At 69.9% G+C, this 225,995-nt stretch carries 217 protein-coding genes, 2 tRNA genes and 1 riboswitch (1 of these 220 running past the window's edge); of the genes, 135 read left to right on the top strand and 84 right to left on the bottom strand.

Features of this window, described 5'->3' with window-relative positions; translation table 11 throughout:
• The 4 genes from BLT25_RS22130 to BLT25_RS22115 form a co-directional block, all read left to right on the top strand.
• Positions 1–421 carry the end of a phage tail protein gene (locus BLT25_RS22130; protein WP_091050612.1) on the top strand. The gene continues 1,877 nt to the left of window position 1, outside the view, so the window shows 421 of its 2,298 coding nt (coding positions 1,878–2,298); its start codon lies beyond the left edge, outside the window; the stop codon is at positions 419–421.
• Between the two features lie 118 nt (positions 422–539).
• The gene (locus tag BLT25_RS22125) at positions 540–1,160 is read left to right on the top strand and encodes a hypothetical protein (RefSeq protein ID WP_143033820.1); all 621 of its coding nucleotides are present in this window, start codon (positions 540–542) and stop codon (positions 1,158–1,160) included.
• 12 nt (positions 1,161–1,172) lie between these two features.
• Positions 1,173–2,813: a hypothetical protein gene (locus tag BLT25_RS22120; RefSeq protein ID WP_143033819.1), complete on the top strand. Its 1,641-nt coding sequence runs from the start codon at positions 1,173–1,175 to the stop codon at positions 2,811–2,813.
• A complete protein-coding gene (locus BLT25_RS22115) occupies positions 2,810–3,721 on the top strand; it encodes a glycosyltransferase family 2 protein (RefSeq protein WP_091050606.1) in 912 nt (303 codons plus the stop codon). Before BLT25_RS22120 ends, BLT25_RS22115 begins: the two co-directional genes overlap by 4 nt.
• Positions 3,722–3,778: 57 nt before the next feature.
• On the opposite strand, the gene BLT25_RS22110 is transcribed toward BLT25_RS22115, so the two are convergent.
• From BLT25_RS22110 to BLT25_RS22105, 3 genes are read right to left on the bottom strand one after another with little or no spacing between them, the layout of a single operon-like run.
• Positions 3,779–4,846: an acyltransferase family protein gene (locus tag BLT25_RS22110; RefSeq protein ID WP_176884154.1), complete on the bottom strand. Its 1,068-nt coding sequence runs from the start codon at positions 4,844–4,846 to the stop codon at positions 3,779–3,781.
• A complete protein-coding gene (locus BLT25_RS30005; RefSeq protein ID WP_176884152.1) occupies positions 4,794–6,179 on the bottom strand; it encodes an O-antigen ligase family protein in 1,386 nt (461 codons plus the stop codon). Before BLT25_RS30005 ends, BLT25_RS22110 begins: the two co-directional genes overlap by 53 nt.
• Positions 6,180–6,181: 2 nt before the next feature.
• Positions 6,182–7,603 (bottom strand): tyrosine-protein kinase domain-containing protein, encoded by a 1,422-nt coding sequence (locus BLT25_RS22105; protein WP_091050597.1) that lies wholly within the window; start codon positions 7,601–7,603, stop codon positions 6,182–6,184.
• Between the two features lie 307 nt (positions 7,604–7,910).
• On the opposite strand from BLT25_RS22105, the gene BLT25_RS30000 reads away from it, so the two are divergent.
• A complete protein-coding gene (locus tag BLT25_RS30000) occupies positions 7,911–8,615 on the top strand; it encodes an arsenate reductase/protein-tyrosine-phosphatase family protein (RefSeq protein ID WP_091050596.1) in 705 nt (234 codons plus the stop codon).
• Positions 8,616–8,664: 49 nt separating this feature from the next.
• Positions 8,665–9,450 carry a siderophore-interacting protein gene (locus tag BLT25_RS22095; protein ID WP_091050594.1) on the top strand — a complete coding sequence of 262 codons (786 nt, stop codon included), beginning with the start codon at positions 8,665–8,667 and terminating at the stop codon, positions 9,448–9,450.
• 153 nt (positions 9,451–9,603) lie between these two features.
• Here the strand turns inward: BLT25_RS22095 and BLT25_RS22090 are convergent, their stop codons facing one another.
• Positions 9,604–10,482: a M15 family metallopeptidase gene (locus BLT25_RS22090; RefSeq protein WP_091050839.1), complete on the bottom strand. Its 879-nt coding sequence runs from the start codon at positions 10,480–10,482 to the stop codon at positions 9,604–9,606.
• A 14-nt stretch (positions 10,483–10,496) separates the two neighbouring features.
• A complete protein-coding gene (locus tag BLT25_RS22085) occupies positions 10,497–11,084 on the bottom strand; it encodes a TetR/AcrR family transcriptional regulator (protein ID WP_176884150.1) in 588 nt (195 codons plus the stop codon).
• Between the two features lie 67 nt (positions 11,085–11,151).
• Here BLT25_RS22085 and BLT25_RS22080 point away from each other — a divergent pair, with 67 nt between their 5' ends.
• Entirely contained in the window at positions 11,152–11,922 is a 771-nt protein-coding gene (locus BLT25_RS22080) for an SDR family NAD(P)-dependent oxidoreductase (RefSeq protein ID WP_091050591.1), read from the top strand.
• A 43-nt stretch (positions 11,923–11,965) separates the two neighbouring features.
• Positions 11,966–12,409, top strand: coding sequence for a MerR family transcriptional regulator (locus BLT25_RS22075; RefSeq protein ID WP_091050588.1), 444 nt, complete (start codon positions 11,966–11,968; stop codon positions 12,407–12,409).
• Here the strand turns inward: BLT25_RS22075 and BLT25_RS22070 are convergent.
• Positions 12,366–13,376, bottom strand: a complete 1,011-nt coding sequence (locus BLT25_RS22070; protein WP_091050585.1) for an aldo/keto reductase — start codon at positions 13,374–13,376, stop codon at positions 12,366–12,368. The genes BLT25_RS22075 and BLT25_RS22070 overlap by 44 nt on opposite strands.
• A gap of 119 nt (positions 13,377–13,495) precedes the next feature.
• Here BLT25_RS22070 and mfd point away from each other — a divergent pair, with 119 nt between their 5' ends.
• Genes mfd through BLT25_RS22055 form a run of 3 tightly spaced genes read left to right on the top strand, consistent with a single transcriptional unit; the run spans position 13,496 to position 18,146 of the window.
• Entirely contained in the window at positions 13,496–17,077 is a 3,582-nt protein-coding gene (gene mfd / locus BLT25_RS22065; protein ID WP_218131445.1) for a transcription-repair coupling factor, read from the top strand.
• Positions 17,078–17,116: 39 nt separating this feature from the next.
• Positions 17,117–17,734: a MarR family transcriptional regulator gene (locus BLT25_RS22060; protein ID WP_218131444.1), complete on the top strand. Its 618-nt coding sequence runs from the start codon at positions 17,117–17,119 to the stop codon at positions 17,732–17,734.
• Positions 17,694–18,146, top strand: coding sequence for a hypothetical protein (locus tag BLT25_RS22055; RefSeq protein ID WP_091050577.1), 453 nt, complete (start codon positions 17,694–17,696; stop codon positions 18,144–18,146). Before BLT25_RS22060 ends, BLT25_RS22055 begins: the two co-directional genes overlap by 41 nt.
• A gap of 7 nt (positions 18,147–18,153) precedes the next feature.
• On the opposite strand, the gene BLT25_RS22050 is transcribed toward BLT25_RS22055, so the two are convergent.
• On the bottom strand, positions 18,154–18,531 hold the full coding sequence (locus tag BLT25_RS22050) for a hypothetical protein (RefSeq protein ID WP_091050574.1): 378 nt from the start codon (positions 18,529–18,531) through the stop codon (positions 18,154–18,156).
• 43 nt (positions 18,532–18,574) lie between these two features.
• On the opposite strand from BLT25_RS22050, the gene BLT25_RS30505 reads away from it, so the two are divergent.
• From BLT25_RS30505 to BLT25_RS22030, 4 genes are all read left to right on the top strand, one after another.
• Positions 18,575–19,615 (top strand): alpha/beta fold hydrolase, encoded by a 1,041-nt coding sequence (locus BLT25_RS30505; RefSeq protein WP_256328728.1) that lies wholly within the window; start codon positions 18,575–18,577, stop codon positions 19,613–19,615.
• 76 nt (positions 19,616–19,691) lie between these two features.
• The gene (locus tag BLT25_RS22040; RefSeq protein ID WP_091050570.1) at positions 19,692–20,087 is read left to right on the top strand and encodes a PNPOx family protein; all 396 of its coding nucleotides are present in this window, start codon (positions 19,692–19,694) and stop codon (positions 20,085–20,087) included.
• A gap of 60 nt (positions 20,088–20,147) precedes the next feature.
• Positions 20,148–20,729 (top strand): NUDIX hydrolase family protein, encoded by a 582-nt coding sequence (locus BLT25_RS22035; RefSeq protein ID WP_091050566.1) that lies wholly within the window; start codon positions 20,148–20,150, stop codon positions 20,727–20,729.
• On the top strand, positions 20,726–21,163 hold the full coding sequence (locus BLT25_RS22030; protein ID WP_256328727.1) for a MazG nucleotide pyrophosphohydrolase domain-containing protein: 438 nt from the start codon (positions 20,726–20,728) through the stop codon (positions 21,161–21,163). Before BLT25_RS22035 ends, BLT25_RS22030 begins: the two co-directional genes overlap by 4 nt.
• A 25-nt stretch (positions 21,164–21,188) precedes the next feature.
• Here BLT25_RS22030 and BLT25_RS22025 read toward each other — a convergent pair whose 3' ends face one another.
• Entirely contained in the window at positions 21,189–22,658 is a 1,470-nt protein-coding gene (locus tag BLT25_RS22025) for an MFS transporter (RefSeq protein WP_176884148.1), read from the bottom strand.
• A gap of 135 nt (positions 22,659–22,793) precedes the next feature.
• A complete protein-coding gene (locus tag BLT25_RS22020; RefSeq protein ID WP_091050562.1) occupies positions 22,794–23,417 on the bottom strand; it encodes a malonic semialdehyde reductase in 624 nt (207 codons plus the stop codon).
• 93 nt (positions 23,418–23,510) lie between these two features.
• Between BLT25_RS22020 and BLT25_RS22015 the strand changes: the two genes are divergently transcribed.
• Positions 23,511–23,864, top strand: a complete 354-nt coding sequence (locus tag BLT25_RS22015; RefSeq protein WP_091050559.1) for a winged helix-turn-helix transcriptional regulator — start codon at positions 23,511–23,513, stop codon at positions 23,862–23,864.
• Between the two features lie 63 nt (positions 23,865–23,927).
• On the opposite strand, the gene BLT25_RS22010 is transcribed toward BLT25_RS22015, so the two are convergent.
• Positions 23,928–26,303 (bottom strand): esterase-like activity of phytase family protein, encoded by a 2,376-nt coding sequence (locus BLT25_RS22010; RefSeq protein ID WP_091050556.1) that lies wholly within the window; start codon positions 26,301–26,303, stop codon positions 23,928–23,930.
• A gap of 223 nt (positions 26,304–26,526) precedes the next feature.
• On the opposite strand from BLT25_RS22010, the gene eno reads away from it, so the two are divergent.
• From eno to BLT25_RS21965, 9 genes are all read left to right on the top strand, one after another.
• Complete coding sequence (gene eno, locus BLT25_RS22005) at positions 26,527–27,804, top strand: phosphopyruvate hydratase (RefSeq protein ID WP_091050554.1); 1,278 nt, start codon at positions 26,527–26,529, stop codon at positions 27,802–27,804.
• A 176-nt stretch (positions 27,805–27,980) separates the two neighbouring features.
• Positions 27,981–28,583: an FtsB family cell division protein gene (locus tag BLT25_RS22000; protein WP_371113351.1), complete on the top strand. Its 603-nt coding sequence runs from the start codon at positions 27,981–27,983 to the stop codon at positions 28,581–28,583.
• Between the two features lie 4 nt (positions 28,584–28,587).
• On the top strand, positions 28,588–29,097 hold the full coding sequence (locus tag BLT25_RS21995; RefSeq protein WP_091050552.1) for a DUF501 domain-containing protein: 510 nt from the start codon (positions 28,588–28,590) through the stop codon (positions 29,095–29,097).
• Complete coding sequence (locus BLT25_RS21990) at positions 29,094–30,017, top strand: Ppx/GppA phosphatase family protein (RefSeq protein ID WP_091050549.1); 924 nt, start codon at positions 29,094–29,096, stop codon at positions 30,015–30,017. The genes BLT25_RS21995 and BLT25_RS21990 overlap by 4 nt, the downstream gene beginning before the upstream one ends.
• Positions 30,018–30,116: 99 nt before the next feature.
• Positions 30,117–30,776: a hypothetical protein gene (locus tag BLT25_RS29995; RefSeq protein ID WP_091050548.1), complete on the top strand. Its 660-nt coding sequence runs from the start codon at positions 30,117–30,119 to the stop codon at positions 30,774–30,776.
• An 87-nt stretch (positions 30,777–30,863) separates the two neighbouring features.
• A complete protein-coding gene (locus BLT25_RS21980; RefSeq protein ID WP_091050545.1) occupies positions 30,864–31,382 on the top strand; it encodes a glycine cleavage system transcriptional repressor in 519 nt (172 codons plus the stop codon).
• A gap of 17 nt (positions 31,383–31,399) precedes the next feature.
• Positions 31,400–31,936 carry a peptide deformylase gene (gene def / locus BLT25_RS21975; RefSeq protein ID WP_176884145.1) on the top strand — a complete coding sequence of 179 codons (537 nt, stop codon included), beginning with the start codon at positions 31,400–31,402 and terminating at the stop codon, positions 31,934–31,936.
• 18 nt (positions 31,937–31,954) lie between these two features.
• A tRNA-Leu gene (locus tag BLT25_RS21970) sits at positions 31,955–32,029 on the top strand.
• Positions 32,030–32,155: 126 nt separating this feature from the next.
• A complete protein-coding gene (locus BLT25_RS21965) occupies positions 32,156–33,004 on the top strand; it encodes a Bax inhibitor-1/YccA family protein (protein WP_091050538.1) in 849 nt (282 codons plus the stop codon).
• 134 nt (positions 33,005–33,138) lie between these two features.
• Here the strand turns inward: BLT25_RS21965 and BLT25_RS21960 are convergent, their stop codons facing one another.
• A complete protein-coding gene (locus BLT25_RS21960; protein WP_256328725.1) occupies positions 33,139–34,158 on the bottom strand; it encodes an SGNH/GDSL hydrolase family protein in 1,020 nt (339 codons plus the stop codon).
• Between the two features lie 87 nt (positions 34,159–34,245).
• Here BLT25_RS21960 and BLT25_RS21955 point away from each other — a divergent pair, with 87 nt between their 5' ends.
• Positions 34,246–35,646: a cystathionine beta-synthase gene (locus BLT25_RS21955; RefSeq protein WP_091050533.1), complete on the top strand. Its 1,401-nt coding sequence runs from the start codon at positions 34,246–34,248 to the stop codon at positions 35,644–35,646.
• Positions 35,647–35,655: 9 nt separating this feature from the next.
• On the opposite strand, the gene BLT25_RS21950 is transcribed toward BLT25_RS21955, so the two are convergent.
• A complete protein-coding gene (locus BLT25_RS21950; protein ID WP_143033817.1) occupies positions 35,656–36,609 on the bottom strand; it encodes a hypothetical protein in 954 nt (317 codons plus the stop codon).
• A 91-nt stretch (positions 36,610–36,700) separates the two neighbouring features.
• On the opposite strand from BLT25_RS21950, the gene BLT25_RS21945 reads away from it, so the two are divergent.
• A complete protein-coding gene (locus tag BLT25_RS21945; RefSeq protein WP_091050528.1) occupies positions 36,701–37,009 on the top strand; it encodes a hypothetical protein in 309 nt (102 codons plus the stop codon).
• Here BLT25_RS21945 and BLT25_RS21940 read toward each other — a convergent pair.
• Positions 36,970–39,534 (bottom strand): LuxR C-terminal-related transcriptional regulator, encoded by a 2,565-nt coding sequence (locus BLT25_RS21940; protein WP_143033816.1) that lies wholly within the window; start codon positions 39,532–39,534, stop codon positions 36,970–36,972. The two genes, BLT25_RS21945 and BLT25_RS21940, sit on opposite strands and share 40 nt — an antisense overlap.
• Before the next feature lie 448 nt (positions 39,535–39,982).
• Between BLT25_RS21940 and BLT25_RS21935 the strand changes: the two genes are divergently transcribed.
• The 4 genes from BLT25_RS21935 to BLT25_RS21920 are packed head-to-tail and all read left to right on the top strand — an operon-like array spanning position 39,983 to position 46,496.
• Positions 39,983–41,452: a cytochrome ubiquinol oxidase subunit I gene (locus BLT25_RS21935; RefSeq protein WP_091050522.1), complete on the top strand. Its 1,470-nt coding sequence runs from the start codon at positions 39,983–39,985 to the stop codon at positions 41,450–41,452.
• 10 nt (positions 41,453–41,462) lie between these two features.
• Positions 41,463–42,464 (top strand): cytochrome d ubiquinol oxidase subunit II, encoded by a 1,002-nt coding sequence (gene cydB, locus BLT25_RS21930; RefSeq protein ID WP_091050520.1) that lies wholly within the window; start codon positions 41,463–41,465, stop codon positions 42,462–42,464.
• A 1-nt stretch (position 42,465) separates the two neighbouring features.
• Positions 42,466–45,840, top strand: a complete 3,375-nt coding sequence (cydD, locus tag BLT25_RS21925; protein WP_091050518.1) for a thiol reductant ABC exporter subunit CydD — start codon at positions 42,466–42,468, stop codon at positions 45,838–45,840.
• Positions 45,834–46,496, top strand: a complete 663-nt coding sequence (locus BLT25_RS21920; protein WP_091050516.1) for a response regulator — start codon at positions 45,834–45,836, stop codon at positions 46,494–46,496. Before cydD ends, BLT25_RS21920 begins: the two co-directional genes overlap by 7 nt.
• A 3-nt stretch (positions 46,497–46,499) precedes the next feature.
• On the opposite strand, the gene BLT25_RS21915 is transcribed toward BLT25_RS21920, so the two are convergent.
• Together BLT25_RS21915 and BLT25_RS21910 are read right to left on the bottom strand one after the other, a co-directional pair.
• Positions 46,500–48,149: a sensor histidine kinase gene (locus tag BLT25_RS21915; protein WP_091050513.1), complete on the bottom strand. Its 1,650-nt coding sequence runs from the start codon at positions 48,147–48,149 to the stop codon at positions 46,500–46,502.
• 96 nt (positions 48,150–48,245) lie between these two features.
• Positions 48,246–48,671 (bottom strand): YchJ family protein, encoded by a 426-nt coding sequence (locus tag BLT25_RS21910; protein WP_091050511.1) that lies wholly within the window; start codon positions 48,669–48,671, stop codon positions 48,246–48,248.
• A gap of 113 nt (positions 48,672–48,784) precedes the next feature.
• Here BLT25_RS21910 and BLT25_RS21905 point away from each other — a divergent pair, with 113 nt between their 5' ends.
• From BLT25_RS21905 to BLT25_RS21880, 6 genes are all read left to right on the top strand, one after another.
• On the top strand, positions 48,785–51,637 hold the full coding sequence (locus BLT25_RS21905; protein ID WP_091050508.1) for an AfsR/SARP family transcriptional regulator: 2,853 nt from the start codon (positions 48,785–48,787) through the stop codon (positions 51,635–51,637).
• Complete coding sequence (locus tag BLT25_RS21900; protein WP_091050505.1) at positions 51,634–53,037, top strand: magnesium chelatase ATPase subunit I; 1,404 nt, start codon at positions 51,634–51,636, stop codon at positions 53,035–53,037. The genes BLT25_RS21905 and BLT25_RS21900 overlap by 4 nt, the downstream gene beginning before the upstream one ends.
• 108 nt (positions 53,038–53,145) lie before the next feature.
• The gene (locus tag BLT25_RS21895; protein WP_091050504.1) at positions 53,146–55,161 is read left to right on the top strand and encodes a vWA domain-containing protein; all 2,016 of its coding nucleotides are present in this window, start codon (positions 53,146–53,148) and stop codon (positions 55,159–55,161) included.
• A 43-nt stretch (positions 55,162–55,204) separates the two neighbouring features.
• On the top strand, positions 55,205–55,984 hold the full coding sequence (locus tag BLT25_RS21890; protein ID WP_091050501.1) for a sulfite exporter TauE/SafE family protein: 780 nt from the start codon (positions 55,205–55,207) through the stop codon (positions 55,982–55,984).
• A gap of 16 nt (positions 55,985–56,000) precedes the next feature.
• Entirely contained in the window at positions 56,001–56,627 is a 627-nt protein-coding gene (locus BLT25_RS21885; RefSeq protein ID WP_176884143.1) for a YigZ family protein, read from the top strand.
• Between the two features lie 43 nt (positions 56,628–56,670).
• A complete protein-coding gene (locus BLT25_RS21880; RefSeq protein ID WP_256328724.1) occupies positions 56,671–57,672 on the top strand; it encodes a GNAT family N-acetyltransferase in 1,002 nt (333 codons plus the stop codon).
• On the opposite strand, the gene BLT25_RS21875 is transcribed toward BLT25_RS21880, so the two are convergent.
• The gene (locus BLT25_RS21875) at positions 57,669–58,487 is read right to left on the bottom strand and encodes an SDR family oxidoreductase (protein ID WP_091050495.1); all 819 of its coding nucleotides are present in this window, start codon (positions 58,485–58,487) and stop codon (positions 57,669–57,671) included. The two genes, BLT25_RS21880 and BLT25_RS21875, sit on opposite strands and share 4 nt — an antisense overlap.
• Positions 58,488–58,716: 229 nt before the next feature.
• On the bottom strand, positions 58,717–59,829 hold the full coding sequence (locus tag BLT25_RS21870; protein WP_091050494.1) for an NAD(P)H-dependent amine dehydrogenase family protein: 1,113 nt from the start codon (positions 59,827–59,829) through the stop codon (positions 58,717–58,719).
• A gap of 77 nt (positions 59,830–59,906) precedes the next feature.
• Here BLT25_RS21870 and BLT25_RS21865 point away from each other — a divergent pair, with 77 nt between their 5' ends.
• Together BLT25_RS21865 and BLT25_RS21860 are read left to right on the top strand one after the other, a co-directional pair.
• Positions 59,907–60,446: a DinB family protein gene (locus tag BLT25_RS21865; protein WP_091050492.1), complete on the top strand. Its 540-nt coding sequence runs from the start codon at positions 59,907–59,909 to the stop codon at positions 60,444–60,446.
• The gene (locus BLT25_RS21860) at positions 60,446–60,925 is read left to right on the top strand and encodes a GNAT family N-acetyltransferase (RefSeq protein WP_091050490.1); all 480 of its coding nucleotides are present in this window, start codon (positions 60,446–60,448) and stop codon (positions 60,923–60,925) included. Before BLT25_RS21865 ends, BLT25_RS21860 begins: the two co-directional genes overlap by 1 nt.
• Positions 60,926–60,927: 2 nt before the next feature.
• Here BLT25_RS21860 and msrA read toward each other — a convergent pair whose 3' ends face one another.
• The gene (msrA, locus tag BLT25_RS21855) at positions 60,928–61,581 is read right to left on the bottom strand and encodes a peptide-methionine (S)-S-oxide reductase MsrA (RefSeq protein WP_091050488.1); all 654 of its coding nucleotides are present in this window, start codon (positions 61,579–61,581) and stop codon (positions 60,928–60,930) included.
• Between the two features lie 105 nt (positions 61,582–61,686).
• Here msrA and BLT25_RS21850 point away from each other — a divergent pair, with 105 nt between their 5' ends.
• The 5 genes from BLT25_RS21850 to greA all read left to right on the top strand — a co-directional run bounded on the left by BLT25_RS21850 (position 61,687) and on the right by greA (position 67,691).
• Positions 61,687–62,856, top strand: a complete 1,170-nt coding sequence (locus BLT25_RS21850; protein WP_091050486.1) for a cystathionine gamma-synthase — start codon at positions 61,687–61,689, stop codon at positions 62,854–62,856.
• Positions 62,843–64,288 (top strand): glutamate mutase L, encoded by a 1,446-nt coding sequence (locus tag BLT25_RS21845; protein ID WP_091050485.1) that lies wholly within the window; start codon positions 62,843–62,845, stop codon positions 64,286–64,288. Before BLT25_RS21850 ends, BLT25_RS21845 begins: the two co-directional genes overlap by 14 nt.
• Positions 64,289–64,298: 10 nt before the next feature.
• Positions 64,299–65,738, top strand: a complete 1,440-nt coding sequence (locus tag BLT25_RS21840; protein ID WP_256328723.1) for an AI-2E family transporter — start codon at positions 64,299–64,301, stop codon at positions 65,736–65,738.
• Between the two features lies 1 nt (position 65,739).
• Entirely contained in the window at positions 65,740–66,951 is a 1,212-nt protein-coding gene (gene ilvA / locus BLT25_RS21835) for a threonine ammonia-lyase (RefSeq protein WP_091050481.1), read from the top strand.
• Positions 66,952–67,181: 230 nt separating this feature from the next.
• Positions 67,182–67,691 (top strand): transcription elongation factor GreA, encoded by a 510-nt coding sequence (gene greA, locus BLT25_RS21830; protein WP_091050480.1) that lies wholly within the window; start codon positions 67,182–67,184, stop codon positions 67,689–67,691.
• A gap of 24 nt (positions 67,692–67,715) precedes the next feature.
• Here the strand turns inward: greA and BLT25_RS21825 are convergent, their stop codons facing one another.
• A complete protein-coding gene (locus BLT25_RS21825; RefSeq protein ID WP_176884138.1) occupies positions 67,716–68,108 on the bottom strand; it encodes a DUF4307 domain-containing protein in 393 nt (130 codons plus the stop codon).
• Positions 68,109–68,235: 127 nt separating this feature from the next.
• On the opposite strand from BLT25_RS21825, the gene mca reads away from it, so the two are divergent.
• On the top strand, positions 68,236–69,222 hold the full coding sequence (mca, locus tag BLT25_RS21820; RefSeq protein ID WP_091050476.1) for a mycothiol conjugate amidase Mca: 987 nt from the start codon (positions 68,236–68,238) through the stop codon (positions 69,220–69,222).
• Positions 69,223–69,255: 33 nt separating this feature from the next.
• Positions 69,256–69,531, top strand: coding sequence for a hypothetical protein (locus tag BLT25_RS21815; protein WP_091050473.1), 276 nt, complete (start codon positions 69,256–69,258; stop codon positions 69,529–69,531).
• Here BLT25_RS21815 and BLT25_RS21810 read toward each other — a convergent pair.
• Together BLT25_RS21810 and BLT25_RS21805 are read right to left on the bottom strand one after the other, a co-directional pair.
• On the bottom strand, positions 69,512–70,165 hold the full coding sequence (locus BLT25_RS21810) for a hypothetical protein (RefSeq protein ID WP_091050471.1): 654 nt from the start codon (positions 70,163–70,165) through the stop codon (positions 69,512–69,514). The genes BLT25_RS21815 and BLT25_RS21810 overlap by 20 nt on opposite strands.
• A complete protein-coding gene (locus BLT25_RS21805; RefSeq protein WP_176884136.1) occupies positions 70,165–74,409 on the bottom strand; it encodes a LamG-like jellyroll fold domain-containing protein in 4,245 nt (1,414 codons plus the stop codon). The genes BLT25_RS21810 and BLT25_RS21805 overlap by 1 nt, the downstream gene beginning before the upstream one ends.
• A 223-nt stretch (positions 74,410–74,632) precedes the next feature.
• On the opposite strand from BLT25_RS21805, the gene BLT25_RS21800 reads away from it, so the two are divergent.
• Complete coding sequence (locus BLT25_RS21800; RefSeq protein ID WP_256328722.1) at positions 74,633–75,430, top strand: HoxN/HupN/NixA family nickel/cobalt transporter; 798 nt, start codon at positions 74,633–74,635, stop codon at positions 75,428–75,430.
• Here the strand turns inward: BLT25_RS21800 and BLT25_RS21795 are convergent.
• Positions 75,419–76,024, bottom strand: a complete 606-nt coding sequence (locus BLT25_RS21795) for a TerD family protein (protein WP_091050464.1) — start codon at positions 76,022–76,024, stop codon at positions 75,419–75,421. The genes BLT25_RS21800 and BLT25_RS21795 overlap by 12 nt on opposite strands.
• 40 nt (positions 76,025–76,064) lie before the next feature.
• Positions 76,065–77,546 carry a glycoside hydrolase family 5 protein gene (locus tag BLT25_RS21790; RefSeq protein ID WP_091050462.1) on the bottom strand — a complete coding sequence of 494 codons (1,482 nt, stop codon included), beginning with the start codon at positions 77,544–77,546 and terminating at the stop codon, positions 76,065–76,067.
• Between the two features lie 158 nt (positions 77,547–77,704).
• Here BLT25_RS21790 and BLT25_RS21785 point away from each other — a divergent pair, with 158 nt between their 5' ends.
• Complete coding sequence (locus tag BLT25_RS21785; protein ID WP_091050460.1) at positions 77,705–80,077, top strand: phosphoribosyltransferase domain-containing protein; 2,373 nt, start codon at positions 77,705–77,707, stop codon at positions 80,075–80,077.
• A gap of 5 nt (positions 80,078–80,082) precedes the next feature.
• Complete coding sequence (locus BLT25_RS21780; protein ID WP_091050831.1) at positions 80,083–80,937, top strand: ribokinase; 855 nt, start codon at positions 80,083–80,085, stop codon at positions 80,935–80,937.
• A gap of 74 nt (positions 80,938–81,011) precedes the next feature.
• Here BLT25_RS21780 and BLT25_RS21775 read toward each other — a convergent pair whose 3' ends face one another.
• A complete protein-coding gene (locus BLT25_RS21775; RefSeq protein WP_091050458.1) occupies positions 81,012–81,887 on the bottom strand; it encodes a bifunctional helix-turn-helix transcriptional regulator/GNAT family N-acetyltransferase in 876 nt (291 codons plus the stop codon).
• A gap of 121 nt (positions 81,888–82,008) precedes the next feature.
• On the opposite strand from BLT25_RS21775, the gene BLT25_RS21770 reads away from it, so the two are divergent.
• Positions 82,009–82,914, top strand: a complete 906-nt coding sequence (locus BLT25_RS21770; RefSeq protein WP_091050455.1) for a Vgb family protein — start codon at positions 82,009–82,011, stop codon at positions 82,912–82,914.
• A gap of 47 nt (positions 82,915–82,961) precedes the next feature.
• Here BLT25_RS21770 and BLT25_RS21765 read toward each other — a convergent pair.
• Positions 82,962–83,037, bottom strand: a tRNA-His gene (locus BLT25_RS21765).
• A 48-nt stretch (positions 83,038–83,085) separates the two neighbouring features.
• On the bottom strand, positions 83,086–83,742 hold the full coding sequence (gene orn, locus BLT25_RS21760; protein WP_218131450.1) for an oligoribonuclease: 657 nt from the start codon (positions 83,740–83,742) through the stop codon (positions 83,086–83,088).
• A 105-nt stretch (positions 83,743–83,847) separates the two neighbouring features.
• On the opposite strand from orn, the gene BLT25_RS21755 reads away from it, so the two are divergent.
• From BLT25_RS21755 to BLT25_RS21735, 5 genes are all read left to right on the top strand, one after another.
• Positions 83,848–84,606: a DsbA family protein gene (locus BLT25_RS21755; protein WP_256328721.1), complete on the top strand. Its 759-nt coding sequence runs from the start codon at positions 83,848–83,850 to the stop codon at positions 84,604–84,606.
• Positions 84,607–84,734: 128 nt separating this feature from the next.
• Positions 84,735–85,487, top strand: coding sequence for an FkbM family methyltransferase (locus BLT25_RS21750; protein WP_091050825.1), 753 nt, complete (start codon positions 84,735–84,737; stop codon positions 85,485–85,487).
• A 19-nt stretch (positions 85,488–85,506) separates the two neighbouring features.
• Positions 85,507–85,923: a limonene-1,2-epoxide hydrolase family protein gene (locus BLT25_RS21745; RefSeq protein ID WP_091050451.1), complete on the top strand. Its 417-nt coding sequence runs from the start codon at positions 85,507–85,509 to the stop codon at positions 85,921–85,923.
• A 78-nt stretch (positions 85,924–86,001) separates the two neighbouring features.
• A complete protein-coding gene (locus BLT25_RS21740) occupies positions 86,002–87,327 on the top strand; it encodes a hypothetical protein (protein ID WP_256328720.1) in 1,326 nt (441 codons plus the stop codon).
• A gap of 65 nt (positions 87,328–87,392) precedes the next feature.
• On the top strand, positions 87,393–87,857 hold the full coding sequence (locus tag BLT25_RS21735; protein WP_091050446.1) for a group II truncated hemoglobin: 465 nt from the start codon (positions 87,393–87,395) through the stop codon (positions 87,855–87,857).
• Here BLT25_RS21735 and BLT25_RS21730 read toward each other — a convergent pair.
• Positions 87,839–88,420, bottom strand: coding sequence for a dihydrofolate reductase family protein (locus BLT25_RS21730; RefSeq protein ID WP_091050443.1), 582 nt, complete (start codon positions 88,418–88,420; stop codon positions 87,839–87,841). The two genes, BLT25_RS21735 and BLT25_RS21730, sit on opposite strands and share 19 nt — an antisense overlap.
• A gap of 63 nt (positions 88,421–88,483) precedes the next feature.
• On the opposite strand from BLT25_RS21730, the gene BLT25_RS21725 reads away from it, so the two are divergent.
• Both BLT25_RS21725 and BLT25_RS21720 read left to right on the top strand, forming a co-directional pair.
• Positions 88,484–89,581, top strand: a complete 1,098-nt coding sequence (locus BLT25_RS21725; RefSeq protein WP_091050441.1) for an NAD(P)H-dependent flavin oxidoreductase — start codon at positions 88,484–88,486, stop codon at positions 89,579–89,581.
• Positions 89,578–90,096 carry a mycothiol transferase gene (locus tag BLT25_RS21720; RefSeq protein ID WP_091050438.1) on the top strand — a complete coding sequence of 173 codons (519 nt, stop codon included), beginning with the start codon at positions 89,578–89,580 and terminating at the stop codon, positions 90,094–90,096. The genes BLT25_RS21725 and BLT25_RS21720 overlap by 4 nt, the downstream gene beginning before the upstream one ends.
• On the opposite strand, the gene BLT25_RS21715 is transcribed toward BLT25_RS21720, so the two are convergent.
• The gene (locus tag BLT25_RS21715; protein ID WP_091050436.1) at positions 90,093–90,746 is read right to left on the bottom strand and encodes an NAD(P)H-binding protein; all 654 of its coding nucleotides are present in this window, start codon (positions 90,744–90,746) and stop codon (positions 90,093–90,095) included. The genes BLT25_RS21720 and BLT25_RS21715 overlap by 4 nt on opposite strands.
• Before the next feature lie 136 nt (positions 90,747–90,882).
• On the opposite strand from BLT25_RS21715, the gene BLT25_RS21710 reads away from it, so the two are divergent.
• Genes BLT25_RS21710 through BLT25_RS21700 form a run of 3 tightly spaced genes read left to right on the top strand, consistent with a single transcriptional unit; the run spans position 90,883 to position 92,970 of the window.
• Positions 90,883–91,290, top strand: a complete 408-nt coding sequence (locus BLT25_RS21710; RefSeq protein WP_091050435.1) for a DUF6069 family protein — start codon at positions 90,883–90,885, stop codon at positions 91,288–91,290.
• A 10-nt stretch (positions 91,291–91,300) separates the two neighbouring features.
• Entirely contained in the window at positions 91,301–92,365 is a 1,065-nt protein-coding gene (locus BLT25_RS21705; protein ID WP_143033815.1) for a sensor histidine kinase, read from the top strand.
• Positions 92,362–92,970: a response regulator transcription factor gene (locus BLT25_RS21700; protein WP_091050431.1), complete on the top strand. Its 609-nt coding sequence runs from the start codon at positions 92,362–92,364 to the stop codon at positions 92,968–92,970. The genes BLT25_RS21705 and BLT25_RS21700 overlap by 4 nt, the downstream gene beginning before the upstream one ends.
• A 16-nt stretch (positions 92,971–92,986) precedes the next feature.
• On the opposite strand, the gene BLT25_RS21695 is transcribed toward BLT25_RS21700, so the two are convergent.
• A complete protein-coding gene (locus tag BLT25_RS21695) occupies positions 92,987–93,433 on the bottom strand; it encodes a MarR family winged helix-turn-helix transcriptional regulator (protein WP_091050428.1) in 447 nt (148 codons plus the stop codon).
• A gap of 139 nt (positions 93,434–93,572) precedes the next feature.
• Here BLT25_RS21695 and BLT25_RS21690 point away from each other — a divergent pair, with 139 nt between their 5' ends.
• The 3 genes from BLT25_RS21690 to BLT25_RS21680 all read left to right on the top strand — a co-directional run bounded on the left by BLT25_RS21690 (position 93,573) and on the right by BLT25_RS21680 (position 96,096).
• Positions 93,573–94,754 carry an MFS transporter gene (locus BLT25_RS21690; protein WP_091050425.1) on the top strand — a complete coding sequence of 394 codons (1,182 nt, stop codon included), beginning with the start codon at positions 93,573–93,575 and terminating at the stop codon, positions 94,752–94,754.
• Between the two features lie 32 nt (positions 94,755–94,786).
• Positions 94,787–95,608, top strand: coding sequence for an aldo/keto reductase (locus BLT25_RS21685; protein ID WP_091050423.1), 822 nt, complete (start codon positions 94,787–94,789; stop codon positions 95,606–95,608).
• A gap of 101 nt (positions 95,609–95,709) precedes the next feature.
• Positions 95,710–96,096, top strand: a complete 387-nt coding sequence (locus BLT25_RS21680; RefSeq protein WP_091050420.1) for a hypothetical protein — start codon at positions 95,710–95,712, stop codon at positions 96,094–96,096.
• 22 nt (positions 96,097–96,118) lie between these two features.
• On the opposite strand, the gene BLT25_RS21675 is transcribed toward BLT25_RS21680, so the two are convergent.
• Positions 96,119–96,565, bottom strand: coding sequence for a MarR family winged helix-turn-helix transcriptional regulator (locus BLT25_RS21675; protein WP_091050418.1), 447 nt, complete (start codon positions 96,563–96,565; stop codon positions 96,119–96,121).
• Between the two features lie 115 nt (positions 96,566–96,680).
• Between BLT25_RS21675 and BLT25_RS21670 the strand changes: the two genes are divergently transcribed.
• A complete protein-coding gene (locus BLT25_RS21670) occupies positions 96,681–97,631 on the top strand; it encodes an alpha/beta hydrolase (RefSeq protein ID WP_091050415.1) in 951 nt (316 codons plus the stop codon).
• Positions 97,632–97,713: 82 nt separating this feature from the next.
• Here BLT25_RS21670 and BLT25_RS21665 read toward each other — a convergent pair whose 3' ends face one another.
• Complete coding sequence (locus BLT25_RS21665; protein WP_091050413.1) at positions 97,714–99,222, bottom strand: alpha/beta hydrolase; 1,509 nt, start codon at positions 99,220–99,222, stop codon at positions 97,714–97,716.
• A gap of 375 nt (positions 99,223–99,597) precedes the next feature.
• Between BLT25_RS21665 and BLT25_RS21660 the strand changes: the two genes are divergently transcribed.
• From BLT25_RS21660 to BLT25_RS21640, 5 genes are all read left to right on the top strand, one after another.
• A complete protein-coding gene (locus BLT25_RS21660; RefSeq protein WP_091050411.1) occupies positions 99,598–99,864 on the top strand; it encodes a hypothetical protein in 267 nt (88 codons plus the stop codon).
• Positions 99,845–100,354, top strand: coding sequence for a DUF6879 family protein (locus tag BLT25_RS21655; RefSeq protein ID WP_091050408.1), 510 nt, complete (start codon positions 99,845–99,847; stop codon positions 100,352–100,354). The genes BLT25_RS21660 and BLT25_RS21655 overlap by 20 nt, the downstream gene beginning before the upstream one ends.
• Before the next feature lie 12 nt (positions 100,355–100,366).
• Positions 100,367–101,218 (top strand): helix-turn-helix domain-containing protein, encoded by an 852-nt coding sequence (locus BLT25_RS21650; RefSeq protein ID WP_091050405.1) that lies wholly within the window; start codon positions 100,367–100,369, stop codon positions 101,216–101,218.
• 120 nt (positions 101,219–101,338) lie between these two features.
• Positions 101,339–102,013, top strand: a complete 675-nt coding sequence (locus BLT25_RS21645; RefSeq protein WP_091050403.1) for a TetR/AcrR family transcriptional regulator — start codon at positions 101,339–101,341, stop codon at positions 102,011–102,013.
• A gap of 90 nt (positions 102,014–102,103) precedes the next feature.
• A complete protein-coding gene (locus BLT25_RS21640) occupies positions 102,104–102,865 on the top strand; it encodes an HAD-IIA family hydrolase (protein WP_371113352.1) in 762 nt (253 codons plus the stop codon).
• On the opposite strand, the gene BLT25_RS21635 is transcribed toward BLT25_RS21640, so the two are convergent.
• A complete protein-coding gene (locus BLT25_RS21635) occupies positions 102,859–103,566 on the bottom strand; it encodes an SDR family NAD(P)-dependent oxidoreductase (RefSeq protein WP_091050400.1) in 708 nt (235 codons plus the stop codon). The two genes, BLT25_RS21640 and BLT25_RS21635, sit on opposite strands and share 7 nt — an antisense overlap.
• A 101-nt stretch (positions 103,567–103,667) precedes the next feature.
• On the opposite strand from BLT25_RS21635, the gene BLT25_RS21630 reads away from it, so the two are divergent.
• A complete protein-coding gene (locus BLT25_RS21630; RefSeq protein WP_176884132.1) occupies positions 103,668–104,516 on the top strand; it encodes a helix-turn-helix transcriptional regulator in 849 nt (282 codons plus the stop codon).
• Positions 104,517–104,563: 47 nt separating this feature from the next.
• Complete coding sequence (locus tag BLT25_RS21625) at positions 104,564–105,451, top strand: helix-turn-helix domain-containing protein (RefSeq protein WP_143033814.1); 888 nt, start codon at positions 104,564–104,566, stop codon at positions 105,449–105,451.
• Here BLT25_RS21625 and BLT25_RS21620 read toward each other — a convergent pair.
• Entirely contained in the window at positions 105,338–106,507 is a 1,170-nt protein-coding gene (locus BLT25_RS21620) for an MFS transporter (RefSeq protein WP_091050396.1), read from the bottom strand. The genes BLT25_RS21625 and BLT25_RS21620 overlap by 114 nt on opposite strands.
• Before the next feature lie 178 nt (positions 106,508–106,685).
• Here BLT25_RS21620 and BLT25_RS21615 point away from each other — a divergent pair, with 178 nt between their 5' ends.
• Genes BLT25_RS21615 through BLT25_RS21585 form a run of 7 tightly spaced genes read left to right on the top strand, consistent with a single transcriptional unit; the run spans position 106,686 to position 114,183 of the window.
• A complete protein-coding gene (locus BLT25_RS21615) occupies positions 106,686–107,975 on the top strand; it encodes an amidohydrolase family protein (protein WP_091050817.1) in 1,290 nt (429 codons plus the stop codon).
• A gap of 1 nt (position 107,976) precedes the next feature.
• Complete coding sequence (locus BLT25_RS21610) at positions 107,977–108,723, top strand: ABC transporter ATP-binding protein (protein ID WP_091050393.1); 747 nt, start codon at positions 107,977–107,979, stop codon at positions 108,721–108,723.
• Positions 108,720–109,610: an ABC transporter permease gene (locus BLT25_RS21605; RefSeq protein WP_091050391.1), complete on the top strand. Its 891-nt coding sequence runs from the start codon at positions 108,720–108,722 to the stop codon at positions 109,608–109,610. Before BLT25_RS21610 ends, BLT25_RS21605 begins: the two co-directional genes overlap by 4 nt.
• 31 nt (positions 109,611–109,641) lie before the next feature.
• Positions 109,642–110,826, top strand: a complete 1,185-nt coding sequence (locus tag BLT25_RS21600; protein ID WP_091050389.1) for a substrate-binding domain-containing protein — start codon at positions 109,642–109,644, stop codon at positions 110,824–110,826.
• Positions 110,827–110,831: 5 nt separating this feature from the next.
• Positions 110,832–112,175: an FAD-binding oxidoreductase gene (locus BLT25_RS21595; protein ID WP_256328719.1), complete on the top strand. Its 1,344-nt coding sequence runs from the start codon at positions 110,832–110,834 to the stop codon at positions 112,173–112,175.
• Positions 112,175–112,948 carry a creatininase family protein gene (locus BLT25_RS21590; RefSeq protein WP_091050383.1) on the top strand — a complete coding sequence of 258 codons (774 nt, stop codon included), beginning with the start codon at positions 112,175–112,177 and terminating at the stop codon, positions 112,946–112,948. Before BLT25_RS21595 ends, BLT25_RS21590 begins: the two co-directional genes overlap by 1 nt.
• A complete protein-coding gene (locus BLT25_RS21585) occupies positions 112,945–114,183 on the top strand; it encodes an amidohydrolase family protein (RefSeq protein ID WP_091050382.1) in 1,239 nt (412 codons plus the stop codon). The genes BLT25_RS21590 and BLT25_RS21585 overlap by 4 nt, the downstream gene beginning before the upstream one ends.
• Here BLT25_RS21585 and BLT25_RS21580 read toward each other — a convergent pair.
• Entirely contained in the window at positions 114,161–114,742 is a 582-nt protein-coding gene (locus tag BLT25_RS21580) for a helix-turn-helix domain-containing protein (RefSeq protein WP_143033813.1), read from the bottom strand. The two genes, BLT25_RS21585 and BLT25_RS21580, sit on opposite strands and share 23 nt — an antisense overlap.
• Positions 114,743–114,890: 148 nt before the next feature.
• Here BLT25_RS21580 and BLT25_RS21575 point away from each other — a divergent pair, with 148 nt between their 5' ends.
• Entirely contained in the window at positions 114,891–115,349 is a 459-nt protein-coding gene (locus BLT25_RS21575; RefSeq protein ID WP_091050814.1) for an agglutinin cell wall attachment protein, read from the top strand.
• A gap of 109 nt (positions 115,350–115,458) precedes the next feature.
• Positions 115,459–120,972: an ATP-binding protein gene (locus BLT25_RS21570; protein WP_091050377.1), complete on the top strand. Its 5,514-nt coding sequence runs from the start codon at positions 115,459–115,461 to the stop codon at positions 120,970–120,972.
• 25 nt (positions 120,973–120,997) lie between these two features.
• Here BLT25_RS21570 and BLT25_RS21565 read toward each other — a convergent pair whose 3' ends face one another.
• Together BLT25_RS21565 and BLT25_RS21560 are read right to left on the bottom strand one after the other, a co-directional pair.
• Complete coding sequence (locus BLT25_RS21565) at positions 120,998–122,266, bottom strand: hypothetical protein (RefSeq protein ID WP_091050375.1); 1,269 nt, start codon at positions 122,264–122,266, stop codon at positions 120,998–121,000.
• Positions 122,267–122,410: 144 nt separating this feature from the next.
• Positions 122,411–122,872, bottom strand: a complete 462-nt coding sequence (locus BLT25_RS21560; protein ID WP_218131443.1) for a DUF7144 family membrane protein — start codon at positions 122,870–122,872, stop codon at positions 122,411–122,413.
• 205 nt (positions 122,873–123,077) lie between these two features.
• Here BLT25_RS21560 and BLT25_RS21555 point away from each other — a divergent pair, with 205 nt between their 5' ends.
• The gene (locus tag BLT25_RS21555) at positions 123,078–125,318 is read left to right on the top strand and encodes a winged helix-turn-helix domain-containing protein (protein WP_218131442.1); all 2,241 of its coding nucleotides are present in this window, start codon (positions 123,078–123,080) and stop codon (positions 125,316–125,318) included.
• A 54-nt stretch (positions 125,319–125,372) separates the two neighbouring features.
• Here BLT25_RS21555 and BLT25_RS21550 read toward each other — a convergent pair whose 3' ends face one another.
• The 4 genes from BLT25_RS21550 to BLT25_RS21535 all read right to left on the bottom strand — a co-directional run bounded on the left by BLT25_RS21550 (position 125,373) and on the right by BLT25_RS21535 (position 131,566).
• Positions 125,373–126,191 (bottom strand): substrate-binding periplasmic protein, encoded by an 819-nt coding sequence (locus tag BLT25_RS21550; protein ID WP_091050370.1) that lies wholly within the window; start codon positions 126,189–126,191, stop codon positions 125,373–125,375.
• A 136-nt stretch (positions 126,192–126,327) separates the two neighbouring features.
• A complete protein-coding gene (locus BLT25_RS21545) occupies positions 126,328–128,472 on the bottom strand; it encodes an alpha-galactosidase (protein ID WP_091050368.1) in 2,145 nt (714 codons plus the stop codon).
• The gene (locus BLT25_RS21540; protein WP_091050366.1) at positions 128,469–130,529 is read right to left on the bottom strand and encodes a beta-galactosidase; all 2,061 of its coding nucleotides are present in this window, start codon (positions 130,527–130,529) and stop codon (positions 128,469–128,471) included. The genes BLT25_RS21545 and BLT25_RS21540 overlap by 4 nt, the downstream gene beginning before the upstream one ends.
• On the bottom strand, positions 130,526–131,566 hold the full coding sequence (locus BLT25_RS21535) for a LacI family DNA-binding transcriptional regulator (RefSeq protein WP_091050363.1): 1,041 nt from the start codon (positions 131,564–131,566) through the stop codon (positions 130,526–130,528). Before BLT25_RS21535 ends, BLT25_RS21540 begins: the two co-directional genes overlap by 4 nt.
• A 111-nt stretch (positions 131,567–131,677) precedes the next feature.
• On the opposite strand from BLT25_RS21535, the gene BLT25_RS21530 reads away from it, so the two are divergent.
• The 4 genes from BLT25_RS21530 (at position 131,678) to BLT25_RS21515 (ending at position 136,673) form a co-directional block, all read left to right on the top strand.
• Positions 131,678–132,613, top strand: coding sequence for a carbohydrate ABC transporter permease (locus BLT25_RS21530; RefSeq protein WP_256328718.1), 936 nt, complete (start codon positions 131,678–131,680; stop codon positions 132,611–132,613).
• Complete coding sequence (locus tag BLT25_RS21525) at positions 132,610–133,482, top strand: carbohydrate ABC transporter permease (RefSeq protein ID WP_091050361.1); 873 nt, start codon at positions 132,610–132,612, stop codon at positions 133,480–133,482. The genes BLT25_RS21530 and BLT25_RS21525 overlap by 4 nt, the downstream gene beginning before the upstream one ends.
• Before the next feature lie 15 nt (positions 133,483–133,497).
• The gene (locus BLT25_RS21520; protein ID WP_091050359.1) at positions 133,498–134,832 is read left to right on the top strand and encodes an ABC transporter substrate-binding protein; all 1,335 of its coding nucleotides are present in this window, start codon (positions 133,498–133,500) and stop codon (positions 134,830–134,832) included.
• An 86-nt stretch (positions 134,833–134,918) separates the two neighbouring features.
• Positions 134,919–136,673, top strand: a complete 1,755-nt coding sequence (locus BLT25_RS21515; RefSeq protein WP_091050356.1) for a glycoside hydrolase family 35 protein — start codon at positions 134,919–134,921, stop codon at positions 136,671–136,673.
• A 97-nt stretch (positions 136,674–136,770) separates the two neighbouring features.
• On the opposite strand, the gene BLT25_RS21510 is transcribed toward BLT25_RS21515, so the two are convergent.
• Entirely contained in the window at positions 136,771–137,370 is a 600-nt protein-coding gene (locus BLT25_RS21510) for a hypothetical protein (protein ID WP_091050354.1), read from the bottom strand.
• A gap of 321 nt (positions 137,371–137,691) precedes the next feature.
• On the opposite strand from BLT25_RS21510, the gene BLT25_RS21505 reads away from it, so the two are divergent.
• Both BLT25_RS21505 and BLT25_RS21500 read left to right on the top strand, forming a co-directional pair.
• Complete coding sequence (locus tag BLT25_RS21505; protein WP_091050351.1) at positions 137,692–139,707, top strand: thioredoxin domain-containing protein; 2,016 nt, start codon at positions 137,692–137,694, stop codon at positions 139,705–139,707.
• A 63-nt stretch (positions 139,708–139,770) separates the two neighbouring features.
• Positions 139,771–141,666, top strand: coding sequence for a helix-turn-helix domain-containing protein (locus BLT25_RS21500; RefSeq protein WP_091050349.1), 1,896 nt, complete (start codon positions 139,771–139,773; stop codon positions 141,664–141,666).
• A gap of 8 nt (positions 141,667–141,674) precedes the next feature.
• Here BLT25_RS21500 and BLT25_RS21495 read toward each other — a convergent pair whose 3' ends face one another.
• The 5 genes from BLT25_RS21495 to BLT25_RS21475 are packed head-to-tail and all read right to left on the bottom strand — an operon-like array spanning position 141,675 to position 146,326.
• Entirely contained in the window at positions 141,675–142,673 is a 999-nt protein-coding gene (locus tag BLT25_RS21495; RefSeq protein ID WP_091050346.1) for a branched-chain amino acid ABC transporter permease, read from the bottom strand.
• Positions 142,670–143,542 carry a branched-chain amino acid ABC transporter permease gene (locus BLT25_RS21490; RefSeq protein WP_091050343.1) on the bottom strand — a complete coding sequence of 291 codons (873 nt, stop codon included), beginning with the start codon at positions 143,540–143,542 and terminating at the stop codon, positions 142,670–142,672. The genes BLT25_RS21495 and BLT25_RS21490 overlap by 4 nt, the downstream gene beginning before the upstream one ends.
• A 27-nt stretch (positions 143,543–143,569) precedes the next feature.
• The gene (locus BLT25_RS21485; RefSeq protein ID WP_091050339.1) at positions 143,570–144,817 is read right to left on the bottom strand and encodes an ABC transporter substrate-binding protein; all 1,248 of its coding nucleotides are present in this window, start codon (positions 144,815–144,817) and stop codon (positions 143,570–143,572) included.
• A gap of 50 nt (positions 144,818–144,867) precedes the next feature.
• On the bottom strand, positions 144,868–145,560 hold the full coding sequence (locus tag BLT25_RS21480) for an ABC transporter ATP-binding protein (protein ID WP_091050336.1): 693 nt from the start codon (positions 145,558–145,560) through the stop codon (positions 144,868–144,870).
• On the bottom strand, positions 145,553–146,326 hold the full coding sequence (locus BLT25_RS21475) for an ABC transporter ATP-binding protein (RefSeq protein ID WP_091050335.1): 774 nt from the start codon (positions 146,324–146,326) through the stop codon (positions 145,553–145,555). Before BLT25_RS21475 ends, BLT25_RS21480 begins: the two co-directional genes overlap by 8 nt.
• Positions 146,327–146,515: 189 nt before the next feature.
• On the opposite strand from BLT25_RS21475, the gene BLT25_RS21470 reads away from it, so the two are divergent.
• Together BLT25_RS21470 and BLT25_RS21465 are read left to right on the top strand one after the other, a co-directional pair.
• On the top strand, positions 146,516–148,186 hold the full coding sequence (locus BLT25_RS21470) for a tannase/feruloyl esterase family alpha/beta hydrolase (RefSeq protein WP_091050333.1): 1,671 nt from the start codon (positions 146,516–146,518) through the stop codon (positions 148,184–148,186).
• Positions 148,187–148,241: 55 nt separating this feature from the next.
• Complete coding sequence (locus BLT25_RS21465; protein ID WP_091050331.1) at positions 148,242–149,741, top strand: amino acid permease; 1,500 nt, start codon at positions 148,242–148,244, stop codon at positions 149,739–149,741.
• Positions 149,742–149,794: 53 nt separating this feature from the next.
• Here the strand turns inward: BLT25_RS21465 and BLT25_RS21460 are convergent, their stop codons facing one another.
• The gene (locus tag BLT25_RS21460) at positions 149,795–150,775 is read right to left on the bottom strand and encodes an ArsR/SmtB family transcription factor (RefSeq protein WP_091050329.1); all 981 of its coding nucleotides are present in this window, start codon (positions 150,773–150,775) and stop codon (positions 149,795–149,797) included.
• A gap of 56 nt (positions 150,776–150,831) precedes the next feature.
• Here BLT25_RS21460 and BLT25_RS21455 point away from each other — a divergent pair, with 56 nt between their 5' ends.
• Positions 150,832–152,103: an MFS transporter gene (locus BLT25_RS21455; protein WP_091050327.1), complete on the top strand. Its 1,272-nt coding sequence runs from the start codon at positions 150,832–150,834 to the stop codon at positions 152,101–152,103.
• Here BLT25_RS21455 and BLT25_RS21450 read toward each other — a convergent pair.
• Entirely contained in the window at positions 152,064–152,804 is a 741-nt protein-coding gene (locus tag BLT25_RS21450) for a PAQR family membrane homeostasis protein TrhA (RefSeq protein ID WP_256328717.1), read from the bottom strand. The two genes, BLT25_RS21455 and BLT25_RS21450, sit on opposite strands and share 40 nt — an antisense overlap.
• Before the next feature lie 87 nt (positions 152,805–152,891).
• Here BLT25_RS21450 and BLT25_RS21445 point away from each other — a divergent pair, with 87 nt between their 5' ends.
• The 3 genes from BLT25_RS21445 (at position 152,892) to BLT25_RS21435 (ending at position 156,272) form a co-directional block, all read left to right on the top strand.
• Positions 152,892–153,668: an isoprenyl transferase gene (locus BLT25_RS21445; protein ID WP_091050324.1), complete on the top strand. Its 777-nt coding sequence runs from the start codon at positions 152,892–152,894 to the stop codon at positions 153,666–153,668.
• 299 nt (positions 153,669–153,967) lie between these two features.
• Positions 153,968–155,365, top strand: a complete 1,398-nt coding sequence (locus BLT25_RS21440; protein WP_091050809.1) for a PhoH family protein — start codon at positions 153,968–153,970, stop codon at positions 155,363–155,365.
• 196 nt (positions 155,366–155,561) lie between these two features.
• The gene (locus tag BLT25_RS21435) at positions 155,562–156,272 is read left to right on the top strand and encodes an aggregation-promoting factor C-terminal-like domain-containing protein (RefSeq protein WP_091050321.1); all 711 of its coding nucleotides are present in this window, start codon (positions 155,562–155,564) and stop codon (positions 156,270–156,272) included.
• Between the two features lie 105 nt (positions 156,273–156,377).
• On the opposite strand, the gene BLT25_RS21430 is transcribed toward BLT25_RS21435, so the two are convergent.
• Entirely contained in the window at positions 156,378–157,766 is a 1,389-nt protein-coding gene (locus tag BLT25_RS21430) for a class II fumarate hydratase (protein ID WP_091050319.1), read from the bottom strand.
• Positions 157,767–157,784: 18 nt separating this feature from the next.
• Complete coding sequence (locus BLT25_RS21425; protein ID WP_091050317.1) at positions 157,785–158,456, bottom strand: spermidine synthase; 672 nt, start codon at positions 158,454–158,456, stop codon at positions 157,785–157,787.
• A 68-nt stretch (positions 158,457–158,524) separates the two neighbouring features.
• Between BLT25_RS21425 and BLT25_RS21420 the strand changes: the two genes are divergently transcribed.
• The 4 genes from BLT25_RS21420 to BLT25_RS21405 all read left to right on the top strand — a co-directional run bounded on the left by BLT25_RS21420 (position 158,525) and on the right by BLT25_RS21405 (position 161,202).
• Entirely contained in the window at positions 158,525–159,025 is a 501-nt protein-coding gene (locus BLT25_RS21420; protein ID WP_091050315.1) for a DUF6328 family protein, read from the top strand.
• Between the two features lie 60 nt (positions 159,026–159,085).
• Positions 159,086–159,532: an NfeD family protein gene (locus BLT25_RS21415; RefSeq protein ID WP_091050312.1), complete on the top strand. Its 447-nt coding sequence runs from the start codon at positions 159,086–159,088 to the stop codon at positions 159,530–159,532.
• Between the two features lie 15 nt (positions 159,533–159,547).
• Positions 159,548–160,573 carry an SPFH domain-containing protein gene (locus BLT25_RS21410; protein WP_091050309.1) on the top strand — a complete coding sequence of 342 codons (1,026 nt, stop codon included), beginning with the start codon at positions 159,548–159,550 and terminating at the stop codon, positions 160,571–160,573.
• A 62-nt stretch (positions 160,574–160,635) separates the two neighbouring features.
• Entirely contained in the window at positions 160,636–161,202 is a 567-nt protein-coding gene (locus tag BLT25_RS21405) for a GNAT family N-acetyltransferase (RefSeq protein ID WP_091050306.1), read from the top strand.
• An 81-nt stretch (positions 161,203–161,283) separates the two neighbouring features.
• Here the strand turns inward: BLT25_RS21405 and BLT25_RS21400 are convergent, their stop codons facing one another.
• The 6 genes from BLT25_RS21400 to BLT25_RS21375 all read right to left on the bottom strand — a co-directional run bounded on the left by BLT25_RS21400 (position 161,284) and on the right by BLT25_RS21375 (position 166,640).
• Positions 161,284–161,580, bottom strand: a complete 297-nt coding sequence (locus BLT25_RS21400) for a TFIIB-type zinc ribbon-containing protein (protein ID WP_091050304.1) — start codon at positions 161,578–161,580, stop codon at positions 161,284–161,286.
• 66 nt (positions 161,581–161,646) lie between these two features.
• Complete coding sequence (locus tag BLT25_RS21395) at positions 161,647–161,880, bottom strand: helix-turn-helix transcriptional regulator (protein ID WP_256328716.1); 234 nt, start codon at positions 161,878–161,880, stop codon at positions 161,647–161,649.
• A 3-nt stretch (positions 161,881–161,883) separates the two neighbouring features.
• Positions 161,884–162,750, bottom strand: a complete 867-nt coding sequence (locus tag BLT25_RS21390) for an ABC transporter permease (protein ID WP_091050302.1) — start codon at positions 162,748–162,750, stop codon at positions 161,884–161,886.
• Entirely contained in the window at positions 162,747–163,691 is a 945-nt protein-coding gene (locus BLT25_RS21385; protein ID WP_091050299.1) for an ABC transporter ATP-binding protein, read from the bottom strand. The genes BLT25_RS21390 and BLT25_RS21385 overlap by 4 nt, the downstream gene beginning before the upstream one ends.
• 57 nt (positions 163,692–163,748) lie before the next feature.
• Entirely contained in the window at positions 163,749–165,437 is a 1,689-nt protein-coding gene (locus BLT25_RS21380) for a fumarate hydratase (protein ID WP_091050296.1), read from the bottom strand.
• 87 nt (positions 165,438–165,524) lie between these two features.
• The gene (locus tag BLT25_RS21375) at positions 165,525–166,640 is read right to left on the bottom strand and encodes a Zn-dependent alcohol dehydrogenase (protein ID WP_091050293.1); all 1,116 of its coding nucleotides are present in this window, start codon (positions 166,638–166,640) and stop codon (positions 165,525–165,527) included.
• A gap of 153 nt (positions 166,641–166,793) precedes the next feature.
• Here BLT25_RS21375 and BLT25_RS21370 point away from each other — a divergent pair, with 153 nt between their 5' ends.
• From BLT25_RS21370 to thiC, 8 genes are all read left to right on the top strand, one after another.
• Entirely contained in the window at positions 166,794–168,440 is a 1,647-nt protein-coding gene (locus BLT25_RS21370) for a sigma-54-dependent Fis family transcriptional regulator (RefSeq protein WP_091050292.1), read from the top strand.
• Positions 168,441–168,500: 60 nt separating this feature from the next.
• Positions 168,501–168,610: riboswitch (TPP riboswitch) on the top strand.
• A complete protein-coding gene (thiE, locus tag BLT25_RS21365) occupies positions 168,604–169,209 on the top strand; it encodes a thiamine phosphate synthase (protein WP_176884130.1) in 606 nt (201 codons plus the stop codon). (Overlaps the previous riboswitch by 7 nt.)
• The gene (gene thiO, locus BLT25_RS21360; protein ID WP_176884128.1) at positions 169,209–170,279 is read left to right on the top strand and encodes a glycine oxidase ThiO; all 1,071 of its coding nucleotides are present in this window, start codon (positions 169,209–169,211) and stop codon (positions 170,277–170,279) included. Before thiE ends, thiO begins: the two co-directional genes overlap by 1 nt.
• Entirely contained in the window at positions 170,276–170,476 is a 201-nt protein-coding gene (gene thiS, locus BLT25_RS21355) for a sulfur carrier protein ThiS (protein WP_091050285.1), read from the top strand. Before thiO ends, thiS begins: the two co-directional genes overlap by 4 nt.
• Positions 170,473–171,240, top strand: coding sequence for a thiazole synthase (locus BLT25_RS21350; protein ID WP_091050282.1), 768 nt, complete (start codon positions 170,473–170,475; stop codon positions 171,238–171,240). Before thiS ends, BLT25_RS21350 begins: the two co-directional genes overlap by 4 nt.
• Positions 171,237–171,872: a thiamine phosphate synthase gene (locus BLT25_RS21345; RefSeq protein ID WP_091050280.1), complete on the top strand. Its 636-nt coding sequence runs from the start codon at positions 171,237–171,239 to the stop codon at positions 171,870–171,872. The genes BLT25_RS21350 and BLT25_RS21345 overlap by 4 nt, the downstream gene beginning before the upstream one ends.
• A complete protein-coding gene (thiD, locus tag BLT25_RS21340; RefSeq protein WP_091050278.1) occupies positions 171,869–172,648 on the top strand; it encodes a bifunctional hydroxymethylpyrimidine kinase/phosphomethylpyrimidine kinase in 780 nt (259 codons plus the stop codon). Before BLT25_RS21345 ends, thiD begins: the two co-directional genes overlap by 4 nt.
• Positions 172,645–174,333, top strand: coding sequence for a phosphomethylpyrimidine synthase ThiC (thiC, locus tag BLT25_RS21335; protein WP_091050276.1), 1,689 nt, complete (start codon positions 172,645–172,647; stop codon positions 174,331–174,333). Before thiD ends, thiC begins: the two co-directional genes overlap by 4 nt.
• A gap of 8 nt (positions 174,334–174,341) precedes the next feature.
• Here thiC and BLT25_RS21330 read toward each other — a convergent pair whose 3' ends face one another.
• Complete coding sequence (locus tag BLT25_RS21330; RefSeq protein ID WP_091050274.1) at positions 174,342–175,241, bottom strand: NAD(P)-dependent oxidoreductase; 900 nt, start codon at positions 175,239–175,241, stop codon at positions 174,342–174,344.
• Between the two features lie 136 nt (positions 175,242–175,377).
• Here BLT25_RS21330 and BLT25_RS21325 point away from each other — a divergent pair, with 136 nt between their 5' ends.
• The 4 genes from BLT25_RS21325 to BLT25_RS21310 all read left to right on the top strand — a co-directional run bounded on the left by BLT25_RS21325 (position 175,378) and on the right by BLT25_RS21310 (position 179,806).
• Complete coding sequence (locus BLT25_RS21325; protein ID WP_091050272.1) at positions 175,378–176,046, top strand: DUF1707 SHOCT-like domain-containing protein; 669 nt, start codon at positions 175,378–175,380, stop codon at positions 176,044–176,046.
• Between the two features lie 57 nt (positions 176,047–176,103).
• Complete coding sequence (locus BLT25_RS21320; RefSeq protein WP_091050269.1) at positions 176,104–176,784, top strand: DUF1707 SHOCT-like domain-containing protein; 681 nt, start codon at positions 176,104–176,106, stop codon at positions 176,782–176,784.
• A gap of 132 nt (positions 176,785–176,916) precedes the next feature.
• A complete protein-coding gene (locus BLT25_RS21315) occupies positions 176,917–178,632 on the top strand; it encodes a sulfatase-like hydrolase/transferase (protein ID WP_091050267.1) in 1,716 nt (571 codons plus the stop codon).
• A 103-nt stretch (positions 178,633–178,735) separates the two neighbouring features.
• Positions 178,736–179,806, top strand: a complete 1,071-nt coding sequence (locus BLT25_RS21310) for an ABC transporter ATP-binding protein (protein ID WP_091050265.1) — start codon at positions 178,736–178,738, stop codon at positions 179,804–179,806.
• 16 nt (positions 179,807–179,822) lie between these two features.
• Here the strand turns inward: BLT25_RS21310 and BLT25_RS21305 are convergent, their stop codons facing one another.
• The 12 genes from BLT25_RS21305 to BLT25_RS21250 form a co-directional block, all read right to left on the bottom strand.
• Positions 179,823–180,812, bottom strand: coding sequence for a cytochrome c oxidase assembly protein (locus BLT25_RS21305; RefSeq protein ID WP_091050261.1), 990 nt, complete (start codon positions 180,810–180,812; stop codon positions 179,823–179,825).
• A 48-nt stretch (positions 180,813–180,860) separates the two neighbouring features.
• The gene (locus BLT25_RS21300; protein ID WP_091050258.1) at positions 180,861–181,526 is read right to left on the bottom strand and encodes a TetR/AcrR family transcriptional regulator; all 666 of its coding nucleotides are present in this window, start codon (positions 181,524–181,526) and stop codon (positions 180,861–180,863) included.
• 2 nt (positions 181,527–181,528) lie between these two features.
• Positions 181,529–182,452 (bottom strand): alpha/beta fold hydrolase, encoded by a 924-nt coding sequence (locus BLT25_RS21295; RefSeq protein ID WP_091050257.1) that lies wholly within the window; start codon positions 182,450–182,452, stop codon positions 181,529–181,531.
• Between the two features lie 20 nt (positions 182,453–182,472).
• Positions 182,473–182,979, bottom strand: coding sequence for a hypothetical protein (locus BLT25_RS21290; RefSeq protein ID WP_143033812.1), 507 nt, complete (start codon positions 182,977–182,979; stop codon positions 182,473–182,475).
• On the bottom strand, positions 182,976–184,766 hold the full coding sequence (locus BLT25_RS21285) for an alpha/beta hydrolase (protein ID WP_091050251.1): 1,791 nt from the start codon (positions 184,764–184,766) through the stop codon (positions 182,976–182,978). Before BLT25_RS21285 ends, BLT25_RS21290 begins: the two co-directional genes overlap by 4 nt.
• Positions 184,763–185,068 carry a hypothetical protein gene (locus BLT25_RS21280; protein WP_091050250.1) on the bottom strand — a complete coding sequence of 102 codons (306 nt, stop codon included), beginning with the start codon at positions 185,066–185,068 and terminating at the stop codon, positions 184,763–184,765. Before BLT25_RS21280 ends, BLT25_RS21285 begins: the two co-directional genes overlap by 4 nt.
• Positions 185,065–185,532 (bottom strand): hypothetical protein, encoded by a 468-nt coding sequence (locus tag BLT25_RS21275; RefSeq protein WP_091050247.1) that lies wholly within the window; start codon positions 185,530–185,532, stop codon positions 185,065–185,067. Before BLT25_RS21275 ends, BLT25_RS21280 begins: the two co-directional genes overlap by 4 nt.
• Before the next feature lie 291 nt (positions 185,533–185,823).
• A complete protein-coding gene (gene glpX, locus BLT25_RS21270) occupies positions 185,824–186,843 on the bottom strand; it encodes a class II fructose-bisphosphatase (protein WP_091050246.1) in 1,020 nt (339 codons plus the stop codon).
• Positions 186,844–186,886: 43 nt separating this feature from the next.
• A complete protein-coding gene (locus BLT25_RS21265) occupies positions 186,887–187,585 on the bottom strand; it encodes a sulfate/molybdate ABC transporter ATP-binding protein (RefSeq protein WP_091050242.1) in 699 nt (232 codons plus the stop codon).
• Positions 187,582–188,343 (bottom strand): ABC transporter permease, encoded by a 762-nt coding sequence (locus BLT25_RS21260; protein WP_091050240.1) that lies wholly within the window; start codon positions 188,341–188,343, stop codon positions 187,582–187,584. The genes BLT25_RS21265 and BLT25_RS21260 overlap by 4 nt, the downstream gene beginning before the upstream one ends.
• Before the next feature lie 58 nt (positions 188,344–188,401).
• On the bottom strand, positions 188,402–189,157 hold the full coding sequence (gene modA, locus BLT25_RS21255) for a molybdate ABC transporter substrate-binding protein (RefSeq protein WP_091050237.1): 756 nt from the start codon (positions 189,155–189,157) through the stop codon (positions 188,402–188,404).
• The gene (locus BLT25_RS21250) at positions 189,154–189,543 is read right to left on the bottom strand and encodes a TOBE domain-containing protein (protein ID WP_091050235.1); all 390 of its coding nucleotides are present in this window, start codon (positions 189,541–189,543) and stop codon (positions 189,154–189,156) included. The genes modA and BLT25_RS21250 overlap by 4 nt, the downstream gene beginning before the upstream one ends.
• 107 nt (positions 189,544–189,650) lie before the next feature.
• Between BLT25_RS21250 and BLT25_RS21245 the strand changes: the two genes are divergently transcribed.
• Complete coding sequence (locus BLT25_RS21245) at positions 189,651–190,274, top strand: DUF4245 family protein (protein ID WP_176884126.1); 624 nt, start codon at positions 189,651–189,653, stop codon at positions 190,272–190,274.
• A gap of 110 nt (positions 190,275–190,384) precedes the next feature.
• On the opposite strand, the gene BLT25_RS21240 is transcribed toward BLT25_RS21245, so the two are convergent.
• Both BLT25_RS21240 and xseA read right to left on the bottom strand, forming a co-directional pair.
• Positions 190,385–190,594 carry an exodeoxyribonuclease VII small subunit gene (locus BLT25_RS21240; protein WP_091050231.1) on the bottom strand — a complete coding sequence of 70 codons (210 nt, stop codon included), beginning with the start codon at positions 190,592–190,594 and terminating at the stop codon, positions 190,385–190,387.
• A complete protein-coding gene (xseA, locus tag BLT25_RS21235; RefSeq protein ID WP_091050228.1) occupies positions 190,578–191,822 on the bottom strand; it encodes an exodeoxyribonuclease VII large subunit in 1,245 nt (414 codons plus the stop codon). Before xseA ends, BLT25_RS21240 begins: the two co-directional genes overlap by 17 nt.
• A 144-nt stretch (positions 191,823–191,966) precedes the next feature.
• On the opposite strand from xseA, the gene BLT25_RS21230 reads away from it, so the two are divergent.
• Together BLT25_RS21230 and BLT25_RS21225 are read left to right on the top strand one after the other, a co-directional pair.
• A complete protein-coding gene (locus BLT25_RS21230) occupies positions 191,967–192,965 on the top strand; it encodes a 4-hydroxy-3-methylbut-2-enyl diphosphate reductase (RefSeq protein ID WP_091050225.1) in 999 nt (332 codons plus the stop codon).
• Between the two features lie 54 nt (positions 192,966–193,019).
• Positions 193,020–193,649 carry an L-threonylcarbamoyladenylate synthase gene (locus BLT25_RS21225; RefSeq protein WP_091050805.1) on the top strand — a complete coding sequence of 210 codons (630 nt, stop codon included), beginning with the start codon at positions 193,020–193,022 and terminating at the stop codon, positions 193,647–193,649.
• Between the two features lie 5 nt (positions 193,650–193,654).
• On the opposite strand, the gene BLT25_RS21220 is transcribed toward BLT25_RS21225, so the two are convergent.
• Positions 193,655–194,098 (bottom strand): DUF6542 domain-containing protein, encoded by a 444-nt coding sequence (locus BLT25_RS21220; protein WP_091050222.1) that lies wholly within the window; start codon positions 194,096–194,098, stop codon positions 193,655–193,657.
• Between the two features lie 4 nt (positions 194,099–194,102).
• Positions 194,103–195,194 (bottom strand): DNA recombination protein RmuC, encoded by a 1,092-nt coding sequence (locus tag BLT25_RS21215; RefSeq protein ID WP_091050219.1) that lies wholly within the window; start codon positions 195,192–195,194, stop codon positions 194,103–194,105.
• A gap of 38 nt (positions 195,195–195,232) precedes the next feature.
• Between BLT25_RS21215 and BLT25_RS21210 the strand changes: the two genes are divergently transcribed.
• Positions 195,233–195,598, top strand: a complete 366-nt coding sequence (locus BLT25_RS21210) for a TfoX/Sxy family protein (protein ID WP_218131440.1) — start codon at positions 195,233–195,235, stop codon at positions 195,596–195,598.
• A 6-nt stretch (positions 195,599–195,604) separates the two neighbouring features.
• Here the strand turns inward: BLT25_RS21210 and BLT25_RS21205 are convergent, their stop codons facing one another.
• Positions 195,605–196,387, bottom strand: coding sequence for an exodeoxyribonuclease III (locus BLT25_RS21205; RefSeq protein WP_091050217.1), 783 nt, complete (start codon positions 196,385–196,387; stop codon positions 195,605–195,607).
• A 45-nt stretch (positions 196,388–196,432) separates the two neighbouring features.
• Between BLT25_RS21205 and BLT25_RS21200 the strand changes: the two genes are divergently transcribed.
• The 4 genes from BLT25_RS21200 (at position 196,433) to BLT25_RS21185 (ending at position 200,156) form a co-directional block, all read left to right on the top strand.
• Positions 196,433–197,233, top strand: a complete 801-nt coding sequence (locus tag BLT25_RS21200) for an ABC transporter ATP-binding protein (protein WP_091050215.1) — start codon at positions 196,433–196,435, stop codon at positions 197,231–197,233.
• Positions 197,230–198,075 (top strand): ABC transporter permease, encoded by an 846-nt coding sequence (locus BLT25_RS21195; protein WP_256328715.1) that lies wholly within the window; start codon positions 197,230–197,232, stop codon positions 198,073–198,075. The genes BLT25_RS21200 and BLT25_RS21195 overlap by 4 nt, the downstream gene beginning before the upstream one ends.
• 23 nt (positions 198,076–198,098) lie before the next feature.
• A complete protein-coding gene (locus BLT25_RS21190) occupies positions 198,099–199,187 on the top strand; it encodes an ABC transporter substrate-binding protein (protein ID WP_091050212.1) in 1,089 nt (362 codons plus the stop codon).
• Between the two features lie 165 nt (positions 199,188–199,352).
• Entirely contained in the window at positions 199,353–200,156 is an 804-nt protein-coding gene (locus tag BLT25_RS21185; protein ID WP_091050210.1) for a M57 family metalloprotease, read from the top strand.
• A gap of 61 nt (positions 200,157–200,217) precedes the next feature.
• Here BLT25_RS21185 and BLT25_RS21180 read toward each other — a convergent pair whose 3' ends face one another.
• Positions 200,218–202,065 (bottom strand): glycoside hydrolase family 3 protein, encoded by a 1,848-nt coding sequence (locus BLT25_RS21180; protein ID WP_091050208.1) that lies wholly within the window; start codon positions 202,063–202,065, stop codon positions 200,218–200,220.
• A 243-nt stretch (positions 202,066–202,308) separates the two neighbouring features.
• Between BLT25_RS21180 and BLT25_RS21175 the strand changes: the two genes are divergently transcribed.
• Positions 202,309–203,352 carry a WD40/YVTN/BNR-like repeat-containing protein gene (locus BLT25_RS21175; RefSeq protein WP_143033811.1) on the top strand — a complete coding sequence of 348 codons (1,044 nt, stop codon included), beginning with the start codon at positions 202,309–202,311 and terminating at the stop codon, positions 203,350–203,352.
• Between the two features lie 3 nt (positions 203,353–203,355).
• Here BLT25_RS21175 and BLT25_RS21170 read toward each other — a convergent pair whose 3' ends face one another.
• The 3 genes from BLT25_RS21170 to BLT25_RS21160 are packed head-to-tail and all read right to left on the bottom strand — an operon-like array spanning position 203,356 to position 205,911.
• Positions 203,356–203,763 (bottom strand): VOC family protein, encoded by a 408-nt coding sequence (locus BLT25_RS21170; RefSeq protein ID WP_091050203.1) that lies wholly within the window; start codon positions 203,761–203,763, stop codon positions 203,356–203,358.
• Positions 203,764–203,803: 40 nt separating this feature from the next.
• Positions 203,804–205,396 (bottom strand): PH domain-containing protein, encoded by a 1,593-nt coding sequence (locus tag BLT25_RS21165; protein WP_091050201.1) that lies wholly within the window; start codon positions 205,394–205,396, stop codon positions 203,804–203,806.
• Complete coding sequence (locus BLT25_RS21160; protein ID WP_091050199.1) at positions 205,393–205,911, bottom strand: PH domain-containing protein; 519 nt, start codon at positions 205,909–205,911, stop codon at positions 205,393–205,395. Before BLT25_RS21160 ends, BLT25_RS21165 begins: the two co-directional genes overlap by 4 nt.
• A gap of 131 nt (positions 205,912–206,042) precedes the next feature.
• On the opposite strand from BLT25_RS21160, the gene BLT25_RS21155 reads away from it, so the two are divergent.
• Complete coding sequence (locus BLT25_RS21155) at positions 206,043–206,402, top strand: PadR family transcriptional regulator (protein ID WP_091050196.1); 360 nt, start codon at positions 206,043–206,045, stop codon at positions 206,400–206,402.
• Entirely contained in the window at positions 206,399–207,766 is a 1,368-nt protein-coding gene (locus BLT25_RS21150; protein WP_091050193.1) for a permease prefix domain 1-containing protein, read from the top strand. Before BLT25_RS21155 ends, BLT25_RS21150 begins: the two co-directional genes overlap by 4 nt.
• Before the next feature lie 12 nt (positions 207,767–207,778).
• Here the strand turns inward: BLT25_RS21150 and BLT25_RS21145 are convergent, their stop codons facing one another.
• Positions 207,779–209,107: a GH1 family beta-glucosidase gene (locus BLT25_RS21145; RefSeq protein ID WP_091050190.1), complete on the bottom strand. Its 1,329-nt coding sequence runs from the start codon at positions 209,105–209,107 to the stop codon at positions 207,779–207,781.
• An 80-nt stretch (positions 209,108–209,187) separates the two neighbouring features.
• Between BLT25_RS21145 and ychF the strand changes: the two genes are divergently transcribed.
• The 4 genes from ychF to BLT25_RS21125 all read left to right on the top strand — a co-directional run bounded on the left by ychF (position 209,188) and on the right by BLT25_RS21125 (position 212,136).
• Positions 209,188–210,261, top strand: a complete 1,074-nt coding sequence (gene ychF, locus BLT25_RS21140; protein WP_091050187.1) for a redox-regulated ATPase YchF — start codon at positions 209,188–209,190, stop codon at positions 210,259–210,261.
• A gap of 59 nt (positions 210,262–210,320) precedes the next feature.
• Positions 210,321–211,013, top strand: coding sequence for an AraC family transcriptional regulator (locus BLT25_RS21135; protein WP_218131439.1), 693 nt, complete (start codon positions 210,321–210,323; stop codon positions 211,011–211,013).
• A 56-nt stretch (positions 211,014–211,069) separates the two neighbouring features.
• Positions 211,070–211,606: a VOC family protein gene (locus tag BLT25_RS21130; RefSeq protein ID WP_091050183.1), complete on the top strand. Its 537-nt coding sequence runs from the start codon at positions 211,070–211,072 to the stop codon at positions 211,604–211,606.
• Positions 211,607–211,842: 236 nt separating this feature from the next.
• Complete coding sequence (locus tag BLT25_RS21125; protein ID WP_091050178.1) at positions 211,843–212,136, top strand: DUF1330 domain-containing protein; 294 nt, start codon at positions 211,843–211,845, stop codon at positions 212,134–212,136.
• A gap of 27 nt (positions 212,137–212,163) precedes the next feature.
• Here the strand turns inward: BLT25_RS21125 and BLT25_RS21120 are convergent, their stop codons facing one another.
• Positions 212,164–212,541, bottom strand: coding sequence for a helix-turn-helix transcriptional regulator (locus tag BLT25_RS21120; RefSeq protein ID WP_091050177.1), 378 nt, complete (start codon positions 212,539–212,541; stop codon positions 212,164–212,166).
• 50 nt (positions 212,542–212,591) lie between these two features.
• On the opposite strand from BLT25_RS21120, the gene BLT25_RS21115 reads away from it, so the two are divergent.
• Entirely contained in the window at positions 212,592–213,287 is a 696-nt protein-coding gene (locus BLT25_RS21115) for an alpha/beta hydrolase (RefSeq protein WP_091050174.1), read from the top strand.
• A 150-nt stretch (positions 213,288–213,437) separates the two neighbouring features.
• A complete protein-coding gene (locus BLT25_RS21110) occupies positions 213,438–213,935 on the top strand; it encodes a hypothetical protein (protein ID WP_091050173.1) in 498 nt (165 codons plus the stop codon).
• Between the two features lie 352 nt (positions 213,936–214,287).
• Here BLT25_RS21110 and BLT25_RS21105 read toward each other — a convergent pair whose 3' ends face one another.
• Entirely contained in the window at positions 214,288–216,612 is a 2,325-nt protein-coding gene (locus tag BLT25_RS21105) for an arylsulfatase (RefSeq protein WP_091050170.1), read from the bottom strand.
• A gap of 176 nt (positions 216,613–216,788) precedes the next feature.
• Here BLT25_RS21105 and BLT25_RS21100 point away from each other — a divergent pair, with 176 nt between their 5' ends.
• The 4 genes from BLT25_RS21100 (at position 216,789) to BLT25_RS21085 (ending at position 221,346) form a co-directional block, all read left to right on the top strand.
• A complete protein-coding gene (locus BLT25_RS21100) occupies positions 216,789–218,027 on the top strand; it encodes an MFS transporter (protein WP_091050168.1) in 1,239 nt (412 codons plus the stop codon).
• 27 nt (positions 218,028–218,054) lie between these two features.
• Positions 218,055–218,528 carry an SRPBCC domain-containing protein gene (locus tag BLT25_RS21095; protein WP_091050165.1) on the top strand — a complete coding sequence of 158 codons (474 nt, stop codon included), beginning with the start codon at positions 218,055–218,057 and terminating at the stop codon, positions 218,526–218,528.
• Positions 218,525–218,857, top strand: a complete 333-nt coding sequence (locus BLT25_RS21090; RefSeq protein ID WP_176884122.1) for an ArsR/SmtB family transcription factor — start codon at positions 218,525–218,527, stop codon at positions 218,855–218,857. Before BLT25_RS21095 ends, BLT25_RS21090 begins: the two co-directional genes overlap by 4 nt.
• A gap of 164 nt (positions 218,858–219,021) precedes the next feature.
• Positions 219,022–221,346, top strand: coding sequence for an arylsulfatase (locus BLT25_RS21085; RefSeq protein WP_091050163.1), 2,325 nt, complete (start codon positions 219,022–219,024; stop codon positions 221,344–221,346).
• Positions 221,347–221,415: 69 nt separating this feature from the next.
• Here BLT25_RS21085 and BLT25_RS21080 read toward each other — a convergent pair whose 3' ends face one another.
• The gene (locus tag BLT25_RS21080; protein ID WP_091050162.1) at positions 221,416–221,769 is read right to left on the bottom strand and encodes a nuclear transport factor 2 family protein; all 354 of its coding nucleotides are present in this window, start codon (positions 221,767–221,769) and stop codon (positions 221,416–221,418) included.
• A gap of 117 nt (positions 221,770–221,886) precedes the next feature.
• Between BLT25_RS21080 and BLT25_RS21075 the strand changes: the two genes are divergently transcribed.
• A complete protein-coding gene (locus BLT25_RS21075; RefSeq protein WP_256328714.1) occupies positions 221,887–222,669 on the top strand; it encodes a helix-turn-helix domain-containing protein in 783 nt (260 codons plus the stop codon).
• On the opposite strand, the gene BLT25_RS21070 is transcribed toward BLT25_RS21075, so the two are convergent.
• Positions 222,659–223,111 (bottom strand): Lrp/AsnC family transcriptional regulator, encoded by a 453-nt coding sequence (locus BLT25_RS21070; RefSeq protein WP_091050158.1) that lies wholly within the window; start codon positions 223,109–223,111, stop codon positions 222,659–222,661. The genes BLT25_RS21075 and BLT25_RS21070 overlap by 11 nt on opposite strands.
• A gap of 63 nt (positions 223,112–223,174) precedes the next feature.
• Between BLT25_RS21070 and BLT25_RS21065 the strand changes: the two genes are divergently transcribed.
• Genes BLT25_RS21065 through BLT25_RS21050 form a run of 4 tightly spaced genes read left to right on the top strand, consistent with a single transcriptional unit; the run spans position 223,175 to position 225,222 of the window.
• The gene (locus tag BLT25_RS21065; protein ID WP_091050156.1) at positions 223,175–223,903 is read left to right on the top strand and encodes an AzlC family ABC transporter permease; all 729 of its coding nucleotides are present in this window, start codon (positions 223,175–223,177) and stop codon (positions 223,901–223,903) included.
• Positions 223,896–224,225, top strand: coding sequence for a branched-chain amino acid transporter permease (locus BLT25_RS21060; protein WP_091050153.1), 330 nt, complete (start codon positions 223,896–223,898; stop codon positions 224,223–224,225). The genes BLT25_RS21065 and BLT25_RS21060 overlap by 8 nt, the downstream gene beginning before the upstream one ends.
• 29 nt (positions 224,226–224,254) lie before the next feature.
• The gene (locus BLT25_RS21055) at positions 224,255–224,653 is read left to right on the top strand and encodes a low affinity iron permease family protein (RefSeq protein WP_091050150.1); all 399 of its coding nucleotides are present in this window, start codon (positions 224,255–224,257) and stop codon (positions 224,651–224,653) included.
• Positions 224,650–225,222, top strand: a complete 573-nt coding sequence (locus BLT25_RS21050) for a DUF1349 domain-containing protein (RefSeq protein WP_091050148.1) — start codon at positions 224,650–224,652, stop codon at positions 225,220–225,222. The genes BLT25_RS21055 and BLT25_RS21050 overlap by 4 nt, the downstream gene beginning before the upstream one ends.
• 8 nt (positions 225,223–225,230) lie before the next feature.
• Here the strand turns inward: BLT25_RS21050 and arr are convergent, their stop codons facing one another.
• Positions 225,231–225,641 carry an NAD(+)--rifampin ADP-ribosyltransferase gene (gene arr, locus BLT25_RS21045; protein ID WP_091050146.1) on the bottom strand — a complete coding sequence of 137 codons (411 nt, stop codon included), beginning with the start codon at positions 225,639–225,641 and terminating at the stop codon, positions 225,231–225,233.
• Positions 225,642–225,995: the final 354 nt, after the last annotated feature.

The following is a 225,995-nucleotide window of genomic DNA, read 5'->3' as shown; positions in this document are numbered from 1 at the left end:
CGTCGGGGTCTCCCGGCTCCCCGATGCGGGCTACGTCTGGTCGATCCTCGGCGCCCGCGTCTCCGGCACCGACCACTACGCCTCGCGGCTGCGGTTCAACCCGGACGGCACCGTCGGCGTCCATCTCGTCCGCAGCGGCACCCCGGTCGTCGGCGCCAACGCCGTTCCGGGCCTGAGCGTCGCCGCGGGAGACCGGCTGATGGTCCGCCTCCAGGTCACCGGCACCTCGCCGGCGACCGTGCGCACCAAGGTGTGGCCGGCCGGCTCCGCGGAGCCGTCGGGCTGGACGTACGAGCTCTCCGACTCGACTCTCGCGAACCAGGTCGCGGGTGGGGTGATGCTGCGCAGCTTCGGCTCCTCGACGATCGGCACCACGCCGGTCCGCGTCGGCTACGACGACCTTTCGGTGACGGAGGAGTAGAAGGCATACCCGATCTTGGGGAGTGGGTGTTCGGATCCACCCACGGGCGGCCGACTTGGGCTTGAATGCACCGTCTCAACTCAATGTCTTTGTCCGATCCGCCCGCGGAAGATCCCCCATGCTCAGTCAAGTCCCGCGTACGAGGATGTACGTCGCGGCAGCTGTCGCTGCCGTCGTCCTGGTGAGCGTCGCGGTCGTGCTCGTCCTGCGCAACCCGTTCGTCCCGGACGCTGCCGGGTCGGACTCGACGGTGGCCGCCGCCCCGTCTCCGACGGCGACCCCGTCGGAGAAGGAGTCCTCATCGTCCTCCGACTCCGAGGACGATGAGACGGAGAAGTCGGACGGCAACCGCGCGCTCGGTCTGAAGGCCGTGGCGACCACGTCCCCGGGCGTGACCGCCCGGCTGGCCCGGATCGACTCGGTCCAGGCCACGGCGAGCCTGCCCGGTGAGATCGGCGGCCCCGCGCTCGCGATCACCGTGAAGGTGAAGAACCAGACCGGGAAGAAGCTCGACCTGGCGCTCGGTGTGGTCAACGCCTACTACGGTCCCGAGCGCACCCCCGCGGTCAGCGTCGCCTCCGACGGCGAGGTGCCGTTCCCGGCCTCGGTCGCGGACGGTGAGTCGGCCAAGGGCATCTACGTCTTCCAGATCCCCGAGGAAGCCCGCCCCGTACGCGTCGAGCTCGATCTGGGCAACGGCGCCGACGTGGTGGTCTTCAAGGGCCGACCCCAGCGATAACCGTCCCCCACGATGAGAGATGTGATGAAGCCGATCCTGGCTGTGCTGGCGCTCGTGGCAACGAGCCTGACCCTGGCGACGACCTCCGCATCCGCGGACACCGCGCCGATCGATACCGACCTCCCGAAGACGGTCTCCGCCGACGTCCTTCCCACCGTGCAGATCAACGGCGTCGCCTGGAAGCAGGTGATCGTCGGCGACATCGTCTACGTGGGCGGCAGCTTCACCTCCGCCCGTCCGGCGGGCGCCGCGGCCGGCACCAGCGAGACCGCGCGGTCGAACATGCTGGCCTACCGGCTCTCCACCGGGAACCTGATCACCACCTTCGCGCCGAAGTTCAACGGCCAGGTCAAGGACATGGCGCTCTCGCCCGACAAGAAGCTCCTCTACGTCGCGGGCGGCTTCACCCAGGTCGACGGCGTCAACCGCTACCGGGGCGCGGCGATCGACCTCGCCACCGGCAAGGCGACGAGCTTCCGGCCGATCTTCAACTCGACCACCAACGCGGTCGCGGCCACGTCCAGCGCGGTCTTCTACGGTGGCGTGTTCACCTCTGCCGACAACACGGCACGCACGAAGGTCGCCGCGGTGAAGCCCAGCGACACCGGCACGCAGCTGCTGCCGTTGAACCCGAAGGTCGCCGGCGGCAACGTCAACGACCTCGTGGTCTCCTCCGACGGCACCAAGATCGTCATCGGCGGCGCGTTCACCAGCGTCAACGGCGCCTCGAAGCCGGGCTACGGTCTGGCCCGTCTCGAGGTCTCCTCGGGCAGCTCGCTGGCGCTGCCGGTCAACGACGAGATCCGCAACGGCGGCACCGAGGCGGCGATCCTCTCCCTGGAGTCCGACGGCACCAGCTTCTACGGCACCGGCTACAACTACGGCAGCGGCGGCAACTCCGAGGGTTCCTTCAAGTCCGACTGGGCCACCGGCAAGCTGACCTGGCTCGAGGACTGCCACGGCGACACCTACGCCATCTGGCCGACCGCCGACGCCGTCTACCAGGCCAGCCACAAGCACCACTGCGGCACCTCCGGCGGCTTCCCCGAGACCAAGCCGCGCAGCTGGTACCACGCCACCGCGGTCACCCAGGACGTACGCGGCACCAACATCGCCGACGACAAGTACGACTACCCCGACCACCCCGGCACCCCGCGCCCGGAGTTCCTGGAGTGGTACCCCAAGTGGACCAACGGCACCTACACCAGCGCCCAGCAGTCGACCTGGACCGTGACCGCCAACGCCAGCTACGTGACCTACGGCGGTGAGTTCCTCAAGGTCAACGGCGTCGCCCAGCAGGGTCTGGTGCGGTTCGCCGTCAAGGACATCGCGGCCAACAAGGTCGGTCCGACGCTGAAGGGCGCGGCGTGGGCGCTGACCGGCTCCTCGCCGTCGGCGGGCAAGGCGACGCTGAAGTGGCCGGGCAACCCCGACAAGGACAACGCGACCGTCACCTACAAGCTCTACCGCGGGACGCTGGACTCGACGCCGATCAAGACCGTCAAGGTCTCGGCCCCGTTCTGGAAGCACACCGCGATGACCTTCACCGACACCGGCCGCACCAGCGGCTCGTCGCAGAAGTACAAGATCGAGGCAGTGGACCCGCTCGGCAACATCTCTCGGTCTGACTGGGTGACGGTCAAGATCCGATGACCCAGCCGGTCTGGGTGGGCATGCTCACCTATCGGCGCCCCGAGGGGTTGGCCGAGGCGGTGGGCATGCTCCGGGCCCAGCTCGACCTGGTTCCTGGCGCTCGGCTGCTCGTCGTGGACAACGACGAGCAGCCGAGCGCTGCGTCCGCGGTCGTGGAGGCGGCCGGAGGGGACGTACGCGTCGTCTACGTCCACGAGCCGACCCCCGGCATCGCCGCTGCCCGCAACCGGGCACTGGCCGAGGCCGGGCCCGAGGCGGTCGTCGTCTTCATCGACGACGACGAGCAGCCCTCGCAGATGTGGTTGCCCACGCTGCTGGCGTGCTGGGAGGAGACCGGTGCCGCTGCCGTCGTCGGTCCGGTCCTCTCCACGTTCGACGATGACCCGGATCCCTGGATCACCGCGGGTGGCTTCTTCCAGCGGCTGCGGCACCCCACCGGCACCGTCGTCACCACCGCGGCCACCAACAATCTGCTGCTCGACATGACCCGGGTCGGCGATCTCCGCTTCGACCTCGGCTTCGGCCTCTCCGGCGGCTCCGACACCGTCTTCACCCGCACGCTGTCGGCGGCCGGCGGCCGGATCGTGTGGTGCGACGAGGCGCCGGTCCACGACCTGGTGCCCGCCGACCGCGCGACCCGGTCCTGGGTACGCGCCCGCGCCTCCCGCATCGGCAACTCCGACTCCCGCGTGCAGGTCTACCTCGCGCCTGCCGGCCGCCGTCCGATCGCCCGGCTGCGCGCCACCGTCCGCGGTCTCGTCCGCGTCCTGGGCGGCTCCGCCCGCCTCGTCCTCGGTCGCCTCGCCGGCTCACCGGCCCACCACGCCCGCGGCACCCGCACCCTGCTTCGGGGCGTGGGCATGCTCCGCGGCGCCTGGGGCTCCTACGTCACCGAATACGCCCGCTGACCCGGTGGTCGAGCCGCCGGAGCCGCTGGGCGGAGGCGTGTCGAGACCAACACGGTCCTATCGGCGGGCGAGGGGAATGCGTTGGTCTCGAGCCCGCTTGCTGGCGCTCGCGGGCTCGACCAGCGGAGCATCGAAGATGCCGTGGACGCGGCCGCTCACGAAGCGGTCTAGACCCATTGCGAACAGGATCGCGACGAGGGTCAGCAGGGGCACGGCGATCAGGCCGGTGCCCGGGGGCCAGTCGATGGCGCGGCCGGTGAGCAGGGCTGCGGCGGCGGTGATCGGGAAGGCGTGGACGACGTAGATCGGCAGCGTGCGGGTGCCGAGGTGGCGCACGAAGCCGAGCGCTGGGACGCGGGCGATCAACACCCCGAGCCCGCAGCCGGCGGCGACCGCGAGCAGCCCGAGCATCGGCCGGACGAAGAGGATCCGGTCGTCGGCGATGTAGAGGAAGAACCCCAACGTCAGGACGTACGCCACCCCCGCACCGACCACGTGGACCGGCCGCATCCGCGGCACGAGCGAGCGCACCGTGGGTGCTGTGCGGGAGGCCAGTACGAAGAAGAACCAGTAGCGGAACGTCTTGTCCCAGGGGACGTCGCCGGTGGAGACGAGCCCGGCGGCGAAGACCGCGGAGCAGAGCAGTGCGGTCCCGACGACGAGCCAGGCCGGCAGCCGCCGGGTCAGCCAGCCCACCAGCGTGAAGAGGCACAGCGTGTAGAGGAACCAGAGGTAGACGTTGGGCTCGACCAGGATGCGGGCGATGGAGGCGAACGCGTCGGGCGGCGGATGCGGCAGGAGTGCGCGGAAGATGCCGAGGAGCAGGCACCACAGGACGTACAGATAGATCAGGTTCAGGCACCGCGTGCGTAGCACCTCCCGCAGCGGGCGGGCGAGCAAGGAGGGGGCGAGGAGTCCGGAGAGGAAGAAGAACAGCGGCATCCGGAACGTGTCGAGCGGGTGGGCCAGCCGCGACCAGGGGCCGGCGAGGCCGACCAGATCGAGGTTGATCACGGCGTGGAAGAGCACCACCAAGATGATCGCCAGGCCCCGCGCGGAGTCGATCCAGCCTTCACGCACGTTGGGGCCCTCCGGCGAGGTAGCGGCGGCGAGCGCGCTGGTCACGACGAGCCTGGCGCGGCCTTCGCATCGCCGGCTTCGGCCCGGGCGGCACCGGATCGGTGGCTGCCTCCTTACGCTGCAGCAGAAACACCCCGAGCGCGAGCGCGAGCGGCGGGAGCGAGCTGATGATCGGACCGAAGAAGAGGTTCCAGCCGAGCTGCAGGGCGAGGAAGATGCCGAGCGCGGTGCCGGTGCGGTGGGCCATGCTCCGGCCCAGATACGAGGTGGCGAGCCACAGCAGCCACCCTGACAGCACCAGCCCGGCGAGCCCGAACCAGATCCACAGGTCGCCGATCAGGGAGTGCACCTCGATCCGGGTGCCGAACATGTAGTGCTCGACGTAGCCGTTGTCCGGGTCATAGCCCAGGCGAGACATCCCCTGCTTCGCGACCTGCATGTCGGTCGAGGTGGCCATGACGCCGGCGCCGTAGCCGAGGGGCTCGTGCAGCATCAGCGCGACCGCGGCCCCGATCTCGGGCCGGCCGCCGAGGATGAGCGACCCGGCAGCCTGGGTCTGCTCCTCGGTGCGCTGCTGGGCCGACTGACCGAGGTAGCCGTCCAGCGCAGCGCCCTCCAGCGATCGGTAGAGCCCGAGCCCCAGCGCGCCCACCAGCACCAGCGAGAGCAGCGCCGAGGTGGTCCGTTTGGCGGTCCGCGGTCGGTGCTGCCACAGCAGCAGCACCGCGGTCATGATCAGGAACGCGCTCATCGACCTGGCCCCGGACAGTGCGGTGACCGCGGTGAGAATCCCGAGGGCGGTCATGTCGGCGAGGAGCCTCTTGCGGGGACGCCGCCGGATGAGCAGGCAGGCTCCCAGCAGCAACATCGTCGCGGGCATCGAGAACCCGAACCGCCACGGGTCCTCGGCGAACCGGGAGTTCATCGTCGCGGTCAGGAACGAGCCGACGGCGTAGAGGCACACCACCACCCCGGGTGACAGCACCCGCTGCGCCCACAGCAGCGCCCCTACGCACATCGCGGCCGAGACCACCGGCAGCAGCTCGAACAGCACCCCGGCCTCGGTCGGCGGGTGGGTCGCCGAGCGCCACGTGCTGAGCGCCAGCGCGGAGACGAGGCAGGCGAGAAGAAGTACGCCGCCCAGGGCCGCTCCGCGATAGCGGCTTGCCTCTCGGATCCAGACCGGGGCCAGCGCCGCACCCATCAGTCCGCCCACGGTCAGGCCCCGGACGAGGTCGAAGTCGGTGCCAGCCAGGAACGCTGCAGCCCCAGCCAGGAGCGCAGTGAGCACCTCCCAGCCGGTGCGCTCGGCGCGCTGAGTGCGCCCGGAGCGACCGGAGCGCCCAGCGCGGACCCGGACCGCCGTCGCGACGGCCACGCTCAGCTTCCGGCGGCGGGGTAGCCGTGCTGGCGCGGCTCCCGGGGACGTACGAGACCGGAGAGGAGGCGGGCGAACCAACCCTGCTCGGGCTGGCCGTAGTAGGTGTGGGCGGCGGTGTCCCGGACCTGGTTGGCGACGATGCCGAGGCACCGGGCGTCGACGGCCTCGAGGCTGTCGATGGCCTCGAGCACCTGCGGGCGGTGGATCGTACGGCAGTTGGCGACCACCAGGGCACCGTCGGTCAGCCGGGACAGGATCGCGCCGTCAGCCACGGGGAGCAGCGGCGGGGAGTCGAGGATGACCACGTCGTAGGCGGCCCGCGCCTCCGCGAGCAGGTCGACCATCCGCGGCGAGCCGATCAGCTGCGCGGGGTTGGGCGGGATCTCACCCATGGTGAGCACGTGCAGGTTGGCGTCGCCCCAGACCTGGACGACGTCGCCGAGCTCTGCCTTCCCGATCAGCACCGTCGTCAGCCCTGCCGCACCCTCCAGGCCGCAGTAGTCGGCGACCGCGGGACGACGCATGTCGGCGTCGACCAGCAGCACGCGCTGACCCTGCTCCGCGATCGCCAGCGCCAGGTTGATCGAGGTGGTCGACTTGCCCTCACCGCCGATCGAGGAGGTCACGACCATCGAGCGGACCCTCGAGGAGGCGTCGAGAAACTGCAGATTGGTCTGCAGCCTTCGGTAGGCCTCGGCCGCGACGTTGTGCGGGTCGATGGCGGTCACCGCGCCGCGCGAGCGCCGCTGGCCCCGGCGCCGGGGGATCGCCCCCAGGAGCCCCATGTCGGTGAGCTGCTCGAGCTCGGCCGCGGTCCTGACCCGGGTGTCGAGGAGGGCGCGGACCACGGCGATGGCGACGCCGAGGCCGAAGCCGCCGGCGAAGCCGACCAGAGCGGCCAGCCGCGTACGCGGTGCGAACGCCTCCTGCGGCGGGTCGGCGCGGGCGACCACGGTCACCTCGACCGCGGACTTCTTGTTGGAGCTGGGGGAGAGGTTGGTGATCGTGGTGGTGAGCTCGTCGGCGACCGCGTTGGAGAGGTCGGAGGCGCCGGTGCTGGTCGTGGCCACCGCGTCGATCTCGATGATCACGGTGTCGAGCGGGTTCTCGGCGGTGATCTCCTCCGCCAGCGCCTTCGACGTCGTGTCGAGGTCGAGGTCGTAGATGACCTGGTCGAGCACGACCGGCATCGTCGCCAGCTTGGCGTACGACTGGACGATGTCCTGGGTGAACGTCGAGCCCTGGACCAGCTCCTGGGTCGTCGCGCCGCGCGCGATCGAGACGAAGACGGTGCTCTGCGCGCGGTACTGCGGCGGGCTCGCGTGCGCCTGCGCGAAGGCCGCGCCGGCACCGATGATCGCGAGCACCGCGACGATGTACCAGCGCTTTCGCAGGGCAGCGACATAGTCGCGCAGGTCCAACAGGTCACTCCATCCGATGTCTTTGCCAGGCTGCTCGTCCGTGACTCATCCGCCGAAGCGGAGCCCGAGGCAATGCATGCCGCCGTCAGGGCAGGTCCACGGGGCCATCGCACATCCTCACCCGATTGTGGGGATGACAGGGCCGAGCGGCCGACCCGTTCCCCCAAATGGGGGATTGATCTGCCGTCGGTTTCGGGACCCGTACCTCGATTGCGTAATGTCTGTCCGTCACGTTCGGGGGGTTGGCCGCGTGGATGTGAGATCCGCGCTCGAGAATCGGCAGGCAACTGTTCGAAGGTAGGCAGGGATGGACACCGCGACGATCCTGGTCGTCTGCACCGGGAACGTACGACGATCGCCGGCCGTCGAGGCGATGCTCCGTGAGGGCGTCGGGCAGGTCGGTGGGCTCGCGCGCCACGGCATCACGGTGATCTCGGCCGGCAGCGAAGCGCTCGAGGGCTACGACATGGACCCGATGATCGCCTCCGAGGTCGCTCTCGCCGGGGTCCGGCTGACCAGGCACCAGGCCTATCCGCTCGACGTCGACGATATCGAGAGCGCCGACCTGATCATCACCGCCGAACGCTCCCACCGCAGCGAGGTCGCCCGGCTGGTGCCCTCCGCGGTCAAGCGCACGTTCACGCTCATCGAGATCGCCGCGCTCGGCGACCTGCTGGGACGTACGGCCCTGGGTGGCCCCGCGGGTTCGGAGGCGGACGCGGCCACCCGGCTGCGTACGCTCGTCCAGCTCGCGCCGCTGGAGAAGGCCCGGCGACGAGTCCGGCGGCCGGCCGACGACGACCTCCAGGACCTGCGGAAGCGGTCCCCGCGCGAGGCCCGGCGGCTGGTGACCGAGGCCCGTGGCCACGTCGAGACGCTGCTGCGGGTGCTCGAGCCGAGCCTGTCGCTGGTCGCCCAGCCCCAGCGCCCCGCTCCCGCCATCCCCTCGCCCGCTGCTCCTGCCGAGTCCACCCAGCCCCGGTCCACGCACTCCACCCGGTCGGCGGGTTGACCCCGCCGGTTCACTGCGGTCCATTTGAACGCAAGTTAGGGTTGCCTACATGAGTCGTCCCGCGAAGCCTGAGACCATCCTCGTCGTCACCGCCACCGAGCGGCTCAGTCCGACGATGATCCGAGTCAGCTTCCGCTCCGAGGACCTGAGCGCGTTCTCGTCGAGCCTCTTCACCGACCGCTACGTGAAGCTGGTCTTTCCTCAGAAGGACGATGACCCGGTGGTGCGCACCTACACCGCGCTGAACCCCTCGGTCGCGGACGGCACCCTCGACATCGACTTCGTCGTCCACGGCACCGAGGGGTACGCCGGTCCCTGGGCCGCCGCGGCCAAGCCCGGAGACACCCTCGCGGCTCGCGGTCCGGGCGGCGCCTACTCGCCCGCCCCTGAGGCCGACTGGCACCTGATCGCCGGCGACGAGACCGCCCTGCCAGCCATCCGCGCGGCCCTGGCCGCGCTGCCCGCCGACGCCCGCGGCTACGCCGTCATCGACATCCCGGCGCCCGGCCACGAGCAGCCCCTCGACCACCCCGACGGCGTCGAGGTGACCTGGCTGGTCACCGGCGGCCACACCCACCACGCCGCCGAGGACGCCGAGGGCCACGAGCAGCCGCTCGTCACCGCCATCCGCGACCTGAAGTGGCTCGACGGCCGCGTCCACGCCTTCGTCCACGGGGAGGCCGCGGTCACCATGCACGGCATCCGCCCCTACCTCCTCAAGGAGCGCGGCGTCCCGAAGGCCGACGTCTCCATCTCCGGCTACTGGCGCCGCGGCCGCACCGAGGAGACCTTCCGCGACTGGAAGCGCGAGCTCGCCGAGGCCGAGTCCGCCTGACCCGAGCCGCCATCCCCGCTGGTCGAGCCGCGAGGCCGCCTGCGGCCGAGCGTGTCGAGACCAACACGGTGCGACCAAGCGCGGACCTCACCGTGTTGGTCTCGACACGCCTCTGCCTAGCGCCTCCGGCGGCTCGACCAGCGGTGCCGGGCGTCAGGTGCCGTTCTCGCTGAAGTGCTGGTAGTCCTTCAGAGAGTTCCAGTCGCCGCCCCAGCCCCAGCCGATGTCGGCGAAGGCCTGGACGACGACGTCGTCGGCGTGGATCATCCCGGGCGCCTTCCGGGACCGGTCGAGATACCAGCGGGCGAGCTCGGGGATGACGCGGTCGCCCTTGACGTAGGGGTTCTGGAAGGTGTTGATGTCGATCGCCAGGCCGTAGGCGTGCTGGGAGAACGAGGTCTGGCCGACCGTGGGGCGGCAGACGAAGCCGCCGGTGCCGTTGCCGTCGCCGGTCGGCGGAGCGTCCAGGGACGCCTTCGTGGCGATGTCCATCTGCTCGATCGGGAACCTCGCCTCGTAGAGCTTCCGGAAGACGCCGACGACGTCCTCGGCGACCCGGGCGTTGATCAGCATCTCGCCGGTGTGACGCTCGCCGTCGAAGCCCCAGAACGTCATCCGCACCCAGGCCAGCTCCCGGCGCGAGACCGGGCATCCCGGAACCCAGGTCGAGCGCGCGATCACGTCGTCCGGTGCGATGTCGACCTCGGCCGTGAAGCCGTCACCGGGCAGCATCGGCATCATGTCCGGCAGCGTCCATGCCCGGTGGCGCAGCTCCTTCGGCGTGGGCCCCGCGATCCCGTATCCCTCCGCGTCCTCCTTCAGCACCCGGGTCCCGAGCCACGGCGGCGGCACCGACCCCGGCTTCGCCGCAGCAGGAGAAGACGAAGGTACGTCGCTGGGTGACGGCTCGGCCGAGGTCGAGGGAGCCACGGCGCTGGTGGCCGGCGACGGGCCGGCCTCGGGCGCCCCGCCGCACGCGCTGAGCGCGAGCAGGAGGGCAGCCACCCCGGCGACGTACGTTCTGACACTCACAGATCCGCACGGCGTCATCGCGGCCACGCAGCCATCGCGGCCGTGGCGAGCCCGCGCAGCTCCTGCCGGGTGGCGCCGTCGATCGCCTGCACCGACATGCCCTGGATCACCGCTCCGAAGAGCCGAGCGAGGGCGCCGGCATCGGTCCCGGCCGGCAGCTCGCCCTCAGTGACCGCCGTCCGCAACCGCTGCTCGATCCCCGCGAGCGTCTCCGAGCGCATCCTCGCCGGGCGGGTGGCGACGGCGCGCTGGGCGGTGCCCAGCGCGAGCGCGGCCGTCGAGACCATGCAGCCCGGCGGCAGCCCGCTCTCGCTGAACCGGTCGGCCGCCTCGTACAGGAACTCCGAGATGGCCTCGCGAGCCGGTCCGTCGGGCCGGAGCACCGTGCCGTGCTCACTGGCGTAGCGCTCCAGTGCTGTCCGGTAGAGCACCTCCTTGGAGCCGAACGCGCCGTAGAGGCTGGGTGCCTTCAGGCCGGTCGCGGCCTCGAGCGTCGCGACGCTCGTGCCTTCGTACCCGTGCTCCCAGAACGCCCGCATCACCGCGTCGAGCACCGCGTCCTCGTCGAAGGAGCGCGGTCGTCCGCGGGAGGGCTTGCGCATTTCCATAGTGATCCCTACATTAACTCCTGGATCATTATTTAGCGACTACTACAGAAATGAGCCCGAGATGACCCGCAACGCACTCGTCACCGGAGCCTCGCGCGGGATCGGCCGCGCCATCGCCGTACGTCTGGCCGCCGACGGTGTCGGCCTCATCGGCATCCACTACGGCTCGAACCGCGCGGCTGCCGAGGAGACCGCGCGGCTCGTCGAGACCGCCGGGGCCCGGGCGGTCCTGATCGAGGCGGACCTCGGCGAGGACGGCGCGAAGGCCGCCGCCGAGATCGCGGAGGCGTGGACCGCGGCAGCGCTCGATGAGACCGTGCTCGATGAGCATGGCGGCCTCGACATCCTGGTCAACAACGCCGGCATCAACGGCAACCAAGAGCTCCACGAGCTCGACCCGGCCACCGCGCGACGCGTCCTCGAGGTCAATCTGATCGCGCCGATGTTCCTGACTCAGGCGGTCGCTCCGCACCTGCGCGAGGGCGGCCGCGTGATCAACGTGTCGACCGGATACACCCGAGTGGCGGCGCCGACCCACCTCACGTACGCCGCATCCAAGGCCGGTATCAACAACCTCACCCGATCGCTGGCCGCCCCGCTCGCCGCGCGCGGTGTGACGGTCAACGCGGTCCTTCCGGGCGTGATCGAGACCGACATCAACGCCGACTGGATCGACCTGCCCGGCCCGCGAGCACAGGCCGAGGGGCTGTCGGTGTTCGGCCGGATCGGCACGCCGGAGGACGTCGCCGACGCGGTCGGCTTCCTCGCCTCACCCCAGGCGCGCTGGGTCACCGGCGAGACCCTCGACGTGACCGGAGGATCGGCGCTCTGAGTCGCTTGACTTCGAGTGCACTCGAACCAGGACACTGGGGTCCATGACGACGCAGGCGCACAGCAACGGGCTCAGCATCGCCGAGGTGGCCGATCGGACCGGCCTGACCGCGCACACGCTGCGCTACTACGAGCGCGACGGGCTGATGCTCGGGGTCGGCCGCAACGGATCGGGCCACCGCGCCTACACCGAGGGCGACCTCGGCTGGATCACGCTGATCACCAGACTGCGCTCCACCGGGATGCCGATCCGGGAGATCCGGCGCTACGCCGAGATGGTCCGGGCCGGCGAGGGCAACGAGGAAGCCCGCCTCGAGCTGTTGCGCGCACACCGCGACCGGGTGCGCGCGCAGCTGGAGGAGACGGCCGCCCATCTGGACGCGATCGAGTTCAAGGTCGCCTACTACGCCGCCGCCGTGGGGGAGACCGACCCGGACGCCGAGCTCATCGCCCAGCAGCGTCGAGCCGCGCCCTCTGCTCCTCGCTGAGCTCGAGGTCGACCGCGGCCAGGCTCTCCTCGAGCTGAGTCACCGAGGAGGCCCCGACCAGCGGGATCACCGGGAGGACGTCGCCGAGCATCCAGGCGAGCACGACCTGGTTGCGGGTCGCGCCTGTCTCGGCGGCGACCTCGTCGAGCACCGCGAGCCGCGCGGTCGTCCCCGGGTGGTCATAGGCCCGATCGAGCGGCTTCGAAGGATTCGTGTACGCCCCGGCGAGCAGCGGCGTGTAGGCCACCAGCGTCAGCCCCGGCGTCGCCCTCAGGTAGGCGAGCAGAGAGGCGTCGGCGACCCCGATCTCGCCGTCGACCGAGAGCCGCGGGTCGGGGATGTCCGTCCGCGGACGCAGGTAGGTGTGGTGGTACTGCAGCACGCTCGGCCGAGCCTCCTCCGGGTTGACCGCCCGCGCCCGCTCGACCTGCCAGGACCAGTGGTTGCTCAGCCCGAACTGGCCGATGACACCGTCCTTGACGAGGGCGGCGAAGCCGGCGGCGTACTCCTCCAGCGGTACGCCGTTCATGTCCGGCACGTGCGCGTAGTAGAGGTCGAGGCGCTCGACGCCGAGGCGTTCGCGGGAGCGGTCGGCCTGCTCGCGTACGTTCTGCGGCGCGAGCCCCTCCCAGCGCCGGGTCCGCTGGTTCTCCCAGCCGTTCTCGACGCGCTCGACGACGTCCGTGGGGCGGGCGCCGACCTTGGTGGAGATGACGAGCTCCTCGCCGATCCCGCGGTCGCGGCGCCACTGCCCGAGCACGGTCTCGCTCTCGCCGCCCTGGGTGCCGTTGGCCCAGTAGGCGTAGTTGTTGGAGGTGTCGACGAAGGTGCCGCCGGCCTCGACGAAGCGGTCGAGGATCGCGTACGACGTCTCGACGTCCGTGTCCGTCCCGAACCGCATCACGCCGAGCGCGAGCTTGCTGACGCGCCGTGCGCCGGCGCCTGATCCGATGGTCGTGTATCGCATGAGACCCACGCTCCGGCTTGGTGTGCGCTCGAAGTCAAACGTCTTTACGTACGTCTCCTAGACTGGTCCCGCACCCCCTGCCGTCGCTGGCCGGGGGCTCTCGTGCTTGTCCCACCACCATGGAGCCACCCGTGATCCTCGCCCCGCTCGCCGATCTCGTCCTGCGCGATGCTGCCCTGAGCGAGGTGATGGCGGAGGCCAAGGGCGGCCGGATGCTGGCGCTCGACGTCACCGGGCCGGAGGCGCTGCGCCCGTTCGTGGTCACCGGTCTCGTACGTCAGGAGCGCACCGTCCTCGCGGTCACCGCCACCTCGCGCGAGGCCGAGGACCTGGTCAACGACCTGACCGACCTGCTGCCGCCCGACACGGTCGCCTACTACCCGAGCTGGGAGACGCTGCCGCACGAGCGGCTCTCCCCGCGCAGCGACACGGTCGGGCGTCGGCTCGCGGTGCTCCGCCGCCTCCGCCACCCGGACGCCGACGGGGTGCACGGCCCGCTGAAGGTGGTCGTCGCCCCGGTCCGCAGCGTGCTGCAGCCGCAGGTCAAGGGCCTCGGCGACCTGGAGCCGGTGGAGCTGATCAAGGGTCAGGAGGCGAGTCTCGACGACGTCGTCGTGAAGCTCGCCGACGCGGCCTACTCCCGCGTCGACCTGGTCGAGAAGCGTGGCGAGTTCGCGGTCCGCGGCGGCATCGTCGACGTCTTCCCGCCGACCGAGGAACACCCGGTCCGTGTGGAGTTCTGGGGCGACGAGGTCGACTCGATCCGCCACTTCGCGGTCGCCGACCAGCGCGCCATCCCCGCCGAGCACGGCGGCGAGACCGAGCGGCTGTGGGCGCCGCCGTGCCGCGAGCTCCTGCTCACCCCGGAGGTCCGCGACCGAGCGCGAAAGCTGGGCGAGGCCCACCCCACCCTGATCGAGCTCACCGACAAGATCGCCGCCGGGATCGCGGTCGACGGCATGGAGTCGCTCGCGCCCGCGCTCGTCGACGACATGGAGCTGCTGCTCGACCTGATCCCGGAGGACAGCCACGTCCTGCTGCTCGACCCCGAGCGGATCCGCAGCCGCGCCCACGACCTGGTCGCCACCGCCGAGGAGTTCCTCGGTGCCTCCTGGGCCGCCGCGGCCAGCGGGGGAGTCGCCCCGATCGACCTCTCCGCGGCCTCCTACCGCGACCTCGCCGACGTACGCGCCCACGCCATCGCCCTGGGCAAGCCGTGGTGGTCGGTCAGCCCGTTCGGCCTCGACGACCAGGCGGCCGAGACCGACCCGGACGTCGTCGGCGTCCCCGCCCGCAAGATCGACTGGCAGCCGGCGAAGGCCTACCGCGGCGACACCGCGGCCGCGCTGACAGACATCGAGAGCTGGCGCGACGACTCCTATCGCGTGGTCGTGGTCCAGCCCGCGCACGGCACGGCGCAGCGTACGGTCGAGGCCCTGGGGGAGCGCGACGTCCCGGCCCGCCTCGCCGAGGACGACCCCGAGACCGCCAAGCCCGTCCACAAGACCGTCACCGTCGTCCATGCCCGCCTGACCCACGGCTTCCTCGACGAGGGCAACCAGCTCGTGGTGCTCACCGGCGAGGACATCTCCGGGCAGAAGTCGTCCACGCGCGACATGGTCAAGATGCCGGCGCGGCGCAAGAAGCAGATCGACCCGCTCGAGCTCAAGCCCGGCGACTACGTCGTCCACGAGCAGCACGGCGTCGGCCAGTTCATCGAGATGAGGCAGCGCGAGGTGCAGGGCGCGACCCGCGAATACCTCGTCCTGGAGTACGGCGCCTCCAAGCGCGGCGGGCCGGCCGACCGGCTCTACGTCCCGGCCGACGCCCTCGACCAGGTGACCAGGTACGTCGGCGGCGAGCAGCCGAGCCTCGACCGGCTCGGCGGTGCCGACTGGCAGAAGCGGAAGGCCCGCGCCCGCAAGGCAGTAAGAGAGATCGCCGCCGAGCTGATCAAGCTCTACGCCGCCCGGCAGGCCACCAAGGGCTTCCAGTTCGGCCCCGACAACCCCTGGCAGCGCGAGCTCGAGGACGCCTTCCCGTTCCAGGAGACCGCCGACCAGCTCGCCGTCATCGACGAGGTCAAGCAGGACATGATGCGGCCGGTGCCGATGGACCGGCTGGTCTGCGGTGACGTCGGCTACGGCAAGACCGAGATCGCGGTGCGCGCGGCGTTCAAGGCGGTCCAGGACGGCAAGCAGGTCGCCGTGCTGGTGCCGACGACGCTGCTGGTCTCCCAGCACCTGTCGACCTTCATGGAGCGGATGTCCGGGTTCCCGGTCAACGTACGCGGCCTGTCCCGCTTCCAGACCGACAAGGAGGCCGCCGAGGTCATGGCCGGCCTCGCCGACGGCACCATCGACATCGTGGTCGGCACCCACCGCCTGTTCAACAAGGACATCCGGTTCAAGGACCTCGGCATGATCATCGTCGACGAGGAGCAGCGTTTCGGCGTCGAGCACAAGGAGGCGATGAAGCGCCTGCGCACCTCCGTCGACTTCCTGTCCATGTCCGCGACCCCGATCCCACGCACCCTGGAGATGTCGATCACCGGCATCCGGGAGATGTCCACGATCACCACACCGCCCGAGGAGCGACACCCGGTCCTGACGTACGTCGGGGCCTATGAGGACCGCCAGATCGTCGCCGCGGTGCGGCGTGAGCTGCTCCGCGAGGGGCAGGTCTTCTACATCCACAACCGGGTCAACTCGATCGAGAAGGCGGCCGCGCGGATCCGCGAGCTGGTGCCGGAGGCGCGGGTCGCGGTCGCCCACGGCCAGATGAACGAGAAGCAGCTCGAGCAGGTGATGGTCGACTTCTGGGAGAAGGAGTTCGACGTGCTCGTCTGCACCACGCTCGTCGAGTCCGGCCTCGACGTCTCCAACGCCAACACGATGATCATCGAGCGCGCCGACACGCTGGGGTTGTCCCAGCTCCACCAGCTGCGCGGCCGTGTGGGAAGGTCCCGCGAGCGCGCCTACGCCTACTTCCTCTACCCCGGGGAGAAGCCGCTGACCGAGACCGCCCACGAGCGGCTCGCGACCTTGGCGCAACACTCCGACCTCGGTGGCGGCATGGCGATCGCGATGAAGGACCTCGAGATCCGTGGCGCCGGCAACCTGCTCGGTGGCGAGCAGTCCGGCCACATCGCCGACGTCGGCTTCGATCTCTACGTACGGCTGGTCGGTGAGGCCGTCGCCGAGTTCAAGGCCGGCCCCGACGGCGCCGCCGAGGAGCTCAACGAGGTACGCATCGAGCTCCCCGTCGACGCCCACCTGCCCCACGACTACATCCCCTCCGAGCGGCTGCGGCTGGAGATCTACAAGCGCCTGGCCGAGGTCCGCTCCGACGAGGATGTGGAGTCGGTCGCCGCCGAGCTGCTCGACCGCTACGGCAAGCCGCCCGCGGAGGTCTCCTCGCTGCTCCAGGTCGCCCGCTTCCGCGCCCGCGCCCGCCAGGCCGGCGTCTCCGAGGTCACCCTGGCCGGCAAGAACGTACGCTTCCACCCGGTCTCGCTGCCCGACTCCCGTGTCGTCCGGCTGAACCGGATGTACCCGAAGTCCCTGGTCAAGCCGCAGCTGGACACCATCATGGTCCCGCGCCCGGTCTCCTCGGGCTTCCCCGCCAAGCCCCTCGACGGCCCGGATCTCCTCGACTGGGCCCGGGTCGTCATCGACGCCATCATCGACCCGCTCACCTAGGGGTTACATATCCACAAAATGGAGGTTATTATCCATTTTGTGAGAAACCAGGCTCCGGTGCTCGCGCCTCTGTTCCGGTCGGAGGCGCAGGCGCTGCTGCTCTCGGAGCTGTTGCTCCCGGCCGAGGAGATGAGCATGACCGAGCTCGCCGAGCGGGCTGGGCTGCCCTATCCGACGGTTCATCGCGAGGTCGCGCGGCTGCTCGACGCGGGGCTGCTCGTCGATCGCCGAGTGGGGCGGACCCGGCTCGTGAAGGGCAACGAGCAGAGCCCGCTGCTCGCGCCTACGCGGGAGATCCTGCTGACGGTCACCGGCCCGGTCGTGCTGCTCCGGGAGGCCCTCGAGGACATCGACGGGATCGAGCGGGCGTTCCTCTTCGGGTCGTTCGCGGCCCGGGCAAGGGGGGAGTCGGGGCCACCGCCGAACGACATCGACCTGATGGTGATCGGCACCCCCGACGCGCGGGCCGTCTATCGGGTCTGCCGGGAGGTCTCCGACAGCGTCGGGCGGATCGTCAACCCGACGATCATGAGTCCGGAGGAGGCCGAGGAGCAGACCGGGTTCCTCGAGGAGGTCCGGGCCAGCCCGGTGATCGAGATCTACGGAGGTGGACCGGATGGCCCTGCCGCTGACCCCGGCACAGCAGAAGACGGTTGACGCGCTCGTACGCTCCGGCGCCCTGCGCGCCGTGAGGCCCGACGAGAAGAAGGCCCGTGCCTTCCTCGCCGGCGCGGAGTCGGCCCTCGCCGACGTACCCAACGTCACCCGGACCGAGAACCGCTACAACCTCGCCTACAAGGCCGCGCACGACGTGGGCGAGGCCGTGCTCGCGGGCTACGGCTACAAGACGACGTACGGCGCCGGTGGCCATGTGAAGGTCGGCAGGTTCCTGGCCGCCATCTTCGACACTCCGCCGCCGCGCGACGCGGCCGCCCACTACGACGTGATGCGCCTGGACCGCAACGCCAACAACTATCTCGGCAAGCCGGTGACGCACGCCGCCGCCGATGCGGCCGCCGAGGCGGCGCAGACGCTCTACGACGCCGCCGTGAAGCGGCTCCGCGACTGAGGGCGGGTCAGCCCCGGTCGTCGGCTGCGCGGCGCAGCGCCGCCAGCGTCGTGTCGGGGCCGGCGTTGAAGGCGAAGCGGGCGCCCGGCGCGAGCTCGTGGACCAGGTTGACGATCGCCTCGAAGAGCTCGGTGTGGGCCGGGATCGCCCGGATCCCGCCGCCGATCATCACGATGTCCCAGGGCTGCTTCTGGAGTGCCTGACGGACCTGCGTGACGGCGTCGTCGACGCCGGTGCCGATCTCGCAGGAGAGCGCGTCGTAGCCGGCATCGGCGACCTGCGCGTTGCCGACGGCGATCCGCTCCTTCAGCGTGGCCAGGTCGATCGGTGCGTCGGAGAGGTCGACTGACTCGGGCGCCAGCCCGACGAGGAGGACTCGGTTCATGGCGACGACGCTACTGGGACCACCCACACGCAAGAATGAGCGTGTGAGCGGCGAGCCAGAGGTGCGCTACGCGCAGACCAGCGACGACATCGCGATCGCCTACCAGGCCGTCGGGAGCGGGCCGGTGACGATCTGGATGCCCTCGCTCAGCAACATCCGGGCGCAGTGGCGGGTGCCCGCGCTGCGGATGGCCTACGAGCGGCTGAGCCAGGATCTGACGCTCGTGCTCTACGACGGCCGCGGCACCGGCTCCTCCGACCGCCGGGCCGGTGACCTCGGCCTCGACGCGCACGTCCGCGATCTGGAAGCCGTCATCGAGGCGGTCGGCGCCGACCGGGTCAACCTGCTCGGCTACTACCACGCGGTCACGACCGCGGTGGCGTACGCGGCGGCCAACCCGCAACGCGTCGACCGGATGCTCCTGTTCGGCGGTGCGGCGCGGATGCGCGAGGCGATGAGCCCGGCGCAGACGCAGGCGCTGCTGTCGCTGGTCGAGCAGGACTGGGACCTCTTCGCCGATGCCGCCGCGACCGCCTGGCTGGGGTGGGGGTCGGGTGAGAACGCCGGTCGGGTCGCCGAGGCGTTCCGCACCGCCGCGACCCCAGCGGTCGCCCGCGACTGGTTCGCGGAGGCCGCTAGGATGGACGTCAGCGAGCTGCTCGACCAGGTGGTGGCGCCGACGCTCGTACTGCACCGGCAGGCGGCGAGCCAGATCCCGGTCGAGGTCTCCCGGCGCCTGGCCGACGGCCTCCGGAACGGAACGCTGGTCGAGCTCGAGGGCAGTACGCCGACGCTGTTCGTCGAGGGCGGGGCCCAGGATCTCGCGATGGCGAGCAGCTGGTTCCTGACCGGCGAGGTGCACCGCGGGTCCGTGCCCACCCCGGGCGCGGCGACGGCGCTGACCACGCGTGAGCACGAGGTGCTGCGGCTGATCGCCACGGGACGTACCAATGCCTCGGTCGCCCGAGACCTCGGCATCACCGAGCACACCGTCGAGCGACACGCCGCCAACCTCTATCGCAAGCTCGGCGTACGCAGCCGCGCCGAGGCCACCGCCTGGGCGATCCGCAACGGCGCCGACTGACTGACGGGAACCCGTCACACCGACTGCCCACTGTCCGGGAAGCGACGGCCCCGCGACCCCCGGCACAGTGGGGAACATGACGACGACGATCACTCCCAGCAACGACTCCTGGCGGATGGCGAAGGCGACCGCCCCGATGATGCGGACCATGGCCGGACGCCGCCTGTTCCCGCTCTGGGCCGTGGTGCACCACCGGGGCCGCAAGACCGGACGCGACCTGAGCCTCCCGGTCGCGCTGCTGCACACCGAGGACGAGTTCATGATCACGCTCCCGTGGGGTGCCGGCACCAACTGGGTCCGCAACGTGCTGGCGGCCGGCGAGTGCACGATCACGTGGAAGGGCCGCGACCACGCCGCCACCCAGCCGCGGATTCTCGGCCGTGACGAGGCGCGCCCCTACTACGACGGCTTCTCCTGGTGGATGGTCGAGAAGGCGTTCAAGGCCGACAGCTTCCTCCTCCTGCGTCGGTGAGAGTCCACACTACGGTGCCGTTGCTCCATGACGTACGCCCGTGTCTGGCAGGATCGACGCATGACGATGGAGGCTTTCGGCGAGCAGTCCTTCCCTGAGGAGCCCTTCGGCAACGAGTGGGACACCGAGCCCGGGTGGCTCTCCGAGGAGGAGCTGGGCGAGACCCGCGGGCGCGTGCCCATCCTCTACGTGGAGGCGGTCCCGGTGCGGGTCGACCCCGACGGCCGGGTCACCGAGGTCGGGCTGCTGCTGCGCGGCTCACCCACGACCGGGACGATCACCCGGTCGCTGGTCTCCGGCCGCGTGCTGCACGGTGAGCGGATCCGCGACGCGCTGATGCGCAACCTGGAGAAGGACCTCGGCCCGGTCGCCTTCCCGACCCTGCCGCTGACCACGGTGCCGGTGACGGTCGCCGAATACTTCCCGTGGCCCGGCGAGCGCTACCAGGACCCGCGCCAGCACGCGGTCTCGCTGGTCTACGTCATCCCGGTGACCGGCGAGTGCGAGCCGCGCCAGGACGCCCTGGAGCTGTCCTGGATGACCCCGGCCGAGGCCGCCTCCGACAGCGTCGTCGGCGACATGGAGGGTGGTCGGGGCGCACTGCTGCGGCAGTGCCTGAGCGCGTTCGGGGCCCTGGATTGAGCCCAGCCGACGAGGGCAGGACGTACGCATCGGGGGAGGGGCTCGTCGAGTTCCTCGACCTGATGCGGCTGATGCGTGAGCGCTGCGTGTGGAAGTCGTCGCAGACCCACGCGTCGTTGGCGCAGTACCTGCGCGAGGAGTCCGACGAGGTGCTCGAGGCCATCGACGAGGCCGACCCCGAGCACCTCAAGGAGGAGCTCGGCGACCTGCTGCTCCAGGTCTACTTCCACGCCGCCATCGCGGAGGAGGCCGGCGAGTTCACCATGGACGACGTCATCGCCGGCCTCACAGCCAAGATGAAGCGCCGCAACCCGCACGTCTTCGGCCCCGAGGCCGACGAGGCGGTACGCACCGGCCACCGCTACACCCTCGAAGAGGTCGAGCAGCTCTGGTCGGCCGCCAAGGCCGCCGAGCGGACCCACCCCGCCGAATAGGCACCCATGTCGGCCGAGACGTCACTTACGTCGGCCGACACGGCATCTCGGTGCCGTCTCGGCCGACGGGAGCGACGCCTCGGCTCGCGTACGTGACTTCTCGGCCGGCGGGGGTGACCTTTCGCGGAGCCGAGGGGATGAGCATGGCCGCGAGGGCCGCACCCAGAGCGACGACGGTGAGGAAGCCGAAGCCGGTGACGTACCCGTGCTCGGTGGGGTAGCCCGACGGCAGGGTGTGGGCGGTGACCAGGGAGGTCATGACCGCGGTTCCGATGGTGCCGCCGACGGTGCGGATGTTGGCGTTCATCCCGGTGGCCACGCCGGTGTGCTCCGGCGGCACCGCGGCCACGACGGCGTTGGCGAGGTTGGCGAAGACCAGGCCGGTGCCGAAGCCGGAGAGCCCCGCGGCGACGCACATCTGCCACGGCTCGTCGTGGACGAAGGCGACCATGGCCAGGGAGACCGCGGTGAGCAGTCCGCCGATGACCAGGATGCGGCGCATCCCGATGAGCTCGGCGAGCCGGGCACTGACCAGACCGCACAGGAACGAGGTGATGGCCGTGGGGAGCATCAGGTAGCCGGCGACGGTGACCGATGCGCCGAATCCGTAGCCGGCTGACGTCGGGGTCTGGGTGAGCTGCGGGATGAAGCCGAAGGAGGCGTACATCGCGATGCCGATCAGCAGAGCGACCAGATTGGCGGTCCATACGCCGCGGCGGCCCATCAGACGCAGGTCGACCAGCGGCTGCCGTGCGGTCCACTCGACCCGGATCCAGGTGGCCAGGAGCACGACGGCGGCACCGAGCAGGCCGATGGTGGCGGGTGAGGTCCAGCCCCACGACGGTGCCCGGCTGACGCCGAGGAGGAGCGCGACCAGCCAGCCGGCGAGGAGTGCGGCCGGGAGCAGGGGGATCGGCTCGCCGGTGAGCACCGGGGACTCGGGCACCATCCGCAGCGCGGCGATCGCGGCGCCGGCTGCGACCAGCGCGGGCAGCACGAACAGGGCCCGGAAGCCGAGCGTCGCGGCGACCGGGCCCGCCAGCACGATCCCGGCCGCGAAGCCCATCGAGAGCAGCGACGAGGTCACCGCGATCGCACCGGCGACGCGCTCCTTGGGCAGCTCGTCGCGCAGGATCGCGAAGGCCAGCGGCAAGGTGCCGCCGCCCAGCCCCTGCAGGACCCGGGCGCCGATCATGACCTCGATGCTGGGGGCCGCGGCGGCGAGGAGGGCGCCGGCGGTGAGGGCGGCCAGGCTCCACACGTACATCCGGCGTTTGCCGAAGGAGTCGCCCATCCTGCCGATGATCGGGGTCGCGACCGAGGCCGAGAGCAGGAACGCGGTCAGGATCCATGACGCGGTCGCCTGGTCGGTCTCCAGCTCGGTCTGGATCAGCGGCATCGTCGGCACGGAGACCGACTGCAGCAGGGAGTAGGAGCAGACGCCGATGGCGACGATCGCGAAGGTGAGGCGGGGGCTGGCGTGGGTCGGGGGCATCGAGGCAAAGTTTAGCTTGGCTAACTGTATTCTCTGAATCATTTCGCCCGTGATGGCCGCCACGTGATCACGGAAGGCAGAAGCGCTCGCCCGTCTTGTCGGCAGGCGAGCGCTTCGTACGCGTGTCTCAGCGGGTCAGGCCCACTTGACGGCGGCCTCGGTCTCGACTCGGGGGAGCCGGTCGAACCACGGGTTCTCGCCCGGGTGGCCGATGTTGACGATCATCTTGGCGGTCCAGTCACCGTCGGGGAAGAACTCCTTGTCGACGCCCGCGGTGTCGTAGCCCGCGATCGGGCCGGCGGCCAGGCCGGCCGCGCGGACGGCGAGGATGAAGGCACCGGCCTGCAGGCCCGCGGACCAGCCGCCGGCGCCGTGGCGGGCGGTCTCGTCGCTCTCGAAGTAGTCCTTCATCTCCGGGCGGATCGGGAAGACGTTGGGGATCTCCTCGTGCCAGTTGTTGTCGTAGGCGACGATCGCGGTCGCCGGGGCGGCCTTGGTCTTCTCGACGTTGCCCTCGGCGATGTGCGGGAGGAGGCGCTCCTTGCCCTCGCCCGTGCGCACGAAAACGACCCGCAGCGGCTGGGTGTTGGCCATCGTCGGGGTCCAGCGGGTGAGCTCCCAGACGTCGGCGAGCTCCTCGTCGGTGACAGGCGTCTCGGCGAAGGTGTTGGACGTCCGGGCACCGGTGAAGACGATCTGGCGGCCGCGGTCGTCCAGCTTCTCGAGGGTGGTGGTCTCAAGGGCAGTGGTCTCGGTCATGTCGCTCTGAACTCCGTGGCTACTAGGAATATTCCGGTTACTTCGAAAATAGTAGTTCCTCAGGATTCAGGCAACTCCTGTACGCTGGGATGTATGCCTGCGACGAAGCCCGCCCACGATCCGCAGGTGTGCAATGCCGCGCTCGTGCGGGCCTTCGACTTCCTCGGCAAGCGCTGGAACGGCGTGATCCTCGGCAGCCTGACCCAGGGTCCGCTCGGCTTCGCGGAGCTCAAGCGGGCGGTGTCGGGCATCAGTGACTCGATGCTCTCCGAGCGGCTCAGCGAGCTGGCCGGTCTGGGCCTGCTCGCCCGCGAGGTCGACCCCGGCCCGCCGGTGGCCGTCCGCTACGCGCTCACCGGATCCGGTGCCGCGCTCGCGCCGACCCTCGGTGCGCTCACCGAGTGGGCGGGCACGCACCTTCCGGTCGACCGCTGCGCCGAGGACTGACCGGTTCTGAAAATCAGCCCGGCCCGCCACCGAGACGGTGGCGGGCCGGTTTGACGGTGAACCTCAGCGCTTGAAGGCCCGGCCGAGGTCGAGGAAGACCGTCTCCCCGGTGGCGTCCGCGAGGCCGTCGTTGTCGGTGACCGCGTAGGCGTGCCCGTCGGCGCCGATGGTGAAGCCCTCGAGCTTCTCCTGGGTCCATCCGTTGGTGGCCCGCAGCGCAGGCAGCAGGTCGTACGCCAGGCGCTTGCGCAGCGGGGTCACCGGAACCAGCCCGGTGGTGCCGTGACGGGGGACGTCGACCGTGTAGACCCGCTTGATCGCCGCAGTGGTGCCGTTCTGCTTGTCGCGCTCGATGACGGCGATGGTGTCCTCGTCGACGGCGGTGATCTCGGAGAGCCCGAGCCAGTCGCCCTTCACGGCAGACGTCTCCAGGCCGTAGCCGAACCACTCCCACTCGCCCGTCGCCGGGGTGTAGCGACCGATCCGAGCGGTCGAGGCGCCGTCCACACCGGGCTTCTTCGCGGTCGAGTCGGCCCACAGCGGGCGCTGGAGCGCGACGTACACCTTCTCCGAGCGGCGCTCACCGCTCACCGTGACACCCTCGAGGCCCCACTTGCCGACCTTCTCGGCGATCTTCGTGGGCAGCGGCACCGTCTCGGCGATCCGGCCGTCGCGGTCGAGGCGGAGCAGCGCGTTCCCGGCGCCGGTGGCGCCTTCGTTCGCCACCCAGAAGCCACCGCCGCGGCGAGCAGCCAGGCCCTCGATGTCCAACCCGTCGGCAACCGCCCCGGAGGAGTCGGTGACCTCGAGCACGTCGCGGATCACGGCCGGGGAGCGGCGGACGTCACCTGCTGAAGCGGAGCCCGAAGCGATCGACAGGGTGTAGATCCGGCCGGTGGCGTATGCGGCGTCGCTGGCGGCGTAGAGCTTGCCGGGCTCTCCGGGAACCTTCGAGAGCGCACCCAGCGCACCCCAGCCGATCGGCTTGCCCTTCGTCGAGGCCGACTCGACGGTCGGGAACGAGGAGGCCTTCCGCCCGAACCCGTAGAGCGAGACCGACGCCCGGACCAGGTCCTCGGCCGAGTCCTCCTCCGAGGAGATCGCCAGCAGGTTGCGCGAGGGGATCGGCAGCAGCCCCTCCGGCCCGTTCGTCGCCGGCAGCACCTGCTTGAACTTCGGGGACGAGGGCGTACGCATGTCGTAGACGGCCACGAAGTTGCTGCGCTCGGAGCCCACGAAGGCGTACGGGACGCCGCCGAAGGTCTCGAAGGCGAGCCCCTCGGGCTCCGCGCCCTTCTTGGCGGCGCGGTCGTTGTTGTGCAGGCCGTACTTCGTGGCGAGGTCCTCGAAGGAGGACCCGGCGTCCCAGACGACCTCGCCGGTCGCGGCGCGGAAGACGGTCCAGCCGCGGCTGCCGCCCTTCCAGTCGCCCTCGTTGGCGGTCGCCACGAGACCGCGGCCGACCCATTGGATCGCGTCGGGCTCGCGGGGCACGTCGATGGTGTCGACCGGGTCGAAGAGCCCGTTCTTGCTCGTGTCCACCCCGGAGACGACCGCGTTCCCGGCGCTCCACACCGTCTCGACGGTCGCGGAGGGAAGGTCGATGATCGCGACGCCGTTGTTCTCCTGCAGCGTGAGCGCGAGCTGGTTGTCGGCGTTGATGTCGACGTACTCCGGCTCCGCGTCCTCCGGCGTGTCCAACCCGTCGAGCAACGAGGCGGGCAGCGCCACGTCGGTGATCGACCACTCGGCCGGCCCGCCGTCGAGGCCGACGATCGTGACCGATCCGGCCGGCGCCTGGGGCAGGTCGCCCTCCTCGCCACCGGCAGGTGTGACGGCCTCGTTGCGCTGGTTCTCCATCGCGATCGCGGCGTACGTCCCGTCGGGGCTCACCGCGATCGAGTCGGGCTGGCCGCCCAGGTCGTAGGAGGCGACCTCGTCGTGCGGGGCGGCCAGCGAGATGACGTCGATCCGCCCGTCGCGGCTGCCGACGGCCGGCTCCTCGTCCTCCCACTCGGTGTCCTCGAGACCCGGGTAGGTCGACTCGTCGACGACGACGAGCGCGTAGTCGCCCACGATCGAGACCGACGTCGGCGACCCGCCCTTGCCGCCGGAGACGTCGTGGCTGCCGAGCCCCTTCGGGGCCGAGGGCTTGGTGATGTCCAGGAAGCCGATCCGGCCGCCGAGCGCGTCGGTGTAGGCCAGCGTCCTCCCGTCCTCGGAGACGGAAGAGATCTCGGCGACGGTGGGGTCGGCCGGGTCCACCCCGGCAGGTACGTTCTGGAAGACCGGGTAGGTCGCGAGCCGGCTGAACTCGCCGTGCCGGTCAGGGCCGGCGGCGGCGGTGCCGCCGAGGACGGTCACCATCGAGACGCCCAGGCCCCCGATGGCCAGGACGCCGATGCCGGCCAGCGTGAATCTGTTGTGCAGGAGTTGCATGTCGGGGTTCCTCTCGGAAAATCATTACCGGGACGAACGATCTCGGTGGCATTCCGCGCCGAGGCATCACGTACGTTGCGGCCGGCCGACTCCCGGGTGAACAGCAGGTGGGCAACCCCGTCCGCACCCCTACTGTCCGGTTAACGTTCCAATCGCCAGGCCCATCCGGCCGAGTAATAGGCTGACGGACGACACCCCGTCCCTGAGACCCAGGAGTAGTTCAGTGGCATCGATCGACGCCGTAGGCGCCCGCGAGATCCTCGATTCGCGAGGCAACCCGACTGTCGAAGTTGAGGTCGTCCTCGACGACGGCACCTTCGCCCGCGCCCAGGTTCCCAGTGGCGCCTCTACCGGGGCCTTCGAGGCCGTCGAGCTGCGTGACGGCGGCGAGCGCTACGGCGGCAAGGGCGTGCAGAACGCCGTCACCGCCGTCGTGGAGACCCTCGCGCCCGCGATCGAGGGCTTCGACGCCGACGACCAGCGCGCCATCGACCAGGCGATGATCGAGGCCGACGCGACCCCCAACAAGGCCAAGGCCGGCGCCAACGCGATCCTCGGCGTCTCGCTGGCGGTCGCGAAGGCCGCCGCCGACTCGGCGGGCCTCTCGCTCTTCCGCTACGTCGGTGGCCCCAACGCCCACGTGCTCCCGGTCCCGATGCTCAACATCCTCAACGGCGGCTCCCACGCGGACTCCAACGTGGACATCCAGGAGTTCATGATCGCGCCGATCGGCGCGCCGACCTTCGCCGAGGCGCTGCGCACCGGCGCCGAGGTCTACCACGCCCTCAAGTCCGTGCTGAAGGAGAAGGGCCTGGCCACCGGCCTCGGCGACGAGGGTGGCTTCGCGCCCAACCTCGAGTCCAACCGCGCCGCCCTCGACCTGATCGCCGAGGCGATCGGCAAGGCCGGCTACGAGCTCGGCAAGGACGTCGTGCTGGCGCTGGACGTGGCCGCCTCCGAGTTCTACGAGGACGGGGCCTACCTCTTCGAGGGCGCCAAGAAGACCGCCGAGGAGATGACCGCCTACTACGCCGAGCTCGTCGCGGCCTACCCGATCGTCTCCATCGAGGACCCCCTCGACGAGGAGGACTGGGACGGCTGGAAGGCGATCACCGACGCCATCGGCGACAAGACCCAGCTCGTCGGCGACGACCTGTTCGTCACCAACGTCGAGCGCCTCGCCCGCGGCATCGAGGGCGGTCAGGGCAACGCGCTGCTGGTCAAGGTCAACCAGATCGGCACGCTCACCGAGACCCTCGACGCCGTCGACATGGCCCACCGCGCCGGCTTCAAGACGATGATGTCCCACCGCTCCGGCGAGACCGAGGACACCACCATCGCCGACCTCGCCGTCGCCGTCGGCTCCGGCCAGATCAAGACCGGCGCCCCGGCCCGCTCCGAGCGCGTCGCGAAGTACAACCAGCTCCTCCGCATCGAGGACGAGCTCGGCGAGGCCGCCCGCTACGCCGGCGCCTCCGCCTTCCCGCGCTACCAGGCGTAACCGCTGGTCGAGCCGGGTTCGTGAGGAACGAGCGAACCCGTGTCGAGACCAACACCGTCCCTTCGGCGCTCGATAGGACCGTGTTGGTCTCGACACGCCTCCGCCTAGCGGCTCCGGCGGCTCGACCAGCGCCACCGCGCGCGTCTGCCGCCAGGAGGTAGGTCGTGGATGGGAGGATGAGCGACGTGTCAACGCAGGGACCCGGTCAGAGCAAGCGCGTACGCGGTCCACGGGCCCAGCAGGGTCCGGGGCGGCGCCCACGTGCCCCGATCCCTGCCCGCCCGCCGGTCGGAAACGGCATCGAGGCGCTGCGCAAGCGGCTGCGCCGGCCCAAGCTGACCGGCCGGGCGATGATGATCATGGTCGTGGCCGCCGTGATGGTGATCTCCTACGCCTCCTCGCTGCGCGCCTATCTGCAGCAGCGCCACGACATCAACGCCCTCCAGACCGAGATCGCCGAGCGCAAGGAACACATCAAGCAGCTCGAGGAGCAGACCCGTCGCTGGGATGACCCCGCCTACGTCCAGCAGCAGGCCCGGGAGCGGTTCGGGTTCGTGATGCCGGGGGAGACGGCGTACGTCGCCCTCGACGAGAACGGCGAGCGCATCCAGACCGAGCCGGAGCTCACCGACCCCGGCAAGGTGGGCAGTGCGGAGCAGCCGAAGGCATGGTGGGACGATGCGTGGGGTTCCGTGCTGCTGGCCGGTGACCCGCCGGAGCAGACAGGGAACGGGCCGGAGTCGGAGATCGACCCGCCCAAGCAGAAGAAGAAAGACTAGAGACATGGCGATCGATCCCAAGGACGTGGCCGCGATCACGGCACAGCTGGGACGCGAGCCACGGGGGATCCACGAGGTCGGGCACCGCTGCCCGTGCTCGCTGCCCGATGTGGTGACCACCGAGCCGCGGCTGCCCAACGGCACCCCGTTCCCGACGACCTTCTATCTCACCTGCCCGCGTGCCGCCTCGAAGATCGGCACCCTCGAGGGCACCCACGTGATGAAGGACATGGAGGCGCGGCTGGCCACCGACGAGGAGCTCGCCGCCGCCTACGCCAAGGCCCACGAGGCCTATCTCGAAGCGCGCTACGAGCTCGGCGACCCGCCCGAGATCCACGGCATCTCCGCAGGTGGGATGCCGAATCGGGTCAAGTGCCTGCACGTCCTCGCCGGCCAGGCGCTCGCCCAGGGCCCCGGCGTCAACCCGCTCGGTGACGAGGTGCTCGAGCGCCTCGGTGAGTGGTGGAAGTCCGGCCCCTGCGTGGACCTCGAGCTCGAGGACGAGGAACAGTGACCCGGCGGGTTGCTGCCATCGACTGTGGCACCAACACCATCAAGCTCCTGATCGCGACGGTCACTCCCGAGGGCCTGAACGAGGACGTACGCGATGCCCGCATGGTCCGCCTCGGCCAGGGTGTCGACCGCACCGGCCTGTTCGCGGAGGAGGCCCTGCAGCGCGCCTTCGCGGCCATCGACGAGTACGCCGCGCTGATCCGCGAGCACGGTGTCGAGAAGGTGCGCTTCGTGGCCACCTCGGCCACCCGGGACGCTGCCAACGCGGCGACCTTCATCGACGGCGTACGCGCTCGGCTCGGGGTCACCCCGGAGGTCGTGACCGGGGCGGAAGAGGCGGCCCTCTCCTTCGGCGGCGCGGTCCGCAACCTGCGCGGCACCCACGAGCCGCCGGTGCTGGTCATCGACATCGGCGGCGGGTCGACCGAGCTGATCCTCGGCGACGGACCGACGCCGATCGTCGGCGAGGCAGACAGCATGGACATCGGTTCGGTGCGCCTCCACGAGCGCCACCTGCGCTCCGACCCGCCCACGCGGGAGGAGATCGAGGCCTGCGTACGCGACATCGACGCGCACCTCGACGACTGCCCCGTCGACCCGGCCACCGCCAACACCGTGGTCGCCGTCGGCGGCACCATGATCCAGCTGGCCATGGGACTGCTCGAGCTGGCTGCGTACGACCGCACCGCCACCGACCACGCCGAGGTCGCGCCCGCCGACGTCTACCGGCTCGTCGACCGCCTGCTGGCGATGACCGTCGACGAGCGGCTGGCGCTGCCCTGGATGCATCCCGGCCGCGCCGACGTGATCGCCGCCGGTGGAGTGATCCTCAGCCGGATCCTGAGGCGCTCGCACGTCGAGTCTCTGCTGGTCTCCGAGTCCGACATCCTCGACGGAATCGCCTGGTCCGTTAGAGACTAGGCATGTCGGGGGACTTGATCTTGTGTTTGACGCCTAGGTTTGGTTCACCGGCGTATCCCATCAAACCGAACCAAATGCTGTCTCTCGGAAGGTCAAGAAGTGAAAAAGCTCATCCTGCTTGCCATCGCTGCCGCTGGTGTCGGCGTGCTGGTCAAGAACAAGTCTGAGCAGCTGAAGGCCGGCGCGAACAAGGTCACCCATGACCCGCGCGTCCAGTCGGCCCTCGCGACCGCCTCGGAGAAGGCGGCGCCCATCAAGGAGAAGGCTGCTCCCTATGCCGAGGCCGCCAAGGCCAAGGCCGGTCCCTACGCCGCCACGGTGAAGGAGAAGGCCGGTCCCTACGCGGAGCAGGCCAAGGAGAAGGTCTCGGCCGCGGCCGGGGTCGCCTCCGAGAAGCTGCACCTCAACGGCTCCACCTCGGAGTCCACCCCGGAGGCCGCATCAGAGCCCGCCGCTCCGGGATCGACCACGGGCTCGTCCTCGAGCAGCGAGTACGGCGGCTACCCGCCGGCTCCGCCGGCGCCGTCCGCCCCGCAGGCCGGGGTCACCGGTGACCCGCTCACCGACCCGATCGCCCCGGCCGACCCGTACGCCGCCGAGGTCCCGCCGCCCCCGCCGGCCGACCCCGACCAGGCGTCCTACGACGACCTGGGCGGTGGCGACACCGCGGTCAAGCCCACCTCGGAGGGCACGCCCGAGTTCGCTCCCGAGCCGGTCGACTCCTCCGAGGAGGAGAAGGACAAGTGGTTCCGCGGCTGAGCTGCGGCAAGACGCTGATCTGTCATAGCGGGGCCATCTGAGTCACCCGCGGTCCGCCATCGGCGGGCCGCGGGTGACAATGGATCGGTGACCATCCACGCCATCACCGTCCTGGGACACGACCGCCCGGGGATCATCGCCGACACCACCGCCCGTCTGGCCGGACTCGGACTCAACCTCGAGGACTCGACGATGACCCGGCTCCGCGGTCACTTCGCGATGACGCTGCTCTGCGCGGGCGAGGCGACCACTGAGGCCATCCAGGCCGATCTCGGGCCGATCGCGGCCGACGGCACCCTGACGGTCACGGTCTACGAGCTCCCCGAGGAGCAGGCACCGGCCGGCGCCGGCCAGCTCTTCGTACTCTCCGTCCACGGCGGTGACCGCCCGGGCATCGTCTCCACCGTGACCGCCGAGATCGCCGCCGTCGGCGGCAACATCACCGACCTCACCACCCGCCTCTCCGGGGATCTCTATGTCGTCGTCGCCGAGCTCGAGCTGCCGGCGGACGCTGACGTCGCAGTGCTCGAGGCGTCGATCAAGCGGGTCACCTTGGAGCTCGGCGTCGACGCCACCCTGCGGCCGATCGAGGCCGACGACCTGTGAGCGTCAACGAACGAGTCTTGTCCTGGACCGAGGCCGAGCTGGGCGTCGAGGGCAAGGTCCTCGACGTCGTCCGCGCTCCCGCCCAGGTCCTCTCCGTGCCGGGCAAGGACGTCGACCCCGCCGCCCCCGAGACCGTCCAGCTCGCCGCCGACCTGATCGCCACGATGCGGGTCTCGCCCGGCTGCGTCGGCCTGGCCGCCGACCAGGTCGGGGTCTCGGCCCGGGTCTTCTGCGTCGACGTCTCCACCCACGTCAAGACGAAGACCCACCACGGGACGTACGTCCTGTGCAACGCGGAGGTCGTCGAGGCCAGCCGCAACGAGAAGGCGCGCGAGGGCTGCATGTCCGTCCCCGACCTGACCGGTGACGTGAAGCGGGCCTCCCGGCTGACGGTACGCGGCCAGCTCCCGGTCACCGGCGAGACCGTCGAGATCGTCACCGACGCCTTCGAGGCCCGCTGCCTGCAGCACGAGATCGACCACACCAACGGCCTGCTGTTCATCGACCGCGTCGCGGGCGCCCACGCGCTGCACCAGCGCCAGACGTACTTATGACGCTAAGGTCGGCCGCGCGCCCCGGTATCCCAATCGGCCAGAGGAAGGCGTCTTAAAAACGCTTCAGTGTGGGTTCGAGTCCCACCCGGGGCACTCCCGCGATCCGCGGAACATCAGGGTTGTCCCGGACGTTGAGTGAGACACAGGGCCGGTACGCTGGCCACAGGAGCCGCCACCGTGGCGGAACCTTTCACGTCGCTTTCGAGGAGTGACCCCCAGATGCAGAGCAACAACCCGGTGTTCCGTAGGGCAGAGGGCTTCGGGCAGCCGTCGCAGAACGCCTACGGCAACGCGACCTACGGTGGCAACGGGGCTTCGTACGCCGGCTACGGGCAGGACCCGAGCCAGTGGTCGACCGGCGGCCCCGCGGCTCCCACCACGGGCGCCCCCATGACGATCGACTCGGTGGTGCAGAAGGGCGCGATCACGCTCGGCGTGGTCTTCCTGGCTGCCATCGCGACGTGGGTCATGACCCCCGACATCACCTCCGGCGCCAACCTCGCGCCGCTCTACCTGGCCGCGACGCTCGGTGCCGGTGCGGCGTTCATCCTGTCGCTGGTCAACTCGTTCAAGCGCATCGTCAGCCCGGCGCTCGTCCTGGCCTTCGCTCTCGCCGAGGGCATCGCCCTGGGTGCGCTCAGCAAGACCTTCGACGCCATGTTCGGCGGCGGCATCGTCGTCCAGGCCGTGATCGGCACCTTCGCCGCGTTCGCGGGCACCCTGGCTGCGTACAAGTTCTTCAACATCAAGGTCGGCAGCAAGTTCCGCACCTTCGTGATCGCCGCCATGTTCGGCATGGTGGGCCTGAGCCTGATGGAGCTCGTGCTCGGCATGTTCGGTGCCAGCTTCGGCCTGTTCGGCTTCGGCACGCTCGGCATGATCACCGCCATCGCCGGCCTCGCGCTCGGTGTGTTCATGCTGATCCTCGACTTCGACCAGATCGAGCAGGGCGTCCGCGCCCAGCTCCCTGAGCGTGAGTCGTGGCGCGCCGTCTTCGGCCTGACCGTCAGCCTGGTGTGGATCTACACCAACCTGCTCCGCCTCCTGGCGATCTTCCAGCAGGATTGATCGACCAGCAACAACCGCCCCGCACCTCTTTGGTGCGGGGCGGTTCAGATTTGCCGAGGCGTCACGTACGCCGGTCGAGATGGCACGCCGATGCCAACTCGGCCGACGTACGTGACGCCTCGGCGGGGAGGGGGTCAGCGAGCGTGGTGGGGCTCGGCTAGCGGGGGAGTCTCGGCGGGGCGCTCGCCCCGGCGCGGCTCACGCTGCTCGTTCTCGAAGGAACGGGCGCGGGCCCAGTTGCGGCCGACGCGTCCACGGGGGCGCGGGGCGGGGTCGATCTCGGTTCCAGGCCGGATGACGGCACGGAGCGAGGCTGCCGCGAGCGGCATGACCTGCTTGCCGTTGTAGGTCTCCAGGATGGCGTTCTCGTCGCCGACGAGGCCGAGCACGGAGAGCGTCGGGGGCACCAGCACCTCGCCGAGGGCGTGGTAGCCGGCGGCGGAGGGGTGGAACTGGTCGGCGCCGAACCAGAACGCCGGGGTGGCCTTGAAGGCCGGCCCGAGGACGTCACCCAGCGACACGGTGTGGCCACCGGCGCGGATGACGTGGAAGATCTGCCCGGCGGCGATACGGATCGACCAGGCCCGCATGATCGACCGCAGCGGCGGCAGGATCGGGGTGGCGGTGCTGAGGTCGGGAACGGTGCCGACGAGCACCGGCACGCCGGCTTCCTGGAGCCGGATGACGGCCTGGGCGAGGTGGCTCACCGCGACCCGCGGGCGCACCCGGCGGATCACGTCGTTGGAGCCGACCAGGATGACCGCGATGTCGGCGTCGGCGGCGATCGCCTTCTCGACCTGCGGGTGCAGGTCGGAGGACTTGGCGCCGATCTCGGAGAGGTCGTGCAGACGCACCGGCCGGCGCGCCTTCTCGGAGACCCCGGAGGCGAGGACGGCGCCGGGCGTGTCCTCGACCTCGGTCATCCCATAGCCCGCGGCGCTCGAGTCGCCGAGCAGCGCGATACTGATCGGGCGTCCCGGATGCCGCGCTCCGTACCACCCGGTCGGGGAGGGTGCCACCGGCATCTTGACCTGGTGCGTCGCCCGGACGGCAAGCGCCGCTTCCGCGACGAGGACCCCGGCGAACGCGGCCGTCGCGGCCAGAACTCCACCGCCGGCGTACGCGGTCTTGCGAGCCAGACTCTTCTTCGCCACGGGGACCACTCTAAAGTCTTTGCCCCACTACCGGGCACTCAGTATCGGGATATAGGGGATCTCACCTAGTGGACATACGCTGTCGGCATGGAGTACGTGGACTCGCTTCTCGACCTTATCGGCAACACTCCGCTCGTGCGGCTGGGGCGTGCACTGGACGGCGCCGGGGCCTCGAAACCCGGTGAAGGACCGCTGGTTCTGGCCAAGGTGGAATACCTCAACCCGGGCGGTTCGGTGAAGGACCGCATCGCCACCCCGATGATCGAGGCGGCCGAGGCCTCCGGTGAGCTGAAGCCCGGCGGGACGATCGTCGAGCCCACCTCCGGCAACACCGGTGTCGGCCTGGCGATGGTCGCCCAGCAGAAGGGTTACAAGTGCATCTTCGTCTGCCCTGACAAGGTCAGCGAGGACAAGCGCAACGTGCTCAAGGCCTACGGCGCCGAGGTCGTCGTCGCGCCCACGGCCGTGCCGCCGGAGCACCCCGACTCCTACTACAACGTCTCCGACCGGCTCGCCTCGCAGCCCGGGGCCTGGAAGCCGAACCAGTACGCCAACCCCAACAACCCGCGCTCCCACTACGAGGAGACCGGCCCCGAGATCTGGCGCCAGACCGAGGGGAAGATCACCCACTTCGTCGCCGGTGTCGGCACCGGCGGCACGATCTCCGGGATCGGCCGCTACCTCAAGGAGCAGAACCCCGACGTCCAGGTGATCGGCGCCGACCCCGCCGGGAGCGTCTACTCCGGCGGCAGCGGCCGGCCCTACCTGGTCGAGGGTGTCGGTGAGGACTTCTGGCCGGAGACGTACGACCGCGATGTCGCCGACCGGATCATCGAGGTCTCCGACGCCGACTCCTTCGCCTACACCCGCAGGCTCGCCCGCGAGGAGCAGATGCTCGTCGGAGGCAGCGCCGGCATGGCTGCGTACGCCGCCAAGCAGCTCGCCGCGGAGCTGGCCGGCACGCCGGAGGGCGAGAACGCCGTGATCGTCGTGCTGCTGCCCGACTCCGGGCGTGGCTACCTGACCAAGGTGTTCAACGACGAGTGGCTGGCGCAGTACGGCTTCGCGACCGGTGAGGTCGGCAAGCAGACCGTCGGCGACGTGCTGCGTGGCAAGTCCGGCCGGCTGCCCGACCTGGTGCACACCCACCCCGGCGAGACGATCGCCGAGGCGGTGCACATCCTGCAGGAGTACGGCGTCTCGCAGATGCCCGTCGTCCGCGCCGAGCCGCCGATCGTGGCCGCCGAGGTCGCGGGCTCGGTCTCGGAGCGGACCCTGCTGGAGGCGCTGTTCACCGGCAAGGCCAAGCTCACCGACTCCGTCGAGGAGCACATGTCCCCGCCGCTGCCCTCGATCGGCTCCGGCGCCGACGCGCACGACGCCGCCCACACCCTGGGCTCCTCCGACGCGCTGTTGGTGCACGAGGACGGCAAGCCCGTCGGTGTCCTCACCCGCCAGGACCTGCTCTTCTTCCTGACCAGCTCCTGAGGCAGGGTTTCACCACCACTTGACGCACGGCGTGAACGTGCGGGTCCAGGAGTCCGAGGTCGACCTTGTCGGGTAGAGGACGAACTGGACCTGCGCGGTCTGGCACAGGGGGATTCGATTGGTGCCACCCGGACCGGAGCTGCCGGCCTGCGGGTCGTGGATCGAGCCCTTGTTCGCGTACGAGACGACGGTGTCGCTGTTCTTCTGGGAGTAGTAGGAGGCGTTGGCCTCGTAGGTGGTGGATCGGACCGCACGCTCTTCGCGTCCGCAAGACGGAGTTGCGCCGACGCTGAGACTCCAGGGAACACCGACCGAGACGGAGAGATTTCCGTTGCAGTTGTGGTCACTCCAGCGTTGGGTGATCTGGAGCTTGGTGATCGCGCGGCGGGCGTTTCCACTTCTGCAAGGCGCTCTGTACGTCTTCACGACGACCTTGGGATAGCGGACCTTGCGGTTCACGTAGAACCGCGCCGTCACCCCTCTGCCGGTGATGGAGTCGAGCTGGAACCGCATCTGACCTGACAGGGTGGCGATGACGCAGCGCCCGGCGACGACGTGTGAGACCGACGACGAGAACGATCGCGTGTAGGTGGGCTCAGCTTGCGCAGGCGAGATCGCGACCAGCGACGGGACGAGCGCTGCCACCATCAACGTGCCGGTGACGAGCATGGTCCGCGCTCTGCGCCCTGACGACCATCGCGACAGGATCGACTGTGGCGACCGCGACGTCGAGCTGCGGGAGAACCGGTTTTCATCCATTCGAATCAATTCCAATCCGTTTGATGGGGCGAAAGTCCTTTTGAACGAATAAGCGCGCCTCTGTTTGCGCTGAACTTCTGGAACGTACCGGTGTTCGCGTGATCCGGGTTCCCGTACTCTTCCCGTACCTGTCACGTCGATGGCGAGCACCGGTGGGTGGTCAAGTGGCGGGTCGGTGCCGCGTACGTCATGATTCGTCGTCATGATGGCGAACCCCCACCGCCGAAGCGGAGCCCGAGGCATTTGTTGCGGCCGAAGCGCTTCTGGGCGCTTTGCAACGATTGCTGCGGCCTCTGTGATCACTGTGCTCTCCCTGACCGCATGTGGCGGTGGCGGTGGCGAGAGCAGCGGCGGTGATCGGCCGAGCATCGGTGACATCGAGGGACAGATCACCCAGAGCAGCGGCGACCAGGTGAGCGAGAAGCAGGCGACGTGCCTGGCGAAGACCTACTACGAGTCGGACCTCTCCGACGAGGCGGTACGCCTTCTGGTCGAGGCCGAGGACGTCTCCACGATCAGCCCGGAGGATCTCTCGAAGGCGGACCAGAAGGCCAGCAAGGAGCTCTACGAGCCGCTGGTGAAGTGCCTGTCGCCGGCTGAGTAGTCACCGTTCGGCGCCGGTCGTAGCCAGGTGTTGGCCACCCGGGCGAGGTCCTCGCGACCGGAGACCCCGGTCTTGCGGCTGATGTTGTGCAGGTGGGTCTCCACGGTGCGGGTGCTCATCTCGAGGTCCGCGGCCAGCGAGGCGGTGGTGGGGCCCTCGGGCAGCAGCCGGAGCACCTCGCTCTCCCGCCCGGAGAGCCCGATATGGGTGGCCGCGCGACGGAACATGCCGGCTCGGCTGCCGGAGATCTCGGAGCGCTCCCACGCGATGTCGAGCGTCTCGGCGGCGCCGGCCAGGTCGCCGGCCTCGCGCTGCAGGATCGCCAGGGAGATCGCGGCCCTGGTCACGAACACGAGGGCGCCGGCATCGGCGAGCTTCACGATCGCCTCGCGGAGGCCGTCGATGTCGCCGGCCGCGGTGGTCGCGGCGTACGCCCCCATGCCCTGCAGCAGCGGGCTCTCGGTGCCGGCCGCGAGGCCGGCGGCCCGGGTGATGTGCTTGTTCTCGTTGGCACCGCGCTCGACCGCCTCCACGGCGAGGAAGATGCCGCCGGTGATGTAGCCGGCGTCGAGTCGCTGGCCGACGAGCTCGCACAGCTCCTTGAGGCTCGGCATCCGGCCGCTGGCCGGCGCCATGATGCTGGCCACCATCCCGGGCCAGGGACCGAAGGCGACCTTCGCGCCGCCGATCTGGGAGGCGAGGCTGCGGGCGTACTCCGGGCGGCCCTGCGCCATCGCGATCTCGGCGCCGAGGGTCAGGATGCCGGTGTGGGCGACGTCGCGGTAGGCGGCGACGCTCGAGGAGGAGAGGCTCTGGAACGCCGCCTGGCTCGCCTCGGTCAGCCGGCCGGCGATGCTCAGACCGAGTACGCAGAGGTAGGCGTGCGCCTGGATGAGCATGGCGCTCGAGCTCTGGTTGGCGGCCTCGAGCTGATCGCGGGCGAAGTCGATGCCGCGTTCCAGGTCGCCGCCGAGCATGTCGGCGAGGCCGATGAGGAAGGCATGCAGCCCTGCGGGCTGCGGGTTCTGTGGGTGCTGGGTCTCCAGCAGGTTGCGCGCCTGCTCGACCATCCCGGCGGCGAGGAGGCGCTCGGCGGCGACGACGCCGAGCATCTCGGGACCGACCGTGTCGCGCGGGTCGGGCTCGACGGTGGGCACCTCGGGGACGTACTCCGTCTGGAACTGCAGATGGGCGCGGGAGGCCTCGAGCGTCGCGGCGAAGGTGGGCAGCCGCTTCAGCCCGTCGTCGAGCACCGCCTTGGCGGCGTTCAGGTCGCCCAGCTCGACCGCCTTCCAGGTGGCGAACCAGGCCAGCATCCAGGCCGACTCCTGGGTGTCGGTCAGCGGCGTGCGCCGCTCGACCTCCTCGATCTGGTCCCTGGGCGCGGCCGTGTTGCGGAGCGCGACCAGCAGCGGCAGCGCCGTCTCTGCCGAGGGCATCTCGGTCCAGGACCGGCGCGCGCGGGTCACCTCGTCGGCCATCTGGCGCAGCGAGCGCTGGTGGAGCAGGGCGGCGTCGGCGCCGCGAGGGCGGTGGTTGGTGTAGTCGAGGAGCGGTTGCTCGGCGGCGAGGTGGTTGCGGGCGATCACCAGCCCGAACGCCGAGCCCTCGGTGATCAGGTAGTCGCCGATGAGCGGCGGGTAGAGGCCCACGACCCCGCTGCCCGGGCCGTCCTCGCTGTGTCGCGCCAAGCCGTGGGCGAAGAGCGAGTCGAGCACGTTGCGCTCGAGCAGCTTCTCCGCCTCGTCCAACGGCACCGGGCCGGTCACCGCGAGCGCGGTGGCGCCGTCCCAGGCGTCCTGGTCGAGCCCGGCGACGAGCGGCTCGACGGCCGAGGCCAGCTCCGGAGCCCAGCCCGTACGCCGCGGCAGCCGCCACAGCCCGTCGAGCTGCTCCAGCACCCCTGCCCACGGCCCGACCGTGGCGATGGCCCGGACCAGGCCGAGCAGGCCGCCGGTCGCCATCGCGATCCGGGCCAGGGACCCGGCCTCCACCGGGCTGCCGAGGATCTCCCGGCACACTTCGTGCACGTCGTCGACCTCGAGCGCGGGGGAGCGCACCTGGACCGACGGGGCGATGCCGAGCATCAGCGTGTTCTCGGCGACGGGGTGCTGATGGCGGCTGCTGGTCAGGGCCAGGAGACGTCGCTGGCGGTGGATGTTGCGCAGGGCGCCGACCGAGTAGGTGTCGAGCGCGTCGGCGTCATCGACCACCAGCACCGTGCCGTTGCCGAGCTGTTTGCTCAGCGCCGTGGTCATCTCGCCGACGGTGCGGCGGGGGCCGGTGGGGGTCGCGCTGCCGATGCCGGCTGCGGTCAGCGCGGCGAACGGCTCGTTCTGCCAGGCGCGGTGGCCGCTGATCTGGAGCACGGACCGGCCCTCGTCCTCGAGGCGGTTGGCGACCAGGGAGCAGAGCTCGCTGCGTCCGGATCCGCGGGGTCCCACCAGATGGACGCTCAGGCCCGCGCCGACGTAGTCGATGACCTCGTCGACGACCCGCGCGAGGACACCTTCGCGATCCGACATGGTCACCCCCCCACCTCAAGGTACATCCAAATGCATACCTGATTTTCTGTGGAGACGCTGTATCGCCCGCGTATTAGGTCTACTGATACGCAGGTTACCTGTTTACAGTACGTAAACAGTCCGCCCGAGACCGCAACGTCTGGACCAGGATGATGAGATAGTGATCTCACGGGCTGAGGTTCTCCTCGGCCTGTGCAGCACTGAGTGACACCAGGTCGCCGCATCAGCTCCCCCATCTGCATGCGGCCCTGGTGGCACGAAGGCCTACGGAGCCCGGCCGTCCCGGACTCGAGGTCGCGATCATCCCCCCGCGGTCGTGACCTCGAGCCCAGGGCGGCCGGGTTTCTTTCGCGTCCGCTACCGGCCGAGGTGCGGTGGCTCACAAGAAACGAACCCCCGTCGGAGGGGGTGCTGAGGTGCACGGCACAGCAGTGACATAGTGACTGACGTGGACAGCGTCCTGGAGTTAGCCAGGTGGCAGTTCGGCATCGTGACCGTCTACCACTTCCTGTTCGTCCCGCTCACGGTGGGACTCACCATGCTCGTCGCCGTGCTGGAGACGATCTGGCTGCGTACGAAGAACCCCGAGTGGCTTCGGCTGACGAAGTTCTTCGCGAAGCTCTTCCTGATCAACTTCGCGCTCGGCGTGGTCACCGGGATCGTGCAGGAGTTCCAGTTCGGGATGACCTGGTCGGACTACTCCCGCTTCGTCGGGGACGTCTTCGGGGCTCCGCTGGCGATCGAGGCGCTGCTCGCCTTCTTCTTGGAGTCGACCTTCCTCGGCCTGTGGATCTTCGGCTGGGACAAGCTGCCGCGGGCGCTGCACAACGCGTGCATGTGGATCGTGCACCTCGGCACGCTGGCGTCCTCGTGGTTCATCCTCGCCGCCAACTCCTGGATGCAGCACCCGGTCGGCTACAAGTTCAACGAGGTCACCGGCCGCGCCGAGCTCACCGACTTCTGGGCGGTGATGTTCAACAAGGTGCAGCTGGGCACGTTCCCGCACGTCATCCTCGCGGCGTACCTGACCTCGGCGGCCTTCATGCTGGGCATCCTGGGCTGGCTCTACCTGCGCCGCCCGGGCAAGGACAACGCCGACCGGCCGATGCACCGGCGCGGCATGGTGCTGGCGGCCTGGATCATGGTCTTCTCCGGCGTCGGTGTGGCGGTCTCGGGTGACATCCAGGGCAAGATCATGACCGAGGTGCAGCCGATGAAGATGGCGGCCGCGGAAGCGCTGTGGGAGACCTCCGACTCGTGCGCGCCGTTCTCGATCCTGACCATCGGCACCCGCGACGGGAAGCACGAGAAGTGGGCGCTCGAGGTGCCCTGCGTGCTCTCCTTCCTCGGCACCGGCACCTTCGACGGCAAGGTCGAGGGCATCTACGACCTGCAGGAGAAGTACCGCGAGAAGTACGGGTCGACACCGGGTGCCACCTACTACTCGCCCGGCGACTACACCCCCAACATCCCGGTCACCTACTGGACCTTCCGCTGGATGATGGGCCTCGGTGTCGTCGGCAGCCTCGTCGGGCTGGCGGTCCTGTGGCTGACCCGGCGAGGGCGTACGCCGACGGGGCTGGTCGGACGCTTCCTGCCGGCCCTGGCGATCTCGGCGCCGGTGATGGTGCTGCTGGGCAACTCGATGGGCTGGATCTTCACCGAGATGGGGCGTCAGCCGTGGGTGGTCTTCGGCGTCCTGACCACCGCCAACGGCGTCTCGCCGGGCGTCGAGCCGTGGGAGGTGTGGATGTCCTTGATCGGGTTCACGCTGCTCTACGCCGTGCTCGCGGTGGTCGAGGTCGGGCTGCTCATCAAGTATGTGAAGAAGGGTCCCGACCCGTTCGTCGAACCACCCGACCCCTCCCTGCGCGGCTCCGACTCGGATGCCGACGAGCCGATGAACTTCGCGTACTGAGGAGCCTGCGATGGAACTCACGACAATCTGGTTCTGCCTCATCGCGGTGCTGTGGATCGGCTACTTCGTCCTGGAGGGCTTCGACTTCGGCGTCGGGATGCTGCTCCCGGTGCTGGCCCGCGACGACCGCGAGCGGCGCGTCATGATCAACACGATCGGGCCGGTCTGGGACGGCAACGAGGTCTGGCTGCTCACCGCCGGCGGGGCGACGTTCGCGGCGTTCCCGGAGTGGTACGCCACCTTGTTCTCCGGCTTCTACCTGCCGCTGTTCCTCATCCTGATCGCGCTGATCGTGCGTGGCGTCGCCTTCGAGTATCGCCACCAGCGGCCCTCGGCCACCTGGGCCGGCTGGTGGGACCGCGCGGTGATCTTCGGGTCCTACGTCCCGGCGTTCCTGTGGGGTGTGGCCTTCGCCAACATCGTGCGCGGGGTGCCGATCGACGCCGACTTCGAGTTCACCGGGACGGTGTTCACCCTGCTCAACCCGTACGGAATCCTCGGCGGGCTCGTCACGCTCTCGCTGTTCGTGACCCACGGCGCGCTGTTCATCGCCCTCAAAACCGACGGCGAGATCCGCGGCCGGGCTCGCGCGCTGGCTCTCCGGGTCGGGGTTGTCGCGGCCGTGCTCGCCGTCGTGTTCCTGGTCTGGACCCAGGTGCTGACCGGCAACCTCGGCACCGCTGTCCTCTTCGTCGTGGCGGCGCTCGCTCTCGTGGGCGGGCTGGCGGCTGCGTACGTCGGTCGTGAGGGCTTCGCCTTCGCGGGCACCTTCCTCGCGATCGGGCTGGCCGTGGCGGGGCTCTTCGTGGGGCTCTTCCCCGACGTGATGCCCTCGACCACCGACGTCGCGAACTCGCTGACCACGACGAACGCATCGGCGACGCCGTACACGCTGAAGCTGATGACCATCGTCGCGGCGGTGTTCACGCCGATCGTGGTGGGCTACCAGGCCTGGACGTACTGGATCTTCCGCAAGCGGATCTCGATCCATCACATCCCCGCCGCGCATTGACATGCGCCCGAACGACCCACGACTGCGCGCCCAGCTGTCGGTAGCCCGCCGGCCGCTGGCCGTGGTCGTGGCCGCCGGGGTGCTGGGGGCGGTGCTGCTGATCCTCCAGACGTACGCCGTCACCGGACTGCTCATCTCCGCGATCCGCGGCACGGGGTCGGTGAGCGGCTGGGCCCTGGCGGTCGTGGCCGTCTTCGCCGGGCGGGCCGTCGTCGGGGTCGTCTCCGACGTGGCCGGAGCCCGAGCGGCCGGTGACGTCGGGGCGGACCTGCGGCGCCGGGTGGTCGGGGCGATCCTGCGTGGCCGGTCGGGGAGCTCGGGCTCGCTCTCGGCGCTGGCCACGCGCGGGGTCTCCGCGGCCGAGCCGTATCTGACCCGCTACGTGCCGGCGCTGGTGCTGGCGTGCGTGCTGCCCGTCATGGTGCTCGCGGTGATCGCCTGGACCGACCCGCTCAGCGGTCTCATCGTGGGGCTCACGTTGCCGCTGATCCCGATCTTCGGGGTGCTGGTCGGGCTGGCCACGCGTGACCAGGCGGCCAGCCAGTGGCGGGCGATGTCGGCCCTGGCCGGTCACTTCCTCGACGTGATGAAGGGCCTGCCGACCCTGGTCGCATTCGGCCGCGCCACGACCCAGTCGCGCGTCATCGCCACGATCACCGACCGCTACCGCCGCCGCACCCTCGAGACCCTGAAGATCGCGTTCGCCTCCTCGGCCGTGCTCGAGCTCGTCGCCACCATCTCCGTCGCCCTGGTGGCGGTGATCATCGGCGTCCGGCTCGCCGCCGGCTCGGTCGATCTGCAGACGGCTCTCGTGGTCCTGCTGCTGGCCCCCGAGGCCTACTGGCCGCTGCGTCGCGTCGGCACCGAGTTCCATGCGGCCGCCGAGGGCACCGCCACTCTCGAGGCCACCGCCGGTATGAGCCGGTTGAGCCCGGCGAGCCCCAGCGAGCCGGTGTCGAAGCCGACACGGTCAGTGGCGCTCCGTCTGGTCGACGTCTCGGTCACCTATCGCGACCGCGAGAGGCCCGCGCTGGCACCGGTCTCCGCGACGGTCCCCGATCGAGGGATCACCGCGATCGTCGGCCCGAGCGGTTGCGGGAAGTCGACGTTGCTGGCGACGATCGCTGGTCTGCAGGAGACGTACGACGGTGCCGTCGAGCTCCACGGAGCGACCCCGGCCGCGGGCGACGAGTGGCGACGACGGTTCGCCTATCTGCCCCAGCGTCCGGTGTTCGTCAGCGGGACCATCGCCGACAACCTCCGGCTGGGGTCGCCGGAGGCGAGCGAGAGCGACCTGTGGCACGTACTCAAGCGGGTCGCCCTGGCCGACCGGATCGCCGAGCTCCCCGGTGGTCTCGGTGCCGACCTGGCCGAGGACGGCCGCTCCCTCTCGGCCGGCGAGCGGGCCCGGCTGGCCCTGGCCCGCGTCGTACTCTCCGATCGTTCCTGGGTCCTCCTCGACGAGCCGACCGCCCACCTCGACCCCGACACCGAGCGGATCATCGCCGACACCGTCACCGACCTCGCCCGCGACCGAGCCGTCGTCCTCGTGGCCCACCGCCCGGCACTCATCGACATCGCCGACCAGGTCATCACCCTCTCCGCCGAGGCGTCGCCCGCGCCGGCCGAGGCGTCACCCACGTCGGCCGAGAGGGCATCCGCTGACGCTTCGGCCGACGCGCCTGACGCATCGAGCGACGTACGTGACGCTTCGGCCGACGTACGTGACGCCTCGGCGCGGAGGGCGCTGTGGGGGTCGGCGGTGGTCGGTGGGCTGAGCTGGGCGTCGGGGGTGGCGCTGACGGCACTGGCGGGATGGCTGATCATCAAAGCCTCCTACCACCCGGTGATCATGACGCTGGTCGCCGCGATGGTGGGGGTGCGTACGTTCGGGATCGCGCGGCCGGTGCTGCGTTACCTGGAACGGTTGTGGTCGCACGACAGCGCGCTGCGGCTGCTGGCCAGGCGGCGGGTGGAGATCTACGACGCGCTGGTGCCGCTGGTGCCGGGCGCGCTCCCCGGCCGCCGGGGAGACGTCCTGGCCAGCGTCGTCGACGACGTCGACGCGGTGCTCGACGAAGAGCTGCGAGTGCGGCTGCCGGTCCGGGAGTACGCCGTGGTGGCGGTCCTCGCGGTCCTGGCGACCCTGCTCATCGACCCGGTCGCTGCCGCCTTCACGACGGCCACGGTGCTGGCGGCGGGCGTCGCTTTCGGGATCGCGTACGCAGGCGCGGCACGCGCCGAGCACATCTCGGTCACGGTGCGGGCGCAGGTGTCCGAGCAGGTGGTCGAGGCGACGCAGACGGCGACCGAGCGCCGGATGTGGCAGGCGAGCGAGCCGGTGCTCGACACGCTCGACGACCTGGCCGGCACTGCCACCCGGGCGACCGCGACAGCGGCGACGGCCTCCTCGCTCGCCAAGGCCATCGTGCTGGTCGCCGCCGGCGGGGCGGTCGCCGCGACCGCTGCCTACACGACCGTCGGCGTCGGCCCGATGCTGGCACTGCTGACCCTGGTCCCGCTGGCGCTCGCCGAGCCCGCGGCGACCCTCGCCGACGCCGGCGCGGCCCGGGCCCGCACCCGGGCCGCGCAGCGCCGTCTCGACGACCTCACCGGCCGCCCGCCGGCGGTCGAGGCCCCGGAGCACCCCGAGCAGCCCGCCGACGACACCACGATCACGGTCACCGATGTCACCGCCCACCCCGGCGGCGGCCCGGCCGTCGAGATCCCCGACCTGCACGTCGAGCCGGGCGCGAGGATCGGCATCGTCGGTCCCTCCGGCTCCGGGAAGAGCACCCTGGCCGCGCTGCTGCTGCGCTTCCTCGACCCGGACACCGGCACGATCACGCTCGGTGGCCGGTCGACCCGCGACCTGGCCCCACAGGACGTACGGAAGATCGTCGGTCTCGTCGACGACGACCCGCACGTGTTCGCCTCCAGCCTCGTCGAGAACGTGCGCCTGGCCCGGCCCGAGGCCACCGATGACGAGGTCGAGCAGGCGATCCGGCGCGCCCACCTCGGCGAGTGGCTCGATGCCCTTCCCGCCGGACTGGGGACCAGGCTCGGCGACGGCGCCGCCGAGGTCTCCGGAGGCGAACGAGCCCGGCTCGCGGTGGCGAGGTCCCTGCTGGCCGGGCACAAGGTCCTGGTTCTGGATGAACCTTTGGCTCATCTGGACACCGTGACCGCCGCGTCGCTGGCGCGTGAGGTGCTCGCGCGGGAGGATGGCGCGACAGCTGGCGCAGAGCCAGGCGCAGAGCCTGGTCCGCATGGCGGCACGAAAGCCGTAGTGTGGATGACTCACACATCGACCGGACTGGGGCTGACCGATAGCGTGGTCTCCCTTCAACGAATGGGGGAAGTGAGACGGTGTTGACCGAGACAAGGACGATCCGGGTCTACCTGCTCGACGACCACGAGGTCGTGCGCCAAGGGTTGACGACGCTGCTCGACAGTCATGACGACATCGCGGTCGTCGGCCAGGGCGGCACCACCGCCCAGGCACGCGAAGACATCGACCGTCTCCGGCCAGACGTGTGCGTCCTCGACGCTCGCCTGCCCGACGGCTCGGGGATCGAGGTGTGCCGTGAGGTCCGTGCGGCCTACCCGGAGATGCTCGCGCTCATCCTGACCTCCTATGACGACGACGAGGCGCTCTTCTCGGCGATCATGGCCGGCGCCAAGGGGTACGTCCTCAAGGACATCCGCGGCAACGACCTGGTCGAGGCGATCCGCACCGTCTCCGGCGGCGGCTCGCTGCTCGACCCGCTGATGACCGCGAAGGTCATGGAGAAGATGCGCAACCCCGATGGCGAGTCGCCGCAGATGCAGGCGCTCACGCCCCAGGAGAAGCGCCTCCTCGCGCTCATCGGCGAGGGCCTGACCAACCGGGAGATCGCCGGGCGGATGTTCCTGGCCGAGAAGACGGTCAAGAACTACGTCTCCAGCATCCTGGCCAAGCTCGGTGTGCAGCGGCGCACGCAGGCGGCGCTGATGGCCAAGGAGCTCCTCCACCCCCGCAAGGGCAACTGAGGCTCAGACCCCAGCGGTGATCGGCACCTGCCAGATCAGCTCGGTGCCGCTGGGGGAGCGCGGGCCGATCTCGAGCTGACCGCCGAGCTGGACCGCGCGGACGCGGGCGTTCTTCAGCCCGCTCTCCTCGGCCTCGTCGGGGACCCCGCTGCCGTCGTCGCGTACGACCAGCTTGATCTCGTCGTCCTGAAGGGTGAGCTCGATCTGGGCGCTGTGGGCCTGGGCGTGCCGGGCGAGGTTGGAGACCGCCTCGCGCAGCACCGGGAGCAGGTGGTTGCGGACCGCCTCGGGCACGGCGGTGTCGACCGGCCCGGTGATCTTGATCTCCGGGGTGAAGTCCATCACGCCCGCGTACTCGCGGATGACGTCGCGCACCTGGGCCCGCAACGACGAGGCGTCGTGGTTGCTGAGGTCGAAGATGGAGCCGCGTACGTCCTTGATGGTCTGGTCCAGCGCGTCGACCTGCTCCGAGAGCCGCTTGGGCAGGTCCTCGACCCGTTGCGGGTTGCGGCCCAGGGTCTCGAGCTGGAGCCCGATCGCGAAGAGGCGCTGGATGACCACGTCGTGCAGGTCGCGGGCGATCCGGTCGCGGTCGGTGATGACGGCGAGGTCGGCCCGGTCCTCGACCGCACGGAGGCGGTCCAGGGCGAGGGCGGCCTGGCCGGCGAAGCCGAAGAAGAGCTCGCGCTCGTGCTCGTCGTGAGCGGCACAGGCCTTGTCGTAGATCGCGAGCAGGGCGCCACGCCCGGCCAGCGAGGAGCGCACCGGAGCGACCACGACATGGAGCCCGTCGACCTCGAGGTCGAGCGGCTCGACGATGCGGCGGTCGATCAGCAGCGGGACCTTCTCGGTCACCGCCCGGACCCGCTCCTCCTGCCCGGGCGCGGCAGCGACACCGGAGACGAGACCGTGCTCGATGCGGGTGCCGGCGCCGACCCCGATCGCGCGCATCAGCGGAAGCGCCGTCTCGCACATCCGCTCGAGCGCGACCAGGTGGTCCAGCGGCGGGGTCAACGCGCGGCTGAGCTCGGCGCTCGCCTCGAGCCACTTGCGGCGCTGCTCGCTGAGCTCGAGCTCGCGCACCCTGTCGATCTGGGCGCCGGCGGCGCGGGCGAGGGCGACGACGAGCTGCTCGTCGTGGCTGGTGAAGTCGGCGCCGCCGACCTTCTCGGACAGGAGCAGGTGGCCGAAGTCGTGGTCGTCGATGCGCAGCGGCACCTCGATGAACCTGCGCTTGCCGGGGTCGCCCGTACGCAGCGCGTGGTTGCCGCCGCCCTCAGAGGTGCGGGGCGTAACCAGCAGGAGAGGCTCGGGAGCGGTGGTTCCCCTGGGTCGGGTCGTCGATTCCGGCTCGCCGTCGTCCTCGACGTCGACGTCAACGTCGACGCGAGCCCGGCGGCCCCGGGTCCTGCCCACGACCTGCAGCGGCGGTTCCTGCTGGTTGCCGTAGGTGATCAGGTTCTGCAGCTCACCGTCGAGGCCGAGGACGCCGAGGGCGCCGTAGCTCGCTCCGGTCAGCTCGCAGGCGGAGCGGGTGATTCTCTCGAGCATGGCGCTCAGGTCGAGCTCGCCCGACATCGCGATGACCGCGTCCAAGAGCGAGCGCGCCGATGGCTCGAGACCGGTCAGGTCCTCGGTCGCGTCAGTGGTCACTTGTCAGAGTCTGTCGTGCCGGACCCGGTCGCGTCCACATATCGGCAACAGTTTCTCCACTGTCTGCCTCAAACTCGCGCGAATGCTTGCGTTTGGTCATTGATCCGCGATGTCGCCGTCGACGTAGAGCCACCGCCCGGCACGCAGCTCGAACCGGCTGCGCTCGGCGAGCACTCCGTCGCCCGACGGCGCCTGGTAGGACGCCCGGAACGCCACCCAGCCGTGGGTGTCGTCATCGAGCCCGGAGCCCTCGATCTCCAGCCCCGTCCAGGTCAACCGCGAGTCGGGTGCGGCCACGCCCAGATCATCGGGGCGGGTCCCCGGATGCCAGGTGCGGAAGATGTAGTCCCAGTCCCCGAGGGCGTACGCCGCATAGCGGCTGCGCATCAGCTCCTCCGGCGTCTCGGCCAGGGCGCCGCCACGGTGCAGCCGGTGGCAGCACAGCGCATAGCGTCGACCGCTGCCGCACGGGCACTCCTGGGGCAGGGGCGAACCGTTGGCGGTGTGGCCGAAGGGGGACATGCGCCCATTGTGTACCGGAAAGGACGCATTCTCGTCGTGGGCCCGGAGCGCCCCGACTATGGTGTGGGGGTGGCTCTCAGGCGCATAAGGCTCGGGACGGCGGGGGTGCTTCGGTGACGGATGTGAGCATCTGTCTGCTGGGCCCGCTCATCGTCACGCGCGCAGGCGAGCCCGTAGAGGTCCCGGGACGACGCCCGCGCACGCTCCTGGCGCTGCTGGCTCTGGAGGCCGGCACGCCGGTCTCCGCCGACCTGCTCGCCGACCGGATCTGGGGCGAGGAGCTCCCCGACAACCCGCGTGGCAGCCTGCACACCTACATCGGGCGGCTGCGTCGTGTGCTCGGTAAGGAGGTCGTACGCCGCGCCGCCGGCGGCTACATCCTCGACCTGCCCCGCTCCTCGGTGGACGCGCTCGCCTTCATCGACCTGCTCGACGCGGCCGAGGGGCCCGAAGCCTACGACCGGCTCGAGGAGGCCATCGAGCTGTGGCGCGCCGAGCCGTTCGACGAACCCGCCGGTGAGTCGCTGGCCGAGCGCACCCGTCCGTGGCTGGTCGACCGCTACCTCGCGGCGCTGGAACGCCGTGCCGAGCTCGACATCGCCGCAGGGCGGGCCGCGAAGGCGGTCGCCGAGATCCGCCGGGTGGTCGGCGATCATCCGCTGCGCGAGTCCCTGTGGGTCGTGATGCTGGGCGCGCTCGACGCCGCGGGGCGTACGGCCGAAGCGCTGGAGGCCTATGAGGAGGTCCGGGCTCGGCTGGCCGACGAGCTCGGCGCCGACCCCGGCACGGAGCTGCGCTCCACGTTCACCCGGCTACTGGCCGGCTCCTCGGCGGCCCCGGAAGTCGAGGCCTCCCAGGGGCAGGCGACCGTGCCCGCGCAGCGCGTCTCGGAGGAGGACATGGTCCCGAGGCAGCTCCCGGCCGACATCCCCAGCTTCTCCGGTCGCGAGGCCGAGCTCCGGCTGCTCGACGCGGTGACGATCTTCCACGACGCCGGGTGGCCGAGCGTGGTCGCCGTGCACGGCATCGGTGCGGTGGGCAAGACCGCGTTCGCGGTGCACTGGGCTCGTGCCCGCACCGAGCACTTCCCCGACGGTCAGCTCTTCATCGACCTGCGCGGATTCGGGCCGGGCGAGCCGCTCTCGCACGCCCAGGCGCTCACCACCCTGCTCATCGGGCTCGGCGTCGACGCCGCCTCGGTGCCGTCCGAGGTGGACGCGGCATCGGCCCTGCTGCGTACGACCCTCGCGCAGCGGCGCATGCTGCTCATGCTCGACAACGCTCGCGACTCCACCCAGGTGCGACCGCTGCTGCCGGGTGGTGACTCGTTGGTGCTGGTGACGAGCCGGAGCCAGCTGCGTGGCCTGGCCACCCGGGAGGGCGCCCGGCGGCTCGCGCTGGATACGCTCGCCCCGGCGGAGTCGGTGGCCTTCCTGAAGCAACGGCTCATCGACCGGGCGGCCGACGACGCGGACGTACGCGCCCTGGCGGAGAGGTGTGGACACCTGCCACTGGCTCTTGCCGTCGCGGCCGAGCGCTGCAGCCGCTACCCCGACCTCCCGCTGACCGATCTGGTCGCCGAGCTCGACGGCGAGACCAGCCGGCTGGCGGCGCTGGAGGCACCGCTCGACCCCATCTCCGACCTGCGCGCGGTCTTCTCCTGGTCCTACGACTCCCTCGACGAGGAGTCGCGGCGTGCCTTCCGCCTCCTGGGTCTTCGCCCGGGTCACGAGATCGGGATGCCCGCGATGGGGGCGCTCTTCGCCGTCGACATCGCCACCGCCCGACGTCTGGTCGACAAGCTGGTCGACGCCAACCTCGTCCGCGAGCACCGCCCCGGACGCTTCGTGCTCCACGACCTGATCCGCGACTACGCCCTGGAGATGGGCTCCGAGGAGGAGTCCGGCGAGGCGCTGCTGCGGTTGGTGAGCTGGTACACCCACTCCCTGGTCGCTGCTTCCGAGGCCGACGGCCGGTCCTTCCGGCTGATGAGCCTCGACCCCGTCGTCGACGGCGTGACGCCACTGAGCTTCGCCACCTCGCAGCAGGCCCGCGCCTGGGGTGATCGGGAGTGGCTGACCATGGGCAGTGCCGTACGTCTCGCCGTGCGTGCGGGGCTGCTGGGTCCCGCCTACCAGCTGGTCAACAAGATGTTCAGCCTCTCGATGCGGCACCCGCCCGCCGAGACCGTCCCCCTTCAGGAGCTCGGCCTCGACGCTGCCCTCCGCGCCGGTCAGAAGGTCGACGCTGCCTACATCCGCAACCAGTTCGGGATCAGCCGGGCGCGGGTTGGTGACCTGACGCGGGCGATCTCGGAGTTCCGTGGCGCCGCCGAGGTGTTCCGTGAGGCCGGGATCGCGGCCGGTCTGGAGATGGCGCTGTCCAACTGCGGCCAGGCGCTGAGCATGATCGGCTCCCTCGATGAGGCCGTCGCGGTCCTCGAGGAGGCGTACGCCGTCGCGGACGCCGCCGGGATGGACGACCGCGCCCGCGGCAGCCTGATCGGGCTGGCCGAGGTCTATGTCCGGATGGAGCGTTACGAGGACGCCGTGCGGCTGGTCGAGGACGAGATCGGCCAGGATCCAGTCGACGTCGACTCCTCCGCCTCGCCGCGGATGACCCTGGTCGACGCCCTGATCGGCCTGCGGCGCTACACCGAGGCCGAGACCCACCTGCGGCTGGAGCTGACCCACCGCCTCGAGGAGCGCAACCGGTGGGGTGAGGCCAACGTCCTCGTACGCCGCGCCGTGATCGAGCGCGAGACCGACCGCGTCGCGCAGGCCCGGGCGACGCTCCACGAGGTCGTCGCGATCCTGGACGAGGTGGGGGAGCTGGACCGCACCGCGCTGACCCGGGAGCGTGTCGAGGATCTCCTCGCCAGCGTCGGGTCCTCCGCATCCGCGGATCGGGATGTCGACGCCGAGGCCGCCCAGGGGTTGAGCAGCGGCGTAGCGTTGCGTCCGTGACTGCCGCACCCACGATCAGCACCCTCGGCCAGCTGCGCGCCAGCGGCCATGTGTTCAAGTCGCTCCGCGAGGAGATCCGGGACAACCTGCTGGCGAAGCTGGCCGCCGGAGAGGACCCCTGGCCCGGACTGCACGGGCTGGAGGAGACCGTCATCCCGCAGCTCGAACGCGCCCTGATCGCCGGCCACGACGTCGTCCTGCTGGGCGAGCGTGGTCAGGGAAAGACCAGGCTGCTGCGTACGTTGGTGGGACTGCTCGACGAATGGACCCCGGTCATCGAGGGATCCGAGCTCGGCGAGCACCCCTATGAGCCCGTCAGCGTGGGGTCCCAGCGGTTGGCCGCGACCGCCGGCGAGGCGTTGCCGATCGCGTGGAAGCACCGCTCCGAGCGCTACTCGGAGAAGCTGGCCACCCCCGACACCTCCGTCGCCGACCTGATCGGCGACGTCGACCCGATGAAGGTCGCCGAGGGACGCTCGCTCGGCGACCCGGAGACGATCCACTTCGGCCTCATCCCGCGCTCCCACCGCGGCATCGTCGCGATCAACGAGCTGCCCGACCTCGCCGAGCGGATCCAGGTCGCGATGCTCAACGTGATGGAGGAGCGCGACATCCAGATCCGCGGCTACGTGCTCCGGCTGCCGCTCGACCTGCTCGTCGTCGCCTCCGCGAACCCGGAGGACTACACCAACCGCGGCCGGATCATCACGCCGCTCAAGGACCGCTTCGGTGCCGAGATCCGCACCCACTACCCGCGCGAGCTCGCCGCGGAGATGGCGGTCATCCGGCAGGAGGCCGCCCTGGTCGCCGACGTACCCGACCACCTGCTCGAGATCCTCGCCGTCTTCACCCGCCACCTGCGCGCATCCTCCGCTGTCGATCAGCGCTCCGGGGTCTCGGCACGCTTCTCGATCGCGGGCGCGGAGACGGTTGCGGCCGCGGCGCTGCACCGCGCCACCGTGGCGGGGGAGCCCGATGCGGTCGCTCGTCTCGTCGACCTGGAGACGGCCGTCGAGGTCCTCTCCGGCAAGATCGAGTTCGAGTCCGGGGAGGAGGGCCGCGAGTCCGAGATCCTCACCCACCTGCTGCGAACGGCCATCGCCGAGACCGTCCGCAAGTCCTTCCGCGGCCTCGACTTCGCGCTCCTCATCGACGCCATCGAGGACGGCCGGATGGTCACCACCGGCACCAAGATCTCCGCCCGCGCCTTCCTGGAGGGCCTGCCGGTCCTGGGCGAGTCCGACCTCTACGACCAGATCGGCGACCGCGTCTACGAGGCCACCGGCGGTCCCAAGAACGACGGCCAGCTCGCCAGCGCGGTGGAGCTGGCCTTGGAAGGCCTGTTCCTGGCCAGAAAGATCGGCAAGGACACGGCCGACGGAGAGACGATCTATGGCTGAGCCGGGAGGCGTCAGCCGTGTGTAACACGTCGTTCGTAGGACTACTCGCCCTATGGGAACGACCGGATAGACCTACGAACAGCGTGTTACACGCGCAGAGGAGCCACGATGAGCCGCTACAAGAAGTACGCCGGGGGTGACCCGCTCGCGCCGCCGGTCGACATCGCCGAGGCGCTGGACGCGATCGGCGAGGACGTGATGTCGGGCTACTCGCCCGAGCGGGCGATGCGGGAGTTCCTGCGGCGCGGGGGACAGGACCAGCGCGGGCTCGACGACCTCGCCCGGCAGGTCGCCGAGCGGCGTCGCGAGCTGCTGCAGCGGCACAACCTCGACGGCACCCTCGAGCAGGTGCGTGAGCTGCTGGACAGGGCGGTCCTGGAGGAGCGCAAGCAGCTGGCCCGCGACGTCACCATGGACGACGGCGACCGCGCGTTCCGGGAGATGCAGATCGACAACCTCTCGCCGAACACCGCCGCTGCGGTCAGCGAGCTCGCCTCCTACGACTGGACCTCCCGCGAGGCGCGCGAGGCCTATGAGGAGATCAAGGACCTGCTCGGCCGCGAGCTCCTCGACCAGCGGTTCCAGGGCATGAAGCAGGCCCTCGAAGGGGCGACCGACGAGGACCGCGAGGCGATCGCGCAGATGCTGCGCGATCTCAACGAGCTCCTCGACAAGCACAACCGCGGGCAGGACACGCCTGCGGACTTCGACGAGTTCATGGCCAAGCACGGCCAGTACTTCCCCGAGAACCCGCAGAACATCGACGAGCTGCTCGACGCCCTCGCGCAGCGCTCGGCGGCCGCCCAGCGGATGCTCAACTCGATGTCGGCCGAGCAGCGACGCGAGCTGATGGAGCTCTCCCAGCAGGCCTTCGGGTCGCCGGCGCTGATGGAGCAGATGGCACAGCTAGACGCCAACCTGCAGGCAGCACGGCCCGGTGAGGACTGGTACGGCTCCGAGGAGTTCGGCGGCGGTGAGAGCCTGGGACTCGGTGACGGCACCGGCGTGCTGCAGGACATCGCCGAGCTCGACCAGCTCTCCGAGCAGCTCCAGCAGTCCTACGCCGGCTCGCGACTCGACGACATCGACCTCGACGCCCTCTCCCGTCAGCTCGGTGACCAGGCAGCGGTCGACGCGCGCACCCTGCAGGAGCTCGAGCAGGCGCTGCGTGACTCCGGCCAGCTCGAGCGCGGCTCCGACGGCGACCTGCGGCTGACCCCGAAGGCGATGCGCCAGCTCGGCAAGGCCCTGCTCCGAGACGTCGCCCAGCGGCTCTCGGGACGGCAGGGCGAACGCGACCTGCAGCGCGCCGGCGCGGCCGGTGACCTCTCCGGCTCCTCACGGCCCTGGGCCTTCGGCGACACCGAACCCTGGGACGTACCTCGCACGATCACGAACGCCGTGATCCGGGAGGTCGGTGAGGGCCGACGCGGCCCCGGGGTGCGCCTGAGAGTCGACGACATCGAGGTGCAGGAGACAGAGGCCCGTACGCAGGCAGCGGTCGCCCTGCTGGTCGACACCAGCTTCTCGATGGCGATGGATGGCCGGTGGGTGCCGATGAAGCGCACCGCGCTGGCCCTGCACACCCTGATCAAGAGCCGTTTCCGCAATGACGACCTGCAGCTGATCTCGTTCGGCCGCTATGCCCAGACGATGGAGATCGAGAAGCTGACCGCCCTCGACGCGATCTGGGACAAGGGCACCAACCTGCACCACGCGCTGCTGCTGGCCAACCGGCACTTCCGCAAGCACCCCGGCGCCCAGCCGGTGCTCCTGATCGTGACCGACGGCGAGCCCACCGCCCACCTGGAGCCGGGCGGCGACGTCTGGTTCTCCTACCCGCCCCATCCGGTCACGATCGCGCGGTCCGTCGAAGAGCTGGAGAACTCCCGTCGCCTCGGCGCCCAGACGACCTTCTTCCGCCTCGGTGAGGATCCCGGTCTGGCCCGCTTCATCGACTCCATGGCCCGCCGCGTCGAGGGCCGCGTCGTCGCGCCCGAGCTGGACGATCTCGGCGCCGCCGTCGTCGGCTCCTATCTCGGCGACCGGACTGCGCGGCGTACGTCGAACACCTACGGCGGCTATCCGGACGCGTTCGGTGGTCGCGGCTGGTGGGCCGGCTGAACCGAGTTGACTCGGCGAGCATCCGGCCGCGTAGCCTGCGCTCGTGACCGAGGAGACGCTGAACGTACTTGCCCTTCTCGCTCTCGCGGCCCTGGCCGCCGGATACGTGGACGCGGTGGTCGGCGGCGGTGGCCTGATCCAGCTCCCGGCGCTGATGCTGTTCCTGCCCGGCGCGGCCCCGGTGCAGATCCTGGCGACCAACAAGCTGGCCTCGATCTTCGGCACCTCCGTCAGCGCCGCGACCTACTACCGGCGCGTGAAGCCCGATCCGAAGACCTTCGTCCCGCTCATGATCCTCGCTTTCATCGGCTCGGCCTTGGGTGCGGGGGTCGCCTCGTACCTTCCCGAGGAGGTCTTCGAGCCGATCGTCCTGGTCGCACTCATCCTGGTCGGCGCGTGGGTGGTCTTCAAGCCGCAGCTCGGGGCGGCGACCAAGCTGAAGTTCCACGGCCACCAGCACGTGATCGGCGCGATGGTCGTCGGGTTCGCGGTCGGCTTCTACGACGGTGCGCTGGGGCCGGGCACAGGCAGCTTCCTGGTGATCGGGCTCGTCGGCCTGCTCGGCTACTCCTTCCTGGAGGCGAGCGCGAAGGCGAAGATGGCCAACGTCGCCACCAACCTAGCCGCCCTGATGGTCTTCATCCCGCAGGGCGCGGTGCTGTGGAAGACCGGGCTGGTGATGGGTGTGTGCAACCTGATCGGCGGTTACCTCGGGGCGCGGACCGCGGTGGCGAAGGGCGCCGGGTTCGTACGCGTCTTCTTCATCGTCGTGGTCGCCGCGTTCATCATCCGTATCGGCGGCAGCGTGCTCGGACTGTGGTGAGGGGGGCTACGGGGTGATGCACTACCTGACGATCGCCCGCGACGGCGCGGCCGAGATCGAGGAGAAGCGCTCCCGGTTCCTGTGCACGCTCGCCCGGGTCGAGGACGAGGCCGACGCGCGGGCGGTGGTCGAGCGGCTGCGCAAGCAGCACTGGGACGCCCGGCACACCTGCTCCGCCTTCAGGGTCGGCCCACCGCCGCAGCCCGTCGAGCGCTCCAACGACGACGGTGAGCCGGCCGGCACCGCGGGCGCCCCGATGCTCGAGGTGCTCCGCGGCGCGGGAGTCTCGGACACGGTCGCCGTGGTGACCCGCTGGTTCGGCGGGACGCTGTTGGGTGCAGGAGGACTGGTGAGGGCCTACTCAGACGCCGTCCGGACCGCGTTGGCGCAGGTCGGGACGGTGAGGCGAGAGCTCGTCCGGGAGTATTCGATCGAGGTTCCGTACGACGCCTCCGGCCGCCTCGAGACCGACCTTCGATCCTCCGGGGTGGCCGTCCTCGACACCACCTACGGGGCCGCCGTGACCCTGCGGATCGGGGCCCCGCCTGCCGAGGAGAAACGCCTCGAAGCGCTCCTCGCAGAGCTCACCGCAGGGGCGTCTGTGCTGGTCCCGGGCGCGGACCAGTGGGTCGACCGTCCCTGACGTTTGGGACAATGGCTGGGTGAGCGACCATAGCGAGACGCCCGTGGAACTCCCTGATGGATGGACGACGAAGGTTCCAGACCTCGACGATCTGCCCGCACTTCTGAGGCTCCGAGCAGCCGACAAGACACCCTTCGAGGGGTCCGGAAAGGTCGACGCCGACGCGATCACCGGCGAGGTCGCCGGACCCGCTTCCTGGACCCGCCAGCAGGTCGTCGCGGTCGACCCCGGCGGAGAAATCCGCGCCTGGGCCATCGCCCACGACCGCGCCGCCGGCCGTACCCTCGTCTACCTCTACGTCGACCGCACCATCGCCCAGGCCGCAGAGGTCGCGGCCGGGCTCTACGCCTGGCTCGAGGACCAGGCCCGATCGATGGCCGTGCTGCGTGGCATCGCCGAGTCCCACCTCGACGCCAGCCCGTTCGCCGACGACACCGTGCAGCGCGAGTGGCTGGCGGCGGCGGAGTTCACCAACAAACGCACCTGGCTCCATATGAGCCGGCCCGTGCATCCCGACGAGGAGGTCCCGGCGCTGCGCGCAGGAGTCACCATCCGGACGGTCGAGACTCACGAGAACGGGATGCCCGTCGCGTCCGACCTGCAGACGGTCCACCAGACGCTGGAGGAGTCCTTCCAGGACCACTTCAACTCCTACCGGGAGAGCTTCCCGGAGTTCGTGCAGCGTCTCCGCGAGGACCCCGGCCATCGCTGGAACCACTGGTGGCTGGCCTATGTGGACGATCCTGAGGACCCGGACACCGTCCTGCCTGCCGGTTCGCTGGTCGCCTCGGTGCTGCCCGCCAACGCGGCCGGGGTCGAGGGGACGTACGTCGAGTACATCGGGGTCAACCGCAACGCCCGCGGTCGCGGGGTGGCCAAGGGGCTGCTCCACGCCGTCATCGGCGACGCCATCGAGCGCGGCCGTGACCGGGTCTCGCTCGAGGTCGACGCCGACAGCCCCACCGGGGCCGACGGGCTCTACAAGTCGATGGGCTGGGTGACCGACTACGTCACCGAGTCCTGGCACAAGGACGTCACCGTCTAGCCGTTCTGGCGATCTGGCGCGACGTCGGGGAGCTTGAGGTCGAGGGTCGGCGCTTCGGTGCCGCCGTCGACCTCGAGCATCTTCCCGGTGACGAACTGCCCGGCCCGGGAGGTCAGATAGACGACCGCGGCGGCGATGTCCTCCGCGTCGCCGATGCGTCCGAGCGGGGTCTTCGACTCGATCTCGCCGCGCATCGTGTCATCGCCCGCCACGAACTCGAGGGCGCTCGTACGCACCGAGCCGACGAAGATCCCGTTCACCCTGATCCGCGGCGCCAAGTCGGTCGCGGCCAGCCGTGTCCAGTGCGCCAACGCCGCCTTCGCGGTCCCGTAGGCGAGATAGCCCCTGCCCGCGGTACGTCCCATCATCGAGCTGATCGACACCACCGACTGCTGCCCGTCCGGGCTCTTCACCATGTAGGGAACAGCCGCCCGGGTCAGCGCGTGCGCCGTGGTCACGTTGAAGTGGAAGGCCTCCTCGAGGTAGCCCTCGTCGGTGTCGAGGAACGTGTTCGGGATCGTCCCGCCCACGTTGTTGACCACGATGTCGAGCCGCCCGAACTCCTCGTACGCCTGCTCGGCCAACGCCGCCGTCGCCGCCGTGTCGGCCAGGTCCGCCGGCACCACCAGCGCCCGCCGACCCACCGCCTCGACCTTCTCGGCGACCCCGCGCAGCTGTTTCTCGGTCCGCGAAGCGATCACCACGTCCGCCCCCGCCTCGGCCAGCGCCACCGCGGTCGCCGCCCCGATCCCGCGCCCCGCCCCCGTCACGACCGCAACGTGGTCGGTCAGTCTGAATCGTTCGAGAATGCTCATCTGCTTCCTCCATGTCGAAGCGTCAGGTACGTCGGCCGAAGCGTCGCTTGCGTCGTACGAGATGCCAGCCGCGTCGGCCGAAGTGTCGCTCCGGTCGGCCGAAGAGTCACTTGCGCTGGCCGAAATGGCACAGGTGACGTGTCGAGCGACGTGCGTGACGTGTCGGCCGACCGGAGTGACGTGTCGAGTGACGTACGTGACGCTTCGGCCGACGCGCTTGACGTCTCGCTCATGGGGTGACCAGGCCGCGGCCGGTGATCAGGGGGAGGTCGAGGGGGCTCACGAGGCCGGGGGCGGCGGCGACGACGGCGGGGATGGCGTTGACCAGGCGCTGGGCGGTGACGATCATCCCGGAGACGTTGTGGTCGCCGTGCTCCCCGTGGTGGCTGAACTCGACGGTCATCGACGGCTCGCCGGTGATCTCGATGCGGTAGCAGCCGTCGCCGGTGGCCGGGGTGGGCCAGTCGGGATCGGACTCCGCGTCGGTCCGGGTGACGTGCTCGAGGGTGATGCGGGGGACTCCGTCGACACTGCCGGTGACGGTGAAGCGTACGGATCCCTGGGTGCCCTCCGCGATGTCGACCGACACGGTCTTGGTGTCCTTGGCCGCCGGGCGGCGCTCGACGTGCTCGACGAGCGGCTCGTCGAGGGTCACCCCGAGACCGGCGGCGAGGACCCGGACGACGGGGCCCCAGGCGGTGCTCAGCACGCCGGGCTCCCACAGGAACGGCTTGTCCTCCAGCGAGCCCCCGAAGCCGAAGAGATCCTTCATCACTACAGGCTGGAAGTACGTCGAGTAGTCCGCGATCTCCGAGACCCGGAGGTGGTCGATCCGCTGGGACAGCGACGTCATCGCGAGCGGCAGGACGTCGTTGGCGAAGCCCGGGTCGATGCCGTTGACGTGCAGCGACGCACCGCCCTCGCGCCCCGCCCGGTCGATGCCCTCGATCATCTCGTCCGGCAGCGTCCCCTGCGGGTGGACCAGGATCACCGGCCCGGAGGAGACGACGTTGACCCCGTCCCGGATCAGCCCGGTCAGATCCTCGATCGACTCGAAAACCCGGTCGTCGGTCATCGCCGCGTGCACCACGCAGTCCGGGGCGAGCGCGATCAGCTCCTCGCGCGACAGGGTCGCGGCAACTCCCAGCGTGCGCCCCAGCCCCGCCAGCTCCCCGGCGTCGACCCCGGCCTTCTCCGGCGTCGACGTCCAGACCCCGACCAGCTCCAGGTCCGGATGCGCATCGACTCCCGCGATCGCATGTCGTCCCACCGTGCCGGTGGACCAGACGACGACTCTGAGGGGCTTCTCGAGACTCTGTGGACTTCCGGGAGCGTGGGGCATGCGCCCAAATCTAGAACGCGTTTCAGTTTTGCGGAAGTGATTCGCCGAGGAAACTCTCCGCCGCTACGTTGGCGCTCATGACCGAGGCACTCTTCGAGGACACCCGCCATCCGACTGGCGCCCCCTATGTCGCGGACGAGTCCACGACCCTGCGCACCTTCCTCGACTTCCACCGGGCGACCTTGCTCAGGCAGGTCGCGGGCCTCGACCACGAGCAGATCAACCGCCCCTTCCCGCCCACGACCATGACCCTGGCCGGAATCCTCAAGCACATGGCGCACGTCGAGGACACCTGGTTCGGCGTACGCCTGGCCGGCAACGGCCCGTTCCCGCCGTTCGACACGGCTCCCTGGGGTGAGGACCCGGACTGGGAGTTCAACAGCGCCGCCGCGGACGACCCCGAGGCGCTGCGCACCCTGCTCCGCGATGCGATCGCTCGCTCCAACGAGCTCACCGACACCGCTGGTTCCCTCGACCGCATCGCGGTCGGGACGACCCGGGATGGCCAGTCGGTCAGCCTGCGCTGGATCCTGGTCCACATGATCGAGGAGTACGCCCGCCACTGCGGTCACGCCGACCTCATGCGCGAGGCCATCGACGGAAAGCAGGACCTCTGATGCAGATCCGTGAAGCGACGGCCGAGGACTGGCCGCAGATCTACCCGTTCTGGTCCGAGATCGTGGAGGCGGGGGAGACCTACGCCTACCCCGAAGGCCTCACCTCCGAGGAGGCCAGGGACCTGTGGATGTACGACCACGTGGTCGTCGCGGTCGAGGGCGATCAGATCCTGGGCAGCGCCAAGATGGGCCCGAACCGCCCCGGCCGCGGCAGCCACATCGGCACCGCCTCGTTCATGGTCTCCCCGGCCGCCCGCGGCAAGGGTCTCGGCCGCACCCTCGGCGACTACTGCGTGCAGTGGCACAAGGACAACGGCTTCCACGGCATCCAGTTCAACGCGGTCGTGGAGACGAACACCACCGCCGTACGCCTGTGGCAGTCGCTCGGCTTCCAGATCATCGGGACCGTCCCGGACGCGTTCGACTCGACGTCGCACGGCCGGGTCGGCCTCCATGTGATGTATCTGCCGCTGACCTGACCTCAGGCGTTCGCGGGGAAGGCGATGCCCGTGTTCGCGTGGCAGCGGTAGCCGTTGGGCACGCGGTCCAGGTACTGCTGGTGGGCGGGCTCCGCGGCGAAGAAGGTCGGGACCTCCCGGATCTCGGTGGTGATCTCGCCGTAGCCGCGCTTGGTGATCTCCTCGCCGTAGATCTTGGTCAGCTCCTCAGCGGTCTGCCGCTGGGCGTCGGAGACGTAGTAGAGGGCCGAGCGGTACTGCGTACCGACGTCGTTGCCCTGCCGCATCCCCTGCGTCGGGTCGTGGACCTCGAAGAACTTCTTGACGAGGTCCGCGTAGGAGACCACGGCGGGATCGAAGACGACCCGGACCGCCTCGGTGTGGTTGGTCCGGCCGCTGCAGACCTCCTCGTAGGTCGGGTTGGCCGTGGTGCCGCCCTGGTAGCCGACCGCGGTCGAGTAGACCCCCGGCATCTGCCAGAAGATCTCCTCGGCGCCCCAGAAACAGCCGAGACCGAAGTACGCCACCTCGGACCCCTCGGGAGCGGTTCCGTCCTCGGGGGAGGCGAGCAGCGCAGTCCCCAGGACGCGGTGCTTCGCGGGCAGGTCGAAGAGGGCCTGGTCGCGCCCGGCGAGGGTGCGGTCCTCGGGGAAGAGCTGTGCTGGTCGACCGAACATGAGTGACCTCCAGAAAGTCAGGGTTGCTACCAGTCTCCAACACAGTTCGACGCGCGAACGTTCCCGGATGGGCCGCGAGGTGGGATCGGACGTAGGCTCGGTCGTGTGAGCGAGCAGCAGCACCTCGGCAAGGCCGGTTTCGAGACCAAGGCGATCCACGCGGGCTACGAGCCCGACCCGACGACGGGTGCGGTGATCCCGCCGATCTACGCCACTACGACCTACAAGCAGGACGGCGTCGGTGGCCTGCGCAACGGCTATGAGTACAGCCGCTCCGCCAACCCGACCCGCACCGCGCTCGAGGGTGCGCTGGCGGCGGTCGAGGAGGGTGAGAAGGGGTTCGCCTTCGCCTCCGGTCTGGCCGCCGAGGACACCCTGATCCGCAGCCTGATGCGGCCCGGTGACCACATGGTCATCCCCGACGACGCCTACGGCGGCACGCACCGCCTCATCGACAAGGTCGAGAGCCAGTGGGGCATCGAGCACACGCCGGCCCAGGTGGCCGACGTCGACGCGGTCGCGGCCGCGATCCAGCCCGGCAAGACCAAGGTCGTCTGGGTGGAGACGCCGACCAACCCGCTGCTCAACATCGCCGACATCTCCGCCCTGGCCACGGTCGCCCACGAGGCCGGCGCGCGGTTGGTCGTCGACAACACCTTCGCCAGCCCCTACCTGCAGCAGCCGCTCACCCTCGGCGCCGACGTCGTCGTGCACTCCACCACGAAGTACGTCGGTGGCCACTCCGACGTCGTCGGCGGGGCCGTGATCGTCCGTGACCTCGGGCTCGCGGAGAAGATCGGCTACCTCCAGAACGCCGCCGGCGCGATCGCCGACCCGTTCGGCGCCTGGCTGACGCTTCGTGGTCTCAAGACCCTGGCCGTACGCATGGACCGCCACTGCGACAACGCCGAGCGCGTCGCCGACTTCCTCACCTCGCACCCGAAGGTCGGGGAGGTCATCTACCCGGGCCTGGAGACGCACCCCGGCCACACGACCGCCCAGAAGCAGATGAAGCGGTTCGGCGGCATGATCTCCTTCCGCGTCACCGGTGGCGAGGCCGCTGCGCTCGCGGTGTGCGAGCGCACCAAGATCTTCACGCTGGGCGAGTCGCTCGGCGGTGTCGAGAGCCTGATCGAGCACCCCGGCCGGATGACCCACGCGAGCGTCGCGGGCACCGACCTCGAGGTGCCGGCCGACCTGGTGCGGCTCTCCGTCGGGATCGAGTACGCCGAGGACCTGGTCGCGGACCTCGAGCAGGCCCTTGACCAGAGCTGACGCTCCCCGGACCGCGGTCTGCGTCGACTTCGGCTCCACCTGGACCAAGGCGCTCCACGTCGACCTCGTCTCCGGCGAGATCCTCGGCACCGTGAGCGCACCGACCTCGCTGCACGAGGTGATGGAGGCGTACGACGCCTGCCTGGCCGCTCTCACCGAGCAGGACTCCCGGGCAGCAGACGCCGAGGTCCTCGCCTGCTCCTCGGCCGGCGGAGGTCTCCGGATCGCCGTGGTCGGCAACGAGGAGCTGGTGACGGCCGAGGCGGGACGTCGCGTCGCGCTGTCCAGCGGCGGCAAGGTCGTCGCCGTGGTCGCGACCGCGGGTTGTGAAGCCGAGAGTGACCTGGGGTCCACTCTCAGCTTCACAACCCCGGACCTGGTGCTGCTCACCGGCGGCACCGACGGTGGCAATCGGGACGCCGTCGTCTCCGCCGCACGTGGGCTGGCCGCGGCAGGCTGGCGCGGACCCGTCGTGGTCGCGGGCAACCGCGACGCGAACGACGAGATCGACGCGATCTTGGCCGACGTTCCCCATGTGACCTGCGACAACGTCGTTCCCAAGATCGGAGTGCTGGCGCCCGAGAGCGCCCGCGCGGCGGTCCGGGAGATGTTCCTCGAGCACGTGATCGGCGGCAAGCACCTGAGCAGCCGGTCCGACTTCCGGCGGATCGTCCAGGGGGCGACCCCCGATGTCGTGCTCCAGGGCGTCGAGACGCTCGCCGAGGTGCTCGGCGAGGACGTGGTCGTCGTCGACGTCGGCGGCGCCACGACCGACGTGCACAGCGTGGTCCGTCCCGACCCCGAGGCTGAGCACGTGCGCGAGGAGGTCGTCGCCGTCACTCCGGTGACCCGGACGGTCGAGGGCGATCTGGGCATGCGCTGGTCGGCGACCACGACCCTCGCGGCGGCCGACCACTCCGAGACGACCGGAGCGAGGCCGGACGGCGAGCTTGCTCGTCCGTCTGCGCCGAGCGAGGGAGTAAGCGCGCGAGGCGCGCACCCGAGCCTGGCCGAGTCGGACCTCTCCGGCGAGGTCGAGCATCGGCGCAACCACCCCGGCTGGCTGCCGCGCACCGAGCAGGACAAGGACATCGACGAGCTCCTGGCGAGGATCGCGATCTCCACGGCCCTGCAGCGGCACGCGGGGCGCTCCCGGGTCGTGCTGTCCCCGAGTGGCAAGGTCATCGAGCGCACCGGGACCGATCTGCGCCGGGTCGGCGTGGTGATCGGCTCTGGCGGCGTACTCAGGCACGGTCGCCCGGGCATCGAGAAGCGGGTGATGCGCTGGTCGGCCCGCGGTGGATGGCAGCTTCCGGAGGAGCCGCTGCGCGCGGTCGACAGCGACTACGTGCTGGCCGCGGTGGGCATGCTCGCGCGGTCGCACCCTGTGACGGCGCGGCACCTTGCGACCCACCTCACGCCCTCCCGGTAGCCTCTGTCAGGTGACAGATCAGGGGGATGTTCCCGGTGGCGAGAAGTCGGCCGCGAAGGAGAGCTTCGAGCGGGTGACAGGCGCGTTCAGGCGCAACCGGCAGGCGCGTGAGGAACAGCGTCACGCTCAGGACGAGGCCGATGCGCGCGAGTCCGCCGAGGTGGCCAAGGAGGCCGCGGCGGAGGCCCGTGAGTCGGCCGAGAACTTCGCGCTTCGTCTCGTCAACCAGTTCGAGCGCCTGCGGGAGGAGCGCCAGGAGCAGCTGGCCGCGCCCGAGCCGGTGACCGCGCCGAAGTCGGTGAGCCGCACCGACGTCCCCTATGGCGTCGAGCTCTCCGCCCAGTGGGCCTGGCGGTTCCTGGTCATCGTGGCCGCCGGCTATCTGATCGTCCGTGCCCTCGGCATCGTCAGCATCGTCGTGGTCCCGCTGGTCATCGCGCTGCTGATCGCCGCACTCGTCTCGCCGATCGTCAACGGCCTGGCTCGGATCGGACTGAAACGGAGCATCTCGGCGCTCTTCGTGGTGATCGGAGTGCTCGCGGCGGTCATCGCGATGCTGAGTTTCGCCGGCACCCAGGTCGCCAACGGCTTCACCGACCTGGCCGGGCAGACGGTCAAGGCGCTCGACGAGATCCGAGACTGGCTGATCAACGGTCCGTTCCATGCGAGCGAGAGCCAGATCGACACCTGGCTCAACACGGTGCAGACCACCGTGGAGGACTGGGCGGCGGCGTACGCCTCCAACCCGTTCTCCCGGGTCAGCGAGGTCGGTGGGGTCGCCCTCGACGTCTTCGCCGGCCTGTTCATCGTGCTCTTCTCCACCTACTTCTTCTGCGCCGAGGGGGAACGGATCTGGGGCTGGCTGGTCCGCCTCGCGCCGCGGGCCGCGCGCAGCCGGATGGACAGCTCGGGCCGGGTCGCCTGGGTCTCCCTGACCCAGTTCACCCGGGCGACGGTCATCGTGGCCGCGGTCGATGCGATCGGCATCATGATCATCGCCGCGGCCCTGCAGGTCCCGTTCGTGGCGGCGATCGGCGTGCTCGTCTTCCTGAGCTCGTTCGTGCCCCTGATCGGTGCCACCGTCGCCGGCGCGGTCGCCGTGCTCGTCGCACTCGTGTCCCAGGGCCCGGTGACGGCGCTGCTGATGCTCGGTGGTGTGATCCTGGTCCAGCAGCTCGAGGCCCACGGCCTGCAGCCGTTCCTGCTCGGCCGCTGGGTGCGGGTCCACCCGCTCGGTGTCATCCTCGCCGTCGCGACCGGCATCGTGCTCGGTGGCGTCGCCGGCGCCCTCGTGGCCGTGCCGCTGGTGGCAGCACTCAACGCGGTGGTCAACCACCTGACCGCCACCGCCCCGGCGCAGGCCCAAGCGCCGACGTCGCCTCCGCCTCCGTTGCCGGCCAGCGGCCCGACCTCCCCACCCCCGCCGAGCCCAGGAGCAGGCAGTGCCTGAGATGCATGGTCAGCCGACGTACGACGACATCCTCGAGGCCCGCGAGCTGCTGCGCGACCACATCACCGAGACGCCCGTCCAGGGAGCCCGCTGGCTCACCGACATGATCGGGGACACGGTCATCCTCAAGTGCGAGAACCTCCAGCGGACGGGCTCCTTCAAGGCCCGCGGGGCCTTCGTACGCATCGCCCGGCTCTCCGAGGACGAGCGCAAGCACGGGGTGGTGGCCGCCAGCGCGGGCAACCACGCCCAGGGCGTCGCGCTGGCCGCGACCACCCTCGGCATCCCGTCGACCGTGTTCATGCCCGAGGGCGCGCCGATCCCGAAGGAGAAGGCCACCCGCGCCTACGGCGCGGAGGTGATCTTCGAGGGGCAGTACGTCGACCAGTGCCTCGAGGCCGCGATGGCCTTCGCCGAGCGCACCGGTGCCGTGATGATCCACCCCTTCGACCACCCCGACGTCGTCGCGGGCCAGGGCACGATCGGGCTCGAGATCCTCGAGCAGGCGCCGGAGGTGAAGACGGTCGTCATCCCGCTCGGCGGTGGTGGCCTGCTCGCCGGTGCAGCGCTCGCGATCAAGGCGAAGCACCCCGACGTGAAGGTGGTCGGCGTGCAGGCCGAGACGGCCGCCGCCTACCCGGTCTCGCTGCGCGAGGGCCGTCCGATCCGGCTCGACAAGATGCCGACGATGGCCGACGGCATCGCCGTCGGCCTGCCGGGGGAGACCAACTTCCCGATGATCCAGACCTACGTCGACGAGATCCGTACGGTCTCGGAGGAGGCGATCTCGAGCGCGCTGCTCGCGCTCGCCGAGCGGGCGAAACTGGTCGTCGAGCCCGCCGGCGCGGTCGGCGTGGCCGCCCTGATGGACGCCCCCGAGGCCTTCGAGGGCCCCGTCGTGGTCGTGCTCTCCGGCGGCAACATCGACCCGCTCCTGCTCGGCAAGGTGATCCAGCACGGCATGACGCTGGCCGGGCGCTACCTGCCGGTCGCGGTGACGATCCCCGACCAGCCCGGTGCGCTGGCGACCTTGCTGTCGGTGATCGGCGACACCGGAGCCAACGTCATGGAGGTCGTGCACTCGCGCACCAACCCCGGCCTACGGCTCGCCGAGGTCGGCGTTCAGCTCCAGCTGGAGACTCGGGGTCAGACCCACGCCGAGCGAGTTCTCGAACAATTGCGCAGCAAGGGATATCCCGCGACCACGCACTGAGGCCGCGCCCTGCCGTTCCGTGGAACGGTCCCGAGGTCAGATTGCGCAACGTTTCGGTCGCGAACTGTCTTCGGGTGTGGTTGCCTTGTTAAACTGAACCTTCTGACAATCTCCCGCGGAACGTTCAGCTGGGTGAAGCACGCCCGCACAGCAGGGAGAAAAGGCGCCGGTGAATGGGGGTTGACCGGCGCCCCTTACCTATTCACTACCCATCAGGAGTAACGCAGCTCATGACTCAGTCGACCGAGACCACCGCTGCCACGATCTGGCTCAGCAAGGGCGCATTCGACAAGCTCACCGCGGAGTTGGAGCACCTGAAGGGCCCCCGCCGCCAGGAGATCCTTGCCGAGATCAGCTCCGCGCGGGACGAAGGTGACCTCAAGGAGAACGGCGGCTACCACGCCGCCCGCGAGGAGCAGGGCAAGCTCGAGGGCCAGATCCAGCAGCTCGAGGCGCTGCTGCGCAAGGCCGACACCACCGTCCCCGAGGACGACGGAGTCGTCTCGGTCGGCAAGCTGGTCACGTTCAAGTTCGAGGGTGATGACGACGACGAGGCCGAGACCCGCCTCATCGCCTCGATCGAGATGAAGGACTACGCGGGCGGCGTCGAGATCTCCTCGGCCGCCTCGCCCATCGGCGCTGCCCTCATCGGTGCCAGCGCCGGTGACACCGTGACCTACGAGGGTCCTCGCGGGCCGCTCAAGGTCGAGATCCTGAAGACCGAGGTCTTCACCGGCTGACCCAGGTGCGGGTGCGCTGCACGGTCACTCGACCGTGCAGTCACCCCACTCGACCCGCAGCGCACGGCGCTCGGTCGGGATGGTGATCGTCTGGCGCCCCTCGGTGGCGGTGAACTCGAGGTGGCCGACCTTCTCCTCCTTGTCGTCCTCGGCCTCGACGGTGCAGACCGGCTTCGCGTCCTTGTCGTGGAGACGTACGACGAAGGTCACCTCGACCTCGTTCTCGCTGACGGCTTCCCACTTCTCCAGCCCGGAGGAGACCTCGGGGTGCAGGGCCAGCCACAGCGCCCAGCCGAACCAGCCGACGACGGCGACCAGGGTGAGGATCAGGGCGATCATGAGTACGCCCGGGCGGCGGCGCGGGCCTCGGCCGTAGCGGGTCGCGATGCGGGACTCTTCGGCTGACGGCGTGCTCACGGAAAACATGGTCCCACCTCGCCGAAGGAGACCGTACATCCGTCCCCGGACCACTACCACCAAAGTTGTCCGCGGAGTGGGAGCGGGTAACCGATCCGTGAGACGGAGCGTGGTTAGGATTGAACTCATGCCAGAGCAGCTCCAGCAGGCGTTCCGCCTGATGCACGTGCACGCGCACCCCGACGACGAGTCGAGCAAGGGCGCGGGGATCACCGCGAAGTACGTCGCCGAAGGGGTCGACGTCCATGTCGCGACGTGTACAGGCGGCGAGCGGGGCGACATCCTCAACCCGAAGATGGAGCGCCCGGGGATCTTGGAGAACATCCACGAGATCCGCCGCGAGGAGATGCACCGCGCCCGCGACATCCTCGGTATCAAGCAGGACTGGCTCGGCTTCGTCGACTCCGGTTGGGTCGAGGAGTTCATGAAGGTCGAGGACATGGGGGCCAAGGACTGGTCGCTGCTTCCCGACGGCTGCTTCGGCCGGACGCCGCTCGAGGTGAGCACGCGCCGGCTCGTCGAGATCATCCGCTCCTTCCGGCCGCACGTGGTCACGACGTACGACGAGAACGGGGGCTACCCGCACCCGGACCACATCATGTGCCACCGGGTCTCGGTGGAGGCGTTCCGGGCGGCGGGCGACCCCGACCTGTTCCCGGACGCGGGTGAGCCGTGGCAGCCGCTGAAGCTCTACTACAGCCACACCTTCAACTACCCCCGGATGATCGCGCTGCACGAGGCGATCAAGAGTCACGGCCTCGCTTCGCCCTACGAGGAGCGCCTCGAGACCTGGAAGCCGAACCCGGGCTGGGACGAGCGGGTCACCACGAAGGTCGAGTGCGCCGAGTTCTTCGGTGTACGTGACCAGGCCCTGCTCGCGCACGCCACCCAGATCGACCCTGACGGCCCCTGGTTCGCGGTGCCCCGGGAGATCGAGAAGGAGGCCTGGCCGACCGAGGACTACGAGCTGGCGACCTCCTACGTGCCGGTGCCGGAGGCGGAGAGGCGCGAGGAGACCGATCTGTTCGCCGGCCTCGACGCCTCCACCGCCGACGACGAGGGCAAGGCCGCGGTCGGTCGCGAGATCAGCTTCGGCAAGGTCGTCACCGCCTGAGGTTCTCTCAGGCACAGGTGAGACAATGTCGGTATGTCCGGCCTCCCGATGACGACGCAGACTCTGCACACCTCCCAGCCCGCTCCCGAGCCCACCCCGCCGCAGGACGAGGACGTGGTCGCGGGCTGGACCGCCTTCGGCATCTTCATCGCGCTCTGCGTCGCCGTCGCGGTGATCGCCTGGAGCATGCTGCGTCAGTTCAAGAAGGTCGAGAAGGCGAAGGTCGAGGGTGTCTTCGGCGAGGAGGCCCAGGCCGAGGCGATCGCCCAGCAGGCCGCCAAGGACGAGATCAAGAAGCTGAAGCGCTAGCGGAGCGGCGGCGCACGAGCCACCACCCGCCGGCGCCCAGCAGCGCGATCCCGCCGAGGGTCCCGCCGATCTGGAGCAGCGCGCTGAGCCCGGTCGCCGCGGCTCGGGACTCATCGAGGGTCCAGCCGTGGGAGCGGGTGGTCCCCGCGTACGCCGCCTTCTGGCCGTTCGGCCCCGAGGCGAGGGTCTGGTACGCCGGATGCAGGTCGGTCATCATGTCGATCTCGATCTTCGTGGCCGAGGCCGGTGACGAGCAGTCGAAGGTGACCGTGGTGCCGTCGGCGACCAGGTCATCGGACGCGTCGACCGACCCGTCGCAGCCCTCGATCCGGATGTGGTCGAGCACGTACTCGGCGTAGGCCTCCGACCGCGCCAGCGCCTTCTCGTCGCCGGGCTCGTAGAGGACGACGCCGTCGAGCGTCATCCGGTCCGGCGGTAGCGCGCCGACCTGTACCGCGAGGTAGGCGATGTCGTCGGTGGCCCCGAACCGCCACGTCACCTCGGGCGCGCCGGTGGTGCCGGCGATCGTCGCGGTCTGCGGGGCTCCGAACGGATGAGCGTAGGCGGGCACACCCGCGGTGGCCGCCAGCACGAAGCCGGCGACCACCGCGAGCGCCCGGGGGAGACGAGCCACTAACGCTGCCTGACCGTCAGCGTGAGGTTCGTCGTGGCCGGTGCATGCGTGTCGTCACCCGGGTAGAAGACCTGCACCTGGTGACGGCCCGGCGGCGGCAGCACGTCGACCTCGCACTCGGCGACGCCGCGTCGCACGCGCGCCTCGCACAGGACGTCCTCGCCGATGAGGAACTGCACCGTGCCGGTGGCGCTGCGCGGCGTGAGCGACGTCTGGAGCTCCAGGTCCCTCCCGAACCGCACCGTGACGTCCTTGGCGGTGAGCTTGACCGGGGTCAGCTCGGGGACGTCGGCCTCCTCGACGACGACCGCGCGCGAGGCGACGGCCTGGTTGCCGTTGGTGTCGGTGACCGTGTAGGTCAGCGGGTAGGCGCCCGCCTTGTTCACATCGACGCTGCCGGAGACCTGGATGCTGCCGGTGAGGTCGCCGTCGGTGTTGTCGGTCGCGCTGACTCCGTCCAGCGGGTCGAACTCCGCGCCCACCTCGATCCTCGTCGAGGCCGGGACCGTCAGCACCGGCGGTGTCGCGTCGGTGCCGGCGGCGGTGGCCAGGAAGACGCCGCCGAACTGGTCGATCGAGCCGAGCGTCTGGGCCTCGCCGGTGCGCGAGGTCGAGGTCCACGCGTACACCTCGCCCTCGGTCAGCCCGGCCCACTCCACCGTCGCCGGCCAGCCCGAACGCGCGGTGTCGGTGCCGATCACGGTGTCGGTCGGGGTGACCACCGTCAGTGCGTCGGTCGTGAAGGACGTACGCCGGGTGGAGAGGTCCACAGGCAACGTCAGGTTGTCCTCGGCGCCGTTGTAGCGGTGCCGGTCGTCGTACTCCGTCGCCCCGAAGTCGTCCAGGTGCGGGGAGTAGGTGTCGATCGACATCTCCGCGCGCTCGGTGTCGAACTGCAGCAGACGCAGGTAGGAGGCACCGAACTGGAGCAGGTCGGTCGACTTGTGGTCCACCGTCCCGTCGCCGTTGAGGTCGATGTTGCCGGAGGCGTCGACGGAGTCGGGGAAGAGCTCCCCGGCGGTCACCTTGTAGAACTGGTAGTCGGCCAGCAGCTCCACGACGTTGTGCGAGACCGTGGCACCGATGCCGCGCTTGAGGTTCGTGCCGACTCCGTGCTCGTGGCCGGCGAGGACCAGGAACACGTTCGGGTTGGCCTCCACGACCTGGTCGTAGAGCCGGGACCCGTCGGTGGAGAACTTCGCCCCGCGCCCGTCGGGAGCCGTGGACGGGGCCAGGTAGGCGTGGGTGCTCAGGATGCCGTTGCGGTCGGGGAAGCGCGCGAAGATCTCGCTCGCCCAGGCCGCCTCCTCCTCGGTGACCCCGTAGGAGAGGCCGACCGCGACGAAGTCGAGCCCGCCGGCGGAGAAGAGCACGTAGTTGTTCTGGTTGTCCGTGCCCGGCTCGGTGACGTTGCCGGACCCGTCGGTCTCCTCGTCCCAGGCGTGGTAGGACGCGCCCTCGGGCCACGCCTCGGCGGCCTGGTAGTAGCGCGACGGGCTGAAGTAGCGGCTGAACCGCGACTGCGGACCGGTCTCGTTGCCGCCCTGGTTGTCGTGGTTGCCCGCGACGACCTGGTTGACCACGCCGGCCTCGTCGAGGGTCGCCTGGGCGTCCGAGGTGAACTCGAACTCGCGGGTGATCTGCTCGTCGAGCCCCGGGTAGAGCAGGTTGCCGTTGGCGTCGGTGGCCAGCGGGTCCTTGGTGTCGTTCTCGGTCACGTCACCGGTGTGCGAGGTGAACGCGATCTTGCGCTGGTCGGCGTTGTCGCGGATCCACTCGGTCTCGGCGCGGTAGGCGCGCTGCCACACCGCCTGCTCCTCGACGAGCTGGATGTCCGAGGGCTCCTCGATCCCGTTGAAGTTCTCGTACGTCCCACCGGCAGCGCCCTCGGCGATGTACTGGGTGTCGGTGAAGTGGGCGAAGGAGAAGTCGTAGTCGTCGGGGTTCTCGAAGTGGTCCTTGTCGTCGGCGGCCGACTCGTCGCGCGGCGCGAGGTCGTCGGCGAACGGGTCTATGCCGGTGACCAGGACGTGCACGACGCCGTTGTCGACGTGCGCGGCCAGCGCCCGGCCCTGCAGCGTGGTGTCGCCGTCGGCGATCCCACGGGCGGAGGCGAGCTCGTCCCAGCGGCTCTCGGCGGTGTTCCACACCCGCAGCGAGACCGAGCGGGCAGGGTCGGCCGTGCCGGTCCAGACCACGTGGCGACGCGAGTCGGAGGCCGGGACGGAGACGTCGTAGCGCTGGAACGGGATCAGCTTGCTCGAGGCGCTGGCGGCGGTCTTCCCGTCGGGCAGCTGCCGCCCCGTGATCGTCTCGGGGGAGGAGTAGTCGAACTCGAGCGCGCTCGGGAGCACCGGCACGACGCCCTGGAAGCCGCCGTCGGCGACCGAGGCGGAGGCCGCCTTGAAGGTGGTGGTCACGTCCGAGCCGTCGGGGCTGTTGGCGATCGCCGAGAGCGTCACCTTCCCCTTGCCCTGACCGGTGTCGGTGCCGCCGCCGGTCGGGATGGCGTCGGAGGTGAACGTCGAGGTGTGGGCGACGGGCCGTCCGAAGACGTCCTTCGCGGTGACCTCGATGGTGTGCTCGCCGCGAGAGAGTCCGGCGCCGATCTCCTGGCCGGGCCGGATCGGGTCGCCGTCGAGCGTGTAGTTCCAGCCGGAGGCGTTGCCCTGGTTGGTGATGTCGACGGCGAACTCGGTCGGCGTGGTGATGTGCGCACCGGCCGCGGGGGTGGTGCCGTTGACGACCACCCCGGCGTCGCGTACGTCACCGAGCGCGGCCACGTTGAGGGCGTACGCCTGGTCTGCGGTGAGCACGTCGGTGAAGATCCGGGCGTTGCGCACGGTGACCGGCGACCAGAACTGGTTGACCGAGTCGGCACCGACGTAGAAGGAGTTGAGGGCGTTGCCGCCGGGACGGGTCAGCGGCGCCGGCGCCGCGATCGAGGCGGCGAGGGCGCCGTCGACGTAGAGCCGGGCGGTGGAGCCGTCCCAGGTGCCGACGGCGTGGTACCAGCGGCCGGTCTCGATCTCGACCTGGGCGTTGCGGTAGGCGCCGCCGGCGTGGACCGCGAAGGTCAGCTTGCCGCTGTAGACGACGATCGAGTAGCCGCCGCCCTCCTTCTCCGAACAGATCGAGTGCTCGGTCCCGTTGGGGAAGGTGCCGTTGTCCTTGAAGGTGCACTCGATGGAGACCTGCTCGTCGATCTGGTCCCAGGCGGCGGAGCCCATCGCGTAGGCGTACGCGTCGTTGGAGCCGTCGAAGGAGGCGACCTTGGCGTCCAGCGCGGTGTCGTCGGAGATGACCGGCTCACCGACCGTGGTCACCGCGCGGCCGGTGTCGTCTGCCGGGGTGCCGTCGTCGAAGTCGACGTCGAGCACGTCCGCGGCGGGCACCGGGGGAGCGGTGTCGTAGGCACCGGCCAGTGCCGCCGCCTCGGCATCGGTCATCGCGCGGGCGAAGAGGGAGGCAGCGGCGAACGAGGCGGGCGGGGCCGGCTGGCCGATCCCGGTGGGAGCCGAGTCGGCGCCGACCACGAAGCGGCGCGAGGTCGCGGCCGGGGCCTGCAGCGCGCCGGTGGCGGCGGTCGAGCCGGCCTGGGTGCCGTTGACGTACAGGCTCAGCGTCTGGCCGTCCCAGACCGAAAGCACGTGGTACCAGCGGTTGGCCGTGATCGGGGTCAGCACCGTCTTGTAGCCGCCGCCGATGTGGGCCATCGTGCCCAGGTTGGAGCCGGTCACGTAGACCGAGTAGCCGCCCGCCTCCTTGTTGGAGCAGAGGTCCTTCTCGTTGCTGGTCGGCAGCGTGGTCTCGACCCGGAAGACGCACTCGATGGTGAAGCCCTGCTGCAGGCCGGCCCACGGGTCGTGCTCGACGGAGACCGCGTCGTCGGTGCCGTCGACGGTCATGATGTCGGTCGGGGTCTCGGCGAGCTCGTCGTCGGTGCCGTACGTCGGCGCACCCCAGGTGCGCGGCTCGAGCGACTGGGCGCGCTCGTGCGGGGCGCTGCCCGCGAAGTCGATGTCGAGTACGTCAGGTGTCGGCGCGTCCACGGTCGCGAGAGCGGCTCGCGGGGCGCCGGTGACCGGTGCGCCGACGGCGGTGTAGGTCGCCGCGCTGGCTGAGGTGATGGCGTCGCCGGGCAGGGCCGCGACGACCCCTCCGGCGAGAGCCAGACCGGCGACCGCGGCGATCAGCCGCGTCCGTCCGAATCTGGCGAGGCTGGCGTTCGGTACTGCGAACACGATGCTCCTTGGTTCCTGGGGCATGCTGCTGATTGCCGAGTGGGGGTGCGGCATCGCCCGAGGTGCCGAACAGCCGGAGCACCCGTGCCCGGCCAGTCTGAAAGGATCCTGAGACCAGGTGAACGCGGCTGCGGAGCACTGTCGACGCCCGTCTGTCCGGTGGGTAAACGCTTGCCGCAGCCGTATCCGGCGCTGAAACTCTGTGCCATCGTTTGCGCCTGACATGGACGACTTCTTGATGGGTGACTGGTTCGGCGCGGCGGCCCTGGTCGAGCGGGTGCAGGGCTATCTGGACGAGCCCGGCATCGCCGCGGCCGCCTTCGTGCTCGCCTTCGCCGCCGGCGCGGCGCACGCGATCGCGCCGGGCCACGGCAAGACGCTGGCGGCGGCGTACCTGATCGGTGCGGAGGGCCGGGTGCGCGACGCGGCCTGGCTCGGCGGCTCGGTGGCGGTGATGCACACCTTCTCGGTGCTGGTCATCGCGGTGGCGTGGGCGTTCTTCTCGCTCTCGGACCTCGTCCGCCTGGAGAACCTCACCGCCGGGCTGCAGATCGTCGCCGGGGTGCTGGTCGTCGGCACCGGGCTCTGGCTGCTGCGCCGGCACTGGCGCGCTGCGCGCTCAGGCGCCGGTCACGGGCACTCCCACGGGCACTCCCACGCGCATGGGCACGGTCATGGGCACGGTCACTCGGAAGGCGTACGCCGCCCTGGGATCGTCCTGCTCGGCATCTCCGGCGGCCTGACTCCGTCCCCCGGCGCCTTCCTGGTCCTGGTGACCGGTCTGTTCGCCGGCCGCTCGGCGTTCGCGCTGCTGCTGGTGATCACCTTCGGCCTGGGCATGGCGACGATCCTGTTCGGCGTCGGCCTGCTGGCCCTGGCGGGAAACAACCTCGTCGTCCGGGTCGCCGAGTCGAAGGCGTACCTGCAGGTCGCGGCGAAGGTCACCCCGATCCTGGCGGCGCTCGGTGTCACGGTCCTCGGCGCCGGCCTCACCGTCGTCGGCGTCGGCTCACTCGGCTGACGAGCGGGGACCGGGGACTGAGAGCGTCGGGGCGATCGAGGGCAGCAGATCCTGGAACGTACGCCCGTTGCCGATCTCGCCCAGCGCTGTCATCGCCCAGCCACCGTCGTAGCGGCTGACCTTGGCCATGATCTCCGCGGTGTGCGGGCCGGTCTGGCTCACGTCGAAGCGGGCGATCTCGGTGTGGGTGTTCTCGTCGACCAGACGGCAGAACGCGTTCTGGATCTGGGCGAAGCTCTGTCCGGTGAAGGAGTTGATCGTGAACACGATCTGCGCGACCTCGGCCGGCATGCGGTCGAGGTGGACGATGATCGACTCGTCGTCGCCCTCGCCGGCACCGGTGCGGTTGTCGCCGGTGTGGATGACGGCGCCGTCCCTCGACTTCAGCTGTCGGAACCAGGCCTGGTCGAGGTGGGCGCCGGCTGCGTCGTAGAGGATCGCGGAGGCGTCCATGTCGACGTCGGCGCCGCGGAACCCGCCGAAGAGGCCCTTCCGGACCGCGTCCCACCCCAGCGCTATCCGTACGTGCGTCATGCTGCTGCCGTCACCTGTGGTGAGCGAGACCGACTGTCCCTTGGCGAGCGAGACGGACAAGTGATCCTCCGATGGCTGGACCGACGCGGACGCGACCAGCCTAGTCAATCGTGACGGTCACCGGCCCGGTTCCGGTCGGCTCGACCAGGATCCGGTGGTGCTCGGCCTCGCCGGCGACCCGGCCGCCCTCGACCGTGATGTCCGGACCGTCGGGATAGTGGAGCGGGCTGACGTAGATCTCGGTCGGCTCCTCGATCCCCGCAGAAGGCTCGTAGGTGTAGCTGAACGCGCCGGTCTCCGGGTCGAAGGAGAGGTCCACGGGAGTGCCGGCCGTCGCCTGCGGGTAGGTCCGCACGAGCGTGCGCAGCTTCTCCTCCTTGACCGTGGACAGGTCGCCGTCGTCCTCGAACATGCCCTGTCGGCCGTCGGCGGTGGTCGGGTCGTCCCAGTGCTTGTAGGCCCAGTGCATCCAGGAGGCGAAGTGGTCGTCCGCGGAGGCCGTGTCGATGGCCAGCAGGTCGGTGTTGTCGGTGGCGCCGAACTCCGACATCAGGTTGGTCGCGCCCATCGTCCTGGCCTGCTCGAGCGCCGCCTCGTGGTGGTCGTCGTCATAGCTCTTGCAGGCGTCCACGCCGAGCGGGATGCCCTGGGAGTCGAGGAAGCCGAGGGGGCAGTAGCTGTGCCAGGAGAAGCCCACCTGGTCGTCGTCGGCCGGACCGAAGCTCGAGTTGGGCACCTGGCTGGCGAGCAGCTGCGCCTCGTACCAGACGATGCCGTCGGGGTCGGACCTCCGGATCTCGGCAGTCGCCTTCTCGTACGCCGGCTGGAACTCGTTCGCGTACGAGCTCGCGCACCCGGTGATCGGGCAGGAGAGCCACTCCTTGCCGGCCCATGGCTCGTTGATGAGGTCGTATCCCATCGTGTAGGGCTGGTCGGCCCATCGTTGTGCGACGGCGCCCCAGGCGGCGGCCCAGCCGTCCTGGACCCCATTCTTGTTGGCCCAGAAGTTGTCGTAGACGGTGGCCAGCTCGGGTGTGATGTACGTCGCCGGGAAGGACAGCTTGATCGGCGGGTGCAGGTTGTAGGGCGCCGGCCGCTTGGCCGCCCAGTTGGGCACGCCCTCGCCGCCGTAGGTCTCGTGCCACATGTCCTGGTGGAAGTCGAACTGCATCCAGATGCCCTCGTCGGCGAGCAGGTCGATGACCCGCTGCCAGTCGTCGAGGTAGTCCTCGTCGACCTCTCCGGGGGCGTCCGGGGTGACCCCGGCCCACAGGGTGCCGATCCGGGCGCCGTTGAACCCGTACTCGGCCAGCCACTCGGCATCCACGGCGGTGAACCCGCTTGCGGAGTCGGAGGGGACGTACGGGGCGTGCTTCCAGACCAGGTTCTGGCCGTGCACCAGCACGATCCGGCCGTGCTGGTCGACCAGCCAGCGCCCCTCGCGAGACAGCCGTGGGGTCTCCGCCGGGTCGGCAGCAGGGTCGGCGGCGGCCGGACCGACGGGGCTCAGCAGCGAGGTTCCGAAGGCGAGCACAGCCGCCGCGGCGGCAACGATGGCGAAGCTTCCCGAGCGACGTGACATGTGCGGAACCTAGTGCTCTCCATCACATCCGACAAGAACATGTTCTCATTCTGGACGGCGGGGCGGGCGTAGGGGCTGTTCGGAGGAGACCTGCAGTGGACAGGGGCGGCCTCTCTGCGGTTGAGTCAGACGAGGAGCATTGGGGGAGAATGTCACCTGTGAGAGACGAAGTGAGCGGCTGGTCAGGCACCTGGGTGGCCGAACGTCTGGGTGTGCGACTGCGGACGACCGACGCTCCGAGTGGGATGATGCTCACCGATCTGGTCGGACTGGCGGTTCGACGCAACCCCCGCCGGGCGCAGCTCCTCGTCTCCTCCGTCCTCGGCAAGCACGTCCCGACCGACCCGCGTCTGGTGACCGACGCCGGGCTGCGCCTGGGGGCCAAGGCGCGCGCCGCGGTCACCGGTGACGCGGTGGTCCTCGGCTACGCGGAGACCGCGACCGCGCTCGGCCATCTCGTCGCCGACGCCCTCGGGGCGCCCTACCTGCACTCCACCCGCCGGGTCGTCGACGGCATCGAGTCCGTCGCCGACTTCTTCGAGGAGCACTCGCACGCGACCGCCCACCGGCTGCTTCCCGCCGATCCCGCCTTCCTCGCCCGCGCCGACACCCTGGTGCTGGTCGACGACGAGGTCATCACCGGCAAGACCGTCGTCAGCACCATCCGGGCGCTGCACAAGAAGTTCCCGCACAAGCACTACGTCGTGGCCGCGCTCGTCGACCTGCGCTCGGAGGACGACCGCGGCCGGATGGAGCGCTCGATCAAGCGGCTGCGCGCGAGTTTGGACGTGGTCTCCCTCGCGAGCGGCGAGATCGAGCTGCCCGAGGACCTCGCCGAGAGCGGAAACCGGCTCATCGACAACGTCGAGAGCCTCCGCCACCTGGCCGGGGTCGAGCCGAGCCGCCGTCCGCGCGGCGAGGTCGTCCAGGTGGTCGCGACCTGGCCACGCGCGGTCCCGGAGGGCGGCCGCCATGGCTTCACGACCAGCGCCTCCGGCTCCTACGAGTCGGCCGTCACGGTGACCGCCGCGGCCGTCGCCGGCCGCATCCCCGACGGCCCGGTGCACGTCCTCGGCACCGAGGAGCTGATGTACGCACCGCTGCGGATCGCCTCCGCGCTGGCGGACCGGCGCGCGGCCGAGGGCCGCCGCCACGAGATCACCTACTCGACGACCACCCGCTCGCCGGTGCTCGACGTCGACGACCCGGGCTACGCGATCCGCACCGCGATCACCTTCCCGTCCCACGACGACCCGGCCGACGGCGACGGGCCGCGCTTCGCCTACAACCTGCACGAGGGTGCCTTCGAGACGATCGTGCTGGTGGTCGACGAGCCGGCCGACACCCCTGCGCTGCACGAGGAGGGCGGCCTGGTCGATCAGCTCGCCCGGCTCGCGCCGAGGGTCGTGGTCGTGACCATCCCGGCGTACGCCCCGGAGCCGCGCCACGACCAGCCGGCCCGGCAGCTGCCTGCTCCGCTCCACGGGCCGGCCTTCGGCTCCTACGATCGGGACGACGTCGCCTGGCTGCTCAAGGACCTGTCCGCGGACGCGGCCGAGGCGGACGCCGAGGAGCAGGTGGAGACACATCGGGAGCTCTTCGACGAGGCCCTGGCCGCATCGGCCCAGCGGGTCGCGTACGCCATCGGCCTGGTCACCGAGCAGGTGCTGGCCCGGCGCGGACAGGACGCCGTGCTGGTCTCCCTGGTGCGTGCCGGCATCCCGATCGGGGTGCTGATGCGGCGCTGGGCGCAGCGGGTGCACGGGCTCGATCTGCCCCACTACGCGATCTCGATGATCCGCGGGCGCGGCATCGACCAGACCGCGCTCGCCTACCTCGCCGCGCACCACGACCCCGCCCGGGTGATGTTCGTGGACGGCTGGACCGGCACGGGTGCGATCGCCCGGGAGCTGGCGGCCTCGGTCGAGAAGGCCAACTCGACGCTCGATGCCCATCTGGCCTCGCCGTTCTCCCCGGAGCTCGCGGTCCTCGCCGACCCGGGCCGGAGCGTGGCGGTCTACGGCACCCGCGAGGACTACCTCATCCCGTCGGCATCCCTCGGGTCGACCGTCTCCGGCCTCGTCTCGCGTCCCGTCATCGACGACGACCGGGTCGGCCCCAACGACTTCCACGGTGCGGTGTTCCACGCCGACCTGGCTGCGGCCGACGTGTCCAAGAAGTTCATCGACACCGTCGCGGCCCGCTTCCCGATCGTGCGGACCAAAGTGATGCTCGACCTCGGTGCCCATCTCGGTGCCCATCTCGGTGGCGACCACACGCCCACCTGGGTGGGCTGGGACGCGGTCGAGGAGGTCGCGGAGAAGTTCGCGGACGGTGACGTCAGCCTGGTCCAGGCCGGTGTCGACCAGACCGTCCGGCTGCTGCTGCACGGTGACCCGGTGAAGATCCTGGTCGACCCGGCCCGTGACGCCGATCTGGGCCAGGTCAAGAAGCTCGCCGAGGCGCGCGGCGTGCCGGTGGAACGGATCTCCGGCCTGACCTACTCCTGCATCGGCCTCGTACGTCCCTGATGCCGGTGCGATCGCCCCAGGACCTGGTCGTCGTCGGAAGCATCAACGTCGACCTGACCGCGCTCGTCGAGCGGCTGCCCGGCGCCGGGGAGACCGTGGGAGGCGGCCGGCTGCGCCGAGACGTCGGCGGGAAGGGTGCCAACCAGGCCGTCGCGGCGAGCCGGCTGGGGGCGCGGGTGCGGATGATCGGCGCGGTCGGCTCCGACGCCGACGGTGCCTGGGCGGTCGAGACGATCCGGGCGGCAGGCGTCGACGCCGCTGGCGTCCGCATCACCGACTCGCCGACCGGCACGGCGCTGATCGCCGTCGACGCGGCGGGGGAGAACCAGATCGTGGTGTGCGCCGGCGCCAACGCGTCGGTCGGCGCCGACGGGATCTCGGTCGGGGCGGACGAGGCCGTGCTGATGCAGCTCGAGCTGTCCCTGGAGGTGGTCCGCGCCGTCGCCGCGCGGACGCCGGGGTTCGTCGCGCTCAACGCGGCCCCGGCACAGTCCCTCCCGACGGATCTCGTCGAGCGGGTGGACCTGTTCATCGTCAACGAGACCGAGTACGCCGCGATGCCCGAGCTGCGCGCCGCGAAGAGGGTCGCGGTGACCTACGGCGCCTCGGGCGCGGCCATGTTCGCCGAGGGTGCCGAGACGGCTCGCGTGCCCGCCGCGCCGGCGCCGGACGTGGTCAACACCGTCGGCGCCGGCGACGCGTTCTCCGCGGCGCTCACCCTCGCGATCCAGGCCGGCACGCCCGACGAGCACGCGCTGCGTATGGCCTGCGCGGTCGGCGCCGCCGCGGTCGCGCACCCCAGCGCCCAGCCGCCGCTGGACCGGTTGGAGGCCTATGCGGCGGGATGCTCGCCGAGGTAACTCGGTGAAGGTGCGCTTGCTTCGGTGAGTTCCGCGACGGAAGTGATCGCTGACCGAGTTACCTCGGTCAGCATTCAGCCGAGCTCTTTGCGGAAGAAGTGGGTGGCGTGGGGGTTGTCGTTGTAGCGGTCGATGCGCTCATAGCCTGCCCGCTCGTACACCCCGATCGCCTCGCTGAGGACGTCGCGGGTGTCGAGGCGTACGACTGTGTGGCCCAGCCGCAGCGCCTCGGCCTCGAGGTGGCGCAGCAGGCGTGAGCCGAGACCCGCGCCGCGCCAGGCGGGGTCGACCCACATCCGCTTGATCTCGCCGGTGCCGTCGAACTCGCGCACGCCACCGCAGGCGACCGGGGCGCCGTCGCTGGCGGCCACGAAGAACGCGCCGTGGGGCGGTCGCAGCGAGGGGTCGTCGCCGAAGCCCTCGTCGCCGACGGTGAAGCCGAAGCGGTCGCCGATCTCGGCGAAGTAGTGGCCCATCGCCTCCTGCGCCATCGGGTCGCGCGGGTCGACCTGCTCGATGGTGATCGTGGCTGCCCGCACCAGCAGGTCGGCTGTCGCCAGGGCCTCGTTGAGACGGTCGCGCTGCCGCGGCGTCAGCGGGTCGAGCAGCTGATGGGCGCGCTCCTCGGAGCGGCGCTCGAGGTCGTCCCACTGCTTGAGGCCGTCCTCGGTGAGCTCCACCAGGCGACGCCGGCCGTCGGCAGGATCGGGCTTCACCGTGACGTACCCCTTGGTCTCCAGGGTCCGGAGCATCCGGCTGACGTAGCCGGAGTCGAGGCCGCCGAGGCGGATCCTCAGCTCCTGGACGGTGCCCGCGCCGAGCCCGATCTCGTAGAGGATGCGGGCGGTGCCGTAGGGGAGTCCGCTGCCGAGGAAGGAGTCCTCGAGGGCTCCCACCCGACGGACGTAGCTCATGTTGAACTTGCGCATCACCGAGGTGTCCACTGTCATATATCTGACTTTAGTCAGATATCTACCCGAAGCCAAGCGAGACCGTCCGATTCCCGGTTGCTCCGGCCGCGCCCGGGGGTCGAGAGTGGTGCGGCAGCGACCGAACGAGAGAAGGGCATTCATGACATCCGAACAGACGGCGCGCGTGACCGAGCACCGCGTGCCGGGCAGAGGCCCGTACGCCATCGCGACCGGCCCGGACGGCGCGCTGTGGTGCACCCTGGAGGGCAGTGGCGAGATCGGTCGACTTGTCCCGGGGGAGTCCACGGTCACGTTCCCGCTGGCGCCCGACTGCGGTCCGACGATCATCGTCGCCGGACCGGATGGTGCGCTGTGGTTCACCGAGTCGCGGGCCCATCGGATCGGCCGGATCACCGCCGAGGGCGAGGTGAGCGGGTTCGCACTGCGGGAGTGCATGCCGTACGGGCTCGGTGTGGGGCCCGACGGGGCGCTGTGGTTCACCGAGATGACGACCGACTGCATCGGACGGATCACCATCGATGGGACGGTGACCGAGTTCCCGCTCCCGCTCACGGGGGCGTTCCCGTCCGCGATCGTGGCCGGACCGGACGAGGCGATGTGGTTCACGATGAACCAGGCCAACGCGATCGGCCGGATCGATCTGCGCGGCGAGGTCACCGTGCACGAGCTCCCCACGCCCGACGCGGCACCGGTCGGCATCACGCTCGGGCCCGACGGTGCCCTCTGGTTCGTCGAGATCGCCGCCGGACAGATCGGCCGGATCACGGTCGACGGAGAGATCGCCGAGTACCCCCTGGCCGATCGTGGTGCGCGTCCGCACGCGATCGCGGCCGGCCCCGACGGAGCCCTGTGGTTCTCCGAGTGGGGCGCCAACCGGATAGGCACGATCACCACGGCCGGCACGCTCGGCGAGCCCGTGGGCCTGCCCACCCCCGACGCTGAGCCGCATGGGCTCGCCTTCGGCCCCGACGGCAGGCTATGGGTGGCCCTCGAGCACGGAACCCTGGCGCAGATCACCCCCGCCGGTAACGGACGGAGCGCATGAGAAAGGGCGAGGTTCGGACTTCGATCGAAGTCCGAACCTCGCCCTGATGGGGTGAGCGACGGGGCTTGAACCCGCGACCCTCGCGACCACAACGCGATGCTCTACCAGCTGAGCTACGCCCACCATCGGCTCGAACAACGCATGTTCGAGCCAGCAGAAAGCATAGAGGAATCAGGCCTGATCCGTGGAATCGGCGTCGCCGAGACCGGTGATCGAGGCACCGTGCCGGGCGGCGATCTCCTTGGCCGTGTCCGAGTCCGGGCCGGGCATCGGCACGAAGACCGCCTCGCGGTAGTAGCGAAGCTCCTCGATCGACTCCTGGATGTCGGCCAGGGCGCGGTGGTTGCCACGCTTGGGGGGAGCCGAGAAGTAGGTGCGCGGGAACCAGCGGCGCGAGAGCTCCTTGATCGAGGAGACGTCGACGTTGCGGTAGTGCAGGAACCCCTCCAGCTCGGGCATGTCCCGGGCCAGGAAGTTGCGGTCGGTGGCCACCGTGTTGCCGCCCAGCGGTGGCCGGGAGTCCTTGCCGCAGTGCTCCCAGACGTACGCCAGGACCTGCTCCTCCGCCTCCCGCATCGGCACGCCGTTCTCGAGCTCGACCAGCAGCCCGGACTTGGTGTGCATGTCGCGCACGAAGTCGTCCATCTGCTCCAGCGCCTCGGCAGGGGGCTTGATGATGATGTCGACCCCGTCGCCGAGCACGTTGAGATCGAAGTCGGTGACGAGGGCCGCCACCTCGATCAGCGCGTCGTGATCGAGGGACAACCCGGTCATCTCGCAGTCGATCCAGACCAGACGTTCGTTCAGTGAAGCCACGCAGAGCACCATAACGCCGCTGGTCAACGGCTTTACGGGGGGATAGGCGACGATGTGATAACGGTTCCCATGGCGTGGTTTCAGCCTGCGCTCAGGAGAGGCACCTATGTTGGCTCCATGAGTACGGATTCAGCCAGCAGCCCCTCGCGCAAGGAGAAGCGTGAGGCCCGCGCTGCCAAGGCCGCCGCGGAGCTGGAGGCACTGCGCAAGAAGCAGGCCCGCAAGTCGATCCTCACCGTCGCGGCGGTCGTCGCCGCCATCGCGGTGGTCGTCGGCGGTCTGGTCCTGTTCAGCCTGAACCGCTCGACGGACAGCGAGATCGCTGCGCCCGAGGCCGGCAGCAGCGAGCACGGTCTGGTGATCGGTCCCGACGACGCGCCGCACAAGGTCGTCATCTACGAAGACTTCCTGTGCCCCTACTGTGGTGAGTTCGAGAACGCGTCCCGTGAGGACCTCGCCGAGCTCGCCGCCGACGGCAAGGTCCAGGTCGACTACCGCCCGTTCGTGCTCCTCGACCAGGTCGGCCCCTACTCCGAGCTCGCCACCTCGGCCTTCGCGGTCGTCCAGGAGGAGGCTGGTCCCGAGGTCGCCAAGAAGTTCCACGACCTGCTCTTCGAGAACCAGCCCAGCGAGTCCGGCCCGTTCCCCGAGGCCGCAGACCTCGTCGACCTCGCCGTCGAGGCGGGCGCTGAGGAGTCCGCGGTCAAGGACCGCATCGAGAGCCTCGACGGCAAGGCCTGGGCCGACGCCGCCACCAAGGCTGCCGCCGACGACGGGGTGAGTGGCACTCCGACCATCCTGCTCGACGGCGAGCAGTTCCGGGACGGCAACACCTTCGACGACATCGCCGCCAACCTGGTCGAGCAGATCTCCTGAGCCTGGCTCGAGCTGCGCGGCCCGATCCGCGTTGGCCCACGGTTCGGCTGGCGTTTCCGTGGGCGCTCTAGGGTTCGGCGACAGCCAAAGGCGGCTGGGCCGACGACCCCTAGGCGAAGGTGCTCGAGATGGCGTACGCGACGACCGAGGACGGGCATCGGATCTATGTGAAGCCGACCGACCCGCGGGCTCTCGGCCTGATCGCCAACAAGGGGCGGATCATCCGTGGCTCACTCGAGCTGTGGCGGTTGGCGCTCGGCCTGCACGAGTGGCGGACCGTGATCGACGTCGGCGTGAACTACGGCGAGATGCTCGTCGGGGTGGACATCCCCGAGGGGGTGGAGCTGATCGGGTTCGAGCCGAACACCTCGCTCCACAAGGTCCTGCGCAAGACGCTGGAGACCCGCGGGATCACGATCGACCTGCGCGCGCAGGCGGTCGCCGACGAGCCCGGAGCCGCGCGGTTCGCGGTCGACCGGACCTGGTCGGGGACGTCGTCGCTGTTCGACGAGCGCCACGATGGCTCGGCGCGCTGGCAGCTGCGCGAGGTCGAGGTCACCACGCTCGACGAGGTGCTCGGCGGCTCCGGGCGTCCGTTCTGCGTCAAGGTGGACGTGGAGGGATTCGAGCGCGAGGTGGTCGACGGCGCGGCCAGGTCCCTGGCGGACACGGAGCACTGGGCGCTGATGCTCGAGATCGAGCACATGGACCGCGGCTACCTCGCCGAGCTGGCCCGGACCCGCGACGTGTTCGTGAAGGAGAAGGAGACCACCTCGCTGCGGCGGGTGCCGGGCGAACGGGTCGCCGTCGAGGAGCTTCTCCAGGACCCGACCCTGCACCGCCAGGATTGCCTGGTCCTGAGTCCCGCTCTCATCCGCTGATCGGCGATAACGTGGCGGTATGACCGAGATCCAGATCGTCGAGCAGTTCCTGGCCGCGCTCGAGACCGGCGAGGTCGACGCTGCCTTGGCGCTGTGCGCCGACGACGTCACCTACCAGAACGTCCCCCTTCCGCCGGCGCGCGGCCTCTCCGAGGTCGGGCGCCAGCTGCGGGTCATGGGGAAGTACACCACCGGCTTCGAGGTCCGGATGATCAACATCGCGGCCAACGGCCCGGTCGTGCTCACCGAGCGCATCGACGTGCTCAGCCGCGGCTCGGTCTCCGCCGAGTTCTGGGTGTGCGGCACCTTCGAGGTGCGCGACGGCAAGATCGAGCTCTGGCGCGACTACTTCGACTGGACCACCTTCATCGCCGCTGGCATCAAGGGCGTGGGGCAGGCGGCGTTCGGCGCGATCCGGAAGGCCGTCGGCCGCTGAACCCTTGTGCGCGGCGCACAGGACACCTCGTGCGCTGATTCTGTGACGCCAGTCACAACCAGCCTTACCCTCAAAGACATGCCCCGTGCGTCAGCCGCTGTCCTCGCCCTGCTCCTGACCGCTTCCGCTCTGGTCGCCTCGACCGGCCCGGCGCTCGCCGACCGCGAACCGCCCGGTGACCAGCCGCTGCCCGGCTACACGATCAGCAACCCGCCGGTGGCGCCGATCACCGTCGGTGGCAGGGAGACCACCGTGCGCCAGGGAGTGCATGAGCACGCGGCGTACGTCCTGGAGGTGCCGGCGAACTGGAACGGCGAGCTGGTGATGTGGGCCCACGGCTACCGCGGGCTGAGCTACACGCTGACGCCCGAGACGCCGGGGTTCGGGCTGCGGCGTACGTTCCTCGAGCAGGGCTACGCCTGGGCAGCGTCGAGCTACTCGACCAACGGCTACGACGTGGGCGCCGGGGTGCGCTCGACGCGTGACCTGGCGACGTACGCGTCGAAGCTGCTGCCACGCCGGGCGACCCGCACCTACGTGACCGGGGTGTCGATGGGCGGGCACGTGATCGGGCGCTCGCTGGAGCAGTATCCGGGCTTCTACGACGGGGCGCTGCCGATGTGCGGGCAGCTGGGCGATGTGGAGCTGTTCGACTTCTTCGTCGACTACAACCTCGGCGCGCAGGCGCTCGCCGGGTACGACGCCTACCCCTACGACGCGAGCTACCAGAGCGTCGACGTCCCGGTGATCAAGGAGCGCCTGGGGCTCGGCGGCACGCTGACCCCGGAGGGCGAGCAGCTGCGGGCGATGACGATCGAGCACAGCGGTGGACCGCGGCCGGGCGCCGTGGCGGCCTTCGGGCAGTGGAAGGACTTCCTCTTCACGCTGCCGTCGGTGGACGACGGTGGGACGCTGGGCTTCAACATCGGCCGGGTCGCGACCAACCGGGACACCGTCTACGCGCCGAGCTCGCCGGTCGACCTCGATGCCGAGATCGAGCGGATCGACCCGGTTGATCCGGTCGGTCGCCACAGCCACCGGCTCAACGCGCCGTCGCGGATCTCCGGCCGTCCCACCGCCCCGGTGGTGAGCCTGCACAACCTCGGCGACATGTTCGTGCCGTTCTCGATGGAGCAGGTCTACCTGCGCGAGGTGAAGCGCCACCACCGCGGCGGCCTGGTCGTGCAGCGCGCGATTCGCTCGGCCGGGCACTGCGAGTTCAGCCCCGCCGAGGCCTCGGCCGCCTGGGGCGATCTCGTCGACTGGGTCGAGCACGGCGACCGTCCGGCCGGCGACGACGTCCTCGACCGGGCAGCCGTCGCCGCACCCGACTACGGCTGCGCGTTCACCGACCCCGCGGCGTACGGAACCGGGTCACGTCGCCTCTACGCCCGCTGCCCGTAGGCCGTCCTCGCGGACGCGTCCCGGTATTTCGTTGCACGTCGCGGGATCGCGCGCCATCGTGAACCATGACCTTGTACGACGACCTCGGTGGCGCGCCCGCGCTGCGCCGGCTGAGTGATGCGTTCTACGAACGAGTGCTGGCCGACGAGCTCCTGGCGCCGGTGTTCGCGAGCTTCACGCTCACGCACGTCGAGCGGGTGGCGATCTGGCTGGGAGAGATCTTCGGTGGACCGGCCGACTTCACCGCCACCCTCGGCGGCCATCAGGAGCTGTTGAGGGTCCACCTCGGGCTCGGGATCCGCGAGGAGCACCGGCAACGCTGGCTCGAGCTGATGCAGGCCGCGATCGAGGAGGTGCTGGCCGACCGTCCCGAGCTGCACGAGACGCTGATGGCCTACTTCGCCTGGGGCACGGCGATCGCCAAGGACGTCTCCCAGGACCCGCCCGGCACCGACCTCGGCGACCCCGGTCCGACACCCCGCTGGGGCCGGGACGGTCTGATCGACGAGAGTCAGCGGACGACGTCGTAGACGAGCTTGAGGATGCCGTTGGCGTAGGCCTCCGACTCGACCAGGGTGAGCCGCTGCTTGTCCTTGTCGGTCTCGCTCCACATCGACTTCCCGGCGCCGAGGACGACAGGGAAGACGAGCAGGTGGTAGCGGTCGATCAGGCCGGCGTCGGAGAGGTTGCGGGCGAGCTCGGCGCTGCCGGCGATCAGGATCGGGCCGCCGTCGCCCTGCTTGAGATCCGCGACCTCCTCGAGCGACCTCAGCACGGTCTGCGGACCCCAGCCCTCCACGAGAGCCTCCTCGCCGAGGGAGGTCGAGACGACGTACTTCGGGATCTCCTTCACCACCGTGAAGTCCTCGATGTCGGGCCAGATCGGCGCGAACGCCTCGTAGCTGCGCCGGCCGAACATCATCGCGCCGGCCTCCTCCATCTCGCTGCCCTTGATCGCGTACGCCTCCGGCAGGAACTCGATGTCCTGAAAGGTCCAGCCGCCGCTGCGGTGCTGCTCGGAGGCGGAGCCGCCGCCGGGGGAGTCGACGACGCCGTCGATGGACACGAACGCTGAGTAGATGAGGGTGCGCATGGGCCCGATCCTGCCGCGCCGGGGCGAGCGGCGCCAGGAGTTTCCGGGCGCTACCGTGAATGCATGACGGCCCGACGACGTGCTCAGGAGTTCTGCGAGGCGTACGGCCTCTCGATGCCGATCCTTCAGGCGCCGATGGCGGGTGCCTGCCCGCCCGCGCTGGCGGCTGCGGTCGCCGACGCGGGAGGGATGGGCGCGTCGGGGGTGGTGCTCGACTCGCCGGCGCGGATCGCGGAGTGGGTGGCGGAGTTCCGGTCGCTGTCGACCGGGCCGTTCCAGCTGAACATCTGGATCCCCGACCCTCTCGACGACGACCCGGCCGGGATATCGGCCGCAGAGGATTTCCTGGGCAGGTTCGGTACGCCGGGCCCCGAGCAGCCGCCCGCACCGTCGTTCGAGGAGCAGTGCGAGGCGATGCTCGCCGCCCGGCCGCGGGTCGTCTCCTCGATCATGGGGACCTTCTCGCCGGAGTACGTCGAGCGCCTGCACGAGGCCGGGATCGCCTGGTTCGCGTGCGCCACGACCCTGGCCGAGGCGCTGGCCGCGCAGGAGGCCGGCGCCGATGCCGTCGTCGCGCAGGGTCTCGAGGCCGGTGGGCACCGAGGTGTCTTCGAGCCGGAGACGGCGGAGCGTACGGCCGTGGGACTGTTCGCGCTGCTGCCCCACATCGTCGACGGGGTCGATGTGCCGGTCATTGCCACCGGCGCGATCGCCGACGGGCGTGCGGCCGCCGCTGCGCTGACCCTCGGTGCGAGTGCCGTCCAGGTCGGCAGCGCGCTGCTGCGGTCGCCGGAGACCGGGATCGCCGAGGCCTGGGCGGCCTCGCTCGAGGGCCTCGCGCCGGAGGACACGGTCGCCACCCGGGCCTACTCCGGGCGCCTGGGCCGCGCGGCCCCGACGGGGTACGTGCGCTCCTGGGAGGCGCCGGGCGCGCCTTCGCCGGCGCCCTACCCGCACCAGCGCGGCCTGGTCGGCCGCTGGCGCAAGGGGATCCCGGATCCTGCCGCCGCGGTGCCGCTGGACCGCGCCAACCACTGGGCCGGCCAGGCCGCGGGTCGCGCCGTCGCCGAGCCGGCCGCCGACGTCGTCACCCGGATGTGGAGCGACGCGCAGGCGCTGTTGCCGCCGGGGAACCGCGACGGTGTAGAACGGAAGGTATGAGCGAAACCTGGTCCCAGCGACTGCTCGCGGACGGCTTCGGCCGGATCGCGGAGAGCCTTCCCGCGATCGTCGACGGCCTCTCGGTCGACGACCTGCTGTGGCGGCCGTACGACGGGGCGAACTCGATCGCCTGGACCCTGTGGCACATCGCCCGGATGGAGGACGTCCAGATCGCGCCGCTCGCCGGCACCGAGGAGGTGTGGACGCGGGACGGCTGGGTGGAGCGGTTCGGGCTGCCGTACAAGCCCCGGGCGATGGGCTACGGGCAGAGTGCCGCGGAGGTCGCGGCGTTCCGGCTGGAGGACCCGGCGCTGCTGACCGGCTACTACCAGGCCGTCCACGAGGCGACGATCGATCTGGTCGACACGCTCGGCGACGACGACCTCGCCCGGGTCGTCGACGAGCACTGGGACCCGCCGGTCACCGCCGCGGTCCGACTGGTCAGCATCGTCGACGACGCCGCCCAGCACATCGGCCAGGCGGCGTACGTCAGAGGTCTGCTGGGCCTGCGCTAGAGGACGGCGGCGATGGCCTCGTCGACCGAGGCGTCGCCGGAGACCAGCTCCCACTGCTTGCCGACGGTGGCGTCGTCGTCGATCACGGCGGCGATCACCGCGGCCACGTCGGCACGCGGGATGGTGTCGCGGCCGAGCTTCGGGGCCAGCTTCACCCGTCCGGTCGCGGGGTCGTCGGTGAGGCCACCGGGACGCAGGATGGTCCACTCGAGGTCGCTGTCGCGCAGGGCGATGTCGGCGTCGCGCTTGGCCTCGACGTAGGCCGTCCACACCTCGCCGGCGTCGGCCGGGACCGGCTCGTCGACGTTGATCGCCGAGACCTGCACGAAGCGCCGGATGCCGGCAGCCTTCGCGCCGGCGATCGACTTGGTCGAGCCCTCCAGGTCGACGGTGCGCTTGCGCTCCTTGTTGCCGTCGGGGCCGCCGCCGGCGGCGAAGACCACCGCATCGCTGCCCGCGAAGGCGGCGGCGAACCCGTCGGCGTCCTGGTTCTCGATGTCGAGCAGGCCCACCTCGGCCCCGAGCGCTTCGAGCTCGGCTCGGTAGCTCTCGCTGCGTACGAGCGCGAGCGGGGTGTGGCCCGCGGCCGCGAGGATCGGATGGAGGTGCAGGGCGACCTTGCCGTGGCCGCCGACGATGGCGATGCGCATGCCTCCACGATAGGCACACGTGCCCACTGACAATTGTCACCGTCGGGTCCGGACAATCAGATCTGACGCCCGGGCACCCCGGAACGCGAGTCTGGAGACACCACCGACGGTGGGTGGTGGAGACGGAGGAATCGCGATGACAACCGTGACGAACGAGACCGCGCAGCGCACCCGGGTCGGATGGGCGCGGATCGGCGGCGTGGCGGCCACGGCGGCCGTGGCTGCGACGGCCGTATGGCTGCTGTGGACCCAGGCCGGGGGAGTGGAGCTCGAGGTGAAGTCGGGCGCCGGCAGCCAGCAGATCGGAGTCGGCTCGGTGATCGTCAGCAGCCTGATCATCGCGCTGGCCGGCGGAGCGCTGCTGCGCTGGTGGGAGGGGCGTTCCGAGCGCGGGACCAGGCGCTGGACGATGCTTGCCGTCGGGATCGCCGTGGTCTCCCTGATCACGCCGACCAGCGCGCTCACCCTGGCCGCCGGCCTGGGGCTCGCGAGCCTGCACGTCGTCGTGGCCGTTGTGGTCATCGCCGGCCTGCGGCGGCGATAGGGTGACGATCGTGTCCGGGCTGCGGTGTCACCTCCAGCGCCACGGCGTGGTGCTGGTGTGGCTGCCGGTGCTGCTGCTCTTCCCGCTGCTCAACCTCTCCGGCGACGTGCTCCTGGCCGTCGGCCAGGCCGCCCTGGTGGTGGCCGTCGGGGTGGCCGCCGTCGCCTTGGTGGTCACCGGCCGAGTGGCGGTCCTGCTGCCCGTCCTCGTCGGCCTCATCGTGCTCGCCGCGATGCAGGGCGAGGGCTGGCAGACGGTCTGGGGCGTGCTGGCGATCGTCTCGCCGGCGGTGCTGCGCGGCTGGCGCCTGGCCGGCGCCATCGCCCTGGCCACGGTCGGGGTCGCGGTCTCGATCGCGGTCATCGAGGGCATCGGCGACGCCTACCTGCTCAGCGTCGGTGGCATCTTGCTCAGCGGCGTCACCACGACCTCCTTCCTCCGCCTGATCGAAGCGGTCGAGCAGCTCCGCCGCACCCGGGAGGAGCTCGCCCGGGCCGCCGTGGCCGAGGAGCGTGCCCGGATGTCCCGTGACCTCCATGACCTGCTCGGTCACACGTTGAGCGTGATGGTCGTCAAGGCCGAGGCCGTACGCCGCCTGGCGGCTCGTGACCCGGAGGCGGCCGCCGCGCACGCGGCCGACATCGAGGAGGTCGGCCGCGCGGCCCTGGCCGACGTCCGGGCCGCCGTCGACCAGATGAAGACGCTCTCCCTGGCCGAGGAGCTCGACGGCGCGCGTCGTGCGCTCGACGCCGCCGGGATCCGTACGTCGATCACCGCTGCCCAGGCCGAGGTGCCCGACATCGCCGGCCAGGCGCTCGCCTGGGTCGTACGCGAGGGGGCGACCAACGTGATCCGCCATTCCGGTGCGGCCAGCTGCCGTTTCGAGCTCTCCGAGGACGGCGGCGAGCTCCGGCTCGCCGTGGTCGACGACGGGGTCGGGGGCCCGGTGGACACGGGCGAGAGGTCAGGCGGGCTCGAAGGCCTGCGGCAGCGGCTGCGTGCGGTCGACGGTCGCCTCGACGTACGTCCTGGGGTCGACGGGTTCCGCCTCGAGGCGAGGGTGCCGGCGTCGTGATCCGGATCCTGCTCGCCGAGGACCAGGCGATGATGCGCGGCGCGCTCGCCGTGCTGCTCGGGCTCGAGGACGACCTCGAGGTGGTCGCCCAGGTCGGGACCGGCACCGAGATCGTGCCGACGGCGCTCGAGGTGCGCCCCGATGTGGCGCTGCTCGACATCGAGCTGCCCGGGATCAGCGGACTCGAGGCCGCACGCGAGCTGCGCGCGTCAATCCCGGAGTGCCGGGTGATGATCCTGACGACGTTCTCCCGGCCCGGCTATGTGCGTCAGGCGATGGCCGCGGGCGCGGTCGGCTTCCTGGTCAAGGACGGGCCGGTCGAGGAGTTGGCCGGCGCGATCCGGCGGGTGCTGCGCGGCGAGACGGTCCTCGACCCCGCCCTGGCCGCCGCCACGCTCCGCGCTGCCCCGAACCCGCTGACCGCGCGCGAGCGCGACGTGCTCGCGGCCTCCGAGGACGGGTCGAGCGTCGCCGACATCGCCGGGCGGCTCTTCCTCTCGCCGAGCACGGTGCGCAACTATCTCTCCGCGGCCATCGGCAAGACCGGCACCCGCAACAAGACCGAGGCGGCCCTCACCGCTCGCCGCAACGGCTGGCTCGCCTGAGAGACCAGGCGGGGGATCAGGCCGGTGACAACGACCCGAGCGCGTGCACGAGCGGCGCGAGCTCGGGGATCTCGGCGGCCTCGTCCAGTGCCGTACGCAGCACCTCGTCGTGCAGCGGACGGGCCTTCTTCAGCAGGGCGCGTCCGGCGGGCGTGAGCTCGGTGTAGATCCCGCGGCGGTCGTCGGCGCACAGGATCCGGGTGAGGAGGTCGCGGTTCTCCAGGCGCGTGACCAACCGGGTCGTAGCCGAGGAAGAGAGGGCCGCCGCGCGCGCCAGCTGCTGCATGCGCATGTGCCAGCCGTCCTGACGGCTGAGCGCGTCGAGGACGGTGAACTCGACGACCGACAGCCCGTGCTCGCGCTGCAGCGCCTTCTCGAGTGCGGCCTCGATCAGGCCGTGCACCGCGGCCAGTGTGCGCCAGCCCTGTGCGCGGATCTCGACGGCGTCGTCAGCGATTCCCATGGGTCCTCCTTCGTGGACGACTCCAGCATACCCGAATTGCGCGGATAGTGCGCGTGTGCAACTATAAATACGAAGCGTGTGCAACTACTGCGCACGCCGACTATCGACAGACGCAATCCGTCCAGCTCAGGAGTCATCCATGCCCGTCGCACTGCTAGCCCTCGCGATCGGAGGGTTCGGCATCGGCCTCACCGAGTTCGTCATCATGGGCCTGCTGCCCGAGGTCTCCACCGACTTCGGGGTCAGCGAGACCACCGCCGGCTACCTCATCTCCGGCTACGCCCTCAGCGTCGCGATCGGCGCCGTCGGCCTCACCCTCCTGCTCACCCGAGTGCCCCGCAAGGTCGCCCTGCTCGGCCTGATGGTGCTGTTCATCCTCGGCAACCTGATCTCCGCGATGTCACCCGACTACGCCACGATGATGGCCGGCCGGATCGTCGCGGCACTGTGCCACGGCGCCTTCTTCGGCATCGGCTCCGTCGTCGCCGCGCAGCTGGTCGCCCCGGACCGCAAGGCCAGCGCGATCGCGTTCATGTTCGGCGGCCTCACCCTGGCCAACGTCCTCGGCGTTCCGTTGGGCACCCTGCTCGGCCAGGCCGCCGGCTGGCGCTCGACCTTCTGGGCGATCACCGTCATCGGCATCATCGCCTTCGTCGGCATCGCCCTCCTGGTCCCGGCCCACACCGGCCGCAGCGAGGCCGCCGCCCCGGCAGTACGTACCGAGCTGGCCGCCTTCACCAGCCCACAGGTCTGGCTCTCGATCGCCCTGACCGTGCTCGGCTACGGCGGCATGTTCGGCGGCTTCACCTACATCGCCTTCACGCTGACCGAGGTCAGCGGCTTCTCCGCCGGGGCGGTGCCGCTGCTGCTCGTCCTCTTCGGGGTCGGCCTGTTCGTCGGCAACATCGTCGGCGGCCGGGCCGCCGACCGTGACCTGGTCAAGACCCTCGGCGTGCTCCTGGCCGCCCTGACCGTCGTCCTCGCCGGCTTCGCCCTCGTCGCGACCAGCCAGGTGCTGACCGTCATCGCCCTGGTCCTGATGGGCGCCGTCGGCTTCGGTACGGTGCCGGCCCTGCAGATGCGGGTGATGGGGTACGCCGACCAGGCGCCCACCCTCGCCTCCGGCGCCAACATCGCCGCCTTCAACGTCGGCAACGCGCTCGGCGCGTGGATCGGCGGCATCACCCTCGCCGCCGGCCTCGGCTACACCTCGCCGCTGTGGGCCGGTGCCGCGGTCACCGCCGTCGGCCTCGTCGTGCTCCTGGTCGCCGTCCGTGCGCCCGGCGGCGAGCGGCGTACGCCCGTTCCTGTCCCTGCCTGAACCTCACCCATCTCAGAGAGAAGAGAAGTCTCATGACCATCCCGAACATCACCCTGAACAACGGCCTCGAGATGCCGCAGCTCGGCTACGGCGTCTTCCAGGTGCCGGACGACGAGACCGAGGCGGCCGTCACCGCGGCGCTCGAGGCCGGCTACCGCAGCATCGACACCGCGGCGGTCTACGGCAACGAGGCCGGCGTCGGCCGTGCGCTCGCGAAGTCGGGCATCGCCCGCGAGGAGCTCTTCATCACCACGAAGCTCTGGAACGCCGACCACGAGCGTCCGGTCGAGGCGTACGAGAAGAGCCTCGAGCTCCTCGGCCTCGACCAGGTCGACCTCTACCTGATCCACTGGCCCACCCCCGCCCGTGATCTGTACGTCGGCGCCTGGCAGGGCCTCGAGGAGCTGTACGCCGCGAAGCGGGTCCGCGCGATCGGCGTCTCGAACTTCCTGCCCGAGCACCTGGACCGGATCGTCGAGCTCGGTGGCACGGTGCCCGCCGTCAACCAGATCGAGCTGCACCCCGCGCTGCAGCAGCGCGCCACGGTCGCCGCGAACGACGGGCTCGGGATCGCCACCGAGGCCTGGAGCCCGCTCGCCCAGGGTGCGGTGCTCCAGAACCCGGCGATCACCGAGATCGCCGACCGCCTCGGTCGCACGCCTGCCCAGGTGATCCTGCGCTGGCACCTCCAGCGGGGCAGGATCGTGATCCCCAAGTCGGTGACCCCTTCGCGGATCGCGGAGAACCTCGACGTGTTCGGCTTCGAACTCACCGACGCCGACCTGGCCGCGGTCGACGCCCTGGAGAGCGAGGGTCGCACCGGCCCGGATCCGGCGACCTTCAACGCCGCCTGATCATCTGCGCCTGACCGGGCTTGATGGCTGGGAGCAGGTGTTATCGATCGGTGATCAGCCCGGGGCGGATGTCCGGACCGGTTGAGGGCATGCTTGGGCTCATGCGATTGACCGAGCATGAGCTCACCGTTGCCCTGACCGGGACGGCCAAGACCGTCCTGGCCTCCGGCAGGAGGTTCCGCAAGGGCGGCGCCGACATCGACAAGGTTTGGGACGAGACCGACCGCTTCCAGCGCTTCAAGCTCCTGGACAGCATCGGCACCCAGATCTTCCCGGTGCTCACCGATCTCCCCGACGTCGAGGTCCCGGTCGGAGGTCGTCCGGCCTTCCCGGAGGAGCAGATCCGCGAGTCCGTCGAGCGCAACATCGGTGACGACGTCGGCCGCCTCCGTCGGGCGGTCACGGTCAAGGCGCGCGTCGCGCTGGTCCAGGCCGCCCTCTCCAACCTGCCGCCCCGCGCCGAGGGTGACCTGCGCCTGGTCGACTGACGACGGCGGAACGCCCGGCCGCTCAGGGCAGGCGTGTGGCGACGTTGTCGCTGAGGTGTTCCAGCGAGTCCTTGAGGGTGGTGAACTCCTCGGTCTGCAGTGCCATCACCTCGGCGATGGTGTCGGGCACGCCTTCGGCTCGGCCGCGCAGCTCGGTGCCGGCGTCGGTCAGGCGTAGCCGGACGCTGCGCTGGTCCTCGGGGCGCTTCTCGCGGGTGATCAGCCCGGCGGCCTCGAGGCGCTTGACCAGCGGTGTCACGGTGCCGTAGTCCAACCCGAGACGCTCGCCGAGCTCGCCCATGGTGATCGGGGAGCTCTCCCAGAGCACGAGCATGGCGACGTACTGGGAGTAGGTCAGGCCCAGGGCGTCCAGGATCGGTCGGTAGGCCGCGGTCACGAGCCGCTGCGCGGTGTAGAGCGAGAAGCACAGCTGCTCGCTCAGCTCCAGGCTGTGGCGAGTCTCGGTCATACGCCCCACTTTACAACCTTGCGCGCAATCTTTTTCCAGGAAAACCTTGCGCGCAAGGTAAGTGCGGCGTAGATTCCTTGTACGCAAGGTAATTCACCGTAAGGAGTGAGACGACATGTCCAAGCCCGTCCTGGAGCCGGCCGCAGCCGAGTTCGCCGCCGCCACCGCCAACCCGCCCTACCTGTTCGACCTCGGTCCCGCCGAGGGCCGCGAGGCCGTCAACCAGGTCCAGTCCGGTGACGGCGTCGCCAAGCCGGATGTCGACGAGGAGTGGGTCACCGTCGAGGGCGGCCCGACCGGTGAGGTGAAGGTCCGCATCGTCAGGCCCGCCGGCGCCACCGGCACGCTTCCCGTCCTCATCTACATCCACGGCGCCGGCTGGGTGTTCGGCAACGCCGGTACGCACGACCGCCTGGTCCGCGAGCTCGCGGTCGGCGCGGGCGTCGCCGTCGTGTTCCCGGAGTACGACCTCTCGCCCGAGGCGAGGTACCCCGTCGCGATCGAGCAGAACTTCGCGGCCGCCCAGTGGGTCGTCGCCCACGGCGCCGAGAAGGGGCTCGACGCCTCCCGCATCGCGGTCTCCGGCGACTCCGTCGGGGGCAACATGGCCGCGGCGCTCACGCTGATGGCCAAGGAGCGTGGCGGGATCGAGCTGAAGCACCAGGTGCTCTTCTACCCGGTCACCGACGCCGCCTTCGAGACCGAGTCCTACCACCAGTTCGCCGAAGGCTACTTCCTGCGCCGCGACGGGATGCAGTGGTTCTGGGACCAGTACACGACCGACGAGGCCGAGCGTGCCCAGATCACCGCCTCGCCGCTGCGGGCGACCACCGAGCAGCTCACCGGCCTGCCGCCGGCGCTGGTGATCACCGCCGAGGCCGACGTGCTGCGTGACGAGGGCGAGGCGTACGCGGGCAAGCTCCGTGAAGCGGGCGTGCCGACCGTCCAGGTCCGCCTCGGCGGCGTCATCCACGACTTCGTGATGCTCGACGCGCTGCGGGACACCTACGCGAAGAAGGCAGCGATGACCCTGGCGATCGACACGCTGAAGACCGCGCTGGCCTGAGCCGGTGGCCGGGCGGCGTCAGGTCCAGGGCTTCCAACGCCCGTGGGCCTGCGCCGCCCGGCCTCGACCGATCGGGCACAGATCAGCGGGGTGCGGCGTCGGCCGAGCAGTGGTAGTCGCGGGCCGGCCGCTCACCCGTGGTCAGGTACGTCGTCACCGCATGGTTCGCGCAGCGGTTCCGGCCGCCCGGGTAGACGCCGTGGCCGCTCTGGTCGGCGGTCACCATGGTGGCCCGCTTGCCCAATGCCGCCCGCATCTCCCGCGCACCGTCGAGCGGTGTCGCCGGGTCGCGAAGGTTCTGCACCATCAGGACGTTGGCCGGACCCTGATCGGTGATCCGGACCTGCGGTTCCTCGGGAGCCGGCCAGTACGCGCACGGCGTGATGTTGGCTCCGGCCGCACCGAACAGCGGATACCTGATCCTGTCGACAGTGACGTTGCGCTGGTAGGTCGCAACCGGCGAAGGCCAGCGCGCGTCGCTGCAGATCATGTAGTAGCGACCGGAGATGAGGTTGTCCACGTCGGTCACGGCGTCGCCTCCGGGCAGCGGTGGCGGCGGCTGGTTCGCGTCGACCGCGTGCCAGATGTCCGCCAGCAGCGGCAGCTGGGTCGGGCCGTACAGCAGCCCGAAGTTGATCAGCCGGAACGCGACGTGGTCGAAGGGGCCGTCCGGCGTCGGGATCGGCTTCTTCTCCAGCCGCTCGGCGAGCTCGAGGTACTTCGCTCGTACCTGCGCCGGTGTCTTGCCCAGGCCGTACTCGCGGTGGTTGGCCGCGGCGAACCTTGCGAAGGCCGGGAAGGTGTCCTCGACGCCCTGCGACCACAGTCGGTTGCTCGCGTAGTCCCAGCCACCCGGCCCCAGGTTGCTGTCGAGCACGATCCGGTCGCTTCGCTGCGGGAACAGGGTGGTGTAGACCGCGCCCAGGTGGGTTCCCCAGGAGGCGCCGGCGTAGGACAGCTTCGACTCGCCCAGCGCGGCCCGGATCCGATCCATGTCACGTGCGGTGTTGGCCGGGGTGACGTGCGGCAGCATCCAGGATGTCTTGGACCTCGCGCACTGTTGGGCGATCTGCTTGCTCACGGCTGCCTGCTTGGCCACGTCGGCGGCGTCGAGCGCGTACGGCGGGATGTTCCCGGTCAGCTGTTGTTCCGCGGTGAGATCGCACGTCACCGGGGTGCTGCGGCCGATCCCGCGCGGGTCGAAGCCGATCACGTCGTAGCTGTCTCGGACGCTCTGCGGGAGACCCATCGCGACGAGCATCGCCGGGTAGCCCTCGCCTGCGGAGGGGCCGCCGGGGTTGGTCACCAGGATGCCGCGTCGCTTCTCGGGCTTCGTGCTCGCCAGCCGCGAGACCGCGATGTCGATCGTCTTGCCGTCCGGGTCGCCGTAGTCCAGGGGGACCTTCAGGGTCCCGCACTGCATCCCTTCCGGGATCGGCACCGGAGATATCTCGGCGGGGCACTTGCCCCACGTGATGCTGTCCGGTGGCGCGGCCTCTGCCGGGGCCGGACCGGCCAGCGAGGCCACTGGGGCCAGTGTGGCTGCCAGCGAGACGACGGCGACTGCGAGCGGTACTGAGATGCGCTTCATTTCTTCCTCCCGAGGATGGCGCTGGGAGGTGCCAGTCTTCGCTGATCGGAGGGCGGATACATCCAGCCGAAGACCATTCCCTGGGTGGCCGAAAGGACTATTGACGGGTGGGGAAAGTCTTAGTGGCGCAGATCATCGCCCCTCCTGAAGACACGCGCCGTGCGAGATCGGTGCCCCGCGATCGAGCAGATCGAGGCCGTACGGACCCGAGTTCAAGAAATCTGAAGCAACATCCTGGTCGCCGGTTCGGGACCGGACAAGAATGGCAAGGACCGCGGCCGTCGAAGAGCTTCTCTCCGTCATCGGCACGGCGGCTACACCAGATGGTCGCCCGCAAGGTTGGGGCATCTCGGCAGTTCGACCAGGAGGAAGAACATGGAACACACCCCGACTCAGGATGATGACCTCACCGCGACGTTCTTCATCAAGGACCCGGACTCCACGGGCAGCGAAGGGTGTGAGACGTTCTACGAGACGGATCGCGGCTCGTGGGTGGTGCAGGGCAAGATCCGAGGCCCGCAGGTGGCCGACCAGCTCGTGAGCCTCGCTGACGACGAGACCTATCTGGAAGTCTCGGGCCGAACCATGGATGCGTTCGTCCGCAAGTACGTGAAGGAGAACCATGGAGTCGATCTCACCTGAGCAGCGCTCTGCCCTCCTCTGGGCTGGCCGCCCGTTCCTGAAGCTGGAACTGCGTGACAGCTACGCCATCGACGACGCCCTGTTCGACGCCTGGCGGCGCGGGGACGACCGGGCGGTCGCCGACTCCATGGCCCCCTGGCTGAAGCAGGTGGAGACGGTGAAGGCCGCGGGTCTGAGGCTCCGAAGGGTCCGGGTCGTCTCCGAGCCGCTCTCGCAGTACCAGCGAACACTCTTCGACATCAGCCACTTCGGTGTCGATGCCGGTGAGGAGCTGCGTTGGCTCCCGCGACGGCTGGTCTCCGGCCTGCCGCTCCCCGGCAACGACACCTTCGTGATGGACGACCTCGTGATGTTCAACGTGCACGGCGGCAACGACGAGCAAGTCGAGATCCAGCTGGATCGCGACCCCGATCTGGTGGAGTTCTGCCGGAACGCCTTCGAATCTGCTTGGGACCTCGCGACGCCACATCACGAGTACAAGCCCGCCTGAGGGGGCTCGGCCATGGCCGACATGACGCCGTCGAACGCGGCAAAGCAAGCGTTTGCCGTACGTCTCCGAGATCTCAGGCTCGACGCCGGTCTGAGCGGTGCTGCGCTCGCCGAGCACTGCGGTTGGGGCCGGTCGAAGGTCTCCAAGATCGAGCACGGCACGCAGAACCCAACTGACGCCGACGTCAGAGCGTGGGCGTCTGCGTGCCGTGCGGACGATCAAGTCTCGAACCTGATCGCGGCTCGCCGCGAGGTCGAGCAGATGTGGATGGAATGGCGCCGCGATCACCGCGCCGGGATGAAGCACATCCAGATACGCAACATGCCGCTCTACGAGCGCACCAAGCTGCTCCGCGTCTACGAGTCAGTGAACTTCCCGGGCTACTTGCAGACGTTCGGCTACGCCGTCGCGCAGGGCACCCTCCATGCTCATCAGTGCGGCCTTCCGGTCGAGGACGTCGAGCAGGCGGCCAGGAACCGCCTGGAGCGACAACGCTTCCTGGGGACGGGCACGAACTCCTTCATCTTCGTGCTGGAGGCTGCGGCGCTCTACACCAATGTCGGCGGCGCCGAGGTGATGAGTGAGCAGCTCGACCGGCTGCTCGAGGTAGCGGCGATGCCGTACGTCTCGGTCGGAATCATCCCGCTCACGCAGCCCCGATCTCTGTTCCCCGGTGAGGGGTTCTACCTGTTCGACGACCAGTTGATCGTGCAGGAGTTCTGGTCAGGGTCGTTGCGCTCCTCGCGCCCCGAGGACATCAACTACTTCCTGCGTACATTCGATGCCCTCAAGGATCAGGCGGTCTTCGGTGCCGCCGCGGCGGGTCAGATCGAGACCGCACGCTCCCGCCTTCAAGCAATCTGAAGCAATGTTCTGGTAGCTGGCGTGCGAGCCGTTTGAGACTGGTGGAGCCCGGGGCGCCGAGGGTTTCCAACACAGTGCGGTCGTCCCGGGCTCCAACCCGCCAACCACGTTCGGAGCACCATGAGTTCCGCAGCCAGACGTCCTCGCCCGGGTCGCCCACGGCGCATCCCGGAGATCGACAGCGAGCTGTCGCCCCGTGACCAGATCCTTGATGTGTGCGCCCGCCTCTTCACCCAGAACGGCTATGCCGCGACCTCCACGAGGGACATCGCCGACGCGGTCGGCATCCGTCAGGCGTCGCTCTACTATCACTTCGCGGGGAAGCACGGGATCCTCGAGGAACTGCTGGCGCGAACGGTGCGACCCACTCTCGACCAGCTCGACAGGATCGAGGCTGTCACCGAGGAGCACGGGGCGCCGAGTGCCCTGTATGCCCTCGTGATGATCGACACCGGAACCCTTGCTGAGGCCCCGCACAACTGTGGTCGTCTGGCGCAGTTCCCCGACGTACTCGCCGAGGGGGAGAGCAAGCAGTACAAGGTGATTCACCGGGACCTGGTCGATGCGTATGCCAGGCTCGCGGCGCAGGTCTCCGGCCTCGACGTCAGGGGATGTCTGCTGGCGCACCTGGTGGAGGTCGTGGTGACCAACCGCGCTGACGGCCTCGTCGTCGACGAGCACGAACGCCACATGATCGCCCGGACCGTGCTCCGCGTCTGCGGTGCCACCAACGAGGAGATCAAGATCGCCGCCGCGGTCGCATGGGCAGAACTGGTCATCGAGCCGGCCGCTTAGATCCCGGCGGTGCGGGTTGGCGGGGTCGTCACGATCGGCGAGGATGTCCCCGTGATCGACGAGCGCCCCATCAACACGTGGCTGACCGACATGGACGGTGTCCTGGTGCGCGAGGAGGAGCCGATCCCCGGCGCCGCCGAGTTCCTGGCCAGACTCACCGAGGCCGAGGTGCCGTTCATGGTGCTGACCAACAACTCGATCTACACCCCGCGCGACCTCCGGGTCAGGCTGCTCCGCTCCGGTCTCGACGTCCCCGAGAAGTCGATCTGGACCTCGGCGCTCGCCACCGCCCAGTTCCTCGCCGACCAGCGGCCGGGTGGTTCCGCGTACGTCGTCGGTGAGGCGGGTCTGACCACCGCCCTGCACGCGGTCGGCTACGTGATGACGGAGAACGACCCCGACTACGTGGTGCTGGGCGAGACCCGCACCTACTCGTTCGAGGCGATCACCCGGGCGATCCGGCTGATCGAGGGCGGCGCCCGGTTCATCGCGACCAACCCGGACCCGAGCGGGCCGAGCCCGCAGGGCACGCTCCCCGCGACCGGCTCCGTCGCCGCGCTGATCAGCGCCGCGACCAACCGGGCGCCCTACTACGTCGGCAAGCCGAACCCGCTGATGATGCGCAGTGCGCTCAACCAGCTCGAGGCCCACTCCGAGACGACGGTGATGATCGGAGACCGGATGGACACCGACATCATCAGTGGCCTCGAGGCCGGGATGCGCACCATCCTCGTCGAGACCGGGTCGACCCGGCCCGAGCAGGTCGAGACCTTCCCGTTCCGGCCGACCCGCGCGGTCGCCTCGATCGCCGACGTACTGCCGCTGCTCGAAGGTCAGATCGACGGTCAGTAGGGGAGCGGGCCGCGGCCCGAGACGTACGTGCCGGTCGGGCCGTCCGGGCCGAGCCGGGCCATCCGGACGATGATCTCGGCGCCCTCCTCGACGGTCTGGGTGCCGGTGCGGCCGTTGAGATCGGTGTCGGTGAAGCCGGGTTCGACCGCGTTGATCCGGATGGTCGGGTAGGCCTTGGCGAGCTGGATGGTGGCGGCGTTGACGGCGGCCTTGGAGGCCGGATAGCTCAGGCCTCGGTAGAAGTGGGTGAAGCCGTCGGGGTCGCTGAGCATGCTCAGCGAGGCGAGGCCGCTGGAGACGTTGACGACGACGGGCGCCGGTGACTTCAGCAGCAACGGGACGAAGGCGTGGGTCACCCGGAGGCCGCCGAAGAAGTTGGTCTCGAAGGTGGCGCGTACGTCCTCGACGCTCTCGTCCGCGGCGGTGGGGATGGCGTTGTCGGCCAGTCTGGGCTCGACGCCGGCGTTGTTGACGAGTACGTCGAGGCCGCCGTCGGCGGCGATCTGCTCGGCCGCCGCGGCGACGGAGGTGTCGTCGGTGACGTCGATGCGGACGAACCGGGCGCCGAGCTCCTCGGCCGCGGCCCGGCCGCGGGCCTCGTCCCGGGCGCCGAGATAGACGGTGTGTCCCGCGGCGAGCAGGCGGCGGGCGGTCTCCTTGCCGAGGCCCTTGTTGGCCCCGGTGATCAGTGTGGTGGTCATGCCTCCAGGCTGCGTCGGTGACGCTGCTCCAGGAAGCGGTCCGGTTTTCGTAGGACTGGCAGGGCCAGGACAACGGCTCGGTCGTGGCGGAGACTGGTGGGGTGGAGTCATCGGAGTTCGGCCGGATGCTGCGCCGCCGGCGTGATCACGTCGAGCCGGCCGCGGTCGGCCTGCCGGCGGGTGGCCGGCGACGGGCCGCCGGGCTGCGGCGAGAGGAGGTCGCGAACCTGGCCGGCATCTCGGTCGACTATCTGACCCGGCTCGAGCAGGGCCGGGCGACCTCGCCGTCGGTGCAGGTCGTCGAGGCGCTCGCCCGGGCGCTCCGGCTCCCTGATGCCGACCGTGACCTGCTGTTCCGCCTCGCCGGGCACGTCGCGCCCGGCCGGGAGGCGATCTCCTCGCGGGTCTCGCCGAGCGTGCAGCGCCTCCTCGACCGGCTGGCGCACACCCCGGTCGTGGTCTACGACGCCGCCTGGACCCTGGTGGTCGCCAACGAGGCGTACGACGCGCTCATGGGTGCGACCACCACCTGGCAGGGTCGCGAGCGCAACGCGGTGTGGCGCAACTTCGTCGGTCCGGGCAGCCGGGCCGTCGCCACCGCGGCGGAGACCGAGGCGCTGCGGGCCGGGCTGGTCGCCGACCTGAGGCTCACCGCCGCTCGCTACCCCGCCGACCAGCGGCTGCGTCGGCTCGTCGACGACCTGCGCGCCGCCAGCCCACGCTTCGCGGACCTGTGGGAGAGCGCCGATCCGTCCCCGCGCCACGAACCGGCCCGGCACAAGGTCATCGACCACCCCACCGTCGGCCCCATCGCGCTCGACTGCGACACCCTGACCGTCGCCGTCGAGGACCTGCGGATCATGGTCTACACCGCCGAGCCCGGCACCGAGGACGCCGAGCGTCTCGCGCTGGCGACGGTCGTCGGCAACCAGGCGCTCGAGAAGCGCTGAGCGCGGAGGCGGGAATAGGCCGGTGGCGGCCGGGTGCTGGGCCAGATGTGAACGATGACCGTCCGTCGTGGGAGATGACGCTCGCCTACCAGGAGGAGCTGGCCGCCGGCTCCGCCGGTGAGGACGTACGCTCCGCAACCTGGTTGCTCGTCGACGACGGCACGGTCGTGCTGACCGCCGCCGGACAGTCGCACCTGCTCCGTGCGGGGGATGCGGCTCTGGTCGGAGGCCAGGTCAGGCACCGGCTGGCGACCCGCGACGGGGCCACGCTCACACGGGCCGACCTGCGGGCGGTCGCGGTGGCGTACCCGCTCGCGAACCCGCTGGTCGTGCGCGACTTCGTCGGTCGCCACGGCGGGGTGGCCGAGCTGGTGCGGCGGTGTCCGCTGGCGGGGCCGTGCCGGCCGTCGGCACTGTTCGCCTCGGGCTACGCGTCGCTGCTCGGCGCGGCGATGACCGCGTCCTGGCTCGAGGACACCGGACGCGGGACGGACGGTCCCGCGCCGGTCCTGGACCCAGCCGTGGGACAGGTGATGTCCGCGCTGGTGGCCGATCCGGCGCGGGCCTGGTCGGTCGAGGCGATGGCGGAGTCGGTGCATCTGTCCAGGTCGGCGCTGGGGGAGCGGTTCCGGCGCAGCCTGGCGCTGAGCCCGAGCGAGGCGCTGCGGGACGTCCGGATGCGTGCGGCTCGCCACCTGCTCGCCGGCGGTGACCGTCCGGTCGAGCAGGTGGCGTACGCCGTCGGCTACGGGTCGGGCGCGGCGTTCAGCCGGGCCTTCACCGCCGCCCACGGGACCGGCCCGCAGGCGTGGCGGGACGGCTCAGCCGCGCGGGACGCGGATCGCGCCGAAGCCCACCGCGGCGACGGCCGCACCGACCGCGCCGATGAGAAGCACGCGGCCGACGCCGTACTCGTCGAGGACCGCGCCTCCTAGCGCCGCCCCGAGGGCGATCGCCACCTGGAAGGCGGTGACCTGGAGCGCCAGCGCCGACTCGGTGCGCTCCGGCTCGACGCGGGTGACCCACAGCTGCGTGCCGACCGGCACCATGTTGAACCCGAACCCCCACACGAGGATCGCCAGCGCCATCACCGGTGTGCTCTCGGCGAGGACGGTCAGCACCAGTCCGCCGGCGAGGAGGAGCGGCGCCACGGTCACGACCGCGCGCAGGCGGTGGGAGAACCGGCCGGCCGCGAGGTTGCCGAAGAGCCCGCCGACACCCCACAGCGCCAGCATCCACATGCCTGCGCCCGGGGAGGTCTCGGCGATGGCGATCCGGATGAACGGGTACGCCACGAAGTTCCCGAGCACCACCACGACGAGCACCACCACGCCGGCCACCAGGAGCGGGTTGCGGAGGGCCTGACGCATCATCGTCAGCCCGGCGCCCGGGTGAGCCGGAACGGGCGGAAGCGCCCGCGCGAGCGCGGCGGCGGAGACCAGGCTCAGCACGGTCGCCGCCGCGAACCCCCAGCGCCAGCCGGGTCCGTCGGCGAGCAGCGAACCCAGCGGCAGACCGACGATCGTGGCCACCGTGACGCCGAGCGCGATCGAGGTCGAGATGACGTGGTCACGGCCGGGTGAGGCGTACGTCCCGACGGCGAAGGCGAAGGACCAGTAGCCGGCGATCGCCGCACCCAGCACGAGCCTGCCGAGGAGCAGGACGACGAAACCGGGGGAGATCGCGACCGCCAGGTTGGCGACGGCCGCGGCGACCAGCAGGCCGACCAGCAGGGCTCGCCGATCCATCCGGGGGAACACCATGGCGATGCTCGGCGCGGTCAGGGCCCCGGCGATCGCCGTCGCTGCCACCGCGAGCCCGGCCGTACCCTCGCTGATCCCGAGATCGCGCGCCATCGTCGGGAGCACGCCCGCGGGCAGGAACTCGCTCGAGACCAGGATCGCGATCCCGGCGGCGAGCGCGATCACGGGCGCCGCCCGGCTCTGGGAGGTGGTCGGGGACAGGGTCGAATCTGGCGAAGTCGTCGTCACCCTTCGATGGTCGCGGCGCTCCGCGCACCCGCGTTGATCGTCCGTCGCCCGTCCTTGACCGGACGACCGCCATCGCTGGTTTCATCGAGGATGACCGAAACGGTTACGCCGCCGAAATAACCGCTCCTTACGCTCGAAAATGTTCATCTCATCAACATTTGAGCCGGAAGGGGTGTCGATGACCGTGGCGAGAAGTGCGGGACAGATCGGTCCGGCGGACGGCCCGGCGCAGCTGGCCGGCGTGGAGCTGACAGCGCTGCGCGGCGTACGTCTCCTCGACGGCACCCTCGCCGATCTCGATCTCGCGGACGGTGAGATCACCGCCGTCCGGGCGGGCGATGGCAGGGCCTCGACCGACGCCGGGACGGACGCGAGCGGCTGGCGGCTGGTCCCCGCGGCGGGCGAGCCGCACGCGCACCTCGACAAGGCGCTGAGCGCGGAGCAGATCGAGCCGGGCCCGCGTGCCGGGAACGACCTGGTCAGCGCGATCGAGCAGTGGCGCTCGCTCGTGCCCACCCTCACCTCCGACGACTTCGCCGACCGCGCCCGGCGGGCGGTGCGACGCTACGTGGCGAACGGGATCACCACGATCCGTACGCATGCCGACGCACTCCTCGCGGGCGACCCGCTGCGCGGGGTCGACGCCCTGCTCGGCCTGCGCGAGGAGCTCCGCGGAACGATCACGCTCCAGGTCTGCCTGCTCGCCGGCCAGGACGTCCCGGACGCCGTGATCGAGGACGCGATCGGGCGCGGGATCGATGTCCTCGGCGGGTGCCCGCACCTGGCCGACGAGCCCGCCAAGGAGACCAGCCGCATCCTGGACCACGCCGAGCGCTCCGGCCTTCCGGTCGACCTGCACACCGACGAGCAGACCACCACCGGCCACCTCGACCTGGCCGACCTCGCCGAGCAGGTCATCGCCAGGGGGATGTCGCAGCGGGTGACCGCCTCCCACTGCGTACGCCTCGGCATGCTCGGCCACGACCGCCGCGGCCCCGTCGTGGACCTGGTGGCGAAGGCGGGGATCGGCATCGTGACGCTCCCGATCACCAACCTCTACCTGCAGGGCCGCGACGCCGACGGGGCGGCGCCGCGCGGCCTCACCGCGATCCGGGCGCTGCTGGAGGCGGGGGTGCCGGTCGCGGCCGGCGCCGACAACCTGCGCGACCCGTTCAACCCGGTCGGCCGGGCCGACCCGTTCGAGACCACCTCCCTCCTGGTCGCTGCCGGCCACCTCCGGCCGGCCGAGGCCCTCGCCGCCGTCACGACGACCACCCGCACCGTGCTCGGACTCCCGGCGGCAGGCACCGGGCCGGGCAGCCGGGCCGACTTCATGCTCGTCCCCGACGTACCGCTCGACGAGGTCGTCGCCGGGGCGCAGACCGCCCGCGTCGTCGTCCACGGCGGCCGCGTGCTCGCCGACACCCGCGTCAGCACCGTCCTCGATCTCGATCCCATGCCGAGGTGACATGAACACGACGACCACCACCGCCACGCTCGCCCTCTCCGGGGTGACCAAACGGTTTCCGACCGGCACGACAGCGCTGACCGGGGTCGACCTGAGCGTCGACGCCGGGGAGTTCGTCTCCGTCGTCGGCCCGTCCGGCTGCGGCAAGTCCACCCTGCTCCGGCTGGCCTCGGGGCTCGACGAGGCCACCGAGGGGAGCGTCGACGTCGACGCGGGCACCACCAGCTACGTCTTCCAGGACCCGACGCTGCTGGAATGGCGCAGCGCCCGGAAGAACGTCGAGCTGATCGGTGAGCTGAGCGGGCTCTCGAAGGAGCAGCGCCGGCGAGCGGCTCAGGAGGCCCTCGACCTGGTCGGTCTCACCGGCTTCGAGAAGCAGCATCCGCGCCAGCTCTCCGGAGGCATGCGGATGCGGGTCTCGATCGCGCGTGCCCTGGTTGCCGAGCCGGACCTCGCCCTCTTCGACGAGCCGTTCGGCGCTCTCGACGAGATCACCCGGCTGGCGATGCAGACCGAGCTGCAGCGGCTCTTCAGGCTCAAGGGCTTCGCCGGCCTCTTCATCACCCACTCCGTGGCCGAGGCCGTCTACCTCTCGACGCGCGTCGTGGTGATGAGCGGGCGGCCGGGCCGGATCGTCGCGGAGATCCCGGTGCCCTGGGAGTTCCCGCGCCCACCCGAGCTGCGTTTCGAGTCCGACTTCGCCCACCTGGTCGGCCAGGTCTCCGCGGCACTGGAGGAGCACGCATGAGCACGGATCTGACGGTCGAGGCGAGCACGGCCCCCGGCGTCCAGGCAGGCATCGAGGAGACCACTGCCCCGGCCGAAGCACCACCCACGAGACGGACGTCCCCGGTCCTGCGCACGCTCCTCGCCAAGGTCGCGCCGATGTTCGCGGCGATCGCCGGCCTGGCGGCGCTCTGGTACGCGGTGACGTACCTCGTCCTCGGCGAGGACAAGCGCTTCCTGCTCCCGCCACCGCACCAGGTCTTCGGCGAGACGCTGGGTCGGCCGGAGATCATGCAGCCGATGCTCGCGGCGCTGTGGCAGTCGGTCATGGTCGCGCTGGCCGGGCTGGTGATCTCGGTGGTGATCGGGATGGCCTGGGCGATGGTGATGGCCCAGACCCGGCTGCTGGAGAAGGTGCTCTACCCCTATGCGGTCATCCTGCAGACGGTCCCGATCCTGGCGCTGACGCCGCTGATCGGGATCTGGATGGGCTACGGCATCGCCGCCCGGATCGTGGTCTGCGTGATCATCGCGGTCTTCCCGATGATCGCCAACACCCTCTTCGGCCTGCAGTCGGCGACCGCACCGGCGCACGACCTCTTCACCCTCAACCGGGCATCCCGCCTGCAGCGGCTCCTCAAGCTTCAGCTGCCCGCCGCGATGCCGGCGATCTTCACCGGCCTGCGCAACGCCGCCGGGTTGTCGGTGATCGGCGTGATCGTCGGCGACTTCTACTTCCAGCAGGGCAGCCCCGGCATCGGCGGTCTGCTCCGCGTCTACACGCTGCGGCTCAGCATGGAGCCGCTCTTCCTGGCGATCATCCTGACGGCCCTCTTCGGTGTCGTCGTCTTCTCGGCGTTCGCAGCTCTCGACCGTGCCGTGATCGGCAAGTGGTACGGCGAGCGCTGACTCCCTCCCCCTCCCCAGAAACGGACCCAGCATGAACCGACACCTACCCCTGCGTACGGCCGCCCTGGTCGCTCTCTCCACCGTCGTCCCGCTGGCCCTGACCGGCTGCGGGAGCGACTCCGGCTCCACCAACACCGCCACCGCGGGCGAGGTGACGAAGGCGGAGGAGGGCAGCGCGAAGGACCTCTCCGACGTCTGTCCCGCGACCGTGGTGATGCAGCAGGACTGGCAGCCCGAGGCCGAGCACGGCGGCATGTACAGCCTGATCGGCGAGGGCTACACGGTCGACACCGACAAGAAGACCGTCACCGGGCCGCTCGTCTCCGGCGGCGTGGACACGGGCGTGAAGATCGAGGTCCGCTCGGGTGGTCCGGCGACCGGGTTCCAGCCCGTCCCCGCGACCATGTACCTCGACAAGGACATCCTGATCGGAGCGGTCAACACCGACGCCGCGATCGCGGCCGCGGAGAAGCAGCCCACCGTGGCCCTGGCCTCGCAGCTGACCGTCTCGCCACAGATCCTGATGTGGGACCCGAAGAGCCAGGACGACGCGAAGACCATCGCCGAGGCCGCCGGTGACGGCGACCCGGTCGTCACCGCGGGCGACGTGATCCCGGCGCTGCTCGAGTCGCAGGGGATGATCGAGAAGAAGCAGTCGGACCTCTCCTACGAGGGCACCCCGCAGCGATTCGTCACCGAGCCCACGATCCTCCAGCAGGGCTTCGCCACGGCCGAGCCCTACATCTACGAGAACGAGATCAGCAGCTGGGCCAAGCCGATCGGCTACCAGTTGCTCGCCGACGTCGGCTACACCATCTACCCCGAGCCGATCGCGGTGCGTGCCGAGGACGTCGAGAAGGAGGCCGACTGCCTCGAGAAGCTCGTTCCCGTGATGCAGCAGGCCGAGATCGACTACCTTGCGAACCCGGACTGGGCCAACGGGATCATCGTCGACATCGTCGAGCGCTATCAGACCGGCTGGACCTACAGCGAGGGCGTCGCCGCGTACGCCGCCAAGACGATGACCGACCTCGACCTGGTCCACGACGACCCGAAGTCCGGAGTCTTCGGCCAGATCGACGGCGAGCGGATCAAGGGGGTCGTCGAGACGTTCGCGCCGATCATGAAGCAGGCCGGCACGATCGCCTCCGACGACATCGACCCGGAGTCGCTCTACGACAACCGGTTCATCGACGACTCGATCTCGATGAAGTGATGCCGATGACCATCTCGCAACGTACGTCCCAGGTGACCGCTCTGATCGCCGACCGTCTCGGCGCGGACCGGGTCGAGACCGACCCGGCCGCGCTGGTCAAGCTCTCCTCGGACTGGTCCCGGATGTCTCCCGTGCTCCAGGAGAAGGTGCCGAGCGGGCGCTATGTCGCCGACGCGATCGTCCGGCCGCGGACCGAGCAGGAGGTCGCCGACGTGCTGGCGGTGGCCTACGAGCACGATGTTCCGGTCGTCCCGCGCGGGGCCGGGACCGGCAACTACGGCCAGGCGACCCCGTTCACCGGCGGGATCATCCTCGACCTGCGTGGCCTGGACGCGATCGAGGTGCTGGCCGACGGTGACGTACGGGCCGGGGCCGGCGCCCGGATGACGAAGATCGACAAGGTGGCCCGCGGGGCCGGGCGCGATCTGTGGATCTTCCCGTCCACCAAGGGCTCCACGATCGGCGGCTTCATCGGCGGCGGCAGCGCCGGCACCGGGACCATCGAGCACGGCACCACCTCCGACGGCTTCGTGGCGGAGCTGACGGTGGCCCCGATGGACGGAAGCGGTCGCCTCCTCACCGTGCGCGGCGAGGAGACCCTGCCCTACATCCACGCCTACGGCGTCACCGGCGTGGTGACCTCCGTGGTGGTCCGCACCGACCCCGCCCGGGACTGGGTCGCGGTCTATGCCGGCTTCGACACCTGGGACGCGATGGTGGCCGTGCACCGCCGGCTGCTCGACCTGCCGGTGCTGCCACGGCTGGCCTCGGGCGACGAGCCCGCGCTGGTCCCGACCCTGACGACCAACGTCTCGCTGGACCCTGCTCAGCACAGCCTGCGGGTCATCGCCGAGGCTTCCACGGTCGCCGAGATCGAGTCGCTCGTGGAGGCGGCCGGAGGCAGCGTACGGGCTCGGCTGGAGGACTACGCCGCGACCGATCTGCTCTCCGGGATGTCCTACAACCATCCGGTCTACTTCCTCCAGCGCGCCCACCGCGACCGGAGCTGGTTCCACATGGAGACCGGCGGCGAGCTCTACTGGAGCGACGCGGACCGGGTGCGGGAGGTCTACGACGGTCCGGTCTGGCTGCACCTGGAGCTGATGGGGAAGGGCCCGCTGGCGATGGTGGTCGCCGAGTACGTCTCCGAGGAGCAGGTCCTCGCCGGGATCCCGCGCTTCGACGAGATCGGCGTCGGCGTGCACTCGCCCCACCAGTGGTACGTCGACCGCAACGTCGAGCTCGTCACCGCGGTCGCCCGCGAGCGCGACCCCAAGGGGCTGCTCAACCAGGGCAAGCTCACCGACCACACGCTGGTCGACACCCGCGTCAACATCGGAGTCCGCTGATGCCACGTTTCGCCGACCTGACCGCCCCCGAGATCGCTGCGCTGCCCGAGGACACGGTCGCCGTGCTCGGTCTCGGTGCGATCGAGCAGCACGGACCCCACCTGCCGGTCTCGACCGACTACGTGATCGCCGCGGAGGCGGCGTCGGCCGCGGTGGCGGCCGTGGCCGAGGCGGGCAGCGCGTCCGTGGTGCTGCTCGAGCCGCTGGCCTACACGAAGTCCGACGAGCACTCCTGGTCGCCCGGCACGATCTGGCTCTCCTGGGACACGCTGATGCGGGTGCTGGTCGACATCGGCCGTTCGCTGAGCACGTCGGGGATCACCCGGCTGCTCTTCGTCAACGGGCATGGCGGAAACTCGGCGCTCGGGCAGGTCGCCAGCCGTGAGCTGCGCAAGCAGTTCGGGCTCGCGACCTTCTTCGCGCACCTCTCGGTGCCACCGGACCAGGGCGGCTCGTCCTCGCGCGCGGACGAGCTCGGCCTCGGCATCCACGGCGGCCACGGGGAGACCTCGATGATGCTCCACCTGCGGCCCGAGCTGGTGCACCAGGAACGAGGGGAGCGGAAGGTGCCCGAGCAGCTGGCCGGCTACCGGCACATCGGGTTCGGCAAGCCGGTCTCCTTCGGCTGGCTCTCCGACGACTTCGGCACCGACGGTTACCTCGGCGACCCGACCACCGCCACCGCCGAGGACGGCAAGGTCCGCTTCGAGGCCGGGGTCGCCACGCTGGCCGAGGTCATCGTCGAGGCGTCCCGCTTCACTCCGTCGGCATGACGCTGCGGATCGCCGGAGCGGCCGCCGGGGATCTCGCGGTCGAGGGGCCCGACGACGGGCTCGACGCCACCGGCTGCCTGGTCACGCCTGGTCTGGTCAACGCCCACCATCACCTGCTGCAGACGGCCTTCCGCACCCTCCCCGGCACGCGCGGGGTGCCGATGGCGACCTGGCTGCCCACGATGGCCGCCGCCTACGACCGCGTCGGGGTGGACGGCGCGCTCACCTATGCCGCGGCGCGGGCCGGCCTCGCCGAGTCGCTGCTCTGCGGGGTGACGACGGTGGCCGACCACCACCTGACCTGGCCGGCCTCCCTGAGTCCCGAGGAGACGGTGCCGCTGGCGCAGGGGACCGCCCGCGCGGCGGCCGAGCTGGGCGCCCGGCTCGTCTTCGTCCGCGGTGCCGCCCGGGACGACCCCGAGACCTCGGCGCACAGTGCCGACCTGATCGCCGAGGCGCTGGTCGGAGACTCGCCAGGTGGGGTGAGCGCCGACGGGATGCTGCAGGTCGCGGTCGGGCCGGCCGGGGTGCACTCCGACCCGGAGCCGACCTTCCGGCTGATGGGGGAGGTGGCTGCCCGGCGCGGGCTGCGGCGGCGTACGCAGGCGAACGAGCAGGTCGACGTCGCGATCGCGGCCGAGCGCTACGGCCGCCGTCCGATCGACCTGCTGGAGGAGTGGGGCTGGGTCGCGCCCGACGTGACCCTGGCCCACCTGTGCGAGGTGACGTCGGACGAGATCCGGCGCCTGGCCGCGGCCGGGGTGAGCGCCACCCATGCGCCCGGCTGCGACCTGCCGATGGGGTGGGGGATCGCGCCGGTCGCCGCGCTCCGCGAGGCCGGGGTCGAGGTCGGGCTCGGCACCAGCGGTGGCGGCAGCAACGACGCCGGCCACCTGCTCGCCGATGCCCGCCTCGCCATGCAGGTCGCGCCGCTGGTGGGTCCTCCGCTGGCGGCTGCCGACGTGCTCGCGATGGCGACCAGCGGCTCCGCGGCCGGCCTGGGCCGGCCGGGGTTGGGGGAGGGCCGGGACCTGTGCGTCTGGGACGTCTCCGGGGTCGCCGACGCCGGCGTCCACGATCCGACGGCCGGGCTGCTGTGGGTCTCGCCCGGGCGGCGTCCGAGACACGTGGTCGTGGCCGGTCGGGTCGTCGTACGCGACGGGGTGCTCGTCACCGCCGACGAGCGCGAGATCGTGGCCGGCCTGAGGCGGGTCAGCGTCCGCGCTGCTCCTTGACCACCAGCAGCCCGAACAGCTCGCCGTCGGCGCTCGCCCACCGGTGCCGTACGCCACCCGGGATGTAGACCGAGTCGGCGGTCTCCATGGTCTGCTCCTCGCCGTCCAGGTCGATCCGAAGGGTCCCGCCGACGACGTAGACGAACTCGTCCTCCTCGTGCTGCCAGTAGCGGTCCCAGGTCGTCTCGTCCCCGGTGAACTCCATCGGGATGAAGGCGTGGTCGGCCCCGGCGACCAGCGCCTGCACCGCACCGTTGGACGCCTCCGCGGTGCCGGGGTCGGAGCGGCGTACGACCGCGGCGGGGCCGGCGGAGGCGGTCTCGACGCTGTCGGCGAGCAGCGCCTGCTGGGTTGTGCCCAGCGTCTCGGCGATCCGGAAGAGCGAGGACATCGAGGGGCGCGCCATCCCGCGCTCGATCTGGCTCAGGAACGGGTGCGACAGGTCGGTCGCCTCGGCGAGCTGGACCAGCGTCATCCCGTGCGCCTTGCGCAGCTCCCGCACGCGGGTGCCCAGCCGCAGCACCGAGCGATCCAGGGACTGTCGCGGGTTCCGAGTCACCTGCTCAACCTAGCCGCCGACGGTGGTCGGCGTTCGCCGCGTCACGAGGAACTCACGGATCCGTCGCGTGTTGGAAACACCACATCCGTTCCTGCTCCGCGAAACGGAGTTTCGAAATGCTGTCGACAAAGGTAGTAGGTTGATGGACATGACCGTTCCTCCTGTGGTCAGACAGGAACAGCTCATCGACGAGATCGCCCTCCACCTCGCTGACGAGGTCGAGGGCGACTGGTCCACGTTGGTCTTCAACCACCGCAACCTGTCCATGTTCTTCACCGGGCGCGTCGATGTGCACCGACCGGACGGCAGCTTGGCCCGCGCCCGACCACCCGACACCATCCTCGCGCTGACCGACGAGCTCAGGCGGGTGATGTATGAACCCGACAAAGGGGCCTGGTTCTCCGCGCGCTGGACGATCGCGAGCAGCGAGGGTGATGAGGAGAAGAACTCGACGAACATCGTCTTCAACTACGACGACGAGCCGGTATGGCGCTGGCCTGCACATCCGGGCCTGTACGCGCTCGATCTCGAGACGTTTCCACGCGCCGAGGAGCGCGTCCCCGACTGGCTCCGCCAGAAGGTCAACGGCGCCCGCCGCACGCTGTAGGTACGCGGTTCTGGGCGATGTCGCTAGGTGAGGGCCCACAAGGAATCCTCCAGAAGCCTGTCGATGTCAAGAGGTCACAGGAGCGGCGTCTGATGAAAAAGTCTGCACCGTGCCACAGGTCTCTCGAATTGCCATCGTCAACCGCGGCGAAGCCGCCATGCGTCTGATCCATGCCGTACGCGATCTCAACGCGCGGGACACATCCGTAGGAACGATCCGCACCATCGCGCTGCACACCGACGTCGACGCCGGGGCGGCGTTCGTACGTGAGGCCGACGAGGCCCATCTGCTCGGTGCGGCCGCGGACCGCCCCTACCTCGATCTCGCCGTCCTCGAACAGGCGCTGGTCGCCACCGGTGCCGACGCCGCCTGGGTCGGCTGGGGCTTCGTCGCCGAGGACCCGGCTTTCGCCGAGCTCTGCGACCGGCTGGGCGTCACCTTCATCGGCCCCAGCGCCGAGGCCATGCGGAAGCTGGGCGACAAGATCGGCTCGAAGCTGATCGCCGAGGAGGTCGGAGTCCCGGTGGCTCCGTGGAGCCGCGGCGGTGTCGACACGCTCGAGGAGGCGCTGGCCAGCGCCGAGGAGATCGGCTATCCGCTCATGCTCAAGGCCACCGCCGGCGGTGGCGGTCGCGGCATCCGGAAGGTCACCTCCGGTGCCGAGCTCGCCGAGGCGTACCAGCGAACCCGGGACGAGGCGGAGCGGGCGTTCGGCAGCGGCGTGGTGTTCCTCGAGAAGCTGGTCACCGACGCACGCCACGTCGAGGTCCAGGTGATCGCCGACGGTCAGGGCACCGCCTGGGCGATCGGCGTACGCGACTGCTCGGTGCAGCGGCGCAACCAGAAGGTCATCGAGGAGTCGTCCTCCCCGCTGCTGTCCGAGGCCCAGGCCGCCGAGCTCAAGGCGTCCGCCGAGCGGCTCGCCACGGCGGTGGGCTATGCCGGAGCCGGCACCGTCGAGTTCCTCTACCACCCGGGCGAGAAGACGTTCGCCTTCCTGGAGGTCAACACCCGCCTCCAGGTGGAGCACCCCATCACCGAGGTCGTGACCGGCACCGACCTGGTCGCGCTGCAGATCCAGGTCGCGTCCGGCGTGCCGCTGAGCGGTGACCGGCCGGCCGAGCGCGGCCATGCGGTCGAGGCCCGGCTCAACGCCGAGGACCCGGACCGCGACTTCGCGCCTGCGCCGGGCCGGATCAGCCGCCTCGAGTTCCCCGCCGGCCCCGGCATCCGGGTCGACACCGGCGTGGCCGAGGGTGACACCATCCCGGCCGACTTCGACTCGATGATCGCCAAGGTCATCGCCTGGGGCGCCGACCGCGAGCAGGCGCTGGCGCGACTGCGCCGGGCGATGGGCGAGACCACCGTCATCATCGACGGTGGTGCGACCAACAAGAGCTTCATCCTCGACCTCCTCGACCAGCCCGAGGTCACCTCCGGCAGCCCGGCCTGGGCCGACACCGGGTGGATCGACCGGGTGCGCGGCGAGGGACGGCTCCAGGCCGCCCGGCACGCCGGCGTCGCGCTCGTCGCCGCCGCGATCGAGGGGTACGACGAGGCCGAGCGCGGCGAGATCGCCCGCATGCTGCAGACGGCCCAGGGTGGCCGACCCCAGATCCAGCACGACCCGGCCCGCACCATCGAGCTCAAGCTGCGCGGGGCGACGTACGCCCTGACCGTGCGGCAGTCCGGACCGGCCCGCTACCAGGTGACCATCACCGCCGGCGGCGAGCGGCGCACGCTCACCGCCACCCTCGACCGGATCGACGAGGTGCACGGCCGGCTCACCGTCGACGGCCACCGCTACCGGCTGGTGACCGCCACCCACGGCCCCGTCCATCTGGTCGAGGTCGACGACGTGATGCACCGCGTCAGCCGCGACGAGGGCGGCATGGTCCGCGCCCCAGCGCCGGCGCTGGTCGTGTCCACCCCGCTCGCCGTCGGCGACGAGGTGGCTGCCGGTCATCCGGTGCTGGTGCTCGAGTCGATGAAGATGGAGACCGCGCTGACCGCGCCGTTCACCGGCCGGGTCAAGGAGCTCCTGGTCCGGGTCGGGAGCCAGGTCGAGACCGCGGCGCCGCTGCTGCGCCTGGAGCCGACCGGCGAAGCCGAGGGGGAGGCGACCACTGCCACCCTGGCCGACCTCGATCTGCCCGAGCCCACCACGGAGCCCGGCCGCAGCAACGGTGCGCTGGACGACCTGAGCAGCCTGCTGCTCGGCTACGACGTCGAGGAGGATCAGCGCCCGGCGCTGCTCGCCGCCCATCTGGCCTCCCGCTCCACCGGTGCGCCCGCGGACACCCTGCGCACCGAGATGGATCTGCTGGCGCTGTTCACCGACTTCGCCGAGCTCAGCCGCAACCGCCCGGCCGGAGACGAGCCGTCCACCGAGCTGCGCGTGCACAGCTCGCGGGAGTACTTCCACACCTACCTACGCAGCCTGGACCCCGACCGGGGCGCGCTTCCGGACCATTTCCGCGACAAGCTGCTGCGAGTGCTCGCGCACTACGGGGTCTCCGACCTCGAACGTACGCCGGAGCTCGAGCGTGCGGTGTTCCGCATCTTCCTCGCCCAGCAGCATCCCTCCGACGTCGATGTCGCGATCGGGGTGCTGCAGCGCTGGCTCGGCGACCCGCCGCCGGCGACGGAGGACGCCGCCGCGGTCCGCGCGCTGCTCGAGCGGATGGTGCGCGCCACGCAGCTCCGGTTCGCGGTGGTCGGCGACCTGGCCCGCTCGGTACGTTTCGGCTGGTTCGACCAGCCGCTGGTCGATGACGAGCGCCGCGCGGTGCTGGAGGGCGTGCCGGCCGAGGTCGCCGCCCTGACCGACCCGGACGCGCCCGACCGGGCCGCCCGGATCGACGCGCTGGCGGCCGTCCCCGAGCCACTGGTCGGCTTCCTGCGCGACCGGCTGGTCGGGGGACTTCCCGAGAGCGAGCCGCTGCTGGAGGTGCTGATCCGGCGCCACTACCGCGACTACCACCTGCACGATCTGACCGTCACCAGCGATCAGGATGGACGCCCGATAGCGCACGCCGAGTACGCCACCGACGACAAGGGTGCGACCCGGGTCGTGTCCACCATCGGCGACGTGACGGAGCTCGCCCAGCCCGACAGCCGGCTCGGTGCCGCGATCAGCTCGGCGCTGACCTCCGACCACGATGACGTCGTCGAGATCTACCTGCGCTGGACGGACGCGCCCACCGATCCGGACCTCGCCTCGACCGAGCTCGCCAAGATGCTCGCCGGGCAGGAGTTCGCGCGCCGAGCGCGTCGCGTATCGGTCGCGGTCTGCCATGCAGCGCCGCAGCCGGTCGCCTACTTCACCTTCCGCCACCACGCGGACGGCGCTCCACAGACCCCGACCGACGAGCTGGTCGAGGACTCCCTGGTCCGGGGCATGCACCCGATGGTCGGGCGCAGGCTCAACCTGTGGCGCCTCAGCGAGTTCGACGTCACCAGGCTCGCCGCGCCCGACGACGTACTGCTCTACGAGTGCGTCGCCCGGGCCAACCCGGCCGACCGCCGGCTCGTCGCGGCCGCCCAGGCCCGTCAGCTCGCCGTGGTGCGCGACGACGAGGGCCGCGTGATCGCGCTGCCGCACGTCGAGCGTGCCGTGGAGAACTGCCTCGAGGCGATCCGCCGCGTACGCACCGCCCGGGGCCGCGAGGGCACCAAGCTCGACGTGAACCACGTGTGGGTGACGGTGTGGCCGGTCGTCGAGGCGGATCTCGACCAGATCACCGCGCTGCAGAGCAAGATCACCCCGCTCAGCGAGGGCGCCGGGATCGAGGAGGTGCTCGCGCAGGGCCGTGTGGCCGGGCGGGACGGCGGCGACCCGACCCCGCTGGCCATCCGCTTCCACGCCAAGCCGGGCGCGGGCGTCGTGGCAGACGTCATCGAGCCGCCCACCGAGCCGCTCGCCCCGTTGGACGAGTACGCCGCCAAGGTGCTGCGCGCCCGACGCCGCGGCCTCGTCTACCCCTACGAGCTGCAGCGGGCCCTGGCCGGGAGCGGCACGGTCGTCGAGCACGACCTCGACGCCGACGGCGTACTCGTTCCCGTCGATCGTGCTCCCGGGCTCAACAGTTCAGGCATCATCGTCGCCGTCGTGACCACGCCGAGCACCCTCTACCCCGACGGCATCACCCGAGTCGTGCTGTGCGGTGACCCGCTCAAGTCCCTCGGCGCGCTCTCGGAGCCCGAGTGCGCCCGGGTGATCGCGGCCATCGACCTCGCCGATCGGATGGGTGTTCCGGTCGAGTGGTTCGCGGTGTCGGCCGGTGCCCGGATCTCGATGGAGAGCGGCACCGAGAACATGGACTGGGTCGCGGCCGCGCTGCGCCGGATCGTCCAGTTCACCCAGGCCGGCGGCGAGATCAACATCGTCGTCGCCGGGATCAACGTCGGTGCCCAGCCGTACTGGAACGCCGAAGCGACGATGCTGATGCACACCAAGGGCATCCTCGTGATGACCCCGGACAGCGCGATGGTGCTGACCGGCAAGCAGTCGCTCGACTTCTCCGGCGGTGTCTCCGCCGAGGACAACCACGGCATCGGCGGCTACGACCGGGTGATGGGCCCGAACGGGCAGGCGCAGTACTGGGTGCCCGACCTGGCCGGTGCCTTCCGGGTGCTCATGGCGCACTACGAGCACAGCTACGTCGTTCCCGGCGAGGCCGGGCCACGCCGGGCCCCGACGGCCGACCCGATCGACCGCGACGTGTCGTCGTTCCCGCACGCTGGTGACTTCACGACCGTCGGGGAGATCTTCTCCGCCGAGCATAACCCCGACCGCAAGCGACCCTTCGACATCCGCACCGTGATGCGGGCGCTGGCCGACGCCGACCACGAGATGCTCGAGCGGTGGGCCGGCATGGCCGACGCCGACACCGCCGTGGTCGTCGACACCCGGATCGGCGGCTACCCGGTCAGCCTCGTCGGCATCGAGTCCAAGCCGGTGCCACGCGCAGGCTTCCCTCCCACCGACGGCCCGGACACCTACACCGCGGGCACCCTGTTCCCGCGGTCGTCGAAGAAGGTCGCACGCGCGATCAACGCCGCGTCGGGCAACCGGCCGCTGGTGGTGCTCGCCAACCTGTCCGGCTTCGACGGTTCCCCGGAGTCGATGCGTAACCTGCAGCTCGAGTACGGCGCCGAGATCGGCCGCGCGATCGTCAACTTCGAGGGCCCGATCGTCTTCTGCGTCATCTCTCGCTACCACGGGGGTGCGTTCGTGGTGTTCTCCAAGCACCTGAACCCGTCGATGACGGTGCTCGCGATCGAGGGCTCGTACGCCTCGGTGCTCGGTGGCGCTCCCGCGGCAGCCGTCGTGTTCGCTGCGGAGGTCTCCAAGCGGGCGGCGGCGGACCCGCGGGTCGCCGCGCTCGAGGAGCGCATCGACCACGCCGAGGACGGGGAGCGCGGCGCGCTCGTCGTCGAGCTGGCCGAGCTCCGCGCTCAGCTGCGGGCGGACAAGATCGCCGAGGTCGCGGCCGAGTTCGACGACGTGCACAACATCCACCGCGCCGTCGAGGTCGGCTCGGTCGACGAGGTGATCGCGGCGAGCGACCTGCGGCCCAAGGTGATCGACGTGATCGAGCGGACGTGGGGCGACCGGTGACCCGGCGAGGTCACCACATCTCCGGCTAGACAGCCGGTCCGGTCGCCGGTCCGGAGCCCAGGGGGGCGGTTGTCTCCCTGGGCCGGCCGGCTCCGACCAGAACCTGGAGCACGACCAGCAGGGCGACCACCAGGGCCAGGGACCACCAGAGCCGTTCCATCGAGACGTTGTTGCCCCAGAGCAGGACCACACCGCCCAGCGCCACCACGACGACTCGCACCCAGCCCACGTTGGCGGCGACCCAGCGACCGGCCGCGCCGACGGGACTGTCCCCCAAGCGAGCGCCGAGACTCTCGAGACCCCCGCCGATGGTCGTACGTGCCGTGGTGCCGTATCTGTTGGAACCGGCGAACCAGCCGGCGAGCACGATGATCAGACCGAGCCACAGCACCACCTGCTGGCCCCGCTCGAGGTAGGTGAGCAGGGTGTCGAAGAAGATCCGGCTCGCCGGCCCGAAATCGGTGCCGGAGAGCGCATTGACGAACATCTGCTCTCCGATGGACAGCACCCACGCCAGCAGCAGGGCGTTGGCGGCCACGATCGCCCCGATCCACACCGCCATCCGTGCCCGGCGGCGGGCCAGCACCAAGGCGGCCAGGAACAGGACCCCGACCACGGGAAGGAGCCACTGGGCCACCGGGTTCGAGAATGCGTAGATCGTGCGTACCTGCCTGAGCTGGGGTGCGTCCATCAGCACGATCTGACGGTCGGTCTCGGGGATGGGCACGTTCTCGACGATGGTCAGACCCCGGGCGACGAGTCGCTCCTTGACTCGTTCGATGACCTCGTCGACGTCGAGCACGACCTGCTCGCCCTGGAGCGACACGGCACCGGTGTCGTCACCGTTCAGGATTCGCTGAAGGGTCTGCTGGGCTCTGGTGTTGGCCAGAACCCAGATGTCGGCGAACTCGTCGGAGGCGATGAACGCGCGGACCTCGCGCTCCACCAGGCCGTTGATGGCCGCGGCGAGGGGCGCCACGAGCTGCTCGAGGCGCGGTCTGTCCTCGATCACGCCGGCGAACGCGGTGTTGAGGAGCGCCTCGACATCGACCTGCTTCTGGATCGCCTCGGTGACCCGGGTCGCGATCACGTCCTGCACCTCGGGTGACTCGATCAGAGGGCCAACGGTCTCGACGTACCGTTCGGCGTCGTTCAGCGTGCGCTGCCCCCAGTAGGCCACCGCTGCCGGCGTGGTCAACAACGCGGCCAGCACCAGGCAGATCACCGCCGCGATCGAACGGCCTCGTGAGGGGCGGTCCGCGGTGGTGGTCTCGGGTTCGTCTGATGCGGACATGCCTGACATGGCACTCCTTCGGTGGTCTTGGGAGTGGCTTCGAACGAGGCCAGTGCCCAGGCTGTCCGGCGGGTCCGTCCCAGACATCACCCGGAACGGACGAACCCTTGTCCCGCCGCCCGAGCCGGTCGTTCGGTGACCAGGTCAGCGGGTGATGTCGCGACCGTGCGCCGTCAGCGCCCAGATGACGAAGATGTCGACCGCGATGATCAGCGTCGACCAGAACGGCGAGTAGGGGAGGAACGCGAAGTTGGCGCAGGCACTCAGCACGGCCAGGATCACTCCGATGATGCGACCCCAGAGCATGCCGTTGAGAACGGCGAAGCCCGCCAGCACCACGAGCAGTCCGAGCACCAGGTGGATCCAGCCCCAGGTGGTGGCATCGAGCTCGAGCAGGTAGTTGGGGGTCGCGACGTAGAACTCGTCCTCGAAGATGCCGACGAGGCCGGCGAAGGCCTGGAAGCTGCCGGCCATGATCATCATCACGCCGGCGAACATGATGAAGCCGGTCGCCAAGCCACTGGGCGGCGGTTCCTGCGCACGACTGGGCGGCGGGTCCTCCGCCTGCCAGGTGGTCCCATCGTTGGGTGTGGTCTGTTCGGTCATGACGGAGTGCTCCTTGCCTCTGTCGCCGACCACGAGGGTTCGATCCCGGGTCGGGAAGTGAACGGATGTTCTCAATCTGGTCGGCAGGACCTCTCGGCGAATCATGCTCATTGTGTGAAACGGGGACGGTGCCGAGGCGGTGCTGCCCACAAGTCATCCGGCAGGGGTGAGACGTCGGGCTGCTCGGATCTCTAGCGTGCGAATGGTGGAAGACGGTGGCGAATCGGCGCGAGCGGCTGCCGGGCTCGACGACGTCGTGCTGGACGTCAAGCTCTCGGTTCCCGAGTTGCCGCTCAGCCTGGTGAGCAGGGCCCCTCTGATCGAGGCGGCCCGGAGCAGCGGTGCCCCGGCGGTCGGTGTCACCGCGCCCGCCGGCTACGGGAAGTCCACCCTCCTGGCGCAGTGGGCACAGGCCGAGGACCGCCCGGTCGGTTGGGTGTCGCTCGACCGCCTGGACGACGATCCCAGCGCTCTCCTCGTGCTGCTCGCCTCGGCGTACGCGCGGGCCGTGCCGGATCAGCAGGGCGTGGTCGCGGATGTGAGCGGCCTGGCCGTCTCGCCGTTGGGACGCGCCGCGCCCCGCCTGGCCGCCGCCCTCAGTCGGAGTCCGCAACCCTTCGTGCTGATGGTGGACGACCTGCACGAGCTGCACTCCTCGGCCTGCCACGACGTGCTGAGCGTCGTCATCTCCGGTGTCCCGGTCGGCTCGCAGCTGGTCTCGGCGAGCCGGGTCGAGCAGCCCCATCTGGCTCGGCTGCGCGCCTCCGGCGCGGTCCTGGACGTGCTGACGTCCGATCTGGCACTGGACGTGACGGGCGCCGAGCAGATCTTCGCCGCTGCGCACGTACCCCTCACTCGCGACCAGGCGACGATGGTGACCGAGCGGACGGAGGGGTGGGCGGCCGGCCTGCACCTCGCCGCGACGATCGCTCGGGACACCAGGCAGGACGTGTCGAGCATCTCCGGCGACGACCGGTACGTGGCCGACTACCTCTATCGGGAGTCGCTGAGCGGGCTGGACCAGGCGACGCAGCGGTTCCTGCGGCGTACCGCTGTGCTCGACCGGCTCTGTGGCTCGCTGTGCGACGCGCTCTCGGGGGACACCGACGGTCAGGAACAGCTCCTCGCGCTCGAGGGGTCCAACTCGTTCCTGCTCCAGCTCGACCGGCGGCGGGAGTGGTACCGCTACCACCCGCTGTATCGGGAGTTCCTGCTCGGCGAGCTGCGTCGGGTCGAACCCGAGGTCGTCGCGAAGCTGCACCTGCGGGCCGCGGACTGGTTCGAGGCCAACGAGTCCTCGGCGATGGCCCTCGAGCACCTGTTGAACACGCCCGAGCGTGATCGGTGCGTCCAGATCGCGACGCAGCTGGTGCTGCCGACCTACAGCGCCGGGCAGCTGTCGACCGTGGGGCGATGGCTGTCAGCGCTCGGTGACTCGGCGATCGAGGAACATCCTCCCCTGGCCGTGCTGGCCGCCTGGATGGGCGTCCTGGGCGGCGACCCGCTGGGTGCGCAACGATGGGCCGCCGTGGCGGAGGCCGCGGAGTACGACTGGGTGCCGCTGGACGGCACCGCCTCGTTCGAGTCCGCGCGCGCCATGTTGCGGGCCGCCATGTGCCCGGCGGGACCTGCGGCGATGATGCGTGACGCCGACTTCGCCATGGCCCAGGAGCCACCGTGGAGCCCCTGGCGCGACACGGCCCTGACCGGTGCCGCTGAGGCGCAGCTGCTCCTGGGTGACGTCGATCGGGCCGCCGCCCTGTTCGCCGAGAGCGCCACCGTCGGAGCCGAGGTCGGCAACACCGACACCATCGTCAACGCTCACGCGGAACTCGCGCTGTTGGCGATGGAACGCGGAAGCTGGGACGAGGCCAGCGAGAGGGTGGCCGCCGCCCTCGCCGTCGTCGAGAAGCATCGGACGTACGACTACGCGGTAAGCGTCCTCGCATTCGCGGCCGCTGCCCGTCTCGGGATGCACGACGGGGATCTCGGTGAGGCGGACCGGCAGCTGACTCGGGCCATGCGCGCGCGCCCGTCCTGCACGTACGTCCTGCCGTACCTGGCCGTGCGGGGCCGCCTCCAGCTGGCCGGGGTGCTCTGGGCACGCGGCGACTCGACATCCGCCCGGCACCTGCTGCGCGAGATCGACGACATACTGCAGCGCCGCCCGGACCTCGGGGCTCTGGTCGACCAGGTCGCGAGGCTGCGCGCCAGGATCAGCTCGACCGAACGCGTCACCGCGGGAAGGCCGCCCCTGAGCCCGGCCGAGCTGCGCCTGCTGCCCTACCTCCAGACCCACCTCACGATCGGCGAGATCGGCGAGCGACTGTTCGTCTCCCGCAACACCGTCAGCTCGCAGGTCGCCTCGATCTACCGCAAGCTGGGCGTCTCCTCGCGAAGCGACGCGGTCCGGCAGGTCATCTCGATCGGGCTCCTCGGCTCCTAGCCGGGCTGATCCGCAGGGCGTCCACGGTGGAGGTGGGTCCGGTGCAGGCCCGGTTCAGGATCCCTTGTCGCGGAACACGTCGGAGAGCGGGTCCGCCTCGAAGTAGGAGGTCTTGATCCTCAGCCACTCGCCGTCGAGGACCATGTCCTTCAGGACCTCGTCGATCTCTTCTTTGCGCTGGTCGCCGGAGCGGATCACGAATCCGATCGGGGCGTCCTTGACCGGGTAGACGATCGGCTCTTCCAGGGCTATCGGTGCGCTTTTGATGATCGACTGAGCGTAAGGAGCTCCATGGAACAACGCGTCCGCTTCGCCTCGCCCGATCAGCTCGATGGCAGCGCCCACGTCAGGGGCTCTGACGATCTCGACGTCGTGGTACTTCTCTTCGAGATAGGACCCTTGGACGGAGCCGTCGACGACCGCGATCCTCTTCCCGTTGACGTCACCGCGCGTCCGGATGGTCGATCCCTCGGGGGTCAGGAAGGCGACGTACGTCGAGAAGTAGGGCGCGCTGAAGTCGAACTCCCGCTCGAGCTCGGAGGTGCTCGTGACCTGGGCCCCGATCATGTCGATCTCTCCCGCTCGCAGGGCCGGGAAGAGCTCGTTGAAGTCCATCGCCACGAACTCAGGCTCGACGCCCATGCCTTCGGCGACGCTGTGCGCCATCTCGTAGTCGAAGCCCTTGGTCGCGCCGCCGCTCTCGAAGTAGACGGGTTCGGTGCTGTCGACACCGATCCGAAGGGTGTTGCTGCTGCTGACCGCGGCGCTGGCCTGTCCGCTGGCGGATGGTGCTGGGTCCGAGAAGTGTCCGCTGAAGGCGATCGTGCCGAGAAGGGCCACTGCGCCCGCGACGACCAACTTGATCTGGTTCATGTGGGGGATCCTGTTGCTGGGGACGTTTGACACCGTGAGTCAGACAACCGGACCCGTACGTCACGTCGAGCGTGGCTCCACGAACACGGCGCGAACGCGCGATGAAACCCGGGTGCCGTAGCGGTCGGCCCTGGGTTCACGCCACCTCTGCGACCAGGTGCACGATGACCAGGTCGTCGGCCTCCAGCAGGGGCGCGACCACGCCGACCTCGTCGAGCAGTCGCCCGCTCATCACCGCGCCGCCGTCGTGCCACGTGGGTCGGGGGCTGTGCGTGGGCGACACCGCAAGAGGCACCGGCGTCACTCGGTACGCCGTCTCCGGGGTCAGGCCGGGGAACCGGATGCGGCCGGCCGGCTGGCCCAGGGTGAGGTCGAGTGCCGAGAGACGGAACAGCGCCTCGCGCCCGTCAGGGGCGACCACGCCGTCCAGCTGCAGACCGTCGGGCACGGTGTCCGCCCGCACGACGCGGCCGGAGTGGAGCAGGCCACGGAACTGCTTGTGCAGCGCGATCCAGGCCCGGAGCTCCTCGCGCTCCTCGTCCGTCATGGCGGTGAGGTCCCACTCGATGCCGAGGTGTCCCCACATGGCGGTGCCGGCGCGGAAGCGCAGGGTGTGCCGGCGTCCGGTGGTGTGGTCGGTGCTCGATCCCACGTGGGTGCCCATCAGCTCGGGCGGGAGGGTCAGCCCGGTCCACCGGACCAGACGGTGGCCTTCGTGCGCGTCGATGCAGTCGGAGACCCAGGCCCGGTCGGTCCGCTCGAGGACTCCCAGATCGAGGCGCCCGCCACCCCCGCAGCAGGACTCGATCTCGAGCCCGGGATGCTCGGCACGGAGCGCGTCCATCAGGCGATAGGTCGCGAGTGTCTGCAGGTGGACCGCGGGCCTGTGGTCCCGACCGCGGCCCGCGCCGGTCAGCGCACGGTTGTGGTCCCACTTGATGTAGGCGATGTCGTAGCGGTCCACCAACGCCGAGATCTGACCGAACACGTGGTCCCAGGCGTCCGGGTCGGAGAGGTCGAGGACGTGCTGGTTGCGCGAACTGATGCCGGGACCGGCGTGGGTGCCGAGGATCCACTCGGGATGCTCCCGGGCCACGTCGGAGTCGAGGCTGACCATCTCGGGCTCGAACCACAGCCCGAACTCCATTCCCAGGCCCTGCACGGTCTTCACCAGCGGGGTGAGACCGTCCGGGAACACGTCCTCGTCCACCACCCAGTCGCCCAGTGAGCTCGTCGGGGCACGCCGCCCCTTGAACCAGCCGTCATCGAGGACATAGCGCTCGACGCCCAGGTCGGCCGCACGCTCGGCGAGCTCGATCAGCTTCTGCATGTCCATGTCGAAGTAGACCGCCTCCCAGGTGTTGAGGAGTACGGGTCGCGCGCGCCGTGGGTGCACGACCCGCGCCCTCAGGTGCTCGTGGAAGCGGCCGGAGAAGGCATCGAGCCCCTCGCCCCAGGAGGCGTAGAGCCAGGGCGAGGCATAGGTCTCGTCGTGGCCCAGCACCATCTCGCCGGGCATGAGCAGCTCGCCTCCGCGCAGCAGCTTCCAGCCCGTGAAGGAGCTCTCGGCGCAGAGCACCTGGTTGCCGCTCCAGCCGAGGTGAACGCCCCAGACCCGGCCGGCGCGGAAGCCGAAACCGGACCGGCCGGCACACAGCACGGTGGCCGAGTCGTGGCCGGGACGACCGCCCCAGGCCTCGCGGACGTGCTGTCCCTGGGTGAACGCGTGGCGCTGCGGGGTGCGCTCGTGGGCGTGCCGCCCCGCCATGTCGAGGAGCTCGTCGGCCTCGGCCGGCACCGGCAGAGCCGGCTCGAGCAGCGTCACCGCGTACGGCGTCGCCCCGAGGTTCCGCACGGACGCACGGAGGCGCAGCAGACCGTTCCCGAACAGCTCGATCTCGGTGGTGACCTCCACCCCGGCCGGCTTGTCCAGCGCGACGCTGGTGAGCCGGGTGCAGTCGGTCGACTCGGTGACCGTGTGGTCCACCGAGTCGAAGGTGAGCGCCCAGGCCTGGCCGGCGCGGCTGCCCAGCAGACCCGGGCGACCCACCCAGCCACTGGTCTGCTGCGGCAGCACGGATGCCCACGAGTGCTGGTAGATCGCCCCGTCGAGGCTCGGCATCTCCAGCGAGCGGAGAAGGTCGGGAAGGTGCTCGACCGCGGTCTCGCCGAGATCCGGTCCCCAGTGGAGGACGCACGGGAGCTCGGTGGAGTCCAGCCGGACGACCAGGCTGGTGTCGCCGCGCCGGAGGTGCACGCCGCGGGCGCGCTCGTCGGTCATCGGGCGGAGCGGGTGAACACGGCCACCCCGGAGCCCGTCAGCTCGGCGACGCCGCGATCGGCAGCCGAGGAGAACATCTGCTCGCCGAGGCCGACCAGGTCGCCGAGATCGACCACGTCGTCGGTCCGGTTGACCAGGAACCAGTACTCCCTCTCGCCGTCTGTGCGGATGGCGAGCTCCACCCTGCCGCGCAGCCCCGCGGGCAGCTCGCTGCCCACCCCGGCGGCCTCGAGCAGTCGGGCCAGCAGCGGCTCGAGACCATCCGCACCCAACCGGGTGGAGACGTAGGTGGCCGAGCCGTGAGCCAGGGCCCGTCGGGTCACTGCGGGGCGGCCCGCCTGCAGCCCGGTCTTGTACGTCGCGAGGACCTGCGTGTCGGGAGTCGTCGCGGTGATCCGGTCGGTCCACAGCATCCCGGTGCTGCCGTCGTCGAGAACGACCTCGCACCCGTCCAGGAGCGGCCCGAACTCCTCGATGCGGATGCCGAGCACATCGCGCTGCGCGCCCGGGTAGCCACCCGGCCACACGTGGTTGTTCTCGTCCACGACGCCGGAGAAGTACGTCGTGACCAGGTGGCCACCACGGTCGACGAACGTCCTCAGCTGGTCGGCCGTCGCAGCCGGCATCACGTGCAGCACCGGCGCCACCACCATGTCGTACCCGTCGAGCGGCGCGCCGACAGGCAGGACATCGGCCCGGACCCCGAGCGCGAGGAACGCGACGTACCAGTCCAGCGCCTCCGCCCGATGGCTCACCGAGGAGCTCGGGTTGGCCTCCAGGTCGAGGGTCCACGACGACTCGATGTCGAAGAGGATCGCGGCCCGGGCCTGCTGGCGCCGCGACCCGACGACGGAGGCGAGCCGCTCGAGGTGCCCGCCCAGTCGGACCACCGTCCGATAGACCTCGCTGTCCTCGCCGGCGTGGGGCACCATCGCCGAGTGGTACTTCTCCGCGCCGGCGAGGGACTGCCGCCACTGGAAGAAGCAGACGGCGTCCGCACCGTGCGCCACGTGGGTGAGCGAGTCTCGCACCAGTGCGCCGTCCGCCTTGGGCGGGTTGATCGCGCGCCAGTTGACCGCGCTGGTCGAGTGTTCCATCAGGAACCACGGCTCACCGCCGGCGATGCCGCCGGTGAGGTTGGCCGAGAACGACAGCTCGTCGCGGGCGTGGTCCTCGACGAGCGTGTAGTGGTCGTTGGAGACGAAGTCGACCTCGGCCGCCCAGTCGGCGTAGTCGATGCCGTCGAAGTGGGCCATCACCATGAAGTTCGTGGTCACCGGCACGTCAGGAGTCAGCCGGTCGAGGATCTCCCGCTCGGAGCGCAGGTAGTCCTTGAGGGCGTCGGAGGAGAACCTCTTGAAGTCGAGCTGGTGCGTCGGGTTGGGGATGGTGGGCGTCAGTCGCGGCGGCAGCACCTGGCTCCAGTCGCTGTAGCGCTGCGACCAGAACGCGGTGCCCCAGGCGCGGTTGAGCCCGTCGAGGTCGCCGTACCTCTGCGCGAGCCAGGTGCGGAAAGCTGCCGCGGCGTCGTCGGAGTAGTCGTAGAGATTGTGGCAACCGAGCTCGTTGGAGACGTGCCAGGCGGCGAGCGCCGGGTGCTGGGCGTACCGGCTCGCCATCTTCTCGACGAGCGCCAGGGCGTGCTGTCGGAACACCGGTGACGTCGGTCGCCAGTGCTGCCGGGCGCCCGGCCACATGGTCTCGCCGGTGCGCGTGACCGGAAGGATCTCCGGGTGCCCGGTGCTCAACCAGGGCGGCGGCGAGGCGGTCGCGGTGGCGAGGTCGACGGCGATGCCGTGGGCGTGCAGGAGGTCCATCACCTCGTCGAGCCACGCGAAGTCCCAGGTGTCCGCGGTCGGCTGCAGGCGGGCCCACGAGAAGATCCCGAGGGAGACGATGTTCACCCCGGCCTGACGCATCAGCCGGACGTCCTCGTTCCACACCTCCCGTTCCCACTGGTCGGGGTTGTAGTCGGCCCCGAAGCCGAGCGGTCCGCGAGCGTTCTCGATCGCGAGCGACTCGGGCCATCGCACCCAGCGGTGGAGTCGCCGGCTCATGCGGTCGTCCCCCGGGGCGGGGCGGTGCTGGCCCGGACTACCAGTCGGGGCCGCACCAGGGCCTCCTGGTGCTCGTGCTCGCCGGACTGGATCTCCCGGATCAGGGCGTCGACGGCGCCCCTGCCGACCTCGTCGAACGACTGGTGGACGGTGGTCAGTGGCGGCCAGAAGTACGCCGCCTCCTCCATGTCGTCGAAGCCGACGACGCTGACGTCGTCGGGGACCCGGCGACCGCGCTCGTGCAGGGCTCTGAGAACTCCCAGGGCCATCTGGTCGTTCGCGGTGAACACCGCGGTCACCTCCTCGTTGTCGGCCAGCCGGAGGCCGGCCTCGTAGCCGGCTCCGGTCGACCAGTCGCCCGGCAGCACTGGTGGCACCGTTCGGCCGTGGGCCTCGAGCGTCTTCTGCCACGACGTCCGGCGGCGCCGCGCGGAGTAGGACAGCTCGGGCCCGGCGACGTGCCAGACGGTCTCGTGACCGAGGTCGAGCAGGTGCTCGGTGGCCAACCGTGCTCCGAGGGCCTGGTCGTTGTCGACGATCGGGTAGTCGTACTCCGCGCTGGAGTCGACCACGACCACCGGTAGTCCCTCCGGCACGGCTACGCCGTCGAGCCGGTGGGTCTCGACCAGGATGATGATGCCGTCCACCGTCTGCTCGCCGAGCTGGTCGAACGCTGCTCGAACGGCGTCCTGGGTGGCGTCCAGCACGGGCAGCAGGTTGATGGCGTACCCGGTCTGGGTGGCGGCGGCCGCGATCGCGTCGAGCGTGTGGGTGGTGCCGACGCTGGAGAGCTCGAACGCGATCACGCCGATGCTCTGGAACCGTCCGCTGCGCAGCGCCCGGGCCGCCCGGTTGGGCCGGTACCCGACCTCGCGCATCGCGGACAGCACCCGCTCCCGGGTGGCTGCGTCGACGTAGCGGGCGCCGTTCGCGACCCGCGAGACCGTCTGTCCCGATACCCCAGCGATCCGGGCAACGTCGGCCTGAGAGGCCCCTCGCCGTGTCGCTGGCCCCGAGGCCGTGCTGTCTGTCGCCATGGGCCGAATAATCCTTCCGCCAGCCTGTTGACGTCAACATGTGTCGTACGTCACTGTACCTGTTGACGTTAACAGGCCGCCATCGGAAGGGCGGTGAAGGGAGGTGGGACCGTGACCCGGTCGGAGAGAATCCGGGAGACCCGCGGTGGTGGGCGACCGCCCGCGCCCGGTCGCCGGTGGTCGCGCAGCGACACGAAGGGGTGGATCTTCGTCGGCCCGTTCCTGGCGGTCTTCGCGCTGACCTTCCTGTCGCCGATCGCCTACGCCGCCTACCTCAGCCTCTTCCGTGCGCAGGCGTTCTTCGGCACCACGCAGTTCGTCGGTCTGGACAACTACGTCGACGTGTTCACCGACGACAAGTTCTGGGACGGCTCGTTGCGGGTCCTGCTGTTCTTCGTCGTACAGGTGCCGATCATGCTCGGCCTCGCCCTGGTGGCCGCGCTGGCCATCGACAGTGCCCGGCTCTACGGCACGAGCTTCTTCCGGCTCTTCATCTTCCTGCCCTACGCCGTTCCCGGCGTCGTGGCCGTCCTGATGTGGGGCTTCATGTACGGCACCAACTTCGGGTTGGCCGCCGACCTGAACGACCTCTTCGGCACCTCGATCGCGCCGCTCAGCAGCAACTGGATGCTCGCCTCGATCGCCAACATCGTGACCTGGGAGTTCGTGGGCTACAACATGCTGATCTTCTACTCCGCGTTGCGCACCGTGCCCGGCGAGATCTACGAGGCCGCCGCACTCGACGGCGCCGGGGCGATGCGCACCGTGCTCTCGATCAAGATCCCGGCACTGCGCGGGGCCATCCTGATCGCCACGATCTTCTCCATCATCGGAACCTTCCAGCTCTTCAACGAGCCGAACATCCTGCGCACGCTGGAACCCAACGTCATCACGACCTACTACACCCCGAACCTCTACGCCTACAACCTGTCCTTCGGCGGGCAGCAGTACAACTACTCGGCGACGGTCGCGATCGTGATGGGCCTGCTGACCGCGGTGATCGCGTACGCCGTCCAGCTCCGCGGCTCACGAGAGGCGATGAAATGACGCGCCGGGTGGGCACGTCGCCGCTGGCGCCGCGACGATCGCCGCTGCTGACCGCGCTGATGGCGCTGTTCCTCGTCTACACGCTGGTGCCGCTGGCGTGGCTGATCCTGAGCGCCACCAAGACGCAGGCGGATCTGTTCTCGAGCCCGGGGCTGTGGGTAGGCGACGAGTTCGCGTTCTTCAGCAACGTCCGCGACACGCTGACCTACCGCGACGGCATCTTCCTGCGCTGGCTGGCGAACACCCTTCTCTACGTCGTGGTGGGTGCCGGCGGCGCAACTCTGCTGGCCACCGCGGCCGGCTACGGCCTGGCCAAGTACCGCTTCCCCGGGCGGCGGGCGGTCTTCGCCGTCATCATCGGCGCGGTGGCCGTGCCCGGCACCGCGCTGGCCGTGCCGACGTTCCTGATGTTCTCGAACATGGGGCTCACCAACACGGTCTGGGCGATCATCATCCCCTCGCTGATCAGCCCGTTCGGCCTCTACCTGATGTGGGTCTACGCCGCTGACGCCGTGCCGGACGAGCTGCTCGAGGCGGCGCGCATCGACGGTGCCGGCGAGATTCGGATCTTCTTCACGGTCGCGCTGCGCCTGCTCGCTCCCGGCATCGTCACGGTGCTGCTGTTCGCCGTCGTCTCGACGTGGAACAACTACTTCCTGCCACTGATCATGCTGAGCGAACCGAAGCTCTATCCGCTCACCGTGGGCCTCACCCAGTGGAGCGCTCAGGCGTCGGGCGCGAACGCGCAGCCCGTCTACAACCTGGTGGTCACCGGCTCCTTGCTGACCATCGCCCCGCTCGTCATCGCCTTCCTCCTTCTCCAGCGGTTCTGGCAGTCCGGCTTGAGCGCGGGAAGCGTCAAACAGTGAAATGAAAGGAACGCCATGTTGATCATCAATGGGCGCAGATCCCGCCGGATCGCCCTCGTCGCGGCAGCCCTCACAGCCGCCTCCGTGCTCGCCGGCTGTGGCTCGGACGACGGGGGCGGCGGCGGAGGCACGGCCGCAGACCTCGACGCCGCGCTCGAGGAAGGGGGCACCATCACCTACTGGACGTGGACCCCGTCCGCCGAGGCCCAGGTGGCCGCGTTCGAGGACCAGTACCCGAAGGTCGAGGTGAAGCTGGTCAACGCCGGCACCGGCAACGACCACTACACGAAGCTGCAGAACGCGATCAAGGCAGGCTCCGGCGGCCCCGACGTGGCGCAGGTCGAGTACAAGGCGCTCCCGCAGTTCGCGCTGCCCGGCGACCTGGTCGACCTGAGCCAGTACGGCTTCGACGAGTTCGAGTCGGACTACACGCCCTCGACCTGGGCCTCGGTGCAGGCCGGCGAGGGCCTCTACGGGCTGCCGCAGGACTCCGGCCCGATGGCGCTCTTCTACAACCAGCAGATCTTCGATGAGCACAAGCTCGAGGTGCCGACCACCTGGGACGAGTACGTCGAGGCCGCCCGGACCATCAAGAAGGAGGACCCGTCGCAGTGCATCACCAACGACAGCGGTGACGCCGGCTTCACCACCAGCATGATCTGGCAGGCCGGTGGCACGCCGTTCCAGGCCGACGGTGAGAACGTCACGATCGACCTGCAGGACGAGGGCACGCAGAAGTGGACGGGCGTGTGGAACCAGCTCATCGAGGACGAGCTGGTCTGCACCATCCCCGGCTGGACCGAGGAGTGGTACAAGGCGCTGGGGGACGGGACCATCGCGTCCATCGGCCTCGGTGCCTGGGCACCCGGCGTGTTCGAGCAGTCCGTGCCCGACGGCGCGGGCAAGTGGCGGGTCGCACCGATGCCGACGTACGACGGGCAGCCCGCGACCGCCGAGAACGGCGGCAGCACCCAGTCCGTGCTGGAGCAGAGCAAGAACCCTGCGCTGGCGGCGGCGTTCGTGCGCTGGCTCAACCACGACGAGGGGGTCGAGCCGTTCCTGGAGAGCGGTGGCTTCCCGGCCACGGTCGCTGACCTGCAGGACCCCGCGTTCGTCGACAAGAAGAGCGACTACTTCGGCGGCCAGCAGGTCAACCAGGTGCTCACCGAAGCGGCCACCCAGGTGGTCGAGGGCTGGCAGTACCTGCCCTACCAGCTCTACGCCGACACGATCTACGGCGACACCGTCGGCAAGTCCTACCAGACCCACACAGCCCTCGAGGACGGTCTGGCGGCCTGGCAGGAAGCGCTCGTGAAGTACGGCGACGAGCAGGGCTTCAGCGTCAACTGACCCACGACTGACCCACGACTGAGAGGGACCGACGGCCCGCCGCACATCGCGGAGCGGCGGCCGTCGGTCCATCGCGAGAGGTAGGCATGCCCGAGTTCACGATCGGCGAGACCGACTTCCTTCTCGACGGTGAGCCGTTCCGGATCCTCTCCGGCGCGCTGCACTACTTCCGGGTCCACCCCGACCACTGGGCGGACCGGATCGAGAAGGCCAGGCTGATGGGCCTCAACACCATCGAGACCTACGTGCCGTGGAACGCCCACAGCCCTCGCCCCGGCGTCTTCGACACCGACGGCATCCTCGACCTGCCGCGCTTCCTGCGCCTGGTGGGCGAGGCCGGCATGCACGCGATCGTGCGTCCGGGGCCGTTCATCTGTGCGGAGTGGGACAACGGCGGGCTGCCGCCCTGGCTGTTCCGGGAGCGGGGCGTCGGGATCCGCCGCTACGAGCCGCGCTTTCTCGACGAGGTCGAGAAGTACCTCCACCACGTCCTGGCGCTCGTCCGTCCGCACCAGGTCGACATGGGCGGACCCGTGCTGCTCGTCCAGGTGGAGAACGAGTACGGCGCGTACGGCGACGACCGGAGCTACCTGCAGGCGCTCGTGGAGATGATCCGTGGAGCCGGCATCGACGTGCCGCTGGTCACCGTGGACCAGCCCGTCGACGCCATGCTCGCCGCCGGCGGAATCGACGGGGTGCTGCGTACCAGCTCCTTCGGCTCGGACAGCGTGAACCGCCTGCGCACCCTCCGCGACCACCAGCCGACCGGGCCGCTGATGTGCATGGAGTTCTGGGACGGCTGGTTCGACCACTGGGGAGGCCGGCACCACACCACCGCCGTCGAGCAGGCCGCCGAGGAGCTCGATGCCCTGCTCGCCGCCGGAGCCTCGGTCAACGTGTACATGTTCCACGGCGGCACGAACTTCGGCCTGACCAGCGGGGCCAACGACAAGGGGACCTACCGGCCGACGGTGACCTCCTACGACTACGACGCGCCCCTGGACGAGGCCGGGAACCCGACCGCGAAGTACTTCGCGTTCCGCGACGTCATCGCCCGCTACGCCCCGGTGCCGACCGAGACCTCCGGCGCCCCAGGTCCCGCCCCCGAGCACACGGTGGCGCTGGGCGATCCGGTCCGGCTTCTCGACGACCCGGCGGCCTGGGGCTCCTGGAGCAGGTGGGAATCGCTCCCGGTGCTGGACGATCTGGAGACGGACACGCGTCTGGCCGTCTACCGGACCGAGCTGCCTGGCGACGGCCCCGGCGTCCTCACTCTCGGCGAGGTCCGTGACCGGGCCGCCGTCTTCCTCGACGGTGCTCCGGTCGGCATCCTCGAGCGGGAGCACCACGAGCAGGCGATCGCGCTGCCGCGCGGGCGTGGCGTGCTGGAGCTGGTCGTCGAGGACCAGGGCCGGGTCAACTACGGCGCGCGCATCGGTGAGCACAAGGGCCTGGTCGGGCCGGCTCTGCTCGACGGGGTGCCACTCACGGACTGGGAGGTCCTGGCCGTCGACCTCGACCGGGTGCCGCGCCTGTGGGAGACCGACTCGCCCGAAGGCCGTGGCACCGGCGTCGGGCCCACCGCGTGGCGCGCACTCTTCTCGGCCGAGCCCCACGTCGACCTCTTCCTCGACACCACCGCCTGGGGCAAGGGCATCGCCTGGGTCAACGGCTTCTGCCTGGGGCGCTATTGGCGACGCGGGCCGCAGCACACCCTCTTCGTACCGGGCCCGGTCCTGCGGCCCGGTCGCAACGAGCTCGTCGTACTGGAACTGGAGGTGCTCGCCGATCCGGCGGCCCGGTTCGTCGCCGGCCCCGCCCTTGGTCCGCTCGAAGACTGAGGCCAGCCCTGAGCGTCCCGCTTGGGCGTGCGGGACCATGGACCTGTGGGTAGTGGCGCCGAGCCCGGAGGAGGTCGTGACGGTGGCGTGGAATCACTCATCCAGCCCGACGGCACGCCGCGGGGTTCTGACGTAGCTCCACGTTGTCCCTCACGATCTTGCGGTCCACCCAGCTGTTGCGAGCCACCGAGAAGTTGCCGGCGTAGGAGTTCCTGAGCACACGCAGGGAACGCACGTGATTGCCGACGACGTGGAGGTTGTTGCACGCCTTGTTGTCCCGGACCATCAAGGTCCCCCGATTGTCGCGTACCACGAGATTGTTGGCGATCGACATCTCGCAGATCGCCACGTTGCGGGAGTTGCGGACCATGAGATTTCGTCCGGCGACCGGGTCCACGCGGCACCCGGCGGCTCCGATGGTGACGCGTTCGACGACGTTGCGGACGTGGACGTTCCGGCCGAGGCTCGTGTCGGTGATGCTGACCACCCTCGGTGCACCGGTGGTGCGGACGTTGCCGGTGATCCTGGACATGGTGATCACGCAGCGGGCGTCGTCCGGGATGACTACGTTGCGGAACGTCCGGTGGTGGTAGCTGCCGTCGCAGACGAGGTCGGGCGGCAGCGCCTGGGCGCTGAGGACCGGGCCCACCACGGGTACGAGCGCGCCGATGAGAAGGAAGACGACGAGCTGCTTCATGTGAACCCTCCGAGTCCGGGCGATGTGTGTCTTCATGACGCGCCACCGAGAACATGTGTTGCACCGGCTCGCCGAGGTTCCAGATAGCCGGTGCGTACTTCCCGCCGCGCTCCCGCTGCGGCGCGTACCGGGTTGGTTGCAAAGTCGTGCAGCCCGTCACGCCCGGCCGGGCGCACAGGGGCGCTTCGCCAAGCCCGGCGACGCCACCGTCAGCGCAGCGTCTGCCGTTGGCCACTGAATGTTGGAGCGGAATACGCGTCAAGAATCCCTGTCATCTGACGCGTTTGCATCACTTGCTCATGTGCGTGCAAGGCTGGAGGAGTGGCCAACCGACTCGCCTCCGCGACCTCGCCCTACCTGCTCCAGCACGCTCAGAATCCGGTGTACTGGCGGGAGTGGTCGCCCGAGGCGTTCGAGGAGGCGCGGCGGCGGGACGTACCTGTCCTGCTGTCGGTCGGGTACGCCGCGTGCCACTGGTGTCACGTGATGGCGCACGAGTCGTTCGAGGACGAGACGACGGCGGCGTACATGAACGAGCACTTCGTGAACATCAAGGTCGACCGGGAGGAGCGGCCGGATGTGGACGCGGTCTACATGGCGGCGACGACGGCGATGACCGGGTCAGGCGGGTGGCCGATGACGGTGGTGCTCGACCACGACGGCAACCCGTTCTTCGCGGGCACCTACTTCCCGGACCAGCCGCGCCACGGGCAGCCGGCGTTCACGCAGGTGCTGCAGGCGCTCTCGGAGGCGTGGACGCAGCGGCGCTCGGAGATCGGGGCGGTGGCGGAGAACGTACGTCAGCACCTGGCCGCCATCTCCGGGGTGGCCGGAGCGGCGGGGGACTGGCAGGTGGACGTCGGTGCCGCGGTCGAGGCGCTGGCGGGGGAGTTCGACCCGATGGCGGGTGGGTTCGGGGGCGCCCCGAAGTTCCCGCCGTCGATGGTGCTGGAGTTCCTGCGCCGGGTCGCGGAGACCGACTCTCGGGTTCCGCACATGCTCTCGCGGACCGTCGCCGCGATGGCTGGCGGCGGGATCTACGACCAGGTCGGGGGCGGGTTCGCGCGCTATGCCGTCGACCGCGGCTGGGTCGTTCCGCACTTCGAGAAGATGCTCTACGACAACGCGCAGCTGATCGGCCTCTACGCCCGGCTCGGCACCGAGCTCGGCGACCGGGTCGCGCAGGAGAGCGCCGACTGGATGATCCGCGAGCTCGGTACCGCCGAGGGCGGGTTCGCCTCCGCGCTCGACGCCGACAGCGAGGGGGTCGAGGGGAAGTTCTACGTCTGGACCCCGGGTGAGCTCGTCGAGGTCCTCGGCGCCGACGACGGCGCCTGGGCCGCGGAGGTCTTCGAGGTGACCGAGGCCGGCACCTTCGAAGAAGGTGCCTCGACCCTGCAGCTGCGGCACCGGCCCGACGACCCCGAGCGGCTCGAGTCGGTCAAGGCGCGGCTCCTCGCCGCGCGCGCCGAGCGAGTACGTCCGACCCGCGATGACAAGGTCGTCGCGGCCTGGAACGGACTGGCGATCAGCGGTCTGGTCGACGCCGGGTTGATGCTGGGGGAGCGGCAGTACGTCGACGCCGCGGTCGCAGCGGCGGAGCTGCTGTGGCGAACGCACTGTGTTGGTCTCGACACGCCTCCGCCTAGCGGCTCCGGCGGCTCGACCAGCGACGTACGCCTCCTCCGCGTCAGCCGTGACGGCGCGGCCGGCGCGCACGCGGGAGTGCTGGAGGACTACGGCTGCGTCGCAGGGGGATTCCTCGCGCTGACCCAGGCGACCGGCGACAGCACCTGGCTCGAGCGGGCGACGGCGCTGCTCGACACCGCCCTGACCCACTTCCGCGCGGAGGACGGCGGCTTCTACGACACCGCCGACGACGCGGAGGCGCTGGTCACCCGGCCGCGGGACCCCTCCGACAACGCCAGCCCCAGCGGCACCGGCGCGATGGTCCACGCGCTCGTCACCGCGCACGCGCTGACCGGGGAGGGCCGCTACCGCACGGCCGCCGAGGAGACGCTCGCGGCCACGAGCAACCTGATGACCAAGGCGCCCCGGTTCGCCGGCTGGTCGCTGGCCGCGGCGGCCACCATGAAGGACGGGCCGCTCGAGATCGCGGTCGTCGGACCGCCGGGACCCGACCGCGACGCCCTCGAGGCCGCTGCCCGGCGCAAGCCGGGCGCGGTGGTGGTCGTCGCCGACGAGGCCCGCGACGACATCCCGCTGCTGAGCAGCCGCACTCCGGTGGACGGGAAGGCGGCGGCGTACGTCTGTCGGGGGTTCGTCTGCGAGCGACCTGTCACCTCACCGGATGACCTGGCGACGACGCCTACCTGATCCCGGGGAACTATGTGGTGATCCCATATGTCGGTGGCCGCGTAGAAGTGTAACTTCGGTCACATGACGGTCGATGTGGTCGCGTTCCTGGAGCTGCTGGCCGGGGATGCCGCGGAGGCCGATTTCGAGGGGCCGTCGCAGGCCGCGCGCACGGCGGGCGCGACCGCCGAGGAGCAGGAGCGGATCGACTACGCCAGGAGCCTTGCGCTCCAGGTCAGGGACACCCTCGAGGCGCGCCGTCGGCGTGAGGGCGAGCTGGGAGCGCTGTTCGAGTCGGCCAACGACCTGGCGATGCTGACCGATCTCGAGGCGGTGCTGCAGGCGATCGTGACCCGGGCCAGGCAGCTGCTCAACAGCGACGTCGCCTATCTGACCCTCAACGACGAGCGCCGCGGCGAGTACATGCGGGTGACCGAGGGCATCTTGACCGTCGCGTTCCGGACGACCCGGATCCCCTTCGGGATCGGGCTCGGCGGCCTCGTCGCCCAGACCACCCGTCCGTACTCGACCGCCGACTACATCCCCGACAAGCGCTTCCGGCACGCCCCCGACATCGACGCCGCGGTCAGCGGGGAGGGGATTCGGGCGATCATCGGCGTACCTCTCCTGCTCGGCAGCCAGGTCATCGGCGTCCTCTTCGCCGCCAATCGCACCGTACGTCCCTTCGGGGACGAGGCGAGCGCCCTGCTCGTCTCCCTCGCCGCCCACGCCGCGATCGCCGTCGACAAGGCCCGGCTGCTGGAGGAGACCCGCGCCGCTGTGGCCGAGCTCGAGGTCACGACCCGCAAGCTGCAGGCGCGCAACGAGGCGGTCGAGCGCGCCGCCGACGCCCACGACCGGCTCACCCGGATCGTCGTCGAAGGCGGCGGCGTCGATGATGTCGTACGCAGCGTCGCCGAGGTCCTCGGCGCCCGGGTCGTCGTGCTGGACCTCGACGGAGAGGCCATCGCGAGCAGCGCTCCGGACCAGCAGGTCTCCGACTACGAGGCGGCCGTGACCAGGCGCAGCCTCGACCTGAGCCGCACCGCCGGCAGCGGCGACATCTACGCCACCCCGGTCCTCGCCGGTGCCGAACAGCTCGGTTCGATGCTCCTCGGCCCGCGCGAGGTCGACCGCGAGGACGGGGATCTGGACGACGGCGACCAGCGGATCCTGGAGCGAGCGGCGCTGGTGACGGCGCTCCTGCTGCTCTTCCGCCGCAGCGTCGCCGAGGCCGAGGGACGGGTGCGGGGCGAGCTCCTCGACGAGCTCCTCTCGGGCACCACCCCGGGCCCGGAGACGCTGCGCGAGCGCGGCCGGCTGCTGCAGGCCGACCTGTCCAGGGACTATGCCGTGGTGGTCGCCGACGTTCCCGGCGACCGGGCCCGGGTCGGTCAGGCGGCGACGTTCGTCGCGGCCACCCACGACGGGTTCGCGGCGGTGCGCCAGGGGCAGGTGGTGCTGATCTTTCCCGACTGCGACGCCCGGGCCGCCGGCGAGCTGGTGGTCGAGGGCCTGCGCCTCTCGGCCGCCGCGCCGGTGACGGTCGGGGCGGCCGGCCCGGTGCCGGGGCCGCTGAGCAGCCCCGACGCCGTGGTGAAGGGCTACGACGAGGCTCGCCGCTGCCTGGCGGCCGCGATGACCCTGGGTCGCGAGGGCCAGGTGGTCACCGCCGAGGACCTCGGCTTCGTGGGGCTGCTGCTCGGCTCCGACGGCCACCCGGCGGCGTACGTCACCTCACGGCTGGGTCCGGTGATCGACTACGACGCCGCGAAGGGGTCGAAGCTGGTGGAGACCCTGCGGGCCTACTTCGCCGCCGACCGCAACCTCACGCGCACCGCGGGTGCGCTGCACGTGCACGTCAACACCGTCACCCAGCGCCTGGAGCGGGTCACCCGGCTGCTGGGCAAGGGCTGGCAGGAGCCGGAGCGCCAGCTCGAGGTGCAGCTGGCGCTCCGGCTCCATCACCTGGTCGCCTGAGAGACGCTCTAGGCGCGCCGGCGGCTCAGCCAGAGATGACGGGCGGTGCCCCAGATCCCGCGGCGGAAGAGCAGCACGACGGTCACGAACACGCCACCGGTGACGATCCCGATCCCGTCGAACCCGGACGAGGCCAGGTTGTCGGCGAGGATCACGATCAGCCCCGCTCCGATGACCCCACCCCACAGCGTTCCGATGCCACCCAGCACCGTCATCAGGACGACCTCGCCCGAGGTGGCCCAGTGGAGCTCGGGCAGCGCCACGAACCCGTGCGAGACGGCGAAGACCCCGCCGGCGAGCCCGGAGAGCCCGGCCGAGAGCACGAAGACGATCAGCTTGTAGCGCTCCACGTCGTAGCCCAGCGCTCGTGCGCGCGGCGCGTTGTCGCGGATCGCGACCAGCACCCGCCCGAAGGGGGAGTGCACGATCCGCCAGGCGGCCCACATCCCGAGCAGGATGATCGGCAGCGCGGCGTAGTAGAAGAAGAACGAGTCGGTCTCGACCGCCTCGATCCCGAAGAACGACCGCGGTACGCCCTGGAGGCCGTTCTCCCCGCCGGTGAGCGAGGAGGCCTGGTTGGCGATGAAGAAGAGCATCTGCGCGAAGGCGAGGGTGACCATCGCGAAGTAGATCCCCGACCTCTTCACCGACAGGTAGCCGATCGGGACGGCCAGGAGCATCGCGAAGAGCGCCCCACCGAGGACCGCCACCGGGAACGGGACGCCGAGGTGGATGGCGATCAGGCCGGTGGCGTACGCAGAACCGCCCCAGAATGCGGCGTGGCCGAACGAGAGCAGTCCGCAGTAGCCCAGCAGCAGGTCGAGAGCAACCGCGAAGAGCGCCCAGGCGGCGATGTCCATCGCCACCGGCGGGTAGACGAACCAGGGGAGCCCGAGGGCGACGACGAGCCCGATCCCCAGCAGGACCAGTCGCTGCCACGGGCGGGCGCCCGTGATCGCCGCATGCTGCTCGGTGACGCTCGCACCAGCTGTCGCGATCGAGGTCATGCCGTCGCCTCCTCTCGGCCGAAGAGCCCGGCCGGCCGGGCCAGGACGACCACGGCCATCAGTACGAAGATGAGCACCTGCGCGAACGTCGGTGCATACGCCTGCCCGAAGGCTTCCACGAGCCCGACCAGGAACCCGCCGACGACGGCGCCCACGATCGAGCCGAGCCCGCCGATCACCACGACCGCGAACAGGATGATGATGAAGTCGCTGCCCATCTCGGCGGTGATCGCCCGGAACGGTGCGGCCAGCACCCCGGCCAGACCGGCGAGCGCGACCCCGAACCCGAAGACCGGCGTCACCCATCGCCCGACGTTGATCCCGAGAGCGCCGGCGAGCTCGGGCCGCTCGGTCGCTGCCCGGACGATCATGCCCACCCGTGTACGCGTCATCAGCAGCCAGACGCCGAGGCAGACCAGCAGCGCCACCCCGATCACGAAGAGCTGGTAGACCGGCAGCCCGACGCCACCCAGCTGGACCCGACCGGAGAGCGCCTCGGGGCGCTCGTAGGGCAGCCCCGAGACCCCGTAGCGGCGCTTGACCAGGTCGACCAGCAGCAGGGTCAGCCCGAAGGTGAGCAGCAGGTTGTAGAGCGGGTCGAGCGGTAGCAGCCACTGCACCAGCAGCCGCTCGACCAGCATCCCGAAGACCAGCATCAGCAGCGGCACCACGATCAGCGCCAGCCACAGGCTCATCCCGACGGTGTCCAGGAGCACCGCGGCGGCGACCGCTCCCAGCATGTAGAAGGCGCCGTGGGCGAAGTTGACCACGCCCAGCACCCCGAAGATGACCGCCAGGCCGAGCGCGGCCAGCGCGTAGAAGCTGCCGGCCGCGAGCCCTTGGACGGTGTACTGCAGAACCGCGTTCATACCAATCCCTCTAGACCTCGGGTACAGCTACATCGAGCAGCCGGACTCGGCCGCCGGGCGGAACGCCTCCTCGGCCGGGATGGTCTTGATGATCTCCTCGTAGTCCCAGTCCTCCTTGACGTCGTCCGGGCCCTTGACCCGCGCCAGGTAGACGTCGTGGATGACCCGGTGGTCCTCGGCACGGATCTCACCGTTGCGCAGGAACATGTCCTCGACCTTCTTGCCCTCGAGCTCCGCGACGACCTTGTCGGCGTCGTCGGTGCCGGCCGCCTGGACCGCCTCGAGGTACTGCAGGGCCGCGGAGTAGTTGCCCGCGTGGGCGTACGTCGGCCGGTCGCCGGTCTCCTCCATGAAGCGGTCGGCCCACTCGCGGGACTTCTCGTCGAGGTTCCAGTACCAGGCGTCGGTGAAGATCGTGCCCTCGAACGCCTCGACGCCGAGCGAGTGGATGTCGGAGATGAACATCAGCCCGACCGCCAGGTCGATGCCCTGGTCCTTGAGCCCGGAATCGTTGTACTGCTTGACCAGGTTGATCAGGTCGCCGCCGGCGTGCATGGTGCCGATGACCTGCGGTTTCGCGGCTCCCGCCTTGGTGATGTACGTCGCGAAGTTGTCGTTCGGGAACGGCGTCGCGATCGTGCCCGCGACCTTGCCGCCGCCGGCCTCGATGGCGCCGGTGAACGACTTCACCATGTCCTGACCGAAGGCGTAGTCGGGGTAGATCAGCTGCCAGTTCTTGTCGCCCTCCTCGGTGACGACAGTGCCGGTGCCGTTGGCCAGCATCCAGGTGTCGTACGCGTAGTGGAAGGTGTACTTGTTGCACTGGCCACCGGTCAGCTCGGTGGTCCCGGCGCCGATGTTCATGTAGAGCTTCTTCTTGTTCTTCGCCTGCGTCGCGACGGCCAGCGCCGCCGACGACGTCGGCACGTCCAGGATCACGTCGGCGCCCTCGCGGTCGTAGAGCTCCTGGGCCTTGGTGTTGGCGATGTCCGGCTCGTTCTGGTGATCTGCCGAGGTCACCTCGATGTCCTCGACGACGGCCTCGTCGCCGTACTTCTCCTGGTAGTCGTCGATCGCCATCTGGATCGCGATCTTCGAGTTGGGGCCGGAGACGTCCTTGTAGACGCCGGAGGCGTCGTTGAGTAGGGCGAGGACCACCTTGTCGTCGGTGAAGTCGCCTCCGGCCGCAGCCGGTCCGCCGGCACCGCAGCCTGCGGTGACCAGGACGCCGGCCATCAGTATCGAGGCGCCGGCAGCTGTGCGTCGCTTGTTCATCGTGTCTCTCCTCGTGGGGTAGGGCTGTGCTCGATCTCTGGAGACGTACGTCAGATCCCGAGGTGTTCGAGTAGCTCGTCCTGACGTTCGACGAACTCGTCGTTGTCGAGGCTCTCGACCAGGCGGCCCTGGGCGAGCAGGTAGTGGCGGTCGGCGACGGTGGCGGCGAAACGTACGTTCTGCTCGATCAGGAGCACGCCGATGCCGGACTGCTTCGCGGTCCGCACGATGTCGCCGATCTGGGCGACGATGACGGGGGCGAGCCCTTCGGAGGGCTCGTCGAGCAGGAGCAGGCGGGCGCCGGTGCGGAGCACCCGGGCGACGGCGAGCATCTGCTGCTCACCGCCGGAGAGGGTCGTCCCACCCGCACGCCGGCGGCTGCCGAGAGCCGGAAAGGCGTCGTAGACCTGCTCCAGCGTCCACGCCGAATCGGAGACCTTCGGAGGCAGCAGGAGGTTCTCCTCCACGCTCAGGTTGGCGAAGATGCCGCGGTCGTCCTGCACCCAGCCGAGCCCGGCGCGGGCCCGCTTGTGCGCGGGCAACGAGGTGATCTCGCGGCCGTCGAGCCGGATCGATCCGGTCAGGTGCTTGTGGAGGCCCATCAGGCAGCGTACGAGCGTGGTCTTGCCGGCGCCGTTGCGGCCGACGAGGGTGACGACCTCGCCCTCGGCGACGCTCAGGGTGGCGTCGCGCAGGGCCTGCGCCTCGCCGTACCACGCACTCAGGTTCTCTATCTCAAGCACTGTGAGCCTCTCCGAGGTAGGCGGTGATGACGCGCGGATCCGCGCGGACCTCGTCGTAGGGACCCTCGGCGAGCACCTGGCCCTGCTGGAGGACGGTGACCCGGTCGGCCAGCTGGCCGACGACGTGCATGTTGTGGTCGACGAAGACCACGGTGCGTCCGACGGCGATCCGCCGGACGAGCTCGATGGTGCGGTCGACGTCCTCGATGCCCATCCCCGCCGTCGGCTCGTCGAGCAGCAAGAGCTTGGGCTCGACGGCGAGCACGAGAGCGAGCTCGAGCGCCCGCTTCTGGCCGTACGCCATCAGCCCGGTCGGCTTGTCGGCGAGCTCGGTCAGGCCGACCTCGGCCAGCAGCCGGTCGACCTCCTCGCGGCGCCGCCCGAGCAGCTTCTCCGAGCGCCAGAATCTCAGCCCCTGGTTGGTCAGCCCCTGGAGCGCGATCTCGACGTGCTCGCGCGGGGTGAGGTTCTCGAAGAGGCTGGTGATCTGGAAGGAGCGGGCCACCCCGTGGCGGGTGATCCGCTCCGGTGCCATCGCGGTGACATCTTCACCGAAGACCGTGATCCGCCCGCCGGTCGGCTTGAGGAACCCGGTCAGCAGGTTGAACAGGGTCGTCTTGCCGGCGCCGTTGGGGCCGACGAGCGCGTGTACGGTGCCCTCGGCGACCTCCAGGTCGACGGAGCTGACCGCGCGGAAGCCGCGGAAGTCCTTGGTGAGACCCTCGGTCCGTAGTGCGCACCTCGGGGTCGATGTGGTGCTCGTCACAGGGGCGACGGTAGGGAAGCGGTGAGACGTACGCCATAGGGGTTCGGGACACACTGAGCCCAACGGTTGTGTGACTCGTCCCCATGCCGGCCCGCCGGCGAGCGTCTCGCCATCGCCCACATCTCGGGCGCCGGAGTTGTGTGCGGAGGCCACATGGCGCACGTCACACCGCGTCGCGATCCTTGAGCCATGGCCCCCACCCTCGTACGCAGATTCCTGACCGTCGGCCCGTCGCTCGCCCTCGCCGCCGCGGCCCTGGTCGTCGGCCAGGTGCCCGCGGGCGCCGCGCCGTCGACGGGCGCCGCCGACTGCTCGTCGCTGGTCGGGCTGAGGATCCCCGCCCATCGGATCGGCCTGCCGACCACCGGCGCCGAGGTCACCGCGACGACGTCGATGCCGGCCTCCGGGACCGGACCGACCGCGGTCCCGGCCTACTGCCGCGTCGACATCGCGATCCACCCGGTCGACCCCGCCGCCCCCGACATCCGGATGGGCCTGGCCCTGCCGCAGGGGTGGAACGGGCGGACGATGATGTTCGGCGGTGGTGGCTACAACGGCACCGTCCCCAACCTCGCCCAGAACGTGCCCTTCGGGCCGGTCGACCAGCGCACCCCGCTCGGCCGTGGCTACGCCACCTACGCCAGCGACTCCGGGCACCAGGCCGACACCGGTCGCCACCCGATCGCCAGCCTGGACGGCTGGTTCGGGCAGAACGACGAGGCGGTGCGCAACTTCTCCGGTGATGCGCTCAAGAAGGTGCACGACAGCGCGACGTACGTGATCACGAAGGCCTTCCGCCGCGCCCCCGCCACCGCCTACTTCGCCGGCGGCTCGACCGGTGGGAGGGAAGCCCTCGCCGTGGCGCAGCGCTGGCCGCGCGACTTCGACGGGGTGATCTCCGCCTACCCCGCCTGGAATGCCGCGACCCTCGACCTCTTCTTCGGCCGGATCACCCACGAGTTCGGCAAGCCCGGCGCGCACCCGTCCAAGGCGCAGCAGGACCTCGTCGCGCAGCGGGTCCTGGCCGTCTGCGACGGCGGCGACGGGCTCGCGGACGGGGTGATCTCCGACGAGGCCGGCTGCGACTTCGACCCTGAGACGCTGCTGTGCGGCGAGGGCGAGACGCTCGGTGACACCTGCCTCTCGCGCGAGCAGGTGGATGCGGTGGTGGCAGCCGACAGCAGTTGGCGGCTGCCCTACCGGGTGGCCAGCGGAGAGTGGGGCTATCCCGGGTTCCCGCTGCTGTCCGGGGCACGGATGTCGACGCCGGTGCTCGGTTTCGGCACCTCCGCGCCGGCCGACCCGATGCCGGTGACCGCCGGCTACGGCATGCAGTTCTGGAACCAGTGGGCCAAGTACTTCGTCGCTCGCGACCCGCAGATCAGCCCGTTCGCGATCGACCCGGCCGCCCCGGGGGAGTGGCAGCGCCGGATCAGCGAGCTGACTGCGCTCCAGGACGTCAACGACGCCGACCTGCGCCCGTTCGCCCGCTCCGGAGGCAGGCTGATCCTGGTCCACGGTGCCGCCGACGAGCTGGTCAGCCACCGCTCCACGATCGACTACTACCAGCGCGTCCAGCGGGTGATGGGCAAGCGGGCGACCGAGGGGTTCTCCCGGTTCTATCTGGTGCCCGGCGCCAACCACGCCAACTTCGCCCCGGTCGCCTTCTCCGCCTCCTACGACTCGCTCACAGCCCTGGAGAAGTGGGCCGAGCGCGGCGTCGCGCCGGGCGAGAACCAGATGGTCGCCGACGGCAACGCCGGGGCCAACCGCACCCGGCCGTTGTGCGAGTGGCCGGCCTGGCCCGCGTACGTCGCTGGCGACGCCTCGGAGGCGAGCAGCTTCAGGTGCGAGATGTGACGGGTGACACCCCCGAGCTTTCCAGTCCATCAGTCAAGATGGTTACCTATCCCTCATGTCTGTTTGGCGCACCAAATCCATCGAGCAATCCCTTGCTGATGCCGAGACCCCGGAGTTCACGCTCAAAAGGCGACTCACCGCGGTTGACCTGACCGTCTTCGGGATCGGTGTCATCATCGGAGCCGGAATCTTCACCCTGACCGGTCGTGCCGCGGCCCTGTACGCGGGACCGGGCGTGGTCTTCTCGTTCATCATCGCCGCGATCTGCTGTGGCCTGGCGGCGCTGTGCTACGCCGAGTTCGCCTCGACCGTGCCGGTGTCGGGGTCGGCGTACACGTTCTCCTACGCCACCCTCGGCGAGATGCTCGCGTGGATCATCGGCTGGGACCTGATCCTGGAGATGGTCCTCGGTGCGTCCGTGGTCGCGCAGGGCTGGAGCGCCTATCTGGTGACGTTCCTCGAGGAGATCGGCCTCGGCTGGCCCGAAGGCTTCGGTCCGGATGCCAACGCCGATTTCGGTCAGCCCAACCTGGCCGCGCTGCTGCTCGTGATCGTCCTGGTCGGCCTGATCACGATCGGCATCAAGGAGTCGCTGCGGGTCAACCTCGCGCTCGTGGCCGTCAAGCTCTTCATCGTCCTGTTCGTCATCGTCGCCGGCATGTTCTACGTCTCCGGCTCCAACTACGACCCGTTCATCCCCGAGCGTGCCGGTTCCGTCAGCGGTGAGGGCATCCACCAGCCGCTGATCCAGTGGGCCTTCGGCCTCGAGCCGCAGACCTTCGGCGTCCTCGGCATCATCTCGGCCGCGTCGGTGGTCTTCTTCGCCTACATCGGCTTCGACGTGGTCGCCACGACCGCGGAGGAGGCCAAGAACCCCCAGCGTGACCTGCCCCGAGGCATCATCGGCTCGCTGATCATCTGCACGATCCTCTACGTCGCCGTCGCGCTGGTCATCACCGGCATGGTGAAGTACGACGAGATCGACCAGAGCGCCGCGCTCGCCACCGCGTTCCGCGACGTCGGCCGAAGTGGCTTCGCCACCCTGATCTCCGCCGGTGCCGTCGCCGGTCTGACCACTGTCGTGATGACGCTGATGATCGGCGCCATCCGGGTCATCTTCGCGATGAGCCGCGACGGTCTGTTCCCGGTGAGGTTCGCCCACGTGAACCCGAAGACCGGCACCCCGATCCGGATCACCCTCACCGTCGGTGCCCTGGTCGCGGTGGTCGCCACCTTCACCCCGGTCGGCAAGCTCGAGGAGATGGTCAACATCGGCACCCTGACCGCGTTCGCGCTGGTCTCGATCGCCGTGCCGATCCTGCGCAAGCGTCGCCCGGACCTGCCGCGCTCCTTCAAGGTGCCGTTCAGCCCGGTGCTGCCGATCGTCGCCGCGGCGATCTGCATCTACCTCACGCTCAACCTGAGCATCGAGACCTGGCTGCGGTTCCTGGTGTGGATGGCGATCGGCTTCGCGATCTACTTCCTCTACGGCTACCGCAACGCGCGGGTCGGCAAGGGCGGCGACGACAAGACCGTCGAGCCGCTGCACATGTGAGGCTCTCGTAGGTGAGGAAGGGCGCGCGGCCGGTGGCCGCGCGCCCTTTCAGTTCACGGCGTCCAGACCTGTATCGAGCTTGTCGAGATGAGCCGGTCGCCGAGGTCGGAGCGCAGGTAGAGGACCGACCTGCCATGGCGGGCCGAGGTCAGCAGCCCGGCTGCGCGCATCGCCCGCAGGTGCTGGTTGACGGCCGTGGCGGTCACCCCGAGGCGTACGGCCAGCTCGGTCGAGGAGGCCGGGGCCTCCAGCAGGGTGAGCAGCCCGGAGCGGGTCTCGCCGATGAGGTCGCGCAGCGCCCGCGGCGACTGCGGCCGGTCGCTCGTCCACAGGTTGCCGAGGCCGCGTGCCGGATAGAAGACGACCGGCGGCTCCTCGGCCGAGATCGGCGTCGACGGGTTGCGGGTGAACAGGGTGGGCACCACGGTGAGCCCGACCCCCGCGGTCGTACGCCTGTAGTCGACCTTCGAGGTGTTGAGCCGGATCGCGAGGACGTCGCCGGAGAGGGCGACCCGGGGCGAGATGTCGGCGAACATCGCCGCCATGCCCGAGTGCACGATCATCCGGCCGCGATGGACGATGTCGGCCTCCAGCACCGCTCGCATCCGCTGCCAGTGCGGTTCGAAGCAGGCGTCCCAGTAGCCGCGCAGCGCGGTGAGGATGCGGCGCAGCACCACCTCCGGGCGTCCGCTCAGGGCCGGGGGAGGACCGCCCTCGAAGTGGACCGCGTCGAGATCGCCGCGGACGCGGTGCGGAGGGGTCGCGGCGACCACCTCGAGCTCGTCCTCGAGTCGGGCGAGCGGGTTGCGCGGGCGTGGGTTGAGGAAGTCCGGCGTCCAGAGCCGCTCGTTGGTCAGCGCCAGCAGGGTCTCGCGATCCAGGTCCGCGGCGCCGACGGTGCGGAGCCAGGGCAGGTGGAGCGGGAACCGGCCGGGGTCGCGCAGCGCTCGGAGCGAGAGGGTGAGCTCGTTGAGCGGCGAGATGGCGAACCGGACCTCGCTCAGGTCGGGACCGGCCAGCTCGTACCTGATCATGAAGCAATACGCTACATCGTTAGCGCGCGCGGGCGCGGGGTGCGACAACTGGACCCGTGATCCGACCTCCCAGCGACCCGGTCGAGCGCCCGCTCGTCGGCGCCGTCGCCGCCCTCTCCCTCGCACGTGGCATGTTCTTCGCGGTCAGCGCGCTCTACTTCACCCGCACGGTCGGTCTCTCGGCGGTCACCGTCGGCATCGGCCTGACCGTTGCCGGAGCGGTCGGCGTCGTGGCGACGTACGCAGGTGGGCGGCTCAGCGACCGATGGGGCGCCGACCGGGTGCAGCTGTGGGCGATGGCGAGCTACGGCATCGCCCTGCTCGCCTACGCCCTGGCTCGCGACGTGGTCGCGTTCGTGCTGGTCGCGACCTGGGTCTCGGCCTCGCGAGGCTTCCAGTCGAGCGCGCAGTCGACGTTGGTCGCGCGCTGGTTCGACGGCCCCGACCGGGTGGCGGTGCGTGCCCGGCTGCGGGTGGTGATGAACGTGATGATCGGGGTCGGAACGCTGCTCGCGGCGGTGGCGCTGGCCGTGGACACCGGGGCGGCCTACCGCACCACGATGGTGCTCGTCGGCGTACTCACCACCCTCGCGGCGGTGCCGCTCGTCGGTCTGCGCCGCCGCGTCGCCGGGCTGGGCGCGAGGATGGACGCCAGCTCCGGTCCGGCGGCGGCCAAGGGGCCCTCACCGCTGCGGGACCGCACCTATGTCACCGCGACCGTGCTCAGCGGGGTGATGGCGATCCACTTCGGGGTGACCTCGATCGGGGTGCCACTGTGGGTCGCCGACCACACCGACGCGCCGACGGTCCTGGTCTCGGTGCTCCTGGTGGTGAACACGGTCTACGTCGCGCTCTTCCAGGTGCGGGCCTCGCGCGGCACCCACGACATCGCGACGGCAGGTCGGGCCGTGAGGGGTGCCGGGTTCCTGCTGCTCGCCGCCTGCCTGCTCTTCGCCGTGGCGGCCTATCTGGGCCCGGTGGCCGCCACCGTGTTCCTGCTGCTCGCCGCACTCGCCTCCTCGGCCGCCGAGACGCGCGGTGAGGCGGGCAGCTGGGGCCTGGCCTTCGAGCTCGCCGACTCAGAGCGGGCCGGGGCCTACCAGGGCGTGAGCCAGATGGGCTATGCGCTGGCCCACATGCTCGCGCCCCTGGTGGTGACCGCCACCGCGATCGACCACGGCGCCGGCGGCTGGATGGTGCTGGGCGCTCTCTTCGCCGTCACCGGAATCCTCACCGCGGTGCTCGCCCGGCAAGCGGCCGTGGCGCGCGCCCGGGATCAGGCTCCTTCTCAGCGCAGCGAGTACGTCGCCAGCGAGACGCCCGTGTAGTGCGCGACGAAGGCCAGGATGGTGAAGGTGTGGAAGACCTCGTGGAAGCCGAACCAGCGCGGCCAGGGGTTGGGCCGCTTGAAGCCGTAGATGACGCCGCCGGCGGTGTAGAGCGCGCCGCCGACGCAGATCAGTGTGAAGGTGGCGATCCCGATGCCGAGGCCGAGCGCCACCGCGCCGGTGAAGAAGGACGGGATGAAGAAGATCGCCGCCCAGCCGAGCGCGATGTAGTTGGGGACGTACAACCAGCGCGGGGCGTCGTTCCAGAAGACCCGGAACAGCACACCGAGGATCGCACCGGTCCACACCACCGAGAGCAGCACGACCTGGGTGACGCCGTCGAGGAGCAGCAGCGAGAAAGGCGTGTAGGAGCCCGCGATCATCAGCATGATGTTCGCGTGGTCCCAGCGCTTCATGATCGTGAACCAGCGGTCGTTCCACCGACCCAGAGCGTTGACCCGGTGGTAGACAGCGGAGACGGTGAAGAGAAGGAGCGCGGCCATGGTGAACACCGCCGCGCCGACGCGCGGCGCTCCCGAGGGCGCCAGCACGATGAGGACGATGCCGGCCGCCAGCGTGAGCGGTGCGGTGGCCAGATGGATCCAGCCACGCAGCTTCGGGAGGGCCTCGTGAACGGTCGAGGAGACCGAGTCGGTGATCGTGCCGACCTTGAGGCGCATCGCGTCCGTCATCTCGCTCATAGGGGCCAAGGCTATCGGTCCACCCTGAAGATCGGGTGAACCCCGTCCCGCTGGGTGATGTTGGCCCGGCGCCGATACTCTTCTGCCGTGGCAGACTGGAAGGACGGCGTACGCAGGATCCTCTATCCGGCTTACGAGGCGCGGATGCTTCGCAAGCTCGACGCCTCCAAGCTGCCCAAGCACGTCGGGGTGATGCTCGACGGCAACCGTCGCTGGGCCAAGGAGGTCGGCCAGTCGACCGCCCACGGGCACCGCGCCGGCGCGGCCAACATCGAGCCGCTGCTCACCTGGTGCGACGAGATCGGCATCGAGGTGGTCACCCTGTGGCTGCTCTCCACCGACAACCTCAACCGCCCCGCCGACGAGCTGGCACCGCTCCTCGAGATCATCGCCGACGCGGTCGACTCGCTGGCGGACGTACGCCGCTGGCGGCTCCACCCCGTCGGCGCGCTCGACCTCCTGCCCGACTGGCTCTCGCAGCGCCTCAAGGCCGCCGAGGAGGCGACCCGGGACGTCGACGGGATGCTGGTCAACGTCGCGGTCGGCTACGGCGGCCGCCGCGAGATCGCCGATGCCGTACGCGCCCTGCTCAACGAGCACGCCACCCGCGGCACCTCGCTGGAGGAGCTCGCCCAGATCATCGACGTCGAGCACATCGCCGACCACCTCTACACCAAGGGCCAGCCCGACCCCGACCTGGTGATCCGTACCTCGGGGGAGCAGCGCCTGGGCGGCTTCCTGCTGTGGCAGAGCGCGAAGTCGGAGTTCTACTTCTGCGAGGCCTACTGGCCCGACTTCCGGCGTACGGACTTCCTGCGCGCCCTGCGGGCCTACGCCCACCGCGAGCGTCGCCTCGGAAGGTGACCGCTGGCCGGAACATTCGGCGGTGTCACCAGGAGTTCACAAAGAAAAATCGTTCGTGTTGCCACGGACCGTTGGTCCGGCGTCGTAGCGTTGTACCAACGGCGGGGAACAAATTCCCGTCGCACCTGGAGGCCCGTTACGTGAGTAGTCACGAACCGAACCTGCGTCAGGATCCCATCGATCCTGACGGGTGTGAGGCGGTCGGCACCCCGACTGACGGTCCACCGTCCGGTCCATCTGATTAGTGATGAGATGACCGGACTCATGGGTGTGTGAGCCGGTCGCGAGAGGTGATCCGCGTGGCCAACCCAACCACGAACGAGCACGTCACCGAGGCCGATACGTCGGCCGCTCCGACACCGGCGTCGGAGTCTTCCTCCTCGGACGAGAGCGAGTCGCCGCACCCGCGGACGTTCGTTCTCGACACCAGCGTCCTGCTCTCGGACCCGAAGGCCATGACGCGCTTCGCCGAGCACCAGGTCGTCCTCCCGGTGGTGGTCATCACCGAGCTGGAGGGGAAGCGGCACCACCCGGAGCTGGGCTACTTCGCCCGCTCCGCACTCCGGCAGCTCGACGGGCTGCGGATCACCCACGGCCGCCTGGACACCGCCGTCCCGGTCGGCGAGGAGGGCGGCACCATCCGTGTCGAGCTCAACCACACCGACCCGTCCTCGCTGCCGAGCGGATTCCGGCTCGGGGACAACGACACCCGGATCCTCGCGGTCGCGCGCAACCTGAAGGGCGACGGGCTCGACGTCACCCTGGTCTCCAAGGACCTGCCGATGCGGATCAAGGCGTCCGCGGTCGGGCTGAAGGCCGAGGACTACCGCGGTGAGCGGATCAACGACTCCGACCCCGGCTACTCCGGGATGGCCGAGCTGGACGTCGCCTCCGCGTCCCTCGACGAGCTCTACGACGACGGCGTCCTCGAGCTCGACGCGGCCCGCGACCTGCCCTGCCACACCGGTCTGGTGCTGATGTCGGACCGCGGCACCGCGCTGGGCCGCGTCGGCCCCGACAAGCAGGTCCACCTCGTCCGCGGTGACCGCGAGGTCTTCGGGATCCACGGCCGCTCCGCGGAGCAGCGGATCGCTCTCGAGATGCTGCTCGACCCCGAGGTCGGCATCGTCTCCCTCGGTGGCCGGGCCGGCACCGGGAAGTCCGCGCTGGCGCTGTGCGCCGGGCTGGAGGCGGTCATGGAGCGCAACCAGCACAAGAAGGTGCTCATCTTCCGCCCGCTCTTCGCCGTCGGCGGCCAGGAGCTCGGCTACCTGCCCGGCACCGAGGGCGAGAAGATGTCGCCGTGGGGCCAGGCGGTCTTCGACACGCTCTCCGCGGTGACCACGCAGGACGTGATCGACGAGATCATCGACCGGGGCATGCTGGAGGTGCTGCCGCTGACCCACATCCGTGGCCGGTCGCTGCACGACTCGTTCGTGATCGTCGACGAGGCGCAGTCGCTGGAGCGCAACGTGCTGCTGACGGTGCTCTCCCGTATCGGCGCCAACTCGAAGGTCGTGCTCACCCACGACGTCGCCCAGCGCGACAACCTCCGGGTCGGACGCCACGACGGCGTGGTCGCGGTGATCGAGAAGCTGAAGGGCCACCCGCTCTTCTCCCACGTCACCCTGACCCGCTCCGAGCGCTCGCCGATCGCCGCGCTCGTCACCGAGATGCTGGAGAACGTGGTTCCGTGATGCCGTAATCATTGTCACGTCAACGGCCCCAGACCCGTGAGGTCTGGGGCCGTTGTGATTTCTGTGACTCATGTTACGGAAGTGATGCTCAGGACGGTCATTTCTGACCCACAAACGGTGCGTCCGGTTTGATACGAGGTTGGTGCTCATGCATTGTTTGCGGGTCTGTAATGCCTCAGCCCCCGAATGAGAGCCCGTGACCAAGCCTGTTCATCGCGCCCCGCGACATCGCGGTGCGCCAGCGAATCCGCTTGTCGACGTTCCGCACAAGGCTGCGCGTACGACCGCCAAGACAACCCTCCTCCTCTCCGTCCTCGCCCTCGGCGGGACCGGCGCGGCAGTCGCAGGCGGGGTGGCCTACGCCGGCCCCGCCACCGACGACCCGACGCTCAGCGCGGGTGAGTCGGCAGCCGCCGACATCCCCGAGCTCACCGACGCCCAGCGCGCCGCGATCGAGGCCGAGTCCGCCGCCCGTGGCGGCGAGACCTCCCTGTCGCGTTCGGCCGGTGACCGCCGCGAGGTCGCCGACCCCGGCAAGCAGGCCGCACTGTCGGCCGGCAACGACGTACGCGCCATCGCCGGCGTCGAAGAGATCGAGATCGATCTGCGCAACCCCCGAGACATCGCCAAGTCGATGCTCGGCGACTTCGGCTGGGGCATGGACCAGTTCTCCTGCCTCGAGCCGCTCTGGGACAAGGAGTCGGGCTGGAACCCGACCGCCGCCAACCCCTCCTCCAGCGCCTACGGCATCCCGCAGGCCCTCCCCGGCTCCAAGATGGCCTCCGCCGGCGACGACTGGGAGACCAACCCCGCCACCCAGATCGAGTGGGGCCTCGGCTACATCAACGACCGCTACGGTTCGCCCTGCGGCGCCTGGAGCCACTCCCAGTCCGTCGGCTGGTACTGAGCGACCCCGAGTCGGCTCATCCTGACGTAGAAAATCGCCGAGTCGGCTCGTCATAACGAGCCGACTCGGCGATGTTTTTGGTCAGGATGAGCCGACTCGGCGATTTCAGGGGTGGGTCATCGACTCGACGTCCAGGGCCTCGTCCAGCTGGGCCTCGGTCAGGGTGCCGTCGGCGACGTAGCCGAGCTTGATCACGGTCTCCTTGATCGTGGCGCCCTCGGCGAGGGCCTGCTTGGCGACCTTGGCGGCGGCCTCGTAGCCGATGTACTTGTTCAGCGGCGTGACGATCGAGGGGGAGGACTCGGCGTAGGCGCGAAGACGCTCGGGTACGGGGACGATCCCGTCGACGGTGCGCTCGGCCAGGACGGTCATCGAGGTGGCGAGCAGGCGGATCGACTCCAGGATGTTGCGGGCCATCACCGGCATCGCGACGTTGAGCTCGAAGGCGCCCGAGGCGCCGGCGGCGGTCACCGCTGCGTCGTTGCCGATCACCTGGAAGGCCACCATCAAGGTGGCCTCCGGTACGACCGGGTTGACCTTGCCGGGCATGATCGAGGAGCCCGGCTGGAGGTCGGGCAGGTGGATCTCGGCGAGGCCGGTGGTGGGGCCCGACGACATCCAGCGCAGGTCGTTGTTGATCTTGATCAGGCCGACCGCGAGCGTCTTCAGGACGCCGGAGAGCTCGACCAGCGAGTCGCGGGTGCCCTGGGCCTCGAAGTGGTTGCGGGCCTCGGTGAACGGCTGCCCGGTGCGGTTGGACAGGTCGGCGATCACGGCCTGCGGGAAGCCGGCGGGCGTGTTGATGCCGGTCCCGACCGCGGTGCCGCCGAGCGCCAGCTCGCGTACGCGGGGGAGCACGGACTCGAGCCGCTCGGCCGCGTAGCGGACGGTGGCCGCGTACCCTCCGAACTCTTGGCCCAGGGTGACCGGCGTCGCGTCCATCAGGTGCGTACGTCCCGACTTCACCAGGCTGGAGAACTCCTCGGCCTTCGCCTCCAGCGAGCCGGCCAGCACGTCGATCGCGGGCAGTAGCTGCTCGGTGACGGCGACGGCGGCGGCGACGTGGATCGCGGTCGGGAAGGTGTCGTTGGAGGACTGGGAGGCGTTGACGTGGTCATTGGGGTGTACGTCGCCGCCGGCGAGTGCCACCAAAGAGGCGATCACCTCGTTGGCGTTCATGTTGGACGAGGTGCCTGATCCGGTCTGGAAGACGTCGATCGGGAACGCGTCGTCGTGCCGGCCCGCGGAGACCTCGCCCGCGGCCGCGATGATCGCCTCGGCCTTGTCGCCGGGCAGGACGCCGAGGTCGAAGTTGGCCTTGGCCGCGGCCGCCTTCACATGGCCGATCGCATGGATCAGCGCCGGCTCGATGGGCGTGCCCGAGATGGGGAAGTTCTCCACGGCCCGCTGGGTCTGGGCACGCCACAGCGCGTCCGTCGGGACCCGGACCTCACCCATGGAGTCGTGCTCGATGCGGAAGCTCATGTCGTCCATGTCTGGTTCAACCTTTGACTAGTTGGTGCCATTCCCTTGCGAGACCGTGCCCACATAGAGCCAGTACGTCTCCGAGTGGCCCTGCAGGTCGACCGGGTAGGAGAGTGCCTCGGCGTCGTCGAAGACCTGCGCCATCACCTCCAGCAGCGCCGGAGCCTTCGCCGCCGACCACACCACCACAGTGCCACCCGGGGCCGTCGCCTGCCGCGCATCGGCGAGCGCAGGCGCCTCGTAGAGCGCCCCGTTGGCGTCATGCACCAGGTAGCCGGGGCCGTTGTCGACGTCCAGCAGCACGACGTCGTAGGCGTCCGGCCGGCTCTCCCGCAGGACCACCGCCACGTCGGCGACCTCGATGTGAACGCGATCGTCGTCGAGGAGCTCGGGACCGTGCGGGATCCTCCCGGTGCGCATCCACTCGACCAGGCGCGGCTCGATCTCGACGACCGTGACCGCCTCGACCCGCGGGTCGGCCAGCACCGCCTCGAGCGTGAACCCGAGCCCGAGGCCGCCGATGAGCACGTGCTTCGGCTCCGGGTGCAGCTCGAGCGCGTGCGTGGCCAGCGCCTTCTCGGTCGAGGTCTCCCGGGTGTCCATCACGAAGATCCCGTTGGCCCGCAGCTCCAGATGACCGTCCGCCCGATGCCGCAGGGCCAGTCCACCGTCGACGATCACCGATTCCGTCCCGCTCACGCTTCCATTGTGTCCGATGTGGGTACCGGGCCCTTCATGAGCGATGACTGGGGACGGCCGGTGTACTGATGCCCGCAAGCGGCTTGCACAGCGACGGGGTCGAGGGTGGCGGTCCGGAGGAGGGGCCGGAGGAGCGGATCACTCGCAACTGGAACGAGCTCCTCCAGGAGCTCCGGGTGCTGCAGACGGGCGTGCAGATCCTCACCGGTTTCCTGCTGACGGTCCCGTTCTCGCCTCGCTTTCCGGACCTGGCCGACCACCAGCAGGCGATCTATCTCGTGGTGCTCGTCGGTTCGGTGATCACCACCTCCCTGATCATCGCCCCGGTCTCCTTCCACCGGATGCTGTTCCGTCGCCGGCAGCGGCGGTGGCTGGTCACGGCCTCGCACCTGTGCGCGCGGGCCGGGCTGGTGGGCTTCGCCATCGTCTCGGCGCTGGTCGTGCTGCTCGTCTTCGACGTCGTCCTCTCCTTCGGAGCAGGGGTCGTCGCCGCCGTGGCCGTCCTCATCCTGTTCGTCTCGCTGTGGGCGGGGCTGCCACTGCTCAACGGGCGGAACAACTCTCGCTGACCCCGTGTGATCAGCACCACACCGGGAGTACGCTGGTCGGAAACCGAGTCTGGTGGGCTTATGTGGTCGTTCTTCTGGATCCTCGTCGCGGTGCTGCTCGGAGTGGCCGAGGCGTTCACGATGACGCTGGCGTTCGCTTTCGTCGCCGGCGGGGCGCTGCTTGCCGCGGGCAGCGCGGCCCTCGGCGCGCCGGTGCTGGTGCAGCTGCTCGTCTTCGTCGTCGCGGGCGGCGGCAGCGTGCTGCTGGTGCGACCGGTCGCGCGTCGCCACATGTCCTTGCCGCCGGCGGTGCGGGACGGCACCGACGCTCTCATCGGTCGTCAGGCGGTCGTCACCGCGGAGGTCAGCTTCGAGCACGGACTGGTGCGCCTCGCGGGTGAGGAATGGTCGGCCAGACCCTATGACGAGGACCTGATCATCCCGGTCGGATGCCGGGTGGACGTACTCGAGATCGAAGGCGCGACGGCGCTCGTGCACCCGCGCGACCCGCTGTCGCTGTCCCCCTAGAGGAGGGCGTACGAGATGGAACTTCTGCTGATCGTTCTGGTCATGGTCGCGCTGGTGGTGGGGGCGGTCGCCTCGACGGTGCGGATCGTGCCACAGGCCCGGCGCTACAACATCGAGCGCTTCGGGCGCTACCGGATCACCCTGCAGCCGGGGCTCAACTTCGTGATCCCGCTGGTGGACCGGGTCAACACCAAGCTGGACGTGCGTGAGACGGTCTACTCTTCCAACCCGCGACCGGTGATCACCGAGGACAACCTGGTGGTCAACATCGACACGGTCCTCTACTACCAGATCACCGACCCGCGGTCGGCGGCCTACGAGGTCGCCAACTACCTGCAGGCGATCGACCAGCTCACGGTCACCACACTGCGAAACCTGATCGGCTCGATGGACCTGGAGAGCACCCTGACCTCGCGCGAGACGATCAACGCGCGGCTGCGCGAGGTGCTCGACGACGCCACCGGGAAGTGGGGGATCCGGGTCAACCGGGTCGAGATCAAGGCGATCGACCCGCCGGCCTCGATCAAGGAGGCGATGGAGAAGCAGATGCGCGCCGAGCGTGACAAGCGCGCCGCCATCCTGCACGCGGAGGGCAAGCGAGCCTCGCTGATCCTCGAGGCCGAGGGCACCCGGCAGAAGTCCATCCTGGAGGCGGAGGGCAACCAGCAGGCCCGGATCCTCGAGGCCGAGGGTGAGGCCACGGCGCTGGAGCGGGTCTTCCAGGCGGTCCACGCCAACGACGCCGACGCCAAGGTCCTGGCCTACAAGTACCTCGAGATGCTGCCCTCGCTCGCCTCGCACGGCAACTCGTTCTGGGTCATCCCCGGCGAGCTCACCGAGGCGATGCGTACGGTCACCGGCGCCTTCTCCGACAACGCCTCCTCGATGCGGCCGGCGAAGGTCTCGGAGAACGGCGACGCACGACGTACGCCGCCGGTCCCCTCGCCTCGCGACGCCATCGAGCAGGCCGAGCACGAGGCGGCCAAGGCCGTCGAGGCTGCTCACGAGGAGTCGGCCCGGGCGGATCGCATCATCGGGTGATGCCGCGGGACGTCACGGAAACCCGTTTCCCGAGGGCACCCGGTCGCTGACAGGATGAGCGGGTGCCGCTGCCCACGCCGACGATGACGACCGAGCGGTTGCGGCTGCGGCCGTTCACCGACGCCGATGCCGAGCCGCTGTTCGCGCTCCAGAGCGACGAGTACGTGCTGCGCTACTGGGACTCGCCGCCCTGGACCGAGCCGGCGCGTGCCGGGCAGTTCATCGCCCGGAGCCACGCGATGGCGGAGGAGGGGAGCGGGGCGCGGCTGGTCATCGAGCGCGACTCCACCTTCGTCGGCTGGTGCACTCTGAACTCCTGGAACCCCGAGTTCCGCAGCGCCTCGCTGGGCTACTGCCTCGCCCGGGCCGGATGGGGCCAGGGCATCGCGACCGAAGCCGTGGGCGCGCTGCTGGAGTGGGCGTTCGACACGCTGGACCTGAACCGCGTCCAGGCCGAGGCCGACACCCGCAACGCCCCCTCCGCCCGCGTGCTGGAGAAGCTCGGCTTCAGGCTGGAGGGGACGCTTCGCGAGGACTGCGTCGTGAACGGCGACGTCTCGGACTCGTGGGTCTTCGGACTGCTCCGCCGGGAGTGGCTCGCCCGGCAACGGGGCACCGCAGCGACCTGAGCCACGAGCGCAAGCCCCTGCGACACGCCGCATGGCGAGGTGTCGCAGGGACCATCGGGTGCGTTCGTGGCCCCGGCAGGATCAGCCGAAGAGGTCACCCAGCCAGGACTCGCGGTGATGGCCGCGGCGGTTGTCGTGGCGGCGGTCGTCGTCATAGTCGCGCCGCTCGTACTCCCGCTTCTCATAGCGTCGCTCGTCGCGCTTCTCCTGGCGGGGCTGCTGGTAGCTGCCGGGCTGCGGGGCGCCGACGGACCGCTCGATGATCTTGTCGATCTCGCCGCGGTCCAGCCACACGCCACGGCACTGCGGGCAGTAGTCGATCTCGATGCCTTGGCGCTCGCTCATCACCAGGGTGGCACCGTCGATGGGGCACTGCATGGGGGTCTCCTCGTCGTCGGGGATCGGCGCCCATCAACCTAGCCGGTCGCCCCGCATCGTCGGGGATCAGTCGCCGAGACGCTTGAACGGCTCGATCGCGAAGACGACCTCGACGGTGACGCCGAAATAGGAGGCGATCCGAAAAGCGAGGTGCAGCGACGGGCTGTACTCGCCCCGCTCGAGGTAACCGACGGTCTGGTAGTGGACGCCGAGGGCGTCGGCGAGCTCCCGACGGGAGATGCCGCGCTCGGCACGTAGCATCGCGATCCGGTTGTAGACGGTGTCCGGTTCGTTGGCCACTGGTCAGTAGCCCCTGGTCATGATCTTCTCGCGCGCGGCCGCGATCGCGGAGCCGGTCTGGCGGCGGGCCATCCGGCGGAGCACGATCGGGGCCAGCACGAGGCCGACGACAGCCCAGACGCCGAGGACGGCGAACATCTCGGCCGTACGCCAGGAGTCTCCGATCTCGGCCGCCTCCGCCCCCGCAGGCATCATCGCGGACCGCGTGCCGAGCCCGAGCCAGTAGAAGGGGAAGACCTGCCCGACCCACTGCAGCCACGTGGGCATCGCGGTGATCGGGTAGAAGATGCCGGAGATCGCGATCAGCAGCATCGAGGCCAGCATGATCAGCATCGACTGAGCGCTCGACTTGAAGATCGAGCCCAGCGCCGATCCGATCGGGACGGTCGCGATCATGCCGACGACGAAGATGACCGGGAGCAGCAGCGCCGTGCGGCCGTCGATCCGGAGGTCGCTGATCACCGTCACGGCGGGAATCGCGAGCAGCACCAGGCTGGCCAGCGTGGTCAACCCGAAGAACCAGATCTTGCCGATCAGGTAGCCGAGCATCCCGTCGGGCGTCGCCTTGGCCCGCAGCAGCGTGCCGTCCTCACGGTCGGTGGCGATCTGCATCGCGGGGCCCGCGAGGCCACCGAAGGCGATCGACATCCCGATCAGGCTCGGTAGCACCATCGCGCCCAGCGCGAGGTCGGTGCCGGGCACGGTGCTGCCGCGCATGAACAACAGAGTCACCGTGAAGCTGACCGGGAAGATGAGCATCCAGAAGATGTCACCGACGTCGGTCAGCGAGTACTTCGTCTCCAGCCAGCCGCGGTGCAGACCGGCGCGTACGGCGACACCGCGCGCCCCCAACGTCTCGGTGGTGATCATGACAGGGCCTCCAACTTCTCGGGCTCCTCGGCCTGGCCGCTCTCGACCCTCTGGACGAGCGCCAGGTAGGTGTCCTCGAGGCTGGCCCGTTTCACCTCGAGCTCGGTCACGTCGGGGTCGGTCGCCAGCAGGCGGCGTACGAACTCGGTCGGGTCGCGCTCCTCGACCGCGTGCACGTGCCGCTCGCCCCCGACGGTCCAGCGGACCTCCGCCTTGGTCGCGAGGTCGAGGGCCAGCTGGTCGGGGCTGCCGTCGGCGATGATCGCGCCGCGGTCGAGGACGAGGATCCGGTCGGCGAGCTTCTCCGCCTCGGCCAGGTCGTGGGTGGTCAGCAGCACGGTCGTGTTCTCGAAGTCGGAGAGCCGGTGCACCAGCTCGTGGAACTCTCGTCGCGCGTGCGGGTCGAAGCCGGCCGTCGGCTCGTCGAGGAACACCAGCTCCGGGCGGCCGACGATGCCGATCGCGACGTCCACCCGTCGGCGCTGGCCGCCGGAGAGCCGCATCACCCGCTGCTCGGCGTGGGCGGTGAGGCCCACGACACCGAGCAGCTCGTCCACGTCCCACGGACGAGGGACCTCGGCGGTGGCGTACGGCGCGTAGAACCGTGCGTGGTAGTCGAGCAGGTCTCGCACCCGCCAGCGGCTGTGGTCGCGCCACGACTGGAGCACCACGCCGACCCGTGCCCGCCACCTCTCGTCGCCCCGTGCCGGGTCGGATCCCAGCACGGAGACGTCGCCCGACGCGGGCATCCGGAACCCTTCGAGGACCTCGATGGTCGTTGTCTTGCCGGCTCCGTTGGGGCCGAGCAGGGCGACGACCTCGCCGCGCAGGGCGGAGAAGGTGACGCCTTTGAGCACCTCGTTGCTGCCGTAGCGCACCCGCAGGTCGCGTACGTCGAGCGCCAGGCCGGTCGGCTCTGTCGCACTCTCGCGATCGGACATAGCAGGAATACTACGACCGGTAGGCGAAGTGCGACAGGGAATTGTGCGGTGCTGCGCTCAGCGCTCCTTGGAGCGCACCCTGATCCCGGTGAGCGGGACCGTGGTGGTGCCGGAGGGGTCGGTGAAGAAGTCGTTGCCCTCGCCGTCGACGACGATGAAGGCGGGGAAGTTCTCGACCTCGATCTTCCAGACCGCCTCCATGCCGAGCTCGGGGTACTCCAGCACCTCGACGGACTTGATGCAGTCCTGTGCGAGCCGCGCCGCGGGGCCGCCGATGGAGCCGAGGTAGAAGCCGCCGTAGGTCCCGCAGGCCTCGGCCACGACCTTGGAGCGGTTGCCCTTGGCGAGCATGACCATCGAGCCGCCGGCTGCCTGGAACTGCTCGACGTAGGAGTCCATCCGGCCCGCGGTGGTGGGTCCGAACGAACCGCTCGCCATGCCCTCGGGCGTCTTGGCGGGCCCGGCGTAGTAGACCGGGTGGTCCTTGAGGTACTGCGGCATCTCCTCGCCGGCGTCGAGGCGCTCCTTGATCTTGGCGTGCGCGATGTCGCGGGCCACGACCATCGGACCGGACAGGGAGAGCCGGGTCTTGATCGGGTGCTGCGACAGCGTCTCCAGGATCTGCGCCATCGGCTGGTTCAGGTCGATGTCGACGACCTCGCCGGCCGCGATCTCCTCGGCCATCCCGGCGTCGGGCATGTACTGCGCCGGGTCGGTCTCGAGCTGCTCGAGGAACACCCCGTCGCGGGTGATCTTGCCCAGCGCCTGACGATCCGCGGAGCAGGAGACCGCGATCGCCACCGGGCAGCTCGCGCCGTGGCGGGGCAGGCGGACGACGCGTACGTCATGGCAGAAGTACTTGCCGCCGAACTGGGCGCCGATCCCGAAGGACTGGGTCAGCTCGAAGACCTTCTCCTCCAGGTCGGTGTCGCGGAAGCCGTGGGCCGCCATCGACCCCTCGGTCGGGAGGTTGTCGAGGTAGTGGGCGCTGGCGTACTTGGCGGTCTTCAGCGCGAACTCCGCGGACGTCCCGCCGATGACGACGGCGAGGTGGTACGGCGGGCAGGCGGCCGTGCCGAGCGAGCGGATCTTCTCGTCGAGGAAGGTGAGGATCCGGTCGGGGTTCAGGATCGCCTTGGTCTCCTGGAACAGGAACGACTTGTTGGCGCTGCCGCCGCCCTTGGCCATGAAGAGGAACTTGTACTCCGGGCCGTTCTCGCCCTCGGTGGTCGAGTAGATCTCGACCTGCGCGGGCAGGTTGGAGCCGGTGTTCTTCTCCTCGTACGTCGTCAGCGGGGCGAGCTGGGAGTAGCGCAGGTTGAGCTTGGTGTAGGCGTCGTAGACACCCCGCGAGACCGTCTCGGCGTCGTCGGCGCCGGTCAGCACACCCTCGGACTTCTTGCCCATCACGATCGCGGTGCCGGTGTCCTGGCACATCGGCAGGATCCCGCCGGCGGAGATGTTGACGTTCTTGAGCAGGTCCAGCGCGACGAAGCGGTCGTTGCCGGAGGCCTCGGGGTCGTCGATGATCTTGCGCAGCTGCTTCAGGTGCGCCGGGCGGAGGTACTGGTTGATGTCCTTCATCGCCTCGGCGGTCAGCCGTCGGATCGCCTCGGGGTCGACCTTGAGGAACTTGCGCCCGTCGACCTCGATCTCTTCCACCCCCTCGTCCGTGATCAGCCGGTAGGGAGTGTCGTCCTTGCCGGTCGGGAGGAGGTCGGAGTATCGGAACTCAACGTCAGCCACGGAAGGGAATCGTACGCCGCCACGGCCCCGGTCCCGGCTTCGGCTCCGGAGCCGAGACCAGGACCGAGACCAGGGGAAGCGACAACCTCAGGAGTGGTCGTGGACGACCACGCCGCGGATGTTGGCGCCGTTGAGCAGGTCGTCGTAGCCCTCGTTGACCTGCTCGAGCGTGTAGGTGCGGGTGATCAGCTCGTCGAGCTTGATGTCGCCCTTCTGGTAGAGCCCGAGGATCCGCGGGATGTCGTACGTCGGGTTGCAGTCGCCGAACAGGCTGCCCTTGATCGTCTTGCGGAACAGCGTGGTCACCGCGCCGGAGAGCTGGATCGTCGGCTCGGTGAGCTTGTTGAGGCCCGTGAGGACCAGGATCCCGCCCTTGCCGATGACGTCGAAGCCGTCGGTGACGTTCTCCGTCGTGACCAGACCCTGGGTGAGGATGGCGGAGTCGGCGAGCTGGCCGCGGGTCAGGTTGTTGACCTCGGCCAGGGCGGAGGCGGCGTCGGCGAAGGCGTGGGTGGCGCCGAGCTGGAGCGCGGCCTCGCGCTTGTTCTCCAACGGGTCGACGGCGACGACGTACTTCGCGCCCGCGAGCCGCGCGCCCTGGACGGCGTTGATGCCGATGCCGCCGATGCCGTAGATCACGACGGTGTCGCCGGCCTTGACCTCCGCGGTGTTCACCGCGGACCCGAACCCGGTGGGTACGCCGCAGCCGACCAGCACGGCCGACTCGAGCGAGAGGTCGTCGTCGACCTTGACCACCGAGTTCTGGTGGATGACTCCGTACTGGCTGAAGGTGCCGAGCATGCACATCGCGCCGTACTGGCCGGCGGGCCCGGAGATCGGGAAGCGCTCGCCGGGCAGGTAGCCCTCGAGGATGGTCGCGCCCATGTCGCAGATCGACTGCTGGCCGTTGGAGCAGTAGCGGCAGGTGCCGCAGTTGGGGATGAAGGAGCACACCACGCGGTCACCGGCCTTGACCCGGGTGACGCCGGGGCCGACCTCCTCGATGACGCCGGCGCCCTCGTGGCCGAGGACCATCGGCAGCCGGGCCTCGAGGTCGCCGTGGGCGATGTGCACGTCGGAGTGGCACAGGCCCGCATGCGTGTAGCGGATCAGCACCTCGCCCGCCTGGGGCTTGTCGAGGTCGAGCTCCTCGATCACGATCGGTTTGCCGGGTTCGTAGACGACGGCTGCCTTGGTCTTCATGCTGACTCCTAGCGTGTTCCGGAATGGAGCGGGGGATCGTTGCCACAGTCCCAGCGCCGTCGGCCCTCGGGTGTTCAGAACCTGAACAGTTCGCTTCCGGTCGACAGAGCCGCCGGTTAATGTGACGTAAGCCACATTCGATGGGGGGATGCTGTGCCGACCTCGACGTCATCGCCCGGACCGTCAGCGCCCGAGCGCATCGCCGCGTCCTGGCACCGCTCGCGGCTCGCCGGGGTCGACCCGGTGCGAGCCCATGGATCGCTCTCGCCGGTCGACATCGACCCGCGCGGATCCCTCTACGAGGCAGCCGGACCGGTCCTGAACGAGCTCGCCGAGAACCTCGACGGCACGACGTACGCCACGGTGCTGGTCGACCGCGACTGCCGGATCGTGCATCGCTGGTGCGGCCGGGTGCAGGTGGCGAGGGCGTTCGACGGCCTCGGGGTCGACCTGGGCGCCAGCCTGCTCGAGGAGCGACTGGGCACCAACGCGCCCGGCACCGCGCTCGAGACCAGGCTCCCCGTGCAGGTGCACGGCGCGGAGCACTTCGCCGAGATGCTGCGCGAGTTCAGCTGCTTCGCGATGCCGATCCGGCACCCGGTGACCCACCGGATCGAGGGCGTCCTCGACATCACCTCCCTCGCCAGCGACGCCAACCCGCTCCTACGGCCCGTGGTGCAGCGCGCGGTGACCGACATCCAGCGGCGCCTCCAGGACGGCAGCCGCACCACCGACAAGCAGCTGCTGCTGGCCTTCCATGAGGCCGTGGTGGCGTGCCGCGGTGCGCTGGTCGCGGTCGGCGAGAACCTGACCGTGGCCAACCAGACGGCTCAGGACACCCTGACCGGCGCGGACATCGCCGTGCTGCGGATCCTGCTCCAGGACGTACATCTTCCGGGGGCGACGGTCATGGACATGAACCTGGAGTCGGGGGAGGCGGTCCATGTGCGCGCCGAGGTGCTCGACACCCGCCGTCTGGCCGCGCTGGTACGCCTCGAGCCCCGCGAGCCACGACGCGGGGTCTCGGTCAGCGCGCTGATTGAGACCGCCCGAGAGCCGGGGACGATCCTGGTGGCCGGGCCACCGGGGTCGGGGCGTACGTCCCTGGCCAGGGAGCTCGCGCCGTCGTCGCCGATCACGCTGCTGACCGGCGCCACGACGGTCCTGGAGGGCGACGGCAACTGGGCCAAGCAGTTCCGGCGCCGGATGGCCGCCGGAGTGGGCACGGTCATCATCGACGGTCTCGAGCTGCTCTCCGACGCGCTGCTCGGAGTCGTCGCCGATGCGCTGGAGAGCAGCACGCGTGCCCACGTGGTGATGGTCTCGGCGCCGTTGACCGAGCTGTCCGAGCACACCGCGGCGGTGGCCGCGCTGGCCTCCCGCGTCGAGGAGAAGCTGCCGCTGGCCGCGCGGCGCGACGAGATACCCGGGCTGGCCCGCGAGCTGCTCTCCGGCATCAACCCGGACGCCTTCCTGACTCCGGGCGTCGAGCGGATCCTGGTCGAGCACCGCTGGCCGGGCAACGTACGCGAGCTGCGGGCGGTGCTCGCCCATGCCGCCGCCCGGCGCCGGTTCGGCGCGATCGTCCCTACCGACCTGCCGCCGAAGCTCGTCTCCGTGCGCGGCTCCGTGCCGGGGCCGCGGGCCGCCGTGCGTCCGCTCGACCAGGCCGAGCGCGACGTCATCCTGCACGAGCTGATCAAGCATGACGGCAACAAGGCCGCGGTCGCCCGCGAGCTCGGGATCTCGCGCACCACGCTGTACGCCAAGATGCGGGCGCTGCGGATCTCGACCTACTAGAGGTATCCCGCTGTGCGGGCCCCGGGGCTGCGGGCCGTCGAAGGTGCGCGCTATGGTCGGAGACGTCCACACGGGAGTCCGCGGCAGCGGGCTGAGAGGGAGCTGGAGCCGCTCCGACCGTTACACCTGATCCGGATCATGCCGGCGAAGGAAGTGATTGGTTGTGCTTCTCCCACGTATTTTCGCCCTGGTCTCATCGAGCGATGACCTTGCCCTGCTGCCCGCCTTCGCCGAGGCCGGCGTCGCCGGTTTCCAGGTCCGCGACAAGTCCGCGACGACGCGGGAGCTGCTCGCGCTGACGGCGACCGTGATCGAGCGGGTCGGGACGTATGACGCCTGCGTGATCGTCGACGACCGGCTCGACGTGGCGCTCGCGGCCGGGGCGCACGGCGTCCACCTCGGGGCCTCGGACCTTCCGCCGGCCGAGGCCCGGCGGATCGCCGACGCGGTCGCTCCGGGGCTGGTCATCGGCGCGACCTGCCGGGACCGTGCCGCGGTCGAGGCGGCCGCCGCCGCGGGGGCGGACTACGCCGGCTTCGGGCCGGTCTTCGCCACCACCTCCAAGGCCGGGCTCCCCGACCCGCTGGGCGTTTCCGCCGTCACAGATGCCGCCGGTGTCCTCCCGCTGATCGCGATCGGCGGGATCTCGACGCCCTCGGCAGGGGCAGTACGCGCCGCCGGCGCCCACGGGGTCGCCGTGATCGGCGGGCTCTGGCGACAACCCGACCCATGCCGAGCCGCGAAGGAGCTCGTGGAAGCCGTCGGCTGATGCGGGTGCGGATCCTCGGTGCCGGGATCGTCGGCCTCTCCGTGGCCGACGAGCTGATCCGCAGGGGGCATGAGGTCACGGTGGTCGATCCGGCGCCGGGCTCGGGTGCGTCCTACGCCGCGGCAGGCATGCTCAGCCCGGCCGGCGAGGCCTGGTACGGCGAGGAGTCGCTGACCCGACTGTGCCTGTCGTCGCTGGCCCTCTGGCCCGGGTTCGCCGATCGGCTCGGGGTGCCGGTGCACACCCGCGGGACGCTGCTGGTCGGCGTCGACGCCGGGGACGTCCAGCAGGTCGAGCGGCAGCTCGCGGTGCTCGATCTCGCCGGGGTCTCCTACGAGAGGCTCCTACGCCGCGAGCTGCTCGCCCGCGAACCCGGCCTCGGCCGGGTCGCCGGAGGCGCCTTCCTCGCCGAGGACCACTCCGTCGACCCGCGCGCGGTCGTCGCGGCGCTGCTCGCGCGGGTCGGGGACCGTGCTGGTCTCGACACGCCTCCGCCTAGCGGCTCGATGGTTGAGCCCGGTGAGCGCCAGCGAGCCGGTGTCGAAACCAACACAGCCGCTGACGTGACGGTCATCGCCACAGGAGCGCATCTCCCCGCTCCGTACTCCTCCCTCATCCGCCGGGTGCGCGGCGACGTGGTGCGCGTGCGGACGCAGGAGCGGGTGGAGCGGACGGTGCGCGCCTGGGCGCACGGCGAGCAGATCTACGTGGTGCCGCGGATCGACAGCGACGAGGTGGTCATCGGGGCGACCACCGAGGAGCGTGACGGCCCGCTGCTGCCTACCGTCGAGGGCGTGTGGCGGCTGCTCGACTCCGCCCGCCGGGTGGTGCCGGCGCTCGACCGGGCGAGCGTGGTGGAGGCGACCTCGCGGGACCGCCCGGGAACCGCCGACAACCTCCCGCTGGTCGGCCCGACCCACGAGCCGGGCGTCGTGCTCGCCGCGGGCGCCTACCGCAACGGGGTCCTGCTGGCGCCGCTCATCGCGCGGCTGGTGGCCGATCACGTCGAGACAGGGTCAGTGGAACCCGCGGTCGATCCGCGTCGGTTCCGGATGAAGGAGGACGGATGAGGATCACCGTGAACAGCGAGCCGGTGGAGGTCAGCGGCACCGTCGCGGACCTGCTCGAGGCCAGGACCGGCGACCGGCGGCCGAGCGGCATCGCCGTCGCCGTGGACGAAGAGATCGTGCCGCGCGACGAGTGGGCGCGATGGCCGCTCCAGGACGGTCAGGTCATCGAGATCGTGACGGCGGTGCAGGGCGGATGAGTAGCGTGCTCAAGATCGCCGGGCGCGAGCTGTCCTCACGCCTCTTCCTCGGCACCGGCGGCCTGCCCAACCTGGCCCTGCTCCCGGACGTCATCGACGCGGCCGAGCCCGGACTGGTGACGGTCTCGATGCGGCGTACGTCCTCGACGGCCGCCGGCGGGCTGCTCGAGACGCTGCGCGCGGCGAAGGTGCCGATCCTGCCCAACACCGCCGGCTGTCTCTCGGCACGCGAGGCGGTGCTGACCGCCGAGCTCGCCCGCGAGGCGCTGGAGACCGACTGGGTGAAGCTGGAGGTGATCGGCGACGAGACCTCGCTGATGCCCGACGCCGTCGAGCTCGTCGAGGCCGCCGAGCTGCTCGTGCGCAAGGGCTTCACCGTCCTCCCGTACGCCACCGACGACCCGGTCCTCGCCCGCCGGCTCGAGGACGCCGGCTGCGCGGCGGTGATGCCGCTCGGCTCGCCGATCGGGTCGGGGCTGGGGCTGCTGAACCCCTATGCGATCGAGGCGGTCGTGGCGGCGGTGTCGGTGCCGGTCGTGCTCGACGCCGGTGTCGGGACGGCCTCGGACGCGGCCCTGGCGATGGAGCTCGGCTGCTCCGCGGTCCTCGCCGCCACCGCGGTGACCCGTGCCGACGACCCGGTCGGGATGGCCCGCGCCCTGCGGCTGGCGGTCGAGGCCGGCCGGACCGCCCGCGGTGCCGGACGGATCCCGCGGCAGGCGGTCGCCAGGGCCTCCTCGCCGATGGAGGGCCGGATCGCATGAACGCCCTGCCGCGACTGCTCGTCCTCACTGACCGCTCCCAGCTCCGCCTCGGCCGCGGCCTGCTCCCGACCCTGGCCGAGTGCGCGGAGGCGGGCCTGACCCATGTGGTGCTCCGCGAGCTCGACGAGTCGCCGGAGCAGCGGGCCGGTCTGGCCGAAGCGCTCGCCGCGCTCGGGCTCGTCGTGATCGCCGCCCACACCCCTCTCCCTGCCGCGGTCGGCCTTCAGCTGCCGGCCGCGGGGAGCTGTAACACGTCGTTCGTAGGACTACTCGCCCCATCCGAACGACCGGATAGTCGGTGTAACAGCGTGTTACACCTCGGCCGCAGCTGCCACAGCCCCGCCGAGGTCGCCCAGGCGGCCGAGGACGGGTTCGGCTACGCGATGCTCAGTCCCTATTCACTGACCGAGTCCAAGCCCGGTTACGGGCCTCCGCTCGGGCCCGAGCCGTTCCGCGACCTGGCGCTCCCGACGTACGCCCTGGGCGGGATCACCCCGGACAACGCCGCCGAGGCGGTCGCCGCCGGTGCCCACGGTGTCGCCGTGATGGGCGCGGTGATGCGTGCCGAAGAGCCAGGACAGGTCGTGCGGGACCTCCTCGCCGCCCTCGCCACGACGGCGGTGACCTCATGAACCCGCCCGTCGCGCTCACCGTGGCGGGCACCGACTCCGGGGGAGCGGCGGGTACGGCGGCCGATCTCGCCACCTTCGCCGCGCTCGGGGTCCACGGAGCCTGCGTGATCACCGCCGTCACCGCTCAGGACACGACCGGGGTCAGCGACATCCACGCCGTCCCGGTCGCCACCGTCGAGGCCCAGCTCCACGCCGTCTTCGACGACCTCCCCGTCGCGGCGGTCAAGACCGGCATGCTCGGCAGTGCCGATGCGGTCGAGCTCGTCGCGCGCCTCTGCGCCGGTCGGCCTCTCGTCGTGGACCCCGTCCTGGTCGCCACCTCCGGTGCCGTGCTCGGCGGGGAGGACGTACGCCGCGCCTACCTCGACCACCTGCTCCCCGTCGCCACCGTCGTCACTCCCAACCTCGACGAGGCCCGGGCCCTGGCGGGTCACGACGGATCGCCCGAGGAGATCGCCGCGGAGCTGGCGAGCGCGACGTCGGCGGTGATCGTCACCGGTGGCGACCCGGAGGCAACCGGCACCTGCACCGACTGGTTCGCAGAGCCGGGGAGACCGCCGATCCCGCTCACGCATCCCGCCGTCCCGACGAAGAACGACCACGGCACCGGGTGCACCTACAGCTCGGCCCTGGCCGCCCACCTCGCCCACGGCGCTCCGTTGCGAGATGCGGCGGAGCAGGCCGCTGCGTACGTCACCCGACAGCTCACCAGAAGCCAGCACTGGACCCTCGGCCGTGGCCGAGGACCGATCGCTCACACCAAGGAGACCGCATGACCGTCCACCCCGCCCACACCCGCCTGGAGCTCGGCGACCTGAAGGTCCCGGTGACCCGGGTCGCGCTCACCAACGGCGAGACCTTCGACCGCTACTGCACCGAGGGCCCCGGATCCGATCCGGAGCAGGGGCTCCCGCCGCGCCGCGACGAGTGGATCGAGGAGCGCCAGGACACCGAGACCTACGAGGGCCGCCGGACCGAGCTGGTGGACAACGGCAAGGCAGCCGTACGCCGCGGCGAGGCCCGCCAGGAGTGGCAGGGCGAGCGCCGCGCGCCGCGCCGGGGCGAGAACGTCACCCAGATGCACTACGCGAGAAAGGGGATCATCACCAAGGAGATGGCCTACGTCGCGGTGCGCGAGAGCTGCGACGCCGAGCTGGTCCGCGAAGAGGTGGCGGCGGGCCGGGCGATCATCCCGAACAACGTCAACCACCCCGAGTCCGAGCCGATGATCATCGGCAAGCGGTTCCTGGTGAAGATCAACGCCAACATCGGCAACTCCGCGGTCACCAGCAGCATCGCCGAGGAGGTCGACAAGCTCACCCACGCGATCACCTGGGGCGCCGACACGGTGATGGACCTGAGCACCGGTGACGACATCCACACCACCCGCGAGTGGATCCTGCGCAACAGCCCCGTCCCGATCGGCACCGTCCCGATCTACCAGGCCCTGGAGAAGGTCAACGGCGAGGCCGACAAGCTGACCTGGGAGGTGTTCCGGGACACCGTCATCGAGCAGGCCGAGCAGGGCGTCGACTACATGACGATCCACGCCGGAGTCCTGCTGCGATACGTCCCGCTCACCGCCAACCGCGTCACCGGCATCGTGTCCCGCGGCGGCTCGATCATGGCCGGCTGGTGCCTCGCGCACCACCAGGAGAGCTTCCTCTACACCCACTTCGACGAGCTGTGCGAGATCTTCAAGCAGTACGACGTCGCCTTCTCCCTCGGTGACGGCCTCCGCCCCGGCAGCACCGCCGACGCCAACGACGAGGCCCAGCTCTCCGAGCTCCGAACGCTCGCCGAGCTGACCGAGCGGGCCTGGGAGCACGACGTACAGGTCATGGTCGAGGGCCCCGGCCACGTCCCGCTCAACCTGGTGAAGGAGAACGTGGACCTCCAGCAGGAGTGGTGCCACGGCGCGCCGTTCTACACGCTGGGCCCGCTCGCCACCGACATCGCACCCGGCTACGACCACATCACCAGCGCCATCGGTGCGGCCACGATCGCGATGCACGGCACCGCGATGCTCTGCTACGTCACGCCCAAGGAGCACCTCGGCCTGCCGGACCGGGACGACGTGAAGACCGGCGTGATCACCTACAAGCTGGCCGCCCATGCCGCGGACATCGCCAAGGGCCACCCCGGTGCCCGTGACCACGACGACGCGCTCTCCAAGGCCCGCTTCGAGTTCCGCTGGCGCGACCAGTTCGCCCTCTCGCTGGACCCGGTCACCGCGGAGAGCTTCCACGACGAGACCCTGCCGGCCGAGAACGCCAAGACCGCTCACTTCTGCTCCATGTGCGGCCCGAAGTTCTGCTCGATGAAGATCAGCCAGGACGTACGCGACCGCTTCGGAGGCGAGAACGGCGCGTCGCCCGAGGAGATCGAGGCGGGCATGCTGGAGAAGTCGAAGGAGTTCGCGGCAGCAGGGAGCCGCGTGTATCTCCCGCTCGCCGACTGACCTGCCGGCTACGAGCCCGACCGCAGGCTCTCATAGATCCTCGCGAGTCCTTCCGAGCCGTGTCCTGCAGCGATCTGTCCGCTGATCAGTGCCTGGACGGCAGCGATGGGGGAGGGGGCGACCCCCTCCTCCTCGCTGGCGCGGACGATGTGCGAGAGGTCGGAGAACTCCAGGCTCTGCTGGCCGGGAACGGCGTAGTCGCCGCCATCGACGACCTTCGCGTAGCCCGCGAGCTCCTCGGTCATGGCGGCGAGGAACGGCGCCTGCCGGGCGGCGAAGTCCGACGCGCTCATCCCCATGGTGGCCGCCATGGCGGCACCGTGGAAGAAGCCCGTGAACATCTGGTACATCCCCGACAGCATGGCCAGGTCCACCAGCGACGCCCGCCCCGCGTCCTGGCCGTGGAACTCGCTCGTGGCCCAGACCTCGAGCGTCGGCAGGAGGGCGTCGTACGCGGCTCGCGAGCCGCTGTAGAAGATCTGACCCGCGCGGGACCCGATCATGGCGGGCACGGCCATGATGGCGCCGTCGAGGTGGTCGACGCCGTGCTCGGCCGCCCAGGAGGCGAGCGCACGGGACTCGTTCGGCGTCGTGGTCGTGAGGTTGACCAGGGTGCGGCCGCGCAGTTCGCCGGCGGCCAGGTGAAGGGTCTCCGCGACGGAGGAGTGATCGAGCAGGCAGGCGATGACCACGGGGCTCGCCAGCACCGCCTCGGCGACCGTGTCCGCGGCACCGGCGCCGCGCCCCACCAGCTCCGAGGCACGGCCGGCGGTGCGGTTCCAGACGGTCACGGAGCGGCCGGCGTCGAGCAGCGCGGCTGTCAGAGCGCTGCCCATCGCGCCGAGGCCGAGCACGGTGATGTCGGTCGTGTGGGTGGGGTTTCGATTCGAATCAGGCACGTCGTCCATGCTGGCGGACCTCGCCGGGCCGGGGGAGTACGCACTATTTACTGGGGTACGCACCCGCTGGTAAGTGTCCTCGGAGTAAAGAATCAGGGTTGAACCCGAGAGACGGATCCGGCGTGCGCCGATAGCATCAACGATCATGGGACTCCCTGAACCACACCCCGGCCAGCCCCGCCGCGCCGACCTCCGCGTCAGCGACGCCGACCGCCACGCGGTGGCCGACATCCTGCGCGAGGCCGCGGGCGAGGGCCGGTTGGACATCGACGAGCTCGAGGAGCGGCTCGAGGAGACCTTCAAGGCCAAGACGTACGCCGACCTGGAGCCGATCACGCAGGATCTGCCGGTCGCGGGGCGGGCACCGGCGATGCCCGCGGCGCCTGCCGCCGGCGCGGTTCCGGTCGTCTACGGCGAGGGCGATGCGAACGACAGCGCCAGCGCGTTCCTGAGCAACGTCGAGCGCAAGGGTGTGTGGGTGGTTCCCCAGCACTTCTCGGTCAACGCGGTGCTGGGCGACGCCAACATCGACCTGCGCGAGGCGCACTACTCCGCCCGTGAGGTGGTCATCAGTGCCACCTCCGTCCTGGGCAGCGTCAAGGTCACCGTGCCACCGAACGTGCACGTGATCGTGGAGGGCAACGGCGTCCTCGGTGAGTTCAAGGAGCCGTCGGAGAAGGTGCCCGAGGCGCTCGCCGCGGACTCGCCGGTCGTGCGGGTACGCGGTATCGCGGTGCTCGGCGACGTGACCGTCAAGCGCCGGGGTCCGCGTCCGCCGAAGCGCACGCTGAAGCAGCATCTCGGCCTGGAGTGACGGCCATCGGGGGGATTGTCGAAGCGTTTCTCGCAAGCCCCCACTAGCATTCGCCCCATGGGAACGACCCCCGAGCCATTCCGCGGCCAGAATCCTGATCCGAACCTCCGGATCAGCGATGCCGACCGCCACAAGGTGGCCGACATCCTGCGCGAGGCCGCGGGCGAGGGACGTCTGGAGATCGACGAGCTCGACGACCGCCTCGAGGCGACCTTCAAGGCCAAGACGTACGCCGACCTGATCCCGATCACCGTCGACCTGCCCGCGGCGGGGACCCCGTCGCTTCCGGTGCCGGTGACCAAGCCCGCCACCGGGAACAGCCCTGCGGTCTACGCGCAGACCCCGATCGAGAGCCAGCTCTACGTCGCGATCATGAGCGGCGTCGACCGGCGCGGGGTCTGGACCGTGCCGGCGACCGGCAACGTGATCGCGCTGATGGGCGGTGCCGAGCTCGACATGCGTCAGGCGCAGTTCTCCGCGCAGGAGACCGTGATCTACGCCAACGCGATCATGGGCGGGGTCAACATCACCGTCGGCCCCGACGTCCAGGTCGTGATGCAGGGAGTCGGGATCATGGGCGGCTACGTCGGTCCGCGCGGGATCGAGCCGACCGGCGGTCCGGTGCTGCGGGTGAAGGGCCTGGCCCTGATGGGTGGCGTCACCGTCATCCGCAAGCCGCTGAAGGAAGCGAAGGGCTCCAGGCATCTGAAGATGCCGCCGCCGCACGAGCTGCACTGAGCAACAGCTCGGGGCCGCGTGCGTCCCTCCAGGTCCGCTCTGCGGACCCATTTCGGCGTGCCTGGAAACGAGGCGCTAACCTCGTCTGAATCGGATATAGTGCAGTTAAATAATAGACAAAGGAGTCTCGGGATGAATCCGAAGTGGAGCGCACTGCTGGGCGCCGGGCTCCTCGCGGTCGTGGCCCTCGTCGCCGGGCTCCTCGTCGTCGGGCCTAAGACCGTCGCCGGCGCCGCCGACCCGTCGGCCGCGCCGGTCGAGGAACCTGCGGCGGAGCTGGCCGCGACGACGGACGAGCGCCCCAACATGGTGCTGATCCTGATGGACGACTTCTCCCTGGAGCTGCTCCGCACGATGCCGGAGGCGACCAGGATGGCGGCCGAGGGCGCGACGTACCAGAACTCCTTCGTCATCGACTCGCTGTGCTGCCCCTCGCGCGCGGCGCTGCTGACCGGGCAGACCCCGCACCACACCAAGGTCCTCACCAACACCCAGAACGACCCCGAGCACCCGGTCGGCGGATGGTCGGCGTTCCAGCGCTACGGCAACCTCGAGAAGCAGTTCAGCATTGGGCTGCAGGAGGCCGGTTACACGACCGGGTTCGTGGGGAAGTACATCAACGCCTACGAGGCCACCGTCGGCCCCGACGGCAAGCGGACCCCGCCGCCGACGGTGCCCGGATGGGACACCTTCAACGCGCTGCTCGGCGGCGCCTACGGCGGCTGGGGCTACCAGAGCACCTACCTCGACAGCGCCGGCGAGGTGCAGCTGCACAACCACCCGCAGCCCGCGCGGAGCGCCTCCACGCAGGAGAAGGACGCCGCGTACGCCACGAACGTCACCCGGGACTACGCCCTGGACTTCATCAACGCGCACCGTGACGACGAGGAGCCCTACTTCCTCGAGATCGCCGCCTACGGGCCGCACTCCCGGCTCGGTCACCACTACCCGGGGCTGGAGACCTGGTTCCCGGCCGCGTTCGCCGACCAGGCGCCGGCCGGCGACCCCGCGGGCGGCAACTGCGGCCGGGTCGAGTGCGCCGACCTCACGTTGAAGGACCTGGTCGGCTACGGCGACGACCGCTCGGACAACGCGCCGACCTACCTCGGCCGCGGGGGACGTACGTCGCAGGCGCCGGCCTGGCGCACCAACAAGGTCTCGCTGAGCGACGAGACGGCGCTGAGCCAGTACCGCGACCGCGCCCGGATGGTGCAGTCGATCGACCGGATGATCACCCAGGTGCGCGAGGCCGCAGGCGAGGACACCTACATCATGCTGACCTCCGACAACGGCTTCCACCTCGGCCAGCACCAGCTCAACGGCGGCAAGGGCGCGCCGTACGACTCCGACACCCGTGTCCCGATGGTCGTCGTCGGGCCCGACGTGGTGCCCGGCAAGCGCAGCCAGTTCGTCAACAACATCGACCTCGCGCCGACGTTCCTGGACATCGCCGGCGCCCCGACCCCGGCCTACGTCTCCGGCAGCTCCTTCGCCGACACCCTGAGCCGGCCGCGGCTGCCGGGCGGGCGGTACGCCTTCTTCGAGCACACCTACGCCAAGTCGCACCCCGGTGAGGTCGACCTCGACAAGGGCTCGGGCGGCACCATCGACATCATCCCGTCCTACCTCGCGGTGCGCGGCTCGCAGGGGCTGCTGGTCCGGTTCGACCTGGACAAGTCCTGGAGGGGCACCGACCACGCCTACGAGCTCTACCGCTACGACCGGCCGTGGGAGGACCGCAACGTCTTCGCCGAGGACCACGCGAAGCCGTATGCCCGCGACCTGATGCGCCGGCTCAACGCCTACGACGGTTGCGCACCAGCTGTGTGCCGGGCTTTGACCCGCTGATACCTGATCTGGGCTATGGTGTCTCCGCCGAGGAAATGTGTCCTCGGTCACTTCACAACGGATCGTCCGGCACGTACCTGCCGGTGAAGGAGACAACGGAATCATGGCAACAGTCAGTTTTGAGAAGGCGCAGCGTTGGTACGCGGGCGCCGCCGAGCCCGCGGTCAAGGGCATCGACCTCGAGATCAAGGACGGCGAGTTCATGGTGCTCGTCGGCCCGTCCGGGTGCGGTAAGACCACCACCCTGCGCATGCTCGCCGGGCTGGAGGAGGTCAACTCGGGTGCCATCAGGATCGGCGACCGTGAGGTCACCAACGTGGCGCCCAAGGACCGCGACATCGCGATGGTCTTCCAGAACTACGCGCTCTACCCGCACATGAGCGTCGCCGAGAACATGGCGTTCTCGCTGAAGATGGCCAAGGTCCCGAAGGCCGAGCGCGACAAGCTCGTCGCCGAGGCCGCCAAGACCCTGGGCCTGACCGACTACCTCGACCGCAAGCCGAAGGCGCTCTCCGGTGGTCAGCGCCAGCGCGTCGCGATGGGCCGCGCGATCGTCCGCCAGCCGCAGGTCTTCTGCATGGACGAGCCGCTCTCCAACCTCGACGCCAAGATGCGCGTGCAGACCCGCACCGACATCGCCAAGCTCCAGGCCGACCTCGGCATCACCACCGTCTACGTCACCCACGACCAGGTCGAGGCCATGACGATGGGCGACCGCGTCGCGGTGATGAGCAACGGTGAGCTGCAGCAGGTCGACACCCCGCTCAACCTCTACCGCAAGCCGGTCAACCTCTTCGTCGCCGGTTTCATCGGCTCGCCGCAGATGAACCTGATCAAGGCCACCTCGGCCGACGGCGGCGCCAAGATCGGGGAGTACGTCGTCCCCGTCGGTGCCTCCGACCTGCCCCGCGAGATCACCATCGGCGTGCGCCCGGAGAGCTTCCGGGTCATCGGCGAGGGCCAGGGCGGGCTGCCGGTCCAGGTCACCGTCGTCGAGGAGCTCGGCTCCGACTCCTACGTCTACGGCACCAGCGACGTCGAGGGTGTGCCGTCGACCCTGATCGTCCGGGTCTCCTCCAAGGACCACGTCAGCAAGGGCGACACGATCTACGTCACCACCGACCCCGAGGACGTCCACGTCTTCGACACCGAGTCGGGCCTGCGCGTCAACTGAGCGCCGGCCGACGCACTCAGTGCTGCTGGTTCATCCGAGCCAGCATCGCGTTGTAGGCATCGAGGGCCTCGTCGCTGTCGGGATCCACGGATCCCGGCTCGACGGGGCCCTTCGTCCCATCATTGGCAGAGCCGCGGGCGCTCTCCTCGGCGAGCCGGCTGCTGCGTACACCGTCGAGGAAACGGCCGGTCATCTTTGCCCGCCGCTCGGCTGAGGTGACGACGGCGATGACCAGCCCGATGGCGAGCAGCATCATGCCGCCGTCGCCGCCGGCCCACATCAGGCCGCCGGCGGTCTGGATGTCGCCCACTGCGTCGGGCGCCCAGTCGGGCCGTGCGGCGGAGTAGACCGGGTAGAGGACGCGCTCTGTCTGCAGCATCACGATCCCCACGATCGTGTCGGGCACCATGCCGACGACGAGGAGCGCGATCCGGCCCAGGTAGGGCAGGTCGGGGCGTACCTTCTCCTCGCCGATCGTGCTGGTGAGGAAGAGGAAGCCGGCGACGACGTAGAGCACCTGCTCGCCGACCATCAGCGGCTCGCTCTGCGCCATCGAGTCCATGAACCCGGACAGGTGGGTGCCGATGATGACCACCGAGTAGAGCAGGGTGCCGGTGATCGGGTGGATCAGGATGGTGACCGGGAGCGAGCGCATCGCCCGCTCCGCCCGCGGGCCGGTCTCGGCGATGACGGTGAGCGGGTGCCCGAGCACGAGGAGCGTCGGCACGACCATGATCAGCGTCAGGTGGAGCACCATGTGCATCCAGGCCAGCGCCATCGCGTAGCCGTTGATGGCCGAGGCGACCACGACGTACATCAGGCCGAGCCCGGTCAGGAACGACGCCACCCGCCAGCCCTTGACCGTCGAGGCCGGACCGGCGGCGTTGCGGAGCGTGAGATAGCCCGCGGCGAGGATGACCACGGCGAGCAGCCAGCCGGGCTGGAGACTCCAGGTGGTGAAGAACTCGGACCAACCGAGCGCGGGCAGGGAGCCGTGGTCGTGCATGGTGCTCACGGTATCCCCGGGGCGGGAGCGAGGGCGATTCTGCGGGGTCTATCCCGGGCGGCCGGTGGGTGCGATCAGCGGCACCAGGAACAGCCGGGCGAGCGCGCGCAGCTGCGCCTCGTCGTCGATGTCGACGACCTCGCTCGGAGTGACCAGGAACGAGGTCGAGGTGCGGACCATCAGCTCGGCGACGAGGTCGACCTCGACCTCCGCGGGTACGTTGCCGGCCCGCTGCTCGCGCCGCAGCTGGCCGGCGACGAAGTGCGCGATCGTGGCCACGGTGCGGCCGCCGTCGCCGAGGATCGAGTGCACCAGCGAGTCGGTCTCGACGGTGAGCAGGCCCCCGATCAGCGGGTTGCCGCGGATCGCCCGCATCGCGCTGGCGAAGCCGATCTCGACGCGCTCGGCGGCGTCGGCGGCATCGGCGATGTCGAGCACGAACTGGTCGAAGTAGCGCCGGAACTCGCGGCGTACGACCTGCTCGACCAGCGCGTCCTTGTTGGCGAAGCGGCGGTAGACGGTGATCCGGGCGACCCCAGCGCGCTTCGCGACCTCCTCCATGGTGGTCCGCCTGATCCCGATCCGGCGGAACTGCTCCGCGGCGGCGTCGAGGAGCTTCGCGGTCACCGCCTCGTCCTCGACAGGCTCGGCGACGTCCGCGAGCGCCCTCGCGAGCAGCGAGCCCGACTCGCCCTCGGGGACCGTGGCGCGCACCGCTACGCGGTGACGGTGCGGTCGGCGGCCCGGTCGGCCGTGCGGCGTACGACCTTGATGAAGGCGGGCCACAGTTCTCGGGGCAGGTCGTGGCCCATGCCCTTGAACAGGGTGATCTCGGCGCCGGGGACGGCCGCGGCGGTCGCCCGGCCGCCGGAGACGTGGACCATCTTGTCGGTCAGGCCGTGGATCACGCTGAACGGGACCTTGATCTGCCCGAGGTCCTCGGTGCGGTCGGGCTGGGTGAGCACGGCGAGCATCTGCCGCGCGACGGCCGGGCCGCTGACGCCGCGGTTCCAGGTGTCGATCGCCCGCCGACGTACCTCGTCCTCGGGCTCCGGAAAACCGGGGGAGCCGATCTGGACACCGCCCTTGATCTGGCGCTCGATGTAGCCCTCCAGGCCGGGCTTCTTGATGACCAGCGCGGGCAGCAGGGTCGGGTGCTGGAAGCCGACGCGGCGACGCCCGGTGGTGGACATCATCGAGCAGACCGAGCGCACCCGGTCGGGGTGGCGGATGGCCATGGTCTGGGCGATCATCCCGCCCATCGACACACCCCACACGTGCGCGGAGTCGATGCCGAGATGGGTCAGCAGCGCGGCCGCGTCGTCGGCGAGGTCATCCATGGCGTACGGCGACGGGGTCGGCAGGCCCACGAACGCGCGGGCCAGCCTCGCGAGCGTGATCCGCTCGTCGGACGGGTGCGGCGAGGAGTGGCCGATGTCACGGTTGTCGTAGCGGACCACGTAGAACCCGGCCTCGGCCAGCTGCTCGCACAGCTCGGTGTTCCACCAGGTCATCGGGCCGCCGAGACCCATGATCAGCAGCAGCGGATCAGCACCGGGACTGCCGAACGTGTCGTACGCCAGCTCGACCCCTCCGGGGAGGAAGGCGGTGGACTCGGTCGGCTCGGCGGCGGTGGTCATACGCAGACTTTACCGGGTGATCATTGCAGGTCGACCGGTTCACCGACGACGAAGCCGTCCCAGTCGCGGATCTGGTCGTGGTCGATCTCGATCGCAGGCCCTTCGACGAACATGCCGACCCTTCCGGGACCTTTCGGATAGGTCTGGAAGAAAGCCGTCAGCTCGCCGTGCGAGAGCCGTAGTGCGTTCGAGGTGGTCAACGTGGGGTCGTACGAAGCGAGGTCATCGCTCAACGCAGCCAGGGGATCTTGTTGCTCGGTGATGAACCGCGCCTGGATGTCGTACTTATAGGACTTGAACCGGTCCGAGGCGCCCGACCTGGCCACCCCGTCGTAACTTTGCGTCGCATCCTCCGGGGACGCGGCAAGGGTCGCCTCGGCGACGGAGGACAGATCGCGCGCCCAGCCGAGCACGTCGTCTCGCTGTCGTTCCAGTTTCGCGTAGGTCTCGTCGTTCACTGCGCCACATCCTCCGGCAACCAGGATCATCAGTGCCGCCGCCATGGCGACCGATGCCCGGGCGGTCATCTGCCGTCCGTGTTCGGGCTGGTTGGCGTTCGGTCGGTCTCGGGGTCGACCGGGTCGCGGTACCACGGGTCGTGCACCTGTCCGGCGCGCACGACCTCGTCGTACTGGCCGTTGACGATGTGGGCCATGTTGGCGAGTGACTCCGTGTCATGGTCGTAGTACTTGACGTGGTCGTCGATGTTGGGGATCGACCCTCTGCTGGTGCTCTCGGCCTGGAAGCGTACGGCACCGAAGTCGTCCTCGGCCGGGTTGTGGCCGAGGCCGGCGCCGGCCATCTGGGCGGCGGCGCCGCCGAGGGGGCCGGTGAGCACACCCGCGCCGATGGCTGCGGGGCTGACCCATCCGGTCTGCCCCAACCGGCCGACGAGGTCCTCGCTGTTCGTACCGACGAAGACGTGTCCCGACCCGATGCCCAGGTCGTCGGCAGAGTCGGCATCGTCGCCCGCGCCAGGACTGCCCAGCAGGACGACGTCGTCGGCACCGGGGTGATGGTCGGTCATGGCGTGGGAGACGGTGGTGGACCCGTAGCTGTGGCCGATGGCGGTGAGGTGGAAGTCGTCGGAGCGCATGGCGTTGAGCCCGTCGAGGGTGTCGGCGAGACGTTCGCCGCCAGCGGTGGCCATGCCTTCGGCGGCGACCCCGACCGAGTCGGCACCGCTGGGAGCGTCATAGCCGATCCAGAACATCGTGGCGGTGCTGGTTCCGCCTTCGAACGCCGCTGCCTGCTGGAGGTTGATGGCGTTCTGGGCGTTGTCGCCGGCGGCCTCCATGTCGGTGGTGAGGCCGGGGACGTTCACCGAGACGTTGTCGGCCGTGTCCAGGTCACCGACTGCCATCGCGACTGCACCGTCACCATCGAACGCCATTGGATCGTAGGCGTAGATCTGCGGCACGTAGTTCTCGCCCGTGATCGGGTCGATACTCTTCGAGATCCTCCGCCGTGCTTCCTCGGCGGCCCGGGCGTTGTCGTAGCGGGTCCGCTCGTCGTCGGTGCGCTGGTCCTCGGGCATCGCGCCGAGCTCGGCGAGGTCGCGGTCGAGCGAGATCGTGTTCGCATCGCTGCGGGCGGCCGCGGGGATGCCGTCTGTATTGCCCACGATCTCGGGGTAGGCAGCGGTCATGGCCGCTCGCTGCTCCTCGGTGAGGCCGTCCCACCACGCCTTGACCGACTTGGGATCGTTGCCCGACGGCATCGAGTCCCTGGCGGCGTCCGCGGGATCGGCCACCCCGCCGTACTTCTGGTCGACCTGCTGCTCGGTCATCGCATCGCGGAGCGCAGCCGCGACCTTCTCCTCGCTGGCCTCGAGATCCTCGGTCCAGCTCACAAGATCGGATTCGTACGCCTCGACCTGGCTGGAGCAGCGCTCGCAGTCCGACTTGAGGATCTGCAGCTCGGCCTCGTCGGTGGGTAGCGGATTCGCCCGAGCGATGAGCGCGTCGACCTGGCGGGCCAGGTGCTCCCGGTCGCCCTCGAGCTGCTGATGACGCTTCCTGAGGTCGACCAGTTCGTCGCCGTGGCCCAGGACGGCGTTGGCCGCGGCGCGCAGCGCCAGCGAGCAGGCGTCTGCATGCTTGCCGACGGGGCTGAGCGCCTGCGCGTACGCGGCGGCCGACCGGCCGTCGAGGAGGCCGGATTCCTTGGCCTTCCCGCCCGCGAACGAGCCATGGTCGTCGAAGATCGATGAGGAGGTGCGCAGGGTGGTCCCCGCTTCGCGGACCTTCTGCCCGTCCGCGGTGAACTCGGGGGTCTCGCTGGGCTTCGGCGGTAAGGAGATGGTGATGGTCACCGGAGCTCCTTGATGCTGCTCAGCACCAAGGATGCGTTGATGTCCGTCGTCGCGTCGGTCCGGAGGATGTCGATCGCCGTCCTTCTCAGCCCGTCGGCCTGGGACTCGGAGACGCGCGCGGATTCTGTGGCGATCGCCTCCCACGCCTCGACGAACTGTCCGACCAGGCTCGCCACGGTGGGGGTGAACCCGCCGGTGCCGACACCGTGGAGCTGCTTCGCCGCGGCGGTGAGGTGAAGGTTCTCCGTATCCCACGCGGCAGCCGTGGACTGGACCTTGCCGGGCTCGACGTGCAGCGTCATGTCAACGCCTCCAGCACGTCCGCAGCGGGACGGAGAACCCGGCCGGTCACCGTCACCACGAGTCCGCGATGGCTCCCGGACCAGGTGCCGACGATCTCGACGTCCGACTGTGAGGCGGTCCATCGGTGGAACGCCTTCACCGCCACGTCGGAGTGCCACCTCGCGTCTCGGAAGCTCTGATCGAGGCCGGCCAGGATCGCGTCGCCGTCAGCTGCTCGAGCCTCGAGCTGGGCCCAGCGGCGCAGCTTCTTGCTGGCGTACGTCTCCCAGCGCGGCCCGTCGGAGGTCGGCTCCGGCATGCGCGCGGCGATCGCCGCGACGGTTGCGTCCACCACCTCTGCCGACCGGCTCAGCTCATCGGCTGTCGCCTCGGGGGAGGGCCCGGGAGGGTCCTCTGCCGGAAGGATCACGATGTCGACGTCCGGGCGACGTGCCCGCAGCGCAGCGAAGAATGGGTCCGTCACGTCGATGCCTCCCGAATGACATACACCTGAGACGCTCATCAATGCTCGTGTCGCACCACAAGATAGCAACAAATCGGCACCACGGGCGGTTGCTTCGGAGACGAGAAAGAAGAACGAGAAACGCGGCAAGGACCGGGAGGTCCTTGCCGCGTCTCTGGTCCGGCATCAGCCGTGGGGCCCTGTCTCCGCGAAGGGTAGATCTCGACCCGGCTGTCGTTTCGGCGAGCAAGCTCGCCGAAACGGGCCTCGCTCGATCTCTTCGCGTTCGCCCGGCGCAAGCGCCGGGCGAGCTCAGAAGTCGATGGCGCTGTAGGCCTGGAGCTTGGCGAGCTGGTGCTCCGAGGTGACCTTGCGGATCGTGCCCGAGCGGCTGCGCATCACCAGGGAGTCGGTGACGATGGCGCCGTGGGGGAGGTACTGCACGCCCCGCATCAGGTCGCCGTCGGTGATGCCGGTCGCGACGAAGAAGCAGTCGTCACCGGTGACCAGGTCGTCGGTGTGGAGCACGAAGTCGGGGTCCAGGTTGTGGCCGGCGTCGAGGGCGCGCTGGCGCTCCTCGTCGTCCTTGGGCCACAGCCGGCCCTGGATGGTGCCGCCGAGCGCCTTCATCGCGCACGCGGCGACGATGCCCTCGGGAGTGCCGCCGATGCCCATCAGCAGGTCGGCTCCGGAGCCGGCACGGGCGGCCGAGATCGCGCCGGCGACGTCGCCGTCGACGATGAACTTGATCCGGGCGCCGGTCTCGCGGATCTCCTCGACCATCTTGTCGTGGCGCGGCCGGTCGAGCACGATCACGGTGATGTCGGAGGCCTTGGTGTCCTTCGCCTTGGCCACCGCGGCGATGTTCTCGGCGACGGGGAGGCGGATGTCGACGACGTCGGCGGCCTCGGGACCGGTGACCAGCTTCTCCATGTAGAAGACGGCGCTGGGGTCGTACATGCTGCCGCGCGGGGCGACCGCCATCACTGCGACGGCGTTGCTCATGCCCTTGGCGGTCAGGGTCGTGCCGTCGATCGGGTCGACCGCGACGTCGCAGTCGGGTCCGGTGCCGTCGCCGACCTGCTCACCGTTGTAGAGCATCGGGGCGTTGTCCTTCTCGCCCTCGCCGATCACGACGGTGCCGTTCATGGCGACCGTGGAGATCATCGTGCGCATCGCGTTGACCGCGACCCCGTCGGCGCCGTTCTTGTCGCCACGACCCACCCAGCGAGCGGCGGCCATCGCCGCTGCCTCGGTCACGCGCACGAGCTCCAGGGCCAGGTTGCGGTCAGGAGCGGTGGGGGCGACGCCGAGCGGCTGGGTGTCGTTCATAGGGGTCAATCTATCGGCCGGGCGCGGTGGAGCGGCCACGGTGTCACTTGATCGATCCAGAGACAAGCCTCACAGCGAACCCCGACTGCGGGTGCTCCAGAACCTGCTCGGTGGGGCCGTCCTCGACGATGTGACCGTGCTCGATCACCACCACCCGGTCGGCGAGCGCACGGGCGTCGGCGGCGTCGTGGGTGACGATGATGGCGGTCCTGTCCGCGAGGGCTTCGCGGAGCGTCTGCCGCAGGGCAGGACGTACGTCGACGTCGAGCGAGGCCATCGGCTCGTCGAGCAGGAGCAGTTCGGGGTCGGCGGCGAGCGCCCTGGCCACCGCGACCCGCTGGGCCTGGCCGCCGGAGATCTGGGACGGCTTGCGCCCGGCGAGCGTCTCGGCGCCGATCTCGGTGAGGTGGCGGGTCGCGAGCTCGTTGGCCTGCCGACGATGTACGCCGCGGGCCCGCGGTGCGAAGGCGACGTTGGCGAGCACGGACAGGTGCGGGAAGAGCAGCGGGTCCTGGGCCAGGAGCGCGATCCCGCGGGCGTGCGGGGGAGTGGAGTCGAGGACGCGGTCGCCGAGGCGTACCTCTCCCTCGTCGGGACGGAGGAGTCCGGCGATCACGCCGAGGATGCTCGACTTGCCGGCGCCGTTGGGGCCGGTGAGCGCGACGGTCTCGCCCGCGGCCACGTCGAGGGTGACGTCGATGCCGCGCTGGGGGATCACCGCACGCAGATGTAGCGAACTCATAGGGCCCTCCCATGGCGGGCGAAGCCGATCACGGCGACCGCGACGACCACCAGCACCAACGAGAGCGCGACCGCAGCGTCCGGGTCGTCGACGCGGAGCAGGTAGACCTGCAGCGGCATGGTGCTCGTGACGCCGGGGAGGTTGCCGGCGAAGGTGATCGTGGCGCCGAACTCGCCCAGGCAGCGGGCGAAGGCGAGGACCGACCCGGAGAGCAGGCCGGGGCCGACCAGGGGGAGGGTGACGCGGCGGAAGACCGTGGTGGGGCGGGCCCCGAGCGTGGCCGCGACCGCCTCGTAGCGGGTGCCGCTGGTGCGCAGCGCTCCCTCGAGGCTGATCACCAGGAACGGCAGCGCGACGAACGTCTGCGCCAACACCACGGCGAGCGTGGTGAACGTGATCTGGATGCCGACCAGGTCCAGTGACTGGCCGAGGAGGCCCCTGCGGCCGAAGGTGTAGAGCAGGGCTAGGCCGCTGACGACCGGTGGCAGCACGAGCGGGAGAAGCACCAGGGAGCGCAGCAGACCCTGGCCCGGGAAGTCGGTGCGGGCGAGCACTGTCGCGAGAGGTACGCCGAGGAGGATGCACAACGCCGTGCTGGCCGCGGCGGTGCGCAGACTGAGCCAGAGCGCCTCCAGCGCGGAGGGCGAGGTGATCAGCGCCGGGAAGCTCGCCAGGTCGACGCGGAGGATGATCGCGGCGAGCGGGACCACGACGAACGTCGCGGCGAGTGCCGCCGGGAACCACAGCCAGCGTGGCATACCGACGGACGGACCGACCCCCCTCTGCCGGTCCGTCCGTCTGGACCTCCCGAGAAGATCAGGGCTGGCCGAAGCCGGCATCGCTCAGCACCTTCTGTCCCGCCTCGCTCAGCACCAGGTCGACGAACTCCTGCGCGAGATCGGCCTCGTCGGCTCCGTCGAGGGTGCTGATCGGGTAGGTGTTCACGACCTGGTCGGACTCGTCGAACTCGACCCCGGTCACGGTCTCGCCCGCGGCGGTCACGTCGGTGACGTAGACCAGGCCGGCGTCGGCGTCACCGGAGGTGACCTTGGCGAGCACGTCGCTGACCGACTGCTCCTCGCTGACCGGCTCGATGTCGACGCCCGTCTTCTCCTCGAGCTGAGCGGTCGCGTTGCCGCAGGGGACCTCGACCGCGCAGACGACGACCTTGGTGCCTGACCTGGCGAGATCCTGGAAGGCGGTGATCTTGGCCGGGTTTCCCGGGGGCGTGGCGATCTCGAGCGTGTTGGAGGCGAAGTCCTGCGGGTCGGTGGCCAGCTCGCCGAGCTTGTCCATGTTCTTGGTGTCGGCCGAGGCGAAGACGTCCGCCGGGGCGCCGTCCTCGATCTGGGCCACCAGATCGGAGGAGCCGCCGAAGCTGGTGGTCACCTTCACGCCCGGGTGGTCCTTCTCGAACTGCTCGGCCAGCTCGGTGAACGTATCGGTCAGCGAGGCCGCCGCGAAGACGGTCAGCTCGCGATCCTCCGACCCTTCGCTCGAGCTCCCGCAGCCGGCGAGCGCGACGGCGGCCGCCACCGCGACGACGGCACTGATTCCAGGGTTCTTGATCATGGGCGCTCCACGACGACGTTGGTTGACTTGATGGATGCGACCGCGCTGACGCCGGGCTCGAGACCCAGCTCGATGGCGGCCTCCGCGCTCATCAGGGAGACGATGCGGTAGGGCCCGCAGACCATCTCCACCTGGGCCATCACCGTGTCCAGGGTGGTCTTGGTGACGATCCCGAGCATTCGGTTGCGGGCGCTGACCGCCTTCGCCCGGTCCGGGTTGGGCGCATCGGCCAGCTCCGAGGCCAGCTCGGCCAGGACGATGCCGTCGATGACCGCCCGGCCGTTCTCCGTGCTCGCCTCGATCCGTCCCGCGTCGATCCAGCGGCGCACGGTGTCGTCGCTGACGCCGAGAAGGCCGGCGGCTTCGGCGATACGGTACGTGGTCACCGGAGGAGTATCGCATCTGCGGAGCGATCATGGGGCAAATGTCCTCATCTGCGGAACATCGGCTCCAGGTTTCGCGGCGTTCGCGGTCGAGTGGGACCATGGAGGGCGTGAGCGACACCGATCAGCAGCATCCCGCCCAACCGTCGAGTCAGCCGGCGGGCGAGCAGCCGGAGACCCCGGCGCGCAGCTACCCACGCACGTTCGGTGCCCTGATCGGGTCGATGATCTTCCTGCTCGTCCTCGTCGTCCCGATCGTGCTGATCGTGCAGTGGCGCGGAAACCTCGAGCGCGAGGTCAGCGGCGCCAACGAGACCTACAAGGCCGACTGGGCCGAGGCCGTCCGCAGCGCCCAGGTCGCCGACCTCGACGTCGTCTACCCGCGCGAGCTGCCCTCGGGCTGGTACGCCAACACCGACCCGTCCTATCAGGGCGGCGGGGAGCCGGCCTGGACGATGTCGTTCGTCAAGGGCGAGACCTCCTACGTCGGTCTGGAGCTCTCCTCCCGCTCGGCGCAGGCGCTGGCTCAGAAGAACGTCGACACCCAGGCCACGAAGGGCGACGAGGTCAGCATCGACACCGAGCTCGCCGACACCTGGACCGAATGGTCCGACTCCGGCGGCGACACCGGCTACTCGGCCGAGGTCGACGGCCAGACCTTGATGCTCTGGGGCCCCAAGGACGGGGACGTACGCGACTACCTCGCCCTCATCACCACCGAGCCCCTGAAGTAGCGAGACGTCACCCGCGTCGGCCGAGGCGTCACGTACGTCGGCCGAGATGGCAGGGTTGTGACGACTCGGCCAACGGGAGTGACGCTTCGGGCGGCGGGAGTGACGTCTCGTCAGTCGTCGGCGATGGCGGCGTCGATCTTCTTCCTGGCGCCGTCGAGCCACTCCTGGCACAGGGTGGCCAGCTTCTCGCCGCGCTCCCACAGGGCCAGGGACTCCTCGAGGGTGATGCCACCGGCCTCGAGCTTGCGGACGACCTCGACGAGCTCCTCACGGGCCTGCTCGTAGGACAGGTCGCTGTTGTCGTCAGTCATCGGTGTCATCCTTGGGGTCGGTCTTCTCGATCGAGGTGATGGTTGTCGTCAGGCGGCCGTCGGCGAGGCGGAGGCTGACCGCGGCGCCCTCGGCGGCGTCGGCGACGCTCGTCAGGACGTGTCCGTCGGCATCCTGGGCGACGGCGTACCCCCGTCTCAGCGTCTCCAGGGGTGAGAGCGCGCGAGCGCGGGCACGATGGTGGCCGATGTCGTCGGCGGCCCGGTCGACGGCGTGGCCGACGGTGCGGCGGGCACGGTCGCGCAGTGAGATGACCTCGTCGCGACGGGCGTCGATCAGCGAGCGCGGATCGGCCAGCACCGGCCGCGAACGCAACGCGTCCAGGAGCGTCTGCTCGCGATGGATCAGCGCGGCGATCCCGCCGCGGAGCCGGTCGCGTCCGGTCGCGACGATCCGCTGCTCCTCGACCACGTCGGGTACGACGAGCTTGGCCGCATCGGTCGGGGTCGAGGCGCGTACGTCGGCCGCCAGGTCCAGCAGCGGCGAGTCGGGTTCGTGGCCGATCGCGGAGACGACCGGGGTGCGGGCGGCGTGCACAGCCCGGATCAGGTGCTCGTCGGAGAACGGCAGCAGGTCCTCCACCGAACCGCCGCCGCGGGCGATGACGATCACGTCGACCTCGGGGTCGCGGTCGAGCCGCTGCAGCTTCTCGACGACGTCGGCGGCGCTGCGGGCGCCCTGCATCGCGGCGTACGCCACCTCGAACCGCACCTGCGGCCACCGTCGCTTCGCGTTCTCGAGCACGTCGCGTTCGGCCGCGGAGTTGGCCGCGGTGAGGAGCCCGACCTTGGTCGGCAGGAAGGGGAGCGGCCGCTTGAGCTCGGCGGCGAAGAGCCCCTCGGCAGCCAGCAGTTGCCGGCGCTGCTCGAGCCGGGCGAGCAGCGCGCCGAGCCCGACCGGGCGGATGTCGCGGGCCTGCAGCGATAGCGTGCCGCGGTTGGCGTAGTAGGACGGCTTGGCGTGGATGATCACCGAGGCGCCCTCGACTAGCGGCGGACTGAGGCTGTCGAGCAGGAACCTGGTGCACGTCACGGGCACCGAGATGTCGGCCACCGAGTCGCGCAGGGTCAGGAAGACGGTCTGCATCCCCGGCCGTCGGCTCATCTGCGCCACCTGGCCCTCCACCCAGACCGCACCGAGCTTGTCGATCCAGCCGCCGATCGCGTTCGCGATCTGCCGCACCGGAGCGGGCGACTCGGGGGAGGTGTCCAACGCCATGGCAGCCACCTTAGTGCCGCCGAGTCGGCTCATCCTGACCCAGATCCCGGCCGAGTCGGCGCGTCATGACGAGCCGACTCGGCGCGGGCAGGCGTCAGGATGAGCCGACTCGGCGTTCTCGGGCCGGGTCCCTAGAATGGAGCCATGAGCATCGACCTCGGCACCCCACGCCTGATCTCCGACGACGAGAAGGCTGTCCTCCTCGCGGAGCCGCGCGGCTATTGCGCGGGAGTGGACCGGGCCGTGATCACCGTGGAGGAGGCGTTGGACCTCTACGGTGCGCCGGTCTACGTGCGCAAGGAGATCGTGCACAACAAGCACGTCGTCGACGATCTGCGCAACCGTGGCGCGGTGTTCGTCAACGAGCTCGACGAGGTGCCTTCGGGTGCGACCGTCGTCTTCTCCGCCCACGGCGTCTCCCCGGCGGTCCACGCCGACGCCGCGGTGCGTGAGCTGAAGACGATCGACGCGACCTGCCCCCTGGTCACCAAGGTCCACCTGGAGGCCAAGCGGTTCGCCCGCGAGGGCTACAGCATCCTGCTGATCGGTCACGCCGGTCACGAAGAGGTCGAGGGCACCATGGGTGAGGCGCCGGAGGCGACCACGCTCGTCGAGGGCCCCGGTGACGTACCCGGTGTCGAGGTCGCCGACCCCTCCAAGGTCGTCTGGCTCTCCCAGACCACCCTCTCGGTCGACGAGACCATGGAGACGGTCGCCGCGCTCCGGGCGAAGTTCCCCGAGCTGCTCGACCCGCCCAGCGACGACATCTGCTACGCCACCCAGAACCGCCAGCAGGCGGTCAAGGAGATCGGCGGGGGCAGCGACCTGGTCATCGTCGTCGGCTCCGGCAACTCCTCCAACTCGGTCCGCCTGGTCGAGGTCGCCCTCGAGGCCGGCGCCAAGGCCGCCTACCGCGTCGACGACGCCGGCGAGATCGACGAGTCCTGGCTCGAGGGCGTACGCAGCGTCTCGGTCACCTCCGGAGCCAGCGTGCCCGAGAAGCTGGTCGAGGGTGTCGTCGAGTTCCTCAAGGACCGCGGCTTCCCCGACGCCAAGGCGCACAAGAGCGCAGAGGAGTCGCTGATCTTCGCGCTGCCCACCGAGCTCCGCAAGGACCTGAAGGCGGCCGCAGCGCGCGGCTGAGGTTCGGCGCCTTGGTGAAGGAACCGGCCCGCGCGAGGCGCTAGGGTCGTGTCCGTGGCCCGCTTCGTTGACGTACACCCTGACAACCCGCAGTCCCGTCTGATCAGCCAGGTCGTCGATGCCCTGCGTGACGACCAGCTGATCGCGTACCCGACCGACTCCGGCTACGCGCTCGGCTCGCGGATCGGCAACAAGGACGGTCGCGACCGGATCCTGCGGATCCGTGGTCTCGACGACCGCCACCACTTCACGCTGATCTGTAAGGACTTCGCCCAGCTCGGCACGATGGTCCACGTCGACAACAGCGCCTTCCGGGCGATCAAGCACGCGACTCCGGGGCCCTACACGTTCATCCTCCCGGCGACCCCCGAGGTGCCGCGACGGCTGATGCACCCGAAGAAGAAGACCGTCGGCGTACGCATCCCCGAGCATGCCGTCGTGCAGGCGCTGCTCGAGGAGCTCGGTGAGCCGCTGCTGTCCTCGACGCTGATCCTGCCCGGCGAGACCGAGCCGGAGGTCTTCGGATGGAACGTCAAGGAGGCGCTCGACCATCAGGTCGACATCGTGATCGAGGCCGGTGAGACCGCGGCCGAGCCGACCACGGTCATCGACTGGTCCGGCGGCGAGCCCGAGGTCATCCGTGAGGGTGCCGGCGACGTCTCCGGGTTCTTGGCGCTGGACTGATCGCCCTAGGACGCGAGGGCGCGCTCGCGCTCGACCTCGTCGCGGGTCTCGGTGCGCTGTTTCAGGACGCGGCGGCGCATCACCAGGCAGCCCAGGCACAGGGAGTAGCCGATGAACAGGCTGATCGCGTGGTGTCCGAGGCCGCTGACCACGGCTTGGACGAAGCCGTCCCCGGCGTCGGCGATCGACCCGGGCTGGGTGGCGGCCAGCAGGATGAAGATGCCGAGCATGATCAGCGGTGGGAGCACGCCGACCACGAAGAAGTCGCTGGGTCTGACGATCAGCGCGAGCGTCAGCGCGATCGCCACGAAGGCGAAGTCGAAGAGCAGGCCGATCTGGTCGTCGATGAGCAGATCGACGAAGGTCACCGTCAGCGACGTGGCGGATCCGAGCGCGACAACATGGCGGCCGGACTCGCGTCCTTCCTCCCAGATGGTGCGCTGACTCATGGGGTCACGATCTCTCGTATGCAGCCTGTGTATCAGAACCCACGGTAGGGCCCGGCACACCGTCATTCTCGGCGGCGCGCCGATCATCCTCCCTTACACTATTGAGCCGCTCGACAGCGCGTATCTCCACCGGACGCGGCGTCTCGAGTTCATCGTCGGTTACCGATAATTCATTGAAACGACGGGCGGCCACCAGGACCCGGTTGTCGAGGGATCCGATCGCCTGGTTGTAGCGGGTCACCGCGGTGTTGAGGGAGCGCCCGATCCCGTCCAGGTGGCTGGACATGGTGGAGAGGCGCTGGTGCAGGTCACGGCCGAGCCGGTGGATCTCCCGGGCCTGCTCGGCGAGCGCCTCGTGGGACCATCCGTGCGCCACCGTGCGCAGCAGCGCGATCAGCGTCGTCGGTGAGGCCAGCACGACCCGGCGCTCCGCGGCGTACTCGATCAGGCCGGGTTCGGTCTCCAACGCCGCCGAGAGGAAGGACTCCGCCGGCACGAAGAGCACGACGAACTCGGGCGACTCCTCCAGGAAGCGCCAGTAGGACTTCGAGGCCAGCTGGTCCACATGCGTACGCAGCTGGGCGGTGTGTCTGCGCAGGTGAGCGCGGTAGTCGTCCTCGTTGTCCGCGGCCGCGGCGTCGAGGTAGGCGTCCAGGGGGACCTTGGAGTCGACGACAAGCTCCTTGTTGCCCGACAGGTGCACCACCAGGTCGGGGCGCAGGCGCCCGTCCTCGAGATGGACCTGCTCGGAGAAGTCGCACTTGTCCACCAGACCGGCGAGCTCCACCGCGCGGCGCAGGTGCATCTCGCCCCAGCGGCCTCTGACCTGGGGTTTCCGCAGTGCCGTCGACAGCGATCGGGTCTCGGTCTGAAGCCGCCCGACCTCTGTCTCGAACTGCCCCTGCCAGCGGGCCCGCTCCCGGTCGAGATGCTGCATCTGGTCGCTGAGCCGGTCGAGCCCCTGCATCACCTCGGCCTGGTCCACCATCCCCGCCGCGACCGTCCCCACGCTCCGGGCCCGCGCCCACAGCACCCCGAGCACGGCGCCCAGGGCAAGACCGATCACCAGCCCGAGTACGAGGATCAAGATCTCCATGCCATCGATCCTCGCAGGGACCACCGACAATTCGTTCGATGGGCACCGTCGGCGGTTCGTGGTTCCATGGAGGCATGGCCTACAACGTCGAGCTGGCCGAACGCGTGCGGGACCTGATGCCCGCCGGCACCACCGAGGTGAAGATGTTCGGTGGGCTGGCGTTCATGGTGAACGGCAACATGGCATGCGCGGTCGGTGCCGACGACCTGCTCGTCCGCACCGGCAGGTCGGCCTACGAGACCGCCCTCGCCGCGGGCGCCGAGCCGATGACCATGGGTGCCCGGACGATGTCCGGCTACGTCAACGTCGCCGCCGACCTGCTGCGGGGCGACGCGCTGGCGGACTGGATCCACCGAGGCGTCGCCACCGCCGAGTCGCTGCCGCCGAAGGCCCCGAAGGAGTAGCCGGCCTCAGTCGGCGAGGTCGACGATCACCGGGGCGTGGTCGGAGGGGGCGCCGGTGCCGATCGCCGGGTTGCGCTCGTCGAGGTCGACGAACGCGCCGGTGACCCGCTCGGCGAACAGCGGAGAGCCGAGGACGAAGTCGATGCGAAGCCCGCGGTTGCGCTCGAACCGCTGCCGGTAGTAGTCGAAGTAGGTGTAGGCCTCCGGACCGGGCACGAAGGGGCGTACGACGTCCTTGAAGTCCTTCTCGATGGCGAAGAAGGCGTCGCGCTCGGCGGGGGTGAGGTGGGTCTTGCCGACGAACTGCTTGGGGTCGAAGCAGTCCTCGTCGAAGGGGCAGACGTTCCAGTCGCCGACCATCGCCGCAGGACCGTCGTGCCAGGCCTGGGAAGCCTTCTGCAGGGCCGCGAGCCACTCCAGCTTGTAGGCGTAGTGCGGGTCGTCGGGCTTGCGGCCGTTGGGGACGTAGACCGAGGTCACCCGGACCCCGCCGCACGTCGCCGAGAGCGCCCGCGCCTCCGCGACGTCCTTGAACGACGGCATCCCCTCGAACCCGACCTGGATGTCGCTCAGCCCGACCCGGGAGATCAGCGCGACGCCGTTCCACTGGTCGTAGCCGACCGAGGCGACCTCGTAGCCACGGGCCTCCAGCCCCATCGTCGGGATCTGGTCGGGCTTGGCCTTGGTCTCCTGCACGGCGAGCACGTCGATCGAGTGTCGCTCGACGAAGGCCTCGACCCGGTCGATGCGGGAGCGGATGGAGTTGATGTTCCAGGTGGCGATACGCACGCCCGTCAGACTATCCAGAAGATGCTTTGGACTACCGTTTGAGGCGTGGGCAGCGCGACGATCGAGATGCACGGGGTCCGTCGTCTCTACGAGCAGGCAGATCTCTCCGAGCTGGTCGCCCTCGACGACATCGACCTGACCATCGAGCCCGGCACGTTCGTGAGCATCATCGGGCCCTCGGGATGCGGCAAGTCGACGCTGTTGCGGCTGATCAGCGGGCAGGAGTCGGCCGACGCCGGGAGGATCACCGTGTGCGGGCTGACCCCGAAGGAGGCGGCCGAGGCGAAGGCCTTCGGGTTCGTGCCCCAGTCTCCGGCGCTGCTGCCCTGGCTGAGCGTGCTCGGCAACGTGACCCTGCCGCACCGGGTCAATCGGCGCGGGGGCAACCGCGACCGCGACCGCCCCGACCTCGAGGCGATGCTCCGCGAGGTCGGCCTGGGGGAGTCGCTCCACAAGCTGCCCGCCGAGCTGTCAGGTGGCATGAAGCAGCGGACCGCGATCGTACGTGCCTTCGGGCTCCGTCCTGACGTACTCCTTCTCGACGAGCCCTTCGGTGCGCTCGATGAGTTCACCCGCGAGGCTCTTCAGGAGCAGCTGCTGGAGCTGTGGGAGCAGACCCGTGCGACGGTCGTCTTCGTGACCCACTCGATCTCCGAGGCGGTCAGGTTGTCCGACAAGGTCGTGGTGATGGCTCCGCGACCGGGGCGGATCACCGACGTGATCGACATCGACCTGCCACGCCCCCGTCACCAGGAGCTCCTCACCTCGCCCGAGTTCCACGCCTACGAGCTCGCCCTCCGGGGCAGCCTGAGGGACGCCTTCAGCCACGGAGAGGTCGTCTCGTGACCCTGGACTCAGGTACGCAACCGGCCCCTCGGCCACATCTGGTCGTCCCCACCCCTGAGCAGCTCGCCGCGCGCCGCCTGCGCCGCCGCACCCGGCTGCTCCGGCCGGGCTACTGGCTCCCGTTCGTCCTCCTCGTCGTGGTGCTCGGGCTCGCCTGGGAGGTGGGCGCGCGGCGGATGCCCTACCTGTTCGCGCCGCTGGGCGACATCGCGAGCGTGCTGACCGAGGACCCGGGCTACTTCCTGAGCAACACCCTGGTCACGCTCAGCGAGGCGCTGGTGGGGCTCGGGATCGGGTTCGTCGCCGCCTTCGCGCTCGCCGTCGTGGTGAGCGAGGTCGCGGTGGTGCGGCGTGCTGTGATGCCGGTGGCCGTGGTGCTCTCGGTGACGCCGCTGGTGGCGATCGCGCCGCTGCTCGTGGTCGCGCTCGGGTTCGGGATGGGGCCGAAGGTCGTCCTGACCGCGCTGGTCTGCTTCTTCCCGATCCTGATCAACGTGGCGACCGGGCTGCGGGCGGTGCCCTCGCCGGTGCTGCAGGTCTACCGCACCGTGGCCGCGAGCCGGCTGGAGGTGCTGCGCCACCTGCGGGTGCCGGCCTCGCTGCCGTACGTCTTCGCGTCCCTGCGGATCGTCTTCCCGCTGTCGATGATCGGGGCCGTCGTGGCCGAGCTCTCCGCCGCGGGGTCGGCCGACGGCCTCGGCAGCGTGATACAGGTCGCCAGCTCGCAGAACAGACTGGCTACGGTGTGGGCAGCGATCTTCGTCCTCGCGGCGCTCGGGTCGTTGCTGTTCTGGCTCGTGACGCTCGCCGAGCGTCGAGTGCTCCACTGGCACGAGTCCTGATCCTCGAGTTGAAGGAGCCCTTCATGTCTCGCGTACGTCCGATCGCCGCTGCCCTCATCTCGGCAGCCGTCCTGATGGGTGCGCTGACCGCCTGCGGGTCCTCGTCGGACTCCGCCGGCGAGCAGGGGAGCGCGGTCTCGGCCGAGCGCTGCGAGCAGAACCAGGAGGCCGGCCAGATCACCTACATGTCCGGCTACTACTGGCAGGCGTCGGCCTCGATCATGGAGGCCATCGCCGCAGATCGGCTCGGCTACTTCAAGGATCTCTGCCTCGACGTCGAGCTCCAGCCGGGCTCGGGCGACGTCTCCCAGAACGCCAAGCTGATCGCGGCCGGGAAGGTGCAGGTCGGACCGCTCTCCGAGCAGGACATCATGACCTCCAACGCCAGCGGCCTGAAGGTGCTCGGCGTCTCCTCCTACTCCAACGCCGGCCTCGACGTGCTGATGACCGGCACCGGCATCACCGATCTGAAGCAGCTCGAGGGCAAGACCCTCGGCCACAAGGGCTGGGTGCCGGTCGGGGTGCAGGCGATGCTCGCCGAGGCCGGTGTCGATATGGCGAAGGTCAAGCAGGTCAAGGTCGGCTACGACCCCGGTGTCCTGCCCCGCGGCCAGGTCGACGCGCTGGTCGGGTTCGTCTCCAACGAGCCCAACCAGCTCAAGGCGGCCGGCGAGGACGTGACGGTCTGGGAGCCGACCGACTTCGACGTGCCGGGCTCCCTCGGCGCCTACTCCGTCAACCCCGCCTGGGCGGAGAAGCACCCCACCGCCGTCGAGGACGTCCTGCGGGCCGTCTTCAAGGCCTACACCTACTGCGCCGCTGCCGACCACGTCGAGGAGTGCATCGGCTACCAGCACGACCTGGCCGGCGCCGAATCGGACAAGAAGCACGAAACGGCTATCTGGCGCACCGAGGTCGAGGTCGCGGCCGACAACCCGCTCCCGGGGAAGTTCGGCTCGGTCGACCCCGACAACGTCGCGGCTCTCGCCGGGGTGGTGACGGCGTACGCAGGGCAGAAGGTCACGCCCGAGCAGGCCGCCTCCTGGTTCGACACGTCCTTCGCCGAGGCCGTCGTCGACGACAACGACAAGGTGATCTGGCCCGTTCCGTGATGCGACCGGCGGCAAACGTACGAGTTCAGTTCGAAACTTTTGCCTGGGAGATAGGAATTTGACCGAAGTTTCTATGCCGTATTCGGGGTCGTAACGCTTGAATCTCCTGTGGCCCTCGGGGTGCCCTATCTCGGGTGGCCGCTCACATCTCCAGGAGGAAGAGCTATGCGAGTTCGTATTCCCATGATGATCGCCGCGGCTGCGGGTGCCGCGGCGCTGACTGCGTCGATGGTTCCCGCATTCGCCGAGGAGGCACCGAGCTACCAGGAGTTCGAGGCGTCCACGTACGTCGACTTCGACGGTCAGTACGTCGTCAACGGCGACGAGGTCGTGTCCAACCAGGGTGACCTGCACAAGTTCTACGAGTCGATGGTCTCGACGCCGAAGCACATTCCCAAGGACGGTCTCATCGTCAACACCGTCAGCGGGAAGGACGACAAGTGGTCGGCCTCGCAGGCGCTCAACCTGACCTACTGTGTCTCGGACAAGTTCGGTACCAACAAGGCCGCCATCGTCACCGCGATGGCGCAGGGTGCCGGCCTGTGGGAGGGGGCGAGCTCGGCGGTCGAGTTCACCTACGTCCCCGCCCAGGACGGCGCGTGCAACACCCGAAACTCCAACGTGCTCTTCTCGGTCGAGCCGGTGAACACCTCGCAGTACATCGCGCGGGCGTTCTTCCCCTCGACCTCGAAGCGTTCGCGCAACGTGCTCATCGACGACTCGATCTTCTCGTCGGGCAACTGGGAGCCGGGTGACATCCTCGCGCACGAGCTCGGTCACGCGCTCGGGTTCCGCCACGAGCACACCCGCCCGGAGGCGGCGACATGCTTCGAGGACAACAACTGGCGTGCGCTGACCCCGTACGACTCGTCCTCGATCATGCACTACCCGCAGTGCAACGGCGGCTCCTCGGACCTGGAGTTCCAGGCCTCCGACGCGGCCGGGATCCGGGCGCTGTACGGCTCCTGATCCGCCAGCAGCAAGAGAGCGGCCCTCCCGGTCTTCCGGGAGGGCCGCTCTCATGGGGTTCCTAGTAGGACAGCCCGTGGCCCAGCGGGTAGAGGTCGGGGATCTCGACCGGCAGCTTGCCGCTCGGGTTGACCTCGCCGTAGAGCACCCGCACCAGCGACTCGAGCTGGTGGGAGGTGTAGCCGTAGGTGTCGAGCACCGTCGCGGCCTCGGGGAAGGAGGTGACGTCGTAGGGGTTGCGCATCGCGGCCACGATCACCGGGACGTCGGTGGCGAGCAGCGCCTTGACCAGCTTGGTCTGGGCCACGGCCGCCGGGGTCGGCTGGCCTGTCGCCGGGTTGATCTGCCAGGCGTTGTTGGTCGGCACCACGACCAGGTCCTTGCCTGCGGCGGCTTGGACGGCGGCGTCGATCTGCGCGTCGGTCGGAGTGGTGCCCGACTGCAGCACCTGGGTCGTCGCGCCGCGCTTCTGGAGCCCGGCTGCGATGCCCGCCGTCGTGTCCACGCCCCAGCCCGCGACCAGGACGTTCTTCGTCCCGGTCGCCAGCGGCAGCAGGCCGTCGTCGTTCTTCACCAGGGTGGTGGTGCGATCGGAGATCGCCTGGGCGTCGGCCTTGTGCGCCGGGTTGCTGAAGACCGCCGGAGCGGCGGCCGGGTCGACGTACGGGCTCTCGAAGATCTTGTTCTCGAGCTTGTGCTCGAGGATCCGGTAGACCGACTCGTCGAGCCGCTTGCGCGAGATGGTGCCGTCCTTGACGGCGTCGAGGACCGCGGCGTACGCCGTGTCCATCTGCGGCGGGATGAGCAGCTGGTCGGCGCCGGCGAGGAACGCCTCGACCGGGGCGACGTCGGGCGGGTAGGTGGCGCTCGCGCCCTGCATGTCGAGGGCGTCGGTCACGATCAGGCCGTCGAAGCCCATCTCCTCGCGGAGCAGACCGGTGAGGATCGGTTCCGACATGGTGGCCGGCTCGCCGCTCGGGTCGATCGCCGGCACGGTCACATGGGCAGTCATGATCGCGTCGATCCCGGCGTCGATCGCGGCCTCGAAGGGCGGCAGGTCGATCGCCTCGAGCTCCTCGCGGCTGTGGGTCACCTCGGGCAGGCCGTAGTGGCTGTCGGTGCCGGTGTCGCCGTGGCCGGGGAAGTGCTTGGCGATGGAGGAGAGGCCGCCGTCGTCGAAGCCACCGACCTCGGCGGCGACGATGTCGGAGACCGCGTCGGAGTCGGCCCCGGCGCTACGGATGCCGATGACCGGGTTGTTGGGGTTGAGGTTGACGTCGGCGACCGGCGCGTAGTCCTGGGTGATGCCGACGGCGGCCAGCTCGGTGCCGATCACCTCGGCCGACCGGGCTGCGTCCTCGGTCGAGCCGTCAGCGCCCAGCGCCATCTGACCGGGCATCTGGGTGGCGCCGCTGGCCGGACCGAAGCGGGCCACGAGCGCGCCGCCCTCCTGGTCGACCGCGATGTTGAGCGGGATCTTGGGTCGCTGCTGCAGCGCGGTGTGCTGGAGACCGTTGGAGAGCGTCGCCACCTGGGCCGCGTCACCGATGTTGTCGGGGCCGCGGGTGGTGAAGTAGATGACGCCGCCGGGCTGGTACTTGGCGATCGCCTGCGCCGGGGTGTCCACCCCGTAGAGCTTCTGGTTGCCGGCCTTCGCCGTGTCGCTGACGTTGTTGGCGTCGCGTCCGTAGACCTCGATCACGAAGAGCTGGCCGACCTTCTGCTGCAGCGACATGTGGCGCATCAGCGAGACGATCTTGCCGTGCTGTGTCGGCTTCTTGGCGGCGGCCGTCGCGGGCGGATCCGGCTCTGCGGCGTGCGTTGCCGCGTACGGCATCGCCACGGCCACCGCGGCCGCGAGTCCCGCAGCCGCCAACCTTCCGCGTCTGGTCAGTGTCGTTCCGCTCATGACAACCTCCCGATCTGCACCGCTGGTACGCGGCACGGCGATTCACTCTAGGGGCTACCAACCGGTCACGGAAGAAAATTACCGAGTCCGCACATCTGGCCCGCCGAATCTGCGGTTGTGGAGGACGAAACTCGACTTTCGGCGCCCACAACTACAGATTCGCCTGCCGAAGCCACCGATTCGGCGGACGAGTTTTGCCGGATCGGTGGACAGAACGGCCCCGCAGGGCCAGGGTGAACCTTCGTGCGCATCGTTGTCGGAGCCGCAGCGGCGGCCACTCTCGCTCTCACCACCCTCACGTTCGCGCCGGCGGCGCAGGCTGGGGGTGCGTACGACTGGACGTCTGTGAACGTCGATACGACGCAGGGGTTCCGGGCGCTGGACGCGGTCGACCGGAGGACCGCGTGGGTCGGCGGCGACGGCGGGGGAGTGTTCCGGACGACGGACGGCGGAAAGACGTGGGACGAGGTCTCGCCACCGGGATCCGAGGGGCTGCTCTTCCGCGACGTGGAGGCACGCTCGGCGAGCGAGGCGGTGGTGCTCTCCATCGGCGAGGGCGAGGCGAGCCGGATCTACAAGACCGTCGACGGCGGCGCGACCTGGACCGAGACGTTCCGGTCCGCGGAGCCGACCGCGTTCTACAACTGCGTCGACTTCTGGCCCGGCGGCAAGCGGGGGATCGCGATGAGCGACCCGGTCGACGGCGAGTGGCGCATCATCACGACCTCGGACGGCGGCGACACCTGGACGATCGCGGACACGCGCGGCCTGGAGGCGCCGGGCGAGTTCGGCTACTCGGCCAGCGGGACCTGCCTGGTCACCGCGGGGGCACGCGACGCCTGGATCGGCGGTGGCGGCGCGGCCGCGAAGATCTACGCCACCCACGACGGTGGCAGCTCCTGGCGCTCCGCCGACTCCACGATCGCGACCGGCGAGGCCGCCGGCGTCTTCGGGCTCGGCTTCCGCAACCCTCGCCAGGGGATCGCGGTCGGTGGCGACTTCGGCCTCGAGGACGACGGCGTCGACCGCGCCGCGTACTCCACCGACGGTGGCCGCACGTGGATCAACTCCAGCTCTGACCTGGGCGGATACCGCGAGGCGGTGGCCTGGGTCGGCGGTCGTACCGCGATTGCGGTCGGCCCCAACGGCAGCGATATCAGCCACGACAACGGCCGCTCCTGGAAGCCGTTCGGAGCCACCCAGACCCGCTTCCACACCGTCGACTGCGTCCAGGGCAGCTGCTGGGCCGCCGGTGCGGGTGGGCGGGTCGGGGTGCTCGCCCGCTGAGGGTCAGATGGTGAGCCCGATCTTCATCGGTCCGCTCGAGGTCATCTCGTGCTCGCCACGCTCGATGCAGAACTCGTTGCCCTCGGGGTCGCAGAGCGCGACGAAGCCGGTCCCGTCCTCCTTGCGGTGGTCGCCGAAGACGGTGGCGCCGAGCGAGAGCGCGCGCTCGACGAGCTCGTCGCGGGTGGTGTCCTCCGGCTTGATGTCGATGTGGACCCGGTTCTTCGCCGACTTCGCCTCCGGCACCGGGACGAAGAGGAACATCAGCTCCTTCGAGGGAAAGCTGCGGGCGACGATCACCTCGGGGTCCTCGTCGTAGAAGAGGTGCCAGCCGGTGACGGCCGACCAGAACTCCCCGAGCTTGCGGGGGTCGGCGCTGTCGAAGGTGAGGTGGCGGATCTGGATGGTCATGGCCGGATCATCCACCGAAGCCCGTCCGAAGTGGAACGGGTTATTCGACGAACTCCGAGATCGTACGCGGCGTGGCCGCCGCCGCGAGGGCGATGGCCGTCTCGAGCGGTACGTCCGGGATGTCGACGTGCTCCTGGCCGGCCGCGGTCATCGCGGTGACCTGGGCCAGGCCGACGCGGCGGTCGAAGAAGGTCTGCCGCACCCGCCAGCCGATGATGCCGTCGGTCTGCAGCGCTGTACGCACGGCGGTGTAGGAGCCGGATCGGACCACCAGGTAGCGGTCGGTGAGCGCGTGGCCGAGGTGGCGGTGGCGCAGCTCGGCACCGAGCAGCCCGAGAACGAGTGCCAAGACCAGCACAGCGACGGGGATCCACCAGATCCAGGTGTCGCCGAAGACTCCGATCAGCACGGTCGGGACGAGCGCGACGAGCGTCCACACGACGGTGGCGACGACAGCGCGGAACCAGTAGCGCCGGCGCGGCCGCGGCCCGTGGCCGGTGAGCGCCGCGGAGAACGCGTCCTCGCCGAGGATGTCGGTGCCGACCTCGGAGACGACCTGCTCCGGTGCCGTCGGCAGGACCGCGGGAAAGTTGTCCTCGAGCCCGGTCGTCAGCAGGTTGAGGTCGGCACCGCCGGCGAGGCCGATCAGCGGGCCGACGGTCGAGGTTGCGCCGCGTACCTTCGCCTCTTCCACCGTAGTCGCGCGGGTGCTGGTCAGGCCGAAGCTGCGTCGCAGCGTGGTGCCTTCCCGGCCCTGCTCGCGAACCACCTGAAGGTCCCACCAACGCACCGCGTAGCCGATGCACGACCCGATCGCCCACACCGCGGCCGCGCCGACGATGGCGACCGGCACGGCGATGAACAGCATGCGGGTGACCTCCTCGACAGGGACGCCGTTGATCTCGCCGTTGGTGACCCGGACGCCGAAGGACTCCCACGGGATGAGGTCGGAGAAGGCACCGAAGACCGCGCCCAGACCGCCGACCGCGATCGCGAGGTTCTTGAGGTTGAGCGGGGCGTACCTGATCCAGGACCAGTCGAGCCGGGCGACGACCTCACCTTCGGAGGTGGCCTCGACGGGCTCGACCTGTGGCGAGGGCCCGGCAGCTGCGGGTACGTCGGCCGCCGCCGGCGCGGGGGCCGAGTGCAGGAGCTCGCGTCGCAGCCGCGCGGCAGAGTCCTTGGTCAGCGAGTCGAGGGTGATCTGGCCCTCGTCGACCCCGGTGCCGACGTTGACCTTGGTGACCCCGAGCGCGCGGTGGATGAGGGTCGAGCTCAGGTCGACGCTGCGCACCCGGTCGAGCCGGGCGGTCAACGTGGTGCGGTTGAGCAGACCCTTGCGTACCTCCAGGTGGGTCGGCGTCACCCGATAGCTCGTGGTCAGCCACGGGATCATGCCGGCCAGGGCCGCGACCACCGCGATGCCGGCCGCGACCAGCAGACCGATGAACACGTTCGCCTGCCCGGCACCGAAGGCGCCGATCGCGGCCGGGATGATCGCCTGGCGCAGCGTCGAGAGCGGGCTGACGACCGCCGTCCAGCCGGCCAGCCGCTGCCAATCCGCGTCCGGAACGACAGGCGCCTCGGAGATCTCGGGAACCTCAGGAACGTCAGGGACCTCGGGTGTGCTCACGTAGCGTCCTCAGGCGTCGCGGCGGTGATCGCGACCAGCTTCGCGACGACCTCGAGAGCGAGCGCGTCCTCGAGGCAGGCGATCTGGACGGTGCCCGCCGAGGAGGCGGTCGAGACCTTGACCGTACGCAGCCCGAACCGCCGCATCAGCGGTCCCTGCGTCGAGTCGACCGTCTGGACCCGGGAGAGCGGCACGATCTCGTCGATGACGGTGAGCCACCCGTGGCGTACGTGGACGGCGATGTCGGTCACCTCCCAGCGGTGGATCCGGAACCGGATCGAGGGCACGAAGGTCAGCCCCGGCACCGGCGCCAGGACGAAGACCACGGCCACGAGCCAGAGGATCCAGGTCCAGAAGCCCTCCGGGACCAGGATCGCCGCGACCACCGCACCGACGGCCAGCGCCAGCCAGATCACCGCGCCGATCGCCTCCGCCGTACGCCAGTAGGCCGGCGCGCGCTCGGAGACCTGATGGGCGGGTTCGCGCAGTCGCTGTGGTGCCTCGGGGTCGCTCACGGTTGGCGAGCCTATTGGGTGGTCGGTCTTTACCGTCGGATATGTGGAGATTCGGTGCAGACGGCGCTACCTCATCCCTAGAACAGCTAGGGTTCATGCCTAGAAGAACTAGGTATGGGAGGCAGGCGCGCATGCGCATCGACAAGGATCTGGTCGCCGCCTCGGCGACCCCGCTCGTGCTCGGCATCCTGTCCGAGGGCGAGTCGTACGGCTATGCCATCGGCAAACGGGTCGCAGAGCTCTCCGGAGGCAGGATGGAGTGGACCGACGGGATGCTCTACCCGTTGCTGCACCGCCTGGAGCGACTCGGCCACGTCGAGGCGAGCTGGGGCCGGTCGGAGACCGGCCGCCGGCGCAAGCACTATGCGATCACCGACACCGGCCGTCAGGCGCTCGCCGAACGGCAGCGGCAGTGGCAGGTGGTCGCCGACACCCTGGACAACGTGTGGCGCAGCTTCGGCACGCCCCCGGTCGCGGAGGGACTCGCATGAGTGTGGATCTGGAGGCACAGATCGACCAGTGGCGCGGCTTCGTGGCCCGCCGCCCGGCGATGACCACCGACGACATCGTGGAGATGGAGGACCACCTCCGCAACCAGATCGCCGATCTGGCTGCCGGTGGCCTGGCCGAGGACGAGGCGTTCCTGGTCGCGGTCAAGCGGATGGGCAACCTCGACGACGTCTCGCGCGAGTTCGCCCGCGAGCACTCCGAGCGGCTGTGGCGGCAGCTGGTGCTGATCCCGGAGCCGGGTACCGGCGTCGTAGGGTCGCGCTGGCGCGACCTCGGCCTGGTCATCGGTGTGGCGCTGCTGGCCGGCATCGCGCTCAAGATCCTGGTCGAGTCCCTGGACGAGTTCGCGCTCATCCGCAACGTGGCGTTCGTGCTGGTCCCGGCCGTGGCCGGCTGGCTGGCGTACAAGCGCCGGGTCTCCTGGCGGGTCGCCGCGGTCCTGACGGCGGTGGCGGCCGCGCTCGTGCTCGTGGTCAATCTCTACCCGTTCGAGATGGTCCCCCTGCCCGGCGGGGGTGAGGATCCAGGCATGACCGCCGTGCTCGTGGTCATCCACACGCCGGTGGTGCTGTGGATGCTCACCGCAGTGGCGTACGCCGGCGGCGACTGGCGCTCCCACGGCCGCCGGATGGACTTCGTGAGGTTCACCGGTGAGCTGGCGATGTATCTGGCCCTCATCCAGGCCGGCGCCGGCGTGCTGATCGGGCTCAGCGTCGGGGTGTGGAACCTGGCCGGCTTCGACCTCGAGCCTTACCTCGAGAACTGGATCCTGCCGTTCGGCATCCCCGGCGCGATCATGGTCGCCGCCTGGCTGGTCGAGGTGAAGATGAACGTGGTGGAGAACATCGCGCCGGTGCTCACCAAGGTCTTCACCCCGCTGGCGCTGGTGATGCTGGTGGCGATGTTCGCGGTGATGGTCCTCGGTGACTCCTTCGACGCGGTCGACCGCAACCTGCTGATCCTGATGGACGCGGTCCTGATCCTGGTCGTTGCCCTGCTGCTCTACTCCATCTCCGCCCACAACCCGATGGAACCGGCCGGCGTGTTCGACTGGCTCCAGCTCGGGCTGGTCGTGGCCGCGCTCGCGGTCGACGCGATCGCGCTGAGCGCGATGCTGACCCGGATCGCGGAGTTCGGCTGGACCGCCAACAAGACCGCGGCCCTCGGCCTCAACCTGATCCTGCTGGCGCATCTGGCCTGGACCGGGTGGCTCACCCTGGGATTCGTACGCCGCACCGGCACGTTCCACGACGTGGAGCGCTGGCAGACCCGCTACCTGCCGGTCTACGGCCTGTGGGCGGCGGTCGTGGTCGTGGCCTTCCCGCTCATCTTCTCCTTCGCCTGACCTGCTGGTCGGTCATCGTCGTGCCTGGTGTGCGGCGATGACCGAGGCGTACCAGTCGAACGACTCTCGCGGGGTGCGGACCAGCGTGTCGTAGTCGATGTGCACCAGCCCGAACCGCTGGGTGTAGCCCTCGGCCCACTCGAAGTTGTCCATCAGCGACCAGCAGTAGTAGCCGGTGACGTCGATGCCGTCGGCGACCGCACGCTCCAGCTGGCGCAGGTGGAGGTCGAGGTAGGCGATCCGGTCGGCGTCCCCGTCGCCGGGGGAGGTGTTGTAGGAGGCCCCGTTCTCGGTGATCACGAACGGCGGGTGCTCCGGATAGCGCTGGTGCAGCGCGGTCAGCAGCTCGTGGAGCCCGTCGGGGATGACCGGCCAGCCGAAGTCGGTGGTCGGGTAGCCGGGGATCGGCGGCTGCTCGATCGGGTTCGCCGCACCCTCCAGGGCCGCCGCTGCCGCGGTCGGGTTGTAGTAGTTGAGGCCGTAGAAGTCGAGCGGAGCGCTGATCACCTCCAGGTCGCCGTCCTGGACCGGGAACAGCGGGGCGAGATCCTCCGGGTAGCTGCCGAGCAGCACCGGATCCGCGAACGAGTGGTTCCACAGCGTGTCCAACAGCCCGGCGGTGGCCCGGTCCTCCTCGGAGTCGGTCGCCGGCCAGACCGGCATGTGGTTGGTCGCGGTGCCGATGCTGCGCGCGCCCGCCGCGCGCAGCGCCTGGACCGCCAGCCCGTGCCCGAGCAGCAGGTGGTGGCCGGCGGGCAGTGCGTCGAAGACCAGCGCCTGACCAGGGGCGTGCATGCCCAGCGCGTGGCCGAGCACGGTCACCACGTTCGGCTCGTTCACCGGGCACCAGTGGGCGACGCGGTCGGCGAGCCGATCGGCCACCACCGCGGCGTACTCCCCGAACCGCTGCGCCGTCTTCCGGCTCAGCCAGCCGCCGTGGGCGTCCTGGAGCACCTGCGGGGTGTCCCAGTGGAACAGCGTCGCCATCGGGGCGATGCCGCGCTCGAGCAGCCCGTCGACCAGGCGGTCGTAGAAGTCGAGACCCTTCGGGTTGACCTGGCCCGAGCCGGTCGGCAGCACCCGGGACCAGGAGATCGAGAACCGGTACGCATCCAGCCCGAGCCGCGCCATCAGCGCGAGGTCCTCGTCGAGCCGGTGGTAGTGGTCGCAGGCCACCTCGCCGCTGGACTGGTCGATGATCCGGCCGGGTTCGGCGCAGAAGGTGTCCCACACCGAGGGGCCCCGGCCGTCCTCGTCGGCCGCCCCCTCGATCTGGTACGCGGCGGTGCTCGCGCCGAAGCGGAAGCCGGTCGGGAGGCTGGTGCCGGGAAGCTCGCTCACACCGCAGAGTTTGCCCGGCCCACCCCAGTCCCGTCCGGCGTTTCGGTCGTGGTCGGCGTACGACTCTAGGATTGTCGATCGTGGCACTCACCATCGGCATCGTGGGACTTCCCAACGCGGGCAAGTCGACCCTCTTCAACGCTCTGACCAAGAACGACGTACTCGCGGCGAACTACCCGTTCGCCACCATCGAGCCCAACGTCGGTGTCGTCGGGGTCCCCGACGAGAGGCTGGCCGAGCTGGCGAAGATCTACGAGTCTCAGAAGCTGCTGCCGGCCACGGTGCAGTTCGTCGACATCGCCGGCATCGTCCGTGGCGCCTCGCAGGGTGAGGGCCTGGGCAACAAGTTCCTCTCACACATCCGTGAGTCCGACGCGATCTGCCAGGTCACCCGGGTCTTCCGCGACGACGACGTGACCCACGTCGACGGCAAGGTCGAGCCCGCCAACGACATCTCCACCATCCAGACCGAGCTGATCCTCGCCGACCTGGAGACGGTCGAGAAGGCGATCCCGCGGTTGGAGAAGGAGTCGCGCAAGGCTCCTGACCTCAAGGCGAACCTGGCCGCCGTGGTCGAGGCCAAGGAGGCCCTCGAGGCCGGCACCCCGATCATCGCCACGAAGATCGACCGCGCCCTGATCCGCGACCTGATGCTGCTCACCGCCAAGCCCTACATCTTCGTCTTCAACTGCGACTCCGACGAGCTCGCCGACGAGTCCCTGAAGGACTCCATGCGCGAGCTGGTCGCCCCCGCCGAGGCGATCTTCCTGGACGCGAAGTTCGAGTCCGAGCTCGTCGAGCTCGACGAGGACGAGGCCCGCGAGTTCCTGGCCGACGCCGGCGTCGAGGAGCCCGGCCTGGACATCCTCGCCCGCGTCGGCTTCGACACCCTCGGCCTGCAGACTTACCTCACCGCCGGTCCCAAGGAGGTCCGTGCGTGGGAGATCCCCCAGGGCGCCACCGCCCCCGAGGCCGCCGGTGTCATCCACACCGACTTCCAGAAGGGCTTCATCAAGGCCGAGATCGTCTCCTACGACGACCTCATCGCCGCCGGCTCCGTCGCCAAGGCCCGTGACCTCGGCAATGTCCGTATGGAGGGCAAGGAGTACGTCATGGCCGACGGCGACGTCGTCGAGTTCAGGTTCTCGAACTGATCTCTGGCGGCTCACTGACACCCAGCGTCCAGCATGTCTTCGGAGGGTAGGCGTTGCGGATGGAGCGCATGTACGAGGAACGTCATTCCGACTCGCCCGTGCTGGAGTGCGTATGGCAGGCGCGGGCCACGCGAGATGAGCGCTACCTCGTGCCGGCGGTCGAGTACTGGGATCTGTGGTTCGCCCGCGAGCCAGACGGAGAACTGCTTGCTGGACTGGCGGGCCCGACCATCGGGCACCGCTGGATCCGCTCGACGGTCGGAGAGCACAGCTGGGGCATCCAGCTGAAGGCTCACGCCGTCCTGCCCGGAGTGAGCAAGGAGCTCCTGCTCGGTGGTGAGCAGCAGTTAGTCGTCGAGGCGGGGCGGGTCACGCTTGCGCAGCACGCATTGCCGTTCCCAGAGTTCGAGGACCTCGAGGGGTTTGCCTATCGTCTTCTGGAGCTCGACGTGGTGCGCGACGACAACGACGTCCGGCGGATGCTCTCCGGCGATGACGCGGGCTACTCGGAGCGGCACCAACAGCGCCGGATCCGCGCAACAACGGGGCTCACGCGCAAGCAGATCGAGCAACTGTCACGTGCGCGTGAGGCGTTTGCTCTGCTGCTGCAGGGCGTGCCGCCGATCGAGTGCGCCGCACGCTGCGGTTTCGCAGACCAGGCTCACCTGACTCGTTCGCTGAGAGCTTTCCACGGCCAAACGCCGGGCCAGGTGCTGTCCGGCTGGCGATGGCGGAAATGTTCAATACCGTGACCTTCGCTCTGTGATGGACTGAAGACATCGCGTCCGCCATCAGCAAGGAGCAAACGATGTCTGCACCCGCCGCCCCCGAGGGCTATGCCACGGTCAACCCCTTCATCATCACGGCAGATGCCGTTGAACTGACCCGGTTCGTGATCGAGGTCTTTGATGGTGAGGAGCGCGCAGAGGCTCGCACCATCGACGAGGACGGGCTGCTGCTGCAGGCGGAGGTGCGTGTCGGCACGACCACCATCATGCTCGCCGAGCGCAAGCCGGACTGGCCTTTCACGCCGAGCCTGCTCCAGGTCTATGTCGATGACCTCGACGCGGTCCTCGAGCGTGCCCTCGCGCGTGGGGCGCGTCTGGTCACGAAGCCGACCGACTTCTTCGGCACCCAGTTCGCCCGCGTGCAGGACGCGAGCGCGAACCTGTGGTGGATCTGGCAGCACGGTGATGTGGTCTGGGACACCCAGGACGGTGAGAGCGAGTGGGCGGCCGAGGGCACCGACGAGGGATGGGGTGGGGAGTCGCCCGAGCTCGCCTATATCCACGACACGCTGCTGGAAGCGATGACCGACTTGCGTGACCCGAAGAGCTCGCAGTAGCCACCGGGCGTGCTTCACCGTCGGCGCGGATGGAGGGTGCGCTTCGACGTACCACCCTCAGCGGCCGATGGCATCAATCGATCTCAAGTCGTCGCCACTCACCAGGCTGTCGACAAACGCCCAGGGGATGGGTGCGATGATCGTGACCGCGTAGTCCAGTTCTTGGTCGACGTGTACGACGCTCGTCCGAGACGACTCCGTGCATCAGATGCACCGACCCCAACACTGGAGGTTCCATGCCCAAGGGCTACTGGGTCAGCGCCTACCGCGCCATTTCAGACCCCGAGAAGCTGGCCGCCTACAACAAGCTGGCCCCGTCGGCCGTCCAGGCCGGGGGCGGTCGGGTACTCAGTCGTGGCAGTCGAGTCGAGGCGCATGACGCCGGGATCGCCGAGCGCACCGTCCTGATCGAGTTCGACAGCTTCGAGCAGGCCGTCGCGGCGCACGAGAGTGCCGCCTACCAGGAGGCGCTGGCGGCCCTCTCCGACGGCGTCGAGCGCGACTTCCGCATCGTCGAAGGCCTCGACTGACCGATATCGGGACCGAGGCCGGCGTCGTCACGTCGAGGGCAGCAGTGCTCGAGTGAGCTTGTGCATGCTTGTCCGCGCCGAGTCGGTCGCTGTGGGGCCGAGGGCAACCAGGGCGACGATCAGCGCCGCCACCTCGTCCGGTTCGAGCGAGATGGGGTCGAGCTTCGACCGCACATCCAAGAGATAGCCGCCTCCCGGGCCTCGTTGGACGCGGATGGGGATGCCGCTCTCACGCATCCGGGCGATGTCGCGCTCGACGGTCCGTGCGGTCACATCGAGAGCATGGGCCAAGGCGAGTGCCGACTTCGGTACGCCGCGCTGCCATCGCAGTTGCTCGATGAGAGCGTGCTGCCGCTCGATCCGACGGAGAGTCAGATGCGGATCGGCCGATCTGGAGAACGCCACAACACGACCCTAATGCCGACACATGCTTGTCGGCCTCTGGCCGTAGTTTGATGCGTATGACACTTCCTCTTCTCTTCCTGTCCGGTGCCGGGCTACCCGCTTGGATCTGGGACGAGGTTCGTTCTGGGATCACCGTCCCGTCGGCGGTTGCCCCTCGCCCTGCGACAGGTTCAGGGACCGTCACCGACTACGCTCGAGCGGCTCTCGACGCCGCTCCCGAGGGTCCCTTCGGTGTCGTCGCGCACTCTGCTGGTGGCGTGGTCGCCACCGAGCTGGCACGGCTCGCAGCGGGTCGAGTGGCCGCGGTGCTCGGAGTCGCCGCGGTGATCCCCGCTTCCGGCGCATCCTTCGCCTCGTCGCTACCGTTCCCCAACAAGATCGTGCTCCCTCTGATCCTCCGCGTCGCGGGGACCCGGCCCCCTGAGTCGGTGATCCGCAAGGGCCTCGCCGCAGGGCTCGACGAAGAAACCGTGCAGCGGTTGATCGCCGACCTCGAACCCGAGCCGGTGACGTACTTCACCACCCGCACGACGGGGCACGAAGCGATGCGCGCAGTGCCGCTCAAGAAGTACGTCGTCACCACCGATGACGCCGAGCTGACCGCCAGCTGGCAGCGAGGCTACGCTGACCAGCTTGGAGCACACAGCGTCATCGAGATCGCCAGCGCGCACCTCCCCATGGTCACCAACCCTGCCGACGTGATTGCCGCCGCGCAGGACCTCGCCGAGCGCCACCCAGCCGTTTGAACCGCTGTCGCCGGACTGTGGCTGAAGGATGCCCTCCGGCCATGAGGGGTGACGGCTCCGCGCAGCCTCGACGTTTCGGCGTTCGGCGTCGACGGCTGACGAACCGCGGCTAGTCTCGGCCCAGGTCTCGGCTGACGGAGTGGAGCTGCGATGGAAGCCCAGCGCGAGGCGATGTGGATCCTGACGCTGGTGGTGCTGTGGTGGGTGCCGACGATCGTCGCGCTGGTCCTGATCGGCCGCAGCATCGCTGCCCGGGGCCGGCTCGACGGGCTGGACGTCCTCGACATCGTGATGGTGCTGGTCTTCAGCTGGGCTGGTGCCCTGGTCTACTTCCTCATCGCGTTCCTGCGTCGCCGAGAGGAGGCCCGTGCCACGGTCGTCGCGCCGCCTTCGATCGTGGACAGCGAGACCACCTTGAACCAGGTCGACGAGGCGTACGCGCGGGCCTGGGCCGAAGCGCGCACGGCAGCGGACGACGTCCTGATCGACGTGCTCCATCAAGCAGGGCTCGGGCCGAGGTGGACGGAACCGGGTGGGCCACGGGCGGATCTGCTACTCGCCATCTGGCGCGCGGGCGCTACGCCACGGTCCGCCTCGAGACAGCTACGCGAAGCGCTCGGCGCTCAGCAAGGTCGCGCCGGTGCGTAGGTCGCCCTGCGGGGCACTCGTCGCTCGGTCCAGCGGGTTCGTCGGTCAATACGAGGCGGCGCGGGAACTCGGTCCACCGGTCTTCCGGATTGCTACTCACACGATGTACGGGCGTCTTGACGTTCCACCGACGGCCAGGAGAAAGGTGTGGCCAGGGTCGGCCTGGAGCGAGAGAAGGAGTGGCGACGCGGGGCATCACGGCTCCCGTGGCCAGCGGGCTTGTTTTGTCGCGGAGGGGATGGACGTGCAGTTCGACGTGACCCCATGGCCGTACAGCGGCAACGTGGGAGCCCTGAAGTCACCGGGTGACTTCAGGGCTCCCACATTGCTCGCTGGGTTGGGAGGATCGTCCTCAGTCTCGGGACATCGCGGCGTGGAAGTCGCGCTCCAGGTCGAGGTAGACGTCGTCGCCGATGTTGATCTCGACGACTGCGATCTTGGCGCCGGTGAGGGCGAAGGGTGAGGAGTACTCCCGCGAGACCGGGTCGGCGCCGTCCTTGCCCACGGTCAGTCCCTCGCCGCACAGTGCGAAGTGGCCGGGCTGCGTCTTCCAGTCGCCCTTGGCGACGGCCCGGTCGTCGACGTAGAGCGTCGCCGTTCCGACCGCCTCCTGGTGCTCGCCGTGGCCCTCCTTGGAGAACTCCATCCCGAGCACATGCTCTCCGGGCGTCAGCTCGTCCGGTGAGACCAGCACCTGCTCGGGCGGGATGCCGAGGAAGTTCGACGCGTACCAGAGCTTCCGGTCCTTGATGAAGAGCGTGTGCCCGCCGAAGCGGGCCCCGTTCGCGATGATCACGCCTTCCGGGTCGTCGTCGAGAGTCACCTTGGCCAGGATCTTGAACGACCGGCCGCGGATCTCGGCGGCGGCGAACTCGGGCACGGGGGAGGTGTCCGGGTAGTAGCGGTAGACACCGCCCTCGGGGATGTCCGCCACCGGCATCTCTCTGAGCAGGTCCTCGAGCGACCGGTTGTCGAGCGGCAGTACGTCGTACTTGCCGGCCTCGACGTACCAGAGGTTGACCAGCTCCTTGACCTTGTCGGGATGCTCGGCCGATAGGTCGTGGTGCTCGGCGCGGTCCTCGTCGGAGTGGTAGAGCTCCCAGGTGTCGTTGAGGAAGTCGGAAGCGGTGCCGCCCTGCTGCGGTGCCCGCTGTGCGACGACGTGCCAGCCCTGGCTCCACAGTGCGCGCGTGCCCATCATCTCGTAGTACTGGACGACCTTCTGCGATGGACCGTCTGCGTCGAAGCTGTACCTCATCGAGACGCCGGGCAGCTCGCTCTGTACGTACCCCTGCACCGACTCCGGCATCTCCAGGCCGACGCACTCCAGGATGGTCGGCACGATGTCGACGGCGTGGTGGTACTGGTTGCGCACCTCGCCGCGAGCCGCGATCCCCTGCGGCCAGGAGATCACCAGCGGGTCCGCGACGCCGCCCTGGTAGGTGTAGCGCTTGAACATCTTGAACGGCGTCGAGAACGCAGTCGCCCACCCGGTCGGGTAGTGGTTGTACGTCTCCGGCGAGCCCAGCTGGTCCAGCATCGTGAGGTTCTGCTGAAGGTCCTCGGGATAGGCGTTGAAGAACTTGTTCTCGTTCACCGTGCCGTCCGGGCTGCCCTCCCCGGAGGCGCCGTTGTCGGCGGCGTACATGACGATCGTGTTGTCGAGCTGACCCGTCTCCTCGAGGTAGTCGATGATCCGGCCGACCTGGGCGTCGGTGTATTCGGAGAAGCCTGCGTAGACCTCGGCGAACCGTGCGAAGAGCCGCTTCTCCTCGTCGTTGAGGCTCTCCCAGGGCCGTACGTGGTCCATGGGCTGCGCGGCATCCCCGGGCAGCGGGTTGATCTCGGTGAGCTGCGTGCCCTCCGGAAGGATGCCGCGCTCGACCATCCGTGGCAGCACCCACTCGCGGTAGGCCTCGTAGCCGTCGTCGAACTGGCCGGCGTACTTCGCGATGTACTCCTCGGGCGCGTGGTGCGGTGCGTGGTTGGCCCCGGGGCAGAACCAGAGGTACCACGGCTTCTTCGGTGCGGAGGTCTTGCTGTCGGCGATGAACGAGATCGCCTTGTCGGCAAGGTCCTTGGAGAGGTGGTAGCCGTCCTCGGGGAGGTAGGGCTGGTCGACGTAGTGGTTGTCCTCGACCAGGGTCGGGAACCAGTTGTTGGTCTCGCCGCCGATGAACCCGTAGAACCGGTCGAACCCGCGTGCCAGCGGCCAGTTCCGCTTGCTCGCCCCGACCGCCCACTCGTCGAGCGGGACGTTGTGGTTCTTGCCGACCCAGAAGGTGTTGTAGCCGTTCTCGCGCAGCACCTCGCCGATGGTGGCGTTCTCCATCGGGACGTGGCCGGTGTGGCCGGGGAATCCCTGGGCACCTTCGGCGATCTGGGCGAAGCCGTTCTCGTGGTGGTTGCGTCCGGTGAGCAGACAGGAGCGGGTCGGCGAGCAGAGCGCCGTGGTGTGCCACTGGGTGTAGGTCAGGCCGTTGTCGGCGAGCCGTTGCATGGTCGGCATGTTGATGCGGCCGCCGTACGGCGACCAGGCGGCCATGCCGGTGTCGTCGTAGAGAACCAGCAGCACGTTCGGGGCGCCCTCCGGTGCCGGCGGTTCGCGGAAGGGCGTCCAGTCCGGGACCGAGTCCCGTACGTCGAGATTGACGATCCCCTTGAACTGTTTGGCCATCTCTTCCCCCCATGCGTGGTTGTTTGCACAAGACCCTTGTTTCTCGGCGGGTTCTGACACCTCCCCCGGTTCAGGTGAGGAGTCAGGGCAGGTAGTGCAACCTTCTGGTTGCGATTCGGTGCTCGGTGTGCCAGAGTTGTATGCAACCATTGAGTTGCAGGTTGAGGAGTGTGCCGATGCCTTACCGACAGGATCGTTCTTCAACGAGCGGTTCCCGAGCGGCGATCGTTCTGGGCGCACTGTTCACGGGAACGCTGGTGATGGGGTGTGCCGAGATGCTCGTGATGGGCATGCTCGACCTCATGGCCGAGGACCTGGCGGTCCCGGTCCCGGCGGTGGGTGCGCTGGTCTCGGCGAACGCGCTCGGGATCGCGGTCGGCGGCCCGCTTCTGACGTTCCTGACCGCCCGCCTCGACCGGAGGACGGTCCTGCTGGCCGCGATCGCGACGTTCACCGGGCTCAACCTCCTTCCCGCGCTCGGCGCCGGCCTGGAGGCGTGCATCGCCGCCCGGGTCGTGATCGGTGCCGTGGAGGGGCTGTTCATCGCGGCCGCCATCACCACGGCGACATCGATCGTGCCCCCGGAACGCGCCGGCCGGGCGATGGCGGTCGTGATCTCCGGGTTCGCCGTCTCCGGCGCGGTGGGAATGCCGTTGGGTCGGCTTCTCGGCGAAGCCGTCGGCTGGCGGGCATCGTTCCTAGCCGTCGTCGTGGCGTCAACGGCCGCCCTGGTGATGGCGTTGCTGGTGGTGCCGCGGGTTCCTTCCGAGGGCGACGTCGGAATGCTCGCGCAGCTGCGCCTCGCCTTCGGCCGTCGCGTACTCGCGGTGCTCGCGGTCGGTGTGCTGCTGTTCGCCGGCGTCTCTGCGGCGCTGACCTATCTCGTCCCGTTCCTGGGTGGCGTGGCCGGGGTCTCGGGGTCCTGGATCGGAGTCTGCCTGATGGGCTACGGCATCTCCGCCGCCGTCGGGTCGCTGGCCGGTGGAGGGTTCGCCGACATCGGCGCCGCACGCGCCCTGACCGTCGGCGCGGTCGGCGCATCGGCTGCACTCATCGCGATGCTCCTGTGGGGAACGAGCACCGCCGTCGCGGTCGTCGCGGTGCTCTGCCTCGGCATGTGCAGCGCAGGCATCACCACCCCGTGGCAGCACCGCGTCGAACACCTCGCGGGTCCTGGTGTGATCCTCGCGGCCTCGCTGCCCGCATCCGCCGGAAACCTCGGTGACGCCATCGGCGCCTTCGCCGGAGGGCGGGCGATCACCGCCGGCGGTATCGACACGGCTCTCCTCACCGCTGCGGTCCTCGCCGCCGTCGCCGTCGCCGTCGCGATCGCCAGCAGCTCCCTGCGCCCCGCGCCCGCACCCTCGACCCGACCAGAACGAGCACCGGAACCCGAACCCGCTGCCGTGCGGTGACCCCGATACCGAGAGAAAGGAACCATCATGGAGAACACGCCGAACCCCCGGGCAGAAGTCGAGGCCGACACCTTCAGCGTGCGCCGTACGATCCACATCAACGCGCCCCGGGAGAAGGTCTGGCGAACCGTCACCGAGCCCGAGCTGATCTCGCAGTGGTTCGGTCAGATCGTTCTCACCGGTGCCGGTCTCGGCGCCCTCGGCACGATCGGCTGGCCGGGTGAGCGCCGGGTGCCGATCCGGGTCGACACCTTCGACCCTCCTTCGGAAGTCTCCTACCGCTGGTGCAACGAGGAGGGTCCGCTGCCCGAGACGGTCGACGAACAGCGTTCCACGGTGTTCCGTTTCACCCTCGAGCCGACCCCTGGCGGGACTCGGCTCACCGTCGTGGAGACGGGTTTCGAGAACACCAGCGACCCGACCGGGCTCATGGCGGATCATCGTGGCGGCTGGGACGAGGAGCTCGACAAGCTCGTCCTCCTTCTCGAGCAGGACTCATGAGCATCGACAACCTCGTCGATCCGGCCGTGGTCCACATGTGCAGCGCACTCGGCGACGAGAGCCGATGGAGCATCCTTGCCGCCCTCGGTGAGGGCGACGCCTCGGCGTCCGCCCTCGCCCGGCGCCTGCCGATCACCCGGCAAGCCATCGCCAAGCACATTGCCGTCCTGCACGAGGTCGGCCTCGTGGAGACGGTCCAGGCCGGACGCGAGGTCCGGTATCGGGTCGTCGGCTCCGGACTCAGCACCGTGGCTCGTCGCCTCGATGCCATCGGCGTCGAGTGGGACCGTCGCCTTGCCGCCATCAAGCAGATCGCCGAGAACCTCTGAGCCCTGCCGTGGCTCGGTGCGCGACTCACTCGAACCGGGTGAAGCAATGACGGCCACGTGCGCCAACGGTGGAAGTGGCCGACCTCCCCGGGTGCAGGTTCAGTCGTGACGTACTTCCCCTGACGGTCGGTGATTGCCCGGATCCGCTGAGCAGAGGACGAGTCATGGCCGAGAAGGAATTCAACGGCGTCATCAACCTGGACGTCCGGGACTCGGTCCCGGACTGGTCCCCGTACGTGCTTCCGGCGGCGAAGGAGGGTGCGCCCAACGTGCTCGTCGTCCTCTACGACGACACCGGCATGGCCACCTGGTCGCCGTACGGCGGACGGGTGAACATGCCGACACTGCAGCGTCTGGCCGACAACGGCCTGACCTACACCCAGTGGCACACCACCGCGCTGTGCTCGCCGACCCGTTCCTGTCTGCTGACCGGCCGCAACCACACCACGAACCGGGTCGCCTCGATCATGGAGGGAACCAACGGGTTCCCGGGTCAGGCCGGCCGGATTCCTGAGGAGTGCGCCACCATCGGGCACATTCTGCAGGACAACGGATACAGCACGTTCTGGCTGGGCAAGAACCACAACGTTCCGGAGGAGGACAACTCCGCCGGCGGCAGCCGCCAGCAGTGGCCGCTGCAGCAGGGCTTCGACCGGTTCTACGGCTTCCTCGGTGGCGAGACCAACAACTGGTATCCCGACCTGGCCGAGGACAACCACTACATCGACCAGCCCTACACGCCTGAGGAGGGCTATCACCTCTCCAAGGACCTCGCCGACCGGGCGATCAAGATGCTGCGCGATCAGAACGCGTCCAACCCGTCCAAGCCCTGGTACATGTGGTTCTGCCCGGGGGCCAACCACGCGCCGCACCACGCGCCGCAGGAGTACATCGACAAGTACAAGGGTCTGTTCGACGACGGCTACGACGCCTACCGGGAGTGGGTGCTCGCCCGGATGATCGAGAAGGGCGTCCTGCCCGAGGGCACCGAGCTGACCCCGTGGAACCCCGTGGCCGAGGACCAGGCCAACCCGGCCGACCACGTGACACCGTGGGACGAGCTCAGCATCGACGAGAAGCGGCTCTTCGCCCGCATGGCCGAGGTCTTCGCCGGCTTCAGCGAGTACACCGACGCCCAGGTCGGCCGGGTCATCGACTACCTGGAGGAGACCGGCCAGCTGGAGAACACGATCGTCTTCTACTGCGCCGACAACGGCGCGTCAGGTGAGGGTTCGGACTCCGGATCGGTGAACGAGAACAAGTTCTTCAACGGCTATCCTGACGAGCTCGCCGAGAACCTCGCCATGCTGGACAAGCTCGGCTCGCCGGAGACCTACAACCACTACCCGACCGGGTGGGCGGCGGCCTTCAGCACGCCGTTCCAGATGTTCAAGCGCTACAGCCAGTACTCCGGCGGTACGTGTGACCCCTTGGTCATCCACTGGCCGGCCGGCATCCAGGCGAAGGGCGAGATCCGGCACCAGTACCACCACGTCACCGACATCGTGCCGACCATCCTGGAGCTCGCCGGCCTCGAGATGCCGGAGGTCTACCGCGGGGTGGAGCAGGAGCCGTTGCCGGGTGTCTCGATGGCGTACAGCTTCGACAGCGCCGACGCGCCGACTCGGAAGAAGCGCCAGTACTTCACCATGCTCGGCACCCGTGGCATCTGGCAGGACGGCTGGAAGGCCGCGGCAACCCATGCGCCGATCTCCGGGAAGGGGCACTTCGACCAGGACAGGTGGGAGCTCTACCACGTCGACGAGGACCGCTCGGAGTCGAAGAATCTGGCCGACCAGCACCCGGAAAAGGTTCAGGAGCTGGTCGCGGCCTGGTTCGAGGAGGCCGAGAAGTACCACGGACTTCCGCTCGACGACCGTTCCGCGCTGGAGATGATCACGGTCGAGCGGCCCCAGGCCGAGCCGCCGCGCAGCCGATACATCTACTACCCCGGTAGCGGCGCGGTCCCGGAGGGCGTCGCGGTCAACGTTCGCGGCCGTTCCTACAAGATCATCGCGGACGTCGACATCAGCGAAGGAGCCGAAGGCGTGATCTTCGCGCACGGCTCGCGCTTCGGTGGGCACGCGTTGTTCATCAAGGACGACAAGCTGCACTACGTCTACAACTTCCTCGGCATCCCGCCGGAGCAGACCTTCGTCTCCGAGCCGCTGACGCCGGGACCGCACGCGCTGGGGATGGAGTTCGTCCGCGAAGGCGCCGGTCCCAACAAGGAGTCGGTCGGCACCACCAACCTGTACGTCGACGACCAGATCGTGGCCACGGGGAAGATGCGTGCCCAGGTCGGCAAGTTCACCCTGTGTGGCGACGGCCTCTGTGTCGGCTTCGACAGCGCTGATGCGGTCAGCCGCAGCTACCGGGCGCCGTTCACGTTCACCGGGGGAAAGATCCTCGGCGTCGCCGTCGACGTCAGCGACGAGAGCTACCTCGACCTCGAGACCGAAGCTCTGGCAGCCTTGGCCCGCGACTGAGCACGCTTGCGACCATGCTGGTGCGCCGTCTGCCTGAGCTGGGTGACGGCGCACCGGACGTCTCTGATCTCAGGCGGGGACCTTGTCGAGGAAGCCGCGTACGTCTCGGATCCGCTGGTCCGCGTCGACCACGACCACGTCGAAGCCGATCACGACCGGCTCCGCCCCGGCCGGTCCCAGACCCCACTGGAAGCGGGCCTGCTGGTGGTGGAAGTCGACGGTCCCCACGGGGGTGAACACGAAGTCGGGGAACTGCGCGCGTACGGCCTGGATGGTCGCGCCGACGGCCTCGCGGCCCTGCACCTCGGCGAGCGGATCGACGTAGACGCAGTCGTCGGACCAGTGCTCGGCCAGCAGCTCGGTGAGCACGGACTCCTCGGTGGCGTTCCAGGTGTCGAGGTAGCGGGTCACGATGTCGTTCATGGTGTCTTCCTTCTCTCGGATCGGGTTGTCACGAGAAGGTTCGCCGCTGGTGGCCGAGCCGGTCGATAACCTCTGAGGTCATGGCCGTTGTGATCCGGGTGTGGCTAGCCTCGGGTCGTGACCACAACTGCGATGCCACCGTCGGTCGGCAGCGAGCTTCGCCGCTGGCGCGAGCTGCGGTCCCTGAGCCAGCTCGCGCTCGCCACCCAGGCCGAGGTGAGCACCCGGCATGTGAGCTACGTCGAGAACGGTCGCTCCCGGCCGACGCCGGAGATGATCGTCCGGCTGGCCGAGGTGATGCGGGTGCCCATGGCCGAGCAGAATCGGCTCCTGCTCGCCGGTGGCTTCGCTCCCCGCTATCCGCACCGCGCGACTGACGACAGCGTGCTCGCGCCGGTGATGGCCGGCCTCCGCAGCCTGCTGGACGCCCACGCGCCGTACCCGGCCCTGCTCCTCGACGACCACTGGGACATCGTCGATGCCAACGAGCCCGTCGACGGGCTGCTCGTCGGCTGTGACCGCAGCCTGCTCGAGCCTCCGCTCAACGTGATCCGGCTCTGCCTGCATCCGCGAGGAATCGCCCCGCGCATCCGCAACCTTCCCGTCTGGCGTGCTCATCTGCTTCACCAGCTCGACCGGCGCATCACCCACACCGGCGGTGACCAGGCCCTGGTCGCGCTCCGGGACGAGGTCACCGCCTACCCCGCCGGTGGCGAGCGGTCCGTCCGGCCGTCGGCCGACCCGGTCGTCCCGCTGGAGATCGAGGCGGGCGGCCTCGTGCTCCGGTTCTTCAGCGTCGCCAGCCAGATCGAGAGCGCCTCCGACGTCACGGTCGACGGCCTCCATCTGGAGACGTTCGTTCCCGCCGACGCCCGGACGCGACAGGCGCTCAGCCCTTGAGCAGTCGCATCGTCTGGTGGGAGAGCACCCTGTTCACCGCGGGCAGACGGGAGATGGTCCCGACGATGAGGGCTTCGTACGCATCGGGGTCGGCGACCTGGACGCGCAGGTAGTAGTCGGGCTGGCCGAGCATGCGGCGCATCTCGGTGACCTCGGGGACGGCGACCGCGGCGGTCTCGAAGTCCTCGATGGTCTTGCCGTCGTTGACGGCGATGTCGATCGCGACGATCACCTCGAACCCGCGTCCGCCGCTCTTCGGGTCGACCCTGGCGTGGTAGCCCTTGATCACCCCGTCGCTCTCCAGGCGCTGTACGCGACGAAGGCAGGGCGCCGGGGTGAGACCGACCCGTCGGGCGAGCTCGGCGTTGCTCAGCCGGGCGTCATCCTCCAGTTCGGCAATGATTGCGCGATCCAGGTCGTCAATCGCATGATCGTTGCGCATAGCGGCACTTTAGCATCGGCAATGAGCAACCCAAGGACGTCCGAACTTTCCTAGGCTTGCGACATGCAGGTGATGGAGACCGAGACGACGTACCAGGGGTCGCCGGCGACCCGCGAAGAGGTGGCCGCAGGCTGGCGGACCGTGCTGCCCGCCTGCGTCGCCGTGGTCCCGCTGGGGCTCGCGCTCGGCGTGCTGGTGGTCCAGTCCGGGCTCGACTGGTGGTGGGCTCCGGTGTTCGGCGCGGTCGTGTTCGCCGGCTCGATGGAGTTCCTGCTGGTCGGCCTGGTGGCCGCGGCTGCTCCGTTGGCGCAGATCGCCGTCAGCACGCTGCTGGTGAACTTCCGGCACGTCTTCTACGCGATCTCGTTCCCGATGCACCGGATCCAGGGCCGCGGGTGGCGGGCCTACAGCACCTTCGCCCTGACCGACGAGGCGTACGCGCTCACCGCGACGCCGGAGGCGGCCGGGTGGTCGCGGACGAGGATCGTCGGTATCCAGGCGTTCTTCCACCTGGCGTGGGTCCTCTGCGTGGCCGCCGGCGCCGGTCTGGGCTCGCTGATCCCGCCGCAGGTCGTGGGCCTCGACTTCGCGGTCACCGCGCTGTTCGTGGTGCTGGGGATCGAGGCGTACAAGGTCCGTCGGTCGGTGCCGGTCTCCGCGCTTGCGCTGGGCTGCGCGCTCGTCGCGGCGCTGGTCTCGCGGGACAACATGCTGCTGATCGCGATGGGCATGTTCTGTGCCGCGCTGGTCTGCTCGTACGTCCTCGCCGTCCGGAGGAGCAGCCGTGGCTGATCACTGGTACGTCCTGTCCGCCGTCCTCGTCTCCGCGGCCGTCACCTGGACCCTGCGCGCGGCTCCGTTCGCGATGCTCGCCCCGCTGCGGCACAGCGCACTGCTGGCCTACATCGGCGACCGGATGCCCGTCGGGGTCATGGTCATCCTCGCCGCCTACACCCTCCGCGAGACCGACCCCGTCGTCCTGACCTCCGTCGGACCGGCCGCCCTGGCCCTCGCGATCACGATCGGGCTGCACCTGTGGCGAGGCAGCATGACGCTGAGCATCTTCGCCGGCACGGCGGCGTACGTCCTGGTCGTCTCGGTGATCGCGGCCTGAGCGGCGGCGCTGAGGACTACCGTGTGCGCATGACCGTAGAGAACAAGGCCAGGAAGTCTCGTCAGCGCGGCGGTGGACGGAACGGGTTCGAACACTTCGTGGAGGTGGTCACCTCCGTGGTCAGCCATGCTCCCTTCTTCTACGTGATCGTGGTCGTCCTGCTGCTGTGGGCGGTGAGCTTCCCCCTGTGGTCCTCGAGCACCAAGTGGGAGCTGGCCATCCACACCGGCTCCTCGGTCCTCTCGCTGCTGTTGCTGGTGCTGCTCCAGAACGCCGGGCGGCGCTCGGAGGAGGCTTCCCACGAGAAGCTCAACGTCATCGCCTCGGCCCTCTCCGACCTGATGGAGTCCCGGGCCCGCGACGACGAGGAGCTCGCCGACTCGGTGCGCATCCTGCGCGAGGCCGTGGGGCTCGAGGAGCGGCATTGATCCGCTGGGGGAGCGGGCGCTGGACCCATCCGCCCGTCGCCGCTGTCGAGCGCGGCTCCGACCTCCTCGTCACCGCTGCCGAGGGGAGCGACGCGTGGCGTACGACCTCCTACGGGTTCGTCCACGACAGCGAGCACGCCCTGCTGGCCCCCTTCGACCAGGACAGCGCGGTCGAGGTCGAGTTCACGGCCGCCTTCTCACAGCAGTTCGACCAGGCCGGGATCTTCGTACGCGTCAGCGAGACGCACTGGGTCAAGACCGGCGTCGAGTACGCCGACGGTCGTCCGCAGCTCGGTGCCGTCGTCACCGACGGTAGGTCGGACTGGTCGCTGGCGCCGGTGCCCGACTGGCGCGACCGCCGGGTCCTGATGCGGGTCAGCCGATCCGGCGACGCGCTCACCGTCCGAGCCGCGGTCGACGGCGGCTCTCTTCAGCTCGTCCGGGTGGTCCCTTTGGCGCCGGACCTCGTCGCCCAGGCCGGACCGTTCATCTGCGCGCCCACGCGGGCGGGGCTCTCCATCGCCTTCCACGCCTGGCGGTCGACCGCGGCGGACGCCGCCCTGCACTGACCGGCGGACTAGTTGATGATCTCGGCCCGGTCGTCCGTCCGGATCGCAGCCAGGCGGTCTCGCCACATCTGCAGGGCCTCGGGGGTCAGCCGGGTCCAGTCGTGGACCTCGGAGACGATCCGAAGCGGTGCCTTGCTGCGGTAGGAGCGGGTCGGGTTGCCGGGGAACTTCTTGTCCGTGACGTTGGGGTCGTTCTCGTACTCTCCGGTCGGCTCGACGAGGTAGACCCGTGGATCTCCGTCGCCGGGGGCGATCTCGGCCGCGAGGCCGGCGCCGTCGGGGAGTGCGGTGAAGTAGATGTGGTTCATCACCACCTCGGGCTTGTAGTTCGACCGGAACCCGGCGGTGAGTAGATCTCCATCGCGAAGGTCGGCCTTTGTGCCGTGGTAGAACGGCCCGTCGTCCAGCGGCTCACTCATGCTGGCAGGTTACTCGGGGATTTGTATTTGGGTTCCAGCGTGGGTGGGGCCAATACGTGGTCTGGGTTGGGAGATTTCAAGACAGGGTGTCTGGGTTGGGTGCCATTTACCTGTCTTGCGGGCTTCCAGCAGCGGTCCGGGCTTTGTTGGGGATACCTGTCCCTGACTGGGTTCATTGGTTTTGCTTTGTGTGGTAGGCTCGGCGCAGGCGTGAACGTGAAGGCCGACCACCTCGAAAGAGGCGTACCCTATCCATCCGAGAGATATCGGGTATGGGGTATTCCAGGGGATCCAGGGGCGTGCACGCTGAGCTGCGAGGGTAAGTAATAGCCCGTACTGCCGGGCCTCCGAGAC

It is taken from the genome of Nocardioides sp. YR527, assembly GCF_900101045.1.
Classification (GTDB): domain Bacteria; phylum Actinomycetota; class Actinomycetes; order Propionibacteriales; family Nocardioidaceae; genus Nocardioides.
The sequence above is the reverse complement of the archived record's forward strand: the minus strand, read 5'-3'. Positions and strand labels throughout refer to the sequence as shown.

What these genes read in the sequence shown, in the direction of transcription:
- BLT25_RS22115 (WP_091050606.1), top strand. Translation starts at nt 2,810, where the DNA reads ATGACCCAGCCGGTCTGGGTGGGCATGCTCACCTATCGGCGCCCCGAG.
- BLT25_RS21740 (WP_256328720.1), top strand. Translation starts at nt 86,002, where the DNA reads ATGCCCCGTGCGTCAGCCGCTGTCCTCGCCCTGCTCCTGACCGCTTCC.
- thiC (WP_091050276.1), top strand. Translation starts at nt 172,645, where the DNA reads ATGACCGTCCACCCCGCCCACACCCGCCTGGAGCTCGGCGACCTGAAG.
- BLT25_RS22020 (WP_091050562.1), bottom strand. Translation starts at nt 23,417, where the DNA reads ATGACCGAGACCACTGCCCTTGAGACCACCACCCTCGAGAAGCTGGAC.
- BLT25_RS21115 (WP_091050174.1), top strand. Translation starts at nt 212,592, where the DNA reads ATGCGTATGACACTTCCTCTTCTCTTCCTGTCCGGTGCCGGGCTACCC.
- BLT25_RS21460 (WP_091050329.1), bottom strand. Translation starts at nt 150,775, where the DNA reads ATGATCAGGTACGAGCTGGCCGGTCCCGACCTGAGCGAGGTCCGGTTC.
- BLT25_RS21720 (WP_091050438.1), top strand. Translation starts at nt 89,578, where the DNA reads ATGAGCGAAACCTGGTCCCAGCGACTGCTCGCGGACGGCTTCGGCCGG.
- BLT25_RS21770 (WP_091050455.1), top strand. Translation starts at nt 82,009, where the DNA reads ATGACATCCGAACAGACGGCGCGCGTGACCGAGCACCGCGTGCCGGGC.
- BLT25_RS22125 (WP_143033820.1), top strand. Translation starts at nt 540, where the DNA reads ATGCTCAGTCAAGTCCCGCGTACGAGGATGTACGTCGCGGCAGCTGTC.
- BLT25_RS21775 (WP_091050458.1), bottom strand. Translation starts at nt 81,887, where the DNA reads ATGACAGTGGACACCTCGGTGATGCGCAAGTTCAACATGAGCTACGTC.
- modA (WP_091050237.1), bottom strand. Translation starts at nt 189,157, where the DNA reads ATGATCAAGAACCCTGGAATCAGTGCCGTCGTCGCGGTGGCGGCCGCC.
- BLT25_RS21670 (WP_091050415.1), top strand. Translation starts at nt 96,681, where the DNA reads ATGTCCAAGCCCGTCCTGGAGCCGGCCGCAGCCGAGTTCGCCGCCGCC.
- BLT25_RS21265 (WP_091050242.1), bottom strand. Translation starts at nt 187,585, where the DNA reads ATGAGTTCGCTACATCTGCGTGCGGTGATCCCCCAGCGCGGCATCGAC.
- ilvA (WP_091050481.1), top strand. Translation starts at nt 65,740, where the DNA reads ATGCATGGTCAGCCGACGTACGACGACATCCTCGAGGCCCGCGAGCTG.
- xseA (WP_091050228.1), bottom strand. Translation starts at nt 191,822, where the DNA reads ATGGCGTTGGACACCTCCCCCGAGTCGCCCGCTCCGGTGCGGCAGATC.
- BLT25_RS21730 (WP_091050443.1), bottom strand. Translation starts at nt 88,420, where the DNA reads ATGCGCACCCTCATCTACTCAGCGTTCGTGTCCATCGACGGCGTCGTC.
- BLT25_RS21490 (WP_091050343.1), bottom strand. Translation starts at nt 143,542, where the DNA reads ATGAACGCGGTTCTGCAGTACACCGTCCAAGGGCTCGCGGCCGGCAGC.
- BLT25_RS21885 (WP_176884143.1), top strand. Translation starts at nt 56,001, where the DNA reads ATGCACTACCTGACGATCGCCCGCGACGGCGCGGCCGAGATCGAGGAG.
- thiD (WP_091050278.1), top strand. Translation starts at nt 171,869, where the DNA reads ATGAACCCGCCCGTCGCGCTCACCGTGGCGGGCACCGACTCCGGGGGA.
- BLT25_RS21070 (WP_091050158.1), bottom strand. Translation starts at nt 223,111, where the DNA reads ATGCGCAACGATCATGCGATTGACGACCTGGATCGCGCAATCATTGCC.
- BLT25_RS21680 (WP_091050420.1), top strand. Translation starts at nt 95,710, where the DNA reads ATGCGATTGACCGAGCATGAGCTCACCGTTGCCCTGACCGGGACGGCC.
- BLT25_RS21135 (WP_218131439.1), top strand. Translation starts at nt 210,321, where the DNA reads ATGGAGCGCATGTACGAGGAACGTCATTCCGACTCGCCCGTGCTGGAG.
- arr (WP_091050146.1), bottom strand. Translation starts at nt 225,641, where the DNA reads ATGAGTGAGCCGCTGGACGACGGGCCGTTCTACCACGGCACAAAGGCC.
- BLT25_RS21995 (WP_091050552.1), top strand. Translation starts at nt 28,588, where the DNA reads ATGGCGATCGATCCCAAGGACGTGGCCGCGATCACGGCACAGCTGGGA.
- BLT25_RS21240 (WP_091050231.1), bottom strand. Translation starts at nt 190,594, where the DNA reads ATGACACCGATGACTGACGACAACAGCGACCTGTCCTACGAGCAGGCC.
- BLT25_RS21940 (WP_143033816.1), bottom strand. Translation starts at nt 39,534, where the DNA reads ATGTCGGATCGCGAAGGTGTCCTCGCGCGGGTCGTCGACGAGGTCATC.
- BLT25_RS22085 (WP_176884150.1), bottom strand. Translation starts at nt 11,084, where the DNA reads ATGCGCAAGCCCTCCCGCGGACGACCGCGCTCCTTCGACGAGGACGCG.
- BLT25_RS21540 (WP_091050366.1), bottom strand. Translation starts at nt 130,529, where the DNA reads ATGAGCCGGCGACTCCACCGCTGGGTGCGATGGCCCGAGTCGCTCGCG.
- BLT25_RS21595 (WP_256328719.1), top strand. Translation starts at nt 110,832, where the DNA reads ATGACCATCTCGCAACGTACGTCCCAGGTGACCGCTCTGATCGCCGAC.
- BLT25_RS21105 (WP_091050170.1), bottom strand. Translation starts at nt 216,612, where the DNA reads ATGGCCAAACAGTTCAAGGGGATCGTCAATCTCGACGTACGGGACTCG.
- BLT25_RS21635 (WP_091050400.1), bottom strand. Translation starts at nt 103,566, where the DNA reads ATGACCACCACACTGATCACCGGGGCCAACAAGGGCCTCGGCAAGGAG.
- BLT25_RS21735 (WP_091050446.1), top strand. Translation starts at nt 87,393, where the DNA reads ATGACCTTGTACGACGACCTCGGTGGCGCGCCCGCGCTGCGCCGGCTG.
- BLT25_RS21565 (WP_091050375.1), bottom strand. Translation starts at nt 122,266, where the DNA reads ATGTCCGCATCAGACGAACCCGAGACCACCACCGCGGACCGCCCCTCA.
- BLT25_RS21180 (WP_091050208.1), bottom strand. Translation starts at nt 202,065, where the DNA reads ATGAGCGGAACGACACTGACCAGACGCGGAAGGTTGGCGGCTGCGGGA.
- BLT25_RS21130 (WP_091050183.1), top strand. Translation starts at nt 211,070, where the DNA reads ATGTCTGCACCCGCCGCCCCCGAGGGCTATGCCACGGTCAACCCCTTC.
- BLT25_RS21185 (WP_091050210.1), top strand. Translation starts at nt 199,353, where the DNA reads ATGCGAGTTCGTATTCCCATGATGATCGCCGCGGCTGCGGGTGCCGCG.
- BLT25_RS21375 (WP_091050293.1), bottom strand. Translation starts at nt 166,640, where the DNA reads ATGAAGACCAAGGCAGCCGTCGTCTACGAACCCGGCAAACCGATCGTG.
- BLT25_RS21315 (WP_091050267.1), top strand. Translation starts at nt 176,917, where the DNA reads ATGAATCCGAAGTGGAGCGCACTGCTGGGCGCCGGGCTCCTCGCGGTC.
- BLT25_RS21585 (WP_091050382.1), top strand. Translation starts at nt 112,945, where the DNA reads ATGACGCTGCGGATCGCCGGAGCGGCCGCCGGGGATCTCGCGGTCGAG.
- BLT25_RS21305 (WP_091050261.1), bottom strand. Translation starts at nt 180,812, where the DNA reads ATGCACGACCACGGCTCCCTGCCCGCGCTCGGTTGGTCCGAGTTCTTC.
- BLT25_RS21645 (WP_091050403.1), top strand. Translation starts at nt 101,339, where the DNA reads ATGAGTTCCGCAGCCAGACGTCCTCGCCCGGGTCGCCCACGGCGCATC.
- BLT25_RS21815 (WP_091050473.1), top strand. Translation starts at nt 69,256, where the DNA reads ATGTCCGGCCTCCCGATGACGACGCAGACTCTGCACACCTCCCAGCCC.
- BLT25_RS22010 (WP_091050556.1), bottom strand. Translation starts at nt 26,303, where the DNA reads ATGCAACTCCTGCACAACAGATTCACGCTGGCCGGCATCGGCGTCCTG.
- BLT25_RS21080 (WP_091050162.1), bottom strand. Translation starts at nt 221,769, where the DNA reads ATGAACGACATCGTGACCCGCTACCTCGACACCTGGAACGCCACCGAG.
- BLT25_RS22035 (WP_091050566.1), top strand. Translation starts at nt 20,148, where the DNA reads ATGACGATGGAGGCTTTCGGCGAGCAGTCCTTCCCTGAGGAGCCCTTC.
- BLT25_RS21295 (WP_091050257.1), bottom strand. Translation starts at nt 182,452, where the DNA reads ATGACCACCGCCGCCGAGCCGACCGAGTCCACCGCCTTCCTCCCCGGA.
- BLT25_RS21870 (WP_091050494.1), bottom strand. Translation starts at nt 59,829, where the DNA reads ATGCCCCACGCTCCCGGAAGTCCACAGAGTCTCGAGAAGCCCCTCAGA.
- BLT25_RS21535 (WP_091050363.1), bottom strand. Translation starts at nt 131,566, where the DNA reads ATGGCGACAGACAGCACGGCCTCGGGGCCAGCGACACGGCGAGGGGCC.
- BLT25_RS22000 (WP_371113351.1), top strand. Translation starts at nt 27,981, where the DNA reads ATGAGCGACGTGTCAACGCAGGGACCCGGTCAGAGCAAGCGCGTACGC.
- BLT25_RS21150 (WP_091050193.1), top strand. Translation starts at nt 206,399, where the DNA reads ATGAGTGTGGATCTGGAGGCACAGATCGACCAGTGGCGCGGCTTCGTG.
- BLT25_RS21515 (WP_091050356.1), top strand. Translation starts at nt 134,919, where the DNA reads ATGCCCGAGTTCACGATCGGCGAGACCGACTTCCTTCTCGACGGTGAG.
- orn (WP_218131450.1), bottom strand. Translation starts at nt 83,742, where the DNA reads ATGGTGCTCTGCGTGGCTTCACTGAACGAACGTCTGGTCTGGATCGAC.
- BLT25_RS21110 (WP_091050173.1), top strand. Translation starts at nt 213,438, where the DNA reads ATGGAAGCCCAGCGCGAGGCGATGTGGATCCTGACGCTGGTGGTGCTG.
- BLT25_RS21210 (WP_218131440.1), top strand. Translation starts at nt 195,233, where the DNA reads ATGGGCACCGTCGGCGGTTCGTGGTTCCATGGAGGCATGGCCTACAAC.
- BLT25_RS21330 (WP_091050274.1), bottom strand. Translation starts at nt 175,241, where the DNA reads ATGGACGACGTGCCTGATTCGAATCGAAACCCCACCCACACGACCGAC.
- glpX (WP_091050246.1), bottom strand. Translation starts at nt 186,843, where the DNA reads ATGAACGACACCCAGCCGCTCGGCGTCGCCCCCACCGCTCCTGACCGC.
- BLT25_RS21790 (WP_091050462.1), bottom strand. Translation starts at nt 77,546, where the DNA reads ATGTCACGTCGCTCGGGAAGCTTCGCCATCGTTGCCGCCGCGGCGGCT.
- BLT25_RS21550 (WP_091050370.1), bottom strand. Translation starts at nt 126,191, where the DNA reads ATGAACCAGATCAAGTTGGTCGTCGCGGGCGCAGTGGCCCTTCTCGGC.
- BLT25_RS21410 (WP_091050309.1), top strand. Translation starts at nt 159,548, where the DNA reads ATGGAACTTCTGCTGATCGTTCTGGTCATGGTCGCGCTGGTGGTGGGG.
- BLT25_RS21950 (WP_143033817.1), bottom strand. Translation starts at nt 36,609, where the DNA reads ATGACGACGAATCATGACGTACGCGGCACCGACCCGCCACTTGACCAC.
- BLT25_RS22095 (WP_091050594.1), top strand. Translation starts at nt 8,665, where the DNA reads ATGAGTCGTCCCGCGAAGCCTGAGACCATCCTCGTCGTCACCGCCACC.
- BLT25_RS21800 (WP_256328722.1), top strand. Translation starts at nt 74,633, where the DNA reads ATGGACGACTTCTTGATGGGTGACTGGTTCGGCGCGGCGGCCCTGGTC.
- BLT25_RS22025 (WP_176884148.1), bottom strand. Translation starts at nt 22,658, where the DNA reads ATGCCCCCGACCCACGCCAGCCCCCGCCTCACCTTCGCGATCGTCGCC.
- BLT25_RS21710 (WP_091050435.1), top strand. Translation starts at nt 90,883, where the DNA reads ATGACAACCGTGACGAACGAGACCGCGCAGCGCACCCGGGTCGGATGG.
- cydB (WP_091050520.1), top strand. Translation starts at nt 41,463, where the DNA reads ATGGAACTCACGACAATCTGGTTCTGCCTCATCGCGGTGCTGTGGATC.
- BLT25_RS21665 (WP_091050413.1), bottom strand. Translation starts at nt 99,222, where the DNA reads ATGAAGCGCATCTCAGTACCGCTCGCAGTCGCCGTCGTCTCGCTGGCA.
- BLT25_RS21860 (WP_091050490.1), top strand. Translation starts at nt 60,446, where the DNA reads ATGCAGATCCGTGAAGCGACGGCCGAGGACTGGCCGCAGATCTACCCG.
- BLT25_RS21745 (WP_091050451.1), top strand. Translation starts at nt 85,507, where the DNA reads ATGACCGAGATCCAGATCGTCGAGCAGTTCCTGGCCGCGCTCGAGACC.
- BLT25_RS21320 (WP_091050269.1), top strand. Translation starts at nt 176,104, where the DNA reads ATGGGAACGACCCCCGAGCCATTCCGCGGCCAGAATCCTGATCCGAAC.
- BLT25_RS21685 (WP_091050423.1), top strand. Translation starts at nt 94,787, where the DNA reads ATGACCATCCCGAACATCACCCTGAACAACGGCCTCGAGATGCCGCAG.
- BLT25_RS21430 (WP_091050319.1), bottom strand. Translation starts at nt 157,766, where the DNA reads ATGGACGACATGAGCTTCCGCATCGAGCACGACTCCATGGGTGAGGTC.
- greA (WP_091050480.1), top strand. Translation starts at nt 67,182, where the DNA reads ATGACTCAGTCGACCGAGACCACCGCTGCCACGATCTGGCTCAGCAAG.
- BLT25_RS21095 (WP_091050165.1), top strand. Translation starts at nt 218,055, where the DNA reads ATGGAGAACACGCCGAACCCCCGGGCAGAAGTCGAGGCCGACACCTTC.
- BLT25_RS21280 (WP_091050250.1), bottom strand. Translation starts at nt 185,068, where the DNA reads ATGACGCTGCACGTCGAGCCCGGCAAGGTCCAGTCCACGGCTGCCGCG.
- BLT25_RS21510 (WP_091050354.1), bottom strand. Translation starts at nt 137,370, where the DNA reads ATGAAGCAGCTCGTCGTCTTCCTTCTCATCGGCGCGCTCGTACCCGTG.
- BLT25_RS21655 (WP_091050408.1), top strand. Translation starts at nt 99,845, where the DNA reads ATGGAGTCGATCTCACCTGAGCAGCGCTCTGCCCTCCTCTGGGCTGGC.
- BLT25_RS21260 (WP_091050240.1), bottom strand. Translation starts at nt 188,343, where the DNA reads ATGCCACGCTGGCTGTGGTTCCCGGCGGCACTCGCCGCGACGTTCGTC.
- BLT25_RS22015 (WP_091050559.1), top strand. Translation starts at nt 23,511, where the DNA reads ATGCCTGCGACGAAGCCCGCCCACGATCCGCAGGTGTGCAATGCCGCG.
- BLT25_RS21065 (WP_091050156.1), top strand. Translation starts at nt 223,175, where the DNA reads ATGCAGGTGATGGAGACCGAGACGACGTACCAGGGGTCGCCGGCGACC.
- BLT25_RS21590 (WP_091050383.1), top strand. Translation starts at nt 112,175, where the DNA reads ATGCCACGTTTCGCCGACCTGACCGCCCCCGAGATCGCTGCGCTGCCC.
- BLT25_RS21190 (WP_091050212.1), top strand. Translation starts at nt 198,099, where the DNA reads ATGTCTCGCGTACGTCCGATCGCCGCTGCCCTCATCTCGGCAGCCGTC.
- BLT25_RS21090 (WP_176884122.1), top strand. Translation starts at nt 218,525, where the DNA reads ATGAGCATCGACAACCTCGTCGATCCGGCCGTGGTCCACATGTGCAGC.
- BLT25_RS21520 (WP_091050359.1), top strand. Translation starts at nt 133,498, where the DNA reads ATGTTGATCATCAATGGGCGCAGATCCCGCCGGATCGCCCTCGTCGCG.
- BLT25_RS21230 (WP_091050225.1), top strand. Translation starts at nt 191,967, where the DNA reads ATGAGCATCGACCTCGGCACCCCACGCCTGATCTCCGACGACGAGAAG.
- BLT25_RS21345 (WP_091050280.1), top strand. Translation starts at nt 171,237, where the DNA reads ATGAACGCCCTGCCGCGACTGCTCGTCCTCACTGACCGCTCCCAGCTC.
- BLT25_RS21415 (WP_091050312.1), top strand. Translation starts at nt 159,086, where the DNA reads ATGTGGTCGTTCTTCTGGATCCTCGTCGCGGTGCTGCTCGGAGTGGCC.
- BLT25_RS21725 (WP_091050441.1), top strand. Translation starts at nt 88,484, where the DNA reads ATGACGGCCCGACGACGTGCTCAGGAGTTCTGCGAGGCGTACGGCCTC.
- thiO (WP_176884128.1), top strand. Translation starts at nt 169,209, where the DNA reads ATGCGGGTGCGGATCCTCGGTGCCGGGATCGTCGGCCTCTCCGTGGCC.
- BLT25_RS21675 (WP_091050418.1), bottom strand. Translation starts at nt 96,565, where the DNA reads ATGACCGAGACTCGCCACAGCCTGGAGCTGAGCGAGCAGCTGTGCTTC.
- BLT25_RS21495 (WP_091050346.1), bottom strand. Translation starts at nt 142,673, where the DNA reads ATGACCTCGATCGCGACAGCTGGTGCGAGCGTCACCGAGCAGCATGCG.
- BLT25_RS22120 (WP_143033819.1), top strand. Translation starts at nt 1,173, where the DNA reads ATGAGAGATGTGATGAAGCCGATCCTGGCTGTGCTGGCGCTCGTGGCA.
- BLT25_RS21640 (WP_371113352.1), top strand. Translation starts at nt 102,104, where the DNA reads ATGGACGGTGTCCTGGTGCGCGAGGAGGAGCCGATCCCCGGCGCCGCC.
- BLT25_RS22080 (WP_091050591.1), top strand. Translation starts at nt 11,152, where the DNA reads ATGACCCGCAACGCACTCGTCACCGGAGCCTCGCGCGGGATCGGCCGC.
- BLT25_RS21485 (WP_091050339.1), bottom strand. Translation starts at nt 144,817, where the DNA reads ATGAACAAGCGACGCACAGCTGCCGGCGCCTCGATACTGATGGCCGGC.
- BLT25_RS21610 (WP_091050393.1), top strand. Translation starts at nt 107,977, where the DNA reads ATGAACACGACGACCACCACCGCCACGCTCGCCCTCTCCGGGGTGACC.
- BLT25_RS21750 (WP_091050825.1), top strand. Translation starts at nt 84,735, where the DNA reads ATGGCGTACGCGACGACCGAGGACGGGCATCGGATCTATGTGAAGCCG.
- BLT25_RS21420 (WP_091050315.1), top strand. Translation starts at nt 158,525, where the DNA reads ATGCCCGCAAGCGGCTTGCACAGCGACGGGGTCGAGGGTGGCGGTCCG.
- BLT25_RS21955 (WP_091050533.1), top strand. Translation starts at nt 34,246, where the DNA reads ATGGAGTACGTGGACTCGCTTCTCGACCTTATCGGCAACACTCCGCTC.
- BLT25_RS21290 (WP_143033812.1), bottom strand. Translation starts at nt 182,979, where the DNA reads ATGACCGCCCGGGCATCGGTCGCCATGGCGGCGGCACTGATGATCCTG.
- BLT25_RS21600 (WP_091050389.1), top strand. Translation starts at nt 109,642, where the DNA reads ATGAACCGACACCTACCCCTGCGTACGGCCGCCCTGGTCGCTCTCTCC.
- BLT25_RS22070 (WP_091050585.1), bottom strand. Translation starts at nt 13,376, where the DNA reads ATGCGATACACGACCATCGGATCAGGCGCCGGCGCACGGCGCGTCAGC.
- BLT25_RS21895 (WP_091050504.1), top strand. Translation starts at nt 53,146, where the DNA reads ATGAGCCGCTACAAGAAGTACGCCGGGGGTGACCCGCTCGCGCCGCCG.
- BLT25_RS21155 (WP_091050196.1), top strand. Translation starts at nt 206,043, where the DNA reads ATGCGCATCGACAAGGATCTGGTCGCCGCCTCGGCGACCCCGCTCGTG.
- mfd (WP_218131445.1), top strand. Translation starts at nt 13,496, where the DNA reads ATGGAGCCACCCGTGATCCTCGCCCCGCTCGCCGATCTCGTCCTGCGC.
- BLT25_RS21605 (WP_091050391.1), top strand. Translation starts at nt 108,720, where the DNA reads ATGAGCACGGATCTGACGGTCGAGGCGAGCACGGCCCCCGGCGTCCAG.
- BLT25_RS21310 (WP_091050265.1), top strand. Translation starts at nt 178,736, where the DNA reads ATGGCAACAGTCAGTTTTGAGAAGGCGCAGCGTTGGTACGCGGGCGCC.
- BLT25_RS21390 (WP_091050302.1), bottom strand. Translation starts at nt 162,750, where the DNA reads ATGATCACCACCGAGACGTTGGGGGCGCGCGGTGTCGCCGTACGCGCC.
- BLT25_RS21170 (WP_091050203.1), bottom strand. Translation starts at nt 203,763, where the DNA reads ATGACCATCCAGATCCGCCACCTCACCTTCGACAGCGCCGACCCCCGC.
- BLT25_RS21325 (WP_091050272.1), top strand. Translation starts at nt 175,378, where the DNA reads ATGGGACTCCCTGAACCACACCCCGGCCAGCCCCGCCGCGCCGACCTC.
- BLT25_RS21755 (WP_256328721.1), top strand. Translation starts at nt 83,848, where the DNA reads ATGAGTACGGATTCAGCCAGCAGCCCCTCGCGCAAGGAGAAGCGTGAG.
- BLT25_RS21715 (WP_091050436.1), bottom strand. Translation starts at nt 90,746, where the DNA reads ATGCGCATCGCCATCGTCGGCGGCCACGGCAAGGTCGCCCTGCACCTC.
- BLT25_RS21965 (WP_091050538.1), top strand. Translation starts at nt 32,156, where the DNA reads ATGCAGAGCAACAACCCGGTGTTCCGTAGGGCAGAGGGCTTCGGGCAG.
- BLT25_RS21100 (WP_091050168.1), top strand. Translation starts at nt 216,789, where the DNA reads ATGCCTTACCGACAGGATCGTTCTTCAACGAGCGGTTCCCGAGCGGCG.
- BLT25_RS21350 (WP_091050282.1), top strand. Translation starts at nt 170,473, where the DNA reads ATGAGTAGCGTGCTCAAGATCGCCGGGCGCGAGCTGTCCTCACGCCTC.
- BLT25_RS21220 (WP_091050222.1), bottom strand. Translation starts at nt 194,098, where the DNA reads ATGAGTCAGCGCACCATCTGGGAGGAAGGACGCGAGTCCGGCCGCCAT.
- BLT25_RS21695 (WP_091050428.1), bottom strand. Translation starts at nt 93,433, where the DNA reads ATGGGAATCGCTGACGACGCCGTCGAGATCCGCGCACAGGGCTGGCGC.
- BLT25_RS21465 (WP_091050331.1), top strand. Translation starts at nt 148,242, where the DNA reads ATGTCTGTTTGGCGCACCAAATCCATCGAGCAATCCCTTGCTGATGCC.
- BLT25_RS21055 (WP_091050150.1), top strand. Translation starts at nt 224,255, where the DNA reads ATGACCGTAGAGAACAAGGCCAGGAAGTCTCGTCAGCGCGGCGGTGGA.
- BLT25_RS21560 (WP_218131443.1), bottom strand. Translation starts at nt 122,872, where the DNA reads ATGACCGAACAGACCACACCCAACGATGGGACCACCTGGCAGGCGGAG.
- BLT25_RS21650 (WP_091050405.1), top strand. Translation starts at nt 100,367, where the DNA reads ATGGCCGACATGACGCCGTCGAACGCGGCAAAGCAAGCGTTTGCCGTA.
- BLT25_RS22040 (WP_091050570.1), top strand. Translation starts at nt 19,692, where the DNA reads ATGACGACGACGATCACTCCCAGCAACGACTCCTGGCGGATGGCGAAG.
- BLT25_RS21615 (WP_091050817.1), top strand. Translation starts at nt 106,686, where the DNA reads ATGACCGTGGCGAGAAGTGCGGGACAGATCGGTCCGGCGGACGGCCCG.
- cydD (WP_091050518.1), top strand. Translation starts at nt 42,466, where the DNA reads ATGCGCCCGAACGACCCACGACTGCGCGCCCAGCTGTCGGTAGCCCGC.
- BLT25_RS21450 (WP_256328717.1), bottom strand. Translation starts at nt 152,804, where the DNA reads ATGAGCGAGATGACGGACGCGATGCGCCTCAAGGTCGGCACGATCACC.
- msrA (WP_091050488.1), bottom strand. Translation starts at nt 61,581, where the DNA reads ATGTTCGGTCGACCAGCACAGCTCTTCCCCGAGGACCGCACCCTCGCC.
- BLT25_RS21865 (WP_091050492.1), top strand. Translation starts at nt 59,907, where the DNA reads ATGACCGAGGCACTCTTCGAGGACACCCGCCATCCGACTGGCGCCCCC.
- BLT25_RS21400 (WP_091050304.1), bottom strand. Translation starts at nt 161,580, where the DNA reads ATGCAGTGCCCCATCGACGGTGCCACCCTGGTGATGAGCGAGCGCCAA.
- BLT25_RS21085 (WP_091050163.1), top strand. Translation starts at nt 219,022, where the DNA reads ATGGCCGAGAAGGAATTCAACGGCGTCATCAACCTGGACGTCCGGGAC.
- BLT25_RS21385 (WP_091050299.1), bottom strand. Translation starts at nt 163,691, where the DNA reads ATGTCCGATCGCGAGAGTGCGACAGAGCCGACCGGCCTGGCGCTCGAC.
- BLT25_RS21500 (WP_091050349.1), top strand. Translation starts at nt 139,771, where the DNA reads ATGACGGTCGATGTGGTCGCGTTCCTGGAGCTGCTGGCCGGGGATGCC.
- BLT25_RS21875 (WP_091050495.1), bottom strand. Translation starts at nt 58,487, where the DNA reads ATGAGCATTCTCGAACGATTCAGACTGACCGACCACGTTGCGGTCGTG.
- BLT25_RS22055 (WP_091050577.1), top strand. Translation starts at nt 17,694, where the DNA reads ATGGCCCTGCCGCTGACCCCGGCACAGCAGAAGACGGTTGACGCGCTC.
- BLT25_RS21525 (WP_091050361.1), top strand. Translation starts at nt 132,610, where the DNA reads ATGACGCGCCGGGTGGGCACGTCGCCGCTGGCGCCGCGACGATCGCCG.
- BLT25_RS21690 (WP_091050425.1), top strand. Translation starts at nt 93,573, where the DNA reads ATGCCCGTCGCACTGCTAGCCCTCGCGATCGGAGGGTTCGGCATCGGC.
- BLT25_RS21215 (WP_091050219.1), bottom strand. Translation starts at nt 195,194, where the DNA reads ATGGAGATCTTGATCCTCGTACTCGGGCTGGTGATCGGTCTTGCCCTG.
- BLT25_RS22050 (WP_091050574.1), bottom strand. Translation starts at nt 18,531, where the DNA reads ATGAACCGAGTCCTCCTCGTCGGGCTGGCGCCCGAGTCAGTCGACCTC.
- BLT25_RS21910 (WP_091050511.1), bottom strand. Translation starts at nt 48,671, where the DNA reads ATGTCCCCCTTCGGCCACACCGCCAACGGTTCGCCCCTGCCCCAGGAG.
- BLT25_RS21545 (WP_091050368.1), bottom strand. Translation starts at nt 128,472, where the DNA reads ATGACCGACGAGCGCGCCCGCGGCGTGCACCTCCGGCGCGGCGACACC.
- BLT25_RS21125 (WP_091050178.1), top strand. Translation starts at nt 211,843, where the DNA reads ATGCCCAAGGGCTACTGGGTCAGCGCCTACCGCGCCATTTCAGACCCC.
- mca (WP_091050476.1), top strand. Translation starts at nt 68,236, where the DNA reads ATGCCAGAGCAGCTCCAGCAGGCGTTCCGCCTGATGCACGTGCACGCG.
- BLT25_RS21470 (WP_091050333.1), top strand. Translation starts at nt 146,516, where the DNA reads ATGGCCCCCACCCTCGTACGCAGATTCCTGACCGTCGGCCCGTCGCTC.
- BLT25_RS21660 (WP_091050411.1), top strand. Translation starts at nt 99,598, where the DNA reads ATGGAACACACCCCGACTCAGGATGATGACCTCACCGCGACGTTCTTC.
- BLT25_RS22075 (WP_091050588.1), top strand. Translation starts at nt 11,966, where the DNA reads ATGACGACGCAGGCGCACAGCAACGGGCTCAGCATCGCCGAGGTGGCC.
- BLT25_RS30000 (WP_091050596.1), top strand. Translation starts at nt 7,911, where the DNA reads ATGGACACCGCGACGATCCTGGTCGTCTGCACCGGGAACGTACGACGA.
- thiS (WP_091050285.1), top strand. Translation starts at nt 170,276, where the DNA reads ATGAGGATCACCGTGAACAGCGAGCCGGTGGAGGTCAGCGGCACCGTC.
- BLT25_RS21575 (WP_091050814.1), top strand. Translation starts at nt 114,891, where the DNA reads ATGACCGTTCCTCCTGTGGTCAGACAGGAACAGCTCATCGACGAGATC.